The organism is Actinoplanes xinjiangensis, assembly GCF_003148685.1.
In the GTDB taxonomy this organism is placed as follows: Bacteria; Actinomycetota; Actinomycetes; order Mycobacteriales; family Micromonosporaceae; genus Actinoplanes; species Actinoplanes xinjiangensis.
This window is the reverse complement of sequence record NZ_QGGR01000001.1, coordinates 1-230,686: the sequence shown is the minus strand read 5'-3', so window position 1 is coordinate 230,686 and position 230,686 is coordinate 1. Positions and strand designations below refer to the sequence as shown.

The window sequence follows — 230,686 nt, the reverse complement described above, 5'->3', positions numbered from 1 at the left end:
AAGATCTGGCTGCACCAGGCCGGGCACACCGACCCGTTCAACATCCGCCGCGACGCGTGGCTGGACACCCTGCACCGGTGGTTCGACCAGTGGCTCCACGGCATCGACACCGGGATCATGCGGGAGCCCATCGCCGACGTGGAGGTCGCGCCCGGCCGGTGGACGACCTCGACGTCCTGGCCGCTGCGGGGCCGCGACACCACGCTGCGACTCGGTGACGGGCCGCGGCGGACGTTCGTGGACGACACCTCCCGTACCGCCGGGTCGTTGGCCGCCGCACCGGACGCCGCCGACCCGAACCGGTTCGCCCACCTGACCGCGCCGCTGACCGCCGACGTCCGGCTCACCGGGACACCCCGGATCAGCGTCCGGGCCGACCTGGCCGGCGACTCGCCGTATCTGACGGCGCTGCTGGTCGACTACGGGACCGCCGACCGGTTCGTCCGGGTGCGCACCCTGACCGAACAGGACTGCATCGGGCCCGGCATCGAGGGCGACCCCGGCTGCTTCGCCAGACGGGAGTACGTGACGGCACCGTCGGACTACGAGATCGTCACCCGCGGCTGGATCGACGTGCGCAACCGGATCTCGCCGTCGTGGACCACGCCGGTCACGGCCGGGGAGGCGTACACGTTCCGGTTCGCGTTGCAGAGCACCGACCACGTGTTCGCGGCCGGGCACCGGATCGGCGTGGTGCTGATCTCCACCGACCGCGACCACACGCTGCGGTACCCGTCCGGGACGGTCGTCGGTGTCCGGCCCGGGGCGTCGTTCCTGACCGCCCGGCTCAGCCGCCTCCCCGGCGAGCCGGCGCTCAGCTGACGATCGGGACGGCCGTGCCGCTGACCCGTACCCCCTTGATCTCCGGATCCAGGCGGACGGTGATGCGGCTCGGCCGCCCCATGTCGTCGCCCTGCCGCAGGGTGACCGTCGCGGCGGCGCCCACCAGGCCCAGCTCCCGCAGATAACCGCCGAAGGCCGCGGCCGCCGCCCCGGTCGCCGGGTCCTCATACACCCCGCCCACCGGGAACGGATCACGCACGTCGAACTCGTTCTCCCCGGCCCGGAACACCAGCTGCACCGTGGTCCAGCCACGCCCGGTCATCAGCGCCTTCAGCGCCGGCACGTCGTAGTCCAGGTCCGCGAGCCGCGCACGGCTCCGCACGGCCAGAATCGGGTGGTACGCCCCACCGAACCCCACCTTCGGCGCAAGAAGCGGGTCCAGGTCACCGGCGTCCCAGCGCAGCGCCGCCAGCAGGGCCGCCAGATCGTCCGCCGCCAGCTCCGTGACGTGCGGATCCACGCTGGTCAGTGTGGCCGTCCCGGAGCCGTCGACGATGACCGGCACGAGACCCGCGTTGGTCTCGAACAGGTGCTCGCCCGGCCCCAGCGCGACCGCCGTCGCCACCGTGGCGTGCCCGCAGAACGGGACCTCGGCCAGCGGGCTGAAGTACCGCACCCGGAACCGGTCGCCGTCACGGGCCGTCACGAACGCGGTCTCCGAGTAGCCGACGTCCGCGGCGATCGCCTGCATGGCGGCGTCGTCCAGGGCGCCCGCGTCGAGGACCACGCCGGCCGGGTTGCCGCCGGCGGGGTCGAGGGTGAATGCGGCGTACCGCTGGATCCCGGTGGTCGGCTCGCTCGTCGTCATGAGGCGAAGCGTGCCGCGCGGCCGGAACCGCGACCAGAGCCAATCCCGCGGCCCTGGATGTGTCCGCCCGCACAGTCGTTGTTTGTCACAGGACAGGGGTAGCGTTCTTGCGGTGACACAGGCGCCCTTCGCGATCACACCCGTCCCGCCCGCCGATCTGCCCCGCACCGTGGGCGAGTTGCGTGCCTCCGGGCACGAGTTCCGCACCGTCAAGGAGGAGCTGCGCGACAACCTGCTGACCCGGCTCGGTTCCGGTGAGCCACGCTTCCCCGGCATCGTCGGCTACGAGGACACCGTGCTGCCCGAGGTCGAGCGGGCGCTGCTCGCCGGCCACGACATGGTTCTGCTCGGCGAGCGGGGGCAGGGCAAGACCCGGCTCATCCGTGCGCTCGTCGGCCTCCTCGACGAGTGGACGCCCTACATCGAGGGCTCCGAGCTGCACGAACATCCGTACCATCCGCTCACCCCGGCCGCCCGCCGGCGGGCCGCCGAGTCCGGTGACCTCCTGCCGGTCGCGTGGCTGCACCGCTCGGAGCGCTATGGGGAGAAGCTCGCCACCCCGGACACCAGCGTCGGTGACCTGATCGGCGACGTCGACCCGATCAAGGTGGCCGAGGGCCGCGCGCTCGGCGACCCGGAGACCATCCACTTCGGTCTCGTGCCGCGCACCAACCGGGGCATCTTCGCCGTCAACGAGCTGCCCGACCTCGCCGAGCGCATCCAGGTGTCGCTGCTCAACGTGCTCGAGGAACGCGACATCCAGGTCCGTGGCTACCAGCTGCGGCTGCCGCTGGACCTGCTGCTCGTGGCGTCGGCCAACCCGGAGGACTACACCAACCGCGGCCGGATCATCACGCCGCTCAAGGACCGGTTCGGGGCGGAGATCCGTACCCACTACCCGGTCGACCTCGAGCTGGAGATCGCGCTGATCCGGCAGGAGGCGTCCCTGGTCGCGCAGCTGCCGGCCTTCCTGGTGGAGGTGCTGGCCCGCTACACGCGCGGGGTCCGCGAGTCGCCGTCGGTCGACGCCCGCTCCGGGGTGTCCGCCCGGTTCGCGATCGCCGCCGCCGAGACCGTCGCCGCGTCCGCGCTGCGCCGGGCCGGGCTCCGTGGTGAGCGCGAGGCCGTCGCCCGCGTCTGCGACACCGTGTCGGTGACGTCGACGCTGCGCGGCAAGGTCGAGTTCGAGAGCGGTGAGGAGGGCCGGGAGACCGAGATCCTCGGCCATCTGCTGCGCGTCGCCACCGCCGAGACGTTCCGGGCCCGGCTCGCCGGTCTCGACCTGTCCGGTTTCACCGACCTCGTCGCCGAGGGTGCCATCATCCAGACCGGTGACCTGGTCAGCGCCGAGGAGCTGCTCGATCAGATCGGCACGGTGCCCGGCCTGGCCAAGGTCCTCGACCGGCTCGACCTCGGCGACGCGCCCAGCCCCGGTCAGGCGGCCTCCGGCATCGAGTTCGCGCTGGAGGGCCTGCACCTGACCCGCCGCCTGGCGAAGGAGCTGACCGACGACGGCCGCACCATCTACGGAAGCTGAGCCGCTGATGCCCACCTTCGCCACCCCCGCCCCCGCCGCGCATGCCGGGGCGGCACGATGAGCGGGAACGTCTTCCGGTACGGGGCCTGGCGGGACGGGCCCGATCCCCTCGCACCGCCCTACGACGTCCGGGCCGCCGTCGACGAGATGGGGGAGCGGGTCCTCGCCGGCGACAGCCTGCGGGACGCGCTGCGGGATCTGATCCGGCGCGGCCCGAGGGACGGGCGCGGGCTGGAATCGCTGCGCGAACGGGCCCGGCGCCTGCGCCGGGACGCGCTGCGGCGCGGCAACCTGGACGGGGCGGTGACCCGGGCGCGGCAGATGCTCGATCAGGCGCTGGCCACCGAGCGTGACTCGCTGGCGGCCCGGGACGACGACGCGGCCCGGTTCAACGAGGCCGTGCTGGACAATCTGCCCCGCTCGGTCTCGCAGGCCGTCTCCGACCTGTCCGACTACGACTGGTCCTCCGCCGAGGCGCGCGACATCTACCGGCAGATCCTCGCCGGTCTGCGTGATGAGGTGGTGTCGCAGCGCTTCGCGGGCATGAAACAGGCGCTCCAGCAGGGCGACATGTCCGACGTCTCGGCGATGCTGACGGATCTCAACGATCTGCTGGCCCGGCATGCCCGCGGTGAGGACACCGGCGACGCGTTCCGTGACTTCATGCAGCGGCACGGGCGCTTCTTCCCGGATGATCCGGCCGACGTCGACGAACTGATCGACTCCCTGGCCCGGCAGGCCGCCGCCGCCGAACGCCTGATGCGCTTGCTCAGCCCGCAGCAGCGCGAGGAACTCGAGCAGCTGATGGCCCAGGCACTCGGCGAGGGTCCGCTGCGGGGGCAGCTCGCCGAACTCACCGACAACCTCCGTGCCCTGCGTCCCGGCCTCAACTGGGGCCGCGGCGAACGGATGCGCGGCCCCGCCGATCTGGGTTACGGCGACGCCGCCTCCGCCCTCGGCGAGATCGCCGACCTCGACGAGCTGATCGACCAGCTCGGTCAGGAACACCCGGGCGCCACTCTGGACGACGTCGACGTCGAGGCGGTCGAACGGCAGCTCGGCCGGTCCGCCGCCGACGACCTGCGCCGCCTGCGTGAACTCGAACGCGAACTGCGCCGTCAGGGCTGGGTGCAACGCGACGCCGACGGGCTGACCCTGTCCCCGAAGGCGCTGCGCCGCCTCGGCCGTACCGCGCTGTCCGCGATCTTCCGGGACGTCACCGGCAAACGCGGTCAGCACGACATGCGCGACGCCGGCGCGGCCGGCGACCTGATCGGCTCCTCCCGCCGGTGGGAGTTCGGCGACGATCAACCCCTGGACGTGGTGCGCACCATCGGCAATGCGGTCCGGCGCCGCGCCGCCGGCCGTTCCGCCACCCTTCCGGTACGCCTGGAGCCCGACGACTTCGAGGTCGCCGAGACCGAGCGGCGCGCCTCGGCGGCGGTGGCCCTCTGCGTGGACCTGTCCTATTCGATGTATGCCGACGGTCGCTGGGGCCCGATGAAACAGACCGCCCTGGCCCTGTCGCATCTGGTGGCGACCAAGTACCCGCAGGACGCCCTCCAGATCATCGGTTTCGGCCGGTACGCCCAGACGCTGTCGCAGGGTGAGCTGGCCGCCATCGAGCCGACGATCGAGAAGGGCACGAATCTTCAGCACGCCCTCAAACTGGCCGCCCGGCATGTGCGCCGCCACCCGGGGGCCGAGCCGGTGATCCTGGTCGTCACCGACGGCGAGCCCACCTCCCACCTGGAGCCGGACGGCGAGGCCGTGTTCTGGTGGCCACCCATGCCGGAGACGGTCCAGGCGACCATCCACGAGGTGGACCTGCTGACCCGCTTCGGCGCCACCCTGAACGTGTTCATGCTCGGCGAGGATCCGGGTCTGCGCCGTTTCGTCTCCGCCGTGGCGCACCGCAACGGCGGCCGCGTCTTCAGTCCCGATCCGGCCGACCTGGGCCGCTACGTCATCGACGACTACGTCCGGGCCCGCCTCGGCCGCCGTCCTCGCTGACACCCTCCGGCAGGCGGCGCTCCGGCGGATCACGGCACCGTCGCCGCTGTCGCGCCGTCCGCTGAGAGGCGGTCGGCGCGCGGGGGCGAGATCAGAGGACCAGCCTCCTAGGATGGGCTGGCGAGTGTGGCCGGTGTGACTGCGCGTCAGGTGGGAGGACGCGGCTGGTTATAGTTGCTCGGCGAGCGACCGGGAACGTATGCGCACGACCGCCCGGATGCGGCGGCGATCGGGACCGGGCTCGCGAATGAGCCGGGCGGGGGCCTCGGCCGAGGGGGAGAGGAAGTCGCGATGTCGCAGCAACCTGCGCCGTCCATCCAATCCTCCGATCGGATCTGGACCCTGCCGAACGCGATCAGCTTCGTCCGGCTGCTCGGTGTGCCGCTCTTCCTCTACCTGCTGCTCGGCGTGGAGAACGACATCGCCGCCGTGATCGTGCTGATGGTCGGCGGCTCGACCGACTGGGTCGACGGTTACGTCGCCCGCCGGATGAACTCGGTGAGCCGGCTCGGGGAGCTGCTGGACCCGTTCGCTGACCGGCTCTACATCGTGGCGACGTTGCTCGGGTTCACCGTGCGTGAGGTGATCCCGCTCTGGCTGACCGGCGCGCTGCTGCTGCGCGAGGCCGTGCTCGGCGTGGTGCTGCTGATCCTGCGCCGCCACGGCTACGGGCCTCCGCCGGTCCACTACGTCGGCAAGACCGGGACGTTCCTGCTGCTGGCGTCGTTCCCGCTGATCCTGCTGGCCAAGGCGGTGCCGTCGATCGACTGGTGGATCGGGCCGGTGGGCTGGGGCCTGTCCTGGTGGGCGCTCGGTCTGTACTGGTGTGCGGCCGCTCTCTACGTGGTCCAGGCGGTGCGTGTGCTGCGCGCCGACCGCGAGGGCTCCTCGTGAGCCGTCCGCCCGCCGGCGACCCGGGCGGTGTCCCGGTCCGGCCGGAGCCGGCGGGCGAGAGCCCTGGGATCCGGCCGGCTTCGTCCGACGCCGCGGGGGGTGCCAGGGCCGCGTTGCGGGAGCCGAGCGGCTCCTGGGAGGGCCTGGGCAGCATAGGCGGGCCGCCGGACCCGGACGGCGGCTCGGGTAAACGGACGTACGCGCCGGACTTCCTGACCGAGTTGTTCCAGAACCCGCTCGATCCCGGCTACGCGGATGCCGCCGCCCGGCGGGCCAAGGAGGGCCCCCGGACCGGTGTGCGCCGGCGGGTGGCGGGCGTGTCGGTGACGCTGACCCTCACGGTGATCGGCTTCCTGCTGGTGGTGGCCTACCGGCAGACGATGGCCGAGGAACCGGCCCGGACGCAGGCGCGGGACCAGCTGATCGGCCAGGTGCAGAACCGGCGCGAGGAGACCGGGAAGCTCCAGCGGCGTGCGGACGAACTGGCCGACGAGGTGGCAGCGCTGCGCGACCGGGAGCTGGGCGGGCAGACGGCGGCGCGGTTACGTGACCTGGAGGCGCTCACCGGGCTGGCGCGGGTGCGCGGTTCGGGGGCGCGGATCACGCTGACCGACGGGCCGACGTCGGTGGACGCGGTGACCGGGCAGCGGCGGGTCGAGGCGCAGGTCAAGGACACCGATCTCCAGCTGGCGGCGAACGCGCTGTGGGAGGCCGGGGCCGAGGCCATCATGATCAACGGGCAGCGGCTGACGGCGACGTCGCGGATCCGGCAGGCCGGTGAGGCGATCCTGGTGGACATCCGGCCGGTGGGGTCGCCGTACGAGATCGTGGCGATCGGGCCGGACGATCTGGCCGACGACTTCCGCGAGGGGTATGCGGGCCGGTTCTTCGAGACGCTGTCGGCGCGGTTCGGGATCTCCTTCAAGACCGCCGAGGCCGATGACGTGACGCTGGAGGCGGCGACCGGCCTGAAGCTGCGGTCGGCCGAGCCCAGCATCGCGCCCGCTCCGTCGGGCTCCGCGAACGTGTCGTCCGGTGCGGGGTCGCCCGTGCCGGACTCGTCAGTGACGGAAGGCGGCCGATGATCGCCGTACTCGCCCTGCTTGCCGGTGTCCTGCTGGGCATCCTGTTCGAACCGTCGGTGCCACCCGAACTGGTGCCGTATCTGCCGATCGCAGTGGTCGCGGCGCTGGACGCGGTGTTCGGCGGGGTGCGCGCGAAGCTGGACGGCATCTTCGACGACAAGCAGTTCGTGGTGTCGTTCATCTCGAACGTGCTGGTGTCGGGCCTGATCGTCTACGTCGGCGACCAGCTGGGGGTCGGTGGTCAGTTGTCCACGGGTGTCGTGGTCGTGCTGGGCGTGCGGATCTTCGGTAACGTCGCGGCGATCCGACGGCACCTCTTCCGGGCATAGGACGCGAGATGACCGATCCTGACCGCGTGGCGCGGCCGCATGACGACGACGGGGGTACGGCCTCCGTCGTTCCACCGCGTGCCGGTGAGGAGCCGACCGTTCCGTTCGCCGCGGTCCCCCTGCTGGACGCCTCGATCGACGGCGACGAGCCGACCGTCTCCCTGGCGGGCCGCGACCTGTCCGCGCCGGGCCCGGACGCCCCCGGGACGGACGCGGCCGGGGCGTCTTCCACCGGGACGCCTTCCACCGGGACGCCGCTGGCCGGGACGTCTTCCACCGGGACGCCTTCGGCCAGGACGCCGCTGGCCGGGATCGACGGGGCCGGGTTGAGTGCGGCCGAAGCGACCCGCAACGACGGTGGTCGGGAAGTGGCGGCCGGGGTTCGCGCTGACGGGGAAGCTGTGACCGGGCAGCGAGCCGAAGTGCCGGAGATGTTCGGTTCGGGTGCTTATCGTGTGCTGTCCGGCGGCCCCGGGGAGGAGCACGGGCGGGCCGGTGCTCCGGCCGTACCCCCTGGTGATCTTGATCTCGGTGGTCGGGAGCCGGCCGGCGCGCCCCGGACGGGTGAGGCGGGGGAGACGTCGGACACGTCACCCGATCCGTCGATTTCCGGGGCGGCGACGGCGCCCACGGAAAGTGATCCTGGTCGCCCGCGGCTCCGGCGGCCGGCGCCGGCCGGGACGTTGATCTGGGTGCTGCTGGCGTTGCTCGGGTTCACGCTGGTGGTGCAGTTGCGCAGCAACGACGCGGATGACGGGCTGGCGGCGACGCGGCAGGAGGACCTGGTCCGGATCCTGAGTGATCTGGAGTCGGAGGACAGTCGTCTGCTGGCTCAGATCCAGGCGCTGGAGCAGAGTAAACAGCAGTTGAACTCCGAGGTGGGAGGCCGTGAGGCGGCTCTGGCGGAGGCCGAGCGGCGCAGTCAGGATCTGGGGCTGCTGGCCGGGACGGTGCCGGGTCGTGGTCCGGGTCTGGACATCACGCTGAGCGACGTGCGGGCGTCGGACGTGCTGAACACGGTGCAGGAGCTGCGGGGCGCCGGCGGTGAGGTGATGCAGCTCAACGGGGCGAACGGGGCGGCGGTACGGCTGGTCGCGTCGAGTTTCTTCGTGGACGCGTCGGGTGGTGGCATCATCGCCGACGGTGAGGAGCTGACCGGTCCGTTCCATCTGCTGGTGATCGGTCCGGCGAGCACGATGAGTACGGCGCTGCAGATCCCGGGCGGGGTGGTGGCGCAGGCGAAGAGTGACGGCGGTAGCGTGACCATGGACTCGCGTTCCCTGGTCGAAGTGACCACGGTGCGTAAGGCAGCAGCCCTGCGATACGCGCGTCCGGTGTCGTGATTAACGGAGGAAGCGTTGATTCCTGAGGATCTGCGGTATACCGCGGAGCACGAGTGGATCGCCGGTGACGGCAGTGGGCCCGTGCGGGTGGGCATCACCCATTTCGCGCAGGACGCGCTGGGTGACATCGTGTATGTGCAGTTGCCCGACGAGGGCACGGTGGTGCAGGCGGGCGACTCGCTCGGTGAGATCGAGTCGACCAAGAGCGTCTCGGAGATCTACGCGCCGATTTCCGGCACGGTGGTGTCGAAGAACGCGACGCTGACCGATGAGCCGGAAATCATCAACGGCGAGCCGTATGCGGCGGGCTGGCTGGTGGAGATCGCGCCGGATGATCCGGCGTCGGTGGCCGCGCTGCTGGACGCCGCGGCGTACCGGGCGCTCACCGAAAGCTGACGCCGCGGGCATTTTCATGCCCGTCCATTCGTTTCTTCCGCGAGTCCGGTTGCCCAGCGATATTGGCGCTGACTAGGCTCGCGGAGCACACGAAGAACTGTTATTCCTTTGAAACCGATAGTCGTGCGTCGGGCCGATATGGCCCTGGCGGGGCCGCAACGTCGCTGGCCTCGCCGGGAGGCGACGACCAACTGATCCGTGAGGTGGTCCGATGACGCGCCCAGACGACGAGTTCCCCCCGCTCGACGTCACGTCCACGCTGAACCTTGGCGCCCTTGACGAGGTGCTGGAGGGACCCGAGACGGACGTGGTTCCGAGCCGTGTGGCCGGCTCGCTCCCCCCGGGGATGGCTCTGCTGGTGGTGCGCCGTGGGCCCAACGCCGGCGCCCGCTTCCTCCTCGATCACGACGTGACGACCAGTGGCCGTCACCCGGACAGTGACATCTTCCTCGACGACGTGACCGTGTCGCGCCGCCACGCCGAGTTCCACCGCGACGGTGGCATCTTCACCGTTCGCGACGTCGGCTCCCTCAACGGTACGTATGTGAACCGCGAAAGGGTTGAAGCCGCGACGCTCAGCAATGGCGACGAGGTCCAGATCGGCAAGTTCCGTCTGGTGTTCATCGCCGGTCCGCGGCCGGAGGGCGAGGGCCGGGCGTGACGGAGTCGGGGGCGGCAGCGCGTGATCCGGGGGCTTCGCGCCCTCAGGACGGGCGTGAGGGTGCGCTGATGAGCATCGGGGAGGTGCTGGCCCATCTGCGCACCGAGTTCCCCGACACCACGATCTCGAAGTTGCGGTTCCTGGAGGCGGAGGGTCTGGTCGACCCGCAACGCACCGCCTCCGGGTACCGGAAGTATTCGTGGAACGACGTGGCCCGGTTGCGGTTCGTGCTGACCGCTCAGCGCGACCAGTATCTTCCCTTGCGGGTGATCCGGGAGCAGTTGGACCGGATGGAGAAGGAGCCGGTGGTTCCGCAGCGGCCCACGCTGGTGGCGGTGGGTGCGCAGCAGGCCCGGGATCCGGCGGACACCCGGGTGCCGAAGGCGGATCTGCTGGAGCGGACCGGTGTCGATGAGGCGCTGCTGGCCGAGCTGGAGCAGATCGGGCTGGTGACGGCGCGTCCGCCGGGGTGGTATGACGCCGATCAGGTGATCATTGTGGAGGCTGTGGTGGGTCTGGCCCAGTATGGGCTGGAGGTTCGTCACCTGCGTGCCTTCCGCAACGGCGCGGACCGTGAGGTGGGCCTGTTCACACAGTTGCTGGCGCCGTTGGCCCGTCAGCAGGACCCGGCGGCGCGGGCGCGTGCCGTGGAGACCGCACGTGAGCTGCAGGCGCTTTCGCAGCGGCTGCACGCGGCGCTGGTCCGTTCGGGCCTACGGGGTGAGTTGGGTCGCTGAACCCGCCGCCGTGCGGATCAGGTGCCCGTGGTGTGCGTGTACCGTGCAGGTTAGGGCGGCTGCGCTGCAGCCGAGACGATAACGACACGGAGGCGGCGGTGCGTGAGCTGAGCGTGGTCGGGGTCCGGGTGGAGCTGCCCAGCAACCAGCCGATCGTGTTGCTGCGGGAGGTCGACGGCGACCGTTATCTCCCGATCTGGATCGGTGCGGTCGAGGCCACCGCGATCGCCTATGAGCAGCAGGGCGTCAAGCCGGCACGGCCGCTGACGCATGATCTCCTGCGCGACATCCTGGCGGCGCTGAAGGCGCCGCTGAAGGCGGTCGAGATCACCGAGCTGAAGGACAACGTCTTCTACGCCGATCTGCTGATCGGTGACAATCTGCGGGTGTCGGCGCGGCCGAGTGACTCGATCGCGCTGGCGTTGCGGGTGGGTGCGCCGATCCGGTGTGCCGACCAGGTTCTCACCGAGGCGGGGATCGTGATCCCTGACGAGCAGGAGGACGAGGTGGAGAAGTTCCGCGAGTTCCTCGACCAGGTGCGGCCGGAGGATTTCGCGGGCTGACATCGACCGGCGCCGTTCGTCCGTGCGCGGCGTGTCGAGCGGTTACCTCCATGTTTCGGCCGTGATTGAGATATACGCTCGTGAAGTCCAGGTGAACCGGCACACCGCCTAGATTTTGATCATGGGCGCGGGGGAGGTAGTCGCGTGCACGAGCAACCTCTTGAAGGCCCACTCGTCGGCGAGGACGGCGAGGTCGGTTATCGCGGTGTCACCGCCTGTCAGGCGGTCGGGATCAGCTATCGGCAGCTCGATTACTGGGCGCGGACCACGCTGGTGATCCCGAGCGTGCGGGACGCGTCCGGTTCCGGCACCCAGCGGCTCTACTCGTTCCGTGACCTGGTCGTTCTCAAGGTGGTCAAGCGCCTGCTGGATGCCGGGGTGTCGTTGCAGAACATCAGGCGGGCGATCGAGACGCTGCGGTCGCGCGGGGTGGACGATCTGGCCGAGATCACGCTGATCTCGGACGGGACGACGGTGTATGAGTGCCGGTCGCCGGAGGAGGTCGTGGACCTGTTGCAGGGCGGCCAGGGTGTGTTCGGCATCGCGATCGGCGGGGCGTTCAAGGAGATCCAGGGTTCGCTGTCGCACCTGCCGGCGGAGCCCGCCACCGGCCCGCAGCCGGTCGGTGCCGTTGCCGTCCCGGATGGCAACGATGAGCTGGCGGCCCGCCGGGCCCGGCGTCGCGCGGGATAGCGGACGGTTTCTGGCCGCATTGCTGGCTACTGTCGCTGCGTGACTCACATCGCAGACAGCCACGGTGTCATCCAGGTCCGCGGGGCCCGGGAGAACAATCTTCGCGACGTCTCGCTGGACATCCCGAAACGGCGGCTGACCGTCTTCACCGGTGTCTCCGGTTCCGGCAAGTCGTCGCTGGTGTTCGGTACCATCGCCGCCGAGTCGCAGCGGATGATCAACGAGACGTATTCGGCGTTCCTGCAGTCGTTCATGGGCAGTCCGGCCCGGCCCGACGTGGACGCCCTGCACAATCTGAGCGCGGCGATCGTCGTCGATCAGGAGCGGATGGGTGCCAATGCCCGCTCCACTCTGGGGACGGCCACCGACGCGTACACGATGCTCCGGATCGTCTTCAGCCGGCTGGGGTCGCCGAGCGCCGGCAGTGCGCTCGCCTACTCGTTCAACGCCGAGGGCATGTGCCCGGGCTGCGAGGGTCTGGGCAAGGTCTCCAGCCTCGACCTGGACCAGCTCGTCGACCGGTCGAAGTCGATCAACGAGGGTGCGATCACGGTCCCGAACTTCAGTGTCGACGGCTGGTATGTGCGCGGGTTCGCCGAGTCGGGGCTGTTCGACCCGGACAAACCGGTGCGTGAGTTCACCGCGGCCGAGCTCGACGACTTCCTCTACAAACCGTCGATCAAGATCAAGGTCAACGGCATCAACACGACGTACGAGGGCCTCGTGGTCAAGGTGCAGCGGATGTACCTGACGAAGGAACGGGAGTCGGTGCAGCCCCACATCCGGGCGTTCATCGACCGGGCGGCCACGTTCGCGGCGTGCCCGGACTGCGGGGGCAGCCGGTTGAAGCCGTCGGTCCTGGACTCGCGCATCGACGGCCGGAACATCGCCGAGTGCTCGGCCATGCAGGTCAGTGACCTGGCGGAGTTCCTGGCCGGGGTCACGGCGCCGTCGGTGGGCCCGGTCGTGGCGAACCTGCGGCAGACCCTGGACTCGCTGGTGGAGATCGGGCTGGGATATCTGTCGCTGGACCGGGAGTCGGCCACGTTGTCCGGTGGGGAGGCGCAGCGGGTCAAGATGGTCCGGCACCTCGGCTCGAGCCTGACCGACATCACGTATGTGTTCGACGAGCCGACGGTGGGCCTGCACCCGCACGACATCCAGCGGATGAACGGGCTGCTGCTGCGCCTGCGGGACAAGGGCAACACGGTCCTGGTGGTCGAGCACAAGCCGGAGACGATCGCGATCGCCGACCACGTGGTCGACATCGGCCCCGGTGCCGGTCCGGCCGGCGGCCGCATCCAGTTCGAGGGCGACGTGCCCGCCCTGCGTGCCTCGGACACCCTGACCGGGCGCTACCTCGGGCATCGCGTCGAACTCAAAGCCTCGACAAGGCCACATACCGGACAAATACCCATTCGAGACGCGGCTACCCACAATCTCAAGAACGTCTCGGTCGACGTCCCCACCGGTGTGCTGACCGTCGTCACCGGCGTTGCGGGATCCGGCAAGAGCTCCCTGATCTACGGATCACTGCCGCAGCGTGACGGCGTCATCGTCGTCGACCAGTCCGCCATCCGCGGCTCCCGGCGCAGCAACCCGGCCACCTACACCGGCCTGCTCGACGCCGTCCGTACCGCCTTCGCCAAGGCCAACGGCGTCAAGGCCGCCCTGTTCAGTGCCAACTCCGAAGGCGCCTGCCCGAACTGCAAAGGCATCGGCCTGGTCTACGTCGACCTGGCGATGATGGCCGGCGTCGCCGGGGTCTGCGAGGAGTGCGAGGGCAAACGCTTCATCGCCCGGGTGCTGGAGTACAAACTCCGCGGCCGCGACATCAGCGAGGTCCTGGCCATGCCGGTCAGCGAGGCCCTCGACTTCTTCACCGAGAAGCCGGCCCGCGCGATCCTGGAACGCCTCAACGCCGTCGGGCTCGGCTACATCACCCTCGGCCAGCCGCTCAACACCCTGTCCGGCGGCGAACGGCAGCGACTCAAACTCGCCGTCCACATGGGCAGCGGCGTCGCCACCTACCTGCTCGACGAGCCGACCAGCGGCCTGCACCTGGCCGACGTCGACCAACTGCTCGCCCTCCTCGACCGCCTCGTCGACAGCGGCAACACGGTCATCGTCATCGAACACCACCTGGCCGTCATGGCCCACGCCGACTGGATCATCGACCTGGGGCCGGGCGCCGGCCACGACGGCGGCACCGTCGTCTTCACCGGCACCCCCGCCGAACTCGTCGCCAAGTCCGACACCCTGACCGCCCGGCACCTGCGCGACTACATCTCCTGGGAGAGGAACGCCAGCGCGGTCGTGGCGAACAGCGGGGAGTCGATGATGTCGTAGTGGGTGGTGCCCGGCAGGATCGCCAGCGCATGCCCACCCTTGGGCCGGCCGTCGCGCATCCAGCCGCCGTCGCGCTGACCACCGTCGAGCAGGGCGAAGATCTCCGCGAAGTGGCTCGGCGGGACCATGTCGGCGTCGGCGCCCATGATCAGGGTGGGCACCTGGAGCCCCCGGACCTCCTCGGTGAAGTCGAAATCCCGCTGCATCGCCTCGCCGATCTTGTCGAGCAGCCGCGGGAAGTCCTCCGGGCGCGGCGCCACCCGCTGGTACAGCTCGTACATCGGGGTCTCCTTCATGAACTCGACGGCTGCCGCGTTCACCTGGGCCTGCTGCTCCAGCAGGTCCGGGTAGAAGGCGGTGCGCCGGATCCCCGCCGACGTCGCCACCAACCTGCCGACCTTCCCCGGGTGGCGGCTCGCCAGATGGAGACCGACTCCGCCGCCGAGGGAGAATCCGACCACGTCCGGGCGGTCCAGGCCCAGGTGGTCGATCAGCGCCGCGACATCGTCGGCCATCAGGGTGTAATCCAACGGCCGGTCCACATCCGCGGTCCGCCCGTGCCCCTGAAGGTCGACCAGGATCACCTGGTGATTCTCGGCGAACGCCGGCAGCGACGCCCCGAACATCTCACCCGAGCCGAGCCCGCCGTGCAGCAGGATCAGCGGCCGGCCGGCCCCGTGCGTCTCGAAGTACAGGTTGATCCCGTTGACCTCGGCGTAGCTCATGACGACTCCCTCATACTGTTCAGCAATGCCTACATCGGGTGGACCGGGCCCGTACCGGAAACTCATCGCTGCCGTGGAAAAGAATCCGCGATAGGTTCGGGCGCGTGAGTGACGCGGTGACAGACCCACCCATCGAAGCCCAGCTGGAACGCTTCCGGCCGGAGCTGACCGGCTACTGCTACCGGATGCTCGGCTCGGCCTTCGAAGCCGAGGACGCCGTGCAGGAGACCATGATCCGCGCATGGCGCGGCCACGACAGTTTCGAGGGCCGCTCGTCGCTGCGCTCCTGGATCTACCGGATCGCCACGAACGTGTGCCTCAACATGGTCGACAGCGCCCAGCGGCGGATCCGGCCGATGGACCTCGGCCCCGCCGGCTCCGGCCACGCCACCGACCCCGGCGCGATCCACCCCGAGAAGATCTGGGTCGGCCCGGTCCCCGACGAGCGCATCCTGCCCGAAGGCTCCGACCCGGCGAACCTGATCGCCGAACGCGAATCCATCCGCCTGGCGTTCGTCGCCGCACTCCAGCACCTGCCGTCCCGGCAGCGGGCCGTGCTGATCCTGCGCGAGGTGCTGGCCTGGTCGGCGCAGGAGGTCGCCGACCTGCTCGACACCTCGGTGGCCAGCGTCAACAGCGCCCTGCAACGGGCACGCGCCACACTCGCGGCCGCCACGCCGTCGGCGGGCGACACCTACCGGCCCCTCGACGCCGAGCAGCGCGAGCTTCTCGCCCGCTATGTCAAAGCCTTCGAGGCGTACGATCTGCGCGCCCTCACCACACTCCTGCACGAGGACGCCACCCTGTCGATGCCGCCGCTGGCCCTGTGGCTCCGCGGTCACGACGACATCAGCGCGTGGATGTCCGGTACCGGCAGCGGCTGCGAGGGCTCCCGCCTGATCCCGGTGATCGCCAACGGCCTGCCCGCCTTCGGCCAGTACCGTGCCAGCCCCACCGGCGACGGCCACGACCCGTGGGCCCTGATCGTCCTGGAGATCGCCGACGGCCGCATCGCCGCCGTCAACAACTTCCTCGACACCGCCCGGCTGTTCCCCCTGTTCGGTCTCCCATCGCACCTCCCGCCGACCGACCTGCCCTGACGGTCACGATTGCCCGGCCCCGCCGGGTCCGTCGTGGGGACGGACCCGCCCGGGGCCGCTCGTGTCCGGCGGCCCTCCGCCGCCGTCACCGTGCCGGGTCCCGGTGGGCCGTGGGCCCGGTCGTGTCCGGCTCCACTGCGCTGTCACCGGTGTCGTTGTGCCGGGTGTCGGCGGGTCGTGGGCCGGTCGTGTTCGGCTCCATTCCGCCGTCACCCGTGTCGCTGTGCCGTGGGCCGGTCATGTCGGGCTCTATTTCGGTGCCGCAGTGTCGGTGCGCCGTAGGCCGGTCCTGTTCGGCTTCACTCCGTCAGCGGCGTCCCGTTGCCGGCGCTGGTAGGGCGCGGGACGGCCGTGCCCGGGGCCACCAGGTCGGTGAGACCGAGCAGAGCGAACAGCAGCAGCAGATCCGGCCCGGCGCCGACGACCACCAGACGCCGTCCGTGGCGGCGGGCGGTCAGCCGCAACCGGGCCACCGCCTCGACCACCACCACATCCGGTTCGCGGATCCCGCCGACGTCGAATTCCACCAGTTCGCCGGCCCGTCCGCGCAACAGATCGGCCAGACGGGCACACAGCACCGGAATGTCGGCGCGCGTGACCACCACACCGACCGCGAACCGAACCGCAGAGTCCCCCATGCTGTAGGTGACCGCCGCCGGCCCCGGAACTCATCGCTGGCCGACCGGGCAGGATTCCGCAGGTGCCGGCGGGATGTCACCCATCACTACGTCGGTGTTACGCCGGGGCGGAGACCACGACCGTCCACACGGCGGCGGACCACGGGGCTCGGCACGGACCTTGCCCGGTCGGCCGCTCCCGTTCTATCACGCCCGCCGCCCGCCGCCCGCCGCCCGCCGCCCGCCGCCCGCCGCCCGCCGTTGCTCGTCGCTCGTCGCTCGTCGCTCGCCCGTCGCTGTCGCCTGCCTGCTGCTGTCCCGCGACCCCGCTGTCTCGTCCGCCTGCCGCCGTCCCGCGAATCCGCTGTCGCGTCTTTGTCTTGCTGTCCCGCTGGCGGCGGTCAGGCGGCCACCCGCTCGGCGACCCGGAACTCGGCACCGCACTCGGGGCAGGAACATCGACCGAACAGCAGGCCGACCGTGGCCGCCACCTCCGGAAACCCGCTGGTCAGCGCCTCAGCGTGCAGGCGGGCCGCAAGTGAAACCGACAGGTCCGGCTCGATCCGCGAGTCGGTGGGGTCCAGCGACAGCAGCTGCTCCGCCTCGCACGAGGGGCATTCGACGCCCACTTCACCGTCGTTGATCAGGTCGAGCTGCCGGCCCCACGTGTCGTCCCCGTCGAACCCGAGGACGGCCTGCTGCATGTATACGAACATCCGTTCGTCGGAGGCACCGGCCGCGAGGTTCTCGATCGTCAGCGCCCGCAACGCCGCAATCTCCGGCGCATATTGTTCCCGGTCACGGCCGACGATGTCGACGGCGATCAGCCCGCCCAGTACGAGGGCCTTCTCCCGCTCACCGACCGTGAATCCGGCACAGGCATCCGCCAGCCACGGCAACAGTCTCTCGCTGCCCAGGACCGCGTCGCCCTGGTTGATCGACTCGTGCCAGACGACGTCCCATGCTGCCGACCGCGGATCAGCGGCCGCGTCGATCATGGCCTGTTCCAGAACGGTCACACCGCCATCCTGCCGGATTCCCCACCACCCCATGCGGGCGACTGCCAGGACAGCGAAGGTAAGGAACGGCGGCGAGCGCCCTGGAGCGGCGGTAACAGAGGTGGGCGACGGCCCGGTATCGGCGACCGCGGGCGCGGTACCGGCGGCGGCTCGGCGGCCCGACAGTGCGGCGGTGCGGCGCCCCGACAGTGCGGCGGTGCGGCGGCCCGGCAGTGCGGCGGTGCGGCAGCCCGGCGGTGCGGCAGCCCGGCAGCGGGGAGGCTGCGCGGCCTAAAGTTCCCCACTGCCGGGCCACCGTGGATCGGCCGATCCCCCCGAAGGGCCGATCCCGTCCCGCCCGGCCCTCCATGGACCCGGCCGGCCCCGGCCGACCCCCCGGTCGGCTCCGGCACGGCCGATCCCCACGAAAGACCGGGCCGGGAACGGCTTACCCCTGATGGCCTGATCCGCGCCAGGCCACGGCTCGGTGCGGCGCCTCCGGGTGGCGGCCCGGACGTTCGGCGCCGCACCGGGGCGAGACCCGGCGTGGATCAGGCCCGGCGGTCAGCCGAAAACGTGCGACAGACCCGGCTCCTGGCGCTGAACCGGCACCCGGGTGGGCAGCGGGTCGTCCACGATGATCGAGCGTTCCACGGCGATGGCGTGCCACAGGCAGAACATCGCGACGGTCCACACCTTGCGGGAGCGGTCGGCGCCTCCGGCCCGGTGCTCGGCGAGCAGGCCCCGCACATACTCCAGGTCGATCAGGTCGCCGGCCTGGGAGGTGCTGAGCAGGTGGTCCACCCAGTCGCCGATCTGGCCGCGCAGCCACAGCCGGGTCGGCGTCGGGAAGCCCAGCTTCTTGGCCGAGCGCACCGACTCGGGCACGATGCCCTTCATCGCCTCACGCAGCGCGTGCTTGGTGGTGGTGACGCCGGGCGGCAGCTTCAGGTCGGTCGGCAGGCCGGCGGCCGCGGCATACACCTGCTGGTCCAGGAACGGCACCCGCAGTTCCAGGCTGTGCGCCATCGACATGCGGTCGGCCTTGACCAGGATGTCGCCGGGCAGCCAGGTGTGCAGATCCACATACTGCATGGAGGCGACGTGGTCGACGTCGGCGGTCTCCGCATACAGATGTGCGGTGATCGCGGTGTGCGGCTGCGACGTGAACCGCATCACCCGGGCCTTCTCCTCCGGGTCGAAGATCCGCGCGTTGCCGTAGTAGCGCTGCTCGATCGGGGTGGTGCCGCGCTCCAGGAACGACCGGCCCCGCACCCCCTCGGGCAGCACCTCGGCCAGGTGCTTCAGGCCCCGCTTCATGCCGGGCGGCAGCCGGTCGACGCGGTCGAGCGACAGCGGCTCGCGGTAGATGGTGTAGCCGCCGAACAGCTCGTCCGACCCCTCCCCGGACAGGACCACGGTCACGAACCGGGACGCCGTCTGGGCCAGGAAGAACAGCGGGATCAGCGAGGGGTCGGCGATCGGGTCGTCGAGCAGCTGGATGATCCGCGGCAGGTGGGTCAGCACGTCCTCGTCGCTGACGACCGTCGGGGTGAGCCGGATCCCGAGCTGGTTGGCGGTGTCCTGGGCGATCTCGATCTCCGAGTAGCCCTGGGCGGCGAACCCGGCGGTGAACGCGTGCAGGTCCGGCTTCTCCCGGACGGCCAGCGCCGCGATCGCCGACGAGTCGACGCCGCTGGACAGGAACGTCCCGACCGGCACCTCGGCGTGCATGTGGGCGTGGACGCTGGCGGTCAGCGCCTCGCGGATCCTCTGGTACGCGTCCTCCGGCTCGACCCGCAGCGGGCGCAGCGACGGCCGGAACCAGCGGTGCATGCGCACGCCGCCACCCGGCGTCCAGATGATCCGGTGACCCGGCGGCAGCCGGCGGATGTGCCGGTGCAGGCTCATCGGGTCGGGCACGAACTGGAACGTCAGGTAGTGCGCCAGCGCCTCGGTCTCCAGGGCCGCGCCGGCCGGCGCCGCGAACGGGTCGAGGGCCTTGCGCTCGCTGCCCAGGAACAGCCCGTCAGCGGTCTCCAGCATGTAGAGCGGCTTGATCCCGAAGGCGTCGCGGGCCGCGTGCAGGGTGCCGGTGCGGTGGTCGTAGGCCACGAACGCGAACATGCCGCGCAGCCGGGGCAGCGCCGCCTCGCCCCAGTAGTGGAACGCCGCCGCCAGCACCTCGCTGTCGCCCTCGGTCGCGAAGACGGCGTTGTGCACCCGGATCAGCTCGGCCCGCAGCTCCCGGTAGTTGTAGATCTCACCGTTGAAGACGACCGTCCACCGGTCGGCGTAGTGCAGCGGCTGGACCGAGTGCTCCCGGTCGATGATTGCGAGACGCTTGAAACCGAACGCGAACCCGTCGCCGAATTCGATCTGGGTGTCGTCCGGGCCACGGTGGTGCAGGGTCGCCAGTGCGGCGGCGAAGGCCTCACGGAACGTGGCGTCCAGCGGCCCCGGGTCGGGGCGGCTGCTGACAAAAGCGCTCAGGCCACACATCGAAAGATCCTCCTCAACGATTCAAGGAGCCGACCGTAGGCCTCGACCTGTGAAGAACCTGTGCGGAAGATGCCGAGAATGTGCGCGGCACGAATCCGGGACCTGATCTTCATAGGTTCCTCGCATTGTTGGCCGGCCTGGACAGCCTGGGACAGAATTCGAGCCGTGACCGCCCGCATCCTCGTAGCCGACGACGATCCCAAGCACGCCCAGCTGATCCGCCTCTACCTGGAGCGCGAGGGTCATCAGGTGCTGACCGTGGGTGACGGTCGGGCTGCCCTGGAACAGACCCGGGCCCGCCGTCCCGACCTGGTCGTCCTGGACTGGATGATGCCGGAGGTCGACGGCCTCGACGTCTGCCGGATCCTGCGCGCCGACTCCGACGCCGCCCTCGCCAACGTCGCGATCCTGCTGGTCACCGCCCGTTCCGCGGAGAACGACATGCTCCTGGGCCTGGACATCGGCGCCGACGACTACCTGAGCAAACCGGTCAGCCCGCGCGAGCTCACCGCGCGCATCCGCGCCCTGCTGCGCCGCACACGCGGCAACGAGGCCTCCGAGATCCTGCGGGTCGGCGCGATCGAGGTCGACGCACCCCGATTCGAGGTACGGGTGAACGGCGCCCCCGTGCGGCTCACGGCCAAGGAGTTCGGCATCCTGGAGCTGCTGGCACGTGAGCCGGGCCGGGTGTTCACCCGCGGCCAGATCCTGGACAAGACGTTCGGCTTCGAGAACGAGGTGTCCGAGCGCACCGTCGACGCGCACGTCGTCAACCTGCGCCGCAAGATCGAGGTGAACCCGGCCGAGCCGCGGTATGTGCAGACGGTCTACGGGCGGGGGTATCGGATGGCCGAGCCGTGAGTTTCCGTCTGCGGATCTTCCTGCTCGTGCTGGTCGTCGCCGGTTCGGCGATCGGCGCGACCGCCTGGCTGACGCTGAGCCTGGCCTCCCGCGAGGTGGCCCGGGTGGCGGAGGCACGCGACCGGCACGAGGCCGAGATCGTCGACGCGATCCGGCTGTTCGGCGTGCTCAACGGCCAGTGGCTCGGCATCGACGCGGTGGTCAGCGAGCTCTCCGACCAGACCGGCCTGCACATCCGGGTGGAGACCCGCGACGGTGAGGTGCTGACCGACTCCGACAACCTGGAGCGACGGGCGGCCGGCCCGGTGCAGCTGCTGCCCAGCAACGTCGAGCCGGTCCCGTCGCTGGACACGGCCATCCAGATCGCCGCGCAGAAGGCCGGCGCGGCGATCGAGTCGAAACTGGCCGCCGCGGGCAGGCGCACGCCGGGGGTGCTGCCGGTCACCGTGCCGAGGCGCCCCGACCTGCCGGCGGACCTGTTCCAGGCGGAGAGCACCACCGCATCACCATCGGTGCGGGCGCTGGTCCAGGCCGCGCAGTATCGGGCGGCGCTGATCGCGGTCCGCTGCATGGCCGAGGTCGGCGACTGGTCCTCGGCCCTGACCACCGACCGGCCACCGTACCTCGATGACGAGCGCCTCAACGCCGAGCCGAAATGCGTCGAGGACGGCATCACCGCGGTCCGTCGCGACACGACGTGGCGCGACGAGGCCTGGGCCCGGATGGGCGACTGTGAGATCACCGGCGCCGGGTATGACAAATGCCTTTTCATCGGCTTCCAGCAGGCGGTGGCGAGCCCTTCGGTCGTACCCGTGGAGATCTATTTCGGTGCGCGGCAGGACCAGGACCTGGACGTGCTTCAGCAACCCGCGCTGCTCGGTGTCGCCGCGCTGCTGCTGCTCGCCGCCCTCGGCACCGCCGGTATCGCCCGGCGGGTGAGCCGGCCGGTGCGGCTGCTGACCGGAGCCTCCCTCCAGTTGGCCGCCGGCCGGCTGGACGTGCGGGTGCCGACCCGCGGCGAGGACGAGCTGGCACGCCTGTCCGGGGCGTTCAACGCGATGGCCGAGGCGCTCCAGCGCAGCGAGGAACGCCAGCGGCGGCTGGTCGCCGACGTCGCCCACGAGCTGCGCACGCCGCTGTCGAACCTGCGCGGTTATCTGGAGGGCCTGGCCGACGGGGTGATCGAGCCGTCGCCGGAACTGTTCGCGTCGCTGCACGAGGAGACCCTGCTCCAGCGCCGTATCCTCGACGACCTGCAGGTCCTGGCGCTGGCCGAGGCCGGTGAACTCGGCTACGACCCGGTGCCGTTCGACCTGTCCGAACTGACCGAGATGGCCGCGACCGCACACCGCGTGATCGCCGGGCACGCCGGCATCGACGTGATCGTGGACGCCCCCGAGCCGGTCGAGGTGTGCGCCGACCCCGACCGCCTGCGGCAGGTGGTCAGCAACCTGATGAGCAACGCGATCCGTTACACCGACGCGGGCGGCCGCGTCGAGTTGCGGGTCAGCCGCGACGGACCGGACGCGGTCCTCACCGTCCACGACACCGGCGTCGGCATGAACGCCGACGAGGTGGCCCGCGTCTTCGACCGGTTCTGGCGAGCCGACCCGGCCCGCCAGCGCGCCACCGGTGGCTCCGGGCTCGGTCTCACCATCGTCCGGCGTATCGTCGCCGACCAGGGCGGTGACGTCACCGCCACCAGCGAGCCGGGCCTCGGCACCACCTTCACCGTCCGGCTGCCCGCGGTCACCGACATAGCCCGCATCCTGGACAACCGACCACCCCGGCCCTGACCCGAAGCCACCCGCCACCACCCGGCGGGTGGAGATCCGAAGCGGCTCGGCTCCGCGCGAGCGGGTGCCCCGTGGCGGGCGCGGATGGGCGGAGCGGTTCGGCGTCCGGGCGGCTCGGGGCCGCGGGGCGGGTGCGGGCCGGTGGGCCGGCTCCGCGCGGGCCGGTGTCGTGGGGTGGCTCGGCGTTCGGTCGGGTCGGGGTCGCGGTGCGGATCGGTGGGGCGGGGCCTTGTCTTCGGGCCGGTGTCAGCCGGCCGGTGTGGCGCCCGCCAGGGCGGCGATCTCCAGGGCCGCCCTGCGTGGGTCGCCGTCCCAGCGGCTCGGGAAGGCGTCGACCAGCTGCCATCCGGCCCGGTGCAGGGCCGACTGACGGTCCAGGTGCGCGTCCGGGCCGTCCGGGTGGACCCCGCACAGGACGCCGATGGCGGCGCCGGCCGGACCGGCGCACAGGTCGAGGCGCCACGATCCGACGGCGTAGCCGGGGCGGACCGGGACGTCCAGGCGTTCCAGCTCGGTGGCGAGCCGTGCCGCCCATCCGGTGGGCGCGGCATCGTCCGGAAGCGCCCTGGCCGGTGCGTCGGCGTAGGCGATGTAGTCGCCGATCAGGCCGTCCGCGGCGGTCAGCGACGACAGGAGGACCAGGCGGTGACGGGCTCGGGTGATCATCACGTTGAACAGTTGGGGGTCGGTGACGAAACGCCGCCGGCCGGCCGCGTCACCGTCGACCAGGCCGAGGGAGACCACGACCGCGTCGGCCTCACTGCCCTGGAAGGAGTGGACCGTGCCGACCCGCAGGCCCAGTTCCTCGATGCGTTCCACCGGGAAGGCGGCGACCAGGGCGGATTCGAGCGCGTCGGCCTGGGCACGGAACGGTGTGATCACCCCGATGCTGCGGAACCCGGCCCCGGCCAGTTTCTCGACCGCATCGATCGCGGCAGCCACCTCGGCGGCGTTGACACCGTCCTCGACCGCGGCACCACCGACCGGGACGACGTCGATCGCGTCGGTGGCGTCGGTGGCCGGGGTGCGCGTCATCGTTGCGATCCGGCCGCCGTAGAAACGACGTGCCGAGAACCCGATCAAGTGCGGCACGCTGCGGTAATGCTCCGTCAGCCAGGTCGTCGGCGCGGCCGAGGCGGCCAGGTCGAACGTGCTGACCCGGCGTACGTCGAGCCGGTCGTCGGCGCCGTGCCGGTCGAGGACCTCACTGACCCCGGCGTCGCTGACGAACGACACGAACCGCAACTGGCGCGGATCGCCGACGACAAGTGCCCGCCGCGCACGGGCCAGCACCGGCGCGGCCCGGATCTGGTCGACGTGCGACGCCTCGTCGATCACCACCAGATCGAACATTCCGGGCGCCGCGGGCAGCAGATCCTCCACGTCGGCGACCGTGCCGATCCACAACGGCAGCGCCCGCACCAACGGCGCCGCATCCATCCGTGCCAGCAGTTCCCGTCGTCGGCTGCGACCCGCGCGCAGGGCGGTGGCCAGCGCGGACGCGGCCCGTCGACCGTCGGTGTCCCAGCGTTTCTCGCTGCGGCCCGCATGCCGCATTGCGGTACCGGCGGACGCCCGCAACACCGCCTCGGCCTCGTGCAACGCCTCCCACCGGCGTGCGAGATCACCCCCGCCGGTCACCGCGAGACGTGCCGCGGCCCGCTGCGCGGTCGCCGCCGCCACCGCCTCCCAGACCCGCGCCAGAGGTACGTCCGGACGCGCCCGCACCAACCGCCGGGCCCGCTTCACCGCCGAGCCCGCCCGCCACCGGGCCCACCATCCGGTCGGCTCGTCCGGCCCGCTGCCGGCACCCGCGAACAGCACACCGGTGTCGATTGCCGGCGGAGAGCCGGTGGGATCCATGGGGGTGACCAGACCGGCGTCGCCCGTGGTTGCGGGGCGGGCGGCCCAGGGTGGGGGAGTGCCGAGCAGACGGATCACCGACGGGAGGTCGACGGTGTCGTCGAAGGCTCCGGGCACGTCGACGGCCAGGGCGGCCAGCAACGGTTCGAAGGCGGGCAGTACGGCTGCGGACTGTTCGGCCCGCAGGATCCCTTGTATCTCGGATCGGATGGTTCGTACCGTATGGAGGTTCTCGGTGACCGCCTGCCGGTCGGCGCGCAGTTGCCGCGAGCTGACGCCTTCGTCGGCGCCCGCGGCCAGCCAGGTGGCCAGGCCGTCGCGGCTGCCGGTGTCGCCGAACAGCACCGGCTCCGGGGCCGGGTAGCGGGCCAGCAGGGCCGCGAGCACCTCCGCGGCATGCGGGGACTGGGTGGCGATCAGCACCGAACCACCGCTGTGCACGACTTCGAGGGCGGCCGCGACGACGGTGTGGCTCTTGCCGTTGCCGGGCGGCCCGGACACGACGGTGACCGGCGCGGACCGGGCCCGCGCCACCACCCGGGCCTGCGCCCCGCTCAGCGGAAGCGGCGAGACCACGTCGTCGTCGGTATCCTCGGCGAGGGAGAAATCGGACGCCACGGCAGCGTCCGGTGGAAACGCCGCCGACGGGCGTGATGAAGGGGCAGGCCGGCCGGGCGGCGACGCGGTGGTCGACGTGGCGGCCGGGGACGAGCCGTACACGGCGGCCAGCGCCGTCTGCGACAGGTCGCGACCGGCCCAACTGCGCAGACTGTCGCGTGGGGCGGCGCCGAAGACATCGCGGACCACGTACAGCGCCGCGCCCGCCACCAGCACCAGGCGGTCGGTGGGCAGGCGGCCGCCGGGTTCGGTGACGGCGTCGAAGTCCAGACCGGTGGCCTCGGCGGCCGCGGTCAGCCAGGCGCGGGCGCCGATCACTTCCAGCCAGCCGGGGATGCCGAGGCCCGGCGCGTTCTCCAGGGACGCCGCCAGCGCCCGGTCGGCGATCAGCGGGGTGACCGCGCTGTCGCCGGCGACTGTCACCCGGTAGCCGGTGAGCGCCCGTTCCAGCCGCACCGGCTGGCTGAGCAGCGGTACCCGGACCTTGCGCATCCTGCCGTCGATCTCGGTGCGGCCGGCCAGGAAACCCCAGCCGCGGTGCAGGATCCGCTCCTCGCGGTGCAGGGCGTCGACGGCGGCGAGCCGGTCGCCCTCCCGGCGGGTGGCCCGCTCGGAGTCGGCGAGCCACACCAGCGGCTGCGAACCGTGGGTGACGTCCAGGATCCGGTCGGTGCCGGCCGGGGCCAGCTCCGCCAGGACGGCCAGAACGGTCCGTTCAGTGAGAGCCAACGGCGAGCACTGTCCTCTCAGCGAGTGCCTACGGCGAGGATTGTCCTCTCAGCGAGAGCCCACGGCGGGCGCTGTCCTCAGTGCGGGCCGACGGCGGTGACCGTGATCGCGGCGGTGCCGGCCTCGTCGGACTCGGCCAGGTCGACCGTGGCGTCGATGCCCCAGTCGTGGTCGCCCTCGGGGTCCTCGAAGACCTGCCGGACGAGCCACTGGGTGGCGCCCTGCTCGATGTGCAGGAACGCCGGGCCGCGGGCCGCCGGGCCGGTGCCCAGCCTGTCGTACTCCTCGAAGTACTCCTGGATGGCCTTCTGCCAGCGTTCCGAGGTCCAACCGTGCTCGGCGTCCATCTCGCCGAGCAGATCCCAGCGGCGCAGCGCGGCCAGCTCGACCCGGCGGAACATGGCGTTGCGGACCAGCACCCGGAACGCGCGGGTGTTGCGGGTGACCGCGGGGGGCTTGTCGTCGATGCGGACCTCCGCTACCGGAGCGTCCGGGTTCTGCAGGCGCGACCACTCGTCGAGCAGGCTGGAGTCGACCTGCCGGACCAGCTCCCCGAGCCATTCGATCAGGTCGGTCAGTTCCTCGGTACGGGCGTCCTCCGGCACGGTCTGGCGCAGCGCGCGGTACGCGTCGGCGAGGTAGCGCAGCACCAGGCCCTCGGAGCGGGACAGGCCGTAGAACGACACGTACTCGGTGAACGTCATGGCCCGCTCGTACATGTCACGGACCACCGACTTGGGCTTGAGCTCGTAGTCGGCGACCCACGGATGCCCGCGACGGTACGTCTCGTACGCCGCGTCGAGCAGCTCCTTCAACGGCTGCGGCCAGGTCACGTCCTCCAGGAGCTGCATGCGCTCCTCGTACTCGATGCCCTCGGCCTTCATCGCGTTGATCGCCTCGCCGCGCGCCTTCTTACGCTGCTCGGAGACGATCTGCCGCGGGTCCTCCAGCGTCGACTCGATCACCGAGACCACGTCCAGCGGATACTCCGGGGACTCCTTGTCGAGCAGCTCCAGGCAGGCCAAGGCGAACGGCGACAGCGCCTGGTTCAGCGCGAAGTCCAGCTGCAGATCCTCGACGAGCCGATAAACGCCCTCTTCGGTACGTTCGATGACGCCACCCGCGACGAGTGCCCGCGCGATCCCGACCGCCCTGCGGATGTGCCGGCGCTGGGCGGGCCGCTCCTCGTGGTTCTCCGTCAGCAGGTGCTTCAGGGCCGGGTACGGGTCGCCGCCCCGGTTCATCACGTTCAGCAGCATCGCGTGCGACACCTGGAACGACGACGTCAACGGCTCCGGCTCGGCGTCGACCAGCCGCTCGAACGTCGGCCGGCCCCAGCCGATCTGCCCCTCCGGCGGCTTCTTGCGCACCACCTTGCGGCGCTTCTTCGGGTCGTCACCGGCCTTGGCCAGCGCCCGCTCGTTGTCGATCACGTGCTCCGGCGCCTGGATGATCACCGTGCCCATGGTGTCGTAGCCGGCCCGGCCCGCCCGGCCCGCGATCTGGTGGAACTCCCGGGCCTTGAGCAGGCGGGTCTTGACCCCGTCGTACTTCGACAGGCCGGTGAACAGCACCGTGCGGATCGGCACGTTGATACCGACACCGAGGGTGTCCGTGCCGCAGATGACCTTGAGGAGGCCGGCCTGGGCGAGCGTCTCCACCAGCCGCCGGTACTTCGGCAGCATGCCCGCGTGGTGCACGCCGATGCCGTGCCGGACCAGCCGTGACAACGTGCGCCCGAAGCCTGCGGTGAACCGGAAGTTGCCGATCGCCGCGGCGATCGCGTCCTTCTCCGCCCGCGTGCACATGTTGATGCTCATCAGCGACTGCGCCCGCTCCAGCGCCGCCACCTGCGTGAAGTGCACGATGTAGACCGGCGCCTGTTTCGTCGTCAGCAGCTCTTCGATCGTCTCGTGCAGCGGTGTCATCGCATACTCGAAGGTCAGCGGCACCGGCCGTTCGGCGTTCGCGACGACGGCGGTGTCCCGCCCGGTCCGCTTCGTCAGATCGTCCTTGAACCTGGCGGTGTCCCCGAGGGTCGCCGACATCAGGATGAACTGGGCCTGCGGCAGCTCGATCAGCGGCACCTGCCACGCCCAGCCCCGGTCCGGTTCGGCGTAGAAGTGGAACTCGTCCATGACGACCTGGCCGACGTCGGCGCCGGTGCCCTCCCGCAGCGCCAGGTTCGCCAGGATCTCCGCGGTGCAGCAGATGATCGGGGCATCCGCGTTGACATTCGCGTCACCGGTCAGCATGCCCACGTTCTGGGCGCCGAAGACCGCGCACAGGGCGAAGAACTTCTCACTCACCAGTGCCTTGATCGGCGCGGTGTAGAAGGTGGTGCGGTTGTCGGCCAGCGCCGCGAAGTGCGCGCCGGTCGCGACCAGGCTCTTACCCGAGCCGGTCGGGGTGTTCAGGATGACGTTCGCCCCGGTCGCGATCTCGATAAGCGCCTCCTCCTGGTGCGAATACAGGGTCAGGCCCTGCTCCGCCACCCACGATTGAAAGGCGTCGAAGACGGCGTCAGGTTCGGGGGAGCCCGGGATGCGATCGGTCAGCGTCATGATCGGTCAAGTGTGTCAGCTCGCCCCGAACGCGGCGTACAGGGGACCGGCGATACTTCCGGCCACCCCGAGGATGGACGCGACGACGGCGACGGTTGCTCCGAGTTTTCGCATGGGGCGCACTCTGCCCCAGCACGGTTGCGGGAACGGTTGCCGCCCGGTTGTAGCGTCACCGGCGCGGTGCCGCCGGTCCCGGCGCCGTCACCGCGTCACCGCCGGCGTGGGCGGGCCGTTGCGCTGCTGCACCACATGGTTGAGCTCATGGGCCGCGGCTGGTTCGCGCTGCTCCGGGGCGAACGGGATGTCGCCGTCGGTGGCCGCGGGTCTCTGCACGGGTGCACCGCCGCCGGGACCGCTCACCACGTCGCCGGGCCGGATCATCGGCTGGGCGTGCGCCGCCGCCTGCCGGGCCTGCGCGACGGCGCGGGCGGTCACCATCATCGCGCGGGCCTGCGAGACCTGCTGGAGGGCGACCGCGTACGCCAGACGCTGCTGCTGGTGGACGACCGGATCCGGGGAGTACGGGTCGAGGATCATCGTCCCGGCCACGATGAGACCCTGGGCCGCCGCGAGCTGCCGGGCGGCGAGCATCGTGGTCTGCGCGCCGGTCAGCGTGTCGGCGTACTCCGAGAGCGTCAGCGCGGTCGCGTCGACCTCGGCGCGCAGTGCGTCGGCCCGGACCGCGGCCGCGGCCATCCGGTCACCGAAGGCGGCACCGGCCGACCCCAGCCAGCCGTGCCGGGCCTCGTCGCCGGCGGCACGCAGCGTGGTGGCGCTGCCGTCCACCTCGAATCCGAGCCGGTCGCGCAGATACCGGGAGCCGGCGTACAGCGTCACGGGACCGCCGTCGAGGCGGGTGTCGATCGGCATCATCGGCTCCCGATGTTCCGGGCGTTGCCGAGGTCCTCGTCGGCGTACGTCCGGTTGGCCTGAAGAACCCGGGCGGCGGCCTCGTCGAGGCCGCCGGCGAGTGCGGTGGCGTTCTGCACGAGCCGGGTGATCAGGTCTTCGAAGATGGGTGTGTCGGTGCCGGCGTCCGGTGTGCCGGGGCCGCCGCCGCTGGCGGCCCGCAGGGCACCGCCGGAGCGCCGCAACCGGTCGGCGATCCCTTCCAGCGACACGGGGTCGACGTGCAGTCGATCGGTCATCGGTTGTGCTCCTCCCAGGACGGACGCCCGGGTGTACCCGCGCCACGTTGGATCGGTTCAACCACGCATCGAACTTTGTTCACGACCGTCGGTGACCGCCAGGAGAGGAAGAATCGGCCCTGCTCGATGATCCGCGCCCGGCCGGCGCCGGAAGCCGCTTCGACCTCGGCTGGCTCTCACCGCTGTCTCAGCCGACCTGAGACAGCGGTGAGAGCCAGCCGTCAGGCCGGGCGGGCGCCCGGACCGTTCAGCGGGCGGCCGTTCAGTGGGCGGGGAGACCGGCCATCGCCTCGGCGTAGCGGCGCAGATGGGGCTTCGTGGTCATGTCCGCATACCGCCGGAACTGGTCCCGGCACTCCGCGAGCAGGAAACCGCCGGTCATCGCCGGGAGCGGGAAGAAGATCCCGTCCTGCGTGCCCGGCTGCCACACCGAGGCCACACCGGCCGCGCCGTCATCGGGGGCGTCCAGCCCGAAGTAGATTTCCGAAACCCCCAGGGTCAGGGCGGTACCCAGGCACATCAGGCACGGCTCCATCGTGATGCCGAGCACCAGCGGCTGCTCCCGGCGGGTCCAGCCGAGACGCTCGTCGGCCTCGATCATGGCCAGCAGGTCGGCGTGCACCAGGCGGCGGCCGCGGGTCCGCTCCGACGTGTGGCCCCGGCCGATGATCTCGTCGCCCATCGCGACGACCGCGCCGATCGGCATCTCACCGGCCCGCAGGCCCTCCTCGGCGACCTCCAGTGCCCGACCGACAAGTTCCTCCGGTGTCATCCGGCCATGCTGCCACGAACGGGACGTCGAGACCGCCCAGGTGGTCACGATGCCGACCTCGGTCAGCCGGGCGGGCAGCCGCCCCGGCGAGGGCGACCAGTCCGATGACGGCCCGATCCCGGCGTCGACCTCGTGTTCAACGATGTCCGTCACTCGCGCCACCCTACGGCGCACGACAGAGCCCGGCCGGGTGTGCCCGGCCGGGCTTGGTGCGGGGTGGTTTCAGATGAGCCAGCGGTTCTTCTGCACGATCGGCAGCTTCGCCCACCAGCGGCCCAGGCCCCAGGTGTGCCCGGCGTAGGTCAGGGCGAGCACCGCGGCGGTGACGCCGTAGACGACGTGGTAGTCGACGAGCGGGTTGCTCGACCGGGTGGCCTCACCGGCGCTGGTCTCCTGGGCGAGCGGCCATTCGGCGACCCACATGAAGGCCATCATCAGGCCGGCGGCGACGGCGGCGATCCGCAGGCCGATGCCGAGGATCAGCGCGACGCCGACGCCGAGCAGGCCCAGCATGAACAGCCAGTCGGCCCAGACGGCGCCGGCGATGGTGTGGAAGAAGCTCTCGAACGGTCCGACCGCGACTCCGGAGAGGAATCCCTTGGTCGGCGATCCGCCGTTGATCCAGGCCTTGGCCGCGGGAGTCGCGTACCCGAGGCCGAAGGTCTTGTCGAGAAAGGCCCAGAGAAAGACGAATCCGGTGCCGATCCGCAGGGCCGCCAGCAGCCGGGCGGCGGTGTGCGTGATCATCGAGCCGGGTGCCTCGACCTGCTCGAGCTGTGTGACGTGGTGGCGAGCGGTGGTGGCCATCTGGTCCTCCTCCAGGCGATGTCCTCACCTATGACTGTCCGCCGCGCCGGGCGTCGGCGCCCGTGCCGAAGACCCCCTTCCGGGCCCGCGAAGGTCCCGCCCGTTTCGGGTCCAACGGCCCCCCGGTGGGTACGGCTCCCCGCGTACCGGACGGCCGGCCCGGTGCCTGCCGGGGGGTCCACGGCGAAACGACAGCCCGGGCACAGCCCTGGCCCGTAGTCATCTCCGGAGGGCTCCGGCGGGTGTGTCGAAAGGGATCTTTCGGGCTTTGCCTGCCGATCATTGCGGGGTGTGACGAAGATGTCACAGGAGGGGTGGTGGTGCCGAATGGTGGTCCTGCTGGTGGCGACGCTGGGCCTGATCGCCGCTGCCGCGCTGGCCTTCTGGCCGTCCCGCGACGAACGGGGCGAGCCGGACCGGGCCGCGACGGCACCGGAGGGCGGGCACGCCGAGCCGGCCGCCCCGAGCAGCCTGGAAGGTGTGCTCACCGCCCAGTTGATCGCCGGGGAGATCACCCGCTCGCAGTATCTGCGCGCCCAGGAACAGATCGCCGCCCGCGACGAGGCACGCCACCCGATGAACGTTCCCTGGGATGATGCTCATCCCTGACGTCCGTCCGGACGCGGGGAGGAGGAGACGTCATGGCGGAGATCGTGCTGATCCGGCACGGGCAGACCGAGTGGAGTGCCAACGGCAGGCATACGTCGTACACCGATCTGCCGTTGACCCCCGAAGGCGAGCGGCAGGCCCGCGCCGCCGGTGAGCGGATCGCCGGGCGTGCGTTCACCGCCGTCCTCGCCAGCCCGCGGCAGCGGGCCCGGCACACCGCCGAGCTGGCCGGGCTCACCGTGACGGAGGTGACCGAGGATCTGGCCGAGTGGAACTACGGCGACTACGAGGGCATCACCACCCCGCAGATCCGCGCGGGGCGGCCCGGCTGGTCGCTGTGGGCCGACGGCTGCCCCGGCGGTGAGTCGCCGGAGCAGGTCGGTGCCCGCCTCGACCGGGTCCTGGCCCGCGCGCGGGAGCTGCTGGCCGGCGGTGACGTGGCGCTGATCGGCCACGGTCACTGCCTGCGGGTGGCCGGCGCCCGCTGGATCGGCCTGCCCCCGGCCGGTGGTGGCCTGCTGAAACTGGACACCGCCACCTACTCGGCGCTCGGTTTCGAACATGACAGCGACCCGGTGCTCGCCACCTGGAACGCGCACGCCTGAAAGGCCAGGCCAGGGCCGTCGAGCTGACAACCAACACACAGGATGCGCACATGGTGGCGCACAGGCGCGAGGCGAATCGTGGAGATCACACGAGGGAACCGGGCTAGGAGAGACCACCATGCTTGTGCAGACCGAACACGACATCGCCCCCGCCGCGCAGCCGACCGTCGCCGTCCTCGGGCAGCGCAGCCGGGTCGCGGCCCTGCCGCAGCACCTGCCGCACGGCTGGCTGATGCGCATGGTCGACGGCCTCGACGCCGTCCGTCCCGGGGAACTGCTGGTGATCAGCGGCGCCACCGTGCACGACGTGGGCCTGGCCCGGGCCGTGCTGCCGCAGGCCACCCGGGTGATCGCCCTGATCGACGACTGGGCCGCCGCCGAACTGGTCTCCGGTGTCCTGACCGCCGGCGCCGACGTCTGCGTGCGCGGCGGCCACCCCGGCATCCTGGCCGGGCACCTGGTCGCCTGCCGCCGCCGTCAGCTCTCCGATCGTTGGGCGGCGGTGGACCTGACCGGGGCATGATCGGCGGAATGCGACGTGAAACGGTGAAGACGCGGCTCCGGGTGGCGATCCGGAGCCTGATCGTCGACGAGTACTCCCTGTTCATCCCCTGGGCCGGCGACCGGGGGGTCTCCGAGGTCGCCTTCTGCTCTCAACTCGCCCGGCACCTGGCGCCGACGCTGCCGAAGACGTGGGACGTCGACGTCGAGTACAACCGGGCCCTTGAGAACGAGGTCAAACGGGACCCGTCGGACCAGGTGCGCCGGGCCGACCTGGTCGTGCACCGGCGGACCGGTCGCGGCCCCGCCAACAACCTGCTGATCATCGAGATGAAGACGGCCGAGGTCCGCCCCGGCGACGAACGCGGCGGCACCGAGATCTCCCTGCAGGGGCTGATGCGGAAGTACGAGTACCAGCACGGCGTCTTCCTGAGGCTGGTGGACCTGTACCCCGAGTGGAAGTGGTTCGGCGGCGGCGAGAAGGACGACGACGACTTCCGCCCGGTCTTCGGCACCGCGACGCTGGAAGTCGTCCTCGCCGAGGCCGAGACCTACTGGCAGGTCCGCCAGACGCTAACGGGCGGTCAGTAGCCGGGCCATCTCGGTGCGCGACCGCACTCCCAGGCGGGCGAAGACGTTACGCAGATGGTGGTCGACGGTCCGCGGGCTCAGGTGCAGCTCCTGCGCCACCTCCCGATTGGTTGCACCGCCGGCGACCAGGGACGCGATGCGCTCCTGCTGGGCGGTGAGCGCCGGCCCCGCCGGAGGTGGCGTCTCCACGCGTTCCCCGGCGGCGCGCAGCTCCCGTACGCTCTGCTCCGCCCACGGGGCGGCGTCCAGCAGCTGGAACGTCTCGGCGGCCCGGCGCAGGTGGGTGCGGGCCGCCACGTTGCGGCGGCGGCGGCGCAGTGATCGGCCGTACAACAGCTCGGTGTGTGCCCGCGGGAAACCCGCCTCGCCCTCGCGCCCCAGCGCCGTCTCGAAATGCCACGCCGCGGACTCGCCGTCGTCGGCGCGCAGCGCCCGGCAGCGGTCACGCAACGCCAGCCAGCCCGGCTGCCCGGTCCGCCCCGCCCACCGGTCGAAGGCCACCGCCACCGGCTCGACCGCCTCCCGCGCCCCGATCTGCGCCGCCGTCTCCAGCAGATGCGGCACCACGGCCACCCGCAGCAGCGCCGAACCCGGGCCGGGCGGTGCCGCCACCACGGCCAGCAGACGCTCGGCGGCGACCTGACAACGGCCGTCGACCATGTCGAGCAGTGCCAGCGCCCACTCGCACAGCGGCCGGGACGGTCCGTCGGGCACCGACGCGATCCGGCTCAGGGCGGTGTCCCGGTCGCCGACCAGGGCGGCGAGTACCGCCAGCACGGCCAGATGCGCCCCGGCCAGAACCTGCTGGCCGGTGCCGCGGGCCACCGCGGCCCCGTCCATCGCGGCCTCGTTCGCGGCCGGGTAGTCGCCGGACGCCATCCCGGCCAGCGCCGCCAGCTCCAGGGCCTGCGGCACCAGCACCGACGCCCCCGCCTCCCGGGCCATGACCGCGGCCCGCCCGGCCAGGGCGGCGGCCCGGCGGGCGTCACCGATCAGGATGCCCGCGGTCGCGGCCCGCAGCAGCGGTCCCGGCTCGGCGACCCGGTCGGCCAGCGCGACCGCCTGCCGCAGCCGGACGAACGACGCCGCCTCGTCGCCGTCGGCGATGCACGCCAGCCCGGCGACGTGATGGAACGCCAGCGCCACCGCGGGCGGCTCGTCGCCCCGCTGCCCGGCCGCGACCCGGCGGGCCAGGGCGGCGTACCGGTTCTGCTCCCCGGAACGGCACGCCGACTCGCCGGCCAGGGCGAGCGCCTCCAGCGCCGTACCCGGGTCGGACTCGGCGAGTTCGGCGGCGACGTCCAAGAGCACATCGCGGGCACCGGGACGGCCCTCCGGCAGGCTCATCTCGGCGGTCAGGCCGCGGGCGCGGACCCGGGCGTTGCCGGCGGCCGCGGGAATCCGGCGGATCAGCTGGCCGGCCTGGTGCGGCCGGCCCGCCAGCCACGCCGAACGGGCCGCCGCCAGCAACAGGCCCGCCTTCTCCGCAGGGGTCGGGCACAGGCCGGCGGCGTACCGGGCGGCCTCCGCGGCGACCCCCGGATCCGCCGACCGCGCGGCACCGGCCAGATCCCGCGCCAGGGCCGCGTCCGGGCCGGTGGTCGCGGCGGCACGTTGCAGCAGCGCGGGCAGCCGGGCGCCGCGTTCCTCCAGCACCGCGGCGAGCGCGGCGTGGGCCGCCCGCCGGCGGGCGACAGGCATCTCGGCGTACGCGACCCCGCGCATCAGTGGCCCGCGGAAACCGACTCCCGCGGCCGTGACCGTGATCAGCCCCCGCCGCTCGGCTGCCGCGAAGTCGGCGAGCCCGCCCGCGTGATCCTCCGGGTCGCCATTGTTCGCCGTGCCGGCTTTCGGGTCGCCGCCGTTCGTCGCGTCGGCTTGCGGCTCATCGCCGTCCGTCGCGTCGTCTTTCGGGTCGCCGCCGTTCGCCGCGTCGCCGTTCTGGTCGGCTTCGCGGAGGGCGGCGGCCGCGGTCAGCAGCGTGTCGGGGGCGGCGTCCGGGGCCGCGGCGGCGAGCAGCAGCAACTCGCGGGTGCGGGGCGGCAGGACGTGCAGTTCGGCGGCCAGCCGGCGGCGCAGCGGACTGTCCGGCGGCAGCGTCTCCGGCGGGGGAGCGTAGCCGCGGCGCTGCTCCGGGCTCAGGCCGCGGACCAGGTCGATGAGGGCGCCCGGGTGCCCGGCGGCGATCTCGGCGAGGCTGCCGGCGACGTCCTCGGCGAGGTCGGGGGCGTGTGCGGTGAGCACCTGCCGGGCGGCGGCGGGGCCGAGCGGGCCCAGTCGGTGCACCGGGAAGCCGGCCGGTTCGGCGCCGGCCGGGACGGCGGCGACGATCGCGATCCGCTCGGTGCCGATCCGGCGGGCGGCGAACACGACGGCCCGCCACGAGGACGGGTCCAGCAGGTGGGCGTCGTCGACGAGGCACAGCACCGGGCGGGTGCGGGTGGCCGTACGGACGAGGGATAGCGAGGCGAGGCCGGCCGCGAGGGGATCGCCGGGGTCGCCGCCGAAGGCGCGCGACAGCGCTTGGCGCGTCGCCGGGGCCAGGTCGGCGAGCCGGTCACGCAGGGGTGTGAGCAGGGTCTGCAGGCTTGCGTACGGCAGATCGCGCTCGTCGGCGAAGCCGGTGGCGGTGAGCACCGTCCAGCCGTCGGCGGCCTCGGCGACGGCGTGCAGCAGCGCGGTCCGTCCCTCGCCGGGGCCCGCGGAGATCACCAGGACGCCGCCGCGCCCGGCCGCGGCCGCCGAGGTCAGACGGCCGATGTCGGCGAGGGCGTCACCGCGTCCGGCCAGCCCAAGTTTCTGCACTGCCGGTGCATCAATCATGCGGCGAGTGTGCCGTGCCCAGGGCCGGAACGGAACAGCGTTGCGGTAAATGAAATTTCCGGGATGTTGCCGTCCGATGACAGAACGCAGGCGATTTCACCGATGCGTGCTTGTTGTCGCACTGCCAAGACTGACCTCCGTCGATGCAATCCCCCAGGTTAGGAGAGTCGACGTGACATCTGTCCCGAAGCGAGCTCTGCGCTGGCTGGCCGTTGCGGCCACCGCGATCACCCTCACCACCGGCACCGCCGTCGCCGCACAGGCCGCCGCCAACCCGTACGAGCGGGGCCCCGCACCCACCCTCTCCGCCCTCCAGGCGTCCCGCGGACCGTACGCGGTCAGCCAGACCTCGGTGTCCAGCCTGTCCGTCTCCGGCTTCGGCGGCGGTGAGATCTACTACCCGACCAGCACCGGTGACGGCACCTTCGGCGCGATCGCCATCTCGCCCGGGTACACCGCCTACTGGTCGAGCATCTCCTGGCTCGGGCCGCGGCTCGCCTCACACGGATTCGTGGTCATCGGCATCGAGACCAACACCACCCTCGACCAGCCGGCCTCCCGCGGCTCCCAGCTGCTGGCCGCCCTCGACTACCTGACCCAGCGCAGCTCGGTGCGTACCCGCATCGACGCGAGCCGGCTCGCGGTGTCCGGGCACTCGATGGGTGGCGGCGGCAGCCTCGAAGCCGCCAGCGACCGGCCGTCCCTTCAGGCCGCCGTCCCGCTGGCCCCGTGGAACGCCGACAAGTCGTGGACCGAACTCCGGGTCCCGACGCTGATCATCGGTGGCGAGAGCGACAGCATCGCATCGGTCTCCTCGCACTCCATCCCGTTCTACAACAGCATCCCCGCCTCGGCGGAGAAGTCGTACCTGGAACTGAACAACGCCAGCCACTTCTTCCCGCAGTCCACCAACACCCCGACCGCGGTGCAGGCGGTCGCCTGGCTCAAGCGGTTCGTCGACAACGACACCCGCTACGACCAGTTCATCTGCCCGGGGCCGAGCAGCAGCTCGATCTCGGACTACCGCAGCACCTGCCCGCTGAGCTGACCTCCCGGTGGCGAGACCGGGCCGGCTTCGCGCCGGCCCGGTTGCCGCGCTTTCCGCCCGGCTCCCGCCTGGGGGTCCATTTCGGTCACTCCGCCGACAGCCCGTGGATAGCCGAACCGAAGTTCCGTAATGTTCGTCATCGTGTCCAACCCCCTGCGCGGCCTGGTTCGCAACCCGGCCCTCCCGGCTGCCGCCCTGGTGCGGCTCGCCGGCGACGACCGGATCAGCCGGTGGGACCTCACCGCCCGGCGCGCATGGACCGACGAGGCGTTCGACACCCTCGCCGCACACCCCGACCCGGAGGTACGGGAGGCGCTCGCCCAGAGCCCCGGCGCCACCGGTGAACAGCGCGCCCGGCTCGCCGGTGACCTCAGCATCCGGGTCCTGCAGGCCGTTCTCGAGGGCCCGCCGACCCGCTGGGCCGGCCCGCTGCCCGGCCGGGTGCACCGCCGGCTCGCCGAACACCCCGAGCCCCTGGTCCGTGACCTGCTCACCTACCTGCCCGGCACACCCCGCGACGTGGTGGCGCTGCTCGCCCGGGACCGGCATCCCGGCATCGCCGACGCCGCCCGCGCCCTGCTGGACCGCAAGCCGTACCAGCCCGCCTCCCTCGGCCGTGACCAGGCGGTGCTGTTCGCCTCCGGCGGCTCCGACTGGAACCGGGAACGCGCCGCCACCGACCCGGCCCTGCCCGCCGAGTGGATCACCACGCTCGCCGCCGATCCGTCGCCCCGGGTCCGCCTGGCCGTCTCCACCCGTCCCGAGCTCACCGAGGCCCAGCGCGCCGCCATCGACTACCCGGTCCTCCCGGCCGACGCCACCCCCGCACTGGACTGGGTGCTCGCCGCCGGGCCGGCCGAACTGGACCGGTGCGTACGGTCGGCTCATCCCGTCCTGCGGCGCAGCGCCGCCTGCCACCCGGACCTGCCCGCCGACCTGCTCGCCGCCCTCACCGCCGACCCCGATCCCGCGGTCCGGGCCCTGCTCTGCTCCCACCAGGCACACGTCCCCGGCGAACTCGTGCTGGACACCTACCTCGCCACCGGCGACGAGGACCTGCTGCGGCATCCGGCCTTTTCGGGTACGGGCCTGGCCCGCCTCGCCGACGACCCGTCACCGGAGGCCCGGGCCCTGGTGGCGCTGGATCCCGCCGCCCCGCCGGAACTGATCGACCGGCTCAGCCGGGACCCGTCCACCGCGGTCCGTCGCGCCATGGCCACCGATCCCCGGCTCCCACAGCCCCGCCTGCTCGAACTGCTCGACGACCCGCCCACCGCCGAAGCGGCCGCCGCCAACCCGGCCCTGCCCGCCCGGGTGATCACCCGCCTGCTGGCGGACGCCGGAATCCGCTGACCGCTGTGGCTGCCCGCCGGGTTCCTACCCGCTGAGGACGCCGGCCGCCACACTCTCCTCGGTGGGGAAGCCGGCCGGGGCCGCATCGCCCGCCAGGTAGCGTTCGAGCATCTCGCGACGCTGTGCGATCTGCTGCTCCTGACGGGCCAGCCGGTCGCGGACCTCCTGCACCCGGGCCTGCAACGCGCTGCAGTCACCGGTCGGGCCGGCCGTCCCCGCGCACGGCAGGATCTCCCGGATCACCTCCGACGGCAGGCCCGCGCTGTAGAGGTCCTGGATGAAGGCGACCTGGCGGACCGCCTGCTCGTCGTACTCCCGGTAGCCGTTGCCGCGCCGCTCGGCGGCCAGCAGACCCTGCTCCTCGTAATACCGCAACGCCCGGGTGCTGACCCCGGCGGCCCTGGCGAGTTCCCCGATCCGCACCGTTACCCCACCCGTCCTCGATCCGGAGTCGGCGCTCAGCGGCGACCTCGGTTTGACATTGACGTCGACGTCCTCGATCCGGAGTCGGCGCTCAGCGGCGACCTCGGCTTGACATTGACGTCAACGTGAAAGTTTAGCGTTCCCGGCATGACGAACTACGGGTTGATCACCGGGGCCGGCACCGGTATCGGGGCGGCCATCGCCGAACGGCTGGCCGCGGAAGGCACGAACCTCATCCTGGTATCACGGGACGTCGCCCGCCTCGACGAGACGGCCGGACGGCTGCGGGCCGCGCACGGGATCGAGGTGCGGACCCTCTCCCTGGACCTGTCCCGGCCGGAGGCACCCGCCGAGCTGGCCGAACACCTCGCCGGGACCGAGGTCGACCTGTTGATCAACAACGCCGCCGTGGCCCACGTCGGAACGGTCGCCGACACCGGCCCCGGCCGGATCCGTGCGACGGTCGACCTGAACGCCGCGGCCGTCGCCGAGACGACCGCGCGGTTCCTGCCCGCCATGCTCGCCCGCGGCCGGGGTGCCGTCGTCAACATCGCCAGCACCGCCGCGTACTCCCCGGCGCCGTGGAACGCCGCCTACGCGGCCTCGAAATCGTTCGTGCTCTCCTTCACGCAGGCACTGGCGGTGGAGACCGAGGGCACCGGGGTCCGGGTGGTCGCGGTGAGCCCCGGCGCTGTCGAGACGCCGATGAATCCCGGTCACTTCCGTGGCAAGCGCCGCCCCGACCAGGTGGCCGACACGGTGATGGCGGCACTGCGCGGGCGAGCGCCCGCCGTCGTCGACGGCCGTTTCTACGCCGCCCAGGCGTTCGTGTTCAGCCGGATCCTGCCGACCCGCACGGCGTCGCGCCTGCTCGGCCGCTTCTTCGCGAAGGCGGCCGCACTGCCGCGCTGAAACCGGTCGCCGCACCGGGCCGATGAGTGTTCCAAATCGGTCCCCCGGGTACAGCGGCCGGCCCGGCGACCGGCCCGACAACCGGCCGGGCGACCGGGCCCCGTGGACCGGGTCCGTTGACCGGGTCCGGCGACCGGCCCCGTCGACCGGGTCCGTCGAACTCGACCCAGGCCCGGTCGACGCGGTCCGCATCCCGGCCGACACCGGCCTCACCGTCGCCACCCGCGGTCGCCACCTGCCGTCGCCACTCGGCGTTGCTGCAACGGGCCCTCGTAACGCCCGGCCCGAGGGCAGGAAGCGGGTCCGATCGAAGCACGCCAGCGGTGTCAGAGCAGGAAGGGGCTCCACTCCCGCACGCCACGCACCTCGACGCCGGGAGTGCTGAAGTAGGGGTCCGCGGCCAGAAACCCCTGCACCGCGGCACGGTCGGTGACGTCCACGACGATCAGTGCCCCGCTGTCGTCGGCCAGCGGGCCGGCCATCCGGACGACCCCGTCGCGGTGCAGCCCGGTCAGCCGCTCCCGATGGACGGGCCGCGCGGCGAGCCGCTCCGGCGCCGAGGTGAACGCAAGTTCGACGATCCACATGCACCCGACGCTATGCCGCCCGTACGTCCCGGGGATGTATCAGTTGATACGTGACTTCCCTAGGCACGATCCCGGCACTGCGTGACCTCCCGCCGGACCGGCTCGCCGACCTCGGCCGGCGGGCCAGGCCAGCACGCTTCGCGGCGGGCGACACACTGCGCCGGCCCGGCGATCGAGCATCCGACGTGGTCTTCCTTCTCACCGGTACGGTCGTGGCCACCCACGACACCGCAAGCGGAGGTGAGGTGTGGCCGGCCAGATGGACCGGTCCCGCGATCGCCGACAAACCGGCTGTCCTCAGCGGCGAACCGTCCCCGACCGGACTCCGCGCGATCACCGCCGCCACAGCCGGGCTGCTGCCGGCCGCCGGATTCCTGCGCCTGCTGCACGACGAGCCGCAGGTCCGTGCCCACGTGCTGGCCGCCCTGGCCCGCGACGCTCTGGCTGGCCGGCGCGAACTCCTTCACGCGGTGACACTGCCCGCGGTGGCCCGCATCGCCTCCTGCCTGCTCGACCAGGATCCACAGCGCCGGACGGCCTGGCCCGGCACCCAGGACGAGCTGGCCCGCGTTCTCGGCCTGAGCCGGGTGACCGTCAACCGTGCCCTGTCCCGGCTGACCCGCGCCGCCGCGATCCAGCTCACGCCGGGCGGCATCACCGTCACCGACCGCACCCGCCTGGCCGCCTTCACCGCCCCCGGAATCCGTTGACCCCCAGCCGGAACCCGCCTGTCATCCGGGCCCGTCCACGCTGGGCAGCCGCGCCCGGACGACGCGCAGGGCGGCGAATCATGCAGCTGGTCCTCACCGCTGTCTCAGCGGAGCTGAGACAGCGGTAGCCGCCAGCCGCGTCATTCCGGCTGGTCGTCACCGCTGTCTCAAGCGTCTCGAGACAACGGTGACAGCCAGCCGTGTGGTTCTGGCTGGTCGTCACCGCTGTCTCAAGCGTCTCGAGACAACGCTGACAACCAGCCAGCCGTGTGGTTTTGGCTGGTTGTCAGCGTTGTCTCAGGCGTCTTGAGGCAGCGGTGACAGCCAGCCGGGCGGGCCGCGGTCCGCGGGCGGTCACCCGTAGCCGGGGAGCGGCCCGCTCAGACGAGTGCGGGCTCCTCGACCGAAGCGGCCGGCTCGGGTGTGCGGTCGAGGCGGAAGCTGACCAGTGCCAGCAGCAGCCCCGCGATCGACAGGCCGATCCCCAGCCACGCCGACGCCAGGTATCCCCAGCCGGCCGCGATGACCGTGCCACCGAGGGCGGCGCCGATGCTGTTGGCGATGTTCAGCGACGACTGGTTGACGGCCGCGCCCATCAGCTGTGCGCCGGGCGCCACCGCGATGAGCCGGGACTGCAGTGCCGGAACGATGAACAGGCTGGCCGCCCCGACCAGGAACGCGCCGACGACCAGTCCGGCCGGATGCCCGGCGACCAGTGCGAAGAACGCCACCGACCCGATCAGCCCACCGAACCCGAACAGCACGCTGCGCCGCAGGTCACGGTCGGCGGCGACACCACCGAGCGCGATCCCGACGGTCATGCCGAGCCCCATCGCCGCCAGCACCCACGGGACCGTCGACTCGTCGAGCCCGGCGACGTGCGTGGTGATCGGCGCGATGTAGGTGTTCACCGCGAAGAATCCGCTGGTACCGACGGCGACGGCGAGAGCGACGAGCCAGACCTGCGGCGAGCGGAAGGCCCGCAGTTCGGCGCGGGGTGATCCGCCGGTCGCGGCCCCCGTCGACGGTACGGTCGTGAGCACCGCGACAAGACTGAACGCGAACACGGCCGCCACCGCCAGGTAGGCCGCCTCCCACCCACGTTCCTGTCCGAGCACCGTGATCAGCGGAACCCCGACCAGGCTGGCCGCGGTGAGCCCGCCGATGACGATGGACACGCCTTTGCCGTGGTTGCCAGGCCCGAGGATGGTGGCCGCGAGGATCCCCGCCGCCCCGAAGTACGCCCCGTGCCCGAGGGCGGCGACGAACCGGGCCGCCAGCACCAGTTCGAAGGTGGGTGCGAGCGCCGAGGCCGCGGTCGCGACGACGAACAGCACCAGCAACCCGACGACGAGCCGCCGCCGGGGCACCCGGGTGGTCAGGACGGCGATGGTGGGCGCCCCCACCACGACACCGAGCGCGTAGATCGTGATCATCCATCCGGTCTGGGCGAGGGCATCCGGAACCGACGCCGCATACGCCCCGGGCAGCAGGTCACGGGCCATCTCGGGAAGCAGCCCCATGGCGACGAACTCGGTGAGCCCGAGCCCGAAGCCACCCAGCGACAGGGCGAGGAGTGCCGCCCAGCGGCGCCCGGCGTTCAGTGTGTCCACGGTGCCGACCCTAGAACGTTCTAGTAGTCCCGGGAATAGAACGTTCTAGCAATCACAGTGCCCGCCGGCGGGGTTCAGGCCGCGACGGGTCGGGGGCCGGGGTGTGGTGCGGGCCGGGCGGAGGCTGCGGACGGGGTTCAGGCCGCGACCGGGTCGGGGGTCGGGGGGACCGGGCGGAGGCTGCGGACGGGGTTCAGGCCGCGACCGGGTCGGGGGCCGGGGCGGTGGCGGGGACCGGGCGCAGGCTGCGGACGGCGAGCAGGAACCCGGCCGCGGCCAGGACGGCGCCGATCCACACCGGTGACAGGTACCCCCAGCCGGCGGCGATGGCGGCTCCGCCGAGGGCGGCCCCGAGACTGTTGGCGACGTTGGCGGCGGACTGGTTGACGGCGGCGCCCATCAGCTGGGTGCCGGGCGCCGACTCGATCAGGTGTGATTGCAGTGCCGGCCCGATGAACGCGCTGGTGGCGCCGACCAGGAAGGCTGCCGGGAACAGGGCGGCCGGGTGACCGGCGGCGACGCCGAAGACGACGACCGCGGCGATGACGGCCACGAAGCCGTAGCGGATGGTGCGCCGGAGGTCGCGGTCGGCGGCGGCTCCGCCGGCGGCGATGCCGACGGTCATGCCGAGTCCCATGAGCGCCATCACCCACGGGACGGCGCTGTCGGACAGCCCGGCGACCTGGGTGGTGAGCGGCGCGATGTAGCTGTTGACGGCGAAGAACCCGGCGGTGCCGACGGCGACGACCGCGGAGGCCAGCCACACGCGCGGGGAGCGGAACGCGCGGAGTTCGGCGCGCGGCGAGCCGCCGGGGGCGGCGGCGACGGTGGGCACGGTTGCGAGCACGGCCAGGAGGCTGAGGGCGAAGACCAGGGCGACGACGAGGTACGCCGTACGCCATCCGTGGCTCTGGCCGAGGCTGGTGACCAGTGGCACCCCGAGCAGGTTGGACGCGGTCAGGCCGCCGAGCACGATCGCGAAGCCCTTGCCCTGGTTGCCGGGGCCGAGGATGCGGCCGGCGAGGATCGCGGCGGCGCCGAAGTAGGCGCCGTGCGCGAGGGCCCCGACGAACCGGCCGGCGAGGACGAGCTCGAACGTGGGGGCGGCGACGGACAGCACCGTGCCGACGAGGAAGAGCCCGAGCAGCCCGAGGACCAGGTGTTTGCGGGGGAGCCGGGCGGTGAGCGCGGCGATGGTGGGCGCGCCGGCCACGACACCGAGGGCGTAACTCGTGATCATCCAGCCGGCTTTGGCGACGGCGTCGGGCGGCGAGGTGGCGTATTCGGTGGGCAGCAGGTCACGGGCCATCTCGGGCAGCAGGCCCATGGCGGAGAACTCGGTGAGACCGAGCCCGAAGCCGCCGAGGGAGAGCGCGAGCAGGGCGGCCCAGCGGCGGCCGCGGGTGAGGGTGTCCACCCACCGCATCCTAGAACGTTCTAGTTGCTGTGCCGATAGAACGTTCTAGTCGTCACACCCCGTACCATCGCGGCATGCGTTCAGGGGAGCGGCGGATCACGCTCGCCGACGTCGCGGCCGAGGCCGGGGTGTCGGTGGCGTGCGTGTCGATCGTGATGCGGGGCGCGCCGGGCGCCGCAGAGACCACCCGCGAGCGGGTGCTCAAGGTGGCGCAGGAGCTCGGCTACCAGCCGGACAGCCGTGCCCGGCTGCTGCGCAGCGGCCGCAGCCGCCTGCTCGGCGTCGTCTTCGACGTGCGGCACCCGTTCCACCACGATCTGCTCACCGGGCTCTACGACGCGGCGGGCGCGGCCGGCTATCAGCTCACCCTCAGCGCGGTGACACCGAGACGCGGCGAGCGTACGGCCGTCGGCGACCTGCTCCAGGACCGCTGCGAGGCGATCGTCCTGTTCGGCGGGACCATGCGCTCCGCCGAGCTCGCGTCGATCGCGTCCCGTCTGCCGGTCGTGGCGATGATGCGCAGCTCCCGCCGCCGTGACGTCGACGTGGTGCACAACGACGACGCCCTCGGCTCGCACCAGGCCGTCGACCACCTGGTGTCGCTGGGCCACCGGCGGATCGCGCACGTCGACGGCGGCACGGTGCACGGCTCGGCCGAGCGCCGCACCGGCTATCAGGAGGCGATGCGCCGGCACGGCCTGGGCGAGCACATCCGGGTGGTGCCGGGCGGCGCGGGGGAGGAGGACGGTGCCGCGGCCGCCGCGAGGCTGCTGATCGACCCGCCGACCGCGGTGACCGTCTTCAACGACCTGAGCGCCACCGGCCTGCTCGACGTACTGCACCGCAACGGGCTGAGGGTGCCCGGTGACATCAGCGTCGTGGGTTACGACGACACCAGCCTCAGCCGCCTGGCCCACATCGATCTGACCACTATCGGTCAGGACATCGACGCGCTGGCGACCCGGGCCATCCAACGGGCCGTCCAGCGCATCGAGGGCACCCCGTCCGGGCCCCGCGCCGTGATCATCGCGCCGAAGCTGGTCGTCCGCACCACCACCGGCGCCCCACCGGGGTGAGACGCGGGCCGGATCCGATGGCCGGAACTCGACCGCACCGGTGGCCGTCAGAGCACGATGACTTCCATGACCGGTTCGCGTCCCGCCCGGCACGTGTCGGCGGCTGCTCTCGCCGTGATCGTCGCCGCCCTCGCCGGCTGTACTCCCGGCGATGACGAACAGTCCACCGTGGTCGGGACCCCGGCGACCTCCGCCGCCACCGTCTCCCCGCCACCCGCCACGTCCGCGGAGCCCCGGCCGGGTGACGACCGGCAGACCATCGAGTACCGGGATGTGCAGGTGGACGTGCCGGCCGACTGGGTGCGCGCGGAGAGCCGGGGCTGCGAGTTCGAGTTCGTGCAGTGGCAGCCGGCCGGGTCACCCCCGTGCAGGCTGACCACCGGGGTCGTCTTCTACGGGGCGGCCACGTTCGACCCGGCGCACCGGCCGGGCGTGCAGAAGGGCAAGGGCGACACCTGGGTGGGGTACGTGTACGCCGGTGATCTGGCGGTGTACGCGGCCGGGCCCGACCGTGCTCTGGTCCAGGACGTGCTGGACACGGCCCGGCCGCCCGCGCCGCGGTGAGGGCCCCCGGGAGGAACCGTGCCGGCGTCGCATCGGCGGGCACGCGGGCCGTGCGGAGAAACCGTGCCGGCGTCGCATCGACGGGGGGACGCGCGACGCCGGCACGGTGGCCTGGTGGTGCGGGCTCTCAGGAGGTCGCGGTGGCGATCGGTTTGAGGACCGAGCAGGTCTCGACGGCCTTCTTCACCGTCGCGTCGGAGGTGTCCGGGTTCGTGGTGTCGGTGACGCCGTTCTCCTTGAGGCAGTTCTCGTAGGCGGCGTTCGCACCGCGGCCACCACCGCCGTTGCCGTTGCCTCCACCGCTATTGCCACGCCCGGCGCCCATGCTGGGCCGCACCGACGCGCACGCCTCCTGGGCCTTCTGCCAGGTCGCGTCGTCGACGCCCTCGGGCTTGCTGAAGCCGCCACCGCCGGGGAAACCGCCGCCACCGCGCTGGCCGGCGCTGCCGGAGGGCCGCGGCCGGCCGGACGGGAGCACTCCGGACTCCCCGCCGCCGGGGCCGCCGGAGGGGCGGACGCCGTCGGGTGCGCCGGACGGGCGGGTGCCGCCGCCGGGACCACCGGACGGCATGGTGACGGTGACGCCGTTCTCGTTGAGACAGCTGATGTACGCCGCGAACGCGCTGTCACCGCCGCCGTTCTGACCGGTGGTGCCGCTGTCGTCGGTGGTCGCCTCGTCCGAGCCGCACGCCGCCGTGAACAGCATGGCGACCGAGACCGCGACGACGGCTACGGTGCGGCGGGGCGCCTTCGAACTGATCACCGGCACGGGGAATCTCCTTAAATCGGCACTGGTGCTCCGGACGTGTGAAGAAAAGCGGCCGCACCTGTGCGCAAGGTCGGACGGCCCTAGGAGTTACCTAAGAACGCCTTCCGGCGCTCCGAGCGAACTCCCAGGTAGGACCGAGCCCGCGGCGAGGACCACTCGGCACACTCGGCGACCATGGGTGTTGCACTGGCCGGTCGCCGGCGTCTGATCTGGCTCGCCGTGGCGGTCGTCGTGCTCGCGCTGATCGCCTTCGGCGTGGTGCGTGCGCTGACGGCCGGCGCGGCGCGGGAGGAGTCGAAGGCGGCCGAGATCGTCAGGGCCGACAGGGGCGCGGTGACCACCGCGGTCGCCACCACCGGCACGCTTCAGGCGGCGCAGACGCGCAGTCTGTCGTTCGCGGTGTCGGCCGAGGTGGAGACCGTCGAGGTCCGGGCCGGTAACACGGTCACCGCCGGGCAGGTGCTGGCCACCGTCGACGACACGGCCGCGGCGGAGAAGGTCGACGACGCCTCGTCGGCGCTGTCGGACGCCTATGACGCGCTGGAGTCGGCCCGGTCGGCGGCCACGTCCACCACCTCGTCCGGTTGCGACGTGGCGGCCGCGTACACCACATCGGTTTCGGCATCGGTGTCCGCGTCGGTTTCGCCGTCACCATCGGCGACGAAGACGGCCGGACCGCCGGCTTCGGCCTCGCCCACCGTGTCACCGTCGGCGACGAAGACGGTCAAACCGCGGACCTCCGCCACGAAGACCTGTTCCCCGTCGGGCAACGGCGAGGGCGGCACCCGGGGCGGCTCGTCGGGTGGTGACGCGATCCTCAGCGCCCAGCAGCGGGTCAACGCCGCCGAGGTGGCACTGGAGGAGGCCGAGGAGAACCTGGCGGGCGCGGCGATCAGGGCCCCGATCGCCGGGAAGATCCTCTCGGTGAGCGGCCGGGTGGGCAGCACCGCCACGTCCGGTTCGGCGTTCATCACCCTGGCCGACGTCTACGACATGCAGATCAGCGCCGACTTCCCGGAGGCCGACGCCGACCACCTGGAGGTCACCCAGAAGGCGGTGATCACCCTCGCCGACCGGCCCGGCGAGACGTTCGGCGCGACAGTGGTGCAGGTCGACCCGGTCGGCACCAGCGACGGCACGCTGACCCGGTTCGGTGTGGTGCTGTCGTTCGACGACGCGCCGGACGAACTGCTCGTCGGGCAGAGCGCCAACGTACGGGTGACGACCGGAAGCAAGGAGGAGGTGCTGCGGGTACCGAGTACGGCGGTGCACGATGTGTCCGGGGACAGCGGAACCGTTCTCAGCAACGGCGCCGAGGTGCAGGTCACGTTGGGTTTGCGGGGCGACCAGTACACCGAGATCGTCGCCGGGATCACCGAGGGTGACCCGGTGGTCAAGTCCTGGTGAGCAGCGTTCTCCCCACCGGCTCATAGGTCATTCAAAGAAAGCGCTGATAGTTCTGTACGGTGCTCTCCGATACCCGTGGTCCCATGACTCTCAGTGACGCCGCGCCCCGGCCCTTCCGGGTCCTGGTCGTCGATGACGAGCCGAACATCTCCGCGCTGCTCAGCGCGACGCTGCGGCTGGTCGCCTTCGACGTCCGCGTCGCCGAGAGCGGGCACGGCGCTCTCGTGGCGGTGCAGGAGTTCGAGCCGGATCTGATCGTCCTCGACGTGATGCTTCCGGACGTCGACGGGGTCGAGGTGGCCCGGCGGTTGCGTGCCGCCGGCCATCGGGTTCCGGTCCTGTTCCTGACCGCCCGTGACGCGGTGGAGGATCGCATCCTGGGGCTGTCAGCCGGCGCGGACGACTATGTCACCAAGCCGTTCAGTCTCGAGGAGGTCGTGTTACGGATACGCGCGATCCTGCGCCGCAGCCTGCCGGAGGAGCCGCGGGAGGACACCGGGGTGCTGCGGTACGCGGACCTGGAACTGGACGAGGACGCTCACGAGGTGCGGCGCTCGGGCCGGCTGATCGAGCTGTCCCCGACCGAGTTCAACCTGCTGCGGTACCTGATGATCAACGCGGGCCGGGTGGTCAGCAAGGCGCAGATCCTGGACCGGGTGTGGAAGTACGACTTCGGCGGCGACGGTCGCATCGTGGAGTCCTACGTCTACTACCTGCGCCGGAAGATCGACCGGACCGATCCGCCGCTGATCCACACGGTGCGGGGAGTGGGGTACGCGTTGCGCCTGCCCCGAAGCGACGATTGATCCCGTGGCGGTTCTGGACGCTGAAATCCCGGCTCGTCCTGGTCGTGGCCGTGTTGTCGGGCATCGCGCTGGTGGTGGCGAACGTCGTCGGCGTACTGCTGATCAGGAAGTACCTGGTGGACCGGGTCGATGATCAGCTCGTCGGCATCAGCCGGCCGTTGTCCGACATCGGTCCCGGGCTCGGTCCCCGTCCGGGCCGCTTCCGTGGTCTCGGCCCCGACCAGATCATGTACTTCTACGCCGTCGACGGGACCTTCGACACCGCCCGTAGTTCGCCGGTCGACGAGACCAGGCCCGCCCCCGGCGCTGTCGCGGACACGGCGGGCCGGCCCTACACGGTGTCGACCGCCGGCGGCTCCGACTGGCGGGTGCTGACGGTCGACATCGCCGGCACCGGGGAGCGGGCGCTCGTCGGCTATGCGCTGGTGGAGGTCGAGCAGACCACCGACCAGCTGATGCTCATCGACGCCGGGGTGATGCTGCTGGTGCTGACGCTGCTCGGGTTCGGTGCGGCGTTCGTGGTGCGGATCGGCTTGCGGCCGCTCACCGAGATGGAGGCGGTGGCCACCGACATCTCCGGCGGCAACCTGTCCGGCCGGGTGCCCGGCACCGACCCGCACACCGAACCGGGCCGTCTCGGTCTCGCCCTGAACGCGATGCTCACCCGCATCGAGGGGGAGGTCGACGCGCGTACCGCCTCGGAGCAGCGGCTGCGGCAGTTCGTCGCGGACGCCTCGCACGAGCTGCGTACCCCGCTCACCTCGATCCGCGGCTGGGCCGAGCTGTACCGCCGCGGCGGCGCCCCGCCCGGCCCCCAGCTGGACGAGACAGTGGGCCGGATCGAGGCCGAGTCGGCGCGGATGGCGGTGCTGGTCGAGGACCTGCTGCGGCTGGCCCGGATGGACCAGCACCGTACCCTCGACCTGCGCCGTATCGATCTGCTGGAGATCGCGGCCGAGACGATCCGCGACGCGTACGCCCGGATGCCGGGCCGTCAGGTGCTGCTCGCCGGGCTCAGCGACGCCGAGGACACGTTCGAGCCGGCGACCGTGCTCGGCGACGACCACGGGCTGCGGCAGGTGGTGACGAACCTGGTCGCCAACGCGCTGAGCCACACCCCGGCGGGGACGACCGTGACCGTCCGGGTCGGGCTGGACGGCGACGAGGCCGTGCTGGCGGTCTGCGACGACGGCCCGGGTGTGCCGGCGGAGCACGCGCCCCGCATCTTCGAGCGGCTCTACCGGGCCGACCCGAGCCGGTCCCGGGCCAACGGCGGCGGCTCCGGGCTGGGCCTGGCGATCGTGGCGGCCATCGTGCGGCAGCACGGCGGCCGGGTGGAGCTGAGCGAGACTCCCGGCGGCGGGGCCACGTTCCGTGTGACGCTACCCGCTGTCGGTGACACCGGGTGAGGTTTTGAGGTGGCTCCCAGGTTGCGCCGAACCTCCTCATAGCCCGCGGCCCCAGAGTGTGCGCCATGAAGGTACGCCTGAGCCGCCACCCGTCGGTGGTGGTCAACGCCGTGATCGGCGCCGTGCTCGTCGCCGGGGCCTATACGGTGTACGAGACATTTTCCGGAACCGACGACGGGGCGACGGCCGCGACGGCCGCCGAGCGAACGGTCACCGTCCAGCAGGGCACGGTCACCAGGACCGCGACCGCGGACGGCACCCTGGAGAGCGCCAGCACCGCCAGCGCCACCTTCGCCACCAGCGGCACGGTCACCTCGATCAGCGTCAAGGTCGGTGCCCGGGTCAAGAAGGGCCAGGTGCTGGCCAAGGTCGATCCGGCCGCCGCCCAGCGCGCGCTGGACGCCGCCGAGGCCGACCTCGACGCCGCCCAGGACGCCCTGGACCGCGCCGAGGAGGCCGGCTCGGACACCTCCGACGCCGAGAACCAGGTCACCGAGGCCGATCTGGCCGTCGACGAGGCCGAGGCGGCGGTCGAGGGGACCACCCTGACCGCCCCGATGGCCGGCACCGTCACCGCGGTCAACGGCACGCTCGGCGGCTCGGCCGCCGGAAGCAGTGCGTCCGGTTCCAGCTCGTCCGGCGGCGGGTCCTCCGGTGGTGGTTCGTCGAGCGCAAGCACCTCGAGCAGCACCAGCGGCTTCATCGAGATCGCCGACCTCACCAGAATGCAGGTCACGGCCGCCTTCGCCGAGGCCGACGCCACGAGCCTCAAGGACGGCCAGGTCGCCACGGTCACCTGGAACGCGCTCAGTGGCACCTCGCAGAGTGCCGAGGTCGCCGCCATCGACCCGTCCGCGACCACCGCCGACAGTGTGGTCACCTACGGCGTCACGCTCACCCTGGACAAGGTGCCGGCCGGTGCCAAGGTCGGCCAGACCGTCTCGGTGTCGGTCACCACCGGCTCCCGGGAGAACGTGGTCCTGGTCAACGCCGCGGCGATCACCACGGTCGGCAACCGGCACACGGTCACCGTGGTGGCCGGCGGCGTGCAGGAGAACCGGTCGGTGGAGATCGGCCTGGAGGGCGACGCGGCCACCGAGATCACCTCCGGGCTCACCGCGGGCGAGCAGGTCGTCGTCAAGACCACCACCACGGGTACGGGCAGCGGCACCCAGCAGGGCGGCGGCGGGTTCCCCGGCGGTGGCACCGGGTTCGGCGGCGGCCTCACCGGCGGCGGTGCGGCGCCCGGCGGCGGGAGGACCCGATGACCAGGCCCGTCCTCCAGGTCACCGGCCTGACGAAGATCTACGGCCAGGGCGAGGCGACCGTGCACGCGCTGCGCGGGGTCTCCGCCGTCGTGCACCGTGGCGACTACGTGGCCATCATGGGCTCGTCGGGTTCCGGCAAGTCGACCCTGATGAACATCCTCGGCGCGCTCGACATCCCCACGTCCGGGCGGTACCTGCTGGACGGTGTGGACGTGAGCAGGCTGTCCGACGGGCAGCTCGCGCTCGCCCGGAACCGGCTCATCGGGTTCATCTTCCAGTCGTTCAACCTCATCCCGCGTACGAGCGCCGTGGCCAACGTGGAGCTGCCGCTGGCGTACGCCGGGGTCAGACCGGGACAGCGCCGCCGGCGCGCCATGGAGGCCCTCGACGTCGTCGGTCTCGCGGGCCGTGCCGATCATGAGCCCAACCAGCTCTCCGGTGGCCAGCAGCAGCGTGTCGCGGTGGCGCGGGCCCTGGTCACCGAGCCGGCCCTGCTGCTGGCCGACGAGCCCACCGGCAACCTGGACTCGAAGTCCACCGACGACGTGCTCCAGGTCTTCGACGACCTCAGCACCGCCGGCCGGACCATCGTGATCATCACGCACGAGGACGAGGTCGGCGCCCGCGCCAAACGGCTGATCCGCCTGGTCGACGGCTCGATCGTCACCGACCAGCGGCAGTCGCCGATCCACCTGCCGCCGGTCGGCGCGGCGATCGCGCACCAGTCCGTCGCCGACGCGGGCGGGCACATCCGGGCACGCCGCCCGGACGCCGGCCCGGCCCCGGTCCACACCGTCGGAGGGCGACACCCCCAGTGAACTTCTTCGAGGTAGTCCGCTTCTCGCTGCGTGGCCTGTCGGCCAACAAGCTGCGCTCCGCCCTGACCATGCTCGGCATCCTGATCGGTGTCGCCGCGGTCATCCTGCTCGTCGCGGTCGGCAACGGCTCGGCCCAGGCGATCAGTGACCGGATCGAGGCGCTCGGCACCAACACCATCACCGTGATGAGCACCGGCCGCGGCGGTTCCAGCAGCACCGCCCTCACCAAGGAGATGGCCGACGCCCTGACCGATCCGGAGCTGGCGCCGGACGTCAGGTCGGTGTCGCCGGTGGTCAGTGCGTCGTCGGCGACCATGACCTACGAGGGCTCCGATCATGCGGTCGCCACGTTCGTCGGCACCACGCCGAGCTGGTTCAGCGCCTCCACCACCCCGGTCGGGCGCGGCGCGGCCTTCAGCGATGACGACGTGGACCAGGGCCGGCGGGTCGTGGTGGTCGGGCAGACCGTCGCCGAGGAGCTGTTCCCCGGCGTCGACCCGATCGACAAGCAGGTCACCGTGGGCGGCGCGCTGTTCACCATCGTCGGGGTGCTCGCGGAGAAGAGCTCCACCGGCTTCAACGACGCCAACGACACGGCGGTCGCCCCGCTCACCGCGGTGCAGCAGGTGCTCACCGGCTACGGCGCCCTGACCTCGATCATCGTGGAGGCCGCAAGCCCGGAGAAGGTGGACGCCGCCCAGTCCGAGGTGTCCACGATCCTCGACCAGAAGCTGGACGTCGACGCGTCGTCGGGCAGCACCCCGTACCGGATCCAGAACGCGTCGTCGCTGCTGGAGACGCAGACCGAGACCGCCGACACGTTCACCACACTGCTCGGCGCGGTCGCCGCGATCAGTCTGCTGGTCGGTGGGATCGGCATCACCAACATCATGCTCGTCACGGTGACCGAGCGGACCCGGGAGATCGGCATCCGCAAGGCACTCGGCGCCCCCCGCCGGCTCATCCTGACCCAGTTCCTGATCGAGGCGAGTCTGTTGAGTGTGCTGGGCGGCGCCCTCGGGGTCGCCGCCGCCCTGATCGGGAGCCAGTTCGAGATCGTCGGGGTGAAACCGGTGATCGTGCCCAGTTCGATCGGGTACGCCGTCGGCGTGTCCATCGCGATCGGCCTGTTCTTCGGCGGCCTGCCCGCCGCCCGCGCCGCACGCCTGCGTCCCATCGACGCGCTGCGCTACGAGTGAGGACCCTGCTGTGACAACGATGAACGACGAGACCGCGATCATCTCCACCGGGGATGACGACGGCCGGGAGGACCTCTCCGCCGCACTGGCGGCCGCCGCCCCGAAGAAGTGGTGGAACAGGGGCACGGTCGCGCTCGGCGTGGCCGCACTGTTGATGGGCGGCTTCCTCGGCGGAGTGCAGGCGCAGAAGCAGTGGGGGACCACCACCGCGAGCGCGGCCGGCGGCTTCCCCGGCGCCGGCACCGGCACGCGGGGCTCCGGCGGTGGCTTCCCTCGGACCGGTGCCAGCGGTGCCCCGGGCGCGGCGGCTCCCGCGACCACCGCGGCGGCCGGCGGCACCACCGGGAAGGTCAAGCTGGTCAACGGCAAGACCATCTACGTGGAGACCGGGGACGGCACGGTCGTCACCGTCCGGACCGACGGATCGACCACCGTCAACACCGCGACGAGGGGCAGGCTCGCCGACGTCAAGGCCGGTCAATCGATCATCGTCGAAGGCGCGACCGCCGGCGACGGATCGGTCACCGCCAGCACGGTGACCGCCACCAAATGACCAGGATGTGACATACCCGCGAACTTATTGATGGGCGTACGTCTGTGTTCCTAGGCTGACCACCTCAGATCTAGGGGGTGAGAGCTTCGTGCCCTCTCTACTGGGCCGCGATGCCCTGCTGGCGGCCGTCGACGCCCGGCTGGCGGCCGGCGGCGGGGTCGCCCTCCAGGGCCCGCCCGGCATCGGCCGCACCGCACTGCTCGACACCGTCGCCGACCGGGCCGCGGCGCGGGGGGAACTGGTCCTGCGCCTGCGCCCGGCCCGCGGCGAACGCGTCCTGGCCTACGCCGGGGTGGCCGACCTGCTGCGCCAGGTCCCGGCCGAGGCGGTCGCCGCACTCGCACCGGCACCACGCCACTCGATGGCCGCGCTGCGCCAGGGCCGCCCGTCCCGCACCGGCGTTCCGGCCCTGGCCCGGCGGCTCGTCCTGCCCGAACTGCTGGCCCACTGCGCGCGTACCGGCCCGGTCCTGATCGTCCTCGACGACGCCCAGTGGCTCGACCCGGAATCGGCCGAGTTGATCAGCTTCGCCATGCGGCGGCGGCCCGGCACCCGGGTCCGGGTGCTCGCCGCCGAACGCCGCCCCGGCCCGTCCCGCGCCATCCGGCTCTGCCCGGCTCCCGCGATCGAGCTGGCGGTGCCGCCGCTGTCCCAGGACGACCTGACCGCCCTGCTCGAATCCCACGGGCTGCCCTGCCGTACGGCCAGCCAGCTGCACCGGGCCAGTGCCGGCAACCCGTTCCTCGCCCTCGCCCTCGGCGGCGCCGTCGCCCGGGGCCCGTCGTGGCGGCCCGCCCCGCTGCCCGAACCGGTCCGGGAGATGGCCCGTGAACGCCTCGCCCAGCTCCCCGCCGAAGTGACCGAGACCCTGCTCACCGCGGCGCTGGCCACCGAGCCGACCCTGGGGCTGATGCTGCGTGCCGGCCGCGACGACGCCGCCCGTGAGCTGCGCGCCGCCGTCGCCGCCGGGGTGATCGAGGTGTCCGGCGAGCGGATCCGGTTCACGCCGCCGATGCTGGCCCAGGTGCTCGCCGAGGAGACGCCGGCCGCCGACCGGAGCCGGGTGCACGCGGGGCTCGCCGCGGCCGCGTACGACCCGGTCGAGGCTCTTCGCCAGCAGGCGCTGCGCACCGCCCGCCCGGACCCGGACGTCGCCGCCGGCCTGGCCGCCGAGGCCGCCCGCTGCGCACGGCGCGGCGCCGAGCGCACCGCCGCCGAGCTGTACCTTCTCGCCGCCGACCGCTGCCCACCGGACTGGTCCGCGGACCGTCTCGACTGGCTGGTCACCGCCGCCCGCACCGCCATCACCGGCGGCTCACCCGCGCTGGCCGGCCGGGCCGCCGAGGCCGTCCTGGCCGCCGACGCGCCGGCCGGCCACCGGGTCCGTGCCCGGCTGGTGCTGCTCGACCTGGCCGGGCAGGCCCTGGCCGAGATGGGCGAGACGTTCGCCGCCGCGCTCGCCGAGGCCGGTGACGACCCGGTGCTCGCCGCGCCGGTCCGGTTGCGGCTGACCTGGGCGGCGTTCCTGGTCGGCGATCTGGAGGCGGGCGCCGACGAGGCCCGGCGCGCCGAGGAGGCGGCCCGTCTCAGCGGCGACCTGACGATCGAGGCGATGGCGCTGACCATGCAGGCGCAGATCCAGCGTGTGCAGGGCGAGGACCGCTGGCAGGACACCCTGGACCGGGCGATGGCGCTGCCCGCGGCGCCCGCACCGGACTGGCTGCACTACGGCCCGCACTACATGGCCGCCCGGTTCGCCCTCTTCGACGACCGGCTCGACGAGGCCCGCGCCGAACTGCTGCGGTTGCTGGCGGTCGCCGAACACGACCGGGTCGGCGAGGCCAGGGTCGAGGTGCTGCGCAGCCTCTCCGAGGTGGCCACCAGGGCGGGCCGGTGTCAGGAGGCGCTGCGGTACGCCCACCGCGCGGTCCGGGCGGCGCAGGATGCGGGCCTGAGCCCCGGCCCCACCTGGTACACCGCCGCGGTCGCCGAACTGGCCGGCGGCACCCTGCAGGCGGCCGCCGGATTCGCCCGGCGGGGCATCCGCTCGTCGCAGCAGGAGGGCGACAGCCTCTACCTGCGCCGCCTGCTGCACGCCCTCGGTCAGGCGCAGGTCCGCGCCGGGGACACCCGGGCCGGGGTGGCCACGCTGCGGCAGCTGCGCGACCAGGAGGCCGAGGCGGGCAGCTCCGACCCGATGATCGTGCGGTGGCGCGCCGACCTCGCCGCGGCACTCGCGTCCCTGGGCGAGCACGGCGAGGCCGCCACCACGCTGGCGCTGGCCAGGGCCGCCGCCGACCGGCTCGGCAGCACCCCCGGGCTCAGCGGCTACCTGCACCGGGCGGCGGCGATCGTCAACTCCGAGTCCGGGCAGGCCGACACCGCCGCCGACCTCGCCACCGCGGCGGCCCGGCACTTCGAGTCGTTGCGGCAGCCGGTGGAACAGGCCCACGCCCTGCTGGTGGTGGCCGGTGCGGAACGGCGGCGGCGACGCTACGCGGCGGCACGGCAGGCGATCGGGGAGGCGTCGGCCCTCTTCCGTACGGCCGAGGCCCGCCCCTGGCTGCTGGATGCCCAGCGGGCGCTCGCCCGTACCGAGGGCACCCCCGACCAGGGTCTGACCTCCACGGAGCTGCGGATCGCCGGGATGGTCCGGGACGGTGCCAGCAACCGGGAGATCGCCACCCGCCTCTACCTGAGCGTCAAGACGGTCGAGGCCACGCTGACCCGGGTCTACCGCAAGCTCGGCGTCCGGTCGCGGACCCAGCTGTTGTCGGCGCTGCCGGTGGGCGAGATCACCAACCCGTCCTGACCAGCGATTCCACAACACACAGTGACGTGGGTTACCGGAATTCGGTGGTGGCCATCACTTTGCGCACGAGAGTTTTACCTGGTGGATTTGGGGATGACGCAGGGCCGAGAGAGGGTGGAGTACGTCAGAGTCCCCGTCACTATCCGTCGAGGAGTCTCGCCGTGAAGTTTCTTCGTCACGTCCGTACCGCTGTCGCCCACCGTCTCGCCGAGCGCCGCGCCCACCGCCGCCTGAGCGACGAGCTCGCCGCCTTCCGCACCGCCGCGGAGCGCAGCGAACTCGACATGATGCTCGGCCGCCACAGCGCCGACGAGACGGCTGAGGTCGACGCCATCCTCAGTCACCAGGACGCCACCCGCCGCTACGGCATGGCCCTGCACGCCGCCCACCGCGGCTGACCCGGCTCGGCCGGCCCGGACCGTCCCCGGGTGCGGCCCCTTCGGAAACCCCCGGTGTGCGGTTCGTGCACCGGGGGTTTCCGCTGTTTAAGCCGCCGATACCGTGGTGTTCCGCATCACTTGCGGCCCCTGCCGAGTTCGGCGAACCGCTGAACGCGTAGTCTCTTCACGTTCAGCGGGTACCACCGCTCGGCGACCGGCCGCCCTCCGCACAGCCCAGAAGGCTCTGCGTGGCCGGCCGGCTGATCCGCCGGACGACCCGGACCTTGGGCCGCCGGCGGATCCGCGCTATCCGAAGACCTCGTCTACCCACTCCGGGTGGTCGATGAACGGGTTCCGGTTGTGCTGATACCGCTCGAAGATGATCTCGTTGCGGCGGCGCTCGAACGCGTCCACCGGATCCCGGTCGTGCCACGCCAGCAGCACCGGCCGCCGGCCGAGCAGCGGAGTGCCACCGTGGGTGGTCGCATCGTCGAGCTCCAGGTCCGGCAGGCGGCTCTCGCCCTCGTAGCGCACCGCCATGTAGAACACCATGCGGGCGACGTCGCCCTTCACCGCGTCCCGGGGCTCCCAGGAGTCGGCGTCGGACCGGTTGCCCGGTGCCCGGGCGACGGGCGCGCCGCCGTTGTCGAAGTCCTTGTTGCCCCGCCCGCTGTTGATCGTCACGTCTTCCGGCCGCAGGTGGTGCAGGTCCGTGCCGGGTGTGTCCCGGGTGTCGAACGGCCCGTGCGACTGCGGCCAGACGTGCTCCCGGTTCCAGTCACCCCGGCCACCGCCGTTGCGGGCCTTCGACCGGCTGGTTCCCGAATACACCAGGATCACGTTGGCCGGGTTCGACGGGTCCTCGTCGGTCACCTTCAGGGCATCCCAGACCTTCCGGTACGAGAGGGCCGTCGTCCCGGTGGAGATGATGTCGTGCAGGGCGCCCTTCAGCCGGGCGCCGGACAGCCCGCGGGCCGCGTCGTAGTAGCCGGCGTCCGAGGCCGCGGCCGGCGCGGCCACCGGTGTCGCCGCCAGTGCGAGCAGTCCGGCAAGCACCGTCAGCATGCGGCGAGGTGGGGTCGATCTGGGCACCAGCACTCCGTTCACCTGGGAATATCTGCGCGCCGAGCGTAGGGAACGTCGCTGGCTCTCACCGTCGGAAACGCCGGGCCCATCCCTCGAACGGGCGCTCGGTCACCCGGGCGCGCGTTCGGTTACCGTCGCGCCATGACCTTCTCGATCGTTGCCCGGTCCGCTGACGGCACGGTGCTCGGCGTCGCCGTGGCCAGTAAGTTCCTCGGCGCCGGTGCGGCTGTCCCGGCCGCCCTCGCCGACGTCGGCGCGGTGGCCACCCAGTCGTATGCGAACCTCGCCTACCGCCCGCAGGCGCTGGCGCTGCTCGGCACCGGGGTGACCGCGACCGGCACGGTGCAGGCGCTGATCGCCGGCGACGCCGGGCCGGTGGGGCACCGGCAGGTCGGCGTGGTGGGCGCGGACGGGCCGGGCGCCACCTTCACCGGCGGCGACTGTCACCCGTGGGCGGGTGGCGTGGCCGGTGACGGCTACGCGATCCAGGGCAACATGCTGGCCGGGCCGCAGGTGGTCGCCGACATGGAGGCCACGTGGCTGGCCGGTGCGGATCAGCCGCGGTTCCCCTACCGGCTGCTCGGCGCGCTGCGCGCCGGTGACCTGGCCGGCGGCGACCGGCGCGGCCGGCAGAGCGCCGCGTTGCTCGTCGTGGCCAAGGGCATGGGGTACGGCGGAACCAGCGACGTCCTCGCCGACCTCCGCGTCGACGACCACCCCGACCCGGTGGCCGAACTGGCCCGCCTGCTGGAACTGCACACGCTCTACTTCGAGCGCCCCGACCCGGCCACGCTGATCCCGCTCACCGGCGCGATCGGCGACGAGGTGCGCACCAGGCTGGCGAAGGCCGGCCACACCACCGACGACCTGGACGAGGCGCTGGCGAGCTGGGCCGGCATCGAGAACCTGGAGGAACGGATCGTCCCGGGCGCGATCGACCCGCTGGTCCTGGCCCAGTTGCGCGCCGGTGGCGAGGACTCCTGACCGCTTCGACGACTTCCTGGGCGCCGTCGCCCTCGCCGCACCGGAAAATTCCGGCAGGGTGTCGAGTGGGGCGGCTCCCGATCGACGCGTTGGTGAGAAGACGGCCCGACATGAGGAGACGGCGATGCGGTTCATGGTGATCACCAAGGCCACGGCGGACAGTGAGGCCGGGGTGCTGCCGGCCACGGAGGATTTCGCGACGATGGGCGCGTTCATCGAGGAACTGGTCGACGCCGGGGTGCTGCTGGCCGCCGAGGGTATCGGGCCGAGCTCGACCGGCGCCCGGATCTACTTCGACGGCGACCGGAAGACCGTGGTGGACGGGCCGTTCACCGAGTCCAAGGAGCTCATCGCCGGCTTCTACCTGGTGGAGATGAAGTCGATGGAGGAGTGCGTCGAGTGGTTCAAACGCTGCCCGGTCAAGAGCCGGGACGGCGAGCCGACCAACATCGAGATCCGGCGGCTGTACTCGGCCGACGACTTCGGGGAGCAGCTCACCGACGAGCAGCGGGTGGCCGTGCAGAGGCGCGAGGAGAGCGCCGCCCCGGGCTACCGATCCGCGTGACGCATGGCCACTGACACCCACCGGGCGATCGAGACGGTCTGGCGGATCGAGGCGCCGCGGCTCATCGCCGGCCTGACCAGGCTCGTCCGGGACGTCGGCGTCGCCGAGGAGCTGGCTCAGGACGCGCTGGTCGCGGCACTGGAACAGTGGCCGGCCGACGGTGTGCCGGACAATCCCGGCGCCTGGCTGATGACGACCGCCCGGCGCCGGGCCGTCGACCGGATCCGGCGCGACACGACGTACCAGCGCAAACTGGCGGAGATCGGCCGGGACATCGACGAGGCCGTCCCCGACGTCGCCGAGACCGACGGCATCGGCGACGACCTGCTGCGGCTGGTGTTCGTGGCCTGCCATCCGGTGCTGTCCCGGGAGGCCCGCGCGGCGCTGACCCTGCGGCTGCTCGGGAGCCTGACCACCGACGAGATCGCCCGCGCCTTCCTGGTGCCGGAACCGACCGTGGCCCAGCGGATCGTCCGGGCCAAGAAGACCCTGGCCAAGGCGCGGGTGCCGTTCGAGGTGCCGCAGGGCGCGGAGCTGGCGGCCCGGCTGTCGTCGGTGCTGGAGGTCGTCTACCTGATCTTCAACGAGGGCTACTCGGCGACCGCCGGCGACGACTGGATGCGGCCGGAACTGTGCGCCGAAGCCCTGCGGCTGGGCCGGGTCCTGGCCCGGCTGACCCCGCGCGAACCCGAGGTCCACGGCCTGGTGGCGCTGATGGAGATCCAGGCGTCCCGGGCCGCGGCCCGTACCGGTCCGAACGGTGAGCCGATCCTGCTGGCCGACCAGAACCGGGCCCGCTGGGACCGTCTGCTGATCGGCAGGGGCCTGGCCGCGCTGGCCCGGGCCGAGGCACTGGTCGACGGCCGGCCCGGCCCGTACGTGCTACAGGCGCTGATCGCCGCCGGTCACGCCCGGGCCCGCCGGTTCGAGGACACCGACTGGGTCCGGATCGCCGCGCTCTACGAGCGGCTGGCCGAGACGATGCCGTCACCGGTGGTCGAGCTGAACCGGGCGGTGGCGCTGTCCATGGCGTACGGCCCGGCGACCGGGCTCGCCCTGCTCGACCAGTTGACGGCCGTCGCGTCCCTCCAGGGCTACCACCTGCTGCCCAGCGTGCGCGGCGACCTCCTGGCCAGGTTGGGCCGGCACGCCGAGGCGCGGGCCGAGTTCGAGCGGGCAGCCTCGCTGACCCGCAACGAACGCGACCGGACCCTGCTACGGGACCGCGCCGCGGCGATGACGGATCCCGGCCCGCACGCGGAGGCCGGCGACGGGAAACGGTGACCCCGGCCCGAGGACGGACCGGGGTCGGCAGGTCACAGACGGGCCAGCGCCGACAGCGGATCCTCCATCGCGTCGGCCACCGCGCGCATGAATCCGGCAGCCGCGCCGCCGTCACACACCCGATGATCGAAGACGAAGGACAACTGCGCGACCTTTCGTACGGCCAGAGCACCGTCGACCACCCACGGCCGGTCGATGATCCGGCCCAGGCCCAGCATGGCCACCTGCGGATGGTTGATGATCGCCGCGCTGCCGTCCACCCGGAACGCCCCGTAGTTGTTCAGCGTGAACGTCCCCGCCGACAGTTCGGCCGGTGTCGACTCGCCGCGCAGCGCCCGCGCCGTCACGTCCCGGATCGCCGCGTCCAGCGTGGCCGCCGTCATCGTCTGCGCGTCGGTCACCGCGGGCACCACCAGACCGCGGGGGCTTTGCACGGCGATGCCCAGGTTGATCCGCTCGAGTTCGACGATCTCCTGCCGTTCGGTGTCGAGGCGGGCGTTGAACACCGGATACTCGCGCAGGGCCGCCACCACGAACCGTGCCACGTAGGCCATCAGGCCCGGCGACCCCGGTCGGCCGCGGCCACGTTCCCGCAGCTCCCACAGGGGGGTCGCGTCGACGTCCACCCACACCGTGGCCTCGGGGATCTCCGCCCGGCTGCGGCTGAGAACCGCCGCCACCTGCTTACGGAACCCGTTCAACGGCACCCGCCGCTCACCGCCGGCCGCCACCGGTGCGGCCGGGACCGCCGTCGTCCCGGGGGCGGCCGTCTCGGACGGAACCGCTGCGGGACGTGCCGCGGGCGTGCCTGCCGGGGAGGTCGCCGACGGCCGGGTCCGGGCCGCCGCCTCGACGTCCTGGCGGGTGATCACGCCGTCCGGGCCGGTGCCGCGCAGCGTGGACAGGTCGACGCCGCTGTCCCGGGCCAGCCGCCGGACCAGGGGTGAGGCCACCTTCGGCGCGGACGGGCGGGTGGGCGGCTCGGGGGCGGAGGGCCGCGAGTTGCGGGGACGGCGGTGCCGGGCCGCCGCTGTCGAGCCGGGCTTCGTCCCGTACCCGATGAGGACGTTGCCCGATCCGGCCCGCTCCTCCTCGCGGTAGGTCTCGGCCGCGGCGACCGGATCCGTCGTCGCGGTGCCGTCCACGGCGGATGGGTCCGCCGTGTCGGCCGCATCCGGCGCGGCGACCGTGATCAGTGGGGCACCGACGTCGAGCGTCGTGCCCTCCGCGGCGTGCCGGGTCGCGACCCGGCCGGCGTGCGGCGACGGGACCTCGACCACCGCCTTCGCGGTCTCGACCTCGACGACCGGCTGGTCCACCTCGATCAGGTCGCCCTCGGCGACGAGCCAGCGCACGATCTCCGCCTCAGTGAGCCCTTCGCCGAGATCCGGCAGGAGGAAGGTCCGGGCGCCGGTGGTGGAGGGCCTGCTCGGGGCGGTCACGCGTACTCCCACTGCAACTCGTCGACGGCGTCGAGGATGCGGTCCACCGACGGAAGGTGGACGTGCTCCAGCTTCGGCGGCGGATAGGGGATGTCGAAGCCGGTGACCCGCCGGATCGGGGCGTGCAGCGAGTGGAAGCAGCGTTCGGTCACCCGGGCGACGACCTCGGAGGACACGCTGGCGAACCCGGCGGCCTCGGCGACGACGACGGCCCGCCCGGTGGAACGGACGGCCGCGCACACCGTCTCGTCGTCGAACGGCACGATCGACCGCAGGTCGACGACCTGGAGGCTGCGGCCCTCCTGCGCGGCCGCCTCGGCGGCTTCCAGGGCGACCGGCACGGCCGGGCCGTAGGCGATCAGGGTGGCGTCGGTGCCCGGCCGGCGCACCACGGCCCTGCCGATCGGCGGGACCGGCGCGGTGAGGTCGGCCTCGGACCGGGAGAAGTAGAGCTTCTTCGGCTCCAGGAAGACGACCGGATCGGCGGACTCGATGGCCTTGCGGAGCAGCCCGTACGCGTCGGCGGGATCGGACGGCGCGATGACGTGCAGCCCCGGAGTGTGCGCGTAGTAGGCCTCGGACGAGTCGCAGTGGTGCTCGACCCCGCCGATGCCGCCGGCGTAGGGGACCCGGATGACCAGCGGCACCTCGACCCGCCCGCGGGTGCGGTTGCGCATCTTCGCCGCATGGCTCACCAGCTGCTCGAACGCCGGGTACGCGAACGCGTCGAACTGCATCTCGACGACCGGGCGCATGCCGTTCATCGCCATCCCGATCGCCATGCCGAGGATCCCGGACTCGGCGAGCGGGGTGTCGAAGCAGCGCTGCTCCCCGAACTCGGCGGTCAGTCCGTCGGTGACCCGGAAGACGCCGCCGAGCGGGCCGACGTCCTCACCGAAGACCACCACCGTCGGGTCGGCGTGCATGGCGTCGCGCATCGCCCGGTTGAGGGCGGTGGCCATGGTGAGCTTCTCCGCGGACATCAGCGCTCCTCCTCACGCGACAGCTCGTCGGCGACGAGGGCCTGCTGCTCACGCAGCTGGGGGGTGGGTTCGGCGTACACGTGGGTGAACAGGTCCCGGTAGTCGGCCGACGTCTCCTCACCCAGTCCGGCGCGCATCCGCCCGGCCGCCTGCTCGGCCTGCTCGGCGTACCCCCGCACGTCCTGATCGTCGAGAAGCCCGCGCCCCCGCAGATAGGTCTCCAACCGCATGATCGGATCGCGGGCCAGCCACGGGGTGACCTCGTCGGCGGACCGGTAACGGCCCGGATCGTCGGCGTTCGTGTGCGCCTGCACCCGATAGGTGTGCGCCTCGATCAACTGCGGGCCCTCACCGGCACGCGCCCGCGCCACGGCGGCGCCGAGCACCTTCAGCAGGGCGGCGACGTCGTTACCGTCGACCCGTTCGCCGGGCACGCCATACCCGATGCCCTTGTGCGCCAGCGACGGCGCCGCGGTCTGGCGGGCCAGCGGCACCGAGATCGCATACTCGTTGTTCTGGATGAAGAAGACCACGGGGGTACGGAAGACCGCCGCGAAGTTGAGCGCCTCGTGGAAGTCGCCCTCGCTGGTCGCGCCGTCGCCGCAGACCGCCATCACCACGGTCGGCTCGCCCCGCAGCCGGGCGGCATGCGCCACCCCGACCGCGTGCAGCAGATGCGTGGCCAGCGGAGTCGCCTGCGGCGCGACCTTGGTGGCGTGCGGGTCGTAGCCGCTGTGCCAGTCGCCGCGCAGCAGCGTCAGCGCCTGCACCGGATCGACACCGCGGGCCACGATCGCCGCGCTGTCACGGTAGGTGGGGAACAGCCAGTCGCCGTCGTCGAGAACCTGGACGCAGGCGATCTGGCAGGCCTCCTGTCCGTGGGAGGAGGGATAGACGGCCAGTCTGCCCTGGCGGACCAGGGCGTTCGCCTGGTCGTTGAAGCGCCGGGCGGAGATCAGGGCAGCGTACGCGCGTACCAGTGCCTGAGGGTCGGGCAGATCGTGGCCGACGTGCGGAACGGGGTGGCCGTCCGGGTCGATGAGCGTCACCGGCTCCGTGGACGGCAGCAGGAGAGCTGCGTCACGTGTCATGGACGGATTCTGGCGAGCTTGCCAAACGATCACCATAGGCGCGGGAAAGACGAGATATTGTTTCGCGTCGGCCCCGGTTCGAGAGCCGATCGTCTTTTGGTTGGCGGCCGTGAGCCCGGCCGGGAAGACAGGTGGCCAGGGTGCTCGACGACACCGATCGGCGGATCCTCGCCGAGCTGGGCCGGGACGGACGGATGTCCATGCGCACGCTCGCCGAGACGCTGCACATCTCGCGCGCCAACGCGTACGCCCGGGTCGCGCGGTTGCAGCGGGACGGGGTGATCCGCGGCTTCCACGCCGACGTCGACCCGGTCGCGGCCGGGCTCACCACGGCCGCCTACGTGACGCTCAACCTCCAGCAGGCGAACTGGCGTGAGGTCCTCGGCCGGCTGCGGGCACTTCCCGGCGTCGTGCACATCGGGCTGGTCGGCGGCGACTTCGACGTGATCCTGCTGGTCCGGGTCGCCGACAACACCGAACTGCGGCACCTGGTCCTCGACGAGATCCAGGGCATGCCGGGGGTGGTCACTACCCGAACCCTCCTGCTCTTCGAGGAGTCCAGCCCCTGACAGCCGGCGGCCACGGACCCCCGCCTCCGGCCGCGGCCACCCTGCCCATGATCTTGTGGGGTTCCGGCATGCCCGTCATCGCGGGGTTCGACCAGGATCCAGGGGTGGACCTTGGCGCGGGAAGCGCTCTGGAGAAATTCGGGGCCGGGGTCTGACAGGCGTCCGGACGACGACGGCAGCGCACGATCGGCGATCGTGGGCTCTGACCCTCGGTATCGCCGCGGTGGGGTCACACGATCGGCCTTACGTGAGCGTCCGTCGTCGCCATCACGACGACCGGGTCGCACGATCGCGCTGTGTGTGACCGCGTTGTAGCTGTAGCTGTAGCTGTAGCTGTAGCTGTAGCTCGGGCGAGCGCGGGTCGGGTCGGGTCGGTTCGGCAGCAGTGCCGTGCGGTCCCGCAGCCGGTTGATCAAGCGGGCAGATCCGGCGCGGTGGAAAGCCACGAGATGGCGGGAGGACGGGGTAGGCGCCGACTCCGAAGGTCTTCTGGGAAGCATTCGGAACCGGTCCGACCCCGTTCGCCCGCGATCTTGTGGCATTCGGGCACACGGTCATCGCGGAACTCAACATGATCGAGGTGCGGGCCAGGGACCTGGAGAGCGGAAGCGCTCTAGCTGGAGCCTCGGACGGTCAGCCGGGTCGGGAGGCGGCCGGGTGGCGGCAGGGCCGGGTCGAGCAGGTGGTGGACCGCGGACGCCGCCTCGTCCTCGACAGGCATGTAGACCGAGGACAGGTCGGCCGCCTCGGCCAGGGCGCTGCCGTCGAAACCGACCACCGCGACGTCGTCGGCCACCCGCCGCCCCGTCTCGCGGAGCGCCTGGAGCACACCCATCGCGCTGACGTCGCAGGAGGCGAACACCGCGTCCAGCCGCGGTTCGCCGGCCAGCAGCTCCCGGGCCGCCGCATAGGCACGGGCGCGGGTGAAATCGCCGTCGGCGACGGCCACCGGCCGGGCCGCTCCGGCCATCACCCGCATGAACCCGGCCCTCCGCTCGTCCGCACACGGGGTGGGCGGGCCGAAGACCGCGCCGATCCGTTTGCGGCCGGTGTTCACCAGATGGGCGGCGGCCTGATGACCGCCACCGTCGTTGTCCGGGGCGACGAACATGACACCCGGGGCGGAACGGCCCAGCGCCACCGTACGGCCGCGGCGTGCGAAGGCGGCTCCGGCGGCCCCCGGCACGTTGATCAGCAGCCGCCCGAACGGCGCGTCACCGTCGTCGGCGGGCAGCGTGGCGACCCGCCGGACCTCGAGGGCGATGTCACGGTCGCCGAGCGCACGCATCGCGCCGGTCAGCACCCGGCCGTAGAACGGCTTGGTGCTCATCGCCTCCGGATCCGGGTCGACGATCAGCACCTCGATGCGCTCCCGGCGGCCCGCACCGGCCCGGCCGGTCGCCAGCGCACGGGCCACCGGGTGCGGCTCGAAACCGAGCTCGGCGGCGACCGCGCGTACCCGGCGGCGGACCGCCTCGGACGCACCGTAGGTGCCGTTGATCGCCCGTGAGGCGGCCGCCCGCGACACCCCGGCGACCCGGGCCACATCGGCGAGCGTGGGGCGTTGATCCGTCATGCGACGACGATATCCCTGAATACTTCATCAGCCGACCAGCGGCAGGGTTGCCAGCGGCGGCCCGATCGGTTGGTCAGCCGGTCAATGGCAGGGTCACTGCCAGGGGCCAGGTCACGACGATCGAGCCGGTCAGGGCGATCACCCAGGTGGGGACGGCGAAGCGGTTGAGGAAGACGCTCCACAGTGTCTGCCAGAGCAGCAGGCCGATCAGCGGCACCAGGACCAGGACCACGAAACCGTGGGTGAGACCGGTGAGGGCCGCCGCGGCCAGGACGGTCACGAATACCGCGGCCACGGCGAGCAGCGCGACCGGGTCCCCGCCGGTGGCCCGCTCGGCGGCGTAGGCCAGCAGGGCGAAGGCCGCCCAGATGATCGGCAGCAGCCACCATCGGGCACCGGCGGGCAGGGCGTTGGTCATCCCCAGATGCACGGGTACGGCGATCGCGACCACCGCATACGGGACGACCGTCAGGACCCGGGGGTGGGTGGGTCTCTCCGGGGTGTGGTGGCCGCGCCGGATCGCGTACAGCAGAAGCAACACCCCGGTGACGGCCGCATAGGCGGCGACGTATCCGCCGATCGCCAGCGGAAATGCGGTGGTGGGCAGGAGCCGGGCGGTCAGCGCCCCGACGACCGCTGCCCCCGTGGCCACCGCCGTGACGGTGATGCGGGCCCTCGTCACCGCCGCCCCGGTGGCCACCGCTGTGACGGTGATGCGGGCCCTCGGCGGGGCCGTCCGTCGCTCGCCGAGCCGGGCGGCCAGCGGGTAGAAGCCGAGCAGGAAGGCCAGCCCCAGCAGCGCGGCCCCGGCGAGGCGCCGGCCGGGGAACGGGACGGCGTCGTCGTCGAACGGGCCGCCGAGCGCCCGGTCGAGCCAGTCCACGGTCGCACGATGGGTCTCCGGGGCGTACAGGACGGTGATGTGCTCGACGCCGGCGACGACCTTGAGCTCCCGGTCGGCGCGCTGGGCGGCGACGGTGGTCGCGGCCTCCCGGAAGCCGGGGAACTCCAGAGCGCCGACCACGGTGAGCAGGCGCGCGGGGCGCTCGGCGGAGGCGACGACCGCGTTCGGCAGGGAGATCGCCACGGTCGCGGTGATGTCGGGGTGGGCGGCCGCGTACCGGGTGACGGCACCGGCGCCCATCGAGTGCCCGACGAGCGCGATCCGGGCCGGGTCGACGTCCGGCAGCGAACGTAGGCGGGTCACCGCGGCGGTCAGGTCGGACTGCAGGGCCCGTGTCGAGGCGTCGGTGCTCGCGGTCTGGTCCGGCAGCGGGTGTGTGGTGGCGCCGTGGCCGGAGAAGTCGAGCAGAACGACCGTGTAGCCGCGGGCCGCCAGGGTGTCACCGAACGGGGCCATCAGCTTCGCGGACCCGGAGAAGCCGTGCGCGACGACGACACCCGGCCGTCGGCCGTCGGCGGCCGGATGTACCACGTCGAGCGGCACCCCGGCCGAGGTGACGTGCTCCCGGCGCAGGTCACCGCCCGCCCCGGCGATCAGCCACCCACCACCGGCGACGAGCACGAGCAGGAGCAGCAGTGCACGTCTCAAGGAACTCTCCCTGCGGATGCGGATCGATCTGCCGCGAGTGTGCCATCGAACATCATCCCCAGGGCCCCGGCCGAGTCGCCTGCCGTCGGAGGGACGAGTGCCCCGGCATGCGGTACGACGTCGGCGGCCCGGTCCTTGACCTGAACTCCGCTTGAGGTTCCAGGATGGGGCCATGACGGTGACGGACGAGGCGCGGCGGGCGCTGGATCGGCAGCGGACCGTGGAGATCACCACGATCGGGCGGCGGAGCGGGCAGCCGCGACGTATCGAGACGTGGCGTTATCGGGCCGCCGGCCGGTACTGGCTGACCGGCAGCCCCGGTTCGCGTGACTGGTACGCCAACGTGGTCGCGCACCCCGCGTTCACCCTGCACCTTCACGACCTGGATCTCGAGGTACGGGGACGCCCGGTGACCGACCCCGAGGAGCGGGCCCGCATCTTCGGTGAGATCGTGCCGGCCCTGGACTGGGGCGGCAGCCTGGAGAGCTGGATCGCCGGGAGCCCCCTGGTGGAGATCGAGTTCGGCGGGCACGGCCCGTCCTGATCCGTGGTGGCCTCGAGGCGGTGGCTACAGCAGGCCGGCGAGCCGGTAGAGCACCAGTGAGCCGGCGACGGCGACGTTGAGGCTCGAGCCCGTGCCGGTCATCGGGATCTCCACCGCGCCGTCGAGCAGGTCGAGCGCCTCCGGTGGGATGCCGGTGGCCTCGTGCCCGAGGACCATGACGGTCCGGCGCCGGGCCGCGGGCAGGTCGCCGAGGCGGACCGCCTCGTCGGCGAGTTCCACCCCCAGGACCGCCGCGCCCGCCTGCCGTTCGGCGGCGAGCCACCGCAGTGGGTTGCCGACCCGATGCACGCAGGCCGGCTGGCGCAGCGTGTTGCCCCGGGCGAGGGCTTCGTCCACCCAGCCGAACGGTGGCACCGCGAGACAGGCGCCGACGGCGTCGCAGGTGCGCAGCAGAGTACCCAGATTGGAGCCGTGCATCGGCCACAGCGGCGCCGCGATGAGATGGCCCCAGCACCGGTGCCGGCGTGGACGGCGGGCCGACCGGATCTCCTGCGGGGTCCGGACCCGGATCGCGGGTTTCACCGGGAAGGGGCGGCAGCGCTCCAGCGTCCGGGAATCAGGCGTTCGGGAATCAGGCGTTCGGGAATCAGGCGTTCGAGAATCATGCGGAACGTGCTTCGCGGCGCACGCGGGCCATCGACGAGCGACGTCAATCCGGCCGCCAGAATACCTCGCCACGGCTCACCGTCGTCAATCCGGTTGCGCATGCCGGGAACCCGGTGGGCCTTTGGCAGGATGCCCGGTATGGATCTACAGCTGCGGCCGATCCGGCTGACGGACGCGCCCCAGCTGGCCGGACTGCTGGGCCAGCTGGGGTATCCGACGACCGGGGCGGCGGTGCACCGGCGACTCGACCTGTGGCTGGACGACCCGGCGAGCCGGCTCCTCGGCGCCGACGACGACGGTGTCCTGGCCGGTGTCGCGGCGCTGCACGTGATGCCGATGCTGGAGATCGACGGCCGGCTCGGGCGGCTGCTGGCGCTGGTCGTCGACGAGCGCTACCGCAGCCGGGGCGTGGGCCGGCTGCTGGTCACCGCCGTCGAGGAGCGGGCCCGGGCGGCCGGCTGCGTGAAGATGGAGGTCACCAGCAGCCGGCACCGGACGCGTACCCACGAGTTCTACCGGCTCCTCGGGTACGACGACATCTGCGCGTCCTCGGCCCGGTTCGTCAAGAGCCTGGCCGGTTAGCCCTTGCGGCCGTCGAAGGCCTTGGCCTGGCAGCCCAGTTCGACACTCTCGTTCGGGGGCTTGCTGTCGGTGTACCAGCTGGGGCCGGGCACCCACTCGCCGTCCTTCTTGACGAAGTCGTAGCCGGCTTCGACCAGGCACTTGTGGTAGTTCTCGTCGTCGTCGGCCCAGTACGGGTTGCGGTCCTCGTCGAGTTCCGGCGCCAGCACCGGCCGCAGACCGCCGCAGGCCTTCTCCATGTCCGGCTCCGCCGACCGGATCCGCCCGTTGACCGTGCCGGAGGCGTCCAGATCGAGCAGCCCGCCCTCGACCACCCGGGTCGGCACGTCGTGTCCCTTCAGGCAGCGGAACCACGGCTGCTGCATGCGGAACACCTCCGCGGCGGTGGAGTCGGGCCGGATCACCGGCGCGGCCGGGGACGCGGCGGAGGGAGGGGCGCTGCCGGGGGACTCCAGTGTGGCGACCTCGGGCGGGGCCTGCTTCGCCGGGCTGGAGCAGCCGGCCAGCACCAGCGTGGCCAGGGTGAGTGCGAGTCGCGTACGCATGAGGGGATTTGCCTTTCGTCAGAGGGAACTCAGGTGGAGGCCAGTGCTTCGGTGGGGGTGAGGCGTGCGGCCCGCATGGCGGGGTAGACGCCCGCGAGCACACCGACGATCAGCGCACCGCCGGTGCCAGCGCCGAGGGCCGCGGCCGGTACGGTCGGCGGCCACTGCTGGTGCAGCGCGTAGGCGATGGTGGCGGCGACGCCGAGCAGGGTGCCGGTGAGGCCGCCCAGCAGCGACAGCGCCACCGATTCGGCGAGGAACTGGGCGCGGATCTGACCGCGGTGCGCCCCGAGGGCACGGCGCAGGCCGATCTCGCGCCGGCGTTCCAGCACCGAGATGACCATGGTGTTGGCCACGCCGATACCGCCGACGAGCAGGGCGACCCCGGCCATGCCGAGGAAGAGGGCGCTGAACGTGGTCTCGGAGGCCCGTTTCGCGGCGAGCGCGTCGGAGGGGCGGGTGACCCGGACCATGCCGGGCGCCTGCGGGAGCACGGTGGCGGGCAGCACCTCGCGGACGGTCTCGACGGCGGTGTCGTGGCTGCGGACGTACATGACGGTCGGCCGGCCGTCGAAGCCGAGCTGCTGTTTCGCCGCCGGCCAGCCGATCAGGGCCGCCCGGTCGATCTCGGGCGCTAGCGGGACCGGGTCGAGGATCCCGGTGACGGTGAACCAGCGTCGGCCGATGTAGAGCTGGGGGCCACCGGCCGGGTCCTCGATACCGAGGCGGCCGGCGGCTTCGGCGCCGAGGACGACCGCCGGGAACCGTTCGGTGGTGGCGTCGAACCAGCGGCCGCTGCGGACCGTGCCGTCGAGCAGGTCGAGGATGCCGGGTTCGGTGGCCAGGACAGTGGTCGCGGCGGCGTTGTCGGCGCGTTCGTTGCGGGCGATCGTGGCGTGCGTGTTGGCCATGGCGGAGGCGCCGGTCACCGGGCCGATCCGCCGGGTCATGCCGGTGGCGTGTTCGTCGAACGCGACCGGTGGCTGCTGGTCGGGCAGGGCGCTGGCCTGGAGCAGGTCGGTGCCGAGCCGTTGCAGGTCGCGCATCAGGGCCTGCTCGCTGGCGGCCGGGATGCCCATGACCACGACCATGGTGGCGATGCCGATGGCGATGCCGAGCGCGGACAGGACCGCGCGGGCCCGGCGGACCCGGAGACCGACCAGACCGAGGGCAACGATGTCGGCGGGGGACAGGCGTGTGCCTCTCATGAGCGGCTCGTGTCGGGGGCGACGGCGCGCGATGTTCCGGCGACGATCGCCCGCCCGGTGGCGGTGACGGTCGTGTGCCTGGTGTCGGCCACGATCCGGCCGTCGCGGAGTTCGACGCGGCGGGGCAGGGCGGCCGCGATGTCCCGGTCGTGGGTGATCACGGCGATCGTGGTGCCGTCGGTGTTGAGCCGGACGAGCAGGTCGAGCACGGCCCGGCCGGTGGCGGTGTCGAGCGCGCCGGTGGGTTCGTCGGCCAGCAGCAGGTCGGGGCCGGTGGCCAGCGCGCGGGCGATGGCGACGCGCTGTCGTTCGCCGCCGGAGAGCTGATGCGGCCGGTGGTCGAGACGATGGGCGAGGCCGACGCGGTCGAGCGCCTCCCGGGCCACGGCACGGCGCCGGCGGCGGGGCACACCCGCGTAGAGCAGCCCGGTGGCGACGTTGTCGGTGGCGGTGACGCCGTCGGGGAGGTGGAACTGCTGGAAGACGAACCCCAGGTGCCGGGCCCGCAGTGCGGACAGCCGCCGGTCGGACAGCCGGCGCACGTCGTGGCCGCGGACGGTGACGGTGCCGCTGGTCGGCCGGTCCAGGGTGCCCATGATGTTGAGCAGGGTGGACTTGCCGGACCCGGAAGCGCCGACGATGGCGAGCAGTTCCCCGGGAGCCACGGTCAGCGAGACCCGGTCCAGGGCGGTCACCGTGCCGTAGACCATGCCGGCCTCGTGCACGGCCAGAACGGGCGTGGTCACGAGACGGTCACCACCCGGACGCCCTCGGTGAGGCCGTCGCCGCTGATCTCGACCATGCCCATGGCGAACATGCCGGTCTCGACGGCGACCAGTGGCCCGCCCGCGATCTGGACGGCGTGGCCGCCCTCGCGAAGGGCGAGCAGCGCCGCGACCGGCACCGCGAGGACGTTCGCACGGGTCTCGCCGGTGAATGACACCTGCACCGGGGCGGAGTCCAGCTTCTTGACCGCGGCGGTGTTCTTGACCGTGACGGTGACGTCGACCAGTGCCTCCCCGCCCTCGGAGTCGTCGGCGGGCCGCGCGTCGCGGTCGACGGCGGCGACGGTGCCGGTGGTGGTGGCGCCGCCGGGAAGTTCGACCTGGACGGCGTCGCCCTTCCTGACGGTGCCGAGTTCGACGGCGCGGACCGGCACGGTGATCGCCTTGCGCCGGCCGGTGACGGTCACGACACCGTCGCCGGCCGGCGCGCCGAGGTCGGTGGTGATCTCGGCGATCCGGACCGGACCGGGCAGCACCACCACCTGAACCGGGGTGATCGTGCCGGTCACCGGGACACCGGTGTCCTGCTGCCACTTCTTGACGGCCGCGACGACACCGGTGGTCACCACCCCGTCGCCGGGGCGGATGCCGCGCGGCTGGTCGCCGACCGGGTAGCCGAGCGCCCGCAGGTTGTCCACGATCACGCGGACGTCCCGGCCGGTCAGCCCGGCGCCGTCGATCGGCCGGAACATCGGCGTCGTCCCGTACAGCAGCAGGACCGGCTGGTCGTCGTTGCGGTAGAGCGGCTGCCCGCGGGTCACCGTCGTACCGGCCGACGGCAGCCAGGTCACGGTGCCACCGGCGCCCCGGACCGTGCGCGGTGTGCCGTAGCCGAGGGTGCCGGGCATGGTCCGGGCGGTGGACAGGTCGGTGCGTTCGACGGCCACCGTCGCCACCGCCCCGCCCGTCGCGCGGGCCGGCTCGGGGGTGCCGCCGCCGGCCGCCCACCGGGTCGCCGCGATTCCACCCCCGGCGCCGGCCGCCGCCATCGCGGCCAGCAGCGTCAGCACGCCGCGCCGCCTCATCGGATGTCCCGTCGTTTCACTTGCCACATGTCGACCCACCGTGCCGGGGACTCGTCGCCGTGACGTCAGGGACTTGTCGAGGGATTGTCAGATTCTCCGGGCGCCTGTCACCGGCGGCCTACAGTCGTGCGGTGCCCGAGCGAATCCTGATCGCCGAGGACGACCCTCGGCAGGCCGAGATCGTCCGCCGCTACCTCCAGGCGGCCGGCTGGGATCCGGTGGTGGTCGGGGACGGCCGCGCCGCGATCGCCGCGATCCGGCAGCGGGTCCCCGACCTGCTCGTGCTGGACGTCCTGATGCCGGAGATCGACGGCCGGGACGTGTGCCGCGTGCTGCGGGTCGACCACGACCTGCCGATCCTGATGCTGACCGCCCGGTCCAGCGCCGACGACCGGGTGCTGGGCCTGGAGATCGGCGCCGACGACTACCTGACCAAGCCCTACGACCCCCGCGAGCTGGTCGCCCGGGTGCGGTCGCTGCTGCGCCGCGCGGCGGCCCGGCCGCCGGTGGAGACGGGGCTCACCGTCGGCGGGATCGTCGTGGACCCGGCAGGCCATACGGTACGGCTCGACGGCACCGAGATCCCGTGCACCCGCGGCGAGTTCGCGGTCCTCGCGGTGCTGGCCGCCGAGCCCGGCCGGGTGTTCAGCCGCCGCCAGCTGGTCGAGCGGATCAGTGGCCAGGACCGTAACGCCACCGACCGGGGCATCGACATGCACGTGGTGAACCTGCGCCGCAAGCTGGAACGTGACCCGCGCCGCCCGGAACACCTGCTCACCGTCCACGGGGTGGGCTACAAACTGATCGGCGGTGCGGGCGGATGAGCCGCAGTCTGGTCGTACGACTGCTCGGCACCTCGGTGTTGATCGTGGTGTTGTCCGTCGGCGCGGCCGCCTGGCTGGCCGCGAAGACCGCGACCCGCGCCGTGCAGCAGGAGCAGAGCCATTCGCTGGCCGGCGACTCGCTGATCCACGACGCGCTGCTCGGCTACGCCGCCGAGCATCCCCGCTGGACCGGGGTGGAGCCGCTGGTGCGCCGGCTGGCCGCGGAGAGCGGGCGGCAGATCACCCTCACCACCGTGGGGGGCACGGTGATCGCGGCCAGCGATCCGGGGGTGCCGGTGTCGGCGCGGGCCGACGCGGTACTGGACCCGCTCGGCGCGGCGATCGATCCGCGGGCCGTCGGACCGTACCGGATCAGCGGGCGTGACCAGGCCCGGCAGCACGCCCGTGCCGGTAAGCGGCTGCGGTGCCTGCGGGACCAGGGTGTCGCCGCGACGATCGAGGAGACGCCGGCCGGCCGGCTGGTGGTGCGACTGGCCGCCGGCAGTCCCCGTCAACGCGCGGACTGCAATTTCCGGGAGGACGAGCCGAGCGCCGGCGAGCGGGCCGCACTGGACCACTTGCAGACGCGGGTCACCGGCTGCCTGAAGGGCCACCTGCTGACCGAGGTCTCCTTCTACACCACCGATTTCACGCCGATCCACCGCGATCCGACGAACGTCGGCAACAGCCAGGCCATCCAGGACTGCGTGGACCGGGGGCGCCGCGAGCAACTACGACGGTACGTCGCCGAACCGGCCCGCCTGTATCTGACCAGTCCCGCCCGGCCGCCGGTGCCGGTGTTCGACCTGTCGCCGGAAAGCACCGGGCGGATCGCCGTCGTCACCGCGTCCGTCCTGGTCGCGGCGATCACCGTGACCCTCGTGGTGGGGATGTGGCTGGTCCGGCCGTTACGGGCGCTGACCGCCGCCGTCGACGGTGCGGCCAGCCGTCCGGCGCCGGTCCGGATCGCCCGCAACGACGAGATCGGCCGGCTCGCGGCCGCCTTCAACGCGCTGGCCGACCGCAGCGAACACAGTGAGCGCCAGCGCCGCACGATGGTCGACGACATCGCCCACGAACTGCGCAGCCCGCTCACCAACATCCGCAACTGGCTCACCGCCGGGCAGGACGGCCTCGCCGACCTGGACCAGGACCTGATCCGGCTGCTGCTGGAGGAGGCCGGACTGCTCCAGCACATCGTCGACGATCTGGCCGACCTCGCCGAGGCCGACGCCGGCACGCTGGCCCTCAACCTGGGTGAGCATGCGGTGGGCGACCTGCTGGCGCAGGTGTGTGAGGCGCACCGGGGCACCGGGCTGACCGTCGGCGGTGACCTGTGGGCGGTCGTCGACCCGATCCGGTTCCGGCAGATCGTCGGTAATCTGCTGACCAACGCCTGGCGGCACACCCCCGCCGACGGCCGCGTCGAGGTCCGCGCCGCCGTCGAGGGCGACGACCTGGTGATCGACGTCGCCGACACCGGCGAGGGCATCGCGGCGGACGACCTGCCGCACGTCTTCGACCGATTCTGGCGGGCCGACCGGGCCCGCGCGCGGGCCACCGGCGGCAGCGGCCTCGGCCTGTCGATCGCCCGGAAACTGGCCCAGGCCCATGGCGGCGACATCACGGTGATCAGCACGCACGGCAGGGGAAGCACCTTCACCGTACGGCTACCGGCGCCGGATTCTCCTCACCCCAGGCCAGCATCGCCATGAGCACACTGTTGAGGCTGCGACCCTGCCCGGTCAGCTCGTAGACGACCCGCGGCGGAACCTCGGCGTGCACGGTGCGGGTCAGGATGCCCTGATGCTCCAGCGCCCGCAGCCGGTCGGTCAGCGTCTTCGCGCTCGGCATGCCCAGGACGCTGCGCAACTCGGTGAACCGCTTCGGGCCGGGCATCAGCTCCCGCACCACTAGCGTCGCCCACTTGCCGTCGAGAACCTGGAGGGTGCGCTCCACACCGCAACCGGATTTGCACTGCTCAGAGCCAATGGTTCCCATCGGGAAACAATATAACTTTCTGGGTACTGCTATCCATCGGGAACTACGGTCGCCACCATGACCGAGACCACCGTCGTCCTGCACGGCGCCACCGGAACCCAGGGCCGTGCCATCCTCCGCGGCCTGCTCACCGCCGGCCACCACGTCCGCGCCGTCGCCCGCCGCCCGCAGCCCGTCACCGACCCGGCCGTACAGCCCGTCGCCGCCGACCTGCTCGACGTCGACGCACTCACCGCCGCCTACTCCGGTGCCGCCGCCGTCGTCGTCCAACTGCCGATCAACTTCGACGACGACGCCGTACGCCAGGCCGAAACGGTCCTGACCGCCCTCGCCAAGGCCGGCGTACCGCGGGCCGTCTTCAACACCGCCGGCGGCCTGCCCCCGGCGGAGCCGATCGGTGTCCCGTTCGTCGACGCCCGCGCCCGTCTCGCCGCCGCCCTGCCCGGCGTCGTCGAGCACGCCTCGGTCGTCGGTCCGGCCGGCCCCTACCTGGAGAACCTCGTCGCGCCCTGGTCCGGCCCGCTGATCCGCGACCGGGGCGAACTGCGCTACCCGATCCCGGCCGAAACCCCGGTCCCGTGGTCCGCCGCCGCCGACCTGGCCACCGTGATCGCCGACCTCCTCGCCGCCGCCATCCCGGCGTCCGCGCGTCTCGTCGCCGGGCCGGCCCTGCTCGCCGGCCCCGAACTCGCCGCCGCCGTTACGGCGGCCGTCGGCCGCCCGGTCCGGTGGCTCTCCATCGAACCCGGCGAGTACGCCCGCATGCTGGCCCCACACCTCGGCGAGGCGACCGCCATGGGCATCGCCTCCGCCTACGCCGGCCCGGCCCCGGCCCCGGACCCCGCGGTCGTGGCCCTTGGCGAGACCACCGCCGCCGCCTGGGCGGCAACCCAGACGTTCTAACCGGCACCCCACCCGACCCCACCTCAAATCCAGGACCTCACCGGCCACGGACCACGGACCACGGACCACGGGCGACGGGTCATCGGCGACGGGCCAGCGGTTACGGGCGACCGGGTTATCGGCCAGCGGCCGGCCACGCGCCACGGGCCAGCGGCCGGCCACGCGCCAGTGGCTTGCCACGCGCCACGGGCCAGCGGGCAGGGGGCACCAGCCACGGGCCAGCAGTCACGGGTCACGGGGGCACGGGCCAGTGGCCACGGCGACAAGTTGCGGGGCGCCGGCCCGGGCGACGGCGGCGATGGAAGCACACAACGTCCGATCGTGTGCCTCTGCCGTCGTTATGACGATGGTGGGCGCTCACCCAAGGCCGATCGTGCGCGCTCACCATGGTGTGGGCGGCGATGGGAGCACACGATCGCTGATTGTGTGCTCCCATCGCCGCCGGTTCCGATCGCCAGAGCGTTCAGCGCTAGGCACGTGACTCGGTCACCGAATCCCGTCCGGCCGACCGTGCTGTGCTCCTCCCAGTCACCGGCGGAAGACCAATGCTTGTCCCGCCAGTGCGGGATCACTGCTTGTCCCGCCGGTGGGGAAGATCAACATGAACGGTGGATTCGGTCTTGACTCTCCAGTGCCTGGAGTGTCGAGGATTCACCCATGGACGACGAGATCGAACTGCTGACCATCGGCCGGCTGGCGCGCCGCACCGGGCTTCCCGTGCGCACCCTGCGTTTCTGGTCGGACGAGGGCGCCGTTCCGACGGCGGGCCGTTCGGCGGGTGGCTACCGGCTCTACGACGCCGCGGGCGTGGCCCGGGTCGAACTGGTCCGCACCTTGCGGGAGCTGGGTCTCGCGCTTGGTGACGTGTGCCGGGTGCTCGACGGATCGGCCACGGTGGCCGAGGTCGCCGCGGCGCATGTGGCCGCTCTCGACACGCAGATCCGGGCGCTCAAGGTCAGCCGGGCCGTGTTGTCCACCGTATCGAAACGTGGTTCCACCGCTGAGGAGACGGCACTGATGAACCGATTGGCGCGGCTTTCCGCCGCCGAACGTATGCAGATCATCGACGATTTCAAGGAGGACGTGTTCGGCCGCCTCGACATCGATCCCGGTCAGCGGGACAAGATCCGTGCCCTGCGGATCGAACTTCCCGACGATCCGGCCCCCGAGCAGGTGGACGCCTGGATCGAGCTGGCCGAGCTGGTGCAGGATCCGGGTTTCCGCGACCGGATGCGCGCCTTCATGGAACTGAACACCCCGGTACCGGGCCGGACGCGGCCGCCCGGCGCGGGCATCTGGTGGGCCAGGCAGATCGTCGAGACCGTCGCGAAGGCCAGGCGGGACGGAGTCGATCCCACCGGGCCCGTGGCGGCCGATCTGGTTGCCGGCATGTTCGGCGACGCTGATCCGGCCGCCGTTCTCCGGTCCCTGGAGGCGGGCATCGACGCGGGTGCCGAACGGTACCGCCTGCTCGTCGCCCGGGTACGCGGCCAGCGCAGCGCACCGGACGCCACCGAAGACCTCCACTGGCTGGCGACCGCGCTACGAATCGCCGCCGGATCGCCCGACCCTCGGTGATCACCCGGAAGCGGGTCAGGGGTGGCCGCGTAACTCGCGCAGGATGGCCCAGCCCTCGACTGCCTCGTTCACCCAGCGGTCCCGCCGGGCGCCGGTCTCGCGTTCGGCGGTCAGTAGAGCCTCGGATTCGTCCGGGATGATGAAGTCCGGCGGGAGGGCGGCATCGGGATCGAGCTCGGTCGCGCCGAGACGCCTGAGCAGCCGGGGAGCCCCGACCAGATCGGCTTCGTGACTGGTCACCAGGATGCCGGGGACGGTCAGCGCTTCGGGACGTGGATCGACGCGTACCCACCGGATCCGCAGCCGTCCGTCACGCCGGACCCATCCGAGACACTGCTCCAACGCGGTCATCCACTTCAGCGCCATCAGTGGTGATCCCGGCTCCAGATACTTCACGGGCCCATGATGCTCGATGGCTTCCGCTGCGGCGGGTGCGGCAGAGGGCGAGCACGGAGCGCCCACCGCCGTTCGCGGTGCGGCTGGCGGCGGGGTCCGGGGCGCCGGGCGGGGTCGGGTGCGGCCCCCGCCCGGGGCGGGTGTCACGCGTACGGGTCGAAGGGGATCCCGGCGGGCTTGGCGGCGTTCAGCAGGTACTCGAACGAGCCGTCCTTGATCTTGATGGTGGCCGAGCCGAAGTCGGCGGTCATCAGTCTGTCGCGCAGGGCGACGGTGGGGTAGCCGTTCCAGTCGACCAGGGGCGGGTAGCGCCAGTTGTGGTAGTGGTTCTCCGGCGGCTCGTCGTTGCTGTTGGCGAGCCGGAAGAAGTGGGTGGACAGGCCGTCCTTGTGGTAGACGATCTTCGGGTGGCTGCCGTCGAAGCGCACCTGCGAGCGGGGGTAGGTCTTCTGTGAGCTGTGCTGGGTGGTGCTGACGTAGTCGACCTGGTCGGTGGCCTGGTTGACCCAGGAGATGACGTGTTCCCAGTCGTGCCGGTGCCCGCCCAGGCCGCTGCCGGCGACGGCCTGGTCCTTCTCGAAGTAGCCGGCGTAGACGATCGCACACCAGCCGTTGTTGCACTTGGACCGGGCGTACGTCTGGGAGTTGTCGAGGTCGGACTGGTCGCGGCAGCTGCCGTTGACCGCTCCGGTGGTCTTGAGGCCGGGCGCGATCGTGCCGTCGGGGCCGATGGCCGCCGTGGCGTAACAGCCGTCGCCGTCGTAGTCGAAGGCGGGGGAGAAGGACTGTTCGTACCCGCCGGCGTTCTGCGGGAGGTTGCGGGGTGGGTCGGCGAAGGCGGGCGCGGCGGTGGCCGCGAGGAGGAGCACGGTGAAGCCGGTTGCGGCTCCGGCCCGGGCGAGACGGCGCATGGGGGGCCCTTCGGTTGTCGCGCGATAGGAAGGGATCTTCACCGTCGCGGATGACGGCGGTCAATGGGTTGTGGTTCCGGAACACGCCAGGGCCCCGAGGGGGTCAGGGGCCCCGGCGTGGGGTCACCCGATGTGGAACGGGTCGCCGTAGACGCGGAAGTCCAGCGGCGTGTTCAGGTCGAGGTTGCCGTTGTTCAGGAAGACCCGCTGGGCGGTGTCGATCCGGGTGACGTCGTCATGGGCCGCCTCCTTCTTCATCTCGACGACCCGCTCGTCCAGGAACGCGTGGAGCCAGGTGCGCTCGTCACCGCCCTGCGCGGGCGGCTTCGCCTTCTTCAGGGCCCGGGTACGGATGGACCGCATCCCCTCGTAGCCGTGCACCACCGACGCGTCGTAGTAGGCGAACTGCCCGAGCGCGCGTACCCCGTCGGATTTGCCGTCGCGGACCGACGGGTTGAAGTAGACCCGGTCCCGTTCGGATTCCTGCGCGGCCTGGAACACCGGGTCGGCCGCCGCGGTCCTCCAGTCCCTGGTGAAGTCGGGGTCGAGTCCGGCGTGTGACGAGGTGCCGTTCACGCTGCGCAGGGCCGGCAGGTACTTGGCCAGCACGTTCGACGGTTTGGTGGCGGTGTAGGCCTCGACGAGTTCGAGCATGTCGCCGGTGCCCGAGCAGAAGCCGATGATGCCGGCGGTGTAGCCGCGGCCGTCGTTGATGTCCTCGATGTAGGAGAACTGGGCCCGCCAGTCGAGCGACGAGTTCTCCGCGGCCGAGACGATCTGCATGGCGACGTCCTTCTTCGCCGGGTCGTCGAGGTTCCTGCCGGCGGAGGGCGGCGTGCTGGCGGGTGGCGTCGACGTGCCGGGCAGGGTCCAGGTCTGGTTCGCCGTGGCGGCACAGGTCCAGATCTGTAGCCGGGTGCCGTTGGCGCTGCTGTTGCCGGTGGCGTCGAGGCACTTGCCGGAGCCGGTGTTGACGAGGGTGCCGTTGGTGAAGGTCCACTTCTGGGCGCCGGTGGCGTTGCAGTCGTACAGCTGGATCTTGGCACCACTGGCGGTCGACGCCGCGGTGACGTCCAGGCATCTGCCCAGCGCGCGGAGGGTTCCGTCGGCGTTGCCCACGGTCCACTGCTGTGCGGCGCTGCTGTTGCAGTCGTAGAGCTGGATCGCGGTGCCGTTGGTGGTCGCCGCGCCCGCGACGTCGATGCACCTCCCGCCCAGGCCCTTGATCGGGCCGACGGTGGCGGCACTGGCCGGGAGCAGTCCGTAGATCACGGATGTACCGGCGATGACCAGGCCCGATGTGGCGTAGGCGACTGTCCTTACGCGAGTCATGGCGCTCCTGTGCGAGGGGGGATGATGGGGTGGCGCGCGCGTCGGGGTCGGACTCTACGACTGTTAAGTAGCTTTATCAATGTGTGCTGATGGTTGACGCGAGCGGCGGGGTGGCACAGGATGAGCAAACTGTTAAACAGTTTGCCTATTAGCGGAGGTTCGATGGCGCGGCTGGCCGGCTCGTCCAAACTGCTGCGCGCCATGAACGAGAGCGCCGCACTGGAACTCCTGCTGGAGCCCGGCAACCTCACCCGAGCCGACCTGCGCCGGCTCACCGCGCTGTCCACGCCGACGATCTCCGAGGTGCTGCGCCGGCTGACCGACGCCGGGCTGGTCGACGTCGTCGGGCACGCCAGCGGCCGGCCGGGACCGAACGCCGAGGTCTACGCGGCCAACCCGGACGCGGCCTACGCGGTCGCCGTCTCGGTGCGCGACGTCGGCACCAGCGGTACGCCGTCGGTCGGGGCCGCCCTCTGCGACCTGACCGGTGCCGTCCGGGCCCGGTTCGAGTCCCGCGTCGACTTCCTCGGCGCCGACCCGGTGGCCGTGGTGGCCGGCGTGGTCGACCGGCTGCGCGAGCAGACCGGTGTCGACGCCGGGCGGATCCGGCACGTGCAGCTCGGCGTGCCCGGCTCCTACGATCCGCGTACCGAGACGATCCGCCTGGTCGACGTGCCCGGCTTCGACCGTCCCGGCCTGGTGTCCGCGATCGCCGCACGGCTCGGCGCTCCGGTCGGCGTGGACAACGACGTCAACCTGGCCGCGGTGGCCGAACGCCGGCGCGGCGCCGGGCGGGACGCGGAGAACTTCGCGCTGCTCTGGATCGGCCAGGACGGCCTCGGTCTGGCCATCGACATCAACGGCACGCTGCTGCGCGGCACCCGCGGAGGCGCCGGCGAGATCGGGTATGTGCCGCTCTACTCACCCGACTCCCCGCACCGCAAGCTGGACCTCCAGCACCTCTTCGGCGGCGCCGCGATCATGGAACTGGCCCGGGACAACGGCGTGGCCGGCGACACCCCGGCCGAGGTGGTCACCGCTGCCGCCGCAGCCGGTACCGAGGACTTCGTCGACACCCTGGCCGACCGGATCGTGGTCGGCCTGGCCGCGGTGACCGCGATCCTCGACCCCTACCTCGTGGTGCTCGCCGGCCCGATCGCCCAGGCCGGCGGCGACACCCTGCTCACCGCGGTGAACCGCGCGTTCCGGCGGGCCGCCCCGCTGGAGAGCTCGTTCGCCGTCACCACCATCGACGACGACGCGGTGCTCGTCGGCGCACTCGACGCCGGCCTCGCCGCGGTCCGGCTCGCCTTGATCACCGCCATTCGCGACAGCCTGCCCGTGTGAGAGGCCGCGTTCCAGCGGGCACCGTCTCACCGGAGGAGGGCGGCCAGTTCCGTGGCGTACGTGTCCCGGCCGTCCACGAGCAGGCCGGGTAACAGGTCGCCGAACGCGTTGACCTCGGCCACCGCGTGCCGTTCCCAGCCGGGTGCGAACATCAGGTCGACACCGGCGTGCAGACTGCCGGGGAACTGGGCGGCGGCCCGTTCACAGGTGCGCATCGCGGCGGCCCAGTTCGTCTCGCCGGCGGCCGCGCGGACCCCGGCCAGATCGCCACGGGCGTTGCCGAGATGCAGGTTGGTCAGCGGGGACCGGCTGGAGCGGACCACGACGTGCGCGGCCCGGCCGTCGATGACGACGACCCGCAGGTCGAGGGTGAGCCCGGCATGGGCGGCCTTCGGGAACCAGCGTTCGACGTGCAGCCCGTCCGGGGCGAGCCGGTCGACGATCGCGGCGATCTGCGCCTCGTCGGTGTACCGGCGGACCGGCAGAGCGTTGAACAGCCGCCCGTCCGGCGTGCGTTCCACCGAGGTGACCGCGCTGGTCCGGGCCCCGTCGGCGACCAGCGCGATCACCCCGGACGCGGACGACCCGTGCGCGGGTTTGACGAAGACGCGCCGCCAGCCCGCGCCGGTCATCCGGGCCCGCAGATCGGCCCAGCCGGTGACCGCCGGCAGCGCGGGCGGCACGGGCACCCCGGCCGCCGACAGGACCGCATGGCAGCGCCGCTTGTCGAAGAGGACGGCCAGGTCGTCGACCGGATTGAGCAGCCGGGCTCCGGCGGGCGCGGCCTCCTGCACCCGGCGGGCGGCGGCGATCAGTCCGGAATACCACCGCCCCAGGCCCGCGATCTCGCCGTACCCGATCGGTGTGGTGTCCCCGCGCAGCAGCCGGGCGACCTCGGCGTCCTCGCCCGGCGACTCGATGCGGACCGCGGTGGCGCCGTCCAGGCCGATCGGGGCGCCGCCGGCCACGGCGCGCCACGGCACCACGGTCACCGGAGGCAGGCCGGCCGCGGCGGCCGCGGCCAGGAGCAGACCGGTACGCCGGTCGTCCGGCTGCGCCACCACGGCCAGCCGCATCACTCGCTCACGCTGATGTAGCGCTCGGTATCCCCGTCGGCCCCCTGCCGGTCGGAGGTGTCGACGTCGACGTCGGGCAGCGCCTCGTCGATCCGCGCGGCCATGTCGTCGGAGAGGAAGTGGAACGCCAGGTCGAGCCGACGCAGGTGGGTCAGCGGCTGCCCGGTGAGCAGCGCCTCCGCGCCGGTGTCGGACAGCGCACCGAGCGACAGGTCGAGTTCCTCGAGCCGGGCCACCACCGGGGCGGAGGCCAGTGCGGCGGCGACCTCGTCGGCCTGCTCGGCGTTGCGCAACCCGAGACGGCGCAGCGCCGGCAGCCGCGCGCCGGACAGGACCCCGGCCAGGTCGTCGACGATGGTGGCGCTGCCACCGTAGTGCTCGGTGCCGAGCCACAGCTCCAGGTGCTCCAGGGCGGGCAGGTCACTGGCGCCGATCGCGCGGGCCACCCCACCGGGCAGACCGCCGCCCTCGAAGATCAGCCGGCGCAGGCTCTCGTGACGGACCCCGGTGAACTCCAGGCCCTCGGAGCCGCGCACCTGGAGATGCTCCAGCCAGGGGGCGGCGACCAGCAGCGGCGTCACATCACCCTGATGGATCCAGGAGACCTGCGCCTGCCGGTCGATGACGTCGCCGACGAACAGCGCCCGCAGCCTCGGCATCCGGGCGATCGCCGCGGCGATCCCCGCCATGTCGGGGGCCTCGTCCTCGTCACCGTCCGAGATGATCAGCGCGGTGGCCGAGTCACCCCACTGCTCGACGAACCCGTTCAGGTCCATGCCGCAGGTCCGCCCGGCGATCTCCGGCCGCTGCCGGCGATCCTCGGCGCAGGTCGCGCACGGGCACCCGTCGCGCCACAGACCACCCCAGCTCAGACGCCAGGCCACGGCGGCGGGGTCGGGGACGTCCAGGCCGGAGAAGTACTCCAGCGCGGGCAGCCCCGCGAACGAGGAGAGATGATCGTCGTTGTCCATGGCCCGGCAGGTTAACAACGACGTACGACAGCCGGGCACCTAGCATGGCCTTGATGACTACTCCTGAAGCGCGACCTGACGACGCGTCACCGGCACTGGCCAGGGCTGAAGCCGCCCTGGGCCTGCTGTCCGGCGTGCCGGTCCCCCTCGAGGTCGCCGTCCGGCGACTCAGCCGTGGCGGCGGTGTCTACGCGTGGTGGGCGCCTCCGTCGATCTTCCCGGACCTGCCCGGACCGTCCAACCGGAACGTCCCGTCGCTACGCATGCTCTATCTCGGCCGGGCCGGCAGCCTGCGGGGCCGGATCCTGCGCAACCATCTGAGGCGTTCGGGCAGCTCGACCCTGCGCCGGACACTGGCCGGCCTCCTTCTGTCCGAGGGTTACCGCACGACCTGGACCGATCGGGTCGTCCTGGTCCCCGAGGACGAGGCACGCCTGACCGCGTGGATGTACGCGAACCTGCAGCTGACCTGGGCTCAGGACGCGGAACCGACTTCCGTCGAGGCCAATCTCGTCCGGCGTCTGCACCCGCCCCTGAACGTGAGCGGCGTCGACCCCGAACATGTTCAGGCGGCCGTGGTCGCCGCCAAGGACGCGTACAACACCTCGAGCCGACCGGCCGACGCACCGTCGACGCCGTGATCCTCCTGCCGCCCCTGCTCCTCGACGGGCCGGTCATCGACGCTCCTGCAGCAGCAGTCCCGCGGCGGTCGCCACACCCAGCGGGTAGCGGGCGGCGCCGTACGCGAGGTGCCCTTCCAGTTCCGCCGCACCGATGCCGCGGCGGCACTCGGCCAGGGTGCGCCCGGGCGGCCAGGGGCCCGGGGGCTGGTTGACCTCGCTGTTGTCCCGAACCGCCCGGGCGAGGCCGATCAGCCGGGCCGCGGCGATCCGGTCGGCGGGCGCCCGCAGCGCGGCGTGGGCCTCGATGATCGGCGCGATCTCATCGCGGGTGTGTCCGCCGATCATCGCGGTGAGCCCGGTGCGGAGGGTGGCCACGGCCGCCGGCAGATCACCGGTCGCGTGCTGGACCAGGCTGCCGCGGGCCTGGATCGCTCCGTGCAGCGCGTGGTCGTCACCGAAGTGTTCCAGCAGGTCTCCCGCCGCCGAGGCGGAGAGGGACGCCGCCGCCACCTCGCCCGCCGCCAGCTGGGCCAGGGCCAGCACCGACAGGGCCATCGCCCGGAGCCGCGGGTGCTCACCACGTTCGAGCAGTTCCGCGGCCCGACGGGCGTACGCGGCGGCACCGTGGCCGTCGTCGATGCCCAGCAACAGCTCGCCGATGTTCATCATGGTCCGGCCGAGGTCGACCTCGTCGGCGCCGGCGCGTTCCTTGACGGCCAGCGACTCCTGCAACAAGGGCAACGCCGCCCGCAGGTCGCCCCCGGTGACGGCAGCGGCCGCGAGATTGTTCAGGGCCCGCCCGACCAGCGTGTGATCCCCGGCGGCACGCCCCGCCCGCAGCGCCAGCGTGGTGCGCTCGGCCGACATCGTCAGGTCACCGCGTCCGGCCGCGAGCCGGCCGGCCAGCAGCCACGCCGTCGCCTGGGCCTGGTGATCGTCCGGGTCGAGCCGTCGCTGGGCCTGCGTCGCCTGACGTTCGGCGTCGTCGCTGTGCCCGGCGAGCTGACTGAGTTGTGCGGCGCGCAGCAGCGCCCATCCGGCGGCGGGTGCTCCGGCGTCGGCCAGCGCCACCAGCTCCCGGCGGCCCTCGGTGAGCCGTCCGCGCAGCTCGTAGTAGCGGTAGAGGGACTCGGCGACGTCCCGGTCCACCAGCCCGGGCTCGTTCGCCCGTAGCCACGCCAGCGCGGCCCGGACATTCGGCGCCTCCGCCGTGGCCAGCCGGTGCAGGAACCTGACGGCCGCCGCACGGTGCACGGCATCGGCGTCCCCGCGGTCGGCCAGGCGTTCCCCGGCCAGTTCCCGCATGGCGTCCAGCAGCACGAATGCGGAGTGTCCACGGCGCGCACGCACCTGGACGAGCCCGGCATCGACCAGGTCGGTCAGCGCCCCGAGCAGACGGTCGGGTGGCATCCCCGCGATCCCGGCTATCGCCTCCAGGTCGTCCAGGCCCACACCGGCGGGTGCCGCCGCTAGCCAGGCGAACAGCGTACGGCCGTCGTCGGTGGCACCGGTGAGGCTCGCCTCGATCGTCGCCCGCAGCGAGCGGTGCCGGGGTGGTGCGTCGACGGCTCCGCCCGCGAGCAGGCGCAACGGCTGGTCCAGGCGCCCGGCGAGTTCGGCGGGGGCGAGCAGGCGCAGTTGGGCGGCGGCCAGTTCGACGGCGAGGGGCAGGTTGTCGAGTCGCCGGCAGATGGCGGCGAGCACCGGCTCGACGGCGGGTGTGAGCCGGAAGCCCGGCACGACCGCGGCGGCCCGCCGGGCGAAGAGTTCCACCGCGGCCGGCACCGGGAGAGGGCCCAGCCGGAGGAGACGTTCGCCGGTGAGCCGCGCCGGACGCTGGCTGGTGAGCACCACCGAGAGCCGGGGACAGCGCCGGACCAGCGCGGCCACCTCCGTGGCGGCCGGCAGCAGACGCTCGAAGCCGTCCAGGACCAGCACCGCACGCCGGTCGCGGAGCTCCGCGACGACCCGCTCCACACCGGACACCCACGATTCGCCGCCCGCGTCGAACGTCTCCGCGATGAGGTCGCAGACCAGCGCCGGATCGTCGATCGCCGAAAGATCGAGCGTACGGACGTCGAGCCCGCGCCGGCGCAGATCGTCGACGAGTTCGGCCACGAGCCGCGACTTGCCGATGCCACCGGGGCCGGTGACGGTGACAATGCGGTGCCGCCCGCCCATCACGAGATCGGCCAGCGCGGCCAGCTCGCGGGAACGCCCGACCAGCTCGCCGGGACGTTCCACGACCACGACGGCGGCCGGGGCAGTACGTTCCGGCGCCACGAAGGCGGACCGGTCCTCGTCGGCCAGGTGCAGGGCGTCCGCCAGCGCCAGCAGGGTCCGGCGGCGGGGCCGGGCGGTGGTACCACGTTCCAGATCGCGGACGGCGCGCTCGCTCATGCCGCAGCGCCGGGCGAGTTCCCGCTGGCTCAGGCCGACGGCCCGGCGGTGCCGGTGCAGCAGTTCCGCGAGACGGTGCGGCGGGTGGGCGGGGACGACGGTCACGAGAGCCGACGCTAGCGGCCGGAACCGGTACCGGCGCAGGCTCGCGTCACCAAGCCGACACCGGATCCTTTCTCGCACCGGCAGTTGGCGGCAGTTTCCGTCGCCGGGCGCCGTATGGGCCACGAAATCAGCGCAGTGTGGGTTCCGGCGCCGCAACCGTGGCGCTGCGCCCGGCACGTCGCCGGCGACCGTTCGGCGACACGCGCCGACCGGAACCGGGAGACACCGAAAGATGTCCCGGCGCAGGGAATCCCCCGCTCTCGAAAGGGCAGTCATGACCAAGATCAGCCGCACCGTACGCACCGCTCTCGCCGGTACCGCCGTGGCCGTCGGCCTAGTGCTGGCGAACTCCTCGCCGGCCGCCGCGTTCACCGCCACGGACGGCATGGAACCGCCGACCAACGTGTGGACGTTCCATGCCGTCGGCGCCGGCAGCGGCGCGGGCTACACCGGCGTCGGCCCGCACGGCGGCGTCCGGGCCCTGCACATCTTCGGCAAATCCCCGGGGTACGCCTACGCCAGGCGGGTCATGTTCCTCGACGACGAGCGGGACTGCACCGCGTCGGTCTGGGTGGATCCCAAGGCGAACAGCGTCCCGACCGCCGTCAACTTCGAGATCGTCGACCCGGCGACGAACACCTACATCAACCTGAAGTCGGTGACGCTGTCGTCGGCGGCCGGATACACCAGGATCAGCACCGCGTTCCTCAGCCCGAAGGCGAACGTCGACGTGCGGGTCGCGGTCGGCACGTCGGTCCCCGGCGCCACGGTGGCCGCGACCGTGGACGATCTGACCATGGACTGCACGATCAAACGATGACCCGCGACTGATGCACCGGCGGGGCCGTCCGGCAACGGACGGCCCCGCCTTTCGGTGTATCGGCGCGCATGGCGATGACGGCGGATCATCCCGGTGCGGCCACCTCCGGCGACCCGGGCGGCCGGAGGCCGTGTGCTGATCCGGCGAGAAGACGGTCGCCCAGGTCGGAGCGGCGGTAGAGGACCGAACGGCCGTGCCGGGCGCTGACCAGCAGGCCGCCTGCCCGCAGGGCGCGCAGGTGCTGGTTGACGGCGGTGGTGGTGACGCCGAGGCGGGTGGCGAGTTCGGTCGAGGACGCGGGCGCGTCGAGCCGGGCCAGCAGCCCGGCGCGGTGGGCGCCGAGCAGGGCGGCCAGCGCCCCGGGTGCGGGCAGTGGCTCCGCCTGCCACAGGGTGCCGCTGCCCCGGGCCAGGTAGATGATCATCGGAGGCTCGTCGGGGGAGATCGGGGCCGCCACCGCCGGGGTCCACATCGTCGGTATCAGGGTGAGGCCGCCGACGGTCGGGCGGGTGTAGTGGACGTTCGAGTGCAGCCGTACCTCCACGGTGTCGCCGGTCATGCCGACCCGATCGGACAGGCCCGCGAACATGGCGGCGAGGCCGTGCTGGGCGATCTCGCGGCCGCGGTGGGTGACGTCGCCTTCGAGCAGGGCGCGCATCCGCGGCCAGTGCTCGGCGAAGCAGAGGTCCCAGTAGCCGGTCAGTGCGGCGACCACCCGGAGGAGCGCGCCCGGTTCGCGCAGCGGCGGCGGGATGAGCTCGTCGTCGTGGTAGAGCAGGAGCAGATCCCGCCGGACGACCTCGGCCGGGGTGGCGGCGACGGTGGCCAGTTCGTCGTCGAGCCGGGTCAGTGGGGAGCGGGGCAGCGGCGTCAGGAAGTCCGGCGTCCACAGTCGCTCGTCGATGAGTGCGAGCAGCATCTCGGTGTCCAGGGCGTGGCGGGCCCGCTGCATCCGGCGGATCCACGGCAGGTGGATCGGGAAACGGCCGGGGTCGCGCCAGCTGCGCAACGACAGGACCAGCTCGTTGAGCGGGGAGACGGCGAACCGCACGCCCGCCAGATCGGGGCCGACCAGCCTGTATCGCACCGGCATGAAGCAGAACGCTACATCAATCGCGACCTCCGGCCCGCCTCGCGTCCACTGGGCCGGTGCATCGGAAGCGAGCGGTACGCCACCCCATCGAAACGGCGCTGACCTGGGCCACCGTGGCCGCCTCGACGGCCAAGGGGGTGATGTTCAGTGTCAGCGCCCTGTTCTTCACCACCGTCGCGGGGCTGAGCCCGGCGACGGTCGGCGTCGGCCTGACCGTCGCCGGTGCCGGGGGAGTGGTGACCGCCTTCGCCGCCGGCCGGCTGTGCGACCGGTTCGGGCCGCGGCGGGTGCTGCTCCTCGCGTCGACGGCGCAGGGCGGGGCGCTCGCGGCATACTGCCTGACCCGCGACACCGCCACCTTCGTGCTGGTCGCCTGCGTGGCGGTCGGCGCCGAGAGCATGCAGCGGACGGCACACGTCGCCCTGCTCGCGCGGGCGTTCACCGGTCCGGGCCGGGTCGGGGTCCGGGCCCGGCTGCGGGTCGTGGACAACGTGTCCATCGCCGTCGGTTCCGGATTCGCGGCCGTCGCGCTGGCGGTGGGGAGCCGATCGGCGTACGTGGTGGCGGTGCTGTCGGCGGCCGTACTCCTGCTGGTCGCTCTGGTGCCGCTGCGGGCCCTGCCCGCTTGCTCGGGGGTCGGCGGTGACCGGCCGGAGGGGGCCGGCCGGTCACCGTTGGGTGATCGCCGCTATCTGACCGCGACGGCTCTGCATGCGCTGGTCAGCATGCAGTTTCTGCTGCTCACCGTCGGGATGCCGCTGTGGGTGACCAGCCACACGGCCGCTCCGGACGTCACCGTCGCGCTGTTGCTGTTGCTCAACACCGGTCTGGTCACGTTCTTCCAGGTCCGGGCGACCCGGCTGGTCGACGACGTGCCGTCGGCCGGGCGGGCGGTCTTCCGCGGCACCGTCATGCTGCTGGCGGCCTGCCTCTGCTACGCGGCGGCGGGATATCCGCGCGGCGCCGGACTCGCTGTCGCGCTGCTGGTGGCGGCGGTCGTGGCGCACAGCGTCGGCGAGATCGTCTCCGAGACCGGCGGCTGGGAGCTGGCCTTCGCCTTGGCCGACCCGGCCGGCTCCGGCGCCTACCAGGGAGTCAGTCAGGCCGGCGTCGCCATCGGCCGGGCCGTGGCCCCGGTGGTGGTCACGTCCACCGCCGTCGGCCTCGGCCTGCCCGGCTGGATCCTGCTCGGCGGCGTGTTCCTGGCCGCCGGCGCCGGAACCCGCGCGTTGAGCGCGGCACCGTCGGTGCCGGAACCCGCGCGTTGAGCGCGGCACCGCCGGTGCCGGAACCCGCGCGTTGAGCGCAGCGCCGTCGGTGCCGGAACCCGCGCGTTGAGCGCGGCACCGCGGGCGCCGGAACCCGCGCTGAGCGTGGTGGCTCAGTGTGCGCCGGTGGTGAGGACTATCTTGCCGGTCACCCGGCCGGTCTCGCTCAGCTCGTGCGCCTTCGCGGCCTCGGCCAGCGGCACCTCGGCCTCGACGAGGACCCGCAACCGTCCGGTACGCGTGAGCTCGGCCAGCGCCAGCAGGCCGGCCCGGTCGGGTTCGACGAGCAGGAACCCGGCCCGCACGCCGAGCTGTTCGGCCTGCTCCACAAGCTGCTGCTCGGCCGGGGAGTTGATCGACACCAGCACACCGCCGCGCTTGAGCACCCGCAGGCAGCGGGGGCCGTCCGCACCGCCGATCGGGTCGATCACCACGTCGACCGGATCGACCGCCTCGGTGAAGTCCACCGCCGTGTAGTCGACCACCTCGTCCGCGCCCAGGTCACGCAGCAGGTCGTGCTTGGCCGCCCGGGCGGTGCCGATCACGTACGCGCCCCGGGCCTTGGCGATCTGCACCGCGAGATGACCGACTCCGCCGGCCGCCGCATGGACCAGAACCCGCTGGCCGGGCCGCACCTCGGCGCGGTCCACCAGTGCCTGCCAGGCGGTCAGCCCGGCCAGTGGCAGCCCGCCGGCCCGGACATGGTCGAGGTTCGCCGGTTTGGTGGCGAAGTGCCGGGCCGGGGCGGTCACGTACTCGGCGTAGGCACCGGCCGGCCGCGGGAACCACGGCATGCCGAACACCTCGTCGCCGGGGGCGAACAGGGTCACACCGACGCCGACCTGCTCGACGACGCCGGAGACGTCCCAGCCGAGAACGAACGGCGGCTGCCCGAGGAAACCGCCGTGCGTCCGGGACTTGACGTCGACCGGGTTGAGGCCGGCGGCGTGCACCCGGACGAGGATCTCCGTCGGCCCGGGTGACGGGCGGTCGGCCGTGCTCTCGACGAGAACCTCGGGACCGCCCAGCTGATCTTGAGTGATGACGCGCATGAGGTACAGCGTCGCGGCGCCGGGCGTACCGAAACAGTGGCCTGAATGACGAGATGTGCAAAGATCTGGCCATGCATCGTGTCGTCGTCCTCGCCCTGCCCGGCGTCTACCCGTTCGAGATGGGCATCCCGCGGCGGGTGTTCGGCAGCGTGGTGGACAGCACCGGGACCCCGCTGTATGAGGTGATCACGGCCGGTCTCACCGCCGACCCGGTGCCGACCGACGCCGACTTCAGCATCACCGTCGAGCACGGGCCGCAGATCCTGGCCACCGCCGACACCGTCGTCGTCCCCGCCCTGGCCCCGCTGGCGCCGATGTTCACCGAGGGCACCCTCAGCGACCCGGTCCGGGCCGCTCTCGCCCACATCCGGCCCGGCACCCGGCTCGTGTCGATCTGCACCGGCGCCTACGTGCTCGCCGCCGCCGGGCTGCTCGACGGCCGCCCGGCCACCAACCACTGGTATTGCGCCGACCACTTCCAGCGCCTGTTCCCGACCGTGGCCGTCGACCCGACCGTGCTGTTCGTCGACGACGGTGACGTGCTCACCTCGGCCGGCGCCGCCGCCGGCGTCGACGTGTGCCTGCACGTGGTGCGCCGCGACCACGGCAGCGAGATCGCCAACGCGGTGGCCCGCCGCTGTGTCGTGCCGCCGTGGCGTGACGGCGGCCAGGCCCAGTACATCGAGCAGCCGGTGCCGGAGCGGACCGAGACGTCGACCGCACCGACCCGGGAGTGGGCGCTACAGCACCTCGACGAGCCGCTGAACCTCGCCGCGCTGGCCGCGCACGCCCGGATGAGCCTGCGCACCTTCACCCGCCGGTTCCGGCAGGAGACCGGCGCCACCCCCGGATCGTGGCTGATCAGCCAGCGCGTCGACCTGGCCCGGCACCTGCTGGAGACCACCGACCTGCCGGTGGAGCGGGTCGCCGAACGCGCCGGGTTCGGCACCGCGGCGTCGTTCCGGATGCATCTGCGCGCCGTCACCGGGGTCGGCCCGCACAGCTACCGGCGCACCTTCCGGCACGCACCGGCGGCCGCCTGACCGCCGGGCGCTCAGCAGGCGGCTCACGAGTGGCCGGCACGCTTCCATTCGTCGGCGAGCAGGGCATAACCCAGGCAGTCGAGCCACTCGCCGGATCGGTGCAGGGAATCCCGGACGGTGTGGAACTCGCGGCGCATGCCGACACGTTCCATCAGCCGCCACGAGGCCTCGTTGGCGGCGAAGCAGGTGGCCGTCACGCGGTGCAGGCCGAGATCCTCGAAGCAGAGCCGAAGCAGCTCACGGACGGCTTCGGTGGCGTATCCCCGGCCGGCATGGTCGGGGTCCAGCACCCATCCCAGTTCGGCCTGTGCGCCGCGGGCCCGCTCGGCGATCTCGGCTTGGGCCCAGGCGTCCTCGATCTTGACCATGACGTCGCCGACGACCGTACCGCCGTGCTCGATCAGCAGGGTCCTGGCGAGCGTGTCCGGCGCCTCGAACCAGGATCGGTGTTCCTCCAGGGTCGCGGGGGCACGGGTGATCCAGTTGCTGACGTCCGCGCGGCGCCGGAAGTGCCAGGTGGCGCCGGTGTCGTCGACGGTGGCCGGCCGTAGCGACAGCCGTTCGGTGCGCAGCGGCCAGGACAGGGCGGCCAGAGTCGTCCGGGTGGTCATGCGGGCGTGTTCCGGACGGCGTACCGATGGAGGGTGACGCCCTCGTCGAAGCGCGCCTGCTCGAGCAGGTCCAACTGCAGCGGCTCGTCGTGAGCGTCGAACAGCGGCCGGCCGCTACCGAGGATCACCGGATGGGTGAAGAGCATCAGCTCGTCGAGCAGGCCGGCCCGGAGTAGGGCGGTGGCCAGCGTGGCCCCGCCGACCCCGATGTCCCCGTCGGTCCGGGCCCGCAGGTCCGCGAGTGCGGCGGTGGCGTCGGGGGCGCGGATGACCTGCGTGTTGTGGCCGGCGCTGGTGCGGGTACGGGTGACCAGAACCTTCGGCATCGACGTCCAGATCTCGCCGTACTCGCGGAGGAAGCCGGGCAGCGAGTCGTCGTCGCGGGCGGCCGGCCAGAACGCCTCCATCGTCTCGTAGACGGTGCGTCCCTGGACCATGAGCGACAGTGCCCGCGCCCGTGCGTTGAATTCGCGGTGCAGCGACTCCCCGATGCGCATCCAGTCTCCGCCGCCCTGCTCGCCCGGAGTCTGCTCGATGCGCAGGTCCACGGACACGTTCATCCAATACACGAACCGGCCCGACACACGGCCTCCCCGGGGTGATGGTGATCAGCGGCTACCTGGACGCCAGCCTACGGAAACCGTCAAGGGACGAGCTCCAGCAGGTACGAGTCACCGCTGCGCTCGAAACCGAGCCGGCCGTAGTAGGGCGAGCGCATCCCCGGCGGGGTGATCACCGCCCGGCAGCCGCGATCGGTGAAATAGCCACTGCGGCGGAACACGAACTCGCCGGGGGTCAGATCCCGGTACCGCTCGATGACGTAGTCGAGGTCCACCTGTGCCACTCCGTCGCCGGCGGCGTGGAACACCACCACCCCGGCCACCTCGTCGACGTTCACGATCAGGAAGGCCGCGGTGTCCGGGCGCGCGAGCGTGTCCGTACCGAAGCCGGGGTTGAATCTGCTGATGTCGTCGTGGTGGTTGCGCAGCACGTGGAGCAGGAACGCGTCATCGGTGCGGACCTCGACCACCTGGTAGACCTTGTCGTCGTGGCGGGTCGCCAGCATCCGCCACAGATACCCGACGTTGATCACCGCGAGGACCACGTTGAGCCCCACCATCGGCCAGACCTCGAGCGCCGCGTTGAAGCCGATCAGCACCAGGCAGCCGACGAGGTTCAGGGCGCGCAGACGCAGCAGCCGGCTCTGCAACAGGGACCAGACGAGCAGGGCCGAGCCGGCCCATCCGATGACATCAAGAAGTTCCACCCGACCAGCGTAAAGCCGGCCGGGTGGACTCGATCATCCCGGTATATGGAATGGCGTTATGCCCGGAATCGGGCGACCAGACCCTGCAACTCCCGGGCCATCGAGCTCAGCTCGGTGATCGCCTGCTTCGACTGCGCCGCCCCGGCCGTGGTGACCTCCGACGCCGACGCCAGACCGGCCACCCCGGCGGCGATGTCCCCGGCGCCGTCGGCGACCGCGGTGATGCCCCGGTTCATCTCGGCCGTGGTGGCGGTCTGCTCCTCCACCGCGGCCGCGATCGTCGCCTGGAAGTCGTTGATCTGCTCGATGACCGAGCTGATCTGGCTGATCGCCTCGACCGCGCCGGCGGTGTCCTGCTGGATGGCCGCCACCCGCCGGGTGATGTCCTCGGTGGCCCGCGCGGTCTCCTGGGCCAGGTCCTTCACCTCGCTGGCGACCACCGCGAAGCCCTTGCCGGACTCCCCGGCCCGGGCCGCCTCGATCGTCGCGTTCAGCGCCAGCAGGTTCGTCTGCTCGGCGATGCTGGTGATCGCGTGGACCACGGCGGCGATCTCCGCCGACGAGGTGCCCAGCTTGTCGATGTGCGAACTGGTCGAGCGGGCCACGTCGACGGCCTGACCGGCCACCTCGGCGGCCCGGGCGGTGCTCTGCGCGATCTCCCGGATCGACTCGGCCATCTCCGCCGCACCGGCCGCGACCGCCCCGACGTGCGACGACACCGACTCGGCCGTACCGGAGACGGTCCGGGCCTGCCGCGATGAGCCGAGCGCCGCGTCGGCGATGCTGCCGGCCGTGGCGGTCATGTCGTCGGCCGCGGTCGACAGGGCCTGCGCCGACGCCGCGGCCTGCGCGACGACCGTACGCATGTTGCCCTGCGCCTCGTCCAGAGCCCGCGCCATCTGGCCCATCTCGTCCCCGGAGGTGACGTCGGTGGTGACCGTCAGGTCGCCCTCGGCCATCGCCTTGAGCGCGGTACGGACCCGCTGCAACGGCCGGGTGATCGAGGTGACGATGATCCGCGCCAGCACACACAGCACCACGACCGCGGCGAGCGCCGTGGCCAGCAGGATCATCTGCGCCCGGTCCCGGCTGGCCGTCGCGTCCGCGCTGGCCCGGGTGATGGTGGCGGCGAACAGGGTACGTTCGTTCTCCAGCACCGCACTGGTCAGGTAGTTGTCGACGTCGATCTGCTCCCAGGACAGGCGGGCCTGACTCTGTTCGGCCACGGCGCCGGCGACGAACTGCTCGATCACCTGCCCGTAGTCGTCGTACACCGTCCGGATCCGGCCCACGGCGGCGGACAGCTCGCCGGGCAGCTCGATCCGCTCCAGTTCGGACAGCAGCTTCTCCGCCTCGGTCAGGCGATCCTTCAGCAGAGTGGTCTGCTCCTGCGGGGTGCGGCGGGTGATCGCCTGCAGGCCGTGCACCTTCACGTCGCTGGCCGCCTGGTCCAGCCGCAGCACCAGGGTGCTGGCGGCGTTCAGGGCGGCGAGCTCGTCGGCGGTACGGTCCGCGACCTGGTTGTTGTAGAGCGTCACGCCGACACAGGTGCCGACGGCGAGCAGACCGGACGCGACGAGCGCGGTCAGCTTCGTGCTGACCGAGGTGTCGCGGAGCAGGGTGCGGTAGGACATCTCAGGGCCTCCTTCGTCTCGGCCGGGCGTCAGGAGCGGACCTGGGCGGCGGTGTAGTAACCGCCGTCGACGAGCACGCGTTCGTAGTTGGACAGGTCCACGTTCACCGGCTGGAGCAGGAAGGTCGGGACGACCTCGACGCCGTTGTGGTACTGCTCGGTGTCGTTGATCATCGGCTTCTCGTCGATCAGCAGCGCGTTGGTCATCTGCACCGCGACCTTCGCCAGCTCACGGGTGTCCTTGTAGACGGTCTCGGTCTGCTTTCCGGCGGCGATCAGCTTCACCGAGTCGAGTTCGGCGTCCTGCCCGGTGAGCACCGGCAGCTTCCGGCCCTTCGACCCGTAACCGTCCGCCTCGAGAGCGGTCAGGATGCCGCGGCTGATCCCGTCGTAGGGCGACAGGACCGCATCCACCCGGGCCTGCCCGTAGTCGCCGCGCAGCAGCCGCTCCATCCGCTTCTGCGCCACGGCGGCGTCCCACCGCATCGTGGCGACCTCGGTGAACGTCGTCTCCCCGCTGCGAACCTCCAGGCGACCCGACGAGATGTACGGCTTCAGCACGCTCATCGCCCCGTTGAAGAAGAACGTGGCGTTGTTGTCGTCCGGCGAACCCGCGAAGAGCTCCAGATTGTACGAGCCCTCGCCGTCGCGCAGCTTCAGCGCCTCCACGATCGCCCCGCCCTGCTGGACACCGACCTTGTAGTTGTCGAACGTCGCGTAGTAGTCGACGTCACCGCTGTCCCGGATCAGCCGGTCGTAGGCGATCACCGGGATGTCCGCCGCCGCGGCCTTCGCCAGCACAGCCTTGAGCGCGGTCCCGTCGATGGCGCCGATGACCAGGGCCCGCACCTTGTTGTCGACCATCTCGTCGATCTGCTCGACCTGCTTCTGCACGTCGTCGTCGGCGTACTGCATGTCGGTGCGGTAGCCCAGCAACTCGAACTGGCGCACCATGTTCTCGCCGTCACCGATCCAGCGCTCCGAACTCTTCGTCGGCATCGCCAGCCCGACCGTGCCCCGATCCGGCACGGGAGCCGCCGCCGTCCCGGTGCCGTCGGCACAGCCACCCGTGCTGATCAGCGCCGCCGCCACAGCCGTACAAGCCACCCACCGTCGTGCCAGCACCGTCTCTCCCCGTGGTCGTTCAGTCGGACCGATCCGGTCCCGACCCGAGAATCGACTGCCCGGGGCGGCTTCTTAACTGTCTGCCCGCGGAAATCGCCGGGTCACCACCCAGCCAAGATCGGCTAGGCTGCCGCGATGCCGTTCGAGCCGGGACAGGTCCTCACGCGCCGATATCTGCGCGGCCGATGGTGCACGTGGGCCCAGCCGATGCGGGTGATCGGCGACGACGACACCGGGCTGCTGCTCTGGCACCCCGAGGGCAGCGACTTCGCCCGCCTCCTCGACGCCGACGGCAACACCCAGCACCAGGTCACCGTCGACCGGATGCGCGACCCGAAGCTGACCGTGCACCGCTGGGAGGGCTGCGACATCCTGGTCCTCATGCCGCCGGCGGCCGCCCACTCCGTGTGGTGGTTCTTCGAGCAGGGCGACTTCGCCGGCTGGTATGTCAACCTCGAGGAACCCTGCAACCGGCGGCCGGACGGCGTGAACACGAACGACCATGTCCTCGACATCGTCGCCACGCCGCAGCGAACCTGGGAGTGGAAGGACGCCGGCGAATTCGACGGGCGCATCGGCGATCCCCTCTACTTCGACGGTGCCGAAGCCGCAGCGATCCGAGCCGAAGGCGACCGGGCCATCAAGAAGATCGAGGCCGGCGAATTCCCGTTCGACGGTACGTTCACCGACTTCCGCCCGGACCCGGCCTGGCCCGCACTCCGGCTCCCCGACAGCGCCGAGTTCCCGTTGCACCGCCCCGCCTGACCCCGAACCTCGCTGCCGTCCAAGCCGCGCAGACCTGCCCCTGCGGGCTGCCGTGTGCAGATCCGATCATCGCGACCCGGAGACGATCGCACCGTTTCGTACCTACGGCCGACGGAGCGGGAGATCTGCCGGGCCAGCCTGATCACGCCACCTCATCGAAGTGTTCTCGACCAGGTGATTCGTCGGCTTCCGGGCGTGGTCGACTCATGCAGGACAGCGAGTGCTGCCCTACCCGCCGGGGCGCGGGAGAGACCGCCCCAAGCGCGCTTTCTCAGCGGCATGAGAGTTAACCAGCGTTGAAGGTCTTGCGCAGACGAAAGTCCCCCGGAACAATGCACCCAGCCGCAAGCCCGGGGTGATGTGGAGGGTTCAGGATTCGTGTCGACTAGCAGCAGGAAAGATAATCTTCCGTTCGCCGACCTCGAGGCCGAGTTCGAGTCCGTATGTAATGCTGCGATCGAGGCCTGCCGGGACCTCTCCCCGCCATATCACCCCACTGTGTGGATCAGAATGATCGCAAAGCTGCGTGCGGCGGAGGCAGCTCGCCGTCTCGTTGTGAGCGGAGACATCCAAACCGGCTTCGGTCGCCTTGTTGAAGCAGGAACGCCCGAACTCACCATCGAATGGGAAATTCTCAACTCGCGGTGGGATCCGCTATTCAGTGAGCAGCACCGAGAGGCTGCACGCTGGCGGCTCCGCCAGGCGGGCGTCGAGCCGCCTCGATAGTTGTTGAAAGTCACTGCGGGCAGATCGCGACATACAGCGTTCCCATGCATGTCTATCGCTGCCGTATACTGATGCTGGCGAATTAAGCATATGGAGCGGTCATTCAGCGTGCTCGTCGGCATGCCAGCAGCGCCGATCTACCGTTCCGCTAAAAGCCGACGCGCCTTCTCCAGCCGGTCAGCGATTTTAGCCTGCATCGCGCCGGGGCCACGCTCAGGCGGAGGGCATGCCCGTTCCCATCGTTCCATGACAGCCACCTCAAGCGGAATTTCACCGCGCTTCCTATGGATTATAGCGGCTTCGTGCGTGTACCAGGGTGCTGGTTCCCGACCGCCCCGATCCCGTTCCGCCGCCTCGATACACTCGTAAAGTAGCTCTAGGGCTGCCTCAAGTTCTCCACTTCGTTTGAGTGTACGGACGTCGTCATTCCACTCGGTGTAATGACGACCGCGAACATAGCCGGCGGATGTCTTAACGATAGATGCCGACGAGGCCACGATGCTATCCGCAGTGGGGGTGAACGTGTCCTCCGGCCAAGGCGGCCACTCCCATGTGACGCCGGGTGGAGCGAGTCGCTCAAGAGCTTCGCGGAGCACTCTACCCCGGAGGAATGGGACGGCAATATCGTTATCAACCTCGAGGACTGGTACAACGAAATGCATGCTACGGCGCGCCAATGCATCGATGAAAGGTCTGATGTAGTGGTAGCCAGGCATCATGCATCCCAAGTGTCCAGCAACAGATACGACACCGATCAAGCCCTCGAACTGGTAGACAGGGTCGTCTGGCGCAGCATACAGAACGCCGACTTTCCATGATCTTCCATCAGAGTCGTAGCCGTCTGGCTTGGCCCGGAAAAGTCGCTCGATGCGGCGCTCGTTGTGCTGCGTTCCCATCAACGGAGCATCTGACACATCCTCCGACAGTGGGCCCGCCAGAAGCGGCAAGGAGAACAGAGAGTTTGTTGCTACTCCAGTTCGGATCGCCCTTCGCGCCTCGCGCCACGACATAGGCGGAGCTGTCTTGTCCTCATAGAACGCGTAAGACATCGTTCCTTCTTACACGATCCTTCAATGGTTGTCTGCATCGTTCTCGACATGGCCATGTGCACTCTCATCGGCAGTTGAGAACATAGATCGGGCATGCCGGTACGACCACCAACGTGATGGTGTGTAGCTGTTCGTCGCGCATGATCGGCGTCAGGTCATCCCGGCGTTGTCGTCGCGCGGTGTTGCCGGTGAGGCTAGGCCTTTCGGGCCGACAGCATGCGCCGCACGTCCCAATACGCGCGCATCGAGGCGATCCGGCCATCGTCGTTGATCGCGTAGACGAACACGCCGTCGTAGTGCGTGACGGCGCCGTCAGCGAAAGTCGTGGTGACGGTGGCGACGACGGCGGCCTCGGCGCCCGCGGCGTGCACTGCTGCGATATCGAAACGGACCTGGTTGGGGGCGATGGCCAGCCGCCAGAATCCGTCGAACGCGTCGCGGCCATGTATGCCGGCGCCCTGGGGATCCAAGGGTGAGCCGCCGACCGGGTCGTGCAGCACCGCGTCGTCGGCGTAGCAGGCCAGCCAAGCGTCGCGGTCACCGGCCGTTACCGCCCGCATTGCGGCGCGCGCGGCCACGGCCACTGGTGGGGTGGTGGTGTTCACGGTTTCCTCCAGCGCCAGGATTGCTTGACACGTGTCAAGCTAGAGTTAGGCTTTACAGGTGTCAAGCACGCCGTTTCGCATACTCGAAGCCACCCGGCGCCTCGTCGCGCAGCGCGGGGCCGGGATCGCCATGGCCGACGTGGCCCGCGAGGCCGGCATCTCCCGCCAGGCGGTCTACCTGCATTTCAACTCCCGGGCCAGTCTCTTCGTGGCCGTCGTTCGGCACATGGATGAGCAGGGGGACATTCGCCGCCGATGCGAGCAGGCTCTCAGCCACGATGACCCGGTCGAGGCGCTGGAAGCCTTCGTGCTCGCCTGGCTGCGCTACGCCGCGAAAATCCACCCGGTGGCCTCGGCCTTCCTGGCCTCACGCCACGACGATCCGGACGCCATGACCGCGTGGAACGACCGCATGGGCGAGCTCCGCGCGGGCTTCCGGCACGCCACCCAGCGGATGGCGACCGCCGGGCGGCTGCGGCCCGGCCTCGACCCGGCCACCGCCGCCGACCTGGCTTGGGCGATGACCTCGATCCCCGTGTGGGAACAACTGACGATCGACTGCGGCCGGACGGGCGAGACGGTGCGGCGCCACCTGGCCGGCGCGGTGATCGACGCGGTGAGCACGGGGCACACCGATCCATCCCGCGGCCCGGCCCAGGAGCCGGGAGATGCGCGGATGAGCGGGTGAGCGGGTGAGCACCGAGACGTTGCCGCGCAGGTCGGGGATCTACCGCCGCTCGGCCGTCCCGCCACGTCGGCGTATCGCGGATTGCGGCCAAGAGTGCGCGCTGAAGATCACGTAGGCTGCACGGAGCGTGACGACCCGCGCTGGTCGCTGGGCATGGACGGCGGCAGGAGAGTGCATGTGGCCGGTCGCCCCGATGCCTCCAGGTAGACGTTGACGCTGCGGTAGGCGAGGGTAGCTGCGGCGTACCCCTCCTTGACCGAGCACACTTTGGAGTGACTGTGCCCGAAGCCCTGGAAGGCTGGCGAAAGGCCCTTGCCGCCGACGACCCGGTTCAGAGCTTGCGCGCTGCAGTCCAAGACCAGCTCGCCGCAGGCGACTCGCGCGAACAGGTCACAGAGCAGCTGGCGCGGCTGGTCATGACGCTACGCCAGGAACAGAGGCCCGACGAGGAAGAGGATCCAGTCCTTGACGTCCTCGACATGCTGGCCGGTTGGTGCGCACCAGGCTCCGCTCTATAAATAGCTCTGTCCGCCTGGATTGCGGCATGTGAGTAGGCAGCGTCGGACAGCTGCCCGACATCGAAAGCTCAGATCTCCTCGTCAGGCGGATCGCGAGTCCCACCACCGCAGGTCTTCTAGCAGTGAGGCGTTCGGATCCAGGAAGCTGAAAGGCACGCCCAGCTCACGGGCGAGCGCCGAGCCTTTGTTCACCGCTTCAGCGGCCTGTGGAGTACGGATGCCCTCGACGGAATCTGTCGGCGCGTCCCGCCCGTCGGCGAACATGAGCTCGTACTGGTCGAAGATGGGATGCTGCCGGCTGGGGCACCGGACGATAGCCAACAGGAGAACGCCCCAGCGCTGTGTGTCGCCGTCCCACAGCGCCTCGATGGCGACCACCGGATCCGTGATGGCCCTGGCCCGCTCAACAAGCTGCGACAACGTCACGGGCGGCGGCAGAGGGTCCACCAAGCCTCGTACGGAAAGCCCGTAGCGACGCCCTTCGACCACATCCAACGCCTCATTGATCGATACCTGCCTCGTGGAAGCGGCTGCTTCCCGTACTAGCTTGGCGGCTCGGACCGTATGACGGCGGCAGATCAGGTCATCGACAAGGGCGCGGCTGTCTTCCGGCAGTGCCAACCAAATGCGTTCGTTGTCACCGTTCACGCCCAGCATGGTGCCAGAGTGAGGGATGCCTAGAAGGCCTGGACGCAGAGCGAAGGTCTTCTTTCACGTGAACCACAGAGTGAAAGCCAGCGCTTAGGTGAACGCCCTCAACGATCCTCGGGTGTGCGATAACGGCGGGCCAGTAATTCAGGAATGCTGACCGGTGCACTCTCTTCGGCAAGAGCGGGCGTCGGTCGGCTCTCGAGTGCCGTGACGTCCTGTAGCGAGCAGATAGTGCGATGTGCGCGCTCCCTCGGTTGTGGGCGATCTTGAGGCGCTTGTCGCTCGCGTCGGCATGCTTGAGCCTCGAGATGAGCAGGGAGGGTAGCGAAGACGGCGCCCCGTGAGAGGCGAGATCACGCGGCTGATCGACTGCTCGACAGCGAGGCCGCATCCGTACGCGAGTGGGCTGCGGTCGCCATTGCCGAGCTGAGGGTGCAGCAGGCAGTGCCGGCGCTGCGGGACACCTGCCGGCGGCAGCGTGCTCGCGGTGGCGGGAAGCCGGTCGGCGGTGGATATCAGAGGTCCGCCGTGGCCAGGACGGCCGGGTGGTCGACCATCAGGTCGCGGACGGCGGCGGCCGGCAGTGGCCGGGCGAAGTGGTAGCCCTGCGCGTGCTGGTAGCCGAGTTCGGCCAGGCGGGCCGCCTGGTCGCGGGTTTCCACGCCTTCGGCGACCAGGTCGAGGCCGACCGCGTCGGCCAGGGCGATCACCGCGGCCGGCATGGTGTCGCGGCGGCTGGTGTCGGTGCCCTGGGTGAACGACCGGTCCTGCCGAAGTCGTCCAGGGCGATCCGGATCCCCATCCGCCGTAGGTCGTCGAGGCGGGTCACCGCCTCGCCCAGCGCGACGGCGGTGCTCTCGGTGATCTCCAGGGTCAGGCGGTGGGCGGGTACACCCGTCTCGTTCAGGATCGCGGCGACCCGGTCGACGAAACCGGCGTCGCGCAGCTGGCGGGCGCTCACGTTGACGTTCAGCACGCGGGGTGCCCGGTCGCCGTGCTCGTCGCGCCAGGCGGCCAGCTGCCCGCAGGCCTCCCGCAGCACCCAGTCGCCGAGCGGGACGATCAGGCCGGTACGTTCCGCGACCGGGATGAACTCGACCGGAGGCACGATGCCCCGTTCCGGATGTGCCCAGCGCACCAGGGCCTCCACCCCGCGCAGCCGGCCGGTGTCGAGCGCGACGATCGGCTGGTATTGGAGGAACAGCTGGCCGTCGCTGATCGCGTGCTGCAACTGCGCGCCCAGCGCCGCCGTGTCGGCGATCGACACGGCCATTCCGTCGCTGTAGCACTGCACGCCGCTGCCGCCGTCGTGCTTGGCCGCGTACATGGCGATGTCGGCGCGGCGCAGCAGGTCCGCGGCGTCGTGTCCACTATGGCCGTTGGCCAGGCCGATGCTGGCTCGTACCAGCAGCTCGTGGCCTTCCGCGACGACCGGCTCGGCCAGCGCGGCGATCATCCGGTGGGCGGCCGCGTCGGCGGCCTCCGCGTCGATGTCGGCCAGGACCACCACGAACTCGTCGCCGCCGAGGCGGGCCACCGTGTCGCCGGCGCGGACCGCGCTGTTCAGGCGGGCCGCGACCGCGACCAGCAGCGCGTCACCGACACCGTGCCCGAGCGTGTCGTTGACGGTCTTGAAGTCGTCCAGGTCGATCAGCGCGACGCTGACCGGGGTGTCGCTGTCGTCGGCGGCCAGCGCCGCGTCCAGGCGTTCGATGAACAGCGCCCGGTTCGGCAACCCGGTCAGGGTGTCGTGGGTGGCGCCGTGGTCCAGGCGGGCGACCAGGCCGGCGTTCTCCCGGAACACCGTCTGCTGCCGGGCCACCACCAGTCCGGTCAGGACGACCGCCACCCCGCCGATCGCGAGGGCGTCGTTGTGGCCCTTCGCGATCAGGGCCAGCAGGAGCAGGTCGACGGCCGCGATGGCCAGATAGGGCAACCATGACGGTAACCGCCGACCGGCCGCCGCACGCCGGCCGGCGGCCGCGCGGACCTGGATGCGGGCGGCCAGCACCGTGCACAGCATGACGATCGGGATGGCGATCTGCGCCACACCGATGCCGGGCCGGTCGATGAACCGCTGACCGGCCGCGATCACGGTGCCGGCGACCAGCGCGAGGGTCAGCATCGGCAGCACGCCGCGGGCCAGGTGGCCCCGGCCGGCCAGTGCCACCTTGCCCACGGCGAAGAGGCTGAGCAGGTTGAGCGCCATCGTGAACCCGGCGGCGACGATCACGGTGGTGGTGAATCCGGCGCTCTCCATGATCGGCCGGGTCACGTAGTGCCAGGAGAACGCGACGGCGGCCAGCAGTACGGTCAGAGCGTCGAGCCCGGCCCGCAGGATCTCGCCGCGACTGCCGAACCGCAGCGGCAGACGGGCCATCGCCCACAGGTTGATCACGACCGAGCCGGCGTATCCGAGCGCGGCCACCTCCGAGACGAGCACGGCGGGCAGCCCGCGAACGGCACCGTCGTAGGCGTGCGCCGACGCCCCGAGGACGACGAGACCGGTGCCGACGGCCAGGTGCCGCCAGAACCGGCGGGTGGCCGGCGGCAGTGCGGCGGTGCGGGCGACACCCACCAGCGAGATCAGCGCCACGATCGCCGACAACGGCATCGCGGCCCAGAGCAACGGCACGGGGGTACGGACGCCGGCGACGTTCACGGCGAACACCGTCACGGCCAGCACCGCCAGCGTCCCCGAGACACCCACCAGGGCTCGGGTGCCGGGGTACCGGGCCGTAGCTTCGCCGTTCATCCGACTCCTCACCGAGCAGGGCAACAGCCCGCACCATCGGCCGGCGTGCCGGTCACTGAAGGATCCCGGCATCCCGTCATCGACCGGTCACGGCGTGTCAGGAGATCGGGTCGGGCTCCGTAAGATGTGCCGCATGAATGCGCTCCGGTCGGTGCGTCCATCGACGTTCGTCGCGGGTGGGGTGGCCTGGGCCCTGGCCGTCGTGGTGCTGCTGCCCCTGACCACGGCCGGAGGTCTGCTGGCCGCCGGAGTGCTGGTCCCGGCCGTGGTGATGCTCCGGGCCGTCCACCGGGGGGCGGCTGCCGGGCCACGGTTCCGTGCCCTGCTGCTCGGCGCGGCCCTGCTGCTCACCGGTGCCACCGGCCTGGCCTGCGCGGTCATCACCCTCGTCGTGCCGGACGTCACCGTCGACGGTGTCACCCTGTCCGCGCGCCTCTGCCTGATCAGTCTGGTCCTCGTCGTCCTGGTGACCCTGCCCGGTCTGCTGCGCCCGCATCAGCACCGCGACCCGCTCGGCCGGCTGCGTGTCTGTCTCGACGTCGTCGGGGTCTCCGCCTGCCTCCTCCTGCCGACCTGGGTGCTGATCTTCAGCGACGGCTACCTGCGGGGTCCCTCGGCGATCGCGGCCTTCCTCGGCGCGGTCGCGACGGCGACCGCCGCGGTCGCCGGGGTGCACGCGATCCGGCACCGCGCGTCGCTGCGATGGGCCGGTCCCGGCGCCGCCCTCGCGCTGACGTGTCTCACCGCGCAGGTGATCGCCGCGGACAATCCGGCCAACCCCAACTCGGCCCTCGCCGCGGTCGCGGCCGGTGCCGCGGTCAACGTCGCGGCCTGGGTGATGTGGTGGGGCAGCGTCCGGGTCGATCCCGATGCCGGGCCACCGGTCCCCGCCGGTGGCGAGCCGGCGGCGGGGTTCCCGCTGTTCGCCCTGCCGGTGCTGGGTTCGTCGGTGGCGGTCGTGGCACGGCTGGTGCACGGCGGTGACCTCGATGCCACCGCGATCGCCCTGGCGGTGATCGCCCTGCTGGCGGTGGCCTCCCGCGAGTTCGTCTCGGCCATCGCCCTGCGCCGGCACGCCGAGCTGCTCACCCATCACGGCAACCGGCTGCGCAGCCTCATGTTCGGCTCCTCCGACGTGGCGGTGGTCCTCGACACCGGCCTGGCCGTGTGCTGGCAGTCGCCCGCCGCGGCACGGCTCTTCGGGCTGTCCGATCAGGACGTTCTCGGCCGCCCTATCACCGCGCACGTGCACCGGGACCAGGCCGCCGCGGTCGGCGCGTTCCTGACCGGGCGGCTGCACGAGGACCGGTTCGATCTCGCCGACGCACAGGCGGTGTCGGCGCGGTTCCGGGACGGCTTCGGCCGCTGGCGGGACACCGAGTGGACCGTCGGCGGCGCCGATCCCGCGATGCCCGGCCGCAGCATCGTGCTACACATCCGCGACGTCACCGACCAGCGCGAACTCGAGCAGGCTCTCCAGCAGGCGTCCCACCTCGATCCGCTGACCGGGCTGGCCAACACCCGCGGCCTGCGCCGGGCCGGCCCGGCGGCCGCCGACGGCGGCGCGCTGCTCGTCCTCGAACTCGGCGGTCTCACCGCGATCGCCGACGTGCACGGCTCGGAACGCTCGGCGACGGTGCTCGTCGAGGCGGCGCGCCGGGTGCGTACCCGCATCGGTGACACCGACGTCCCGGCCCGGGTCGGTGACGCCCGGCTCGCGGTGGTCACCCGCAACGGCGCGATCGGCGCGCACCTGCTCGCCAACCAGCTGGTGACCGCCCTGACCGCACCCTACGAGCTGGACGGGGCCACCGCGCATCTCCAGGTGTGGGCCGGTCTCAGCGACCTGTGCCCGGACACCGACGTCGACGAGGTGCTGCGCCGCGCCGAACTCGGGCTGCGGGTGGCCCGGTCCCAGCCTCCCGGCGGCGTCGAGTGGTACGACGAGGTCATCGAGCAACGGCTGGTACGCCGGTCGACGCTCGAACAGGACCTGCCGACGGCCATCGACCGCAACGAGGTCGAGCTGCTCTTTCAGCCGGTGTTCGAACTCTCCGGCCGGCAGCCGGTCGGGGTCGACGCGATCCTCAGCTGGCGCCACCCCTCACTGGGCCGGCTGCCGGCCGACGAGTTGCTGGCGCTGGCCGAGGATCTCGGCGTGCTCGGCGACCTGCGCCGGTGGGCGCTGCACCGCACGTGCCGGCAGGTCGCCGCGTGGCGGGAGCGGTATCACCCGCTGTGGTTCTCGATCAGCGTCCGGCCGGGTGAGCTGGGGGACGAGATCTTCCACTCCGGGCTCGACGAGGTTCTCTCGGCGCATCGCCTGCCCCGGTCGGCGCTCGTCGTCGAGGTCAGCGAGGACGACCTGCATCAGGGGCCGGAGTCCGGTGAGCGGCTCGCCGAGCACCTGCGGCGGCTGCGGATGAGCGACGTGCGTACGGCGGTGGGGCACTTCGGTGCCGGGCCCACCTCGCTGAGCCGGCTGCGGGTCCTCCCGGTCGACGTGCTGAAGGTGGACCGGACGGTGTTCAGCCGGCCGGAGTCCGCCCCGGCGGCCGGCGCGATCATGGACGTCGCCGTCACCCTGGGCCGCCGGCTCGGCATGGACGTGATCGCCGACGGTCTGTCCACCGACGACGACCTGGCGACGGTGTACGCCACCGGCTGCCGTTTCGGGAAGGGTGATCTGCTGGCCCGCCCGATGCCCGCCGAGCACGTGGAGGCCCTGATCGAGCACTCCCGCGACACGTCGGCGTCCTGAGCGGCCGCCGAGTCGCCCCGGCCGGGTCGTCGGCGTAAGTTGAGGGCCCCGGCGAGAGGCGGCACGATCATGACGGCGGTGACGGGCGGGCGCCCGGAGGAGGACCAGCGGGCCCTGTTCGGGCAGTCGGTGGCCGTCTTCGCGTCACTCACCGGGCCGCGGCATCTGGTCGAGACGGCGAATCAGGCGTTCGTCGACGCCTTCGGCGGCCGCTCGCGGCAGGCCGGCGTCGCGTTCGCGGAGTTCTCGCCCGAGCTGGCCGATCAGGGCTTCATCGAGGTGCTCGACCGGGTGCACCGCACGGGCGAGCCGTTCACCGGGCGAGATGTCCGCGTCGTGCTCGCGACCGCCCCGTTCGCGGGGGAGGCGTTCTTCGACGTCACCTGCGAGCCGCGGCGCGACGCCGGCGGAGCCGTCACCGGGATCCACCTGATCGGGGTCGAGACCACCCAGATCAAACGGGCGCAGCAGCTGATGGCGGAGCATCGCGCCCTGCTGGAGCAGATCGCCCGGCAGGCGCCGCTGTCCGAGGTGCTCGACGGGATGGCCCGCAGTATCGAGAACCTGGCGCCCCGGGAGGTGCTGGTCTCGGTCCTGCTCGCCGATCCCGACGGCCGGCATCTGCGCCACGGCGCTGCCCCCAGCCTGCCGGACTTCTACAACGAGGCCATCGACGGCATCGCCACCGGTGACGGTGTCGGCTCGTGCGGCACCGCCGCATACCGGCGCGAGCCGGTGATCGTCACCGACATCACCACCCACGAGTTCTGGACCGACTTCCGTGACCTCGCCGGGCAGGCCGGCCTGGCCGCCTGCTGGTCCACGCCGATCCTGGCCCGTGACGGCAGCCTGCTGGGCACCTTCGCCATGTATCACCGCACGCCCAGCGTGCCGCAGGAGTCCGATCTCGCCCTCGCCCGGGTCTTCGCCGGCACGGCCGCGCTCGCCATCGAGCGGCACCACAGCGAGCAGGCACGGCTGGCCGCCGAGGAGCGGGCCAGGGCCGCGCACGACGCGCTGGCCGAGGCGGTCCGCGCGGAGCAGCGGTTGCGTGCCGAGGCCGAGCAGCGTGCCGCCGCAGCGGCTGCGCTGACCGCACAGGTGCACGCGGCCGCGGCCGCGCAGGCCACCGTCCCGCATCCCGAGCGGTGTCAGCTCGGCGGTGCCGCCGGATGCACCGCACCGGCGGAGATCAAGCTGGCCGACTCGTGGGGCGACGCGGCATGGGGCTGCCCGGCCCACGTCGAAGAAGCGATCATCACCGTACGTTCGGTGTTCATCGCCAGCGAGGAACTGGGCGGCCTGGCCGCCTACGTCAACCGCTGAGCCCCACGGGAAGCCCCGTGCGGCATTCGGCGCCGGGCCTACGTCAACGGCTGAGTCCTGGCGGGAAGCCGCGTGCGGGATTCGGCGCCGCGCCCGTCAGTGGCTGAGTTCCGCGGGCAGCCGGGCCATGTCGGTGAAGATGTGGGACGCGCCGGCTTCCAGCAGCACCCGCGGGTCGTTGTGTGCGGGGCTGTCCGGCGGGCAGTAGCCGAAGACGGTGGCGCCGGCGGCCACGCCGGCCCGGACGCCGGTCGGGGTGTCCTCGATGACGGCGGTGCGGGCCGGGTCGACGCCGAGCGCGGCCGCCGCGGCCAGGTAGACGTCGGGGGCGGGCTTGCTGTGTGGCGTCTCCATGCCGCTGAAGATCTTGCCGGCGAAGACGGTGTCCAGACCGACTTTGGTCAGTTGCAGTTCCACCTTGTGCCGGTCGGCGCCGCTGGCGCAGGCGAGCCGGCCGCGGTAGAGGCGGTCGATCTCACGGGCCGCGTCGACCGCGCCGGGGATGGGCAGCAGGTCGAGGGTGAGCGCGTCGTTGCGGCGCTTGCGGAATCCGTCCAGCCAGTCGTCGGTCACGGTGTAACCGGTGTGGGCCTCGATGACCGCGGTCTCGTCGCGCAGGGCCCGGCCGACGAAGATCCGGAAGCAGTCGGCGGCGGAGATCGGCCAGCCGAGTTCGTGCAGCATCGTCCGGAGCACGGTGTTGGTGATGGCTTCGGAGTCGACGAGCACCCCGTCGCAGTCGAAGAGCACGGCGTCGTACGGGAGGGCGGTGGAGTCCGGCATGCCGGTGACCCTAACCGTCGCCTGTCCGGGCTCGCCACAGGCTTTTGCATGATCCATCAAAAGTTTGATGTAGATCATGAAGAAGCTGTGGACACTGACAGCAAAGCCTTCTACTGTGGCGCATGTAACACATAGACGAAACATGGATGTCACACCCGACGGGTTCGGGCACGCCGTGGCGTGCGGATATGAGGTCAACCGTGCGTATGACGATCGATCCCCCCTACCTGCAGCTGCTGCGCCTGCTCCGTAACGAGGGCGCCATCTCGCGGGCTGAGCTGGCCGATCGCCTGCAACTTCCCCGGCCCCGGCTGCTGGCCGAGGTCGAACGTCTCGTCGCCCAGGGCTTCGTCGTGGAAGCCGGCATGGCCGCCTCCCGCGGCGGGCGGCGTTCCACCCTCGTCGAGTTGCACTCCCGGCTCCGGTTCGCCGCCGTCGACCTCGGCGCCAGCTCGATCGACGTGGAGGTCACCAACGGCCGCCTCGAACCGGTCGCGGCGTACACCGAGGAGGCCGACATCCGCTCCGGCCCCAAGGCGACCCTGCACCGGGTCAACGAGCTGCTCGCCAAGGCCCGCGTCGACGGCGCCTACGACCGGCTCGACGCGATCGGCATCGGCGTCCCCGGGCCGGTCAGCTTCCGCGACGGGGTGCCCGTCTCCCCGCCGATCATGCCCGGTTGGGACCGGTTCGGTGTCCGTGAGCTGCTCACCCGTGAGCACGGCTGCCCCGCGGTGGTCGACAACGACGTGAACATCATGGCCGTCGGTGAGCAGCACGGCGGTGTCGCGCACAGCGTGCGGGACTTCCTGTTCGTCAAGGTCGGCACCGGTATCGGGTGCGGCATCTACCTCAACGACGAGGTCTACCGCGGCACCGACGGATGCGCCGGCGACATCGGCCACATCCAGGTCGACCCGCACGGCCCGATGTGCTCCTGCGGCAACGTCGGCTGCCTGGAGGCCCTGTTCAGCGGCACGGCACTGGCCCGCGAGGCCCTGGTCGCCGCCCGTTCCGGGACCTCTCCGGCACTCGCCGACCGGCTCGCCGCCAACGGCCGGGTCGGCGCCCGCGACGTCGCCGAGGGCGCCACCGAGGGTGACGTCACCTGCATCAAGCTGATCCGCGAGGGCGGGCACCGGATCGGCTCGGTGCTGGCGTCGCTGGTCAGTTTCGTCAACCCCTCGATGATCGTCATCGGGGGAGGTCTCGCCCAGCTGGGACACATCCTGCTCGCCGAGATCCGCAGCGCCGTCTACCGCCGGTCGCTGCCGCTGGCCACCGGCAACCTGCCGATCGTGCTGTCCGAGCTGGGTTCGCGCGCCGGTGTCACCGGCGCGGCCGTGCTGGCCAGCGACGTGGCCTTCGAGCAGGCGTCATGACCGGCCCCGGTGCCGGCGGTGCGGCGTCCCGCAACGAGAAGGGGGAGGCCGTGATGGCCGACGACAAGGACCACGAGGTGGTGCTGCGTCTCACCGACCTGGTCAAGACGTTCCCCGGGGTCCGCGCCCTCGACGGCGTGCAACTGGAGGTCCGCGCCGGCGAGGTGCACTGTCTGCTCGGGCAGAACGGCGCCGGCAAGTCCACCCTGATCAAGGTGCTGTCCGGCGTGCACCGCCCGGACTCCGGCACCGTGGAGTGGCTCGGCGAGCCGGTCGCCTTCAGCAACCCGCAGGCCGCCATGAAGGCCGGGATCGCCACCATCTACCAGGAACTCGACCTGGTCGACGACCTGACGGTGGCCGAGAACGTGTTCCTCGGTCACGAGCCGCGCCGCCTCGGGTTCATCCGCCGCGGCGCGATGGCCGACCGCACCCGGGACATCCTCGGCTCGCTCGGGCACGAGGAGATCCCGGCCCGCCGCATGGTGCACGCCCTGCAGGCCGCCGGGAAACAGGTGGTCAGCATGGCGCGGGCGCTGTCCCAGGAGGCCCGGCTGCTGATCATGGACGAGCCCAGCGCGGTGCTCGCCCACGACGAGGTGGAGAACCTGTTCCGGATCATCCGGCGGCTCACCGCCCGGGGCATCGCGGTCATCTACATCTCGCACCGCCTCGACGAGATCCGCGAGATCGGCGACCGGGTCACCGTTCTCAAGGACGGCCGTACCACCGCGTCGAACCTGTCCGCCGCGCAGACCCCGACCAGCGAGCTGGTCAGCCGCATGACCGGCCGGACCATCGAGTACGTCTTCCCGCCCCGCCCGGAGCCGGTCGCGCGCGAGGAGCTGCTGCGCGTACGGGATCTGAGCCGGGCCGGGGAGTTCCGTGACGTGTCGCTCAGCGTCGCCGCCGGCGAGATCGTCGGCATCGCCGGGCTGGTCGGCTCCGGCCGCTCCGAACTGCTGGAGACCATCTACGGCGCCCGCCGGCCCGACACCGGCACCGTCGAACTCGCCGGCAAGGCCCTGCGCCCCGGCAGCGTCGGCTCCGCCGTCCGGGCCGGCATGGGCATGGCCCCCGAGGAGCGCAAGAGTCAGGCACTGCTGCTCGGCGAGCCGATCTACCGCAACATGACCCTGGCGACCTTCACCGGACTGGCCCGCCTCGGTTTCACCAACGCCCGCCGCGAGCGCGCCGAGTCCGACCGGATCGCCGGCTCGCTGGACCTGCGGCCCCTCGACGTACGCCGCCCGGTCGGCACCCTCTCCGGCGGTAACCAGCAGAAGGTCGTCGTCGGGCGCTGGCTGCTCGGCGACACCCGGCTGCTGCTGCTCGACGAGCCCACCCGGGGAGTCGACGTCGGCGCCCGTGCCGAGTTGTACCGGGTGATCCGCGGTCTCGCCGCCGAGGGTGTCGGCGTACTGCTCGTCTCCAGCGAGGTGCCCGAGGTGCTCGGCCTGTCCGACCGCGTGCTCGTCATGCGTGAGGGCCGGGTCGTCCACGAGGCACCCTCCACCGAAATCGACGAAGACACGGTGCTCGACCTCGTCATGGCGGGGTCGCTCATGGAAGGAGCGCCAGCGTGACCCTCAGCGAAGGCACCGGGCTGAAGGCGCCGGCGCAGCCCGGCCCCGAGCCCGCTCTGCCGGGCGGACGCAAACGGCCGTGGGCCGGCGAGTCCGGTGAGTCGGTGACCCGCAACCTGGTCCTGGTCGGTGTGCTCGCCGCCCTGATCGTGATCGGTGCGATCACCCAGCCCGAGTTGTACGGCAACTCCACCTGGGTGTGGACGAACGTGCTGTCCATCCTGCAACTGGCGTCGGTGGTCGGCGTGGTGACGGTCGGCATGACCTTCGTCATCATCGGCGGCGGCATCGACCTGTCGGTCGGCGCGATCGTCGCCCTGGCCGGGGTGTGGAGTACGACGCTGGCGACCCAGTCCTACGGCGCCGCCGGCATGATCTTCACGGCGATCGTGGTCGGCGTGGCGGTCGGGCTGGTCAACGGGGTGCTCATCTCGTACGGCCGTCTCGTGCCCTTCATCGCGACCCTGGCGATGCTGGTCGCGGCCCGCGGTCTGGCCGCGGCGATCTCCGGCAAGCAGACGCAGATCTCGTCCAACACCTTCATCAACGGCATCGCCAGCACCAAGATCCTCGGGATCCCGGTGCTCGTCTACATCCTCGGCGCGGTCGCCGTGGCCGGCTGGATCCTGCTCAACCGCACCACGTTCGGCCGCCGCACGGTCGCCGTCGGCGGCAACCCGGAGGCCGCCCGCCTGGCCGGCATCAACGTCAAACGCCACACCATGTTCCTGTACGGGCTGTCCGGTCTCTGCTGCGGCATCGCGGCGGTGATGCTCACCTCGCAGGCGACGTCCGCGCAGGCGGCCATGGGCAACCTGTACGAACTGGACGCCATCGCCGCGGCGATCATCGGCGGCACCCTCCTGAGCGGCGGACGGGGCACGATCGTCGGCTCCATCCTGGGCGTCCTGATCTTCGCGACGATCACGAATCTGTTCGCCATCAACGGCCTCTCCACCGAGGCCCAGAACATGGTGAAGGGCGGCATCATCGTCGCCGCTGTCCTGGTTCAGCAGTTCCGCTTCAAGTCCGTCACACAGTTCTTCGCCCGTAACCGGATCACCAGCAGCACATAACGCGAGCACGTCCCCCCGGGTGACCGTCCACGTCGACGGCCGCCGGGATCCGTACACCCTGAAACGCTCCGTTCTCTTTAAGACATAGGAGATGGTCATGTCCAAGATCAATTCCGACCTGTCGCGACGCCGGCTGCTCTTCGGCGGCGCCGCGGTGGGTGCGGGAGCCCTTCTGACCGCCTGCACCAGTAACGAGGCGGCCCCGACCACGGCTCAGACCAAGGCCGCCGACACCAGCGGCGGCGGCAACGCGGCACCCGGCACGAAGGTCACCATCGGCTTCTCCGCGCCGGCCGCCGACCACGGCTGGATCGCCGCCATCACCAACAACGCCAAGGCGCAGGCCGCGACCTTCAGCGACGTGGAGTTCAAGTCGGTCGAGGCCGGCGCCGACGCCGCCGCCCAGCGGGCCGCCCTGTCCACCCTGATCGCCCAGAAGCCCACCGTCATCGTGCTGCTCCCGCACGACGGCAAGGAGCTCAACTCGTTCGGTCTGGAGGCGATGGCCGCCGGCATCCCGGTCGTCAACCTGGACCGCGCCTTCCCCGACGCCCGCGCCTACCGCACCCAGATCATGGGCGACAACTACGGCATGGGCGTGGCCGCCGCCGACTACATCATCGCCCAGATGAAGGCCAAGGGCGTGGGCAGCCCGATCATCGGCGAGATCGCCGGCATGGACGAGCTGGAACTGACCCAGACCCGGTCCAAGGGCTTCACCGAAACGCTGGCCGCCGCCGGTTTCAAGGTCGCCAACCGGCGGGCCGCCCGGTTCACCGTCGACTCCGGACAGCAGGAGGCGTCCCAGCTGCTCCAGGCGCTGCCGCGGATGGACGCGCTGTGGAACCACGACGACGACCAGGGCGTCGGCGTGCTCGCCGCGATCAACCAGGCGAGCCGCAAGGAGTTCATCATGGTCGGCGGCGCCGGCTCCAAGCAGGCGATCGAGACGATCCAGGCCGACAACACGGTACTCAAGGCGACGGTCACCTACAGCCCGTCGATGGCCTCCTCGGCGATCTCCCTGGCCCGGCTGATCGGCCAGAAGAAGGGCCTGGCCGACCTGGTGGAACTCCAGGTTCCCAAGGAGATCGTGCTGGCATCGGAGACCATCACGAAGGAGAACGCGAGCAGCTACATCCAGCTCGGGTTCTGACCGCGTACGGGGGGAGACCCATCTTGTCCACGCAATCACTCTTGCGGGTCGGCATGGTCGGCTACGCGTTCATGGGCGCCGCGCACTCTCAGGCGTGGCGCACCGTTAACCGTGTCTTCGACCTGCCGCTGCACGTCCGGATGACGGCGGTCTGCGGCCGTGACGAGGCGAACGTCGCCGCCGCGGCGGCCCGGCTCGGCTGGCAGGAACACACCACCGACTGGCGGTCACTGGTCGCCCGTGACGACATCGACCTGATCGACGTCTGCACGCCCGGTGACAGCCACGCCGAGATCGCCCTCGCGGCCCTCGCGGCCGGCAAGCACGTCCTCTGCGAGAAGCCACTGGCGAACACGATCGCCGAGGCCCGGGAGATGGCCGCCGCGGCCGTCCGGGCCGAGGCGGCCGGCATCCGGTCGATGTGCGGATTCAACTACCGGCGTGTTCCGGCAGTCAGCCTGATGCGGCGGATGGTCGCCGACGGGCGGATCGGCGACATCCGGCACATCCGCGCCGCCTACCTCCAGGACTGGATCACCGATCCACAGTTCCCGCTGGTCTGGCGCCTGCAGAAGGACAAGGCGGGCTCCGGCGCCCTCGGTGACATCGGGGCGCACATCATCGATCTCACCCAGTTCGTCTCCGGTCAGAGCATCACCGGGGTGACCGCGCTGACCGAGACGTTCGTCAAGGAACGGCCGCTGCCGCAGGCCTCCAGCGGGCTCAGCGCCGCCGCGGAGGACAATTCCGGCAACGGTACGCCCATCGCCACCGGCCCGGTGACCGTCGACGACGCCGCGCTGTTCCTGGCCCGGCTGGACGGCGGTGCCATCGCCACGTACGAGGCCACCCGGTTCGCCACCGGCCGCAAGAACGGGCTGCGCGTGGAGATCAACGGATCGCGCGGGTCGGTGGCGTTCGACTTCGAGCGGATGAACGAGCTGGAGTTCTACGACGCCACCAGGCCGTCCGGCGAGCAGGGCTTCACCCGCATCCTGGTGACCGAACCCGATCACCCGTACCTGTCGGCCTGGTGGCCGCCGGGCCACGGCATCGGCTACGAGCACGCCTTCACCCATCAGGCCCGCGACCTCGTCGAAGCGATTGCGACAGGTGCCGACCCGACCCCGTCGTTCACCGACGCGCTACAGGTGCAACTGGTGCTGGACGCTGTGATCCGCTCCGCCGACCACGGTTCGGCCTGGACCGACGTGGAGCCGATCCTCGCGGAGGTGGCCGCCTGACCACTGCCGTATGAACCTCCCCGCCGTCCGCGAGGGTCCGGCCACGGTGCGCCCCGTGTCCGGACGGACGGCGAGGAGGAACCGCCACCCGGCACGGGCACGGAAGGGATTCCCGTGCCCGGCCCGGGTGGCCCGATGACCGGCAGGCGGAGCCGGAACGCCGCACCGGCTCCGCCTGACCGCCGCACGTGCCGCCAACGAATCGGAGGAGTCATGTCCCTGGGTGTCTGGCTGGTCGGCGGCCGCGGCAGTGTCGCGGTCACCAGTATCGTCGGAGCTCTCGCCCTGCGCGCCGGCCTGGCCGCGCCCACCGGCTGCGTCACCGAACTACCCGATCTGCGCAGTCCCGCCCTGCCCGGATTCGGTGACCTCGTCTTCGGAGGCCACGACCCGTCGCCGGTGCCGCTGACCAAACGGGCCGAGGCCCTCGCCGACGCCGGCGTGGTCCCGGCGTCGCTGGTGGCCGCCGTGCACACCGAACTGACCGCGGTGGACGCCGACATCCGGCCGCTGCCGCACGTCGCCACCCAGGCGGCGACCGCCGGCCTGATCGTCGCCGACCTGGTGGAGTTCCGGGAACGGCACGATCTGGACCGGGTCGTCGTCATCAACGTCGCCTCGACCGAGCCGGTCCCGGACGACGATCCCGCCCACGCGAGCCTCGCCCTGCTGGAGGACGCGTTGCGTACCGAACGCCCGGTGCTGCCGCCGAGCGCCCTCTACGCCTACGCCGCGCTGCGGGCCGGCTGCCCCTACGTCGATTTCACCCCGTCGACCGGGGCCCGGCTGCCCGCCCTGGACGAACTCGCGCGGCGACAGCGGCTGCCGTACGCCGGACGCGACGGCAAGACCGGTGAGACCCTGCTCAAATCGGTGCTGGCCCCGATGTTCGCCCAGCGCCACCTGGACGTGCGGACCTGGTCGGGGTTCAACCTGCTCGGCGGCGGCGACGGCGCCAACCTCGCCGACCCGGCCGCCAACAGCGCCAAGAGCGCCAGCAAGCAACGGGTCCTCCAGGAGACGCTCGGGCAGCAGCCGCAGGGCACGGTCCGCATCGAGTACGTCGAGGACATCGGCAACTTCAAGACCGCCTGGGACCTGGTCACGTTCGCCGGGTTCCTGGGCACCCGGATGCGCCTCGAATTCACCTGGCACGGCTGCGACTCGGCACTGGCCGCCCCGCTCGTGCTCGACCTGGCCCGGCTGACCGCCGCCGCCCACGCCGCCGGACGCTCCGGCCCGCTCACCGAGTTGGCGTTCTTCTTCAAGGACCCGCTCGGCGACGTCCCGCACGGCCTCGCCGACCAGTGGCGGCTGCTCGTCGACTTCGCCGCCGGCCTCGACACCGCAGCGGCGGGTCCCGGCCCGCAAGCAGCGGGGTCCGACCCGGAAGCGGCTAGGCCCGACCCGGAAGCGGCGAGGTCCGGCCCGGAAGCGGGGAGGTCCGGTCCGGAAGCGGCGGGTCCCGGTCCGGCAGCGGCCGGTTCCGACTCCGAAGCGACCGCATGACCGGCTGGCGGGACATCGCCCGGCTGGTCCGCGCGCCGGCCGCCCTCTCGGTTCCCGGTGACGTCGTCGCCGGGGCGGCCGCCGCGGGCACGCTGCGCCCGCGGACCCTGGGGCTGGCCGGGGCCTCGGTCTGCCTCTACTGGGCCGGGATGGCCGCCAACGACTGGGCCGACCGGCACATCGACGCGGTCGAGCGGCCGGGACGGCCCATCCCGTCCGGCCGGGTCAGCCCGGCCACCGCCCTCGGTATCGCCGCCGGCCTCACCGGTGCGGGACTGGGGCTGGCCGCGCTGGCCGGGGGGAAACGGGCGCTCGCGGTCGCGGCGCCGCTGGCCGGGGCGGTCTGGACCTACGACCTGGTGGCCAAGAACACCGTGGCGGGACCGGCCGTGATGGCGGCCTGCCGTGGCCTCGACGTGCTGCTCGGTGTCGGCCACGGGCGGCATCGGGCGGCACTGCCCGCGGCGCTCACGGTGGCCGCTCACACGTACCTCATCACGGTGTTGTCCCGCCGGGAGACGACCGGCGCCGACGCCGCGCTGCCGTCGGTGACCCTCGCCGGCACCGCGGTCGTCGCCGGCCTCGCGGCATCGCGGCAGACCCCGGCCGCCGGGCTGCTCTCGGCCTGGTACGCGGCCCGTTTCGGTGCCGCCCAGCAGCGTGCCGTCGCCCGCCCGGACGCCGCCGCGCTGCAGAACGCGGTGGCCGCCGGGATCACCGCGTTCCCGGCACTGCAGGGCGCCCTGACCGCACGGGCCGGCTCCCCGGTCGCGGGCATCGCGGTCGCCGGCGCCGCGGTCGCCGCGAAACGCCTGGCCAAGGTGGTGAGCCCGACATGATCGCGGTGGCAGAGCAGGATCGGACCGGGGCGGGTCTGCGGTTCGGGTACGGCACCAACGGGTTCGCCAACCACCGCCTCGACGACGCCCTCGCGGTGATCGCCGACCTCGGTTACGACGGGGTCGCGCTCACCCTCGACACCGACCATCTCGACCCGTTCGCCGCGGACCTGCCGCGCCGGGTGGCCGCGGTGGCCGCCCGGCTGGAACGACTCGGCCTGGGCGTGGTGATCGAGACCGGCGCCCGCTACCTGCTCGACCCGTGGCGCAAGCACTCCCCGACGCTGCTGGAGGAGGGCCGTGAGCTGCGGCTGGACTTCCTGCGCCGGGCCGTCGACATCGGCGCCGACCTGGGCGCCGAGGCGGTGTCGTTCTGGGCCGGCATCCAACCCCCCGACGTCGACGACACCACCGCCTGGGACCGGCTCGTCGACGGCTGCGCCCGGACCCTCACCGCGGCGCGGCAGAAGGGCGTCACGCTCGGCTTCGAACCGGAACCGGGCATGCTCGTCGACGACATCGCCGCCTGGCGCAGACTGCACGCCGCCCTCGGCGCGCCCGCCGGATTCGGGATCACCCTCGACATCGGACACTGTCGCTGCCTGGAGCCCGAACCGGTTCCCGACTGCGTCACCGCGGTCGCCGAACACCTGGTCAACGTGCAGATCGACGACATGCGGCGGGGCACGCACGAGCATCTGGAATTCGGCACCGGCGAGATCGACTTCCCGCCGGTGCTGGCCGCCCTGTCGGCCGCCGGATACACCGGGCTCGTCGCGGTGGAACTGCCCCGGCACTCCCACGCCGCCCCCACCGTGGCGGCACAGTCCCTGGAGTTCCTGCGGGCCGCCCAGAAATAGAGGAGGCGTCATGGAACAGAACGCATGGCTCACCGACGCCGTCGCGAGGGTCGGCGCCGACCCACCGGCGATCGTGCGGGCGTTCGCCGCGGCGGGCCGGCACTGCCCGGACGTGATCGGGGCACGGACCCGGCTGTTGCGGGCTCTGCCGGCCGACGTGCTGCCCCACTGGATCGACGACCTGTACCGGCACGGCGACCCGAACGAGAAACTGGCCGTCCTCACCGCGCTGCCCCTGCTGCCGCTCGGGGCCGAAGCGGTGCCGCTGCTGCACGACGCGATCCGCACCAACGACACCCGGCTCCTCACGGCGGCGCTGGGCCCGTACGCCCGGAACCTGGACCAGCACGCGTGGCGGCATGCCGTCCTCAAGTGCGTCTTCCTGGCCGTACCCCTGACGAACGTGCACGACCTGGACCAGCGCGCCGACCGTGAGCTGGCGGCGATGGTGGCCGCTCTCCGCGCGGAGCGCGAGGCGGCCGGGCGGCAGCTGCCCCCGGACGCGCACCGCCTGCTCGACCGCATCCCCTGACCGTCCCCCTTGGAGGTCCCGTGCGCATCTTCGACCCGCATATCCACATGACCTCACGCACCACCGACGACTACGAGCGGATGGCCGCGGCCGGTGTCCGCGCCGTCGTCGAGCCCGCGTTCTGGCTGGGCCAGCCACGCACCAACCCGGGCTCGTTCGCCGACTACTTCGACTCCCTGGTCGGCTGGGAGCCGTTCCGGGCCGCCCAGTTCGGCATCCGCCACCACGCCACCATCGCCCTCAACCCGAAGGAGGCCAACGACCCCCGCTGCCGTCCGGTGCTCGACCTGGTCCCGCGGTATCTCGACAAGGACTCGGTGGTGGCGGTCGGTGAGATCGGCTACGACTCGATGACCCCCGAGGAGGACGAGGCGTTCACCGCCCAGCTGGCGATGGCCGTCGAGTACGAGCTTCCGGCGCTGGTGCACACCCCGCACCGGGACAAGGCGCACGGCGTGAAACGGACCTTGGACGTGGTCCGGGAGAGCGGCATCGACCCCGGCCGGGTGGTCGTCGACCATCTCAACGAGGTGACCGTCGCCGCCGTGCACGACTCCGGTTGCTGGATGGGGTTCTCGATCTACCCGGACACCAAGATGTCGCCGCCGCGGATGGTGGAGATCCTGCGCGAGCACGGCCTGGACCGGGTGCTGGTCAACTCGGCGGCCGACTGGGGGCGCTCGGATCCGCTGCTGACCCTGCGCACCGGCGAGGCGATGCTCGCCGCCGGGTTCAGCGACGACGACGTGGACCTGGTGCTGTGGCGCAATCCGGTCGCGTTCTATGGGCAGTCCGGACGGCTCGACCTCAGCGACGTCGCCGACACCGGGCCGCTGTTCGAGGGCAGCTCGATCCTGCGAGGGGGCAGCTGATGCGGCTGCGCCGTCCCGACGGGCGGCCGGTGCACCTGAGCTACTGCACCAACGTGCACCCGGCCGAGGATCTCACCGGCATCATCGGACAGCTCGACACGTACGCCGTACCGGTCCGCGAACGCCTGGCCGCCGACGTGCTCGGCCTCGGACTGTGGCTGGCCGCCCCGGTGGCCGCCGCCCTGGCCGACGACGGCGAGGCCCGCCGGCTGCTGCGCCGCGAACTCGACGTCCGCGGCCTGGAGGTGGTCACCCTCAACGGCTTCCCCTACGAGGCGTTCCAGGCGCCGGTGGTCAAACACGCCGTCTACCAGCCCGACTGGACCACCACCGCCCGCCTCGATTACACCCTGGACCTGGCCCGCATCCTGGTGGACCTGATGCCCGCCGACGCCGAGCGCGGCTCGGTGTCGACGCTGCCGCTGGCCTGGCGTGAGCCGTGGCCGACCGAACAGCGCGACGCCGCCCGGCACATGCTCGACCGGCTCGCCGGCGGGCTGGCCGAGATCGCCTGGCAGACCGGCCGGGTGGTCCGGGTCGCGTTCGAGCCCGAACCGGGCTGCGTCGCCGAGACCACCGCCCAGGCCGTCGACATGCTCGCCGGCACCGACACCGACCGGCTCGGCGTCTGCCTCGACCTGGCCCATCTGGCCTGCGCCTGGGAGGACCCGAAAGCGGCCGTCGACAGGCTGGCCACGGCCGGGATCCCGATCGTCAAGGTGCAGGTGTCGGCGGCGCTGGAGGTCGCCGACCCGGTCGCCGCCCGCCCGGTGCTCGAGCGGTACGCCGAACCCCGGTTCCTGCACCAGACTCGCAGCGCCGCCGGTCACGCCTGTGACGACCTGGACATCGCCCTGACCGAGAACCCGCCCGGCCCGTGGCGCATCCACTTCCACGTCCCGCTGCACGCGCCACCCGAGCCGCCGCTGACCGCCACCACACCGCTGCTGCGGGACGCCCTGGGCGTGGTGGACTGCGACCACTTCGACGTCGAGACCTACACCTGGGACGTCCTGCCCGCCGGGCAGCGGCCCACCTCACCCGCGGAACTGGCCGACGGCATCGCCGGTGAACTGGCCTGGACCCGCGACCTGCTGACCGGGGTGAAAGCATGACGAAACTCGTGGTCCTCGACGTGGTCGGGCTGACTCCGCGCCTGCTCGCGCACATGCCCCGGCTCCGGGCGCTCGGCGCCACCGCCCGCCTGGACCCGGTGCTCCCGGCCGTCACGTGCAGCGTGCAGGCCACCCTGCTGACCGGGGAGACCCCGGCCGGGCACGGCATCGTCGGCAACGGCTGGTATTTCCGGGACCTCGGCGAGGTGTTCCTCTGGCGGCAGCACCACGCCCTGGTCGGCGGCGAGAAGATCTGGCAGGCCGCCCGCCGTACCGATCCCGGCTACACGGTCGCCAACATCTGCTGGTGGTACGCCATGGGCGCCGACGTGAACTGGACGGTCACGCCCCGGCCGATCTACCACGCCGACGGCCGCAAGGATCCCGACTGCTACACCGACCCGCCCGAACTGCACGACGACCTGACGGCCGCGCTCGGTACGTTCCCGCTGTTCTCCTACTGGGGGCCGGGGGCCGGACTGGCGTCGTCGCGGTGGATCTGCCGGGCCGCGGAACGCGTGATGGCCGTCCACGACCCCGACCTGACGCTGGTCTACGTCCCGCACCTGGACTACGACCTGCAGCGGCACGGCCCGGACGATCCCCGTGCGGCGGCCGCCGCGGCCGAACTCGACGAGGTCCTCGGCCCGCTGCTGGACGCCGCGAAGGCACGCGGCGCGACGGTGGTGGCGCTGTCGGAGTACGGCATCACCCCGGTCCGGCGGCCGGTCGACGTCAACCGGCTGCTGCGCGAGAACGGCCTGCTGCGGGTGTACACCCAGGCGGGCATGGAGTACCTGGACCCGTGGACGTCCCGGGCGTTCGCCGTCGCCGACCATCAGATCGCCCACGTGTACGTCCGTGACCCGGCCGACGTCCCGAAGGTGGCGGCGTTGCTCGGCGATCTGCCGGGAGTCGCCGAGGTGCTCGACGGTCTCGGCCATGAACGCTCCGGTGAGCTGGTGCTGGTGGCCGATCCGGACGCGTGGTTCACCTACTACTACTGGCTCGACGACGATCGCGCCCCGGACTTCGCCCGGCTGGTCGACATCCACCGTAAGCCCGGCTACGACCCGGCGGAGCTGTTCTTCGACCCGGCCGGGCCGGCCGCCGCGAAACGGCGGGCCGCGGTCGCGCTGGCCCGCAAGAAGCTCGGCATGCGCTACCTGATGCAGGTGGTCGGCCTGGATGCCGGGGCGGCGGCGGTACGCGGTTCGCACGGTCGTCTGCCGGACAACGCCGAGGACGCGCCGGTGCTGCTGTGCTCGGACGAGACGGTGACCGTCGACCGGATCGCCGCGACCGACGTGAAGAGCCTGCTGCTGCGCCTGGCCGGCCGGTAGGGGAGGGCGCCGTGACGCTGCGGGCCCGATTCGACGCCCGGCTCGCCGACTTCCTGACCGAGCAGGGTCCACAGTGGCCGGAGGGGACACCGCGGGGACTGTTCAGCACGATCCAGCGGTTCGTGCTGGCCGGCGGTAAACGGCTGCGGCCGAAGTTCTGCTACTGGGGATGGCGCAGCGCCGGCGGTGACGACGGCCCCGGCATCGTCACCGCCGCGGCCGCGCTGGAGATCTTCCACGCGTTCGCGCTGATCCACGACGACATCATGGACGGCAGTGAACGCCGCCGGGGCGAGCCGTCGGTGCACGCCCTCTTCGCCGAGCTGCACACCCGGTCGGCGTGGCGGGGTGACCCGGCCCGCTACGGGCGTAACACCGCCCTGCTCTGCGGTGACCTGTGCGCGGCGTGGGCGGATCAGATGTTCCACGGCTGCGGGCTCAGCGACGAGCAGATCAGCCGTGGCTACGCGATCTTCGGCGCGATGCGTACCGAGGTGATCGCCGGTCAGTACCTGGACCTGGTCTCCGGGGTCGGCGACGGCTCGGCGGCCAGTGCCCTGACCGTCATCCGGCTCAAGGCGGCCCGGTACACGGTGACCCGGCCGTTGCAGATCGGTGCGGCTCTGGCCGGCGCCGACGACAAGCTGCTGGAGACGTACGCGGCCTTCGGCGACCCGCTCGGCGACGCGTTCCAGCTGCGCGACGACGTGCTCGGGGTGTTCGGCGACCCGGCGGTGACCGGCAAGTCGGTGCTGGACGACCTGCGCGAGGGCAAACGCACGGTGATGATGGCGCTGGCCCGGGAGGCCGCCGACCAACGGCAGGCGGCCCGCATCCGGGCGCTGCTGGGCAGTTCTCACCTGGACGAGGACGGTGCGGCCGAACTGCGCCGCATCATCGTCGACACCGGCGCCCGGGACGGCGTCGAACGCCTCATCGAACTGCGGGTGGGTGCGGCCCTGTCGGCACTGGCGGGAGCGGGGATCCCGGCGGAGGTGGAGGACGCGCTGACCGCGCTGGCATACGAGACGGTCCACCGGGAACGTTGAGAAGTTCCGTTCATAGTGACAAAAGTCGATGGCTTCCTTACTGTTTCAGAGTAGTGACGCCGGCGGCGCGGCGGACGATCTTCGCTTCGGGGGACGGCACCGCCACCCCTGCCTGATCCCCGGACCGGCACTCCCTTTTTGAGGAGATCCCCGTGCGCAGACTCTCCCGAACACTGGTCACAGGCCGGCCCGGGCGCCTTCACGAACGCCGACGCCACGCTGACCTCCACCGGCGGCCTCGGCCTGTACTGGTACTCGGCGAAGCAGTTCACGAACTACTCGCTGAAACTGGACTGGAAGCTGGCCGGGGACGACAACTCCGGGGTCTTCGTCGGCTTCCCGGCGTCGACCGACCCGTGGTCGGCGGTGAACAACGGCTACGAGATCCAGATCGACGCCACCGACGCGGCCGACCGCACCACCGGCTCCGTCTACACCTTCAAGGCTGCCGACATCGCCGCCCGCGACGCCGCGCTCAACCCGCCGGGGGAGTGGAACACCTACGAGATCCGCGTCGAGGGCGAGCGGCTCCAGGTCTTCCTCAACAGCGTCCGGATCAACGACTTCACCAACACCGATCCGGTACGGTCCCTCGCCGGACACATCGGCCTGCAGAACCACGGCGACGGCGACGACGCGTCGTTCCGCAACGTCCGGATCAGGGAGCTGACCGGCGGCGGTGGCGGGCCGACCGTGCAGGCCGAGTCGTTCACCAGCGCCGGCGGGGCTGGAGCACCTACGCCGACGTGACCGCGAGCCTGAGCGACGTACCCCCGGGATCGCAGGTCCTGTATCTGACCTTCACCGGCACCGGCACGGGGCTGTTCGACGTCGACGACTTCACCCTCGGCCGCTCCACCGGGAACGCCGGCACCGGGCCGGTCGTCGGCCTGGCCGGCAAGTGCCCGGACATCAGCAACGGCGGCTCCGCCGACGGCCGGCAGATCCACCTCTGGGACTGTCACTCCGGCGCCAACCAACAGTGGCGTCTTCCCTAGACGTACGACCGCTACTAGGGTGGGTTGCGGCGACCGTGGACACAGCGGTGCCCGGGACGGGAGGCGCAACCCACCCCGGCATACCCGCCGCTGCCCGTCCTGCCCGCTCGCCCTCTCCGGCTCCTCGCGCCGGGCCTTGAATCCCGCTGTACTGGGACACTGCTGCGAGGAAGTGAGACGATGGCACGACCGATCACGCTGTTCACCGGCCAGTGGGCCGACCTGCCGTTCGACGAGGTGTGCCGGCTGGCCTCCGGTTGGGGCTACGACGGCCTGGAGATCGCCTGCTGGGGCGACCACTTCGAGGTCGACAAGGCACTCTCCGACGACGGTTACATCGAGCGCAAACGCGAGACCCTGGCCAAGCACAACCTCCAGGTGTACGCGATCTCCAACCACCTGGTCGGGCAGGCCGTCTGCGACCATCCGATCGACGAACGGCACCGGGACATCCTGCCCGCCCGGATCTGGGGCGACGGCGAACCCGAGGGTGTGCGCCGCCGGGCCGCCGAGGAGATCAAGGACACCGCCCGGGCCGCGGCGGCGCTCGGTGTGCGGACCGTCGTGGGTTTCACCGGCTCGTCGATCTGGCACACCCTGGCCATGTTCCCGCCGGTCCCGCCGTCGATGATCGAACGCGGCTACGCTGATTTCGCCGACCGCTGGAACCCGATCCTCGACGTCTTCGACGAGGTCGGCGTCCGGTTCGCCCACGAGGTGCACCCCAGCGAGATCGCCTACGACTACTGGACCACCAAGCGCACCCTCGAGGCGATCGGGCACCGGCCCGCCTTCGGCCTCAACTGGGATCCGTCGCACTTCGTCTGGCAGGAGCTCGACCCGGTCAACTTCATCTTCGACTTCGCCGACCGCATCTACCACGTGGACTGCAAGGACGCGAAGGTGCGCACCGGCGACGGGCGGCGCGGGCGGCTCAGCTCGCACCTGCCGTGGGCCGATCTGCGGCGCGGCTGGGACTTCGTCTCCACCGGTCACGGTGACGTGCCGTGGGAGGACTGTTTCCGGGCGCTCAACGCGATCGGCTACGACGGCCCGATCTCCATCGAGTGGGAGGACGCCGGCATGGACCGGCTGGTCGGTGCTCCGGAGGCCCTGGAGTTCGTGCGCCGGCTGGCGTTCGACGCCCCGTCGGCCGCGTTCGACGCCGCTTTCTCCTCCAACCAGTAGTCGCCGTCCTTCGGGGGCCGGGTGCTGTCGCGCCCGGCCACTCCGTCCTGCCCTTTTGTTGCCCCCGTCGAAAGTTTCGACGATTTCATCCATATGTTTCTCTAGTTACGAACGTGAATACGCGGTAACGTGCGGTACGGAAACCGCTCTGCACGAAAGTTGCCGCATGCGGGTGCCGACACCCGCTCCCGCATGCCATCCGAGTTCAATTTCCGAAACCGGAGGCACCACCGCATGCACGAGTCACCACCCCAGAAGACCCCGGTGCGCCGCCGTAGCCTGCTGAGCGCCGCAGCCGCCGGAGCCGCCGCGATCGGTGCGTCCACCGCACTGGGCTCGCCCGCCGCGGCCGGCGGGGGGAAGTCCCCGCACCGGGTTCCCCGCGACCAGATCAGCGTGCAGCTCTACACCCTGCGCAACCAGCTCGCCGTCGACCTCGAGGGCAGCTTCACCCAGCTGGCCGCGATCGGCTACACCCGCGTCGAGCACGCCGGCTTCGTCGGCCGTACCGCCGCCCAGTTCCGCGCCGCCCTGGACAACGCCGGGCTGCGCGCCACCTCCGGGCACGCCGGCATCCCGCAGCCGTGGAACGCCGAGACCTGGAAGCGGGCCCTCGAGGACGCCGCGATCGTCGGCAACAAGTTCATCGTCCACCCGTACTTCGGCACCGACGCCAACGGCCCGATCCGCAACGGCGCCGCCTACCGCGCCTTCGCCGCCGACCTCAACAAGGCCGGCGAACTCGCCCGCCGGGCCGGGCTCAGCTTCGGCTACCACAACCACCACAACGAGTTCCTGCGCCAGGACGGCGGCGAACGCACCGGCTTCGACATCCTCACCCAGGAGACCGACCCGCGCCTGGTGCATCTCGAGGTCGACATCTACTGGGCGTGGCGGGGTGCCGCCGACCCGGTCGACCTGATCGAGAAGAACCGCCGCCGCATCAAGCAGGTCCACGTCAAGGACATGGACGTCAGCAGTGCCTTCGCCGACCCCGGCGCCGGCCTGATCGACTTCGAGCGCGTCTTCCGCCGGGCCGCCGAGGCCGGGCTCATCGAGTACATCGTGGAACGTGACGACGCCGGCAGCCCGCCCCGCACCCCGGCGCAGGCCCTGGACACCGCCCGCGTCGGCTACCAGTACCTGACCGGACTGAGGTACTGACATGCGACGACTCTTCACCGCGGCCGCCGCGGTCCTGCTCGCCACCACCGGAATCGCCGGCTTCGGAAACCCCGCCCAGGCGGCCCCGCCGCCGGACGGCGACTTCCAGAAGGTGACCCTCAACGACTTCCCGGGCGAGCCGATCGCGCTGGCCGTCCTGCCCGACAAGCGGGTGCTGCACACCGCCCGCAAGGGGCAGATCCGGATCCACGAGCCACGCACCGGCCGCAACGTCCTGGCCGCCACCATCCCGGTCTACCTGCACGACGAGGAGGGTGTGCAGGGCATCGCCATCGACCCGGACTTCAGCCGCAACCGCTGGGTGTACGTCTACTACTCCCCGGTGCTGAACACCCCGGCGGACGACCCGGCCACCCCGTCGGTCAACGAGGGCAACGCGCCGGAGACCGGGACCGCCGCCGACTTCGCCCCGTTCAAGGGTCATCTGCAACTGTCCCGGTTCAAGTTGCGCGGTAACACCCTCGATCTGGCCAGTGAGCAGAAGATCCTCCAGGTCCCGGTGGACCGCGGCATCTGCTGTCACGTCGGCGGCAAGATCGACTTCGACGGGCAGGGCAACCTGTACCTGTCCACCGGTGACGACACCAACCCGTTCGCCTCCTCCGGCTACACGCCGATCGACGAGCGCCCGGACCGCAACCCGGCCTTCGACGCCCAGCGCAGCTCGGCCAACACCAACGACCTGCGTGGCAAGCTGCTGCGGATCACGGTCAAGCCGAACGGCACCTACTCGATCCCGCGCGGGAACCTCTTCAAGAAGGGCACCCCGAAGACCCGCCCGGAGATCTACGCGATGGGTCTGCGCAACCCGTTCCGCTTCGACGTCGACGAGCAGACCGGCGTGGTCTACATGGCCGACTACTCGCCCGACGCCAACCAGCCCAACGCCGCCCGCGGGCCCGCCGGGCACGGCCGCTGGATGGCCATCGACAAGCCCGCCAACTACGGGTGGCCGTACTGCGTGGCGCCGGACATGCCCTATGTGGACTACGACTTCGCCACGAACACCTCCGGGCAGCCGTTCAACTGCGCGCAGCCGGTCAACGCGTCGCCCAACAACACCGGGCTGCGGAATCTGCCGCCGGTCGAGAAGGCCGAGGTCGTCTACTCGTACGGCGCCAGCGCCCAGTTCCCGCAGCTGGGCACCGGCGGGATCGGCCCGATGGGTGGCCCCGCCTACCAGTACGACCGGCGCAGCAAGTCGCCCACCAGGTGGCCGGCCGACTTCGACGGCAAGCCGCTGTTCTACGAGTGGACCCGCGACTACGTCAAGGCGTTCACGCTCAACGACGACGACCAGGTCACGGCCATCGAGTCGGTCCTCCCGTCGATCGTCTTCGACAACCCGATGGACCTCGAGTTCGGCCCCGACGGCGCCCTCTACGTCCTGGAGTACGGCGACGGCTACTTCGCCGAGAACCCCGAGGCGCAGCTCGCCCGGATCGACTACGCGCCGACGAACAAGACCCCGATCGTGAAGATCAACGCGGAGCCGACCGTGGGATCCGCCCCGATGACGGTCAACTTCACCAGTGCCGGCACGGTCGACCCCGACGGTGACGCGCTGCGGTACGCCTGGGACTTCGACGCCGACGGTGACGTCGACTCGCGGCACCCGTACCCGTCGTACACGTACACCGCCAACGGCGACTACCGGGCCACCCTGAAGGTCACCGACTCCACCGGCCGGTCCGCCTCCGCGGAGTTCCTGCTGCACGTCGGCCCGGTGGCGCCCACCGTCTCGTTCGTGACACCCACCGAGGGCCAGCCCTTCGAGTTCGGTGACACGGTGAACTTCGAGGTCGCCGTCGTCGACGACAGCCCGGTCAACTGCGCCAACGTCGAGGTGTCCTACATCCTCGGCCACGACCAGCACGGCCACCCGCTGTCCACCACCTCGGGCTGTAGCGGCTCGATCACCACGTTCATCGACCCCGGTCACGCCGGTGCCGAGAACCTCGCCGCCGTCTTCGTCGCCGAGTACACCGACGCCGACGGCCAGACCGGTTCCGCCGAGGTGGTCCTGACCCCCGCCGCGGAGTAACCACCACCACCGCAGTGGCAGGCCCGGCGCCCCTTGCCGGGCCTGCCACGTACGCTCGGGCCCGTGATCAGCGTGCTCGACATCCTCGACAACCTGCATCCGGGATGGTTCGCGCTTCTCGCCCCGGCCGGTTCCGGCGCCCTGCCCGGGCGCGCCGAGGTCCACCCGCGTGTGTTGTTCCCGCGGGTGCGCCGGCCGCACCACGTCGTCGCCACCCGCCCGATCACCCTTCCCGCGCTGCGAGCGCCGGCCGCCTGCGCCGTGCCCCAGCCGTACCGCGTCGCGTCGTGACGATCGAGGCACCTTGTCCGCGGCTTCAGAATATTGTCAGGACAAAGTATTGACCTTGGTCTTGGTGCGTCACAGGCTGCAGTCAACGACGCCGCGAAACACGGCGGAAACATATATAGAAGGGGATCCCCGATGATGCGCAGGTCTCGCAGGTGGGCGTCCGTGGCCGCCCTCTCCACCACGATGCTCGTCCTCGCCGCGTGCAGCAGCGACAACGCGGTCAACGCCGAGAAGACCACCGACGGCGGCGGCGGCAAGGGCGGCTACGGCTACAAGATCGCCGTCGTCACCCACGGGGCGGCCGGTGACGCGTTCTGGAGCATCGTGAAGAACGGTGTCGAGAAGGCCGGCGCCGACATGGGCGACACGATCGCCTACTCCAGCGACGGCGACCCGCAGAAGCAGGCCCAGCTCATCGACGCGGCCGTGAACCAGAAGGTCGACGGTCTGGTCGTCTCGATGGCGAACCCGGACGCCCTCAAGGCGAGCATCGAGAAGGCGGTGGCCGCCGGCATCCCGGTGATCACCATCAACTCCGGTGCGTCCCGGTCCGCCGAGTTCGGTGCGCTGACCCACATCGGCCAGGACGAGAAGGTCGCCGGTGAGGCGGTCGGCGCCGAGCTGAAGAAGCAGGGCGTCAAGAAGGCCGTCTGCGTCATCCACGAGGCCGGCAACGTCGGCCTGGAGGAGCGCTGCGCCGCCGTCGGGAGCACGCTGGGCGCACCGATCGAGAACCTTCAGGTGGACATCAACAACCTGCAGTCCTCGCAGGCCACGATCAAGTCGAAGCTCCAGTCGGACACCGCCGTCGACGGCGTCGTCACGCTCGGCGGGCCGGTCGCGACCGTCGCCTCCGCCGCGATCGGGGAGGCCGGGTCGGCCGCGAAACTGGCGACCTTCGACCTGAACGCCGACGTGGCCAAGGCGGTCCAGGACGGCAAGATCCTCTTCGCCGTCGACCAGCAGCCGTACCTGCAGGGCTACACGGCGGTCACCATGCTGACCCAGTACAAGTCGAACCTCAACGTCCTCGGCGGTGGCCGGCAGGTGCTGACCGGGCCCGCCCTGGTCACCAAGGACAACGCCGCCCAGATCGCACAGCTCGCGGCGGCCGGGACCCGCTGACATGTCGACCGGCACCGTCACGTCGGCCGGCCCGGACGAGCGTCTCGCCCGGGTCGGCCTGCTCAAACGCGTACTGCTCAAGCCCGAGCTCGGTGCCCTGATCGGCGCCGTGCTGGTCTTCGGCTTCTTCGCCGCACTCTCCGACGTCTTCCGGTCGGCCAGCGGCATCGCGAACTGGCTCGACCCGGCCTCCACCCTCGGCATCATGGCCGTCGCGGTCGCCCTGCTGATGATCGGCGGCCACTTCGACCTGTCCGCCGGCGTGCAGACCGGCACCGCGGCGATCACCAGCGGCCTGCTGACCACCTACTACGGCGTCAACACGTGGGCCGCGCTGGCGATCTCGCTCGCGCTGGTCCTGGCGATCGGCTTCGTCAACGGTTACCTCGTGGTGCGCACCGGGCTGCCGAGTTTCATCATCACGCTCGGCACCTTCCTCATGCTCCAGGGCCTCAACCTGGGCATCACCAAGCTCGTGACCAACACCGTGCAGATCAACAACTTCAACCGGATCCTCGGGTACGACGTCCTGCACGCCGTCTTCGCCAGTGAGTTCACCATCGCCGGGGCGAGCTTCCAGATCGCGATCCTGTGGTGGGTGATCGCGACGATCCTCGGCTCGTGGCTGCTGCTGCGCACCCGGTTCGGCAACTGGATCTTCGCCACCGGCGGTGACGCGAACGCGAGCCGCAACGTCGGGGTGCCGGTGGCCCGTACCACGATCTCGCTCTTCATGATCACGTCGTTCGCCGCCTGGTTCGTCGGCACCACCCAGATCGTGCGGCTCACCTCGATCCAGGCGCAGGCCGGTTTCGGTCAGGAGCTGATCTACATCGTCGCCGCGGTGATCGGCGGCTGCCTGCTGACCGGCGGCTTCGGCTCGGCGGTCGGCGCGGCGGTCGGCGCCCTGATCTTCGGCATGACGTCGCAGGGCATCGTCTACGCCGGCTGGGACGCCGACTGGTTCAAATTCTTCCTGGGCGCGATGCTGCTGCTCGCGGTGCTGGCCAACCAGTACATCCGGCGCTTCGCCGAACTGTCGAGGAGGTAGGCGATGACAGACGAGCCACTGCTGGAGATCCGGAACGTCACCAAGAGGTTCGGCAGCGTGATCTCGCTCGGCGGCGTCTCGACGACGGTCCGCGCCGGCCAGGTCACCTGCGTGCTGGGCGACAACGGCGCCGGCAAGTCCACACTCATCAAGATCCTGTCCGGCGTGCACCAGCCGGACGAGGGTGAGCTGCTGCTCGACGGCAGGCCGGTCCGGCTGGGCAGCCCCCGCGAGGCGCTGGACGCCGGCATCGCGACGGTCTACCAGGACCTGGCGATGGTGCCGCTGATGGCGATCTGGCGCAACTTCTTCCTCGGCTCCGAGCCGACCAAGGGGTGGGGCCCGTTCCGCCGCTTCGACCGGGCCACCGCGATCGAGACCACCCGGCGCGAACTGCTCGACATGGGCATCGACATCCGCGACCCGGACCAGCCGGTCGGCACCCTCTCCGGCGGTGAGCGGCAGTCGGTGGCGATCGCCCGGGCCGTCCACTTCGGGGCGCGGCTGCTGATCCTCGACGAGCCCACCTCGGCGCTCGGCGTCAAGCAGGCCGGGGTCGTCCTGCGCTACATCGCGCGGGCCCGGGACCGGGGGCTCGGGGTCGTCTTCATCACCCACAACCCGCATCACGCGTTCCCGGTGGGCGACCGGTTCCTGCTGCTCAACCGCGGGAAGAGCCTCGGTGACTTCGCCAAGGGCGAGCTGTCGCCGACCGAGCTGACCCGGATGATGGCCGGCGGCGCCGAACTCGACCAGCTGGCCCACGAGCTGCAACGCGAACCCACCGAAAAGGCCCCGCAATGACCCGGCCGCTCGGTGTGGCGGTCGTCGGGTTCGGCTGGATGGGCCACGCGCACACCCGTGCCTATCTGCGCGCCCGCCACCACTACCCGGACCTGCCGATCACCCCGCAGCTGGTCGCGGTCGCCGACCCGGAACCGGGCCGGGCCGAGGCGGCCGCCGCCCAGTACGGTTTCGCCGCCGCCACCACCGACTGGCGGGAACTGCTCACCGACCCGCGGGTCGAGGCGGTCAGTGTCACCGCCCCGAACTTCCTGCACCGCGAGATCGGCGCCGCCGTCGCCGCATCCGGGCGTCACCTGTGGATCGAGAAACCGGTCGGTCTGACCGGCGACGACGCCCGCGCGGTGGCCGCCGCCGCCACGACGGCCGGGGTGCGGAGCACGGTGGGCTTCAACTACCGGGCCGCACCGGCCGTCGCCGAGGCCCGTGCCCTGATCGCGGGCGGTGCCGTCGGCCGGGTCACCAACGCCCGGTTCCGGTTCTTCAGCGACTACGCGGCCCACCCGGACGGCGCGCTGTCCTGGCGGTTCACCCGCTCGCACGGGGGCAGCGGCGTCCTCGGCGACCTGGCCTCGCACGCTGTCGACCTGGCCCGGCACCTGCTCGGCGACATCGAGGCACTGGTCGCCGACACCACCACGGTGATCCCGGCGCGGCCCACGGTCACCGGCGCGGCCAGTCACTTCTCGCGCGCCGACGGGCCGCCCGGGCCGGTCGAGAACCCGGACCACGTCCACGCGCTGCTGCGCTTCGCCGGCGGCGCCCGTGGCGTCCTGGAGGCCAGCCGGGTCGCGGTCGGCGAGCAGAACACGTACGGCTTCGAGGTGCACGGCACCACCGGGGCGCTGGCCTGGGACTTCCGCCGGATGGGGGAGTTGTCGGTCAGCACCGGCGAGGACTATCAGTCGCAGAGCTACCGGACCGTCTTCGCCGCGCCGGGACACGGCGACTTCGGGGCCTTCCAGCCGGGCGCCGGAATCGCGATGAGCTACGACGACACCAAGGTCATCGAGGCGGTGGGCTTCCTGCGGTCGATCGCCGACGGCACGCCGTACGGCCCGGCCCTGGACGACGCGGTCGCGGCCGCCACCGTCGTGGACGCGATGCTGGACTCCGCGCGTACCGGCGCCTGGGTCTCGGTCTGAAGTTTCTGTTGTCGGCCGGGCCGGCCACCGTCTCCCGTATGTGGTTGTCGAAATCGGCCGGCACCGGCGGCCCGCCTCACCCGTGGCGCAGGCCGTGCTGGTGGCGGTGTGCTGGCTGACGGTGCTCGCCGTCAGCCCGTACCGGCACGTGCCGGCGAAGGTGCACGACATCGCGCTCTTCGTGCACCTGGGCTCGATGGTGATCGGTTTCGGCGCGGTGCTGACCGTCGACTGGTTCGGGCTGCTGTGGCTGGCCGGCCGGCGTACCCTCGCCGACGTGCTGAGCACCGCCCGCGGAACCCACGTGCCGATCTGGGCCGGCTTCGCCGGTCTGCTGGCCTCCGGCGCCCTGCTCGGCATGCCGGCCGGCCCGAAAGCGCTCGCCGTGCTGGTCATCGGCATCAATGGGGTGTACGCCGCGGTGCTGCTGCGCGAACTCGGCCGTCACCCCCGGCCGCCGACGTTCCTGCTGGTCCGTGCGGGGCTGGCCACGACGATCTCGCAGGCCGCCTGGTGGACCGCCCTGGTCCTCGGCTACCTCAACAGCCGCGGCCGGTAGCGCTCAGCCTGGGATCGTCAGGCCGTGGATACGCTCCGCCGGCGGCCGCATGCTGGTCCCATGCCACGCAGACAACCCACCCTCACCGTCCCCGATCTGACCGCCAAGCGGGCCGTCATCACCGGCGCCAGCGACGGGATCGGACTCGAGATCGCCGCCCGACTCGCCGCCGCCGGCGCCGAGATCGTCCTGCCGGTCCGCAACACCGCCAAGGGGGAGGCGGCGATCGCGGAGATCCGCCGGCGCACCCCCGCCGCCCGGCTGTCCCTGGGCCGTCTCGACCTGTCGTCGCTGGAGTCGGTGGCGGCGCTCGGCGCGGCACTGCGCGGCGAGGGCCGGCCGATCCATCTGCTGGTCAACAACGCCGGCGTGATGACACCACCGGAACGGCAGGTCACCGCCGACGGCTTCGAGCTGCAGTTCGGCACCAACCACCTGGGGCACTTCGCGCTGGTGGCGCACCTGATGCCGCTGCTGCGGGCCGGGCAGGCGCGGGTCACCTCGCAGATCAGCGTCGCGGCGAACTCCCATGCCGTCAACTGGGACGACCTCGACTGGCGACGGTCGTACGACGGGATGCGCGCGTACAGCCAGTCGAAGATCGCCTTCGGCCTGTTCGGTCTCGAACTGTCCCGGCGCAGCCGGCTGCACGGCTGGGGCATCACCAGCAACCTGTCCCACCCCGGTGTCGCCCCGACCAGCCTGCTGTCCGCCCGTCCGGAGGTCGGCCGCTCCCAGGACACCGCCGGCCGCCGGCTGATCGGTGCCCTGTCGGCCCGCGGCATCCTGCTCGGCACCGCCGAGTCCGCGGCGCTACCCGCCGTCCTCGCCGTCACCACCGGTCGCGACGCAGGCTTCTACGGTCCCGGCGGACCGGGCCACCTGGGCGGCCCGCCGGCCGAGCAGAAGCTGTACTCGCGCCTGCGCAGCGAGCCGGAGGCCGAGCGGGTGTGGCGTATCTCCGAAGAACTGACGCAGACGTCCTTCGCGGAAGTCGGGTGATAGAACGAAGACGCGCCGGAACCAGGGGAGGACACCGTGCAGATCGATCGGGCCGGGCTGGCCGGGTTCCTGCGCCGGCGCCGTGAGTCGCTGCAACCGGAGGACGTCGGCCTGCCCCGTGGGCAGCGCCGCCGGACGTCGGGTCTGCGGCGCGAGGAGGTGGCCACGCTCTGCCACATCTCCGCCGACTACTACAGCCGGCTCGAACGCGGGCGTGGCCCGCACCCGTCCGAGCAGATGATCGCCTCGATCGCCCAGGGACTGCACCTGTCCCACGACGAACGCGACCACCTGTTCCGTCTGGCCGGGCACAACCCGCCGGCGCGCGGGGCCGGTGGCGAGCACATCAGCCCCGGCCTGCTGCGCATCTTCGACCGGCTCGCCGACACACCCGCCGAGATCGTCACCGAACTCGGCGAGACCCTGCGGCAGAACCGGCTCGGGGTCGCTCTCAACGGCGACCTCACCCGGTTCACCGGCCCGGCCCGCAGCATCGGCTACCGGTGGTTCACCGATCCCGCCTGCCGCGCCCTCTACCATCCCGACGACCACCCGCTGCACTCCCGCGTGTTCGCCTCCGGGCTGCGCCGGGTGGTCACCCTCCGCGGTCCCCGGTCGTGGGCCGCCCACCTGCAGAGCCTGCTGCTGGAGAGCAGCGACGAGTTCCGCGCGGTCTGGCACGAGCACGAGATCGGCGTCGGGTACGCCCACCTCAAACGGTTCGTCCACCCGCAGGTCGGTGCACTCGACCTCACCTGCCAGGCGCTGCTCGACCCGGATCAGGCCCACGCCCTGCTCGTCTACACCGCCGTACCGGGAACCGAGAGTTACGAGAAGATGGAACTCCTCGCGGTCGTCGGCGCACAGAACCTCGCCGCGCCCGCATTTGACGGCGGCCCGTAAGCTCGGTCGTTCGGCGAACCCGGAGGTGGCCACGAATGACCACGCTGAGCACTGACGACGTGGGGGCGCGCACCAGGCGGCGTCCCGGCGCCGCATACCTGGCGGCGCCACTGCTCATCAGCGTGCTCGCCGGCCTGGGCCTGCTCGCCACCTATCACGTCTTCGTCCGTACCATCTCCGGCCAGTGGCTGGACACCGCCGCGATGCTCGGCACCGAGGTCCGGTACGCCCGGCTCGAGGAGCTGCTCAGCCGCACCCTGAACGCCACCACCCTGACCAGTCTCGTCCTGGTCTGCCTGATCGCGGCGGCCGTCGGCGTGGTCCGTAAACGCATCGACCTGGCGATCGCCGCCGCGGTTCTGGTGCTGGCCGCCAACGCCACCACCCAGCTGCTCAAGGACTGGCTGCCCCGGCCCACGCTGGACGGTCTCACCTACCCGAACTCACTGCCCAGCGGGCACACCACAGCCGCCGCATCGGTGGCGTTCGCGCTGGTCATCGTCTTGCCGGCGGCGCTGCGCGGGCCGGCCGCTCTGGCCGGTGCCGGCTACACCGCCGCCATTGCGATCGGTACGGTGTGGGCGCGCTGGCACCGGCCAAGCGACATCATCGCCGCGCTGCTGGTGGTGCTGGCGTGGGGCGCCCTGGCCGTTCTCGGTGTCCGGCTGCTGCGGTGGCGCCGGGCGGCGGCACCGGGCCGCCCGACCCGGCTCGCCACCCTGCCGCTGCTGGCGACCGCCGCCGTCGGCGTTCCCGCCACGGTGATCGGCCTGCTCGTCGGCAGGACGTCCGAGACCATGACGGCCGCCTCACCGGAACCCAGCCGGCTCACCTTCGTGACCGGCGCGGCCGGTGTCGCCGCGGTCGTGGCGATCGCCTTCCTCGTCTGGTTGTGGCTGGCGACCGACGACGAGGCCGTCGGCAGGGGCGGGGCCCCCGATCGCCGGTGACGGATGCGCGGCGTCTCTACGATGTCCGGCATGACGTTCGACTTCACCATCGTGCTGCGTGGATACGACAGGCAGCAGGTCGACGCGTTGCTCGGCCGGGCGTCCGCGGCACTCGCCGCCGGCGGTGACGCCGCGCAGCGGGCGAGGGCGCGGGACGCCCTGCGTGCCGCCGACTTCGCGGTCGTGCTGCGCGGCTACGACCGGGCCCAGGTCGACGGCGCGGTGCAGATGATGCTGCGGGAACTCGACGCGGCCCCGTCCGACGATCTGCGCGCCGTGCTGGGTTCGGTGCTACGGCTCGACGACGCCGACGACCAGCGGATCATCGACGAGGTGCGGCGGCTGCGGACGCTCGCCGACCTGCACGGCCACTGAGTCCGGCCGCGTCCCCCCAGCCCGCCCGGCCCCCGGAGCCCTCCGGCGCCCCGGGCGCTATCGCCGGCCGACGGCGACCAGGATGACGGCGATCAGGGTCGCGGCCAGCAGGCCGGCCAGCGCCGACAGGCTGCCGGCGGCCGCCGCCGAGGTGAACCGGCGTGACAGTGCCACGGCGACCAGCCGGGACACCAGGAAGGAGACGACCAGGAACGGCACGCTGACGAAGAGCAGGATGTGCATCAGGTCGCCGTAGGTGACGCAGAAGCCCGACTCGTCGTCACACGCCGTCGTGTCCCAGGGGATCAGGTAGGCGTTGACCAGGAACGCGGCCAGGACCACCACGTGCCAGCCGGCCGCGACCAGCACGGTCCGCTGCCGCGGGAATCCGGGCGGGGCGTCGTGGTTCTCCGGCAGCGCAGACTTCACGTCCATCGTGGACACCTTCCCGTCGGGCCGGCCGACCTCAGCGTCGCACGGCCCACCAGCCGGCACAACGACGTCACCCGCACGCGCGGGTGACCGTTCGCCGGGCGTCCCCCTCACGCCCGGCGAACGGTTCCCGCCCGGTTCCCCTCAGCAGGGGGGCGACTCCAGCGCGCCCTCGGTCAGGGCCCCGGTGGTCGGCGGCGGGACGTCGTCGGTCCATCTCGTCCGCAGCACCGCCTCGTAGTCGAAGAGCGCGCCGGCCGGAACCCACGACAGGTAGTCGGCCGGGCGGAGCATCCGGGTCTCCCAGGCCAGCGGCTGTCCCGACCTCGGGTCGAAGATCAGGCGTACCTCACGGGCCCCGCCGGTGTCGGCCTGCCGTACCCCCGCTGTCTCCTCGTTGGTGAGCATCGTGACGGCGTTGCCGGCGCGGCCCTTCGGGTCGGTGACCGGTCCGAGGTCGCGCAGGCCCGGCAGGTCGGCCAGCAGCCGGTAGGCGGCCGCCCGGAGCGCCGGGGTGTTCGGCGCCTGGTAGAGCAGGTTGATCATGGCGCTGAAGATGCCCTCCGACAGCTCGGAGGCGGTCATCTCCGGGCTGCCGCGCAGCAGCGAGTCGATCATCCACACCTGAAGCCGGCCGGGATCGGTCGGCAGCTCCCTGATCTGCGCCGCGGTGAGGTAGCCGCCGCCGATCGGGTAGGTGGCCACCGCCGGCTCGCCCACCACCGTGCGGACCGTGCCCGGCCCGGCCGTCCAGCTGCCGGCGGCCGGGCACGCCTCGTCCTTCGGCCAGCTCGACGGCGAACCGGCCCGCTGCCAGGCGGCCCTGTCGGCGGCCGAGGCGGGCGCGCCACCGGCCCACTGCTGCAGGTGTACGGCCCGGTCCCCGCTGCGGTTGGGGTGCCAGGACGTCTCCCGGGTGCGGCCCATGATCGCGTATCGGTCCACCTCCATCAGCGTTCCGGATTCGACCTCGGAGACCCAGTAGCGGCCGTCGGCCGGGTCGTCCGCGGACGACCGCTCCGCGGCGGCGAGCAGCAGATTCCGCAGTTCCTGCGGTGGGCGCGGTCCCGCGTCGGCGATGTCGACGTCGCGACCCGGATCGTCCGGTGGTGTCCACGTCGCCGTCAGCGCCAGGACCGCGGCGACGGCCGCGGCGAGCACCGGAACCAGGCCCCACCCGACCAGCCGCAGACGGCGCCGTGACCCGGACGGGTCCGTGAGGGTGGGCATCCGGAGCCGGCGTCGCGGTACGGGCGGGAACATCGGGGCGAACATCCGGAAGTGGTGCCGCTGCGCTGTGGCGGCCTGCTCGGCGCGCATCAGGTCGAGCAGCCGCTCGCGGGCGGCCGCCGTGGTCTCGGCGCTCGGCGGGGTGACCGGCCGCGCCGTGGCCAGCAGATCGATCTCATCCATGGCGGGCGGTCCTTCCGGTCGGGTTGACGTCGTCGAGTGCGGCGCGGATCCGGCGGCGTGCCCGGTGCAGGCGTGAACCGACCGTCCCCACCGGAATCCCCAGAGCGGCGGCCGTCTCCTCGTGCGACAGCTCACCCCACACCACCAGCAGCAACGCGTCCCGGTCCCGTTCCGGCAGCCCGGCGAGCGCCGCGACGATGCGCTTGCGGGCGGCCTCGGCCGCGACCCGGTCGGTCGTCTGTTCCTCGTGCACCGGCTCGTCCGGCGGGTGGGCGGCGGCCCGTGCGTACGCGAGATAGCCCTGCGCCTCCTCGCGCCGCCGTGCCCGGATCAGGTTGGTGGCGATGCCGTACAGCCATGCGCGGACCGAGCCGCGTGCCGGATCGAAGCGGTCCCGCTGCCGGAACGCGATCAGGAACGTCTCGGCGGCCACGTCGTCACCGCCGGCACCGTCCAGCCGCCGCGACGCATACCCGTGCAGGCCGGCGAAATACCGTTCGAACAGGTCAGCGAAGCACTCCGGCTCGGCCCGGGACCGCAGCAGCACGGCGGCGTCATCGTCCGCCACGTCCACCGCTCTGGTCGTATGTCCACCCATCGTTGCCTCTCGTAGCCCGGTGTCCCTCCTGATTGGCGTATACCGATGTTGATCTTCACGGTTTCCCGGCCGGATTCTGTCGCCGACCGTACCGCTCGCGGCTATCGTCGGCGCGTGACCGGAGCAGGGCGAGCCAGAGGTGCGATTTCGTGAGCGCTGACGAGGAGATCGGGTCGGCGCGGGAGGCCGCCGAGGACGCTCTGGTGGTGACGTTCGGGCGGTTGCTGGGAGTGGCGAACCGTCTCGAGTACCTGGTGGGCCGGGCGCTGGAGCGGGAGTGCGGGATCAGCCACCTGATGTACGAGGTGCTGCTCATCCTGGGCCGGGCCGGGGATCCGGGCCTCGCGATGTCGGCGATCGGCCGGGCGCAGGTGCTGACCACCGGTGGTGTGACCCGCCTGATCGACCGGATGGAGGCCGCCGGTCTGGTCGAGCGCACCGACGACCCGGCCGATCGGCGGGGGCGCCTCGTGCGGCTGACGCCGCTGGGGGAGCGGACCGCCGTCCGCGCCACCGAGTTGCACCGTGGCAATCTGCGGCGCCTGCTCGCCGACCAGCTGCCCGGTGAGCACTGGGAACGGTTCGCAGACGACCTGCGGGTGCTGAGCCGTGCGGTGGCCAAGGAAGTGCCGCGCCTGCGATAGGTGTCGACCGGCACACCCCCTGCCAAATACCTGACGGCTCAGTTACTGTTGCGTCAGGTAAATCGCTGGGAGGGGATGGAGTCATGCGCCTCATCGCCGACGGCTCCTTCGTCATGGACTCCGAAGCCGCCGCCCGCGGGTTCGCCGCCCTGCGCCGGGCCGCACCCCACCGCGCCGCCGAACTCGCCATCGCGCTGCAAAACGCGTTCTACCTCGACGGTCTCAGCCTGTCCGAACCCGCCACCTACCGGACGGTCGCCGAGCAGTCCGGCGTCGACGGCGCGGCGGTCGTGACCGCCTTCGCCGATCCCGGGCCGGCAGCGGCCGATTTCCAGCGGGCCGCACAGCTCGGCGTCACCGGTTTTCCCACCCTGATCGCCGCGCACGGCGACAGCCTGACCCCGATCGCGTACGGGCACGCGACCCCCGGCCAGGTCGAGGAACGCCTGTCCGCCCTCGCCCTCCGCTGACGCTCCCACCTCAAGTCCAGGAGACCTCCACATGAGCACGCTCGACTTCCACGTCTTTGACCTCGACTTCCCGGTCGGCAGCAGGAACAAGACAGCCACCCTGGTCACCGGCGACACCGACGCCCTGCTCGTCGACGCCGGCTTCACCCGCGCCGACGGGCACCGCCTGGTCGCCGCGATCCTCGACTCCGGCAAGCGCCTGACCACGATCGTGATCAGCCACGGCGACCCGGACTTCTACTTCGGCGCCGAGGTCGTCGCCGACGCCTTCCCGGACGCCGCGATCGTCGCGACACCGCAGGTCATCGAGCACATCAACCGGTCGTACGAGAAGAAGCTGACGGCGTGGGCGACGGTCGGTGCCAACCTGCCCACCCGGCTGGTCGACATCACCCCGCTCACCGGGGACCTCGAACTCGAAGGCCACCGCTTCGCACTCAAGGGCGGCTCACCGCAGCTGCCGGACCGGCACTACCTGTGGCAGGCCGAGCACCGCGCGGTCCTCGGCGGAGTCCTGCTGTTCCAGCACGAGCACGTCTGGACCGCGGACACCGCCGCCCCGGAGAAGCGCGCCGCCTGGATCGCCCAGCTCGACGAGATCGCCGCCCTCGAGCCGCTGCTGGTGGTCCCCGGTCACCGGCTGCCCGGCACCGCCACCGACCTGAGCGCCGTCACCGGCACCCGCGACTACCTGCTCGCCTTCGAGGAGGAGTTGGGCCGGGCCGCCGACGGTCCGGCGCTGACCGAGGCGCTGGTCAAGCGCTACCCCGACCACGGCATGCTGATCGCCGCGCAGATCGGTGCCAAGGTCGCCAAGGGCGAGATGAGCTGGGGCTGACCATGACCGACTTCGCCACCTCGACCGCACCCGCCGACGTGGTCCGCCGCCAGTACCTGGCGTCGGCGGCCGGCGACCTCGGGGCTCTGCGCGCCACCCTGGCCCCCGACGTCGAATGGACCGAGATGGCCGGCTTCCCGCTCGCCGGCACGTACCGCACCCCCGAGGGCGTGACCGGCGGGGTGATGGAGCGGCTCGGCGCCGACTGGGACGACTGGGCCGCCCACGACGACACCTATGTCACCGACGGCGAGAACGTCGTCGTCCTGGCCCGTTACACCGCGGTCAACAAGGCCACCGGCCGGCCCGTCGACGTCCGCGTCGCCCACCACTTCATCGTCCGCGGCGGCCTGATCGTGCGCTTCGAACAGTTCGTCGACACCGCGAAGGTCCGCGACGCCATGCCCGCCTGACCCGACCGTCATCGCCCGGCTCGACGGCTGCGGCCAGTGTCCCGGCGGTCGCCGCCGTCGACGGTCGCCCGGACGCGAACGGCCGGCGCTCTCGCTGCCGTCGACCGTCACGCCGGTGCCCGGGCCCGGGACGGCATCCGGGACTACCGGGCCGGGCCGAGCAGGTCCCAGCGGTTGCCGGCGATGTCGAGGAAGACGGCGACCCGGCCGTACGACTCGGTGCGGGGCGGTCGGACGAAGGTGACGCCGGCCGTCGTCATCCGCTCGTACGTGGTGTCGAAGTCGTCGACCCGGAGGAAGAAGCCGACGCGTCCCGCGGTCTGACGGCCGACGGCAGCGGACTGGTGGTCGCCGTCGGCGCGGGCCAGAAGCAGGCCGGTCTGTGCGCCGGGCGGGCGGACCACCACCCAGCGTTTCGGCATGCCGTCGGTGGTCAGGGACGGTGAGTCCTCGACGAGATCGAACCCGAGCACCCCGGTGAAGAAGGCGATGGCCGGGTCGTACTCGTCGACGATCAGGGCAACCAGGTCGATCTGCACGACGGACAGCGTACGGCCGCCCCGGCGCCCCGGTGATGCGGCGGAGGGTGGCCGCCGGGTGGGCCCGTGCAGGTTCCACCCGCCTGATTCGGTTGCCCGCCGCTGCCGGTGGTGGTGGTGATCCTGAAGCGGGGCATGGCCGGGGACCTTCGGGGCGGGACTATGCGAGGAACAGCAGCGCGCTGACGGCGGCCATCGCCGCGGCGGTGGCCCCGTGGATGCCGAAGGCGGCCGCCCTGGTCCCTTTGCTGCGCAGCACGATGAGGGCGTCGCCGACGGGGATGCCGGCGGCGGCAAGCATGCACCAGCCGAGGAGGTCGGGTGTCGCTCCGGCCACCAGGATGAGGATCAGCACGCCGGAGGCGATGTCGCGGACGGCCTTGACGTGCAGCCAGGCCTGGAACGTGGCGTCGTCGACGGGCGTGCCGGGGATGCCGAAGCCGAGCGCGGCGCGTGGTGTCCGGAAGGCGTTCACGCCGAGGAAGACACCGAAGGCGCCGACCAGTCCGGCAAGTGTGTGGGCGACGGTGAGAAGCATGGGTCCCTCCCGGGATGCCGGAATCTAGCGGCGCTAGATCTGGTAGCGACGATAGGTTATCAACGCAAGCATGTCTAGCACTGCTAGGATTCAGTCATGTCCGCCACCAGCGAGCGCCGCGAACGGGAACGCGCCCACCGTCATCAGATGATCATCACGGCCGCGCGTGAGATCGCCGAGACCCAGGGCTGGGAAGCCGTGACGACACGACGGCTGGCCGACCGCGTGGAGTACAGCCAGCCGGTGCTGTACAGCCATTTCCACGGCAAGGACGCCATCGTGGGTGCTGTCGCCCTGGACGGGTTCGCCGAGCTCGCCGGCCATCTGCGCCGCGCGCGGGAGTCGGCGCCCGGCCCGGCCGCGGCTCTGCGGGCCGTCTGTCAGGCTTACCTGCGGTTCGCGACCGAGCGGCCCGCCCTCTATCAGGCCATGTTCGTCCTGCCCACCGATCTCACGTTCGCGAGCGCCGAGACGCCCGCTCCGATGCAGGACTGCTTCGACGAGTTCGTCGGCTGCTTCCGGGCGGACGACGAGCGACGTGGGCTGTGCGCCGAGGTCATCTGGAGCGCCCTGCACGGCATCGTCGTGCTGTCCGACAGCGGCCGTATCCCCCCGGCGGTCCAGGACGAGCGCGTCGACCTGCTGATCAGCCTGTTCGCGAGCACTCCTTAAGGCGTCGCAGGTTCAACTCGCTGCTTTGATCTCTGTGTCACCCCGTCGGCGCGGCGGGATGGTGTGCCTTCGTCGATGGTTTCCGCTCTTGACCGCTACCACTGTGAGCGTTAACACTCTCTCGGAGATCAGCGTGGCCAACCACACCGACTGGCCTACCGCGGTCCGCGTTCGACGAGGTCCTGTTCGCCGGCCCCGGGTGCCGCTCAGCCGCGTTACGGAAAGTGAGTCATGCCATGCCCCTGACGCTGATGAGGTCCTGTGGCACTTCTCGGGTCAGCCGCCTCATGGCGCTTCTGGCGGTGATTCTGCTGGTAGGAACGTTGGCTCCGCCGCCCGCGGACGCAAGCGTGACCGACGGGCTGATCCTGCACTACCGACTCGACCAGGCCGACGGCACGACCGTCACGGATTCGTCGGGCCACGGTCGTGACGGCGTCCTGGCGGGGGACGCCTCGTGGCAGGCGGCGGACGGGCTGCGGCTGGGTGGCACCTCCGGACATGTCCGGCTGCCCGACGACCTGCTCCGAGGCCTCAGCCGGATCAGCGTGTCGGTGCAGGCGAAGATCGACGCAGCGCAGGCCGCTCCGTACTTCGTCTGGGGGATGGGTAACTCCACCAGTTGGTACGGAGACGGCTATCTGTTCGTCACCGGTGACACCTATCGCGGCTCGATCGCTTCGGGGAACTGGTCGACCGAACAGAGCGTCAGCGCCGGCCACAACGTCGTGCGGGGCGCGTGGCGGACACTGACCTACACGCTGGCGGGCGGCACCGCGGTCCTGTATGAGGACGGGGTAGAGGTGGCCCGCAAGACCGGGATCACCCTGACCCCGGCCGACATCGGTGCCGGCACCACGACGGCCAACTACCTGGGCCGCTCGCTCTACAGCGGCGACAAGTACCTCACCGGAAACGTCCGTGACTTCCGGGTCTACGACCGTGCGCTGACCGAGGTGGAGATCGCGGAACTCGGGGCGCAGAGCGCGGCGGAACGGGTCGCCTCCGACGCCGCCGCGCTGAGCCTCGGGGACACGAGCGCGATCACCGAAAATCTCACGCTGCCGGCCACGGGTGCAACCGGGGCGCGGATCACCTGGGCGTCCTCGGTGGAGTCGGTGGTGTCAGCCACCGGTGTGGTCACCCGTCCCCGGCCTCGGACCGGCGATGCCACGGTCACGTTGACCGCGACCCTCGGCTGGGGCGGTGCGACGGCCACGAAGGCGTTCACCGTGACCGTACTCGAGGATCTCACCGACGAGGAGAAGGCCAAGGCGGCCGCCCGCGCGCTGACCGTCCCCGACGCCGGCGCGCTGCGCGGCAACATCACGCTGCCCACCACCGGCCTGTACGGCACCACCATCACCTGGCGGTCCAGCAAACCGACACAGGTCACGCCCACCGGCGAGGTCACCCGCCCCCGGTACGGCCATCCGCCGTACCGCGCCGTCCTCACCGCCACCGTCAGGCTGAAGCGGGCCACGGTCAAGCGCACGTTCGCCGTCACCGTCCTGCCGCTGCTCAAGAAGGTGCCGTACGAGGGCTACATGTTCGCCTACTTCACCGGCGAATCGACCCAGCTGACCGAGCAGGTGTACTTCGCGGCCAGCCGGGGCAACGACCCGCTGCACTGGGACGAGCTGAACGGCAGCGCACCGGTCCTGACGTCCCAATACGGCGAGGGCGGCGTACGCGACCCGTTCATCATCCGCTCGCCCGAGGGCGACAAGTTCTATCTGATCGCCACCGACCTGCAGATCAACGGCGGTTCGGGATGGGGCGCCGCGATGCGCTTCGGCAGCAAGTACCTGGAGATCTGGGAGTCGACCGACCTGGTCCACTGGTCGGCGCAGCGGCACGTACGCGTGTCCGCCGACACGGCCGGGATGACCTGGGCGCCGGAGGCCACCTACGACCCGGCGATCGGTGCGTACGTCGTCTACTGGGCATCGAATCTCTACGCCGCCGCCGATGTCGGCCACACCGGGAGCACGTACCCGCGGATGTTGTACGCCACCACCCGCGACTTCCGGACCTTCAGCGAGCCGCGCGTCTGGAACGACCCGGGCACCGGGGTCATCGACTCGACGGTTCTGGCGGACGGCGGGAACTACTATCGCTTCACGACTGATGACCGGACCATCGGGAGCTGCGGCCGGGACATCGTCATGGAACGCTCGACGCGACTGCGGGCCGTGGATCTGCCGGACACCGAACCCCGTAACTGGGAACTCGTCGACGACTGTATCCGCACCGGGATCGGCACCGACTGGGTGGAAGGGCCGACCGCGTTCAAGTCGAACACCGAACAGAAGTGGTACGTGTTCGTCGACGAGACGCCCCACCGCGGGTACGTGCCGTTCCAGACCGACAGCCTTACGAACCCGAACTGGAGCATGCCGACCGACTACGCACTGCCGGCCCGCCCCCGCCACGGCACCGTCCTGCCCGTGACCAAAGCGGAACTGGAGCGGCTACGCGCCAATTTCCGGCCTGACCGCAGACCAGCGAACAGACGTGGACTGCGTCTCCCGCCGGCAACAGTCCCCCTGCGGTCACATGGCCACCGGGTCCGGGTCCGCGGACCTGGATCCGCTTGGAGTGAGTTCGACGCGCTCACCGATGAAGCCCTGGACCGCGAAGGTTACGACCTCACGGTTCGGCGGCCGCCGGGTCCACGCCGGCGATGTCTGATTCGTTCAAGACCCGGCTCCGGGGTGTCTCGTAACGTCGGGGCCATGGCACCCACCTTCAACGCGATCGGCCTCGCTGTGGCCGACATGGCAGCGTCCCTGGACTTCTACCGCCGGCTGGGCCTGGAGTTCCCGCCCGGCGCCGAGAAGGAGCCGCACACCGAGGCGACGGTCGCCGGCGGCATCCGGCTCATGTGGGACACGCACGCCGCCCTGAAGTCGTTCGACCCCGGCTACGAGCCCGGGCCGCCGTCCGGTGGCTGGGCGTTCCTCTGCTCCGGCCCGGCCGAGGTCGACAGCGTGCACGCCGATCTGGTCGCCGCCGGTCACCCGTCGGTCAACGACCCCTGGGACGCCCCGTGGGGGCAGCGGTATGCACAGGTGAAGGACCCGGACGGCAACGTCGTGGACCTCTTCGCCTGGAAGAAGACGTCAGCGCAGTAGGGCGCTCAGCGGCACGCCGGCCATCGCCCGCACCTCCCGCGCGAGATGAGCCTGGTCGGCGTAGCCCGCGTCGGCCGACACCGCGGCGAACGGACGGCCGGCCCGCGCCAGGGCGACGGCCCGCTGCATCCGCAGGATCCGGTGGAGGGTCTTCGGGCCGTACCCGAAAGCGGTGTTGCTCCGCCGTTGCAACTGCCGTGGGCTGAGACCGCATCGCTCGGCGACCACGCCCACCGGCGCCCCGGCCCGCGCGGCACCGGCCAGGGCGACCATCACCGGATCGGCTCCCCGCCAGCGGCGGCCCGCGGCGGCGGTCAGCGCGGCGACCGGGTCGTCGGCCTCGGCGATGGCCCGCACCTCGGCGGCCGGCCACAGCGCCTCCAGCGGCACCCGCCGGTCGATCAGCTCGGCGGCGGGCACACCCAGCACGCCGGGCCCGGTGCCGGCGCCGAAGCGCAGCGCCGCGTGTCTGCTGCCGGGCGCCGGACGGCCGACCTGGGCGGTGGTGTCCGGCCCGGCGACGAAGACCGTGCCGTCCCGCCAGATCAGGTCGAGGCAGCCGTCCGGCAGGATCCGTTTCGCCCGGTGCTCGCCCGGCGGCGTGACACTGCGCCACGCGACGACGTGCGGCAGCGGTGACGCCCATTCCTCGTACACGGCACAACCCTGCCACGGGGGTACGACATCCGCGCTCAGGCGCAGGTCAGGCAGGTGCGGGCGAACGGCCGGGCCAGGAGCCGCTGCTCGGCGATCCCCTGCCCGCACCCGTCGCAGACGCCGTAGGTGCCCGCGTCCATCCGGGCCAGCGCCTCGTCGACGTCGGCGACCCGCTGCCGGGCGGTGGCCAGCAGGGCGGTCAGCTGGGCCCGCTCGAACCCGATGGTGGCGCCTTCCGGGTCGTGCTCGTCGTCGCCGTTGGTGTTGCGCGACGCCTCGAACAGCGCCGTCAGGTCCGAGGCGAGTGCGGCGGCCGAGGCGGTGAACTCCGCTCTGCGCCGCAGCAACTCGTCCCGGACCGTCATGTCGGCAGCCTAATGGGCTACAGGCCCCAGCCGTACCGGATGCGGTCGCGGCCGGAGTTGTTGCGGACCGTCAGGTTGAGGTTGGTGCCGCTGCCGCTGAAGGCGAACATCGAGTAGTAGTCGAAGCCGGAGGACCCGGTGGGTTTGCCGCCGAGTGCCGGCCAGTAGACGCCGCCCATCTGGTTGTCCCGCATGACCTGGGTGACGGCCCGGATGTGCCGGACGAAGTTGTCGGTGCTGTTCGCGTCGCCGTAGTTGAGGCCGGTGGACATCGGCGCGCCGTACTCGGTGACGACCGCCCGGGAGGCGCAGTTGCCGAGGCGGGTCTGCACGTGGCTACGGAACGCGTCGTACGTCATCGCGCTGTAGAAGAACGCGTAGTGGTGGAACGACAGCAGGGTGCCGTTGAACCGGCTGTCGTTGCAGACGTCGCGCAGGTCCTGGCTGTAGCCGGTGCCGCCGATGAGGGTCCGGGCGGGGACCGCCGAGTAGTGGTAGCTCATCCAGTTCGCCGCGATGGTGCGCCACTCGGCCGAGCTGTAGCCGTGCGGCTCGTTCATCGGCTCGAAGTAGACGTTGGTGTTGGCGCCGTACAGGTAGGTGACGTTGGACCACATGGTGTTCCACGCGGCGATGTTGGTGATCCGGCCGCCGGACGCGGCACCGTCCTCCCAGTAGGCGAGGATGACCTTGAAACCGCGGGCGGTGGCCGCGTCGATCGCGCCGCGGTAGGCGTTCCACCAGGTGGTGCCGACGGTGTGGGTGTTGATCGGCAGGCGCACGGTGTTGACGCCGATCGCCGCCATGTCGTCGTAGAGGGCGTTGGCCTTGGCCCGTACGGTGGCGTTGCTGTCGGACTGGCTCAGGCCCTGTACGACGAGGGGACCGGTGCTGAAGTTGTCACCCAGCATCGCCCAGTTCATGCCGCGGAACTGGTTGGTGGCGGCGGCGGCCGGTGCGGCTGCGGCGACGACGGTGACGGGGATCAGCGCCAGCGCGGTGAGGGCGCCGGTGACGGCACGCAAGAAGGTGGTTCGCAAGGTCTCGTCCTTCCACGCGGGGGAAACGTGCTAGCAACACCTTGGTAATGATGTGAACGTTCACGCGATCGTTCGAGCCGACTCGTTCAGAAACAGCCACAGACGAACATCGTTGACGCGATAGTCAGATCATCTTTATATTGGCCCGCATGTCCGCCGCCCCGATGCGTGAACCCACCTTCTGGATCCTCACCGCCCTCGCCCCCGAGCCCCGCTACGGGTATGGGGTGATCCAGGAGGTCACCCGCCTCTCCGACGGCCGGATCACCCTCCAGGCCGGCACCCTCTACGCCGCTCTGGACCGCCTGGTCGCCCTCGGGCTGGTCGAACCGGACCGGGAGGAGACCGTCGACGGGCGGCCCCGCCGCTACTACCGGCTCACCACCGACGGGGCGACCGCGCTGGACGCCGAGACCGGGCGGCTGCGCGCGAGCGTCGAGGCGGCCACCGCCCAGTTGGCCGCCCGCCGCCGCTTCGGCTTGGGACCGGTGTCGTCATGAGCGACCGGCTCGCGCGCCGTTACGCGTTCTGGCTGCGGTGCTATCCGTCCGGCCCGCGCCGCGCCGAGATGCTCGCCACGCTCCTGGAATGTGCTGCGCCGGAGCGCACCCGGCCGACCGGCCGGGAGATCCTCAACCTCATCGGGTACGGCCTGCGCGCCCGCCTGGGCCGCCCGGCCAGTACCGGCGTGGTGGTCCTGGCCGTGCTGGTCACGCTCGCCTCCGGTCTGCTCGGCGCGGCCGCCGCCGCCCGGATCGGCTGGGCGAACGCCCCGTCACTGCCGTCCGGCGCCGAGTCGGCGGCCCTGGGCGAGACCGTCTTCCCCGGCCAGCGGGTGTGGGGCGGAGGTGATGCCGAGCCGTTCGTGCCCAGCGGCGACGGCGAGCAGACCATCTACGGGTACGCCGACTACTGGGTGAAGCACAACGACACGACCCGCGACGTGCTCGTCTGCGCCCGGGGTGCCCGTGACCGCCTGGCCGCCGCCGGCTGGGACGTGCACGGCGACGTCGTGTTCGAGGAGGAGGTCGCGAGTGAGACCCCGATCGGCACCGCCACGTTCTGGGCCTCCCGCGACGATCTGGTGCTCAGTTACACCGGCGTGCTCTGGGGCAACCGGGCCCCCTGGGACTCCGACGGCGCGGCGAGTTTCGAGCTCAGCCGCTCCGCGCCGCCCTGGATGATCACGCTGGCCGTCGCCGGGGGAGTCCTCGGCGGGTTCGCCGGCTGGCTGCTCTTCGGATGGGCGAGCCGCCGCAGTGAGGGCCACCCGTTGCGTACCTCGGTCGCGGGTGCTCTCGGCTGGGCCGCGGCCGTCTGGACCCTGCTGGTCGCTTCCATGGGCGGCCTCTGGAACCTGCGACCGGACCGGCCCTCCGACGAGTTGGTCTGGCTGGGGCTGCGCTCGTTGACGGGCGGATCGGGCACGGTGATCCTGGCCATGGCGGTGGCGGCGTTCGCGGCGGTCCGGCTGCGTGCGGCGCTTCCGGCGGCGGTGCTGCTGGCCGGGGTGGTCGTGGTGTCCGGGTGGCAGTCCGCGGCGGCCGCGGCGTGCACGCCGTCCGGCCCACCGGGCGACCCGGCGCCCGCCGATGTCGCGCACAGCCGGGTGGCCCGCGTCTTCATCGCCCAGGACTCCACCGACGAGCAGCGCAACCACGCGGAGGCGGCGATCGCCCGCGTCTGGGGCGCCACGTCGTTCTCGTTCCACTACGACCCGACCGACGAGGAGTACCGCCACGCCTACTGCGACGGCGGCGAGCTCACCGGCGACTCGGGGATGAAGGTGCCGTACTTCTGGGAGATCGGCATGACCAGTCCCGGGGTGTTCCCGGCGCTCGTCGACGAGGTGTCGCCGATGCCCGGCGTGGTCGCGGTCGTGCACGGGCGGGCGGCGTGATCGCACGCCGCCCGCCGGTGCCCGCCCCCGATCAGGCGGGAAGGCCGCCGACCTGGGTGTTCACCCACGCGCGGATCGACGGCAGGTCGCCGTAGATCGACGGGGCGGTGGCGCAGGTGGAGCTGTTGTTACCGGCCCGGCTGGTGACGCCGATCAGCGCCCACCGGCCGCTGACCTGCCGGACCTGCGGCCCGCCGGAGTCGCCGTAGCAGGCGCCGGCGTTGCCGTTGGTGTTGTTGGTGCAGATCTCGTAGGCCGCGTCGATGCTGGAGCAGCGGCTGTCCGCGACGATCGACGTGTTCAGCTGGTTGGCGACCGTCGGGGTGGAGCCGCAGCCCCGGGTCGGGCAGGTCTGGCCCCACCCGATGATCCGGGTGGCGGTGCCGACCGCGCCGGACGTGGTCGGGATCGGCGCCGGAGCGTAGGTCACCGAGGTGGCCAGTTCCAGGAGCTTGACGTCGATCCGCGGGTGGTTGACCGCGCGCCGCACCGAGACGACGACGCCGCCGCTGGACCGGTTGACGCTGCCGACCCGTACGGTGCTGGGGGTGGGGCAGTGTTTGGCGGTGACCGCCCAGTTCGCCTTGATCAGCGAGCCGGTGCAACCGGACACGTAGACCATGAACGGGTAGTTCTCGGTGGCCGGCTCACCGCCGACGACCTGGGTGGCGGGGCCGGGGTCGATCGGGGCGGCCAGGGCGGCGGCCGGCGCGAACATGCCGGCCACCACGACGGCGGCGGCCAGGAGGATCCGGGCGGGGAGGCGCATGTGACGTCCCTTCTTGCCTTCGGGGGAACGGGCTGGTGCCCTTCGGCCGAAGTTACAAGAAAGTGACGTTTGTCGATACATCTCACTCGGTGCCCCTGGTTGACGTGATGGCACCGCCTCAGCGTGGCCAGAGCGGCTCCTCGGCGTGCTCCTCGGCGTCCCGCAGAGCACGCAGAACGTTCCGGTTCGCGAGCCCGGCCAGGTCGTTCTCGGACCAGTGACGGTCGCGCAGCTCCGCCAGCAGCCGCGGATAGGCGGACACGTCCGGCAGACCGTCCGGCAGTTCCGGCGTGCCGTCGAAGTCGCCGCCGAGACCCACGTGGTCCATGCCGGCCACCGCCCGGGCGTGCTCCACGTGGTCGGCCACCTGCGCCAGCGTCGCCGACGGCTTCGGGTTCGCCGCCAGCCACGGCCGGAACGCCGGCTCCGCCGACCAGTCGTGCGGGACGGTCACCGGCACGTGCGCCGTCTCCTCGCCCGGTCGTGGGGCGCGCGGCCAGTCCTCGTCGTACGGCGGCAGCCCCAGCCGCGCCCACTCGTCGTCGGCCGCCTGCATCCAGTCCCGGACCTGCGGCGACACGAAGAACGACACGAACGTCAACTGGATCACCCCGCCGTTGCCGGGCAGCCGGGACAGCACGTCGTCGGGCACGTTACGCGGATGGTCGGTGACCGCCCGGGCGCCCGAGTGGCTGAAGATCACCGGGGCGGCGGCCTCGTCCAGGGCGTCGTGCATCGTCGCGGCGGACACGTGCGACAGGTCGACCAGCACGCCCAGGCGCTGCATCTCCCGTACCATCGCCCGCCCCTCGGCCGTCAGGCCACCGTGCGCCGGATCCTGCGTCGCCGAATCCGCCCACCCGGTGTGGTGATTGTGGGTGAGCGTCACATAGCGGACACCGAGCCGCGCCAGGCACCGCAGCACTGCCGGGGAGCCCGCGAGGCAGTGCCCGCCCTCCACGCCGATCAGCGACGCGATCCGCCCACCGGCCATCGCCCGTTCCACGTCCGCCGACGTGTACGCCACCACCAGATCGTCCGGGTGCGCGGCGACCAGCCGGTGCACCAGGTCGATCTGCTCCAGGGTGCCGGTCACCGCCTCCGGCTCCGGCAGGTCCGACGGCACGTACACCGACCAGAACTGCCCGCCCACGCCGCCGTCGCGCAGCCGGGGCAGATCGGTGTGCAGTCCCGGGACCGATCCGAGGTCCGACACCGCCGACCCGTGCCACTCCCGTAGGCGCATCGGCAGGTCGTTGTGGCCGTCGATGATCAAGTTCATTCCTTCTGGCTACCGCCCGCCGCCCGCCCGTGCAAGCGGATCCACCCGTTCGCCGGACCCGTTCTCCCGCAACCGGGTGGCACCGGCACGGGCACTGGGCCTGCACCTGGCGACCTGGAATCTCTTTCACATGCCCGGCCGACAACGAGCCGGACAACTTGGGGGAGTCACTTGATGCGTCTGGCCAAGCTGCCGAAGTTCCTGACAGCTCTGACCGCCGTACTCGCCGGCACCGGAGCCGTCCTGGCCCCGACCACCGCCGCGACCGCCGCCCCCGCGGCGAACTGCGTCACCGACGCGAAGCTCGTCCCGTCCTGCGGCGTCCTCTGGGGCGGCGCGGCGGGTGGATTCACCAGCGCCCCGCGTGACCAGGCCCTCAAGACCTGGGAGAAGGCCAGCGGCCGCACCGCCAGCCTCTTCCACCAGTACCACAAGGGCGACGAGGTCTTCCCGACCAAGGCCGAGATCGCCATGACCAACGACCCGGCCAACCCGCGTGCCCTGCTGCTCAACTGGAAGATCGCCTACGGCTCGAACTGGGCCAAGGTCGCCAAGGGTGAGCAGAACAGGCGCATCGACGCCTTCGCCCAGCGCGCCAAGTCGTACGGCAAGAAGTTCTTCCTCGTCCTCAACCACGAGCCGGAGAACGACGTCGTCGCCCGCAAGGGCTCCGGCTGGGAGGCCAAGGACTTCGCGGCCATGTACCGCCACACCATCAAGCGCCTGCGCTCGCAGGGCGTGACCAACGCGGTCAACGTCGTGGCCTACATGGGCAACGAGAAGTGGATGGCCCAGAACTGGTGGGCCGACCTCTACCCCGGCGACGACGTCGTGGACTGGATCGGCCTGGACTCCTACGTCTCGGTCGAGAAGGGCTACTACCACTTCGGTGACTTCGCCGACCTGCTGGACCGCAAGCCCAAGGGCGGTGGCCTCGGCTTCTACGACTGGGCGGTCAGCAAGCACCAGAGCAAGCCGATCATGGTCGCCGAGTGGGGCGCCTACCACCGCGTGGGCCGCAACACCGACAAGTCCGCCGTCTACAACAGCGTCGTCCCCGAGCTGCGCAAGCGCCCCGCCATCAAGGCGATCGTGCACTTCGACACCAAGAAGGACGACCAGGGCGACCGCGACATCAGCATCGACAGCACCAAGGCGAGCCTCGCCGCGTTCAAGAAGCTGGCCGCCGACCCGATCTTCAAGGTGAAGCTCGGCTGACAGGACTCCCTGGAAAGGAAAGCGCCGCCCGGTCCCCCGCCGGGCGGCGCTTTTCGCTGTGCATCAACTGTCCCGACACCCTGCGTTCGCCCGCCCCTGCTGCAATGCCGAGTCGGCTCCACGCTCATGAGGGACGCGGGTAAGTGGCAGAACAGATCAAGGCCTTGACGGGTGTACGGGCGGTCGCGGCGATCGGCGTCGTCATCTCCCACAGCGGAGTGCCGGCGAGCCTGCCGGAACACCTCGACAAGATCGCCAAATGGGGCTACATCGGCGTCCCGATGTTCTTCATGCTCTCCGGAGTGGTGCTCGCCTACAACTACCCGGATCTGGCCGGATGGGAGGGCCGGCGCACCGTCCGGTTCTACGTGGCCCGGATCGCCCGGGTCATGCCGCTCTACTGGGCGGTCATCGCCTACTGCGCCGCCTACTACTGGATCCTCGGCCGCGACCAGCACGGCTGGGCGCTGCTGCAGAACATCTTCGCCGTGCAGACGTGGAGCGGCGACCTCGCGGTGGCGCAGGGACACTACAACGGCCCCGGCTGGTCCATCGGCGTCGAGATGTTCTTCTACCTGCTGTTCCCGTTCCTCATCCCGGCCGTCGCCCGGCTGGCCCGCCGGCACGGCCCCCGCGGCCTAATCGTCCTGATCGGCGCGATGACCCTGATCGTCTTCGCGCTCTGGGCCGCCTTCTACCTCACCGGCCGCGCCGACCTCCCGGCCGCCGACCCCGGTTCCGCACACCGCTGGCTCTACCGCAACCCGGTCTGCTACCTGCCGCTGTTCGTCTGCGGCATGGCGATCGCGTTCCTCATCCCGCACACCGCACACTGGACCACCCGCCGGCACCACGCCATCCAGACGTTCGTCTTCTGCTACGTCTTCGGCCTCGCCGCGTTCCGCGGCACCGGCCCCGGCTGGGGCACCGCCTCCTTCGGCCTGCTCTTCGTCATCCCGTTCGCGCTGGCCCTGACCAGCCTCGCCGCCGGCCGCGGCTGGATGGCCCGGCTGCTGTCCACCACCCCGATGGTCCGTCTCGGCGTGGCCAGCTACGCCCTCTACATCACCCACCGCTGGCTCATCCACCACATGCCCACCAGCGAATACATCAAGACCGGACAGGGCCTGGTGCCCTACGCGGCGCTGTTCGTCACCGTCGCCCTGCTGCTGCTGATCGCCGAGGGCGCCCATCAGTACATCGAGGAACCTGCCCGCCGGTTCCTGGTCCGCGTCTCACGACCATGGACCTCTACTCGTACGGAAGCCGCAACTCCCGAACGCACCGCACCCGTCCCGGACTACAGCGCGAGGTAGGCGGCCCGTCCGAGCCGAATCGCGGGCGCCGGGCTGTGGCCTACCGTCCGGCCGGTGGTCTACCGTCCGGCCGGTGGTCTACCGTCCGGCCGGTGGTCTACCGTCCGGGCTGTGGTCTACCGTCCGGCCGGTGGTCTACCGTCCCGGAAGACGCCGGCTCGTCACGACGGTGGTCACCAGCGCCCCGTAGGCCTGCCGGAACTCGATGCGCGGCTTGCGGCAGGAGTCGATCGGGACGCCGGGCCGGATCCAGCGGCCGTCCCGGTCGACCAGCGCGAGCCACGGAACCAGCGGCAGTTCCTCGGTGCAGGCCTCCGCGGTGGCGGGCTCGTCGGGCAGCCGCAGCGCCGACAGCAGCGCGGTGAGGTCGTCGGCGCGGACCTCCTCGGCGATGGCCACCATGCCGGTACCGGGCACCTCCCGCATCTCGACCCGGCAGACGATCGCGGCGACCGGCCGGAACCCGTCGTCGAGACGTGGCAGGCCGAGCGCGTCCTGCCCGGCGGTGAACCAGTCGTCGACCGATGGTGGTGCCGCCGTGTCGCAGGACTTCCAGCGGTCGTGCACGTCGGGCGCCGGCGCTCCGCTGCGGGCCGGGACGGGAGCGGGGGCGCCGGTGGTGACGTCCCCGCGGGCGCAGCCGCCGGCGAGAACGATGAGCAGGGCGGCCGTGATGACTCGTACACGCATGGCCCTGTGACGTTCCGGCGCGCGGGAGGGTTCCCACCTCGGAATACGGTCGACGCCGATGCTGAGTTTCGCCTCGGCGGCCTTCGCTGCCTGCTGGGCACCCTTTACCGCGAACCTGACCGACGCGCAGGGACACCCCGACACCATGGCCCGGTGGGGTCGAAGCGGGCTGGCCAGCGTGGTCGCGACCTGTTACCTACTCGGCGGGTCGACCCGACGCAGGGACAAGCTCGTCCAGTCGCTGGGGATCACGTCGTTTTCGAAGTCGCAGGGTACTGGAGCAACAGGTTGCCGAATCGCGGGGCAGGCTGATGGCCGAGCGAATCGCAACGCTCCGCCCGGTGCATCCCGACCCCGTCGACGACCGCGTGCGGCACGCTCACACCGTGTTCGGCCCCACCGAGAAGGCCCGGTTGATCGAGGGGATCGCCGCGGATCTTTGGACGCTTTCAGGCCGGCCGACCCCCCGCCCATTGAACGCTCAGGTGGATCTCGCCTTTGCCCTTACCTCGGCACACGTGATCTGACCGCAACCAGTGATCTTGCCGGGCCGATCATCGGTGAGGTCCGCCTCATGCTTGGTCCGGAGCACGGCGACGTTCGCCGGGCCCGGGCCGTGCTGATAGGCGTACACCGGACCAACGGCCGCACAGAAGACGCGGACGCGGCGACGGCCCGCTACCGATACCAGACGACGAGGACGAGCCGTTCCTATAGAGCCTGTTTCTGATCTATATAACGGGTCGCCTGCTCGCGATACAGGTCGACCACGACACTATCTGCCCTCCGGTGACGGACACGGACACTGTCATCCGTGACATCCCAGGTGATGTGAAGTTCCTCTGCCGCGTCTGTCGGGATTCGGAGTTCCCTCACGTACTCATCGCCCGAGACCCCCTCTGTCTGGGGAACCACACCGAAGGCATCCCGCCACGCCGCGTCGTCGGCGACCTTGAGTCCAGGCACCCTCGCACCATAGAGACATACGCCGACGGAACGCTCGTCCGTTTCACGACGACCGCATCCGTAGCGAGACATCGCAGGGTGGAGCGATCGGATTGCGGCAGATCAGTGCACGCGATCATGGCTTGTATCTGCTGGCTACTGGGACCGGCTTTTGCGCTGCGAGGAGCACTGCAGCCAACCCCCGCAGTCGCGCCACACTAGTCGTCACGTCGCGGCTTGGCCTGACGGATTAGCCCGGTCTACCCATCGCCGACCTCATGTCGTTCGAATTGGAATCCAAGGGCGGCGACGAAGTCATTGACGCTCTCTCCAAAACCCCCAACGTATCTTTCCACTGCGGTGACGGCCAGGTCGGCGTGTGCTGCACGGCCCGTTGCGGCTGCCCATTCTGTAGCCATTTGGACGGTCTCTGCCGATGAGGCGACCATATCCGGGGGCATGTCATAAACCCGTACAGCCTCGGCCGGGTTCAAGCACCCCCACCATGAATCACGGTCGGGCGTTGCTCCGTGCACGATGCCAACTGCACTTTCGATGACGTCGATGACCAGTGCCGGCGCGCCGGTCTCGTTGGCCACATCGTCGGCATACAACCCTTGCCCGCGGTAAATGTAAACGTATTGCCAATCACCGTCGGCTTTGTCTCTGCCTAAGGCTGCTGGTTCGCCTCCTTCGAGGCTGTGCCGACATGCCCGTTGGACGCACGGCAGGTCGCCGATCGGTCGTGCCGAACGGGCGACGATGAAGTAGCCGAACAGTGACACGGCACGAACACTACATGACAACGACGCATCGGTAACTGTGCTGATCGAGGAAGTCCCTATGCCGCCGGATGAGCAGTTTTGGTGCTTGGCTAAACGCACTCACATCGGCAGTTGAGTGAGCCGTCAGCCCGATAGTTGAGAAGCGGAACGCCTCTTCTCCGAGGTTTCCTCGTGCTACTTCGTGCCCGACGTTTGGGCTGCGGGAGCTCCCCAGATATGGCGCCGGTATGTCTGCGTTTGGCGATGTGATCAGGGTGGCGTCGTCTACCTTCACACCGGCCGGGGTACCAACACGAAGGTGCACCTGTACCGGAACTCCGGCAACTACGTCTGGAACAACACCGGCGACACCTCGACCCTGAGGAAGAAGGCCCGTAGGGCTCTCGGCCTGGGCAGGCGCAAGCCGGCCGCGGCGAACGCGCCGGTCATGGCATGCAGGGGCAGGTCTTCATCCGGTCCGCCGCCATCAACCGCCGGCGTCGCCGCCGCCGGCGTCCAGCACGAGCGGCACCGCGGCGACGCTCCACCCGGTAGCCGACCGCACCGCAACGGCGAGCAGAGCGGGGCCGGACCGGGCATCGTCGGGCACCGTCAGCGGGCGGCCGTCCTCGCCCGGCCGGCCGGGCATCAGCTCCCGGGCTTCCCCCACCGGGTTCACCAGCACGAACCAGGCGCGCTCGGACGGGCCGACCCCGACGACCCGGAGCGTGCCCGTGTCGCCGCCGGTCACTCGCACGGTCCGGCCGGCCGGCTCGGGATCGACCCGGTTCGCCTCCGGCCGGTCCCGCCAGGTATGCACCATGATGACGGCGAACGATCGCTGTGAGCCGGTGTACCGGGTGAGTACCACCGAATTCGGGATCTCAGCGGCGTACCGATCCGACACGAAGTGCCACCCGCCTACCGCCTGCCCGTCCGCGACGGCAAGCCGCTCCAGCACAGGCCGGAACCGTACGGGATCTCCGTAACGAGTTTGCGCGTCTTCGGTCAGCAGGGCCCACACTCCAGACGAGTCACGGGCACGAATCAGCTCCGCGAACCGGTCGGCGGTCCGCGCCGCGGATGTCAGGTCGGGATAGTTGCTGCAACCGCATCCCGCTGTGGGTCGGCTCAGCACCGACATCACGCTCAGCGCGACGGCGATCACTGCGACGACAGCCATCACCCCAAGAGTGCGCCGCACTTTGCCCGACACGTTCACGTCCCGGCCCGCCGCTCGAACGCGAGGATGAACGGGCTCTTCCACGCGCCGATCGCTGCCGCGTAGGCCATCAGGCCGGCGGCGATCCAGGCCACCGGCTCGTCCGCCCAGAGTCCCCAACCGATGCCCGCCACCAGGAACGGTGTGCCCACGGCAGCGCCGCACGCCGCCGCGCAGCCGAGCCGGCCCCGTAGCCGGCGCTCCCGCAGCCACGGCGCCGGCAGCAGGAGCAGGAGACCGGCAAGGAGCCCGGTCAGCAGGCCGATGATGGCGCCGATCAGCGTCCCCAGCACCAGACCCCCTCCGCCGCCGGGGCCGGCGTGCCATTCCGGGTCGGTCATGGCCTTGTACACCCCACCGGCGAAGAGCAGCGCCATGACGACGAACCCGAACACGGCACCGGACGCGGTGCCGACCGCGATCGACCTACCGGCCACTGCGGCATCGAACTTCCTCACGCGGTCACCGTAGAAGACGCGGGCGAGGCCCGGCCGCCGGTGATCGGTCGGGTGGTGCGAGCGTGCACCAGCAGGGCGCGGACAAGGCAGGCCAGCGCCGCGGTCGAGGCGATCGTCCGGACGAGGTTCCACGTCACCCAGATGTCCTCGTACGCGGCCCGGACCGCGCCCGGCTCACCGATCGTCGCGGGAACGCCGGCCGCGGCGAGTTCCTCGTTGAGCGGCACGCTGAGGACCATCGTGATCAGGAAGGCAGCCGTGTAACCCACGAGGGCAGCGAGGACCCAGGGGAGCGCGGGCCGGCTGTCCCGGCGTAGGTGCAGGGCGGCGGCCAAAGCGGTCAGCGGCAGCGCGCCGAAGAAGCTCGCCGCGAACCAGCCGTTGCGCACGGTCGCGTTGATCCGCTGCATGGCATCGATGAAGGCCCGGTCGTCGAGTTGGGCGAGGCCCAGCATGACCGAGCAGGCGTACGCGTAGAAGAAGCCGGCGATGAGACCGGTCGCCACGGTGGCCGAGCCGAGAATCCAGGTGCGGACATTAACAGATGCGGACATGACCACTCTCTCGATATATTCGAACCAGCGGGTACGGTTTTAAACGTACTCGCTGGTTCGAATAATTGCCAGAGCGACCCCGGAGGTTCACGGTGACCGGACAGACCCGTCGAGGCCGGCCCCGCGCCGGCGAACAGGCAGCCCGCCGCCATGCCGCCCTCGACGCGGCCCTCGAGGAGATCGTCGGCCACGGCCTCGAGGGCACGACGATGCAGGCCGTCGCCGCCCGGGCCGGCTGCTCCAAGGAAAGCCTCTACACGTGGTTCGGCAACCGGGACGGATTGCTGGCAGCTCTCGTCGAACGGCAGTCCGAGCAGGTCAACGCAGCTGTCACCGCAGCACTCGACCAGCCCGCCACACCACGTGCCACGCTGGCCGCCGTCGCCGGGAACATGCTGCGGATGCTCACCGGTGAGGTCTCGCTGGCGCTGAACCGGGCCGCCATGACCTCCCCGGATCTCGCCGCCGTGCTGCTGCGGCACGGCCGTCACACCACCGGGCCTCTGATCGAGGCCTACCTGGCACGGCTCGCCACGGACGGGCTGCTGCGCATCGACGATCCCGCCGAGGCATTCGAACTGTTCTACGGGCTCGTGGTGCGCGACGTGCAGATCCGGACCCTACTCGGAGAGGCTTCGCCGCCCGGCGCCGACCTGGAAGCCGCCGCCCACCGGGCCGTCCACCGTTTCCTCACCCTGACCAGCGGATGAGCCAGCCGTCAAGCAGCGCCGGCCTGGCGGTCCTGACGCTGCCGCTCGTTGCCGGTATCGTCGTCGGGGCCCTGCTGATGCTGCGTCTGCGTGGCGCCCACGGCCGGGTCGCCGGGACGTTGACCCAGTTGACTGCGGCGCTGGTCCTCCTCGGAACCGCCGGGTTCGCCATCGCCGCCATCAAAGAGGTCCTGTTCGCATCGGTCACCGGCGACTACCTCTCCGACGCCGGGGTCCTGGCATTGGCCCTCGTCGCCGTCGGCATGACAATTCTTGGCCTCTCGGCCCTGGAGCGGTCTCAGGCCGTTCCGAAAAGGAATGGGGCATGGGACCGCGAGGACCGGATCGCCCGGGCACTCGGGCGGCCGCCGGAACCGGCCGACGTCCGGGCGGCGCTGAAGTGGCGGTATCTCGACGAGCCCTGGCGGGCGTGGTTACGGCGATCGGGCGCCGGGGTGGACCTGTTCAACCGGTGGGTGGAATCCAGCGAACACGTCGCGTTGCTCGGCGAGGAGGCCTATCGGGAACAGTTGCTGCAATCGCTGTCCCGGGTGGCTCCGCGTGACTGCGCGGCCGCCGGATTCGGCTGTACCCGGCGCAGCGACCGGTCCTGCCGGGAGCCGGAGATCTGCGCACAGAACCCCTCTGCGGACACCGGCGAAACCGTCCATCGAGAAGGCCCTCTCCCCGGCGGGTGCGACCACTACTACGGCTGGCGGGGTGATGGCGATCCGCTGCAGGTCTACTTCAGTGCCGGAAGCCGGCATCGTGCGGTGGCGTGGGACGGACGGATCTGGATCGACGGAGATCCCCTCGCCGAGGACCACGCCTTCGCGTACGGCGGGGATTGGCTCGACGACCGTTTCTTCATGGCCCTCGGCCAGAAACGCGACGAATTCATGACGATCTCATCGGTGGTCGTGCACGACGCCGACCGAAGATCGACGGTGATCCTCGTGCCCACGGTCGAGGAGACGTGGACCCAACCGACGGTGGTACGGGACGGCGGCGTGCTACTGGTCTACCCGGACCGGATGGGCGGCGCGCCGGACCGAACCCTGCCGATCGACCCGTAGCCTGTTGACTCTGTCCTGGTGAAATCGGCAGGACCCGTTCCGAAAACGATCTCTACGGGAGCGGTCCGGCCCGGTGTGGCCGGTGGTGACGTGGCCTTCTCCTTTGGCTTGCGGGCGACGCCGGCCCAGTAGTGGGGCGCGGGGAGGTTTCCCGCTCCGGAATCCGGTCGACGCGGCAGCCCCCGCGCCCTATGGTGCCGACGTGGCACGACCTGAGATCTACGTCAGCACCGACATCGAGTCCGACGGCCCGATTCCCGGCCCGCACTCGATGCTGAGTTTCGCCTCGGCGGCCTTCACCGCCGACAAGACGCTGCTGGGCACCTTCACCGCGAACCTGACCACCCTGCCCGGCGCGCAGGGACACCCCGACACCATGGCCTGGTGGGCGACCCAGCCGAAGGCCTGGGAGGCGTGCCGGACCGACCAGCAGGACCCGGCCACCGCGATGGCGGCCTACCGCACCTGGCTGGAGGGACTGCCGGGCCGCCCGGTCTTCGTCGGCTACCCGGCGGCATTCGACTTCATGTTCGTCTACTGGTATCTGATCCGTTTCACCGGTGCCAGCCCGTTCTCCCACTCGGCCCTGGACATGAAGTCCTACGCCATGGCCCTGCTGGGCACCGACTTCCGGTCCACGGTGAAACGGACCATGCCACGAGCCTGGTTCAGCGACGCCCCGCACAGCCACGTCGCCCTGGACGACGCCGTCGAGCAGGGCGCCCTCTTCTGCGCGATGCTCGCCTCCAATCAGAGGGAGAACGGGTCGTAGCCGTCGTTGTCGCAGGTCCGGCGCTGGGCGATGCAGTTGCGGACGCGCTGATTCATGGCGTCGGCGTTCCACATCAGGAACGCGTCGCCGTGCATCGACGAGGCACTCCTGCCGTCCGGGTCGGAGGACAGGTAGTAGCCGGCCTTCGAGCCCTTCGCCGCGTACGCGATGTCGAACGTCAGCGCCGGGATCCGGACCGGGTGGCCGGCCGGGCAGCCGGCGTTCGTACCGAACGTCAGATGGTCCTTGTGATTCGGGCTGTCCAGATGCCGGCCGTCCCAGCAGTCCGGGAACTGAAGCATGAAATGCAGGCTCGCCGGTTCACCGCAGATCGGCCAGTTGCCGTTGTCGCTGCGGGCGTAACCGTCGATGTCGCCCGGCCCGTAGAACGCGCAGTAGAACTGGCCCTGCGCGCCGCGCGGTGTGGGGACCTTCCGCTTGGCGTCGCCAGCGATCATTCGCAGCCCGTTGGGAATGGGCACGACGCCGGTCGAATTGTCGCGCAGCGAACGGTAATAGACGCGGAAACCGGAGGTCTCGACCGGTTTTCTGCTCGCCGCCTCGTAGAGCGTCGGCACCCAGTAGGCGGAATGGTCGACGGTCGGCTTGCAGGTGGTCGCGGTGAACTTCATCAGATCGTCGGCCGTGGTACCGGCGTCGACGGCCTTGTTGCCGACGAACGAGTGCATGTGCGAGGCGCCGGGCAGCCCGGGGGCGACGATCGGGTCGTCGGGCCGGCGGTGGCTGTACTTGCAATCGGCCCGGAACTCCGGCAGATTGCCCGCGTCACCCGGCGGGTCGGCCTTCGTGCGCCGGTAGCCGGCGAGCTGCTCCTCCCAGGCCGCCTGGTCGACGGGGGTCCAGCCGCCCTTGGCGACCACCCGCGCCGGGGGCTTCCGCGACGCCGGCCGGGTCGACGGTGCCGCCGGCGATCCCGAAGCGCGCACCGGCGTGGGCTGCGGCGATTCGACGCCCGCGACCCGCGGTGACTGCACGGCCACGCTGTCGGCCCGGCTCATCCAGACGGCCGCTCCGGCGATCAGCACGACGGCCACGCCGACGGCGGCGACGGCCACACCCCGCGGGCGGCGGGCGTGGCGGCCGGACCCCGGCGGTGCCGGATCGGGGAACGGGGAAGACGGCACAGGTGACTCCCTGACAGGAAACGCGCGATGCGGCGGCCGGATCGGTCGGCCGCCGAAATGCTAGGCACGCCGCATGGACACCGGACAGGCACTTAAAACAAAGAAAAGAAAAGACCGTCCATTGGTACGCAATATGCGGCCCCGGCTCGGGAAAGTGTTATCGGCGCCGTTCTTCCACGTCTGTCAGGGGGTGTACAACTCCGCCACCGAGGTGACCACACCGTCCGCGGTGGTCACCTCGGCCAGCCCATCGGTCCCGAGGCGCGTGGCCAGTTTCTCGGCGGGCAGCGTGCAGGTTCCGGCGACGACCGGGTCGCCGGCGCACCGTTGCGGATCCTCCAGCACGCTGGTGAGCTTGGGGCTGGCCGAGGTCGGCAGGGTCAGCAGCATCCGGCTGTCCTCGGTCACCCACGCCTGCTCACAGGGCGCGTCCTGCGACGGTTCGAGACCGAACGTCGTGCAGTACTCGTCACCGGTCATGAACAGCACCGGCTCCACCACGATCGACCGGTTCTTCGGGTGGTACGCCCGTACCTTCACGATCGACTTCGTCCGGCCGGTGCGGACGTCGGTGAACGCGGGTGCCGACGGGTCGGGCACCGTCTCGGTGTCCTCGATCGGCCTGATCTCCGTGTCCGTCACGGTCGCACCGACGAGCGCCTCGTCATTGCGGGCCGCATCGACCGGGCCGACACCGAAGCCCACCTTGCCGGCCAGCAGACTCGGGTCGGTCAGCGTGGCGTCCAGCATGTCCGTGCCGTCCACCGACACCGACGCGTTCTCGTCCAGGATGCTCAGCACCACGGCGCGGCGCAGACCGGGCGCGAACAGGTCGGACTCGACCGACCCCAGTGTGGTGGTCTGTACGGCGCCCTGGTGCCGGATCCGGATGAGCTGGGGGCACAGGTCCAGCCAGTAGGAGCTGTCTCCCACCGCGCGGAACTGGATCTCGGCGCAGGACTTGTCGTTGCGCACGGCCACCCCCGCGGAGATCGACTGGTCACCGGCGAACGACGCGGTCGTCCCGGGGCACACCATCATGAAACTCGAGGTGGCCATGACCAGGCCGTCCTTGAACGAGCAGGTGCCGCCGAACCCGTCGGTGGTGGCCTTCCACTGCCCCCGCCGCTCCAGGGAGTCCACCACCCACGGGCCGCGCACCGCGCCCGGCACCGGCATCGACAGTTGCGCGACCGTGTCCGAGCCGGTCGTGTCCACCACCGGCTCGGTGTCGAGGTTACGGCTGTACAGGCCGACGGCGGCCATCAGCACGGTCGCGGCAGCGGTGGCGGCGACAACCGTACGTCTGCGCCGTTTCGGTCGCCGGACCGGGATCTCGATCCGGCGACCGCTGCCCGACACGTGCCGTCCGGACAGTTGGGCCGCCTCGGCGGCCTCCCGCAGTCGCGGATCGAGCGCCGGCGGGCGGCTGATCATGTTCGGGTCGGTGTTCTGCGCCAGCAGCAGGTTGAGCAGTTCGTGCGCGGTCGGCCGGTCGTCCGGGTCCTTCGACAGCGCCAGCGCCACCAGATCCGCCAGCGGCCCGGACAGCCCGGTCAGATCCGGCGGCTGCGTCAGGATCCGGGCGGCCGTGGCGACCGGCGAATCTGCCCGGAACGGTGTGCGGCCGGTACCCGCGTACGCGATGACCGCACCCCACGCGAACACGTCGGCGGCCGGCGTGATGTCCCGGTGGATGCCGTCGAACCGTTCCGGCGCCATGTAGGCGACCGTCCCGACCATCTGGTCCGGATGCGTGTGCTGACTGGTCACCTCCAGCGCCCGCGCGATCCCGAAGTCGATCACCTTCGGCGAGCCCAGCGCGAACAGCACGTTGCGCGGCTTCAGGTCACGATGGATGACGCCCGCGCCGTGGATCGCGGTCAGCGCCGTGGCCACCCCCACCGCGACACCGTGCAGGCGGCTGTCCGCCAGAGGCCCGTCGCGCGTCACCACCTCGTCCAGACTCGGACCGTCGACGTACTCCACCACCAGGTAGGGCGTCTCGTGCTCCGGGTCGGCGTCGAGCACCGCGGCGGTGCAGAACGGCGGCACCTGACGGGCGCGCTTCACCTCACTGCGGAATCGCCCGCGGAACTCCTCCTCGTGGGCGTACTCCGCCTTGATGATCTTGATCGCGACCAGGGGTGCGTCGTCGTGCCGCCCGTCGTGGCGGGGATCGCTGTCATACCGATCGTCGTAACGGGGGTCATCGTCGTACCGCCCGCCGTGTCGGGGCTCGCCCCCGCGCCGGCCCCCGTGGCGCGGGTCGCCGTCGTGCCGGCCCTCGTACCGCGGGTCCCCGTCGTACCCGCTCTCGTACCGCGCGTCGCCGTCGTACCCGCTCTCGTACCGGGCGTCGCCTTCGTGCCGATTCTCGTACCGAGGGTCGCCGTCGTACCGGCGGCCGTGTCCGTCGCCGTGTCGGAGGTCATGCCGGCCGTCGTGTCGCGGGCCGCCGGTGCGCCGACCGCGGATGCGCCTGGCCAGGAAGACCGAGCCCATGCCGCCTTCGCCGAGCCGGGCCAGCAGCTCATAGCCGCCCAGTTCGTGCGGGTCGCCGGGGCGCAGCGGACTCTTCATCGATCAAGCCCATCGACGTTGGACACGGACCGGCATACAGTACGCAGCCGCACGAGCCGCGGCCCCTTCGCCCTGACGTGTCGAGATGCGGGGAATACCCGATGGTCCGGTGGGCCCGAGGTCTTGAATAGGGAGGAAAACGGCTCAAAAGGTGGGAAAATGAATCGTTCACGTGTCACTGTTCCAGCGCTCGTCCTGACGGCATCCGGCGCACTCTCGTCCGCCCTGCTCGGCGCCCCGCCGGTGCTCGCCTCACCAGGTCTCGCTTCCGCCCTCACGTCCTCCTCTACGTCTTTCTCCGCTTCTTCGTTCGCTTCTCGCTCTGTTACCTCGCTCCCTTCGTCCGCTACGGCACCCGCCGGCCACTCCGCCGCCGTGCCCTCTGCCGCTCGATTCGGCACGTCCTCCGTCGCTCTTTCCGGCGCCGCCGCTCCGGTCGCTGGTTCCGGTGCTGCCGCTGCTGCGGTCGCTGCTTCCGGCGCTGCCACCGCTCAGGCCACTCGTTCCGGCGCTGCCGCCGCTCCGGTTGCTCGTTCCGGTGGCGCCGCTGCTCCGGCCGGTAGCTCTGGTGCCTCCTCTGCCGCTCCCGCGGGTCGTTCCGGCGCCTCCGCGTCGGATCCCGCGTGGGAGAGTGTGCTGGTCACCGGAACCGGCGCGGTCTTCGGTGAGCCCGACACACTTACCGCCGATCTCGCGGTCGACACCACCGCCGCCACCGTCGCTGCGGCCTTGGACCAGGCGGTCAAGGCGGCCACCCGGATGCGCGACGCACTCGTCCGCGCCGGCGTCGCCCGGGCCGACCTCCAGACGGCGAACGTCAGCGTCACCTCGACGACCGACGACAAAGGCAAAGTGACTGGCTACAACGTCAACCAGGGACTCACCGCGACGATCCGCGACCTGTCGAAGGCCGGAGCCCTGATGACCGTGGCGATCACCGCCGGCGGGGACGCGGCCCGCCTCACCGGGGTGTCGTTCGCGATCGAGGAGAACACCGCCCTGATCGCCGAAGCCCGCAAGAAGGCCTTCACCGACGCCCGAGCCAAGGCCGAACTGTACGCCCGGGAAGCCGGACGCCCTCTGGGCCGAGTCGTCAAGATCAGCGAGCCGACCCTCGGCTACGAGGAACCCGTCCAACGGGACAAGATGATGGCCAGCCTGGGCTCGGGGGACATGTCCGTCCCCATCGAGCCGGGCCGCCAGCGCGTGTCGGTCACGGTAACCGTCGAATGGATCCTCGCGCCCGCAACCGGAAAGGCGATGCTCACTCCCTGACGCCCGAACTCCTGTGAGGCCTCTCCCGGGTTCTCACCCGGGGCGTCTTGGCGGATTCTTCCTGCCCCGCCGGTGCCGGTGGCCGGTGTGGGTGCCCGTATGGATGCCGGTGTGGGCCTCGGCGGCCGCAAGCCACCCGGGCACGCGGCCGTGAGGCAATGTGGTCGGCCGTTGCGGGCAGAGGCGGTCGGCTGCCGTGAGGCAATGCGATCGGCCGTTGCGAGCGGAGGCGGTCGGCTGCCGTGAGGCAATGCGATCGGCCGTTGCGAGCGGAGGCGGTCGGCTGCCGTGAGGCAATGCGATCGGCCGTTGCGAGCGGAGGCGGTCGGCTGCCGTGAGGCAATGCGGTCGGCCGTTGCGGGCGGAGGCGGTCGGCTGCCGTGAGGCAATGCGATCGGCCGTTGCGAGCGGAGGCGGTCGGCTGCCGTGAGGCAATGCGATCGGCCGTTGCGGGCAGAGGCGGTCGGCTGCCGTGAGGCAATGCGGTCAGCCGTTGCGAGCGGAGGCGGTCGGCTGCCGTGAGGCAATGCGGTCAGCCGTTGCGAGCGGAGGCGGTCGGCTGCCGTGAGGCAATGCGATCGGCCGTTGCGGGCAGAGGCGGTCGGCTGCCGTGAGGCAATGCGGTCAGCCGTTGCGAGCGGAGGCGGTCGGCTGCCGTGAGGCAATGCGGTCAGCCGTTGCGAGCGGAGGCGGTCGGCTGCCGTGAGGCAATGCGATCGGCCGTTGCGGGCAGAGGCGGTCGGCTGCCGTGAGGCAATGCGGTCAGCCGTTGCGAGCGGAGGCGGTCGGCTGCCGTGAGGCAATGCGGTCAGCCGCTGCCGGCAGAAGCGCTCGGCTCCCGTGAGGAACTGCGGCCGTTCGCTGCGAGGGAGCGGTCGGCAGCCGTGAGGAAACCGCCCGAGAAGTCACGTGCAGGCAAGCCACGACACGCCGTTGATCCCTCCGGTCGCCGGACCCTGATGAGGAGACATCCTGGGCCGTGGGCGCCGGGGGAGCGGCACCCACGGGGCGAACCGGCAGGTCAGGCGGCGAGGGCCGCATGCAGGCGCTTCGCCTCCCGGACCAGGCGCGACGTTCCTGGTCGGCCGGCGACCGCGGCCAGGCCCGGGATCTCGGTCCGGGCGCCGATGGCGACGGCTACCTGGGTGGCGAGTTCCAGCAGATCGGCCAGCGCCCGATGGTTCGCCGCGAGCAACGGTGGCAGCGCCGCCGTCAACAGCTCCCAGATGGCGGCGGATCCGCCGGAGCGGTGGACGTCGCTGAGGGCGGGCAGCACCCGGTTGAGTTTCACCGCGCTGTCCGACGCCAGGTCGGCCAGCGCGGCGCCGACCGGCCCCGCGAACGGCTCCGGACCCGCCGCCATCATCAGGAACGCGTCGACGGCGGCGGCGCGGTCGGCTTCCTGTTTGGCGCCGAACGTGTACGCCATGCCGTAGGTGAGGGCCGGGCCGATGCGACCGGTGCCTTCGGCCAGCAGGGGCAGCAGCCGGCCGTTGCCGCGCTGATCCTGGTCGGCGAGGGCGGCGAGTTCGCCGATCGCCCAGGCCGCGGCCACCTCCCGATGGTGTGGCAGCACCATGGCCAGCACGCCCGGCCGCTCCCCGAACTGGTCCGGCGCCCATTTCGGGTGCGCCGGCGGGTCGAGGGTGAGGAGCTGCCGTTCCAGGCGCAGCCCGCCGTCACGGGACGGGCGCAGGGTCGCCGCCATCCGCCGGGGCACGTCGACGCCCCACACGAACCCGCGCTCGTGGATGGCCGGCACCTGCATGAACAGTTCACTGGCGGGGTCGGGCAGGCCACCGGAGCCGAGCCACTGGGCGAGCTGCCGCCCGGCCGGTGAGGTCAGCGCCGTGGCCCGGCGTGTCACCTCGGCGGGAACCTCGGTACGGGGCAGGCGCAGCAGGGCCTGCTCCAGGTCGAACGGCCACGGCTGCCAGCCCTCGGCCTCCGCCCGGGACAGCCGGTCCAGCAGGACCTCCGGGTCGAGGTTGCCGTTCACGTGGGTGGGTGTGGCGACCAGCATCGGCATCATCGAGCCGTTGAGGTGCACCGCGATCTCGGCGATCCGCAGGGCCAGCACCCCGTCGGGCGCGCTGGACAGGTCCGAGCCGATGCCGCCACGCCGTCCTTCCTGCCGGGCGGTCCGCACCGCGCCGTACAGCCGCTGGTGGGTGCCGTGGTCGCGGGGCCGGCCGGTCGCCACCGAGATCGCGGCACCGAGGCAGGCCAGGGCCGCACCCCGGTTCCATGTGTCGTCGCTCAGCTCCCCCGGATACCGGTCGAGCAGTGGTGGCAGGACGGTGGCCAGTTCCTCGCCGCGGCCGTCGGAGTGCAGGCTGACGAGGGCGGCCAGGACCCGCTCCCACCGGACGCCGGACTCCTCGTGCACGAGGACCGCGATCTCCTCGGCCAGCTCGGCCGCGGCGGTGATCGGCGCCGGCATGAGCGCCGGCCCCGGGTAGGGCGGCAGTTCGGGGCCGGGCCCGGCCCCGACGGTCGTGCCGAACACGGCGGCCGCCCGGGCCGGCAGGTCACCGGCCAGGGCCGTGGTCGCCTCAGCGATGCGGGCGACGGTGTCCGCGGGCAGGGCGGGCAGATGCCTGGTGATCAGGGTGAGGGCGCGTTCCTGAATGTCGAGAGCCGGATGCCCGAACGCGGCCGCGACCGTCTCGAACACCTCAGCGGCCCGCTCCGGCTCTCGCCTCGCCACTTTCTCCAACCAGGTGATCTGTGCCTTGACCAGGGCCTTCTCTTTGCGGAACAGGACCGGCAGGCTGCTCTCGAGGAGGGTGTCCACATCGAGGCGGCCGGTGTCGTCGAGCGTGCGCAGACAGCGCTGCGCCAGCGTGGCGATCGCGCCGGGGCCTTCGGCGAGCAGCCGGGCGTAGTCGAGGGCGTGCGCGGCGATCTCGTCGACCGTCGGCGCCAGCTCGTCGTGCAGCAGCACGAACGGGCGCAACGCGTTCGGCTTGTCGCCACGGGCCAGCCGGTCCACGGTCGCGGCGAGGATCGGTTTGCGCTCCAGGCGGCCCTCGGCGACCAGTGCGGCGACCGCGTCGTGGAACCGCATCCCCGATTTCTGCGCCGGGTCCTCGCCCCAGGTGGCGTGGTAGATGTCGGCGCCCATGCCGTCGATCTCGAAGACGCCGGGCAGCAGCAGGTCGAGGTGCGGATCGTCGCGCAGCCGCCCGCTGAGTGGCGGCGTCCGCCCGTCCCGCAGCCCGATCAGCCGAGCGAGCCAGCCCCGCACCACACCTTCGGTGACCGGTGGCTGCGCCCCGCCCGCGTGCAGGAGCCCGGCGGCGAAAGCCCAGTCGCCGCCGTCCCACACGTCGCGGGTGGGCAGCCGTACGCACAGTCGCTCGCCCAGCTCGCCGAGCCAGTCGAGGTGCCGGGCGTCGGCGATCTGCGTGAGCCGCCCGAGTTGGATGCGCTGCCACGAGTCGCGCAGTCCGCGCCGCAGCAGCATGGTCGCCGCCCGGGCGGCGGTCGGCGCCGTCCCGATCACGGCGAGCGCATACCCGGGCGCCGGATCCACGTGGGCCCGCCAGTACACCTCCGGGTCGGTGCCCTTGATACCGGACTCGACGGCCTTGGCGAACGCCAGCCGCTCCGGCTCGGTGGCCTCCAGGATCAGCCGGGCCACTCCGGGCTGGTCGCCGCTGCGGGCGCGACGGTCGACGGTCTCCCAGTCCAGGCTCATACCGCCATCTCCTCCTCGGCATCCTCGACGACCGCGCCGGCCTGGACCATGCGGACGGCGAGGGCGTGCTTGCACGGCCCGCGCTCGCCCCGGTGCCTGGCCCACCACGGGCACGTGCAGGAGGTGGCGTCGCGGACGTGGTACGTCTCCCCGCCGCTGCGCACCACCGACACCTCCGGCCCGGCGGTGACCGCACCGGCCGTGACCAGGGCACGGGCGCCGGCGAGCCGCGGGTTCATCCGCTCCACCACGTCGGCTGAATACGGCAGGGTGCGATGGAAGTAGCCGGCCTCGGCCACGTCGTAGCCGACCCGCCCCGCCGTGCCCAGCTGGGTGAGTGCGTCGCGGACCCGGCTCGCGTCCAGCCCGGACGCGGTGGCCAGCGCGTCGACGTCGATCGTCGGATCCCACGACAGCAGGGCACTGACCAGGTCGGCGTCGTCGGCAGCCTCGTCACTTGCCAGGGCGTCCAGGACGGCGCCCTCACCGGAGAACCCGCGGTACGGCTCCGGCGACAGGGTCAGCGACAGCCGCAGCGACGGCATGCTCAGCTCCCACGTGCTGGCCACCGGGCCACTGCCCGCGACGACGGCCGGGCCGTAGACGCGCAGCCCCGTCGCGTACCGCAGGAAGGGTTTGAGGGCCGCCAGCCGGCCGGCGCCCGGCAGGCACACCGCACCCGGCACCGGCCGGGAGGTGAAGCGCAGCGAACGCCCCGCCGGAACCGCCCACAGCACCGATCTGTCGGCGGCCGGGAGCCGGTTGAGCAGGATGCGGGCCTCGGTGACGCCGATCTCGGCGCGCGGGTCGAAACGGGCGGTGAGCACCTGCGCCTCGGCGAAGCCGCGCAGCCAGCGCGACGGCAACGGCACCTTCTTCTCCACCAGGCTGCCGTCGAACGTGGTGACGGTGAGGTCGTCGGGGCCGACCGCGACGTGCATCGGATCGGCCCGGCCGACCCGGGTCAGCGCCCGCTGCAGCGGCACGTTGACGTCGACGTTGGTGGTGCCGTGCGCGACGATGTCGCCGTCGAGGCCGCCGGGCAGCACGTCCATCCGGGCGTAGACGCCGCAGCAGCCGGAGAACGACTCGAACCGCAGCCGGTCGGAGCCGGCGGTGACGACCGGGTCGAGGCTGGCCGGCGGCAGGGGCCGGAAGTACCGGGTCCGGGCGACCTCGGCCACGGCTAACAGGCCGGTGGCCGCGGCGCCGGGGTCGGTGAGGAAGCCGGTGAAGAAACGGGGGTGCGCTGCGGGACCACCGGAGGTCTGCAGGGTGAGGCCGTCGTCGAGGACCGACGAGCCGAGGTACGAGTACGCCGCGGAAACCATGCGCAGAAAACTAGATGCGGGGTACGACATTTTCGCCCGGCCGTCCGGATCGGGAGGGTGCCGACGGCCGGGCAGCCCGCCGGTCACGGGCCGATCGCGACCGCCCATCCGACGATCGCCGGTGGGGTGTAGAGCAGCCCGACACGGGTACGGGTTCACGGAAGTGAGAAGAAGGACACCGAGGCCGCATCGGGTTGTCGGGAGTACTAACCTCGCGGACAGGACACGACAGTGCGGCCGGTTCGCGGGTGCCGGGCAGCGGATCGTGCCACGATTTGTGCGTCGTCCAGGTTCGGAGTGGGAGAGATGAGCGAACACGTTTCCGACAGCGCCGAGTGGCAGACCCTTCAGGGGCTGGCCGAGAAGTTCGCCGCCGTGCACCTGCGCGACCTGTTCGGCAGTGACCCGCAGCGCGGCGACCGCTACGCCGCCGAGGTCGCCGACCTCTACGTCGACTACAGCAAGAACCTGGTCACCGACGAGGTGCTGAGTGCCCTCTTCGCGCTGGCGCAGCGGGCGAAACTCAGCGAGAAGATCACCGGCATGTTCACCGGCGAGCACATCAACATCACCGAGGACCGGGCCGTCCTGCACACTGCGCTGCGGCTGCCGCGTGACGCGTCGCTGGTCGTCGACGGCCAGGACGTCGTCGCCGACGTGCACGAGGTCCTCGACAAGATGGGTGCCTTCGCCGAGAAGGTGCGCTCGGGGGAGTGGAAGGGCCACACCGGCGAGCGCATCAAGACGATCGTCAACATCGGCATCGGCGGCTCCGACCTCGGCCCCGTGATGGCCTACGAGGCGCTGAAGGACTTCACCCAGCGCGACATCGAGTGCCGGTTCATCTCGAACATCGACCCCACCGACCTGTTCGAGAAGACCCACGACCTCGACCCGGCCACCACCCTGTTCATCGTGGTGTCCAAGACCTTCACCACGCAGGAGACGCTGACCAACGCCAAGGAGGCGCGCTCCTGGCTGCTGGAGGGCCTTGGTGGCGACGCCGCCGCGGTCGCCAAGCACTTCGTCGCGGTCAGCACCAACGCGTCGAAGGTCGCCGACTTCGGCATCGACACGGCGAACATGTTCGGCTTCTGGGACTGGGTGGGTGGCCGCTACTCGCTGCCGTCCGCCGTCGGTCTCTCCGTCATGATCGCGATCGGCAGGGAGCGGTTCGCCGAGATGCTCTCCGGCTACCACGCCGTCGACGAGCACTTCCGCAGCACCCCGATCGAGCGCAACGTGCCGGCGCTGCTCGGTCTGATCAACGTCTGGTACAACACGTTCCTCGGCGCCCAGTCGCACGCCGTGCTGCCCTATGCGCAGTATCTGCACCGCTTCGCGGCCTACCTGCAGCAGCTCACCATGGAGAGCAACGGCAAGTCGGTGCGCCTGTCCGGCGAGCCGGCCAGCTTCCAGACCGGTGAGGTCTTCTGGGGCGAGCCCGGCACCAACGGCCAGCACGCCTTCTATCAGCTGATCCACCAGGGCACCAAGCTCATCCCGGCCGACTTCATCGGGTTCAGCGTGCCCAACCACGACATCGGCGAGATGCACGACCTGTTCATGTCGAACTTCCTGGCCCAGACCGGCGCGCTGGCCTTCGGCCGCACGCTGGAGCAGGTCGAGGCCGAGGGCACCGACGCGAAGATCGCGCCGCACCGGGTCATGCAGGGCAACCACCCGACCACCACGATCCTCGCCGAGCGCCTCACCCCGGCCACGTTCGGGCAGCTGGTGGCCCTCTATGAGCACATCACGTTCACCCAGGGCGTGATCTGGGAGATCAACTCGTTCGACCAGTGGGGTGTCGAGCTGGGCAAGGTGATGGCCAACCAGCTCGCGCCGAGACTGACCTCCCGCGAGACCCCGTCCGACGACGGCGACTCGTCGACGAACGCGCTGATCAAGCGGTACCGGTCGCAGCGCGGCCGCTGAAATCTTTAGGCTCGGGGCCGTGGACACCAACACGGCCCTGAGTCTCCGGATGACCAGCCTGCTGCTCGGCCCGCGCACGCGACCGGATGTGGCGGGCCTGGATGTGGCAGGCCTGGATGTGGCAGGCATCGTCGAGTGGTTCGGCGCCATGCAGGCCCAGGACCTCAACAGCATCCTCTGGTCGCTGGGCGTGCGCCTGCGCGGGGCGACCCTGCCGGAGGTGGTCGCGGCCACCGAGCGGGGCGACGTGGTGCGTACCTGGCCGATGCGCGGCACCGTCCATCTGGTTCCGTCCGCCGACGCGCACTGGATGCTCGAGCTGGCCGGCGTCCGCACCCTCAGCGGCGTGGCCAAGCGCTGGGAGTATCTGGGTCTCGACGAGAAGACCGCACACCGGGCCATGGACGTCCTGGCCGCCGCGGTCGCGGCCGGCGGCGGCCGCTTGACGCGGTCCGAGTGCATGACCGCGCTGACCGAGGGCGGCATCTCGGTCGACGGTCAGCGCGGTTACCACCTGTTGTGGTATGTGAGTCAGCGGGGCGTGACGGCGATAGCACCCAACCGGGGTGCCGAGCAGACGTTCGTGCTGCTCGACGAGTGGGTGGCCGAGCGCAACAGCCCGTCCCGCGAGGAGGGTCTGGCCATCTTGGCGAAGCGCTATTTCCGCTCCCACGGCCCGACGACCGTGAAGGACTTCGCCGGCTGGACCGGCCTGACGCTGACCGACTGCCGCAAGGGCGTGGCCGCGGCCGGCCTCACCCCGGTCGACGTCGATGGCGTCGAGATGTGGGCCGACCCGGAGGTCCTCGACGTCGGCCCGGTGACCGGCTGGTGGGCCCTGCCCGGGTTCGACGAGTACATGCTGGGCTACAAGGACCGTTCCATGATGGCCACCAGGGAGCAGGTCGCCAAGGTCGTCCCCGGTGGCAACGGGATCTTCCAGTCCACGCTGGTCCGTGACGGCCGGGTGATGGCCACCTGGAAACGCACCCTGGGCAAGAAGGCCGTCACCGTCACCGTCCAGCCCCTGGCCGACTTCGACCTCGACGAGGCGGTTGCGGCCCTGGAGCCGTTCGCCGCGTTCGTCGGCCTGCCGCTCGTCGTGAAGTCGCTCCCGGCGTAAGGGTCGCGGCCGGGCTCGTGCACTGCGACCGCGGAGATCTCGGGAGGCCACCGGTAGCGGCCGCTTACAGCATGCGCCGACGCCGACGGTGGACACGAATGTAGAACGTGTTCTACTTTTGGGGTCCCGACGTCGAAGAGGTGTGCGATGACGGATCTGCCCATCCGCCGCATCAACTTCAGGCTGGACGAGAGCATCCCGTTCCAGTGGCTGCCCAGTCATCCGAAGTTCGGGCTCATGTGCAACGCGATCAGCATCATCGCCGTCGCGTTCGAGAAGTTCATCGTGGCGTCGACGCGCAAGGCGATGCCGCTCATCACCGACCCGGCGGCGGCCGAGGAGGCCGAGTCGTTCCTGCGGCAGGAGGCGCAGCACGCCAACAATCACCGGCGGCACGTGGCTGCGCTCGTCGCCCAGTACCCCGGCCTGCAAGAGGTGGTCGACGAAGCGGTCGCCAGTTACGACGACCTGCTGCGAACCCGGCCGCTGGAGTGGCAGCTGGCGTACACCGCCGACCTGGAGGCGACGTTCACGCCACTGTTCAAGATCATGCTGGATCACGAGGACGTCCTGTTCCGGCCCGGTGACGAGCGGGTGGCGTCGCTGTTCCTGTGGCACTTCTGCGAGGAGGTCGAGCACCGCAGTTCGGCACTCGTCGTCTTCGACGCGGTCGTGCACAACCGGTGGTACCGCAGCCGTGTCACCAAGGCGACCTTCAGCCACGTCATGACGGTCTACCGCAACATCCTGCGCGGCTTCGACCGGCACGTGCCGGAAACGGACCGCCGCGCCGGGTACCACAACATCTCACCCGACGGGGTACGCCGGGAGGAGGCGCTCACCCGGCTCCCACTCGCCGGTGGCCTGCGGAAACGGTTCGGCATCGCACCGCCGTCACCGTTCGCGCCGGCCGGGAACGCCGAGATGGCGGCACTCGTCTACCGGCTGCTGCGCTCGCAGGTGCCGCACCACCGGCCCGCCGGCGAGCCGCTCCCGGCCTTCGCCGCCGACTGGTTCGCCGCCTACGACCAGGGCCTCGATCTGAGCATGTATTACACCGCGACGGCGCGGTGACGGCCGTGAGCCCGTGTCACGACGACTTCACGGCGCTGGCGGACATGCTCGGCGGCATCGACTGCGCGACCGCGAACCCGCTGGTGACCGTCCGTGACCCGACCACGGCGCAGAGCTGGACGCAGCCGGTCCTCGAACTGCTCATGGTGGCGCTCGCCGTCGCCGCCCTGATCCATGCGGTGCTGTGGTGGCGCCGCCGCGGCGATCCGGCCAACCTCGGGCTGTGGTTCGCCACCGTCGTCTACGTGCTGATCCTGGAGCCGCCGCTGTACTTCCCCGACCGGTTCGGGATGGACGATCAGGTCGGCCTGATCTTCGTGCACAACGTCTTCACGGTGCAGTTCCTCTTCGACCGCCTGCCGCTGTACATCGTGGCGCTCTACCCCGCCATGACGTACCTCGCCTATGCCCTCGTCCAGCGGACCGGCATCCTGGAGCGCCGCAATCCGCTGCTCGGCGCGGCCTGCGTCGCGGTGGTCTTCCACGCCGGGTACGAGATCTTCGACCAGCTGGGACCGGGGCTGCGCTGGTGGGTGTGGAACCCGGCCGCGCCGTCGAACACGCCGCTGCTCGGCGACGCCCCGCTGACCAGCGCCGTCATCTTCGCGGCTGCCGCGCCGTTCGGGACCGCCCTGCTGACCCGGCTGCTGCTGGCCGGCCGGAGACTGGCAGTGTGGCGGATCGCCGCCGTGGGCCTTCTGACGCCGCTCGCGATGATGGTGTTCTCGCTGCCGACTGTGCCGTTCGGCCCGGCCGGCCGGGCGGTGGTGCTGTGGGTGGAGATGGCGGCGCTGGCCTTCGCCGCGGTGATCGCGTTCCGGGGCGGGCCGGCAGAGGGTGCAAAGGGCTCCTACGCGCCGGCCGCGGGTGCCGTCTATCTGGCCGTCATGGCGCTGCTGTGGACGGCCGCCGATGCGCCGCCGACCGCGATGGCCTACGCGGCCGGGTGCGCGCTGGTGTGGGCTGCCGTCCTGCTCGCCCAGTTCCGCCGGGCTATTGCAGATATCGGGGCACGTCTATAGCATCGGCCACGGTGAAGGTTGCGAACCGGTTAAGTACAAGTCAGGAATGAAAGCTTTCAACATTTCCTGACCTTGCCGCGCAACTCGGCTGACCTGCCATGATCCCCGCATGCCCGGTCGGCTGAAATGCCTACGAAATGGAGGCTTGGCGTCACCGGCTGAATGGCGATCGCCGCCGGAACCCCGTTTCCCCCACAAGTTTGGATCCCCCATGTTCAAACTGTTAACCAGTGTCGCCGCGGTGGTTACCGCCGTGACGCTGGCCGTCCCCGGCGTGCCCGCCGGCTCCCAGGCCGCCGCCGCCACCACTGAGAACCGCGGCCTGATCAGCCTGCGCACCGCCACCGGCAACTTCCTCTCCTGGCGCCTGCTCACCACCGATCCGGCCGGCGTCGCCTTCAACGTCTACCGCAACGGCACGAAGGTGACCGCCACCCCGATCGCCAAGGGCACCAACTTCACCGACGCGGGCGCCCCGGTCGGCGCCTCCTACACGGTCCGCCCGGTGACCGGCGGCGCCGAGACCCTCGCCGACACCGCCGCTCCGACGGTGGCGCTGGCCGCCGCCTACCAGGACGTGCCGATCCAGATCCCGGCCGGTGGCACCACACCGGACGGCGTCGCGTACACCTACAGCGCCAACGACGCCTCCGTCGGTGACCTCGACGGCGACGGCTCCTACGAGATCGTCCTCAAATGGGACCCGTCCAACGCCAAGGACAACTCCCAGGCCGGCTACACCGGGCCGGTCTACATCGACGCGTACAAACTCAACGGCACCCGCCTGTGGCGCCTCAACCTGGGCAGGAACATCCGGGCCGGTGCCCACTACACCCAGTTCCAGGTCTTCGACTACGACGGTGACGGCAGGGCCGAGGTCGCCATGAAGACCGCCGACGGCACCATCGACGGCGGCGGCACGGTGATCGGCAGCTCCACCGCCGACCACCGCAACTCCTCCGGCTACATCCTCACCGGACCGGAGTACCTGACCGTCTTCAACGGCCAGACCGGCCGGGCGATGGCGACCGCCAACTACGTCCCGGCGCGCGGCACCGTCTCCTCGTGGGGCGACAACTACGGCAACCGGGTCGACCGGTTCCTCGCCGGCACCGCCTACGTCACCGGGTCCTACCCGAGCATCATCATGGCCCGCGGCTACTACACCCGCTCGGTCATCGCGGCCTGGGACTTCCGCAACGGCGCCCTGACCCGCCGCTGGACCTTCGACAGCAGCTCGTCGACGAACGGTTCGGCCTGGGCCGGCCAGGGCAACCATCAGCTCTCGGTCGCCGACGTCGACGGCGACGGCAGGGACGAGATCATGTACGGCGCGATGGCCGTCGACGACAACGGCTCCGGCCTGTGGACCAACGGGCAGGGCCACGGCGACGCCCTCCACGTCGGCGACCTGATCCCGAGCCGTGCCGGACTGGAGGTCTTCAAGGTCGACGAGAGCACCAACAAACTGGCCGCGTGGATGGCCGACGCCCGTACCGGATCGATCATCTGGTCCAACGCGTCCTGCGGCTGCGACAACGGCCGCGGCGTCTCGGCCGACATCTACGCCGGCAGCCCCGGCGCCGAATCGTGGTCGTCGGCGGTGTCCGGCCTGCACAACACGTCCGGGCAGAACATCGGCCGCAAACCGTCCAGTGCCAACTTCGTCATCTGGTGGGACGGCGACGCCCAGCGTGAACTGCTCGACGGCACCCACATCGACAAGTACGGCACCGGCTCCGACACCCGCCTGCTGACCGCCGCGGGTGTGCGTTCCAACAACGGCACGAAGGCCACCCCGTCGTTGCAGGCCGACATCCTCGGCGACTGGCGGGAAGAGGTCATCTGGCCCACCACCGGCAACAACGCCCTGCGGATCTACTCCACCACCGACCCGACGAGCATCTCGCGCCCGTCGCTGATGCAGGACCGCCAGTACCGCACGGCGGTCGCCTGGCAGAACACCGCCTACAACCAGCCGCCGCACCCCAGCTTCGCGATCGGCTGACGCCTCCGGAGGTGGCGCACGGGTCTGCGACTCGTGCGCCACCTCTACGATCGCCCTATGGGTTACACGATTGGTGACCTCATGGGCACCCTCAGTGAATCTGGTCGCCACGGCGACATCCTCCCGGTCTGGAACGCCTACGAACTCGCGAAGCGCGCCCACGGACGCCAGCGGCGGCGCGACGGCAACCCGTACATCAGCCATCCCGTCGCCGTCGCCGGGATCGTCGCCTCGCACGGCGGCACGCTGCCCGCCGTCTGCGCGGCCCTTCTGCACGACGTCATCGAGGACACCGACATCACTTCGCGGCAGTTGCACGCCGAGTTCGGGTCCGGCATCGCCGGACTCGTCGAAGACCTGACCCTCGGCGTGGTACGCACGGAGGCGCCCGACGATCCGGAACTGACCCTGATCACGCTCGCCGACCGGCTGCACAACCTGCGGACCGTCCGCCCCCTCCCGGCCGCCAGCCGCCGGCGGAGTTCCCTGGACACCCTGGTCTTCCACGTACCGCTGGCCCATTCGCTGCAAGCGCCGGAGATCGCCGCGGAGATGACCGAACTCGCCTGCGCCACCCTGAACACCCTCGACAGCCCGGGAGTCCGTGAGCACCGCCGCCGGATGATCCGGGCCATCCGCCGGGCCGATCCCCGATCGGCCGCCGAGGTGGTGGCGGCGTTCGGCGGTGGCGCCGCCCTGATCAGCAGCGGCCTGGTGCCCGAATGGGCGCTGGTGTCCGGAGGCGCCGGCGCGCTGGCGCTGCTGACCGCGGCCCTGTTCAGCCGCGACCCACGCGCGGCCGAGCGGCTGGTGTCCCTGCTCCGCGCCCGCCGCCCGGACTGACGACCGCCCGCGCTGGCCTGTGCCGCTCACCCTCAGCCGGTGGGCGGCCGCCCACCGCGGCCCGGCCGATACGTCACCGTCGACCGCCGCCTTATGGCGCCGAGTCTCGCAGAACCAGGCCGGAGAGCCGATTCCGGCGTCCGGGCCGGTCGCTACGGTCGGCGTCATGCCGATCGACGACAAGGGACGCGACTGGACCGCGGACGGGCGGCCAGTGGGCTGGTCGGCCAACGAGCAGTACGTGAAGGCGATGAACGAGGGATCCGGCCTGGCCTCCGGCGTTTTCGTGCTTCTCGGCTGGTTCTTCAAGCTCGCGGTCTTCGTCGTCGCGCTGGGGCTGGTGGTCTATCTGGCGGCACGAGCCTGGGAGTTCGTCGCCACGTCCAGACCGGACGCCGGCCGGTACGCGGCGTCCCTGCGGATGGCGGACAACGAGATGACGTTGGACCACATCGACGTCGCCGACGGCACCGTCACCTTCTTCTTCGACATGAGCCGCTATCACGACATGACGAAAGACGTGACCCTCTTCTGCCTGCGAGCCGACGAGGACCCGGAGCGCCACATGGGCAGAAGTGTGCGGATCGAGGTGTTCCATCCCTCCGGCGTGTCCGGCGGGAACTTCGCACCGACGGACTGGGAATGCCGAGGCAAGGAGGGCGGGACCATCACCGTGCCCGCTGGTCAGCCGGTTCTCATCTGGGCGAGCTACCCGTTGTCGGACAGACTCGGCCTGGAGATCCGCGCGGGGTACGTGTCGCCGTCATTCTCACTCTGGACCGAGAAGTTCACGATCACTGACCTCCCGAAAGCCTGACGCGTGCGTCACCCGAGACGCCATCCGTGGCGCCCCGGGCTCACCGTGGACGTGTTTCGGCTATTGATCGGAGCGAGAGGCATCTCGGTATGCCCGGGCGTGTACGCCGTCGATTCCGCATACGAGGACCAATTCGACGCCGCATTGCAGCTTCATGTCCGAAACCTTGCAGGTAAACCTTGCCTCCACATGGCAGTCGGCGGGATCGATGGTTGTCGCCTGGCTGTGAGCAGCGCGTTCGCGCTGCGGAGCCGCCCACACCGCACCCGGAGTGATGGCTGCGGCGGCCGAAGCGATCACGACGACGGCGATTACCTTGTTGATGTTCATAATCTCCCCAAATCGATTTCTCCGTCGCATGGTCGCGGCGGAGATCGGACCGAGCAGAACCCCGCCGGTCTTACGGCACGCGGCTGTTGATCGGCGCATCGGCCATACCGGGAAGACGGTCCTGCATTTTTGACCCTGAGGGCTGCGAGAGCAGCCGGCCAAGATTCGACGGTCCCGCCGGAGTCATCGCTGCGGCGGCCGGGACCGGCCTTGCTTGCAGTCTAGGCGCCCGTGGCAGGAATGAAGCGGAGAGAGGCGAACCCCGCCGCGGTAGGACCCCTCGCCGACCGGGAAGGTGACGGGTGTCTGCCGTGAAGCGGTGCGTCATCGATCGGCCGGCCCGGCCAGGTGCGGTGGCCCGCTCGACCGGGCGACACGTTCATTGTTAGGAGTGTTCCGGAAAAGATGCTGATGCACTTCAATGTGAGCCACCGGACTCGTCGACGAAGGTTGGTGGTCACCGTGCGCCTGGCCGTACGTCTGATTCTGGCTTCTGTGCTTCTCGCGGCTCTGCCGCCGACCGCGCCGGTGGCCGCTGCGCCGCCGGTGGCCGCCGGCGCCGAGGAGCCGGGATGGACGGGCCCCTTGTCGACCCGCGGGCGGTACATCGTCGACGCCGACGGGCAGCGTTTCAAGCTGCGGTCCGGGAACTGGCACGGGGCGAGCGGCACCTGGAACGGTTCCGGTGACACGGCCGACAACGCCAACCACCACGCCGGCGAGAACTCCGGGCGGATTCCGCTGGGCCTGGACCGCGCGCCCCTCGCCACGATCGTCGCCGGGTTCCGCGAGCTGGGTCTCAACAGCGTGCGCCTGCCGTTCTCCAACGAGATGGTCCGCGACGCCCGCCCGGTCACCGACGCCGCGGTCGCCGCCAACCCCGGACTGCGCGAATCGACCCCCTTGCAGGTGTACGACAGGGTAATCGCCGAACTCACCGGCGCCGGCCTCGCGGTGATCCTCAACAATCACACGAACACGACCCGCTGGTGCTGCGCGGTCGACGGCAACGAGCGGTGGAACACCTCGCAGAGCGTCCAGCAGTGGGAGGACGACTGGGTGTTCATGGCCCGCCGCTACCGCGACGATCCGCGGGTGGTGGGCGCCGACCTGTACAACGAGGTGCGCCGCACGATCCTGGACGACCCGAACTGGGGCCGGGGCGGCGCCCACGACTGGTTCGCCGCCGCCCAGCGCGCCGGGGACCGGATTCTGGCCGAGGCCAACCCGAACCTTCTGATCATCGTGGAGGGCATCAACTGGACCGGCATCCCGGTCGACGGCTTCCCGCACGAGCGGCCGACCCTGCGCCCGGTCCGCACGCTGTCGCACACGCTGATCACGTCCGGGAAGCTGGTGTACGCGGCGCACTTCTACGACTACACCGGCCCGAACCACAGCGGCGCGACCGGCACGGGCGAGACGACCGACCCCCGCTACCGTGATCTGAGCCCGGCCGACCTGGCCGCCGTCGTCCACCGTGACGCGCTGTTCGTCGCCGGTGAGGCGGGTGGCCATTTCACCGCGCCGGTGTGGATCAGCGAGTTCGGCGTCGACGCGAACGCCGCCGAGGGCAGCAGCCAGCGCGCCTGGTTCGAGAATTTCGTGGATCTGCTGGTTCGCGCCGACGCCGACTTCGCCTACTGGCCGGCGGTCGGGTGGGCGGAGAGCGGCAACGAGTGGGGGCTGCTGTTCTTCGACGCCGCGGGGCGGCGATCCGGTGTCCTCGACGGCCCGGACTGGCGGTCCGGTGCCTGGCAGCGGCTGGTCACGGCCCCGAGCCGGCAGGGGTACGTCGCACCGGTCCCGTACCGCGACATGCTGAGCCCCGATCACGGCGACTTCATCGCGTCCGCGACGATGCGCGCCCGGCCGGACTGGGACAGCGGTGCCCGTAAGGCGGCCTGCCCCGACGGTCAGCGTCTGATCGGTCTGAGTCACACCGGCAACCGGGGCCTGTGCACCGACGTGTCCCGCCCGATCACCTGGAACGCCCACCAGGTGGTGACCGACGAGCGGCACGTCTCCCGGGACTGGGCGTCCGGCTACACGAAGTTGCAGTGCCCGGCGGCGTCGGTGCTGGTCGGCTACGCGGTACGGGGTGCGGCCGTGTCCAGTGCCCTGTGCGCCACCACGATCACCGGCGTGACCGATGCCGGCCGGACCGTGTGGTTCGACCGGGGCGACAACCGTCCGGCGGGTGCCCCCGGCGGCGACTTCGCTGACGGCCACTACAAGGGGCAGTGCGCCGACGACGAGTACGTGGCCGGGATCGCGTACACCGCACGGTTGCTGTCCGCACGTACCCCGGACGCTCTGTTCTGTCGCCGCCTGCCCTGATCGTCGGTCTGGCGGGAATTACTGTTAACAACCCTTGATATTTACGTAGGTGAACTCCAGGATGTGGTCACGCACGTCACACAGTCGGCCCACGTCGTCGAGGAGTTCACATGAGGGTTCGCCGCAAGTTGCTGGCCCTGGTCGCCGGAGTGGGGGTGGTGCTGGGTTCGGCCGTCGCCTTCGCGTCGACCGGGAACGCCGCCGTCGCCTGCTCCTCGACGCTCTGGGCCGAAGGGGCCGGCTACACCGCCGGCCAGCAGGTCACCTACCAGTCGACCCTCTACCAGGCCCTGGTCACGCACACCGCCTGGGCCGGCACCGGCTGGAACCCGGCCGCCACCCCGACGCTGTGGAAGAGCCTCGGCGCCTGCGACGGCGGCACCAGCCCCAGCCCGAGCCCGTCGGTGAGCAGGAGCGCAAGCCCGAGCCCGTCGGCCAGCCCCTCGCCGTCGCCGAGCAACCCCACCGGCTGTGGCGTCAAGGGCCGCCCGGCCGGCAAGGTCCTCCAGGGCTACTGGGAGAACTGGGACGGCGCCGCCAACGGTGTGCACCCCGGCATGGGCTGGATCCCGATCAACGACAGCCGCATCGCCCAGCACGGCTACAACGTGCTGATGGCCGCCTTCCCGGTGATCCGCTCCGACGGCACCGTCCTGTGGGAGAACGGCATGGACTCCGGCGTCAAGGTGCCCACCGTCGCCGAGATCTGCGCCGCCAAGGCCCAGGGCGCGACGATCCTGATGTCCATCGGCGGCGCGACCGCCGGCGTCGACCTCAGCTCCAGCGCCGTCGCCGACCGCTTCGTGGCGACCATCGTGCCGATCCTCAAGCAGTACAACTTCGACGGCATCGACATCGACATCGAGACCGGCCTCACCGGCAGCGGCAACATCAACACCCTGTCGACCTCGCAGGCCAATCTGATCCGCATCATCGACGGCGTCCTCGCGAACATGCCGTCGAACTTCGGCCTCACCATGGCGCCGGAGACCGCGTACGTCACCGGCGGCAGCGTCACCTACGGCTCGATCTGGGGCTCCTACCTGCCGATCATCAAGAAGTACCTGGACAACGGCCGCCTCTGGTGGCTCAACATGCAGTACTACAACGGCAGCATGTATGGCTGCTCCGGCGACTCCTACGGCGCCGGCACCGTCCAGGGCTTCACCGTGCAGACCCAGTGCCTCGCCAACGGCCTCACCATCCAGGGCACGACCATCCGGATTCCGTACGACAAGCAGGTCCCCGGACTGCCCGCGCAGATCGGCGCCGGCGGTGGCCACATGACACCGGCCCTGGTCGCCCAGGCGGTCAACAGTGTCCCCGGGATCAAGGGCCTGATGACCTGGTCGATCAACTGGGACGGCTCGAAGAACTGGACCTTCGGCGACAACGTCAAGGCTCTCCAGGGCCGCTGACCCCGAACCGGATTGCCGCTCGCCCGGACCGTCCCCAGGGCGAGCGGCAATCTGTTGACATGCGGGAAAGGGCTTTCTAGCGTCGAAATTCCATCGACGACAAGGAATCCTCATGAAGCGCCGCTCCGTGATCACCCTGCCCGCCGCGGCCCTCGCCGCACCGCACCTGACCGACGCCCTGGCCGCTGCCGGTTTCGAGGGCCCCTCGGTGATCAGCGGGAACCTGCCGGTCTTCTACGAGCGCCTCAAGGACGAACTCACCTTCCCCCTCGCGTGGCCGCACGCCCGCGACCGCGACTTCCGCGGTTGGCGCCGTCGCGCCCGCCACCAGTTCGAGAGCCTGCTCTGCCAGCCCGCCGACCGCACCCCCTTCGAGCCGGAGACCATCGACGAGCAGGCCGCCCCCGGATACCGCCGCCGTCAGGTCGTCTTCAACCTCACCCGGCACAGCCGCGTCCGCGCCACCATGCTCGTGCCCGACGGCCCCGGACCGTTCCCGGCCGCGCTCCTGCTCCACGATCACGGCGCCAGATTCGACATCGGCAAGGAGAAACTCATCCAGCCCTGGTACGACGAAACGCGTCTCGCCGCGGCGCAATCCTGGGCGGACCGTTACTTCAGCGGCCGGTTCGTCGGCGACCAGCTCGCCCGGCGCGGCTACGCGGTCCTCGCCGTCGACGCGCTCGGCTGGGGCGACCGGGGCGGCCTCACCTACGACAACCAGCAGGCCCTGGCGAGCAACCTGTTCAACCTGGGTTCGTCACCGGCCGGTCTGATGGCCCGCGAGGACGCCCGCGCCGCCGCCTTCCTCGCCACCCTTCCCGAGGTCGACCCGCGCCGGATCGCCGCCGTCGGCTTCTCGATGGGCGGTTACCGCGCGTGGCAGGTCGCCGCCCTCTCCGACCACATCGCCGCCACCGTCTCGGCGTGCTGGATGACCGGCCTCAAGGAGATGATGGTGCCCGGCAACAACACGCTGCGCGGCCAGTCCGCGTTCTACATGCTGCACCCGGGCCTCTACCGGCACCTCGACATCCCCGACGTGGCCACCCTCGCCGCACCCCGCCCGATGTTCGTCATGGGTGGCGAGCTGGACCCCCTGTTCACCGCCGAGGGCACCGCCGTCGCGTACGCCAAACTCACCCGCGTCTGGTCCGACCAGCGCGCCGCCCACCGCCTGCGCACCAAGACCTGGCCCGGCCTCGGCCACGTCTTCACCACCGAGATGCAGGAGGAGTCCTTCACCTGGCTTGACCGCCACCTGTGACCGGTCCATGCGGCGTTGGGTCCGTATCCGGCTGGTCCTCACCGCTGTCTCAGCAGCGTTGAGACAGCGGTGACGGCCAGCCGCACGAAAACCGCCGCCTGTGGCGGTCCGTCCGTGCGGCGTTGCCTCTGTGTTCGGCTGGTTCTCACCGCTGTCTCCCGAGCGTTGAGACAGCGGTGAGGACCAGCCGGACGAACCGGAAGCAGACGCGGCGGGGGCGAGTCCGGGAACCCGGACAATGTGGTTCGGGCTCAGCGTCGGCTCGGCTCCAGATGGGGGTGGGCCCGGGTGCGGGAGAGACCCAGTCGCTGGCCGGGGACCTCGATCCAGCGGTGCGTCAGCCACGAGAGGCCGAACACCGCCGTGAGGTAGCCGGCCGCGATCAGGGGGTCGGGGACGTCGGCGGTGAGCAGCGGGCGGCCCAGCTCGATCAGCGCGTAGTGGATCAGGTAGATCGAATAGCTGATCACCCCGATCCGGGCCAGCCAGGGCGGGGTGCGGCGGTGGCGCAGCAGCATCCCGGCGGCGAAGGAGCCGCCGAAGACCAGCAGGGTGAGTACCGACCGGGTGATGTAACGCGGGGTCAGGGCGTCCAGGTCGGCCAGTTCGCCGATCCAGACGACGAGCAGGGCCACGGCCACCACGGTGATCACCGCGCCGGCCCGCCACCAGGATGTCCGGCCGTGGTCGGCGCGATGGACGACGGTGCCGGTGAACATCACGGCGACGATCAGCAGGCCGTCGTGGGCGTGTGCCGGATCCATGTTGAACAGCAGCAGGGTCACGGCGAGGCCGCCGAGCAGCAGGCCCCCGGTGACCTCCGCCCAGCGCCGCCCGGACACCACCCCGGCCAGGCCGGCCGCCAACACCACCGCGGCCACCACCGGCACCGCACCGAGCCGCAATGGCACCAGCGGGGTGGTGGCCGCACCGGCGATCGCGAAGACGACCGGCGGGAGAACGGATCGGGTGGCCCGTACCGTGAAGAGGGTCGTCACGAGAAGGTAGAAGGCCATCTCGAAGGAGAGCGTCCAGAACACCGCAGTGATCAGCGGCACACCGGCCAGGAACGGCAGCATCGTGGCGTGACCCACCGCCGAGGCCAGCGGATCCGATGGTGGGTGGGCGACGACGAGGACCGCGATGACCGCGAGATAGAGCGGGAACAACCGCCGGGCCCGGCTGCGCCAGAACGCCCGCAGATCACCGTGCCGCTCCAGCGAGGCCGGAATGATATAGCCGCTGACCAGGAAGAACAGCATCACGCCGGCGGTTCCCGCGTGCAGCCACTCACTGGTGACGGCCCGCAGATCGGTGAAGACGAACCGGGTCAGATGTGCATAGACCACGAGGAGGACGGCGACGGCGCGGAGCCCGTCGAGCCAAGCCAACCTGGGTGCGGTCATCGGAAAAAGATAGTTGACTCGGGGGCATGTCGATATGGACCAGTGAGCTCGCCGGAACCCTGCATCACGACACGATCGATTCGCAGGCGCTCCGCGGCAACGTTCTCGGCGACCCGCACGAGCGGCCGCTGTGGGTGTACACGCCGCCCGGCTACGAGGCGGACGGCGACGACCGTTACCCCACCATCTACGTGATCCAGGGCTACTCCGGCCAGGTCACCATGTGGGCCAACCGGACCCCGTTCCGGCAGCCGTTCGTCGAGACCGCCGACCAGGTGTTCGCCGAGGGCAGGGCGCCCGGCTGCATCCTCGTCTACGTGGACGCGTGGACGGCGTACGGCGGCTCCCAGTTCGTCGACTCCCCGGGCACCGGCAACTACCACACCTACCTCTGTGACGAGGTGGTGCCGTACGTGGACGCCAACTACCGCACCATCGCCGACCGCGAGTCGCGGGCCATCACCGGTAAATCGTCCGGCGGGTTCGGGGCGATGATCACGCCGATGCTGCGGCCGGACCTGTTCGGGGCGCTGGCCACGCACGCCGGCGACGCGCTCTACGAGTACTGCTATCTCAACGAGTTCGCGAAGGCCGCGCGGGCGCTGCGCGACTACGACCACGACATCCAGGCGTACTGGAAGGACTTCCGGTCGCGGGTCGCGTTCACCAAGGAGGAGGACATGCTCCTCGTCCTGGTCCTGGGGTGCACGGCCGCGTTCTCCGCCGACCCGGACGGCACGCCGCGGCTGCCGTTCGACCCGCGTACCGGCGAGCTGCTGCCGGAGGTGTGGCAGCGGTGGCTGCACTGGGACCCGATCCGGATGATCGACCGGTACGCCGACGAACTGCGGTCGCTGCGGGCGGTGTGGATCGACGCGGGCACCCGGGACGAGTGGTTCCTGGATCTGGGGGCGGAGGCGTTCCGGGCGGGGCTGCTGCGGATCGGCGTGCCGGCGGAGAAGATCGCGTTCGAACTGTTCCCGGCGAAGCACGGTGGCATCGACTGGCGGTATCCGCTGGCGGTGGAGTGGCTGGCCAAGCGACTGCTCAGGTAGGGCTATCGGCCGTTCTGGTGGCAGTGCCGGATCCCCTCGTCACGCAGTGTCCGCAGGCAGCGGCGCAGGGCGGCTCGGCTGCCGGCCGCGACCGGTGTGCCGCCCGACCAGCCGACGTGCAGGGCCAGTAGCACCGCCCGGGACGGATCGACACCGGGAAGGGCACGCCACAGTGCGGTGACCGTCGAGTCGAGGGTGTGGTCGCGGTCCGGGCCGAGGACCACAGTCCCGCCGGTCCCGCCGTCGAGGCGGTGCGGGCCGGGGTCGGCGGGCACCCCCTGGATCCGCGGCCACACCTCGCCGACCAGGGCGGGCACGTCGACGAGGTCGCGGAAGTCCAGGCCCGGCGGGCGCGGCGGGCTCACCGGCGGATCGGCGTTCGGCAGGCCGAGCAGGTGGTCGCGCTGACGGGCCAACTCCCCGGGGCGTTCGGCGGCGTGCACCACGTTGGCGAACGGGCCGTCCGCGTACCGGGAACGGATCTCCCGTTTGACGCGGCGGGCGGCATCGAACGCGTCCGGCCCGCTGACCAGCAGAATCTCCGACGGCCCGGTGGTCAGGTAACGGTCCAGGAAGCCGAGCGTCAGGCTGTGCCCGGCATCGGTGTACTCCGACCAGAGATACCGGACGTCGGCGGGGGACAGGGTGATCGCCTGCCGCCCGTCGACGGTCAGCCCGGCCGCACCGGCCGCCTGCTCGACCTCACCGCCGAGACCTCGCCGCAGGCAATCCGGCTTGAGTAGAACGAACGCGTGCACACCGGCAAACCTAGCGTGGTGACCTGTGGCGCGGACCGCGCCACAGGTCACCACGCGGGCTCAGCCGGCCAGGTGGCCCCACCGGTCGGCCAGTTCCGCCCAGGTGCCCTGGTCCTCGGCGCGGCCGCCGATCAGCACGACCACCCGGTCGGCCTGGGCCAGGGCGGCCCGTTTCGAGGTCGAGCCGACCACGGTCACCCCGTGGGCGCGCAGGGCCCGCCACAGATCCAGCTCCGTCGTCACGTCCAGGGCGGACGAGACGTCGTCGGCGATCAGCAGTTCGGTCCGCGGCGCGAGGGCCCGGGCCAGGGCCAGCCGCTGCAACTGGCCACCGGAGAGCCGGGTGCCCTTGTGCCCGATCAGCAGTTGCAGGCCACCGCCGGCGGCGGCCAGGTCGTGTTCCAGCTGCGCCACCGACACCGCGCCGGCGGCGTCCACCTCGTGTCCGAGCTGGATGTTGTCGGCCACCGTTCCGGACAGCACCCGCGGCAGCTGGGCCACGTAGCCGACCTGGTTCGGCCGCAGGAACACCTCCGGCTCGTCGACCGGGTCGCCGTTCCACCGCAGCTCGCCGGTGTGGTGCACGATCCCGGCCAGGGCCCGCAGCAGCGACGACTTACCGGATCCGACCGGGCCCAGCACGAGCACCAGTTCGCCGCGCTCGACGGTGAGGTCGACGTCGCGTACCCCCACGGCGCCGTTCTCGTGCACCGCGCTGAAGCCGGACAGTTCCAGGGTGCGCAGCGGTTTGCGCGGCGCGACCGGCGGCGCCGGCGCCGTGCCGGCCGAGATGTCGACGCCCGGGATGTCCGACGAGTACTCCGACGTGCCGGTCATCGCGGCGGTCCGGCGGGTCCACACCTTCGCCGAGGGGAAGTGCGACACCAGCGACGCGGTCGTCCACGCGAACCAGCGGGCCGCGCCGAGCACCGACACCGCGATCAGGGTCGCCGCCGCCGACAGGTGACCGCCCAGGTAGAGCGCCCACGCCGCGATCGGCAGCAGGCCGCTCGCGATCGACGGCGTGGACCGCGCCCACACCTGGATCGCGATCTCCCGCCGCTGCAACTCGCTGCGGGTCGCGTCGAGGTCGGCCAGATGCGCCAGCACCGGGCCGGTCGCGCCGGCCAGCTTGACCGTGCGCGCCGCCGACAGCGACGACACCAGCGACGTCGCGAACCCCGCCCGCGCCGCCACGGTCCGGCGGGCCGCCCGCTCGAGCCGCGGCCCGAACAGGGTCGCCGCCAGCCCGGACAGCACCATCGTCCCGGCGAAGAACAGGCCCGGCACGATCGACTGGGAGAACAGCGTCATCGACACCAGCGCGAAGATCGCCACCGTGTTGTCGATCAGGTTGTCGGCGAGCTGCACCACGCGTTCGGTGTCACCACCCTGCGCGACCACCTCGGCCGGGGTGTGTTTGCTGACCCGGCGCGGGCCGATCTGCCCGTGCAGCAGGCGCAGGCTGATCCGCAGCATCTGCCGTACCCACCACTCCGGGAACCAGGCCCCGGTGTAGTAGAGCGACGGGATCAGCGCCAGCAGGCCGACCGCGATACCGAGCGCCGGCAGCATCGGATCACCCAGGCCGTCGACCAGGTTCACCCACAGCAGCGGCAGGATCGCGCCGTCGAAGCCGAGCAGTACCAGGAACAGGAAGAATCCGCAGGCGGCCAGACCGTACCGCTTGTCGTTCATGGCCAGTCGCAGGATCTCGCGCATCGTACGGGCCCGCGGCGCCTCCGGCAGTTCCGGCGGTTCCACCGTGGGCAGCGGGTTCGTCAGCGCGTCCGGGCCCAGCTCGTCACGCATGCCGGCGTCCCAGTCCCGTTCGGCCAGCAGGACCCCGCCGCCGGGCGCCGCCGCCGCCGGAACCGTCAGGTTGCTGCTCGCCATCAGCTCGGCGAACCGGCGGGACTCGCGCAGCGGTCCCTGCTCCAGGACCTCGCCGTCGGCCAGCACGACGACCTCGTCGCAGCGCTGCACCGACGACAGCCGGTGCGCCACGATCACGCCGATCCGGCCCTCCAGGAGCCGGTCGGTGGCGCGCTGCACCCACGACTCGGTGACCGGGTCCATCCGGGCGGTCGCCTCGTCGAGGATCACCACCTGCGGGTCCCGGACCAGGATCCGGGCGAACGCCACCAACTGCTCCTGCCCGGCGGACAGCTTGTACCCGCCCTCGCCGAGTTTCGTCTCCAGGCCGTCCGGCAGGCCGGCGACCCAGGCGGTCAGGCCCAGCTCGTCCAGCGCCTGCCCGGCCCGCGGTTGCAGGTCACGGTCGAACAGCGCGATGTTCTCGGCCAGCGTGCCGCTCAGGATCTCGGTGCGCTGCGGCACGATCGCGGTGCGCCGGCGCAGCGCTTCGACACCGATGTCGTTGATGTCGATGCCGCCGAGGAAGACGGTGCCGCGCGGCACGTCCACCGCCCGGGTCAGGATCTTCGCGAGAGTGGACTTACCGGAGCCGGTGCGGCCGATCAGGGCGTACGACCGGCCCCGCGCGAAGGTCACGTTGACGCCGCGCAGGGCCGCCGGGCGACCGCTGTCCGACTCGCCGTAGCGGAAGGTCAGGTCGCGCACCACCAGGTCGCCGTCGACCGGCTCCACCCCGTCGACCGGCTCCTGCGGCACCTCGGCGAGCAGCCGTACCCGGCCCCAGGCGCCGAGCGCGTTCTGCATCTCCGGCACCATCCGGGTCAGGTGCTCCAAGGTGCCGCCGAAACCGAGCGCGAGCAGCCACACCGCGGTCAGCCGGGCCGCGTCGATGTGGCCGGCGGTCAGCGCCCAGGCGCCGGTGAGCACCAGTGCCGCGATCAGGGCACGGCTGATGCCGCCGGCGGTCATGGTGACCTTCGCCGACATCCGCCACACCCGGCGGCCCCGGCGCAGGACCTCCGCCGAGCGCAGGGCGTAGAGACGCCGGACGTACGGCGCGGCCAGGCTCGTGCGTACGTCGTCCTGCCCGTGGATGGCCTCCTCCATCACCGCGGCCAGGTCCGACCAGGCCTCCTCCTCGGCGATGCGGACCGGGCCGATCCGCTGGACCGGCTTGTTCATGACCACGAACAGCAGCGACGCCACCGCGATCATCGCGAGGGCGGCCGGCCACCACACGAAGAAGGTGGTCACCACCGACAGCGAGGCCACCGCCAGGGACTGGGCCAGGCGCACACCGCTGCCGCGCAGCTCGGCGCCCACCTGGTAGACGTCGGAGTCGATGCGGTCGAGCAGTTCGCCGACCGGCGTGTTCTCCAGGGTCGGGATGTCCTGGCCGAAGGCCACCCGGTTCAGGTCGCGGCGGGTGCGGGCCGCCCAGTCGGCGGTCAGTTTCGCCACCACCAGGCCGACCACCACGTCGCTGATCACCGAGGCGACCAGCCCGACGGCCAGCAGGATGAACAGCGAGGACGAGCGATTGACCAGGACCGGGCCGGCCAGGGCTAAGGACCCCGCCGAACCGGACGCGCCGATGACTATCAGGAACGCGACGAGCGTGGTGCGACTTCGGCTCGTGGCCCACAGGTCGCGAAGCAGACGCATGAAGAATCCTCAGGGCGCGAAGGGGAAGGCGGTGCACCCATCCTGCTCGGCCTGTAGAGCACGGCTCAACAGGTTTATTCCCGACATATAGCCCGGCGCGATCAGTCGAGAAAGGACTTCCACCAGGTCCGTTGCGTGATCACCTGGTGCAGCCGGTCGAGCCGGGGAGCCAGCAGAGCGCCGTGGGCCGCCGGATCGGTGAGCGCCAGGCGCAGATCGGCGGCCAGATAGTTCGCCTCCCGGATCTCACATGCGGCACGCAGCACGTCCGGCGGCGTCGCCGTCGCGCCGGCGACCACGTCCAGGGCGATCGGCAGGTGGTGCCCGCTGTCCGCGATCACGAAGAACCAGTCGTCCATCGGCTCGCCGTACCGTGCCCACTCGAAATCCAGCAGCGCGGTGACCCGGCCACCGTCCGCCAGCCAGTTGCCCCAGTGACAGTCCGCGTGCACCGGGACGGACCCGCCGGTGTGCTCCGGCGCGTCCGCGGCCAGCGCGGTGAGACCGTCGATCAGCGCGGGCGGCACGACGGTGCCGCGGTCGGCGGCGGCGAGACCGTCGATCTCGGCGAGCAGGGCGGTACGGCCGGTGAACCCGCCGTGGTCCAGTCGCTCCCGCAGCACCCGGCCGGCGTCCTCCGGCGGCGTCCACCCGTGCAGGATCTGAAGACGCCGTACCGCCTGCTCGGCCAGCTCCCGCGCGGTCGCCGCGCCGGCCCGCGGAAGACCCATGCCAGGCGCGGCCCCGGGCATCCGGGCGTAGCAGGCGAACCGCACCTCGCCACCGTCGACCGGATGGACACCACTGTCGAGCAGTGGCGCGGTGACCCCGGCCGGCAGGTGGGGGGCCAGCGCGATCTCCCGTTCCAGACGCGGATGGCGCCCCACCTCGATGATCTTCACGACGACGTCCGCGCCGACGTGCACCTGATGCGACAGGCTGTCGGCGGGCGTCATCGGGCCCGGGTCACGGCCCAGGACCGTCGTCGCGATCTCCCGGGCGACATGCTGTCGCGTCACGAATACCCCCCGTTGTGTCGTCCCGGAGGACAACGTAGATCAACGGGGACACGGTCATCCTTGCGGCCGGTAGTGGATCGCCTGGAGTGCCCAGCTGTTGCCGTCCGGGTCCCGGAAGTGGACGAACCGGCCCCACGGCTGCTCGTCGACCGGCCCGGTCTCGACACCGGCGGCCAGCAGGTGATCCCGGGCGGCGTCCGCGTCCGGCACCACGACCTGGATCTCCTGCGTGCCCGGCGTCTTCTCGGTGATGCCGTCGCCGATCGCGATCGAGCACGCCGAGCCGGGCGGGGTGAGCTGCACGAACCGCAGACCCTCCTGCACCCGGTGGTCATGGTCGGCGATGAAGCCGACCCGCTCGTAGAACGCCTTGGCCCGGTCGACGTCGGTGACCGGGACCGGGATCAGCTCGATCTTCCACGTTGCTGTCATGACCTCATGCTGTCGCCCATTGCGGTCAGAACCTGACCGCTGTGCGAAAGAGGTCAGCCCGCCGAACGCAGCGTCAGGAGGGTGATCTCGCTGGGGGCGAAGATCCGGAACGGCGGGCCCCAGAAACCGGTGCCCCGGCTGGTGTAGAGCTGGGTCCGCTCGGAGTGCCGGGACAGGCCCTGAAGGCTCGGCTGGTCGGTGAGGACCAGGTAGTGGAACGGCCACATCTGCCCGCCGTGGGTGTGGCCGGACAGCTGCAGATCGATGCCGTGGGCGACGGCGTCCTTGATCTGCTGGGGCTGATGGGCCAGCAGCAGGACGGGCAGATCCGGGTCGGTGCCGGCCAGGGCGGCCTCATGGTCGGTACGGTGACCTGGCAGGCCGGAACCCCCGGCGGTCCGGTCGTCGACCCCCGCCACCACCAGCGAGTCGCCACCCCGGGTGACCACCACGTGCCGGTTGTGCAGGGTCTCCCAGCCGAGGTGCTCCATGTGCTCGACCCAGCCCTGGGCCCCGCTGTGGTACTCGTGGTTGCCGGTCACGTAGACCCGCGCGAACCGGGCGCGGATGTCGGCGAGCGGGGCGGCCATCTCCCGGCGCTGCTCGACCAGACCGTCGGCGATGTCACCGGTGTGCGCCACGATGTCGGCGTCCAGCGAGTTGACCACCTCGGTGACGCCCCGGGACCAGCGCGAGCGGTCGATCGGCCCGTAGTGGGTGTCGGTGATCAGCACGACCTTGAGCCCGTCGAGGCCGGGACCGAGCCGGGGGATGGTCACGTCGACGCGCCGCACCCGGGAGACCCGCATCGCCTCGGTGTAACCCCAGATCAGCAGACCCGCGGAGATCACCACGACACCGGCCGACACCAGGCGGGAGCGGATCGGGTCGCCGACACCGGCGGCGAGCAGCAGCACGCCGGCCAGCTGACCGATCAGCGACCAGGTGAACAGCACCCAGACCACGCCGAGCAGGGTGTCGGCGATCCGGGACTCGCGGTCCCGGTGGCCGCCGTGCCCGCGGAACATCAGATATGGGAAACCGGCCGCCACGCCGGCGAACAGCAGCGTCCCGGCGACGAAGACCGGCAGCGGCCAGTCGTTGCCGGACCACACGAGCGTCGCCCACGGCACGCCGAACAGCAGCGACAGCACCGCGACCAGAACCAGACCGAAACGCGCGAACCGGGGCCCGCGCCTGCGCGGCTCGGTCTCGACCGCCTCACCCACCGACATGACGGCAAGCATGCCACTCGGGCGCGGCGAAATGCTGAGCCGGTTCTCAGCTGAGGGAAAGGGAGTCGACAATCACGTCGGCGCGGTCCCGGGTCGGGGTGATCAGCCGGGCGTTGCGCTCGTCGGTCCCGGTGGCCCACGCGACCGCGGCGTCCCATGTCTTGCCGAACCGCACGTGCCGCTCGATCAGCCGCCGCAGCCGCTCGTCGGTCGCCATGTCGCAATACCAGACCTCGGTCAGCAGCTCCCGCACCGGCGTCCAGCGGGGCTCGTCGAGCAACAGGTAATTGCCCTCGGTCACGATCAGCCGGGCGCTGCGGGGCACCGGGATGCTCCCGGCGATCGGCTGCTCGATGATCCGCTCGAACCCGGGTGCGTAGATCATCTCGTCGCGGTCCTCGACGAGCCGCCGCAGCAGGGCCGCATAACCCCAGGCGTCGAAGGTGTCCGGTGCGCCCTTGCGGTCGCGCAGCCCGAGCCGCTCCAGCTCGACGTCGGCCAGGTGGAAACCGTCCATCGGTACGTGCACCGCCCAGTCCGGCCCGAGCCCCGGCGGCGGGTCCGCGGACAGGGCACCGACCAGCGTGGACGCCAGGGTGGTCTTGCCGGCCGCGGGAGGACCGGCGATGCCGAGAACGGCCCGCCGCCCGTTCTCGGCCAGGCCCCGGGCCCGGGACACCAGTTCGGCGAACGTCATGCGCCGACCGTACCGGGCACCGGAACGGGGGTCGGATCTCCGACTCCGGGCTGCCTCCGGCCGTTCGGGCGATATGCACCCGCAAGGCGGCAAAAGAACCTGTGCGAGGAGAGTCGACTACACGGGGGTTCTAGTTGCTCACAATCCGTTCATATTTTGCTGTCTTCGGGCTGCTGATCGCCGGTCAGGCCGACCCGGTGGTCCCGCTGCCGGGGCGGGCGCCGGTCGAGATCGTCGCCCGCGGCCTGGACAGTCCGCGAGGTCTCGCCTTCGGTGCGCGCGGCGAGCTCTACGTCGCCGAGGCCGGCCGGGGCGGAGCCGCATGCCGCGCCGGCACGGACCGCGGCTGGTGGTGTTCCGGCCGGTCCGGGGCGATCACGGTGATCGAGTTCGGCCGTCAGTGGCGGGTGGTCTCGGGCCTGCCGTCGGAGGCGTCACCCGCCGGAACCGGTGCCAGCGGCCCGTCCGACGTGACGATCGGCGCGGACGGCGAGCCGCTCCACACGGCGACGTCCGTGCCCGGCCTCTACCGGGGCGCGAACCTGCTGGCCACCGTTCCGGCGCCGGTCGCCGTGGTGGACACGGTGATCGTGGACGCCCGCGAGCGGGCACTGCTGCGGATCGCGCCGCGCGGCCGGATCCAGACGATCGCCACCTTCCCGGCACCGGCGGCGCCGGGTTCGGTGACGGTGGGCCCGGACGGCGCCTGGTTCGTCGGTGAGACGTTCGGGCACGCTTCGGTACGCCCACGGCCGGCCCGGATCTGGCGGGTGGAACCGGGTCGCGCCCCGCGGGTCTGGGCCACCGGATTCACCGATGTCGCCGACCTCGCCTGGGGGCCCGGCAACCGCCTCTACGTCCTGGAGAGCAGCGGCCTGACCAGCATCGACGCCGCGGGCAACCGCCGGCTGATCACCGCGGCCGGCCTGAACTCACCGGGCGGCCTGGCGATCCGCGGCGGCCACGCCTACGTCTCCACCTGCAGCACCTGCAAGGACAGCGGAGCGGTCCTGCGAATCCGCCTCTGAACCCCGGCTGGCTCCCACCGCTGTCTCGAGCGCGTTGAGACAGCGGTGACGCCCAGCCGACAAAGACCGGCTGGTTCTGGCTGCTGTCTCGGGGGCGTTGAGGCAGCGGTGACGGCCAGCCGGTGACCCGGCGCCTCCGCCCGAAAGGCGCGCTGGTGGGCGGAGGGACCGCCTGCGTCGCGCGGTAGCGACGGGACTCTGCGTAGGCCGTACGAGATCAGGGTTTGTTTCTCAGGCCGAGCCGGAGGCCGGCGACACCCGCGGGAGAGAGCGGCCGCGCGGTGGCCCGGGCGAGGTCCTCGTGGATGGCGTCGGGCAGTTCGTCGCCGAGCGCGCACAGGGCCGGGAAGAGGTCGAGGACCTGGCGGTGGCTGAGTGCGCCGACCCCGATGAGCAGGCCGTTCAGGGCGGTGGGGCTCTGGGTGAGGCTGATGCACAGCTCCTGGCGCCACGCCGGGTCGTGGACGTGGTCGGGGAACTCGCGGGCGATGCGGTTGCCGGAGGGGGCGCGCAGTCCGCCGAGTGCGGTCTGCCGGAAGCGGGCGACGCTCGGGGCGAGCCGGCAGGCGATGCCGAGGCGCCGCGCCAGCTGGGGGACGGTGAGTACGTCGAGGCCGGAGGCGCACCGCTCGCAGAGCCGCTCGTACGTCTGGGCGTGGATCACCGATGCCGGGCGCTGGCACGCGCCGTCGAGGCCGCAGATCGGGTCGAGTATCACCTCGGTGAGGGTGCCCTCGTGGTCGAAGCGGCCGACCGCGAAATAGGTCGCCGGGGCGGTGCGGTAATGGGCCAGCGCGGCACGGGCGCTGGCGTAGCCGTCGGGGTCCACGCCGATGCGTGGAACGCCGCTGTCGGTGTGCAACTGAATGAGGCGGAACATGGTGCGCGCTCCCGGGGTTTAGAGCGGTTTCGGTGTTGCCCTCCGATACGTCTCCGGTTGGCCTTCGGTTCACATATCACTTTGAGTAATAATCGTGTGACGCCGTTTGCGCTGGCCGGGGATGTGGAAGGTCCCGGACGTTACTCGCTGTAGTGTGAAAAGGCCAGAGGTCCAGTCGAAAGGAGGACCCGCGAGAGCGATCACAGCGGGTAACTTTGGCGACCGGAAAGACAAGATCATGGGGGAGGACGCGGTGACCACGCTGCCCGCGCTGATGTACCACTCGGTCTCCACGGTCGGCGGCCCGCTGCGTGACCTCGCGGTGCCACCGCACCGGCTGACCGAGCAGCTCAACGCCTTGAGCGACGCCGGCTACCGCCTGGTCGGGCTGACCGAGGCACTCGACCTGGCGGCCGCCGGGGACACCGCGCGCACGGTGGCGGTCACCTTCGACGACGGCTACCGCGACTTCCTCACCGAAGGTGTTCCCGCGCTGCAGAAAGCGGGTGCCGGAGCCACCCTCTACGCCTCCGTCGGCCACCTCGGCGGTCACGCGGGGTGGCTGGGGCGGTACGCGCCGGACTTCGGCCCGATGCTGACCTGGGCCGAATTGGACGAGGTCGCCGCCGCCGGGATCGAGATCGGCAACCACAGCCTGATCCACCACCCGCTCGACGTGCTGTCCCCGGCCCAGCTGCGCGACGAGGTGGTGAGCAGCCGCGACCAGCTCGAACAGCGTCTGCAACGGCGGGTGCGGTCGTTCGCCTACCCGCACGGCTACAACAGCGCCCTGGTGCGCCGGGTCGTCGAGCGCTCCGGCCACGACAACGCCACCGAGGTCGGCCGGCGCCCGCACACCCCGTCGGAGCGGCGGTTCGCGGTGCCCCGGTTCCAGCCCACCCCCGATCACACCGGCGCCGACCTGGTCGCGCTCGTCTCGCAGTCCGCGGCGACGCCGGCCGCCCGGCTACGGCAGTGCGCCCAGCCGGGCTGGCGGATGGTCCGCAGGCTGGCCCGCAAGGCCGGCCGGGAGCTCACGTGAGCGGCGGTCACCGGCGCCCGCATCCCGACAACGGTGTCACCCGGCGGGGACTGCTCGGCCTGGCCGGGCTCGGTGCCGCCTCCTCGGCCGGCGTCTTCGGCATGTGGAAGGCGGCCTCCCGGGAGACGCCGCTCGCGGTCAGCGGCACCCCCACGTCCACCCCGTCCGCCCCGGCGCCGACACCCGCACCGTTCACCGGCGCGGATCCGGCGAAGCTCGGCGGGACGGTGCCGTTCACCGCCGGGAAGGCGATGCTCGGCTCCTACCTCGGGCTGGACGGCATGACCTACCCGGAGGCGGTGAAGCTGCGGCGTGGGCAGATCGGCCGCGACCAGCGGATCACCCACGTCTTCTACGCCTGGGAGGACCCGCTGCCCGACCGGATCGAGGGCAAGCCGAAGAAGTCGGTCCCGATGGTGTCCTGGCGCGGCCCGAAGTACGGCGAGATCCTCGACGGCGACGCCGACGACCTGATCGCCGCGGCCGCCCGCCGGCTCCGCGACCTCGATCAGCCCGCGCTGCTGCGTTGGGGCTGGGAGATGAACGGCGACTGGTACCGGTGGGGTGGGGCCAAGAACGACCAGGACACCGAGGGGTACGTCAAGTGCTTCCGGTATCTGCGGAAGATCTTCGACGACGAGGGTGCCGAGAACGTGTCGTGGGTGTGGAGCCCGAACTGGAACTCCAGCCCCAGGAAGGACTGGAACCGGATCGACGCCTACTACCCGGGCGACGACTTCGTCGACTGGGTCGGGATCTCCGGCTACAACCTGCACAGGGAGACGCCCGAGACGCTGTTCGACCCGATCTACCACAAGTACGCCGCGCGCCGGCCGATCATGATCACCGAGGTGGGGTCGAAGGACTACGGCGGCACCACCAAGGCCGACTGGATCCGGCAGCTCACCGCCTATGTGGAGCAGCGGCCGGCGATCGGCGGGGTGGTCTGGTTCGACACCGACACCCACCCCAGCTATCCCGAGCACTGGCGCCTGGACTCGGTGCCGGACGCGGCCGCCGCCTACCGGGAGATGGCCGGCAACGAGCGGTTCAGCGGCTGAACAACTCCCGGTACACGTCGGACGATCCGGTGTTGGGCAGACAGTCCGGATCGTCCGGCCGCAGGATCGCCGACTGCGAGACGGTGCCGTCACATCGCTGGAACCACGCCTCGTACGCCAGGTACGGGGCGTGGTCGGCGAACCAGGCGTGCATCCACCGGACGAAGTCCGGGTTGTCCTTCCCGGCGTCCCCGGTCGGCATCACTCCCCACTCGCCGACCGAGAACGGCTTGCCGTGCGCGCGGGCGAACGCGAACAGCCAGTCCAGGCCCTCCGGCGCCGCCGCCGTGCGATCGAAATCGGCCTCGGTCGGCGACCACGGGTGGTGGTCGTAGTTGTCGATGCCGATCACGTCGACGTATTCGTCACCCGGGTAGCAGTTGGTGCTCAGGCCGCCGCACAGATCGGCCGGCGTGTTGTGCGCGTTGATCGTCCAGTCCAGTACTACCTGGGGGTTCGCCGACCGGAGCGCCGTCGCGGCGCGGCGGTAGCAGCCGATGTACGCCGCCGTGTCCAGGCCGCGCCAGGCCATCGACGACTCGTTCATCTCCCAGCCCAGGCGGACCACCGAGTCGCCCCGGCCGTGCCGGACCATCAGGGTGCCGAAGTCCCGCCAGTGCTGGTCGTAGTCGCCGGCCGCACACTTCGCCATCAGGGCTTCACCCTTGTCCGGCACCAGCGCCTGCGAGATCACCAGGACACCGTCGAAGCCGGCGAACGACTCGAACACCCAGGCCGAATTCCGGGTCATCGAGGCGTAGTCGGTCCGGTCGGTGTAGGTCTGCGCCATCCCGCACGGGCGGCCGCGGTCGGTGCAGAAATCGGTCACCGCCGCGGTGTCCAGCAGCGGGAAACCGTTCACGCCGGACAGCCCGTTCGGGCCGGGCCAGGCGCCGGCCTCCCGCGGCAGCGCGATCCGGGCGCGCGCCGACCGGGGGTCCGCCGCCGTGCTCGCCGTCGTCGTGGTCGCGGAGGCCGTGCCCGCCGGCGTGGTGCCCGCCGGCCCCGACGGCACCGGTGCGGGCTCGTCGGCGGCCGGGGTGCAGGCGGTGGCCAGCAGCGCGATCACGGCCGCGGCCGGCCAGCGGCGAGACGGCATGCGAGCGACTCCCGGTCTGCGGTGCTACGGGACTGCGGAGATGATCAGCGTACGGAACGCGGCGGCCTCGTCACCGCGGAACAGGTTCACCGTCACCCGTTGATCCCCCGGCACGGTGACCTCGCCGGACCAGCCGCCGGCACCGTCCGGTGCCACCTCCCGCCGGTCCACCTCCACCCCGGCCGCGTCGCTGAGCACCATCGTCCACTCGCCCGCGCCGAGCCCGGTCGCCGACATCCGGACCGCCCGGTTGCCGTCGGCGTCCACCGGCCCGGGCGGCTGTGCCGACAGGGTGCTCACCGGTACGTCGTAGGTGTGCACCGAATCGGCGTACGACCACACGCCCGCCCCGGCGACCAGCAGCACGGCCAGGGTCAGCGGCAGCACGTCGCGGATCAGCCGATCCTGCGTGTTCCGGGGGACCGGCGGACTCTTCTCCCCGGCCGGCGCCGGTGCCGCCCGCAGCGTCCGGTAGTAGGCGGCACCCGTCGCGACCAGGGTGGTCACCGCGCACACGAGCATCCAGCTGGTCCGGTTCAGGTGCCCACCGGTGGTCCACAGGACCAGGCCGCCGAGCACCAGTACCGCCAGGCTCAGCGACGGCACCAGTACCGTCCGCTCGACCACCCCGATGTCGCGCCGCGCCGGCCGGAAGATCGCCTCGTTGAGCGCGAACCCGGGCAGCACGAACGCGAGCAGCAGCCCACCCGGCAGCGAGACCGGCAGCGGGCCGAACTCGACGGCGACCGACGCCGCGACCGTCAGGCCGGCCAGCACCCCGGCACGTACCGGCTTCATGACGTCTCCCGACGGTAGATCCGCACCACGCCGTTGTCGTAGACCCGGGACATCTGCGGCATCAGGTCGAACTTGCCCAGCTGTGTCCCGCCGAGCGGCTCGGTGATCCGCCCGGCCATCGGGTCGTCCTGGAAGTACGCGTTGCCCTCCGGCACCCGGTCGCCCAGTCGCCGGTCGACGACCAGGTAGTCGACCGCCAGTCGCCGGGCCAGCTCCTCCTCGGCCGAGGTCCACCACGACGCCCAGAACAGGGGGCCGACCTCCCGGACCGGGTCGGTCCGGCCGTACGTCGAAGACAGCGCCACCGCGGTGATGTCGCCGCCGACCCGGGTGTGCGGTGGCAGGTTCTCCGCCTGCCAGCGGGCGGAGTCCACCCCGTAGACGTCCACCGACCGCTCGTACGCGGCCGGCAGGTACGGGCCCGGCAGCAGCGCCGACACCGGCGGCCAGCCACCGGTCCGGGCACCCACCATGAGCAGCGTGAGCAGTGTCGTGCCGATGTACACCTGGTTGGTCAGCCGCCGGCCGGTGGTGACCGCGATACCCGGCGGTGGTACCGAACGCCAGCGGCGCCCGTCCTGGTCCTTGTCCGGGATGATCCGTACGGCGTGCACGATCGCGATCGCCGCGATGATCGACATCGGGACGTAGGTGAACGTCGACAGCCGGCCGGCGATCTCCGGCCCGCCGGCACCCAGGAACCGGGCCCCGTTGCCGGCGAAGAACACCGCCCCGCCGACCAGCGCCGCCCACCGCCAGGTGTCCCGGTCCTTACGCACGATCATGTCGCGGGCCACCGCCAGGAACAGCACGAGCAGGCCCAGCAGACCCAGGCCCTGCACGGCGAGCTGCGCCAGCGGCACCGGCGTGGCGACACCGACCTGCTCGGCCGGGGCGCCGCCGAACAGCTGGTTCAGCGAGGCGGCCAGCCGTTGCACCGGGGCCCGCAGGTACGCGATGACGTCGCGTGCCACGAACCCGATCCAGCCGCACACCACGGCCAGGGCGACGGCCGGCGGGATCAGCGCCGCCCACGGCCGGGGCCGCTCCAGGGCCAGCTCCGTGACGGCGAGCAGCAGCAGCGTCGCGACCAGCGCGAACGCCGTGACGTGGTGGCTGACCGTGGTCATCGCGATCCCCGCCACCGCGAGGGCCAGGAACGTCGGGCCGCCGCCGGTACGCCAGCGGCGTTGCGCCCAGACGGTGAGCATGAAGTAGGGCAGGGCGGCGGTCGCGTACAGGAACATCGAATTGAAGAACAGGTAGTGCATGGCCGTCGCGTAGGTCACGCAGGCGACCCCGGCCATGGCGGGGGAGTTGCCGGCCCGCAGGACCGCGGCGAACAGCAGGCCCACGAACATCAGGTGCGCGATGCCGGCCACGATCGTGCCGGCCGCGGTCACCGGCAGCCCGGTGAACAGCGACACCCCGGCGCCCATCTCGGCCAGGCCGGGGAAGTGCACGGCCGGTGGCAGCGCGTTGTTCGGCCGGAACAGCTCGCCGGACTCGGTGATCAGCGTGGTGGCGAGCCAGTGCTGCAACTCGTCGGGGAACCGGAACTGGTCCGGGCTGTACATCCACTTGAGCATGTACTGGTTCGCGGCCAGCCCCATCACCAGCACGAACGACTCGGCCACCCCGGCCAGCCGGCTCAGCAGCCGGAACACCACGGGGGAGAACACGAGGATCTGGCCGGTCCAGTAGGCGGCCATCGCCCAACCGGCCTCGTGCCGGCCGCCGGCGTAGGCCAGGGCGACCAGCACCACCCCGAGACTGGACACCGCCAGCACCCACGGTGCCCAGCCCAGCGAGTAGACGTCGCGCGGCGCCGGCGCCGGCTCCTCCCGCTGCTGCGCGGCAGGCGGCAGCGTGAGGACGACGGTCTCCTCGCCGGCCTGCCTGCGCACGGTGGTCAGGGCGCTGACCCCGGCCGTCCGGGCTCTCGTGCCGCCGGTCTTCGGTGCACTGGGCAGGCGGATGATGACCGTGTCGTCATCCTTGTCCCTACCGGTGACGGGCTTCAGGACGACGGTGTCGTCCGGCACGGCGACGGCGTCCTTCAGAACGACGGTGTCGTCCTTCACGATGACGGTGTCGTCCTGCACGACGACGGTGTCGTCCTTCACGATGACGGTGTCGTCCTTCACGATGACGGTGTCGTCCTTCACGATGACGGTGTCGTCCTTCACGACGACGGTGTCGTCGGCCTGAAGGCCCGTCTCGTCGTCGGCCGGGCTCTCCGCCTCGGCCGGGCCGGTCTCCTCGACCGGTTCAACCGCCTGGATGACGACCGTGGCGTCCGGTTGCGGTTCCGCGGTCGTCTCCTCCGGCGCCCCGTCCTCGTCGGGCGTCGGCTGGTCCCCCATGAAAAAGACCCTCCACAGATCGGGTTTCGGTCAGCGGGCAGCGCGCAGCTTCGCCCGGGCCGCGCGGCGTCCTCGCAGGTACGCACCCGGTCCGGCCATCATCCCCCGCCGGTTGGCCGTGAGCAGCTCACGTGGGAAATCGTCCTGCAGAGTCGACACCCGCAGGCTGTCCGCACCGGTGAGATCACGCAGGGCCGTCGGGGCCAGCCGGATCAGTGGCCACAGCAGTCCCGGGCGTCCCAGCAGCAGACCGGTGTAGGCCGCGGTCAGTCCGGTGCCGTACCCGACCATCTGCTTGTGCAGACCCTCGAAGTCGCGCCGGTGGTAGTGGTGGGTCACCGCGGTCGGCTGGTAGACGATCGTCCCGCCGGCCAGCAGCACCTGGGTGAACGCGAGGGTGTCCTCCGAGCCCATGGCCGGGGTGCCGGCGCCCAGCGCGTTGTCCCAGCCACCGATCCGCTCGATCACGCCCGGCCGGAACGTCATGTTCGCGCCGGTGCCGAACGGCGGCAGCGGGTAGAGCGGGCTCTGCAGGTGCGCGGTGTGCGGGCCGAACGTGGCCGGCCGGAACCCGCGGCCCTTGCTGTGCCCGCCGAACTGCTCGAACCAGACCTGCGCTCGGGTCTCCAGCTCGGCCGGGACGATCACGCCGGACACCACGTCGGCGTCCGGGTTGTCGACGAGCGCGCGGGCCACCTCGGCCAGCCAGTACCGGTCGGCCAGTTCGTCGTCGTCGATCCACGCGACGATCTCGCCGCGGGTGGCGGTCTCGGCCGTGTTGCGGGCGAACGAGAGACCCGCCTTCGGTTCCCGCAGGTATTCCACCGGGCCCCGGCGGGCCGCGGACCGGACCACCTCGGCGGTCGCCTCGGTGGCCGGGGCGTTGTCGACGACCAGGATCCGGGCCGGCTTGTAGAGCTGGCCGAGCAGGCTGTCCAGGCAGCGGGCCAGTGCACCGGGCCGTTCCCGGGTGCAGACCACCACGGTGATGTCGGGTGCCGCGGCGAGCGCCGCCCGGCGGCTCGCCAGGAAGGTCGGCTCACCGGCCGGGACGAACCCGGTCGACGGCACCGGGGCCCCGTCGAGCCGTGGCCGCAGCACGTCGCCGAGCGCGGCGTCGATCGCCGTTGCCAGCGCGCCCGGGGTGAGTCCCTGCTCCGGCACGTCGATCATCAGCGTGCCGAGCGGTTCGGTGAAGAGCCGGACCAGGGCCCAGGCCTGCTGGACCCGGCGGCCGTCGGGCACGGTCGCGGCGACCGCGGGCAGGGGCTCGGAGATCTCCAGGTCGAGGACGACGGCCGGCAGGACACCGGTGTCGTCGAGCCGCGGAGCGGCCGGGAACGTCGCGGTCACGGGGTGGCCTCCACCGGGATACGGCGGCCGGGCCGCCGGGAGCTGACGGTTTCCACGACGCCACCGAACCCGGCGGCGGCGACACCGGCGACCACACCGCCGGCGCGCAGGAAGTGGTCGGAGCCGCGGCCGGTGAGGCCGGCGGCCAGGTGCCGGAACATGGCCCGGGGCAGCGACCACAGGTAGTTCTTCTCGGCGCCGAGTGCGTCGTTCTCGTGCAGGCCGGCCATCTGCACCTTGCCGCGCCCCTCGGCGTAGCAGCGGCGCACGAAGAACCGGAAGCTCGCCCGCTCGGCCGGCACCTCGTGCTGGATGACCGCGCCCGGCACGTACATCCAGCGGCCCCCGCTGACCTGGCTCATCCGCAGGCACAGGTCGGTGTCCTCGGGCCGGTTGCGGGATCCGAGTTTGCCGAAGCCCACCCGGAACCCGCCGGCCCGTTCGAAGGCGTCCTTGCGGACGATCATGTTGGCCGACCAGACGTTGCGGATCGGCGAGGTCCGCGTCGGCATTCCGGCGTACGACCCACCGACCGCCCACAGGAACTCGGCCGGCATCCAGCGCGGGGCCGGACCCTCCCAGGCGGGCCGGATCGCGCCGCCGGTACCGACCACGGACGGGTCGGTGAACGGTTCGATCTGGCGGGCCAGCCAGTTCTCGTCGGCGATGATGTCGTCGTCCAGGAACGCGATGAGCGGCGTCCGGGCGTGGAAGGCACCGGTGTTCCGGTTGCCGGAGACACCCTGGGCATACGCGTTCTTCAGCACCGTGATGCCGGGCAACTCACGCTGGATCCGCTCGAACATCGCCGGGTTGTAGTCGACGACCACGACGATCTCGGCCGGCGCGTGGGTCTGGGACCGGGCCGAGTCGAGCACCCGGTTCAGGTACTCCCAGCGCACCTCGGAGTAGGTCGGGATGACGATGGTCGTGGCGAGGGGGGTGTGGTTCAGGGGGTTCACGGGGGGAGGACTCCTGTGGCTCGTCGCGTTCGTTCAGTCGTCGAGCGGGACTCGTGACCGGGCGGCCCGGTTGAGCGATGCGGCGTCGCGGCGGGGGTCGGTGGCGTGCCGGACCGCGGACGGGGCGGGCCCGGTCGGGCGGACACGCGGCTGCGGGGTGGTCAGGCGCAGGCTGTCCACGAAGGGGCGCAGACCGCCCCGGCGACGGCGGTGCATCCGGCCGTACTCGCTGAGGATGGTCCGCAGCACCCGGAAGCCGTCCCGGAAGGTGTTGAGGTTGCTCTGCCCGAAGATCCGCTCGTGTTCGGTGCTGCCGACCTCGCCGACCTTCAGCTTCTCGGCGACCGCCCGGATGTTGATCATCGTCTCGATCTCGAAGCCGTCGCCCCACAGCTTCTGGCCGCCGGCCGGGCGGGGCAGCTGCACGTCCGGCAGGTCCAGGGCCGGCACCACCGAGCGCCAGAAGGCGTTGTAGCCGTAGCAGAGGTCGGTGAAGTTCGTCCGGAACAGGATGTTCACCACGAGGTTGAGGCCGTCGTTGCCGAGCTTGCGCAAGCGGGTGATGTCGTGGCTGTGCCCGCCGTGGCTGAACCGGGAGCCCTTCACGAAGTGGTCGCCGCGGATCAGCTTGTCGACGAAGAGCGGGATCTCGGCCGGGTCGGTCGAGCCGTCCGCGTCGATCATCACGATGATGTCGCCGGTGCAGGCCGCGAAACCGCAGGCCAGCGCGTTGCCCTTGCCGGTGCGGGTCTGCTGCACGATCACGGCGTCGGGCCGGAGCTGCCGCGCCACCTCGACGGTGCGGTCCTTGGAGCCGCCGTCGACCACGACCACCTCGGTGATCATCGACGGGAGCTTCGCGAACACGTGGGGCAGGTTCCGCTCCTCATTCAGCGTGGGAATCACGACGCTTACGGTCGGTGATTGCAGTCTGTCACTGTCAGTGTTCGGGTTCACGTGCGAGAACTCCATGTCGGTCCCTTCCGGGGGCGGCAATACGACCAGTGCGACGGGCCTCCCGGGAGGGGATGCACGGCCGCTCGCTTCGAGAGATCAACCTAGCAAGGGATTACGCAGCGTCAACAGTTTGATGGGGCTCCAGTCGCCACGGTCACTGGAAGTTGCTGCTGGGAGCGTTACTCAAACCTGCCGCACCGTAAAGATTCCTTCTTGAAGTAACCCTCAGTAAGGGACGCCGGAGGGCGTGGAGGGGCGGCGGGGAACGTCCGCGACGAATGTCGGGAAGACTGGAGGAATTCCATAAATCCGGACAAGTCGGTTCTGCGTGGAGTTCTACCCGGCGGCACGTGACAGTCGCGCAGCGTGCCCGTCCTCGTCCGGGTTACGTGCCTGGGTAGTTGCAGTCGGTGAGCGTCGCCGTGGGCTAGCATCGATCTTGTTGGAAGCGCGTGGCCTGCGTCGCTGTGAGCCGTTGGTGGAGTGATGGCGACTGAAACCGGACTCTGCGTCTGTGGACACCCGCACCGGGCGCACGAGCACTACCGATCCGGCACTGAATGTGCCCTTTGTCCCAGTGGCGGCTGCCGGCGGTTCCGCTCCGCGACACCGTGGTGGCGGCGATTGACGGGCCTCGGCCGTTCGGGTGGCCGATGATCGTCCGGCGGGTGCCGGTTCGGCTGACGTGGTCATCGGCCGCGTCGCCGGATCCGGTTCGACGGTTACCCGACGGTTCGCTGTTTTTGGGGGTACTTGCGGCCGGGAACGGGCATCATGGCCGATCCGGGTGTCCGCCACGTGGGCGAACCGCTGCGAAATCCTAGTGGATCTGTAGGCTTAGGCTCACTTTTGAGCCGAGGGGATCCCACATGTCTCTTCCTGACTTCCTGATCGCCGGTGTGCCCAAGGCCGGGACCACCGCCCTGCACGCGGCCCTGACCGGCCACCCCGACCTCTACCTGTCGCCGGTCAAGGAGCCGAAGTTCTTCCTCTCCGACGGGCCGCCGCCCACCATCGGCGGCCCCGGCGACGTGCAGACCTATCAGGAACACATCTGGCAGCGCCCCGCGTACGAGAAACTCTTCGCGGCGGCGCCCGCAGGTGCCCTCAAAGGCGAGGCCACACCCTTCTACCTGTACGACCTGAAGTCCCACGACCGCATCAAGGCGCTCATCCCGGACGTGAAGCTGATCATCCTGCTCCGTGACCCGGTCGACCGCGCCCACTCGAACTGGACCCACCTGTGGGTGGCCGGGCTCGAGGAGGAGGCCGACTTCCTCGCCGCCTGCCGCGCCGAGGAGTCCCGTAAGGCCCGGCACTGGGCCGACTTCTGGCACTACATCGGCCTGGGCCTGTACGGGCGGCAACTCGAGCACCTCTATCAGCGGTTCTCCCGTGACCGGGTGCTCCTGCTGCGCTACCGCGACCTCAAGGACGACCCGGCGCAGACCCTGGACCGGGTCTGCTCCTTCCTGGGGGTGCGCACCGGCATCCTCACCACCATTCCGAAGGAGAACGTCAACCGGCACTACGTCGAGGACAACGGGATCAACCGGGTGCTGCGCGGCCTGCTGCGCGCCGGCGGCACCGTCGGCCACCACTTCCCGGTGCCGCTGCGCCTGGCCGCCCGCGGCCCGCTGCTCACCCTGCTGCACCGCACCGAGGGCAACCGGCCGGTCACCACGCCGGAGGAGCGGGCCGCGCTGCTGCCCTACTTCGCCGACGACATCGCCCTGTTGCAGGATGTCACCGGCGAGCGGTACGACGACTGGCTCAGTCTGGACCGACACGCCCGCACCTCGTAAACCCCACCATCCCGATAGATGATGCAAACTTGACGGGTTCGTCGCCCGACTACCCAGGGGAGCCGCGTTGACCACCGGAACCACCGCTCTGCCATTGCCCGGCTGGGACGACGCCACAGTGGTGATCGAGCCTCCCGGATCCGAGCCGGGCGCCTGGTCCGGCGCTCCCAGCACGGTTCTCGCCGATGGGTACGTCTACCTGGCGTACCGTCTGCGCCTGCCGATCGGCGCCGGACGCGGTATCGCCAACGTGGTGGCCCGCTCGGACGACGGCATCACGTTCACCGTGGTCGCCGAGATCGGCAAGGACCGGTTCGGCGCCGAGTCGCTGGAACGGCCCGCCCTGGTCCGCACCCCCGAGGGGCGGTGGCGGCTCTACGTCAGCGCCGCCACCCCCGGCACCAAGCACTGGCGGGTCGACCTGCTCGAAGCCGACACCGCGGAGGGGCTGGCCGACGCCGAGCCCCGCACCGTGCTGGCCGGAGACGAGACCGTCGGCGTCAAGGACCCGGTCCTGCACCACGACGAGCACGGCTGGCACCTGTGGGCGTCGGTGCACCCGCTCGAATCGTGGGACGACGCCGACCGGATGACCACCGAGTACGCCACCAGTCCGGACGGTGTCCACTGGACCTGGGTGCGGACCGCACTGAGCGGCCGGCCCGGCGAGTGGGACGCCCGCGGTGTGCGCGTGTCGTCGGTGGTGGTCGACGCCGACCGGATCGTCGCCTCCTACGACGGACGGGCCACCGCCGGGGAGAACTGGGAGGAGCGCACCGGCGTCGCCCACGGCGTGCGGCTGCCCGACGGCACGTTCGGCAAGCTCACCGCCGAGGAGCGCGAGCCGGTCGGCAGCCCGCACGAGCCGTACGGGCTGCGTTACCTCAGCGTCGTCGCGCTGCCGGAAGGCCGTCAGCGGCTCTACTACGAGGCCACCCGGCCGGACGGGGCGCACGACCTCCGTACCGAATTGCTCTGATCTATCTTCACTCCCGGTGATCGGCTGCGGGCGTAGGATGATCAGTTGAGAGCGCGATCACCCCAGGTGGGGGCCAGTTCAAGGCCTCCCGGGGTGATGACCTAACGTCATCGTCGACGTCAGGTGGGCGCGAAAAACGGCCGCACTGTCGAATGGCGGAGTCCCCACCCACAAGGTGACGGGCTCCGCCATTTCTCGGCCCCGTGCGAGTGGCGCGTTGTTTGTGCCTGGCCCCGCCGGGTAACGGAGCCCCTCGAACGTTGTTACAGGGGGTGCGGATGCGGACGCTGGGCGGCCGGTACCGGCTGGTCAACCGGATCGGCCTGGGCGGAATGTCGGAAGTGTGGCGCGGCCACGACCGGGTGCTCGACCGCCCGGTGGCTGTGAAGATCATGCATCCGGCGGTAGAGGGGACACTCGGCGAGACCGGGGTGGCCCTGGTCCGCGCCGAAGCCCGCTCCGCGGCACGCCTCGCCCACCCCAACGTCGCCGGGGTGCACGACTTCGGCACCTCGCCCGGGGCCGATCGCGACGTGCCGTACATCGTCATGGAACTCGTCGAGGGCCAGACCCTCAGCCAGCACCTCGCCGGTGGGCCGATCGACTGGCGGATCGGCGTGCGGATCTGCGCCGAGGTCGCGGCCGCCCTCGCCGCCGCCCACGCCGAGAACGTGGTGCACCGCGACATCAAACCGGCCAACATCATGCTCACCCCGTCCGGCGCCAAGGTCCTCGACTTCGGCATCGCCGCCGTCGTCGGAACGCCCGAGGTCGACCCGGACGGCCCGGTCATGGGCACCCCCGCCTACATCGCGCCGGAACGCTTCGAGGGTCACCCGGCCACCCCCGCCGCCGACATGTTCGCCCTCGGCACCCTGCTCTACCACTGCCTCTCCGGTCGCCTGCCGTGGTCGGCGCGCAGCCACACCGAGATGGTCGTCGCCCAGCGCTTCGCCGACCCGGACCCTCTGCCGCATCTGGACTTCCTGCCGCCCGAGGTGCTCGACCTGTGCTCGCGCTGCCTGGCCCGCGATCCGGCGGAACGCCCCACCGCCCTGGTCGCGGCACTGCTGCTCGCCGAGGCCGTCGACGCCCGCGTCTACGTCCCGCTACGCGAACTGGAACCGGCCGAGCGGCGCCCGTCCGCCGTGTCGCCCTGGGACGAACGCGCCGCCGCCGCACCCACCTCCGCCGTCGCCGCCGCTCCCGACGACGACGCCGACCACATCGGCCGCCACCGCGCCTGACGACCACCACCCGGCTGGCTCCCACCGCTGTCTCAGCACTCTCGAGACAGCGGTGACGACCAGCCCGTCAGATCCGGCTGGTCGTAGCCGCTGTCTCAACGCCCTTGAGACAGCGGTGGGGACCAGCCGGGTGGCTCTGGCTGGCTGTGGCCGCTGTCTCGGCAGCCTTGAGACAGCGGTGGGAGCCAGCCGGAGGGCTCTGGCTGGTTGTGGGCGCTGTTTCGGGGGTCTTGAGGCAGCGGTGGGGGCCAGCCGGGGTGGGGCGGGTCAGGCGGCTCGGGGGACGACCACGACCGGGCGACGGGCTCGGCGCAGCAGGCGGGCCGAGACGCCGCCGAGCAGGACGCGGCGGGCCGGGCCGTATCCCCGGGAGCCGCAGAACAGCACGTCGACGTCGTCCAGTTCGGCCAGCGACTCGACCACGTCGCCGGAGCGCAACTCCCACTCCACCGTGACGTCGGGGACCGACTCGGCGGCCTTGCGCAGCGCCTCCTCGTAGGACTCCCGGGCGGTGTCCAGGAACGCCCGCTCGGCGTCCGCACCCAGCAGGAACGGGCGGGCCGCGTCGCCGCGCGCGACCACCGTGACCAGCCGCAACGGGGTTCCGGTGCGGTCGGCCAGGCGGGCCGCGGTGGTCAGCGCCGCCCGCCCGTCGGGAGTGTCCACGTAGGCGACACCGATCCGGCCCAGCGTTCCCGGCGGCGCCGGCATCCCGGCCGGGGCCAGCGCCACCGGGCAGACGCTGCCGGCCAGCAGACGTTCGGCGGTGCTGCCGGCGAAGGTACGGGCGTTCGGTGCGGCCGCCGCCGACCCGACCACGATCAGTGCCGCACTCAGTTGCTCGGCCAGATCATGCAGCCCGTGTGCCGCTGAACTGGAGGCGATCACCCGGTACTCGGCCTCCACGGCGCCCGGGAGAGCGCGGGCCTCGTCCAGGGCCCGCTCGGCCGCGGCCCGGCGGTCGCTGATCCATTCGGCGTCGACCCGGCCGGAACCGATCGCCGACGGTGCCGGATGGACCGCGGCGACCACCAGCGGGACCTGGAGGGTGGTGGCGGCCCACCCGCCCAGCGCCAGCGCGTCGGCGGACGAGGCGGCACCGTCGACCCCGACGATCACCGGGCCGCCGGCCGGGGCCGTCACGATCTCGTCCGGTCGTCGTCGGGCCGCGGCGCCGTGCCGTCGTCATCGGGCCGCGTAGCCGGGCCGTCGTCGGCTCGCGGCGGCGTCGAGGACAGGGCGGACGATTCGGCTTCGACGGTGCGCAGGCGGGAGTGGCGGTAACCGTAGGCGAAGTAGATCACCAGGCCGGCCGCCAGCCAGCCGCCGAACCGCAGCCAGGTGTCCCAGGGCAGGTCGCTCATCAGATAGAGGGCGAAGGCGATGCCGATCAACGGCAGCACCGGCGACCACGGCACCCGGTACGGGCGGGGCATGTCCGGCCGGGTCCGGCGGAGCACGATGACACCGATGTTGACCAGCACGAACGCGAACAGCGTACCGATGTTGACCAGTTCGACGATGGTGCCCAGGGGAACCAGCGCCGCCAGGATCGCGATCATGACGCCCAGGCCGATGGTCAGGCGCGCGGGTGTCCCGTACCGCTGGTTGACCGTCGCGAGACGGCGTGGCAGGAGGCCGTCGCGGCACATCGCGAAGAAGATCCGGGTCTGGCCGTAGAAGATCACCAGGACCACGCTGGTGATCGCGACGACCGCGCCGAGCGCCAGGATCGCGGCCGCCCAGTTCAGCCCGGCACCCTGGTCCAGGGCGGCGGCCAGCGGTGCATCCGACTCGGCCATCTGCGCGGGACTGGCGATGCCGATCGCGCCGATCACGGTCAGCACGTAGAAGAACGTGCAGATGAGCAGCGACCCGATGATCGCCTTCGGCAGATCCTTCGCCGGGTTGCGGGCCTCCTCACTGCCGGTGGAGACGGCGTCGAAGCCGATGTACGCGAAGAAGATGATCGCCGCGGCCGCGGTCACCCCGTCCACCCCCTCCGGCGCGAACGGCGTGAAGTTGCCGGTGCCGAAGTTCACGAACGCGATGACGATGAAGAACACCAGCACGGCCAGCTTGATCACCACCATGATCAGGTTGACGCGGACGCTCTCGGTGACGCCGCGGACCAGCAGCAACGTGATCGCCAGGACGATGAAGACGGCCGGCAGGTTGAACACGCCGCCGTCCTCGGGGGCCGCCGCGATCGCGTCCGGCAGTGCGTAGCCGAACGCCGAGTCCAGGAACGCGTTCAGGTTGCCGCCCCAGCCGACCGCGATCGCGGCGACCGACACCCCGTACTCCAGGATCAGGTCCCAGCCGATGATCCACGCGACCAGTTCGCCGAGGGTGGCGTACGCGTACGTGTAGGCGCTGCCGGACACCGGGATCGACGACGCCAGCTCGGCGTAGGACAGCGCGGAGAACGCACACGCCACCGCCGCCAGCACGAACGACAGAATCACCGCGGGCCCGGCGAGTGACGAGCCCTTACCGATGACGACGAAGATGCCGGTGCCGATGATCGCCCCGACCCCCATGGCGGTCAGCTGGGTCGCCCCGACCGCCCGTTTGAGCTGTGTGCCCTCCTCGGACGTCTCCGAGATCAGCGATCGCACGTCCCGTACCGCGAAGATGCCCCGTCCAGCCATCGGTCTCCTCCCAGGAATCGTCCAGCCACCGTCACCCGGGCTCCCGGTGAGCCGCAAGATGATCGGCGCGATGCGCCGAAACCCGTCCCTCCGGTTGCGTTTCGGCGTCTTCCGGGATCGGCGTACCCGGCGGGTGACCCCTTCACTCGGCGTACGCCGTGTGCGTCCCGGTCCTTCGGCGTACGCCCTGTGCGTCCCACCCACCCGGTGGCGGGGGAGCCTGCGAGCCGGAGGGGCGGACGTGCGGTTCGCCGAGGTCGGAGGCGTGTGATGGGCGGGGCCGCGATGACGGCACGACGGCAGGCCGACGGGACGACCGTGGTGGACGTTCGGGGGAGTCTCGACGCGACGACGGTGGAGGGCCTGCGGGCCGCGATGCTGGAGGCGCTGAACCGGGACCGGCCCCGGCTGATGATCCTGGACCTGACGCTGGTGACGTTCATGGACTCCCGAGGGATCGGTCTGCTCGTCGGAAGCCACCAGTCGGCCCGTGACCAGGGCACCCGGTTCGTGGTGCGCAACCCCAGCGAGTTCGTGCACCGCCAGTTGGGGCTGACCGGTCTCACCGGCATGCTCGGCCTGCCCTCGACCCACGGGTCACCGGGCTGGAGAATCGGACCGTGACGGTCATTCTCGTGCCCTACCACCAGGACGATCAACTTCCCGCCGGCGACATCGCGGCTCCCGCCGACGTCGTCGTGCATCCGGCCTTCCCGGCCGGCGCCGCTTCGGACGAGTTCCGTTGGGAGCGGCTCGCCGCCGAATACGAGGCGGTCGCGGCCGCCGTGGCCTCCGCCGACGGTCTTCCCCTCGTGTTCTCCGGGGACTGCCTGATCGCCGGTGGTGCGGTCGCCGGTGTGCAGCGCCGCGGCGGCGACCCCGCGATCATCTGGTTCGACGCCCACGCCGACCTGCACACCGTCGAATCGAGCGGTTCCGGCTATCTGGGCGGGATGTCGCTGCGGCTGGTGACCGGCGCGCACTCCGACGAGTACGCGACCCGGTTCGGACTGCGCCCGATCGCGCCGGACCGGGTCGTCCTGGCCGGCGCTCGTGACGTCGACCCGCCCGAAGCCGAATACCTGGCCGGCAGCGCGGTCCGCCGGCTCCCGGTCGCCGGCGTGAACGGGGACACCGCCCCGGCCGGTCCGCTCGTCGTGCACGTCGACCTGGACGTCATCGACGCCGCCGAGGTGCCGCGGCTGCGTTTCCCGGTCGCGGACGGACCGTCCGCAGCCGAGGTCCTGGCCGCGTGCGGGCGCCTGCTCGCCACCGGCCGGGTCGCCGCCGTCCACGTCGCCTGCCCCTGGCTTCCGGCCACCGACGAGGCCGAGCGGGCGGTCCGGGCCGACCTGATCGCCCGGTTCGCGGCCCTGGTGGCGGCGCACCGCTGACCGCCGCCACCGTCGCCTCGCAGCCTGCCGCCACGGTCGCCTCGGAGCCTGCTGTCGCGGGCGGCGGAGTGCTGCGGGCCGTCGCCGGCGTCGTGGCGGAAAGCCGCCGTTCATGGAGTGCTGTAGGCCCTCATCTGGCTCGGGAGGGGACGCCGGTGGCCTGGACCGGGAAGTGGATCGGGCCGCGGATCAGGCCGGAGCTGCGGCGGCGCACCACGCCGTCCCGCCGGAGGCCCGGCATCCGCTCGGCCAGGCGCTGGAGGGCCACCGTCGCCTCCAGGCGGGCCAGGGGTGCACCGACGCAGTAGTGGATGCCGCTGGAGAACGCCAGGTGGTCGGCCTCCGGGGTGCGGTGGATGTCGAAACGCCCCGCGTCGGTGAAGACCGCCGGATCCCGGCCGGCGGCGCCGATCAGCGTCACCACGAACTGGCCGCGGCGAATCCGGTGGCCGGCCAGCTCCATCTCATCGAGGGCGCACCGGGCGGTGCGCTGCACCGGCGGATCCCAGCGCAGTGTCTCCTCGATCGCCGGGGCGGCCAGGCCGGCCGGATCGGCGCACAGTGCCTCCCACTGATCGGGGTGGCCGAGCAGTGCGTTGACCGCGTTGCCGATCAGGTTGACCGTGGTCTCGAACCCGGCGACCAGCAGCAGCCGCAGCATCGGCAGGATCTCGGGTGCCTCGATCTGGTCGCCCTCGGCGGCCAGGATGCGGCCGATCACGTCGTCGACCGGCTCGGCGCCGGACTCCAGAGCGGCCCGCCGGGACGCGATGAGCCGGATGAACACGTCGTCCAGCTCGTTCTTGGCGGCCAGGAGCCGGGCGGCGTGACCCAGCGAGCGGATGCCGTCCAGCGCGCTGCCGATGGTCGCGCCGTGCCGGGCGAACCCGGCCTCGTCACTGTTCGGAATATCGAGAAGGTCGCTGATCACCGCGATCGGCAGGGGCGCCGAGAAGCCGCTCACCAGGTCGAACCGGCCCTGTTCGGCGGCGGCGCCGAGGAGCTTGTCGACGGTCTGCTCGACCTGCGGACGGAACGCGGTGATCTGCCGCGGGCTGAACGACGGCTGGGCCAGGCGCCGCAGCCGGGTGTGGTCGGGCGGATCCCGGTCCAGGAACGACATGTCGACCTGCTGGCCGGGAGCCGCCGGGCCGGTGGACGCCGAGGCCGCCACCCCGAAACGGCGGTCCCGCAGGACGATGTTGCACACCGCATGGCCGGCGGTCACGAAGTTGCCGAGCCGGGTCGGCACCAGCTCGCCCCGGGCGCGGATGCTCTCGTAGATCGCGTACGGGTCCTCCCGGCCGGGCGCCAGGTGCAGTCGTGACATCGGGTCGCCGTGGACGTAGCCGTGGTAGGCGATGTCGAGGCGGCGACGGTAGAGCGTGGTGGCGAAACGTAGAGCGCGCAACGGGTCCCTCCCTGCCCTCCCCTCGAAGCCTAGGGCGGGAGGGACCCGTCGTGCGATGACAGATATCAGTCGAGTTCGGCGACGTAGCCGATCAGGTGAGCCAGTGCCGCGTTCCAGTTGATGGTCAGCTCGTTGGTGGCCCACGAGCCGATGTCGTCGATGTAGCAGAACTGGCCGGTGCAGCCCTTGAGCAGGCTCTGCGCGACCGGGTCCTGGATCGAGGAGTTCGGGCCGCCGGCCAGGGTGCCGGCCGGCGGGTGCGGCAGGGACGGGTCGAGTTGTGCGGCGTACCAGCGGCTGTGCTGGTTCTGCGCGGCGACCTCGCCGTACCCGGTGACGTAGGAGATGTTCAGCGCGTTGCGGCCGAACAGGTAGTCCAGGCCGGTGAGCAGGCCGTCGCGGTAGCGGTCCTTTCCGGTGATCCGGTGTGCGGCCGCGACCACCACCAGGTTGTTGGCGATGGCGCTGTTGGAACCCCAGTCCCACACGTTGTCCGCGGGGGCGTAGGCGACGCCGTACGGGTGCTGCCGCTGGATCGCCAGGTACTTGTCGGCGCCCTTGACCACCTGCGACTTCACGCTCGACAGGCCGGGCAGCCGGTTCGGCAGCAGCGCCAGGTCGATCTTCGCCGCGGCCGCGGTCGACGCCCAGTCGAACGACACCTGGCCGAACACGTCGGTGGTGTGCTCCGGGGCGGCCAGCACGTCCGCCGCGTACTTCCGCTCGCCGGTGGTCAGGTAGAGCTCAGCCGCCGCCCAGTAGAAGTCGTCGGTCACCTTCGCGTCGTTGTAGGCACCGCCGCCGACGCCGTCGGACTCCGGCGCGAGCAGGTCCGGGTGGGCCTTGGCCGCGGCGTACGCGGTCCGCGCCGCCTTCAGGGCCCGGGTCGCGAACGCCCGGTCGTACCTGGCGTAGATCCGCGCCGCCTGGGCCGCGGTGGCCGCCAGGTTGAGGGTCGCGGCCGTGGAGACCGGGTGCAGCTCACGCGGCTGCGGGTCGAGGTGCGGCATCAGCGGCAGGCCGGTCCACGCCTGGTCGTGGATCTTGTGGTGGACCAGTCCGGCGGTCGGCTTACCGGCCGGGACCTGCATGCTGAGCAGGAACTCCAGCTCCCAGCGGGCCTCGTCGAGGATGTCCGGGACCCGGTTGCCGCTCTCCGGGATGGCCAGGTTCAGTTTGCGCGAGCCACGGTTGTGCTCGTACTCGGCGAGCAGCCCCCACACCGAGATACCGCCGTTGACGACGTATTTGCCGTGGTCGCCGGCGTCGTACCAGCCGCCGCGCACGTCCAGGGTGTAGTCGCAGACGCCCGGCTGGCAGGGCACGGCGCCGTCGCCCTGGTTGGGTGCCACGTCGACGTGGCCGGCCGGGCGCGCGTACCCGGGCCGCAGGTCGTCACGGATCTCGATACCACTGCGCTGGGTGTAGTACATCTTCAGCGCGTCGGCGCGCAGCCGGTCGTACACCTGCGAGGTGATGTCGAAGGGTCGCGACGTCTCGCCGTCGGCGCTCAGGGTGAGCCCGGAGGCCCGGTGGCGGTAGCCGCTGAAGTCGATGGTGTGGACGTTCTGGCCGGAGGACGCGTCGACACCGCGAGGGGTCGACCTACCGCGTTTGACCACCTTGCCGGACTTGTCGCGGAGTTCCCACAGCAACGCGGTCGTGGCCGGGGTGACCAGGGTGGCGGTCTTGGGGCCGTCCGGCAGGTAGGCGACCTGGTTGACCCGCACGCGGGGGCCGGTGTCCGGCTCGTAGACCTCCGGCGGCACGCCGCCGACCAGCGAGACGTTGTCCACACAGAAGCGCCACGGGTCGGGGCTGCCGCCGACCTGGAAGGCGACCTGGCCCTGCGTGGTGCTCGCGTTCGCGGTGAACGTCCACTCGTAGTGCTGCCAGTCCCCGAGGACCGGCGACTGCTCGAAGTAGGTGTCGTAAGGATCGACGGCGAGGCCGGTGATGGCCCGTACGACGTGGCCGGCGTCGCCACTCGCGTCGAAGCTGAACCGGTAGGTCTCGCCGGCGACCAGGTCGATGTCGTTCTGGCCGACCGCGGCGTCCCAGCGGTTGACGGTGCCGCCGGGCACGTCGACGCAGGCCCGGCCGTCGGTGAGGCCGATCGTCATGCCCGCGTTGGTCCAGAACGGGTCCGCGCCGTTGTCGAAACCGCCGTTCAGGACCTGTTCGACCTCTTCGGCGTGGGCCGGGGCCGCGGCGCCGGCGACCATCAGGACGGCGACGGCGCCTATCTTGAGGGAGCGCTCCCATAGATGCATGGACACATATTGGTTGCGTGGGTGTTACGGCGTCAACGCCCCTGGTCGCGGATCCAGGCGTCGATCAGGCCGCCGAAGTGGGCCAGGAACTTCTCGTGCTCGTGGACCGGGTAGTGGGCGCGGACCGTCTCCCGCAGCAGCGAGTGGAACTCCTCCGAGGAGACCCACTCGTAGACGATCTCGTCCACGGTGCCCAGGCTCTTCTCGCAGAACTCCCGGTACTTCTCGGTCTCGAAGTAGTCGTCGGCGAGCCTGCGGTACTCCTGAAGTTTCTCCGCATACGTCCGGTCGGAGTCGGCCACCGCGAAGTACGCCGCCGTGTCCATGTCCAGTCGTGGCCGCCGTCCGGTCGCCACACAGAACACCGTCCACCGCAGCAGAGCCGTCATCGCCCACGGGAAGTAGTAGTGCAACGACGTCAGCGACACATCCGGGCAGGCGTTCGCATAATCGATCGGGTACACGTCGTCGCCGCGTACCAGCGACTCGCAGGAATTGAACTCCCACCGGAAGAACGCGTTCACCAGCCGGGAGATCGTCACCACCTCGTCGCCGGCCGTCGCCGACAGAAAATGGTGATCCACCTCGTAGCGGGCGTGCATCGGCTGCTCCGGACGGAATTTCATCACCATCGTCTCGGGCCCGATGCTCAGGCTGCGGGCGAACACGTCATAGCCCTCGACCGACGCCTGGAGGTGCATCAACCGCTCGCCCGAGGCGTCGTAGGCGGCGTGCAGTTCGGCCGGATTCCGGATCTTCGAGACCCCCACCCAGGCCCCGCCGTCATACGGTTTCATCCACAGCGGATAACCGACCCCCGCGGCCGTCGCCTCCAGATCGAAAGGGCGGTTGTACCGTTCCGCCGTATAGGCCCACCGCGAATTCTCCAGCGGATTCTTGAACGGCACCAGAACGGTCTCGGGAACCTTCAGCCCCAGCCGTATCATCGCGCAGTACGCCGCGTGCTTCTCCATCGACTGGAACGTGAACGGGCTGTTCAACAGGTACACGTCGTCCATCAGTGCGATCTTCTTGAGCCACTCGCGCGGGTGGTAGTACCAGTAGGCCAGCCGGTCGATGACCAGGTCGTGCCGCGGCTTGTCCCGCAGGTTGAACGGCTCGATCGTCACCCGTACCGGCCGCGCCCGGTGACTGCGCCCGTCCGGGCCGGAGACCACCCCCAGCCGCCGCAGCAACGCCTCATAGGCGCGCGGCCAGTCGTCCTCGGTGCCCAGCAGCATGCCGATGGTGTGCTCGACGTCGGCCACATCGCCTCCCCTAGATCCACACCCGTCGCAACAGGCCGGTCAGATGCGGATGCAGTGCATCCCGCCACCCGGTCCAGGTGTGTGCGTCCGGATTCTCCGCGAACTCCACGGCATACCCCTGTTTGCGTAATGCATCCGCCATGTCCCGGTTGTTCGCCAGGTTCTCCTCGGCCGCGCCGCAGGTGAGCGTCACCGGAACAGCCGGACCGCTCCCGGAATGCCGCAGCCGGCTCGTGAACCGGACGATCCGCCGGAAGAACCGGAATCCGGCCTCCTGCCGGTCGTGCCGCGCGTCGAAATAGCTGCCCGACTGGAGGAACAGACCGGCGAACGGCGCCGGGAACCACCACTGCGCGTGCAGCATCGCCAATGCGCCGAGGCTCGCCCCGGCGCCGACGACCGGGCCGCCATCGAGCCGGGAACGAATCCGTGGAAGGAGATCTCCCGCCAGGAAACGGGCATATCCCGGGTCGGCGGCATAGATCTTCTCCCGGCCGCTCCCGCTCGGCGGACCACTCACGGTTCGGCCGACCGGCGGCAGCAGCACCAGATGGTACGGGCGGACGCGTCCCGATCCGATGGCCGCCGCGGTGTAGTCGCCGAGCCGGCCGCAGCGGTCGTACTCGGGACCGTCGTGTGCCACCAGGATCCGGTCGGTGCCGGCCCGCGGTGACCAGACCCGGGCGGTCAGCCCCGGCAGTCGCATCCGCCGCCAGGCTCCCGGGGCGGCCGGCGCGGTCAGCCAGTCCGGCTCGGCGTAGTCGGGGCATCGCAGCTCCGCCCGCTCGGTGCTGTGCCGCTCGCCGTCCGCGCCGGTCAGCTCCAGGTGATAGTCCAGCCGCCACAGGGGCGGCCGCGCACAGCAGAGCTCCCAGACGCCGAGATCGCGCCGGAAGGCCAGGTCGGCGCGGATCGTCGAGGACCACAGGCGAACCCCGGCCAGCCGGTGACCGGGATCGGCATACCGGAATCGGACCACGGTGCCCTCGCACCACGCCCCGCCGGCACCCTCCATGAACGCACCCTAGCGTCGCCCGGGCGCCCGCGCCGGGCGTGCGCCATCACCGCCCTGCCGGGGCCGGGTCTTCGCGAGGTCCGTGCCCCGGCTGACGGCATCCGGAACGTCTGCGGGGATCGTGCCGAGCCGCCCGGCGCCGGCATGTCCCCTCCTGCCCCCGGTCGGGCCGCAACCGGTCCCCGATCGTGTGCGCCTGCCCATGCCAGGACGAAGCGGGAGCTCTCTAGAGTCGGTTGCATGCGGATCCGGATCGAGGGGGATGAGCTGCCGGGACGGGCCGGGGCGCCCCAGGCCGAGGCATTGCGGCTCGGCGGTGTGCAGGTCGGTGTGCAGCGGCGCAAGGAGGTCGTCGACCGGGTCGGGGTGTTCGAGGACCGGGCCGTCTGGGAGTTCGAGGTCGACAGCCGCGAGGTGGAGGGGTTCATCGACGTCGGCGGGCCGTGGGTGCACGGGCGGCCGGGGGCCCGGTTCCTCTATCTCAGCTGGGGCTCCACCGGCACCGGTGTGTTCGCCGGGTTCCGGCGGGCCAAGCTGATGTTCTCCGACATCCCCGGTGACCTGCTGCGGAGCGCGGCCGAAGACGGTGGCGTGCTGGTCGCGCGGCTCGGTTTGACCGGGCCGGACGGCGGACCCCGCTGTGCCCGGGTCCGGCCGCCCGACATCACCTGGACGCTGGAGCAGACCGGGCACCTGACCGGCTGAAGCGGTACGCCCGGGTGACGGTGGTTACGTTCCCGGCCCGGGCGGGGTCGCGGCGGCCGGAAAGTGTCGTAGGGGCGGCCTAGAGTCGGCGGCATGTTCAGGTACCGCCTTCCGCAGCGCTTCCCGGCTCCGGCATGACCGCGATCGTCCGGGCCGGCGTGACGGGCGTGCGGGTCCTGCACGGGCTCGTCGGGCGTGACGGCGGGCTCAGCCTGTGGGCGGAGGACGGGGCGGCCGGCGGTGCCACCGCCGGGCGTGGGGCGGCACCGCCGCATCCGTTCGCGCTGGCCGCCGACCGGCTGCCCGCCGGTGAGACGCGACCCGAGGCCACGCTGCTGCTGCCGTCGACCGGGTCGGGGCCGCTGCCGTCGCCGCATCTGGGGCTGCCGGAGCGACGGGGCACGCCCCGGGCCCGCGCCTGGCGGGTGCCCGCGGTGCGGGTGCCCTTCGCCGACGCCGACCTGATCGCCGAGTTCGAGGGGCGGGTCGCCCCGTCCGCCGGGTGGGTGGTCGAGCTGTGCGGGTTCGCGGTGGGCCTGGTCCGCCGGGGGCGGGTGCTCCCCGGCGTGCGGATCGACGGACCCCGGCCGGTGGCCCTGTGGCGTCCGGTGGTGACCGGGACCGACGCGGTGCGATTCGCGGCCCTACGGGACCGCATGCCACCGGCATGCCGGGCCGAGCAGCCCGCCACCGGGGCGCAGACGACCGCGGGCGAGCTGGCGGTGGCCGCGCTCGGGCGGCTCGTCGACGGGCTGGTGCGGACCCGGCTCGCCGAGGCCCGGGTGACGCTCGCCGACTACGGGTGGCTGGCCGCACTGACCGGGGAGCCGGAGTTCGACGCGGCCCCGGCGCTCGCCGACACGCTCGCCGGGCGGCTCGGGGCCTGGTTCGAGCAGGCGGCCAGTGGCGCCGAGGTGCGGGTGTGCTTCCGGCTGAGCGACCCACGCGAGCACGAGCCCGTGCTGCCCGACGAGGTGCCGCTGCCGGAGGACACGTGGCGGCTGGAGTTCCTGTTGCAGGCCGTCGACGAGCCGAGCGTGCTGGTTCCGGCCGCCGACGTCTGGCGCGACCGGTCCGCGCCGCTGCGCCGGTGGACGTCACATCCGCAGGAGCGGCTGCTCGCCGGGCTCGGCCGGGCGGCGCGGCTCTACCCCGACCTGGCCGAGGCGCTGCACGGCGCCCACCCCGGCCAGATGCTGCTCGACACCGAGGGCGCGCACCGGTTCCTCAGCCACGCCGCACTGCTGGAGGAGGGCGGCTACGGGGTGCTGCTGCCGGCCTGGTGGCGACGGCGGCCCAGCCTCGGGCTCGCCCTGGAGGTGCGCGGGCGGGACCCGGTGTCGCACGTGCTCCGGGACCGGGCGGTCGGGCTGCGCGAGCTGGTCGACTACCGATGGGGCCTGGCCCTCGGCGGGCGCACCCTCACCGAGGACGACCTGACCGACCTGGCCCAGGCCAAGGTGCCGCTGGTCCGGCTGCGGGGGCGGTGGGTGTTCCTCGATCCGGAGCGGCTCGCCGCCGGGCTGGCGTTCCTGCGCCGGGGCGGTGGGCGGATGACCGCCGGGGACGCGCTGCGGATGACGCGGCTGCTGCCACCGGAGGAGCTGCCACTGCCGGTGACCGATGCGCGGGGCGAGGGCTGGCTGGCCGATCTGCTCAGCGGGCGCCTCGACCAGCGGCTGGAGGTGCTGCCACCGCCGGCCGGGCTGGTGGGCGAGCTCCGGCCGTACCAGATCAGGGGTTTCTCCTGGTTGGCCTTTCTCGACTCGCTGGGACTCGGCGCCTGCCTCGCCGACGACATGGGCCTGGGGAAGACCGTGCAGCTCCTCGCTCTGCTGCTGCACCACCGGGAGGGGCCCGCGCTGCTGGTCTGCCCGCTGTCGGTGCTGGGCAACTGGCAGCGGGAGGCGGGCCGGTTCGCGCCGTCGCTGCGGGTGCGGGTGCTGCACGGCGCCGACCGGGAGGATCCGGCCGTCCTCGCCGCCGGGGCCGACGTGGTGCTCACCACCTACGCCACGGCGGTGCGTGACGCGGACGCACTGGCCGCGATCTCGTGGGACCGGGTGGTGCTCGACGAGGCGCAGCACATCAAGAACAGTGGCGGCGCCACCGCCAAGGCGGTCCGGCGGTTCCCGGCGCGCAACCGGATCGCGCTGACCGGCACCCCGGTGGAGAACAGGCTGTCCGAGCTGTGGTCGATCCTCGACTTCGTCAACCCGGGCATCCTGGCGTCGGCGCACACGTTCCGGGCCCGGTTCGCGGTCCCGATCGAGCGCTACGCGGAGGAGGACGCGGCCGCCCGGCTGCGCCAGGCGACCCGTCCGTTCCTGCTGCGGCGGACCAAGGCCGACCACGGCATCGCCGGCGAGTTGCCGACGAAACGGCACGTCCGGCACCTGTGCGGGATGACGCTGGAGCAGGTCAGCCTGTACCGGGCGGTGCTCGACGACCTGCTGGAGCGGCTCGCCGAGCCGGGGGAGAGATGGCGTAAGGGCCTGGTCCTGGCCGCCATGACCAAACTGAAACAGGCCTGCGTGCACCCGGCGCTGCTGCTCAAGGACGCGTCCCCGCTGCCCGGCCGCTCCGGCAAGATCGACCGCCTGGAGGAGATCGTCGACCACGCGCTCGGAGCGGGGGAGAGCGTGCTGTGCTTCACCCAGTTCGCCCGCTTCGGGGGGATGCTCACGCCGCACCTGGCCGCCCGGTTCGGTGTTCCGGTGCGGTTCCTGCACGGCGGCACCCCCCGCGCCGCCCGCGACAGCATGGTCGCCGACTTCCAGAGAGCCGAGCAGCCGGGCGTCTTCGTGCTGTCACTGAAAGCCGGCGGCACCGGACTCAACCTGACCGCCGCCAATCACGTCGTGCACATCGACCGCTGGTGGAACCCGGCGACCGAGACCCAGGCCTCCGACCGCGCGTTCCGCATCGGGCAGCGCCGTGACGTGCACATCCACACGCTCGTCTGCCTCGGCACCCTGGAGGAGCGCATCGACCGGGTCCTCACCGACAAGGGCATCCTCGCCGAGCGTGTCGTCGGCTCCGGCGAGGGCTGGCTGAGCGCCCTGTCCGCCGGCGAGATCCGTGACCTGTTCGCCCTCGCGCCGGAGGCCATCGTTGACTGACTTCTCCCCGGCCTTCCTGGGCATGTTCGAGTCCCTCCGGATGGGGCCGACCTTCGCCCGCGGGCGCCGCGACGAGCGTGCCGGGCACGTGCGCAGCCTGACCGTCTCCGGCAGCCTCGCGGTCGCCCTGGTCCGCGGGCCCGACGATCCCACGGCGTTCCGGGCACGGATCGCGGTGCGCGCGTTCGGGGCCTCCGAGTGGGCCCGCGTGGAGAAGACACTGGTCGCCGAGGCGCGCTATGTCGCCGACCTGCTCGACGGGCGGATGCCGCCGGGTATCGAAGCGGTGTTCGACGGGACCGGGCTGAGCCTGCTGCCATTGTCCCTCGACGAGGTCGCGATGGACTGCACCTGCGAGCGATGGCCGATGCCGTGCGCCCACCTGGCGGCCACCTGTTATGCGCTGGCCAGGGCATTCGAGAGCGACCCGTTCGAGGTGTTCACCTGGCGCGGGCGATCACGCGACGAACTGCTGATGCGGCTCCGCCGCCTTCGGGAGGCCGCCGCCGTCGACACCTCACGCGGCGGGCCGGCGGACTTCGGCGCTTCGCCGGATTTCGGCGGGCCGGCGGACTCCTCTTCCCCGGCCGGGGACACGGGGGCCGGAGAGGCACGCGGCGGCGGTGACGCGACGGCTGCGGGCAGCGCGCCGTCCACCGTTGATCCAACCGCCTTCTGGGGGGCCGCGGTGTGGTCCGGGGGATCCGGCGTCGGCGCTCCCGCGGTCGGCGACGCTCCGACCGGCGCCCCGCGAGGCGACGATCGGGCCGAGGAGGAATGGGTGACGGCCACGGGGCCGGGTCGCGACGGGGCGGCGGACGGGCGTGGCCGAGTGCTGCGGCCGGATGCGCTGCTCGATCAGCTCGACCCGCCGGGGCTCACCCATGCCACGCAGCCGATCACGGAGGTCCTGCGGGTGGCGTATCGGGCGCTGGCCGACGATCTCGGCGGTGACTGAGGCTGTCCTTTTGGCCGGTCTCCGATTTAAGGGCGTTCCGGAAGTCCCGCTCCGAAGGTTCCGGGGTCATCCGTAGGCGGTGCCGGCGTCCTTCTCCTGCGGATGCCAGCGTCCTTCTCCTGCGGATGCCGGGGTTCTTCTTCTGCGGATGCCAGCGTCCATCTCCCGCGGTTTGCCGGTGATTGCGCCTATGGCGCCGGCGGTCCTCGTTCTTTCCGGCTGTCGGGATCTTCTCGGAGAACGGCCCGCCGGCGGTTGTCGGTCCGTGGCTTTCGAGCGCTTTCGTGCGGTCGATCGGCGGCGGAACAAGCGCGGAGCCGGGGCGGGGGAGAACAATGTTCAGAGTGGTGCCAGCGGTGACTGTGAGGTCCGCGGAGCCGGGTGAGGGCCTGTTGTCCAGTCGGGTGCGTTGAGTGGATGGTGGAAGTGCATGCCGGGTTCCGGGTTAAAGGAACTTTCCATTCTTCGTGGTGGCGTGCCAAACGATGGCGGCGTGCCGTGCCAAACCATGGCGGCCTGATACGGGCGCGTTGCGCGCGGCCACCGGAAGTGCCTGTCCCGTTCCCGGTGGGGTTAAACCAGGAACCGGCAATCCCGGCTTTACGGACACGCGGCGGGTCATCCGAACGGTCAGCTTTCGGGTAAAGCTCCGATTGATCTTTGAGGGCCATGGTGAGCTGACGCAAGTCATGGCGATTTGTACCGAAAAGGTGTGACAAAATGAAAAACCCGAAGCGAATGTTGGCTGCTGCCAGCATGAGCCTGGCAGTTGCCGGTGCGCTAGGCGTGGCATCTCCCGCCCCGGCGGCCGGACTCAGCGCCAAACTGGCCGCACCGGCTGTCAACGAGGCGGCTTCGTCGCCGATGGCGGCGGAAGACTGGGATGACGAGTACGTGGTTGGCTACTACACCAACGAGGTGCTGTGTCAGCGGGCCGGCGCGTATGGCGTGGCCCAGGGAGCGTGGCAGGACTTCAACTACTACAGCGCCTCCGTTCCCGGCCGCGGTGTGGTGTGGGTCCTAGAGGTCCCGGAGGACGACTGGATCTGGACCCGCTGGAGGGGCGGTTGGCCCGACAACTGGCTGTACCGGCCCGCGCACGTGTTCAACTCCTACACGATCGGCCACCGGTACTACCACCCCTTCAGGCATAGGCCGGGTCACGGTGGCGGTCACGGTGGCGGTCACGGTGGCGGTCACGGTGGCGGTCACGGTGGCGGTCACGGTGGCGGTCACGGTGGCGGTCACGGTGGCGGTCACGGCGGCGGCCACGG

The 230,686-nt window shown here is 71.4% G+C and carries 209 protein-coding genes and 3 pseudogenes (1 of these 212 cut by a window edge); 122 read left to right on the top strand and 90 right to left on the bottom strand.

Annotated elements, in window-relative coordinates; all coding sequences use genetic code 11:
* Nucleotides 1–822, top strand: partial view of a Xaa-Pro dipeptidyl-peptidase gene (locus BC793_RS01025; protein WP_109588621.1) — the 3' end only. It extends 987 nt beyond the left edge of the window; 822 of the gene's 1,809 nt are visible here — the last part of the coding sequence; its start codon lies beyond the left edge, outside the window; the stop codon is at nt 820–822.
* On the opposite strand, the gene BC793_RS01020 is transcribed toward BC793_RS01025, so the two are convergent.
* Nucleotides 815–1,651 carry a PhzF family phenazine biosynthesis isomerase gene (locus BC793_RS01020; RefSeq protein WP_109588620.1) on the bottom strand — a complete coding sequence of 279 codons (837 nt, stop codon included), beginning with the start codon at nt 1,649–1,651 and terminating at the stop codon, nt 815–817. The genes BC793_RS01025 and BC793_RS01020 overlap by 8 nt on opposite strands.
* Before the next feature lie 112 nt (nt 1,652–1,763).
* Between BC793_RS01020 and BC793_RS01015 the strand changes: the two genes are divergently transcribed.
* The 12 genes from BC793_RS01015 to BC793_RS00960 all read left to right on the top strand — a co-directional run bounded on the left by BC793_RS01015 (nt 1,764) and on the right by BC793_RS00960 (nt 14,251).
* Nucleotides 1,764–3,188, top strand: a complete 1,425-nt coding sequence (locus BC793_RS01015) for a sigma 54-interacting transcriptional regulator (protein ID WP_109588619.1) — start codon at nt 1,764–1,766, stop codon at nt 3,186–3,188.
* Nucleotides 3,189–3,245: 57 nt separating this feature from the next.
* Nucleotides 3,246–5,201, top strand: a complete 1,956-nt coding sequence (locus tag BC793_RS01010) for a vWA domain-containing protein (protein WP_109588618.1) — start codon at nt 3,246–3,248, stop codon at nt 5,199–5,201.
* A 291-nt stretch (nt 5,202–5,492) separates the two neighbouring features.
* Nucleotides 5,493–6,095, top strand: coding sequence for a cardiolipin synthase ClsA (gene clsA / locus BC793_RS01005; protein WP_109588617.1), 603 nt, complete (start codon nt 5,493–5,495; stop codon nt 6,093–6,095).
* Entirely contained in the window at nt 6,092–7,180 is a 1,089-nt protein-coding gene (locus BC793_RS01000) for a DUF881 domain-containing protein (protein ID WP_373871196.1), read from the top strand. The genes clsA and BC793_RS01000 overlap by 4 nt, the downstream gene beginning before the upstream one ends.
* On the top strand, nt 7,177–7,509 hold the full coding sequence (locus BC793_RS00995) for a small basic family protein (protein WP_109588616.1): 333 nt from the start codon (nt 7,177–7,179) through the stop codon (nt 7,507–7,509). Before BC793_RS01000 ends, BC793_RS00995 begins: the two co-directional genes overlap by 4 nt.
* A 26-nt stretch (nt 7,510–7,535) precedes the next feature.
* Nucleotides 7,536–8,852, top strand: coding sequence for a DUF881 domain-containing protein (locus BC793_RS00990; RefSeq protein WP_249037369.1), 1,317 nt, complete (start codon nt 7,536–7,538; stop codon nt 8,850–8,852).
* 15 nt (nt 8,853–8,867) lie between these two features.
* The gene (gene gcvH, locus BC793_RS00985) at nt 8,868–9,248 is read left to right on the top strand and encodes a glycine cleavage system protein GcvH (protein ID WP_109588615.1); all 381 of its coding nucleotides are present in this window, start codon (nt 8,868–8,870) and stop codon (nt 9,246–9,248) included.
* A 211-nt stretch (nt 9,249–9,459) separates the two neighbouring features.
* Entirely contained in the window at nt 9,460–9,909 is a 450-nt protein-coding gene (odhI, locus tag BC793_RS00980; protein WP_109588614.1) for an oxoglutarate dehydrogenase inhibitor Odhl, read from the top strand.
* A gap of 68 nt (nt 9,910–9,977) precedes the next feature.
* On the top strand, nt 9,978–10,646 hold the full coding sequence (ftsR, locus tag BC793_RS00975) for a transcriptional regulator FtsR (RefSeq protein WP_109588613.1): 669 nt from the start codon (nt 9,978–9,980) through the stop codon (nt 10,644–10,646).
* 98 nt (nt 10,647–10,744) lie between these two features.
* Nucleotides 10,745–11,209 (top strand): bifunctional nuclease family protein, encoded by a 465-nt coding sequence (locus BC793_RS00970; RefSeq protein WP_092540989.1) that lies wholly within the window; start codon nt 10,745–10,747, stop codon nt 11,207–11,209.
* A gap of 144 nt (nt 11,210–11,353) precedes the next feature.
* On the top strand, nt 11,354–11,902 hold the full coding sequence (locus BC793_RS00965) for a MerR family transcriptional regulator (RefSeq protein WP_109588612.1): 549 nt from the start codon (nt 11,354–11,356) through the stop codon (nt 11,900–11,902).
* A gap of 39 nt (nt 11,903–11,941) precedes the next feature.
* On the top strand, nt 11,942–14,251 hold the full coding sequence (locus BC793_RS00960) for an ATP-binding cassette domain-containing protein (protein ID WP_109588611.1): 2,310 nt from the start codon (nt 11,942–11,944) through the stop codon (nt 14,249–14,251).
* On the opposite strand, the gene BC793_RS00955 is transcribed toward BC793_RS00960, so the two are convergent.
* Complete coding sequence (locus tag BC793_RS00955) at nt 14,185–14,976, bottom strand: alpha/beta fold hydrolase (RefSeq protein WP_109588610.1); 792 nt, start codon at nt 14,974–14,976, stop codon at nt 14,185–14,187. The two genes, BC793_RS00960 and BC793_RS00955, sit on opposite strands and share 67 nt — an antisense overlap.
* A 104-nt stretch (nt 14,977–15,080) precedes the next feature.
* Here BC793_RS00955 and BC793_RS00950 point away from each other — a divergent pair, with 104 nt between their 5' ends.
* Nucleotides 15,081–16,076, top strand: a complete 996-nt coding sequence (locus tag BC793_RS00950) for a sigma-70 family RNA polymerase sigma factor (RefSeq protein WP_239169804.1) — start codon at nt 15,081–15,083, stop codon at nt 16,074–16,076.
* 85 nt (nt 16,077–16,161) lie between these two features.
* Here the strand turns inward: BC793_RS00950 and BC793_RS49430 are convergent, their stop codons facing one another.
* The 4 genes from BC793_RS49430 to asnB form a co-directional block, all read right to left on the bottom strand.
* Entirely contained in the window at nt 16,162–16,317 is a 156-nt protein-coding gene (locus tag BC793_RS49430; protein ID WP_158319174.1) for a hypothetical protein, read from the bottom strand.
* 58 nt (nt 16,318–16,375) lie between these two features.
* Nucleotides 16,376–16,714: an STAS domain-containing protein gene (locus BC793_RS00945; RefSeq protein ID WP_203896087.1), complete on the bottom strand. Its 339-nt coding sequence runs from the start codon at nt 16,712–16,714 to the stop codon at nt 16,376–16,378.
* Nucleotides 16,715–17,094: 380 nt separating this feature from the next.
* Nucleotides 17,095–17,712: a hypothetical protein gene (locus BC793_RS00940; RefSeq protein WP_146246149.1), complete on the bottom strand. Its 618-nt coding sequence runs from the start codon at nt 17,710–17,712 to the stop codon at nt 17,095–17,097.
* Between the two features lie 543 nt (nt 17,713–18,255).
* A complete protein-coding gene (asnB, locus tag BC793_RS00930; RefSeq protein ID WP_109588608.1) occupies nt 18,256–20,193 on the bottom strand; it encodes an asparagine synthase (glutamine-hydrolyzing) in 1,938 nt (645 codons plus the stop codon).
* 156 nt (nt 20,194–20,349) lie between these two features.
* Between asnB and BC793_RS00925 the strand changes: the two genes are divergently transcribed.
* Together BC793_RS00925 and BC793_RS00920 are read left to right on the top strand one after the other, a co-directional pair.
* Complete coding sequence (locus BC793_RS00925; protein ID WP_203896092.1) at nt 20,350–21,054, top strand: response regulator transcription factor; 705 nt, start codon at nt 20,350–20,352, stop codon at nt 21,052–21,054.
* Nucleotides 21,051–22,850, top strand: a complete 1,800-nt coding sequence (locus BC793_RS00920) for a sensor histidine kinase (protein ID WP_109588606.1) — start codon at nt 21,051–21,053, stop codon at nt 22,848–22,850. Before BC793_RS00925 ends, BC793_RS00920 begins: the two co-directional genes overlap by 4 nt.
* Nucleotides 22,851–23,096: 246 nt before the next feature.
* Here BC793_RS00920 and BC793_RS50135 read toward each other — a convergent pair whose 3' ends face one another.
* The 6 genes from BC793_RS50135 to BC793_RS00890 all read right to left on the bottom strand — a co-directional run bounded on the left by BC793_RS50135 (nt 23,097) and on the right by BC793_RS00890 (nt 31,351).
* Nucleotides 23,097–26,060 (bottom strand): AAA domain-containing protein, encoded by a 2,964-nt coding sequence (locus tag BC793_RS50135; RefSeq protein ID WP_109588605.1) that lies wholly within the window; start codon nt 26,058–26,060, stop codon nt 23,097–23,099.
* A 77-nt stretch (nt 26,061–26,137) separates the two neighbouring features.
* A complete protein-coding gene (locus BC793_RS00910) occupies nt 26,138–28,624 on the bottom strand; it encodes a DEAD/DEAH box helicase (protein ID WP_109588604.1) in 2,487 nt (828 codons plus the stop codon).
* 201 nt (nt 28,625–28,825) lie between these two features.
* Entirely contained in the window at nt 28,826–29,494 is a 669-nt protein-coding gene (locus tag BC793_RS00905) for a hypothetical protein (protein ID WP_109588603.1), read from the bottom strand.
* Nucleotides 29,494–29,772 carry a WXG100 family type VII secretion target gene (locus tag BC793_RS00900; protein WP_109588602.1) on the bottom strand — a complete coding sequence of 93 codons (279 nt, stop codon included), beginning with the start codon at nt 29,770–29,772 and terminating at the stop codon, nt 29,494–29,496. Before BC793_RS00900 ends, BC793_RS00905 begins: the two co-directional genes overlap by 1 nt.
* Nucleotides 29,773–30,034: 262 nt before the next feature.
* Nucleotides 30,035–30,697, bottom strand: a complete 663-nt coding sequence (locus BC793_RS00895) for a nucleoside deaminase (protein ID WP_109588601.1) — start codon at nt 30,695–30,697, stop codon at nt 30,035–30,037.
* A 69-nt stretch (nt 30,698–30,766) separates the two neighbouring features.
* A complete protein-coding gene (locus tag BC793_RS00890) occupies nt 30,767–31,351 on the bottom strand; it encodes a DoxX family membrane protein (protein WP_109588600.1) in 585 nt (194 codons plus the stop codon).
* Between the two features lie 300 nt (nt 31,352–31,651).
* On the opposite strand from BC793_RS00890, the gene BC793_RS00885 reads away from it, so the two are divergent.
* The 4 genes from BC793_RS00885 to BC793_RS00870 all read left to right on the top strand — a co-directional run bounded on the left by BC793_RS00885 (nt 31,652) and on the right by BC793_RS00870 (nt 33,657).
* Entirely contained in the window at nt 31,652–31,960 is a 309-nt protein-coding gene (locus BC793_RS00885) for a hypothetical protein (protein ID WP_109589060.1), read from the top strand.
* Nucleotides 31,961–31,992: 32 nt separating this feature from the next.
* Nucleotides 31,993–32,565: a histidine phosphatase family protein gene (locus BC793_RS00880; protein ID WP_109588599.1), complete on the top strand. Its 573-nt coding sequence runs from the start codon at nt 31,993–31,995 to the stop codon at nt 32,563–32,565.
* A gap of 118 nt (nt 32,566–32,683) precedes the next feature.
* On the top strand, nt 32,684–33,088 hold the full coding sequence (locus tag BC793_RS00875) for a hypothetical protein (RefSeq protein ID WP_109588598.1): 405 nt from the start codon (nt 32,684–32,686) through the stop codon (nt 33,086–33,088).
* A gap of 8 nt (nt 33,089–33,096) precedes the next feature.
* Complete coding sequence (locus BC793_RS00870; RefSeq protein WP_146246148.1) at nt 33,097–33,657, top strand: hypothetical protein; 561 nt, start codon at nt 33,097–33,099, stop codon at nt 33,655–33,657.
* Here the strand turns inward: BC793_RS00870 and BC793_RS00865 are convergent.
* Nucleotides 33,640–36,480, bottom strand: a complete 2,841-nt coding sequence (locus BC793_RS00865; RefSeq protein ID WP_109588596.1) for a helix-turn-helix transcriptional regulator — start codon at nt 36,478–36,480, stop codon at nt 33,640–33,642. The genes BC793_RS00870 and BC793_RS00865 overlap by 18 nt on opposite strands.
* 172 nt (nt 36,481–36,652) lie before the next feature.
* On the opposite strand from BC793_RS00865, the gene BC793_RS00860 reads away from it, so the two are divergent.
* Together BC793_RS00860 and BC793_RS49420 are read left to right on the top strand one after the other, a co-directional pair.
* On the top strand, nt 36,653–37,528 hold the full coding sequence (locus tag BC793_RS00860; protein ID WP_158319173.1) for an alpha/beta hydrolase family protein: 876 nt from the start codon (nt 36,653–36,655) through the stop codon (nt 37,526–37,528).
* Nucleotides 37,529–37,669: 141 nt separating this feature from the next.
* Nucleotides 37,670–38,881, top strand: a complete 1,212-nt coding sequence (locus BC793_RS49420) for an LRV domain-containing protein (protein ID WP_158319172.1) — start codon at nt 37,670–37,672, stop codon at nt 38,879–38,881.
* A gap of 24 nt (nt 38,882–38,905) precedes the next feature.
* On the opposite strand, the gene BC793_RS00850 is transcribed toward BC793_RS49420, so the two are convergent.
* Complete coding sequence (locus tag BC793_RS00850) at nt 38,906–39,304, bottom strand: MerR family transcriptional regulator (RefSeq protein ID WP_109588593.1); 399 nt, start codon at nt 39,302–39,304, stop codon at nt 38,906–38,908.
* 147 nt (nt 39,305–39,451) lie between these two features.
* Between BC793_RS00850 and BC793_RS00845 the strand changes: the two genes are divergently transcribed.
* Complete coding sequence (locus BC793_RS00845) at nt 39,452–40,216, top strand: SDR family NAD(P)-dependent oxidoreductase (RefSeq protein WP_109588592.1); 765 nt, start codon at nt 39,452–39,454, stop codon at nt 40,214–40,216.
* A 326-nt stretch (nt 40,217–40,542) separates the two neighbouring features.
* Here BC793_RS00845 and BC793_RS00840 read toward each other — a convergent pair whose 3' ends face one another.
* Nucleotides 40,543–40,803, bottom strand: a complete 261-nt coding sequence (locus BC793_RS00840) for a YciI family protein (RefSeq protein ID WP_109588591.1) — start codon at nt 40,801–40,803, stop codon at nt 40,543–40,545.
* 50 nt (nt 40,804–40,853) lie between these two features.
* Between BC793_RS00840 and BC793_RS00835 the strand changes: the two genes are divergently transcribed.
* Entirely contained in the window at nt 40,854–41,513 is a 660-nt protein-coding gene (locus BC793_RS00835) for a Crp/Fnr family transcriptional regulator (RefSeq protein ID WP_109588590.1), read from the top strand.
* Nucleotides 41,514–41,893: 380 nt separating this feature from the next.
* Here the strand turns inward: BC793_RS00835 and BC793_RS00830 are convergent, their stop codons facing one another.
* Together BC793_RS00830 and BC793_RS00825 are read right to left on the bottom strand one after the other, a co-directional pair.
* Nucleotides 41,894–43,126: an MFS transporter gene (locus tag BC793_RS00830; RefSeq protein ID WP_109588589.1), complete on the bottom strand. Its 1,233-nt coding sequence runs from the start codon at nt 43,124–43,126 to the stop codon at nt 41,894–41,896.
* A 193-nt stretch (nt 43,127–43,319) separates the two neighbouring features.
* Complete coding sequence (locus tag BC793_RS00825) at nt 43,320–44,552, bottom strand: MFS transporter (protein ID WP_307784565.1); 1,233 nt, start codon at nt 44,550–44,552, stop codon at nt 43,320–43,322.
* A gap of 65 nt (nt 44,553–44,617) precedes the next feature.
* Between BC793_RS00825 and BC793_RS00820 the strand changes: the two genes are divergently transcribed.
* Together BC793_RS00820 and BC793_RS00815 are read left to right on the top strand one after the other, a co-directional pair.
* Nucleotides 44,618–45,619: a LacI family DNA-binding transcriptional regulator gene (locus BC793_RS00820; RefSeq protein ID WP_109588588.1), complete on the top strand. Its 1,002-nt coding sequence runs from the start codon at nt 44,618–44,620 to the stop codon at nt 45,617–45,619.
* A 66-nt stretch (nt 45,620–45,685) separates the two neighbouring features.
* Nucleotides 45,686–46,183 carry a hypothetical protein gene (locus BC793_RS00815; RefSeq protein WP_109588587.1) on the top strand — a complete coding sequence of 166 codons (498 nt, stop codon included), beginning with the start codon at nt 45,686–45,688 and terminating at the stop codon, nt 46,181–46,183.
* Between the two features lie 127 nt (nt 46,184–46,310).
* On the opposite strand, the gene BC793_RS00810 is transcribed toward BC793_RS00815, so the two are convergent.
* Complete coding sequence (locus BC793_RS00810) at nt 46,311–46,952, bottom strand: hypothetical protein (protein ID WP_170167183.1); 642 nt, start codon at nt 46,950–46,952, stop codon at nt 46,311–46,313.
* A 174-nt stretch (nt 46,953–47,126) separates the two neighbouring features.
* Here BC793_RS00810 and BC793_RS00805 point away from each other — a divergent pair, with 174 nt between their 5' ends.
* From BC793_RS00805 to BC793_RS00765, 9 genes and pseudogenes are all read left to right on the top strand, one after another.
* A complete protein-coding gene (locus tag BC793_RS00805; protein WP_109588586.1) occupies nt 47,127–48,359 on the top strand; it encodes an efflux RND transporter periplasmic adaptor subunit in 1,233 nt (410 codons plus the stop codon).
* Between the two features lie 83 nt (nt 48,360–48,442).
* On the top strand, nt 48,443–49,165 hold the full coding sequence (locus BC793_RS00800) for a response regulator transcription factor (protein WP_109588585.1): 723 nt from the start codon (nt 48,443–48,445) through the stop codon (nt 49,163–49,165).
* Nucleotides 49,162–50,574, top strand: coding sequence for a sensor histidine kinase (locus tag BC793_RS00795; protein WP_203896088.1), 1,413 nt, complete (start codon nt 49,162–49,164; stop codon nt 50,572–50,574). The genes BC793_RS00800 and BC793_RS00795 overlap by 4 nt, the downstream gene beginning before the upstream one ends.
* 65 nt (nt 50,575–50,639) lie before the next feature.
* Nucleotides 50,640–51,842: an efflux RND transporter periplasmic adaptor subunit gene (locus tag BC793_RS00790; RefSeq protein WP_109588584.1), complete on the top strand. Its 1,203-nt coding sequence runs from the start codon at nt 50,640–50,642 to the stop codon at nt 51,840–51,842.
* Nucleotides 51,839–52,522, top strand: a pseudogene (locus BC793_RS00785) (ABC transporter ATP-binding protein); the annotation flags it as partial. The gene BC793_RS00790 and the pseudogene BC793_RS00785, both read left to right, overlap by 4 nt.
* A gap of 134 nt (nt 52,523–52,656) precedes the next feature.
* The gene (locus BC793_RS00780) at nt 52,657–53,859 is read left to right on the top strand and encodes an ABC transporter permease (RefSeq protein ID WP_109588582.1); all 1,203 of its coding nucleotides are present in this window, start codon (nt 52,657–52,659) and stop codon (nt 53,857–53,859) included.
* A 19-nt stretch (nt 53,860–53,878) separates the two neighbouring features.
* Nucleotides 53,879–54,412 carry a hypothetical protein gene (locus BC793_RS00775; RefSeq protein ID WP_109588581.1) on the top strand — a complete coding sequence of 178 codons (534 nt, stop codon included), beginning with the start codon at nt 53,879–53,881 and terminating at the stop codon, nt 54,410–54,412.
* Nucleotides 54,413–54,500: 88 nt separating this feature from the next.
* Nucleotides 54,501–57,224, top strand: a complete 2,724-nt coding sequence (locus tag BC793_RS00770; RefSeq protein ID WP_239169805.1) for a helix-turn-helix transcriptional regulator — start codon at nt 54,501–54,503, stop codon at nt 57,222–57,224.
* Between the two features lie 161 nt (nt 57,225–57,385).
* On the top strand, nt 57,386–57,622 hold the full coding sequence (locus tag BC793_RS00765) for a hypothetical protein (protein WP_109588579.1): 237 nt from the start codon (nt 57,386–57,388) through the stop codon (nt 57,620–57,622).
* 288 nt (nt 57,623–57,910) lie between these two features.
* On the opposite strand, the gene BC793_RS00760 is transcribed toward BC793_RS00765, so the two are convergent.
* Nucleotides 57,911–58,696 carry an endonuclease I family protein gene (locus tag BC793_RS00760; protein ID WP_249037368.1) on the bottom strand — a complete coding sequence of 262 codons (786 nt, stop codon included), beginning with the start codon at nt 58,694–58,696 and terminating at the stop codon, nt 57,911–57,913.
* A 135-nt stretch (nt 58,697–58,831) separates the two neighbouring features.
* On the opposite strand from BC793_RS00760, the gene BC793_RS00755 reads away from it, so the two are divergent.
* The 3 genes from BC793_RS00755 (at nt 58,832) to BC793_RS00745 (ending at nt 61,523) form a co-directional block, all read left to right on the top strand.
* Entirely contained in the window at nt 58,832–59,674 is an 843-nt protein-coding gene (locus tag BC793_RS00755; RefSeq protein ID WP_109588577.1) for a DUF1028 domain-containing protein, read from the top strand.
* A 124-nt stretch (nt 59,675–59,798) separates the two neighbouring features.
* Nucleotides 59,799–60,239, top strand: coding sequence for a YciI family protein (locus tag BC793_RS00750; protein WP_109588576.1), 441 nt, complete (start codon nt 59,799–59,801; stop codon nt 60,237–60,239).
* A 3-nt stretch (nt 60,240–60,242) separates the two neighbouring features.
* A complete protein-coding gene (locus BC793_RS00745) occupies nt 60,243–61,523 on the top strand; it encodes an RNA polymerase sigma factor (RefSeq protein WP_109588575.1) in 1,281 nt (426 codons plus the stop codon).
* 32 nt (nt 61,524–61,555) lie between these two features.
* Here the strand turns inward: BC793_RS00745 and BC793_RS00740 are convergent, their stop codons facing one another.
* From BC793_RS00740 to pdhA, 3 genes are read right to left on the bottom strand one after another with little or no spacing between them, the layout of a single operon-like run.
* On the bottom strand, nt 61,556–62,965 hold the full coding sequence (locus tag BC793_RS00740) for a dihydrolipoamide acetyltransferase family protein (RefSeq protein ID WP_109588574.1): 1,410 nt from the start codon (nt 62,963–62,965) through the stop codon (nt 61,556–61,558).
* Nucleotides 62,962–63,948: an alpha-ketoacid dehydrogenase subunit beta gene (locus tag BC793_RS00735; RefSeq protein ID WP_109588573.1), complete on the bottom strand. Its 987-nt coding sequence runs from the start codon at nt 63,946–63,948 to the stop codon at nt 62,962–62,964. Before BC793_RS00735 ends, BC793_RS00740 begins: the two co-directional genes overlap by 4 nt.
* Nucleotides 63,948–65,039, bottom strand: coding sequence for a pyruvate dehydrogenase (acetyl-transferring) E1 component subunit alpha (gene pdhA / locus BC793_RS00730; protein WP_109588572.1), 1,092 nt, complete (start codon nt 65,037–65,039; stop codon nt 63,948–63,950). The genes BC793_RS00735 and pdhA overlap by 1 nt, the downstream gene beginning before the upstream one ends.
* Nucleotides 65,040–65,170: 131 nt before the next feature.
* On the opposite strand from pdhA, the gene BC793_RS00725 reads away from it, so the two are divergent.
* Nucleotides 65,171–65,608 (top strand): Lrp/AsnC family transcriptional regulator, encoded by a 438-nt coding sequence (locus BC793_RS00725; RefSeq protein WP_109588571.1) that lies wholly within the window; start codon nt 65,171–65,173, stop codon nt 65,606–65,608.
* Nucleotides 65,609–66,221: 613 nt separating this feature from the next.
* Here BC793_RS00725 and BC793_RS00720 read toward each other — a convergent pair.
* Both BC793_RS00720 and BC793_RS00715 read right to left on the bottom strand, forming a co-directional pair.
* Nucleotides 66,222–67,184, bottom strand: a complete 963-nt coding sequence (locus tag BC793_RS00720; RefSeq protein WP_109588570.1) for a LacI family DNA-binding transcriptional regulator — start codon at nt 67,182–67,184, stop codon at nt 66,222–66,224.
* Nucleotides 67,185–67,257: 73 nt separating this feature from the next.
* A complete protein-coding gene (locus BC793_RS00715; protein WP_158319171.1) occupies nt 67,258–68,736 on the bottom strand; it encodes a dienelactone hydrolase family protein in 1,479 nt (492 codons plus the stop codon).
* A 172-nt stretch (nt 68,737–68,908) separates the two neighbouring features.
* Between BC793_RS00715 and BC793_RS00710 the strand changes: the two genes are divergently transcribed.
* Entirely contained in the window at nt 68,909–69,280 is a 372-nt protein-coding gene (locus tag BC793_RS00710) for a nitroreductase/quinone reductase family protein (protein WP_109588568.1), read from the top strand.
* Nucleotides 69,281–69,304: 24 nt separating this feature from the next.
* Here the strand turns inward: BC793_RS00710 and BC793_RS00705 are convergent, their stop codons facing one another.
* Nucleotides 69,305–69,823, bottom strand: a complete 519-nt coding sequence (locus BC793_RS00705; RefSeq protein WP_109588567.1) for a TrmH family RNA methyltransferase — start codon at nt 69,821–69,823, stop codon at nt 69,305–69,307.
* Nucleotides 69,820–70,008, bottom strand: coding sequence for a hypothetical protein (locus BC793_RS48665; protein WP_146246147.1), 189 nt, complete (start codon nt 70,006–70,008; stop codon nt 69,820–69,822). The genes BC793_RS00705 and BC793_RS48665 overlap by 4 nt, the downstream gene beginning before the upstream one ends.
* A 37-nt stretch (nt 70,009–70,045) precedes the next feature.
* Between BC793_RS48665 and BC793_RS00700 the strand changes: the two genes are divergently transcribed.
* The gene (locus BC793_RS00700) at nt 70,046–70,489 is read left to right on the top strand and encodes a GNAT family N-acetyltransferase (protein ID WP_109588566.1); all 444 of its coding nucleotides are present in this window, start codon (nt 70,046–70,048) and stop codon (nt 70,487–70,489) included.
* Here the strand turns inward: BC793_RS00700 and BC793_RS00695 are convergent.
* From BC793_RS00695 to BC793_RS00680, 4 genes are read right to left on the bottom strand one after another with little or no spacing between them, the layout of a single operon-like run.
* Nucleotides 70,486–71,034 (bottom strand): hypothetical protein, encoded by a 549-nt coding sequence (locus BC793_RS00695; RefSeq protein ID WP_109588565.1) that lies wholly within the window; start codon nt 71,032–71,034, stop codon nt 70,486–70,488. The two genes, BC793_RS00700 and BC793_RS00695, sit on opposite strands and share 4 nt — an antisense overlap.
* Before the next feature lie 29 nt (nt 71,035–71,063).
* Nucleotides 71,064–72,242, bottom strand: a complete 1,179-nt coding sequence (locus BC793_RS00690) for an ABC transporter permease (protein WP_109588564.1) — start codon at nt 72,240–72,242, stop codon at nt 71,064–71,066.
* Nucleotides 72,239–72,952: an ABC transporter ATP-binding protein gene (locus BC793_RS00685; protein ID WP_109589056.1), complete on the bottom strand. Its 714-nt coding sequence runs from the start codon at nt 72,950–72,952 to the stop codon at nt 72,239–72,241. The genes BC793_RS00690 and BC793_RS00685 overlap by 4 nt, the downstream gene beginning before the upstream one ends.
* A gap of 32 nt (nt 72,953–72,984) precedes the next feature.
* Nucleotides 72,985–74,052 (bottom strand): peptidoglycan-binding protein, encoded by a 1,068-nt coding sequence (locus BC793_RS00680; protein ID WP_109588563.1) that lies wholly within the window; start codon nt 74,050–74,052, stop codon nt 72,985–72,987.
* Nucleotides 74,053–74,183: 131 nt separating this feature from the next.
* Between BC793_RS00680 and BC793_RS00675 the strand changes: the two genes are divergently transcribed.
* Nucleotides 74,184–74,876, top strand: a complete 693-nt coding sequence (locus tag BC793_RS00675) for a response regulator transcription factor (protein WP_203896089.1) — start codon at nt 74,184–74,186, stop codon at nt 74,874–74,876.
* Nucleotides 74,873–76,591, top strand: coding sequence for a sensor histidine kinase (locus BC793_RS00670; protein ID WP_109588562.1), 1,719 nt, complete (start codon nt 74,873–74,875; stop codon nt 76,589–76,591). Before BC793_RS00675 ends, BC793_RS00670 begins: the two co-directional genes overlap by 4 nt.
* Here the strand turns inward: BC793_RS00670 and BC793_RS00665 are convergent.
* Nucleotides 76,536–76,835, bottom strand: a complete 300-nt coding sequence (locus BC793_RS00665; RefSeq protein ID WP_249037367.1) for a winged helix-turn-helix transcriptional regulator — start codon at nt 76,833–76,835, stop codon at nt 76,536–76,538. The genes BC793_RS00670 and BC793_RS00665 overlap by 56 nt on opposite strands.
* A gap of 99 nt (nt 76,836–76,934) precedes the next feature.
* Between BC793_RS00665 and BC793_RS00660 the strand changes: the two genes are divergently transcribed.
* Entirely contained in the window at nt 76,935–77,780 is an 846-nt protein-coding gene (locus BC793_RS00660; protein ID WP_109588560.1) for an NmrA family NAD(P)-binding protein, read from the top strand.
* A 657-nt stretch (nt 77,781–78,437) separates the two neighbouring features.
* Nucleotides 78,438–79,358 carry a helix-turn-helix domain-containing protein gene (locus BC793_RS00655; protein ID WP_109588559.1) on the top strand — a complete coding sequence of 307 codons (921 nt, stop codon included), beginning with the start codon at nt 78,438–78,440 and terminating at the stop codon, nt 79,356–79,358.
* Between the two features lie 15 nt (nt 79,359–79,373).
* Here BC793_RS00655 and BC793_RS00650 read toward each other — a convergent pair whose 3' ends face one another.
* The 3 genes from BC793_RS00650 to BC793_RS52165 form a co-directional block, all read right to left on the bottom strand.
* Nucleotides 79,374–79,754 carry a hypothetical protein gene (locus BC793_RS00650; protein ID WP_109588558.1) on the bottom strand — a complete coding sequence of 127 codons (381 nt, stop codon included), beginning with the start codon at nt 79,752–79,754 and terminating at the stop codon, nt 79,374–79,376.
* 143 nt (nt 79,755–79,897) lie between these two features.
* Complete coding sequence (locus BC793_RS00645) at nt 79,898–80,665, bottom strand: NPP1 family protein (RefSeq protein WP_109588557.1); 768 nt, start codon at nt 80,663–80,665, stop codon at nt 79,898–79,900.
* Nucleotides 80,666–80,788: 123 nt separating this feature from the next.
* Entirely contained in the window at nt 80,789–81,997 is a 1,209-nt protein-coding gene (locus BC793_RS52165) for a chitosanase (protein WP_109588556.1), read from the bottom strand.
* A gap of 162 nt (nt 81,998–82,159) precedes the next feature.
* Between BC793_RS52165 and BC793_RS00635 the strand changes: the two genes are divergently transcribed.
* On the top strand, nt 82,160–83,344 hold the full coding sequence (locus BC793_RS00635; protein WP_109588555.1) for an ROK family transcriptional regulator: 1,185 nt from the start codon (nt 82,160–82,162) through the stop codon (nt 83,342–83,344).
* A 26-nt stretch (nt 83,345–83,370) separates the two neighbouring features.
* On the opposite strand, the gene BC793_RS00630 is transcribed toward BC793_RS00635, so the two are convergent.
* Together BC793_RS00630 and BC793_RS00625 are read right to left on the bottom strand one after the other, a co-directional pair.
* On the bottom strand, nt 83,371–84,420 hold the full coding sequence (locus tag BC793_RS00630) for an STM4014 family protein (protein WP_109589054.1): 1,050 nt from the start codon (nt 84,418–84,420) through the stop codon (nt 83,371–83,373).
* Nucleotides 84,420–85,391, bottom strand: a complete 972-nt coding sequence (locus BC793_RS00625) for an STM4015 family protein (protein ID WP_109588554.1) — start codon at nt 85,389–85,391, stop codon at nt 84,420–84,422. The genes BC793_RS00630 and BC793_RS00625 overlap by 1 nt, the downstream gene beginning before the upstream one ends.
* Nucleotides 85,392–85,444: 53 nt before the next feature.
* Between BC793_RS00625 and BC793_RS00620 the strand changes: the two genes are divergently transcribed.
* The gene (locus BC793_RS00620; protein WP_239169806.1) at nt 85,445–86,032 is read left to right on the top strand and encodes a GIY-YIG nuclease family protein; all 588 of its coding nucleotides are present in this window, start codon (nt 85,445–85,447) and stop codon (nt 86,030–86,032) included.
* A gap of 33 nt (nt 86,033–86,065) precedes the next feature.
* On the opposite strand, the gene BC793_RS00615 is transcribed toward BC793_RS00620, so the two are convergent.
* Nucleotides 86,066–88,519 (bottom strand): ATP-binding protein, encoded by a 2,454-nt coding sequence (locus BC793_RS00615; protein WP_158319170.1) that lies wholly within the window; start codon nt 88,517–88,519, stop codon nt 86,066–86,068.
* Nucleotides 88,520–88,793: 274 nt separating this feature from the next.
* On the opposite strand from BC793_RS00615, the gene BC793_RS00610 reads away from it, so the two are divergent.
* The gene (locus BC793_RS00610) at nt 88,794–89,339 is read left to right on the top strand and encodes a hypothetical protein (RefSeq protein ID WP_158319169.1); all 546 of its coding nucleotides are present in this window, start codon (nt 88,794–88,796) and stop codon (nt 89,337–89,339) included.
* Between the two features lie 85 nt (nt 89,340–89,424).
* Here the strand turns inward: BC793_RS00610 and BC793_RS00605 are convergent, their stop codons facing one another.
* The gene (locus BC793_RS00605; protein ID WP_109588550.1) at nt 89,425–90,432 is read right to left on the bottom strand and encodes an ArsR/SmtB family transcription factor; all 1,008 of its coding nucleotides are present in this window, start codon (nt 90,430–90,432) and stop codon (nt 89,425–89,427) included.
* Between the two features lie 56 nt (nt 90,433–90,488).
* Here BC793_RS00605 and BC793_RS00600 point away from each other — a divergent pair, with 56 nt between their 5' ends.
* On the top strand, nt 90,489–91,700 hold the full coding sequence (locus BC793_RS00600) for an MFS transporter (protein WP_239169809.1): 1,212 nt from the start codon (nt 90,489–90,491) through the stop codon (nt 91,698–91,700).
* A gap of 113 nt (nt 91,701–91,813) precedes the next feature.
* Here the strand turns inward: BC793_RS00600 and BC793_RS00595 are convergent, their stop codons facing one another.
* On the bottom strand, nt 91,814–92,752 hold the full coding sequence (locus tag BC793_RS00595; RefSeq protein WP_109588549.1) for an NADP-dependent oxidoreductase: 939 nt from the start codon (nt 92,750–92,752) through the stop codon (nt 91,814–91,816).
* 71 nt (nt 92,753–92,823) lie between these two features.
* Here BC793_RS00595 and BC793_RS00590 point away from each other — a divergent pair, with 71 nt between their 5' ends.
* Nucleotides 92,824–93,795, top strand: a complete 972-nt coding sequence (locus BC793_RS00590) for a GlxA family transcriptional regulator (protein ID WP_109589052.1) — start codon at nt 92,824–92,826, stop codon at nt 93,793–93,795.
* Nucleotides 93,796–93,818: 23 nt separating this feature from the next.
* Here the strand turns inward: BC793_RS00590 and BC793_RS00585 are convergent, their stop codons facing one another.
* The 5 genes from BC793_RS00585 to chvE all read right to left on the bottom strand — a co-directional run bounded on the left by BC793_RS00585 (nt 93,819) and on the right by chvE (nt 98,413).
* Nucleotides 93,819–94,406 carry a GNAT family N-acetyltransferase gene (locus BC793_RS00585; protein ID WP_109588548.1) on the bottom strand — a complete coding sequence of 196 codons (588 nt, stop codon included), beginning with the start codon at nt 94,404–94,406 and terminating at the stop codon, nt 93,819–93,821.
* Nucleotides 94,403–94,966, bottom strand: a complete 564-nt coding sequence (locus BC793_RS00580) for a dihydrofolate reductase family protein (RefSeq protein ID WP_239169810.1) — start codon at nt 94,964–94,966, stop codon at nt 94,403–94,405. The genes BC793_RS00585 and BC793_RS00580 overlap by 4 nt, the downstream gene beginning before the upstream one ends.
* 83 nt (nt 94,967–95,049) lie before the next feature.
* Nucleotides 95,050–95,673, bottom strand: a complete 624-nt coding sequence (locus BC793_RS00575; protein ID WP_109588546.1) for a hypothetical protein — start codon at nt 95,671–95,673, stop codon at nt 95,050–95,052.
* Nucleotides 95,674–95,729: 56 nt separating this feature from the next.
* Entirely contained in the window at nt 95,730–97,307 is a 1,578-nt protein-coding gene (locus tag BC793_RS00570; protein WP_170167182.1) for a methyl-accepting chemotaxis protein, read from the bottom strand.
* A gap of 29 nt (nt 97,308–97,336) precedes the next feature.
* The gene (gene chvE / locus BC793_RS00565; RefSeq protein WP_239169811.1) at nt 97,337–98,413 is read right to left on the bottom strand and encodes a multiple monosaccharide ABC transporter substrate-binding protein; all 1,077 of its coding nucleotides are present in this window, start codon (nt 98,411–98,413) and stop codon (nt 97,337–97,339) included.
* Nucleotides 98,414–98,566: 153 nt separating this feature from the next.
* Here chvE and BC793_RS00560 point away from each other — a divergent pair, with 153 nt between their 5' ends.
* Nucleotides 98,567–99,196 (top strand): ribonuclease FAU-1 family protein, encoded by a 630-nt coding sequence (locus tag BC793_RS00560; RefSeq protein WP_109588545.1) that lies wholly within the window; start codon nt 98,567–98,569, stop codon nt 99,194–99,196.
* An 863-nt stretch (nt 99,197–100,059) separates the two neighbouring features.
* Here the strand turns inward: BC793_RS00560 and BC793_RS48660 are convergent.
* Nucleotides 100,060–100,971 (bottom strand): hypothetical protein, encoded by a 912-nt coding sequence (locus BC793_RS48660; protein ID WP_146246146.1) that lies wholly within the window; start codon nt 100,969–100,971, stop codon nt 100,060–100,062.
* 194 nt (nt 100,972–101,165) lie between these two features.
* Complete coding sequence (locus BC793_RS00555) at nt 101,166–101,576, bottom strand: nuclear transport factor 2 family protein (RefSeq protein ID WP_239169812.1); 411 nt, start codon at nt 101,574–101,576, stop codon at nt 101,166–101,168.
* 58 nt (nt 101,577–101,634) lie between these two features.
* Between BC793_RS00555 and BC793_RS00550 the strand changes: the two genes are divergently transcribed.
* Together BC793_RS00550 and BC793_RS00545 are read left to right on the top strand one after the other, a co-directional pair.
* Nucleotides 101,635–102,264, top strand: coding sequence for a TetR/AcrR family transcriptional regulator (locus BC793_RS00550; RefSeq protein WP_109588543.1), 630 nt, complete (start codon nt 101,635–101,637; stop codon nt 102,262–102,264).
* Nucleotides 102,265–102,542: 278 nt separating this feature from the next.
* On the top strand, nt 102,543–102,782 hold the full coding sequence (locus BC793_RS00545) for a hypothetical protein (protein ID WP_109588542.1): 240 nt from the start codon (nt 102,543–102,545) through the stop codon (nt 102,780–102,782).
* A gap of 81 nt (nt 102,783–102,863) precedes the next feature.
* On the opposite strand, the gene BC793_RS48655 is transcribed toward BC793_RS00545, so the two are convergent.
* Both BC793_RS48655 and BC793_RS00535 read right to left on the bottom strand, forming a co-directional pair.
* The gene (locus BC793_RS48655) at nt 102,864–103,430 is read right to left on the bottom strand and encodes a hypothetical protein (RefSeq protein ID WP_158319168.1); all 567 of its coding nucleotides are present in this window, start codon (nt 103,428–103,430) and stop codon (nt 102,864–102,866) included.
* Nucleotides 103,431–103,948: 518 nt separating this feature from the next.
* Nucleotides 103,949–105,456 (bottom strand): annotated as a pseudogene (locus BC793_RS00535) (putative bifunctional diguanylate cyclase/phosphodiesterase).
* Nucleotides 105,457–106,321: 865 nt separating this feature from the next.
* On the opposite strand from BC793_RS00535, the gene BC793_RS00530 reads away from it, so the two are divergent.
* The gene (locus BC793_RS00530) at nt 106,322–108,949 is read left to right on the top strand and encodes an EAL domain-containing protein (RefSeq protein WP_146246144.1); all 2,628 of its coding nucleotides are present in this window, start codon (nt 106,322–106,324) and stop codon (nt 108,947–108,949) included.
* A 69-nt stretch (nt 108,950–109,018) separates the two neighbouring features.
* Entirely contained in the window at nt 109,019–110,275 is a 1,257-nt protein-coding gene (locus BC793_RS00525; RefSeq protein WP_109588539.1) for a GAF domain-containing protein, read from the top strand.
* Between the two features lie 96 nt (nt 110,276–110,371).
* Here BC793_RS00525 and BC793_RS00520 read toward each other — a convergent pair whose 3' ends face one another.
* Nucleotides 110,372–111,058: an HAD family hydrolase gene (locus tag BC793_RS00520; RefSeq protein ID WP_109588538.1), complete on the bottom strand. Its 687-nt coding sequence runs from the start codon at nt 111,056–111,058 to the stop codon at nt 110,372–110,374.
* Nucleotides 111,059–111,264: 206 nt separating this feature from the next.
* Here BC793_RS00520 and BC793_RS00515 point away from each other — a divergent pair, with 206 nt between their 5' ends.
* The 28 genes from BC793_RS00515 to BC793_RS50975 all read left to right on the top strand — a co-directional run bounded on the left by BC793_RS00515 (nt 111,265) and on the right by BC793_RS50975 (nt 139,241).
* On the top strand, nt 111,265–112,440 hold the full coding sequence (locus BC793_RS00515) for an ROK family transcriptional regulator (protein WP_109588537.1): 1,176 nt from the start codon (nt 111,265–111,267) through the stop codon (nt 112,438–112,440).
* A gap of 53 nt (nt 112,441–112,493) precedes the next feature.
* Entirely contained in the window at nt 112,494–114,026 is a 1,533-nt protein-coding gene (locus BC793_RS00510) for a sugar ABC transporter ATP-binding protein (protein ID WP_109589049.1), read from the top strand.
* 56 nt (nt 114,027–114,082) lie between these two features.
* Nucleotides 114,083–115,102: an ABC transporter permease gene (locus BC793_RS00505; RefSeq protein WP_239169820.1), complete on the top strand. Its 1,020-nt coding sequence runs from the start codon at nt 114,083–114,085 to the stop codon at nt 115,100–115,102.
* 97 nt (nt 115,103–115,199) lie between these two features.
* On the top strand, nt 115,200–116,258 hold the full coding sequence (locus BC793_RS00500; RefSeq protein WP_109589048.1) for a substrate-binding domain-containing protein: 1,059 nt from the start codon (nt 115,200–115,202) through the stop codon (nt 116,256–116,258).
* Nucleotides 116,259–116,311: 53 nt separating this feature from the next.
* Nucleotides 116,312–117,502 carry a Gfo/Idh/MocA family protein gene (locus tag BC793_RS00495; protein ID WP_203896097.1) on the top strand — a complete coding sequence of 397 codons (1,191 nt, stop codon included), beginning with the start codon at nt 116,312–116,314 and terminating at the stop codon, nt 117,500–117,502.
* Between the two features lie 213 nt (nt 117,503–117,715).
* Nucleotides 117,716–119,011: an inositol-3-phosphate synthase gene (locus tag BC793_RS00490; protein ID WP_109588535.1), complete on the top strand. Its 1,296-nt coding sequence runs from the start codon at nt 117,716–117,718 to the stop codon at nt 119,009–119,011.
* A complete protein-coding gene (locus BC793_RS00485) occupies nt 119,008–119,850 on the top strand; it encodes an SCO3242 family prenyltransferase (RefSeq protein ID WP_109588534.1) in 843 nt (280 codons plus the stop codon). The genes BC793_RS00490 and BC793_RS00485 overlap by 4 nt, the downstream gene beginning before the upstream one ends.
* On the top strand, nt 119,847–120,710 hold the full coding sequence (locus tag BC793_RS00480; protein WP_109588533.1) for a sugar phosphate isomerase/epimerase family protein: 864 nt from the start codon (nt 119,847–119,849) through the stop codon (nt 120,708–120,710). Before BC793_RS00485 ends, BC793_RS00480 begins: the two co-directional genes overlap by 4 nt.
* A 10-nt stretch (nt 120,711–120,720) precedes the next feature.
* Complete coding sequence (locus tag BC793_RS00475) at nt 120,721–121,242, top strand: EboA domain-containing protein (RefSeq protein ID WP_109588532.1); 522 nt, start codon at nt 120,721–120,723, stop codon at nt 121,240–121,242.
* Nucleotides 121,243–121,262: 20 nt separating this feature from the next.
* Nucleotides 121,263–122,114, top strand: a complete 852-nt coding sequence (locus tag BC793_RS00470; protein ID WP_109588531.1) for a TatD family hydrolase — start codon at nt 121,263–121,265, stop codon at nt 122,112–122,114.
* A complete protein-coding gene (gene eboE, locus BC793_RS00465; protein WP_109588530.1) occupies nt 122,114–123,229 on the top strand; it encodes a metabolite traffic protein EboE in 1,116 nt (371 codons plus the stop codon). Before BC793_RS00470 ends, eboE begins: the two co-directional genes overlap by 1 nt.
* On the top strand, nt 123,226–124,572 hold the full coding sequence (locus BC793_RS00460; protein ID WP_109588529.1) for an alkaline phosphatase family protein: 1,347 nt from the start codon (nt 123,226–123,228) through the stop codon (nt 124,570–124,572). The genes eboE and BC793_RS00460 overlap by 4 nt, the downstream gene beginning before the upstream one ends.
* A gap of 11 nt (nt 124,573–124,583) precedes the next feature.
* A complete protein-coding gene (locus tag BC793_RS00455; protein ID WP_109588528.1) occupies nt 124,584–125,621 on the top strand; it encodes a polyprenyl synthetase family protein in 1,038 nt (345 codons plus the stop codon).
* Nucleotides 125,622–125,759: 138 nt separating this feature from the next.
* Entirely contained in the window at nt 125,760–126,371 is a 612-nt protein-coding gene (locus BC793_RS50480) for a 3-keto-disaccharide hydrolase (RefSeq protein WP_373871197.1), read from the top strand.
* A complete protein-coding gene (locus BC793_RS52740; protein WP_109588527.1) occupies nt 126,368–126,619 on the top strand; it encodes an RICIN domain-containing protein in 252 nt (83 codons plus the stop codon). Before BC793_RS50480 ends, BC793_RS52740 begins: the two co-directional genes overlap by 4 nt.
* A 180-nt stretch (nt 126,620–126,799) precedes the next feature.
* Complete coding sequence (locus BC793_RS00440) at nt 126,800–127,807, top strand: sugar phosphate isomerase/epimerase family protein (protein ID WP_109588526.1); 1,008 nt, start codon at nt 126,800–126,802, stop codon at nt 127,805–127,807.
* A 234-nt stretch (nt 127,808–128,041) separates the two neighbouring features.
* Nucleotides 128,042–128,971 carry a sugar phosphate isomerase/epimerase family protein gene (locus tag BC793_RS00435; RefSeq protein WP_109588525.1) on the top strand — a complete coding sequence of 310 codons (930 nt, stop codon included), beginning with the start codon at nt 128,042–128,044 and terminating at the stop codon, nt 128,969–128,971.
* A 1-nt stretch (nt 128,972) separates the two neighbouring features.
* On the top strand, nt 128,973–131,036 hold the full coding sequence (locus BC793_RS00430) for a PQQ-dependent sugar dehydrogenase (protein ID WP_109588524.1): 2,064 nt from the start codon (nt 128,973–128,975) through the stop codon (nt 131,034–131,036).
* A 63-nt stretch (nt 131,037–131,099) separates the two neighbouring features.
* Nucleotides 131,100–131,327: a hypothetical protein gene (locus tag BC793_RS00425; protein ID WP_109588523.1), complete on the top strand. Its 228-nt coding sequence runs from the start codon at nt 131,100–131,102 to the stop codon at nt 131,325–131,327.
* 162 nt (nt 131,328–131,489) lie between these two features.
* Entirely contained in the window at nt 131,490–132,452 is a 963-nt protein-coding gene (locus BC793_RS00420) for a sugar ABC transporter substrate-binding protein (RefSeq protein ID WP_203896094.1), read from the top strand.
* Nucleotide 132,453: 1 nt separating this feature from the next.
* A complete protein-coding gene (locus BC793_RS00415) occupies nt 132,454–133,503 on the top strand; it encodes an ABC transporter permease (RefSeq protein ID WP_109588521.1) in 1,050 nt (349 codons plus the stop codon).
* A 3-nt stretch (nt 133,504–133,506) separates the two neighbouring features.
* Nucleotides 133,507–134,307, top strand: coding sequence for an ATP-binding cassette domain-containing protein (locus BC793_RS00410; RefSeq protein WP_109588520.1), 801 nt, complete (start codon nt 133,507–133,509; stop codon nt 134,305–134,307).
* A complete protein-coding gene (locus tag BC793_RS00405) occupies nt 134,304–135,452 on the top strand; it encodes a Gfo/Idh/MocA family protein (RefSeq protein ID WP_109588519.1) in 1,149 nt (382 codons plus the stop codon). Before BC793_RS00410 ends, BC793_RS00405 begins: the two co-directional genes overlap by 4 nt.
* Before the next feature lie 40 nt (nt 135,453–135,492).
* Nucleotides 135,493–136,011, top strand: a complete 519-nt coding sequence (locus BC793_RS00400) for a hypothetical protein (RefSeq protein ID WP_146246143.1) — start codon at nt 135,493–135,495, stop codon at nt 136,009–136,011.
* Between the two features lie 60 nt (nt 136,012–136,071).
* A complete protein-coding gene (locus BC793_RS00395) occupies nt 136,072–137,013 on the top strand; it encodes an SDR family oxidoreductase (protein WP_109588517.1) in 942 nt (313 codons plus the stop codon).
* Between the two features lie 36 nt (nt 137,014–137,049).
* Nucleotides 137,050–137,916, top strand: coding sequence for a helix-turn-helix transcriptional regulator (locus BC793_RS00390; RefSeq protein ID WP_109588516.1), 867 nt, complete (start codon nt 137,050–137,052; stop codon nt 137,914–137,916).
* 35 nt (nt 137,917–137,951) lie between these two features.
* Nucleotides 137,952–138,866 (top strand): phosphatase PAP2 family protein, encoded by a 915-nt coding sequence (locus BC793_RS00385; protein ID WP_109588515.1) that lies wholly within the window; start codon nt 137,952–137,954, stop codon nt 138,864–138,866.
* Between the two features lie 30 nt (nt 138,867–138,896).
* Nucleotides 138,897–139,241: a DivIVA domain-containing protein gene (locus BC793_RS50975; protein ID WP_239169814.1), complete on the top strand. Its 345-nt coding sequence runs from the start codon at nt 138,897–138,899 to the stop codon at nt 139,239–139,241.
* A 57-nt stretch (nt 139,242–139,298) separates the two neighbouring features.
* On the opposite strand, the gene BC793_RS00375 is transcribed toward BC793_RS50975, so the two are convergent.
* The 3 genes from BC793_RS00375 to BC793_RS00365 all read right to left on the bottom strand — a co-directional run bounded on the left by BC793_RS00375 (nt 139,299) and on the right by BC793_RS00365 (nt 141,654).
* A complete protein-coding gene (locus BC793_RS00375; RefSeq protein ID WP_146246142.1) occupies nt 139,299–139,676 on the bottom strand; it encodes a hypothetical protein in 378 nt (125 codons plus the stop codon).
* A 141-nt stretch (nt 139,677–139,817) separates the two neighbouring features.
* Entirely contained in the window at nt 139,818–141,086 is a 1,269-nt protein-coding gene (locus tag BC793_RS00370; protein WP_109588513.1) for a CU044_5270 family protein, read from the bottom strand.
* Nucleotides 141,079–141,654 carry an RNA polymerase sigma factor gene (locus tag BC793_RS00365; protein ID WP_239169815.1) on the bottom strand — a complete coding sequence of 192 codons (576 nt, stop codon included), beginning with the start codon at nt 141,652–141,654 and terminating at the stop codon, nt 141,079–141,081. Before BC793_RS00365 ends, BC793_RS00370 begins: the two co-directional genes overlap by 8 nt.
* A gap of 179 nt (nt 141,655–141,833) precedes the next feature.
* Between BC793_RS00365 and BC793_RS00360 the strand changes: the two genes are divergently transcribed.
* From BC793_RS00360 to BC793_RS00345, 4 genes are all read left to right on the top strand, one after another.
* Nucleotides 141,834–142,328: a MarR family winged helix-turn-helix transcriptional regulator gene (locus tag BC793_RS00360; RefSeq protein ID WP_109588511.1), complete on the top strand. Its 495-nt coding sequence runs from the start codon at nt 141,834–141,836 to the stop codon at nt 142,326–142,328.
* Nucleotides 142,329–142,411: 83 nt separating this feature from the next.
* The gene (locus tag BC793_RS00355; protein ID WP_109588510.1) at nt 142,412–142,798 is read left to right on the top strand and encodes a DsbA family protein; all 387 of its coding nucleotides are present in this window, start codon (nt 142,412–142,414) and stop codon (nt 142,796–142,798) included.
* Between the two features lie 31 nt (nt 142,799–142,829).
* Nucleotides 142,830–143,636, top strand: coding sequence for an MBL fold metallo-hydrolase (locus BC793_RS00350; protein WP_109588509.1), 807 nt, complete (start codon nt 142,830–142,832; stop codon nt 143,634–143,636).
* Nucleotides 143,637–143,638: 2 nt separating this feature from the next.
* Nucleotides 143,639–144,049, top strand: a complete 411-nt coding sequence (locus tag BC793_RS00345) for a nuclear transport factor 2 family protein (protein ID WP_203896095.1) — start codon at nt 143,639–143,641, stop codon at nt 144,047–144,049.
* Between the two features lie 143 nt (nt 144,050–144,192).
* Here the strand turns inward: BC793_RS00345 and BC793_RS00340 are convergent, their stop codons facing one another.
* Together BC793_RS00340 and BC793_RS00335 are read right to left on the bottom strand one after the other, a co-directional pair.
* Nucleotides 144,193–144,588, bottom strand: a complete 396-nt coding sequence (locus BC793_RS00340) for a VOC family protein (protein ID WP_109588508.1) — start codon at nt 144,586–144,588, stop codon at nt 144,193–144,195.
* Between the two features lie 160 nt (nt 144,589–144,748).
* A complete protein-coding gene (locus tag BC793_RS00335; RefSeq protein WP_109588507.1) occupies nt 144,749–145,126 on the bottom strand; it encodes a DUF4267 domain-containing protein in 378 nt (125 codons plus the stop codon).
* A 96-nt stretch (nt 145,127–145,222) separates the two neighbouring features.
* Here BC793_RS00335 and BC793_RS00330 point away from each other — a divergent pair, with 96 nt between their 5' ends.
* From BC793_RS00330 to BC793_RS52635, 3 genes and pseudogenes are all read left to right on the top strand, one after another.
* Nucleotides 145,223–145,798, top strand: coding sequence for a TetR/AcrR family transcriptional regulator (locus BC793_RS00330; RefSeq protein WP_109588506.1), 576 nt, complete (start codon nt 145,223–145,225; stop codon nt 145,796–145,798).
* A gap of 236 nt (nt 145,799–146,034) precedes the next feature.
* Nucleotides 146,035–148,089: pseudogene (locus BC793_RS00325) on the top strand (immunoglobulin-like domain-containing protein); the annotation flags it as partial.
* A 447-nt stretch (nt 148,090–148,536) separates the two neighbouring features.
* A complete protein-coding gene (locus BC793_RS52635; protein WP_170167190.1) occupies nt 148,537–148,935 on the top strand; it encodes a VOC family protein in 399 nt (132 codons plus the stop codon).
* Here BC793_RS52635 and BC793_RS00320 read toward each other — a convergent pair.
* The 3 genes from BC793_RS00320 to BC793_RS00310 are packed head-to-tail and all read right to left on the bottom strand — an operon-like array spanning nt 148,924 to nt 150,997.
* On the bottom strand, nt 148,924–149,592 hold the full coding sequence (locus tag BC793_RS00320; RefSeq protein ID WP_109588504.1) for a helix-turn-helix domain-containing protein: 669 nt from the start codon (nt 149,590–149,592) through the stop codon (nt 148,924–148,926). The two genes, BC793_RS52635 and BC793_RS00320, sit on opposite strands and share 12 nt — an antisense overlap.
* A gap of 35 nt (nt 149,593–149,627) precedes the next feature.
* On the bottom strand, nt 149,628–149,957 hold the full coding sequence (locus tag BC793_RS00315; RefSeq protein WP_109588503.1) for a TraR/DksA family transcriptional regulator: 330 nt from the start codon (nt 149,955–149,957) through the stop codon (nt 149,628–149,630).
* A gap of 17 nt (nt 149,958–149,974) precedes the next feature.
* Nucleotides 149,975–150,997: a glycoside hydrolase family 5 protein gene (locus BC793_RS00310; RefSeq protein ID WP_239169816.1), complete on the bottom strand. Its 1,023-nt coding sequence runs from the start codon at nt 150,995–150,997 to the stop codon at nt 149,975–149,977.
* A gap of 149 nt (nt 150,998–151,146) precedes the next feature.
* Here BC793_RS00310 and BC793_RS00305 point away from each other — a divergent pair, with 149 nt between their 5' ends.
* Both BC793_RS00305 and BC793_RS00300 read left to right on the top strand, forming a co-directional pair.
* The gene (locus tag BC793_RS00305) at nt 151,147–151,497 is read left to right on the top strand and encodes a PadR family transcriptional regulator (RefSeq protein WP_239169817.1); all 351 of its coding nucleotides are present in this window, start codon (nt 151,147–151,149) and stop codon (nt 151,495–151,497) included.
* Entirely contained in the window at nt 151,494–152,897 is a 1,404-nt protein-coding gene (locus BC793_RS00300) for a hypothetical protein (protein ID WP_109588502.1), read from the top strand. Before BC793_RS00305 ends, BC793_RS00300 begins: the two co-directional genes overlap by 4 nt.
* A gap of 31 nt (nt 152,898–152,928) precedes the next feature.
* Here BC793_RS00300 and BC793_RS00295 read toward each other — a convergent pair whose 3' ends face one another.
* Both BC793_RS00295 and BC793_RS00290 read right to left on the bottom strand, forming a co-directional pair.
* Complete coding sequence (locus tag BC793_RS00295; protein WP_239169821.1) at nt 152,929–153,615, bottom strand: S1 family peptidase; 687 nt, start codon at nt 153,613–153,615, stop codon at nt 152,929–152,931.
* Nucleotides 153,616–153,784: 169 nt separating this feature from the next.
* The gene (locus BC793_RS00290; protein ID WP_109588500.1) at nt 153,785–154,948 is read right to left on the bottom strand and encodes a dipeptidase; all 1,164 of its coding nucleotides are present in this window, start codon (nt 154,946–154,948) and stop codon (nt 153,785–153,787) included.
* Between the two features lie 174 nt (nt 154,949–155,122).
* Between BC793_RS00290 and BC793_RS00285 the strand changes: the two genes are divergently transcribed.
* Together BC793_RS00285 and BC793_RS00280 are read left to right on the top strand one after the other, a co-directional pair.
* Nucleotides 155,123–156,166: a glycoside hydrolase family 26 protein gene (locus BC793_RS00285; RefSeq protein ID WP_109588499.1), complete on the top strand. Its 1,044-nt coding sequence runs from the start codon at nt 155,123–155,125 to the stop codon at nt 156,164–156,166.
* Nucleotides 156,167–156,309: 143 nt separating this feature from the next.
* A complete protein-coding gene (locus tag BC793_RS00280; protein WP_109588498.1) occupies nt 156,310–157,482 on the top strand; it encodes an acyltransferase family protein in 1,173 nt (390 codons plus the stop codon).
* A 135-nt stretch (nt 157,483–157,617) separates the two neighbouring features.
* Here the strand turns inward: BC793_RS00280 and BC793_RS00275 are convergent, their stop codons facing one another.
* Nucleotides 157,618–158,172, bottom strand: coding sequence for a hypothetical protein (locus BC793_RS00275; RefSeq protein ID WP_109588497.1), 555 nt, complete (start codon nt 158,170–158,172; stop codon nt 157,618–157,620).
* A 311-nt stretch (nt 158,173–158,483) separates the two neighbouring features.
* Between BC793_RS00275 and BC793_RS50125 the strand changes: the two genes are divergently transcribed.
* Complete coding sequence (locus BC793_RS50125; RefSeq protein ID WP_170167178.1) at nt 158,484–158,699, top strand: hypothetical protein; 216 nt, start codon at nt 158,484–158,486, stop codon at nt 158,697–158,699.
* A 184-nt stretch (nt 158,700–158,883) separates the two neighbouring features.
* On the opposite strand, the gene BC793_RS48650 is transcribed toward BC793_RS50125, so the two are convergent.
* From BC793_RS48650 to BC793_RS00255, 5 genes are all read right to left on the bottom strand, one after another.
* Nucleotides 158,884–159,138, bottom strand: a complete 255-nt coding sequence (locus BC793_RS48650; RefSeq protein ID WP_146246141.1) for a hypothetical protein — start codon at nt 159,136–159,138, stop codon at nt 158,884–158,886.
* Between the two features lie 239 nt (nt 159,139–159,377).
* A complete protein-coding gene (locus tag BC793_RS48645; RefSeq protein WP_146246140.1) occupies nt 159,378–159,902 on the bottom strand; it encodes a hypothetical protein in 525 nt (174 codons plus the stop codon).
* 466 nt (nt 159,903–160,368) lie between these two features.
* Nucleotides 160,369–161,064 carry a hypothetical protein gene (locus tag BC793_RS49415; RefSeq protein ID WP_158319167.1) on the bottom strand — a complete coding sequence of 232 codons (696 nt, stop codon included), beginning with the start codon at nt 161,062–161,064 and terminating at the stop codon, nt 160,369–160,371.
* 35 nt (nt 161,065–161,099) lie between these two features.
* Nucleotides 161,100–161,561 carry a hypothetical protein gene (locus tag BC793_RS00260; protein WP_146246139.1) on the bottom strand — a complete coding sequence of 154 codons (462 nt, stop codon included), beginning with the start codon at nt 161,559–161,561 and terminating at the stop codon, nt 161,100–161,102.
* Nucleotides 161,558–162,115 carry an anthrone oxygenase family protein gene (locus tag BC793_RS00255; RefSeq protein ID WP_109588493.1) on the bottom strand — a complete coding sequence of 186 codons (558 nt, stop codon included), beginning with the start codon at nt 162,113–162,115 and terminating at the stop codon, nt 161,558–161,560. Before BC793_RS00255 ends, BC793_RS00260 begins: the two co-directional genes overlap by 4 nt.
* 92 nt (nt 162,116–162,207) lie before the next feature.
* On the opposite strand from BC793_RS00255, the gene BC793_RS00250 reads away from it, so the two are divergent.
* The 3 genes from BC793_RS00250 (at nt 162,208) to BC793_RS00240 (ending at nt 164,673) form a co-directional block, all read left to right on the top strand.
* Nucleotides 162,208–162,825, top strand: a complete 618-nt coding sequence (locus tag BC793_RS00250; RefSeq protein ID WP_109588492.1) for a TetR/AcrR family transcriptional regulator — start codon at nt 162,208–162,210, stop codon at nt 162,823–162,825.
* Nucleotides 162,822–163,901: a hypothetical protein gene (locus BC793_RS00245; RefSeq protein ID WP_239169818.1), complete on the top strand. Its 1,080-nt coding sequence runs from the start codon at nt 162,822–162,824 to the stop codon at nt 163,899–163,901. Before BC793_RS00250 ends, BC793_RS00245 begins: the two co-directional genes overlap by 4 nt.
* A 202-nt stretch (nt 163,902–164,103) precedes the next feature.
* The gene (locus BC793_RS00240) at nt 164,104–164,673 is read left to right on the top strand and encodes a 3'-5' exonuclease family protein (RefSeq protein WP_109588491.1); all 570 of its coding nucleotides are present in this window, start codon (nt 164,104–164,106) and stop codon (nt 164,671–164,673) included.
* Here the strand turns inward: BC793_RS00240 and BC793_RS00235 are convergent.
* Both BC793_RS00235 and BC793_RS00230 read right to left on the bottom strand, forming a co-directional pair.
* Complete coding sequence (locus BC793_RS00235) at nt 164,652–165,818, bottom strand: DUF1996 domain-containing protein (RefSeq protein ID WP_146246138.1); 1,167 nt, start codon at nt 165,816–165,818, stop codon at nt 164,652–164,654. The two genes, BC793_RS00240 and BC793_RS00235, sit on opposite strands and share 22 nt — an antisense overlap.
* A 183-nt stretch (nt 165,819–166,001) precedes the next feature.
* Nucleotides 166,002–168,401, bottom strand: coding sequence for a serine/threonine protein kinase (locus BC793_RS00230; RefSeq protein WP_239169819.1), 2,400 nt, complete (start codon nt 168,399–168,401; stop codon nt 166,002–166,004).
* Nucleotides 168,402–169,034: 633 nt separating this feature from the next.
* Here BC793_RS00230 and BC793_RS50965 point away from each other — a divergent pair.
* On the top strand, nt 169,035–169,676 hold the full coding sequence (locus BC793_RS50965) for an SIMPL domain-containing protein (RefSeq protein ID WP_109588489.1): 642 nt from the start codon (nt 169,035–169,037) through the stop codon (nt 169,674–169,676).
* Nucleotides 169,677–170,697: 1,021 nt separating this feature from the next.
* Here the strand turns inward: BC793_RS50965 and BC793_RS00220 are convergent.
* Both BC793_RS00220 and BC793_RS00215 read right to left on the bottom strand, forming a co-directional pair.
* Nucleotides 170,698–173,379: a DUF7824 domain-containing protein gene (locus BC793_RS00220; protein ID WP_109588488.1), complete on the bottom strand. Its 2,682-nt coding sequence runs from the start codon at nt 173,377–173,379 to the stop codon at nt 170,698–170,700.
* Nucleotides 173,376–174,710, bottom strand: a complete 1,335-nt coding sequence (locus BC793_RS00215) for a DprA-like winged helix domain-containing protein (RefSeq protein ID WP_109588487.1) — start codon at nt 174,708–174,710, stop codon at nt 173,376–173,378. The genes BC793_RS00220 and BC793_RS00215 overlap by 4 nt, the downstream gene beginning before the upstream one ends.
* A 306-nt stretch (nt 174,711–175,016) precedes the next feature.
* On the opposite strand from BC793_RS00215, the gene pgi reads away from it, so the two are divergent.
* The 7 genes from pgi (at nt 175,017) to BC793_RS00180 (ending at nt 183,535) form a co-directional block, all read left to right on the top strand.
* Nucleotides 175,017–176,648, top strand: coding sequence for a glucose-6-phosphate isomerase (pgi, locus tag BC793_RS00210; protein WP_109588486.1), 1,632 nt, complete (start codon nt 175,017–175,019; stop codon nt 176,646–176,648).
* 19 nt (nt 176,649–176,667) lie between these two features.
* Complete coding sequence (locus BC793_RS00205; protein ID WP_239169822.1) at nt 176,668–177,771, top strand: winged helix DNA-binding domain-containing protein; 1,104 nt, start codon at nt 176,668–176,670, stop codon at nt 177,769–177,771.
* 147 nt (nt 177,772–177,918) lie between these two features.
* Nucleotides 177,919–178,845, top strand: a complete 927-nt coding sequence (locus BC793_RS00200; RefSeq protein ID WP_109588485.1) for a metal-dependent hydrolase — start codon at nt 177,919–177,921, stop codon at nt 178,843–178,845.
* 5 nt (nt 178,846–178,850) lie between these two features.
* On the top strand, nt 178,851–179,867 hold the full coding sequence (locus BC793_RS00195) for a hypothetical protein (protein WP_146246137.1): 1,017 nt from the start codon (nt 178,851–178,853) through the stop codon (nt 179,865–179,867).
* A 211-nt stretch (nt 179,868–180,078) separates the two neighbouring features.
* Complete coding sequence (locus BC793_RS00190) at nt 180,079–181,875, top strand: rhamnogalacturonan lyase (RefSeq protein ID WP_158319166.1); 1,797 nt, start codon at nt 180,079–180,081, stop codon at nt 181,873–181,875.
* Between the two features lie 57 nt (nt 181,876–181,932).
* Nucleotides 181,933–182,718: an HD domain-containing protein gene (locus BC793_RS00185; RefSeq protein ID WP_109588483.1), complete on the top strand. Its 786-nt coding sequence runs from the start codon at nt 181,933–181,935 to the stop codon at nt 182,716–182,718.
* A gap of 19 nt (nt 182,719–182,737) precedes the next feature.
* Nucleotides 182,738–183,535, top strand: coding sequence for a hypothetical protein (locus BC793_RS00180; RefSeq protein ID WP_146246136.1), 798 nt, complete (start codon nt 182,738–182,740; stop codon nt 183,533–183,535).
* Nucleotides 183,536–183,595: 60 nt separating this feature from the next.
* Here the strand turns inward: BC793_RS00180 and BC793_RS48635 are convergent, their stop codons facing one another.
* Nucleotides 183,596–183,865 (bottom strand): hypothetical protein, encoded by a 270-nt coding sequence (locus BC793_RS48635; RefSeq protein ID WP_146246135.1) that lies wholly within the window; start codon nt 183,863–183,865, stop codon nt 183,596–183,598.
* 495 nt (nt 183,866–184,360) lie between these two features.
* On the opposite strand from BC793_RS48635, the gene BC793_RS00175 reads away from it, so the two are divergent.
* The 3 genes from BC793_RS00175 to BC793_RS00165 all read left to right on the top strand — a co-directional run bounded on the left by BC793_RS00175 (nt 184,361) and on the right by BC793_RS00165 (nt 188,890).
* Nucleotides 184,361–186,205, top strand: coding sequence for a glycoside hydrolase family 5 protein (locus tag BC793_RS00175; protein WP_239169823.1), 1,845 nt, complete (start codon nt 184,361–184,363; stop codon nt 186,203–186,205).
* Between the two features lie 110 nt (nt 186,206–186,315).
* Nucleotides 186,316–187,623 carry a glycosyl hydrolase family 18 protein gene (locus tag BC793_RS00170; protein WP_109588480.1) on the top strand — a complete coding sequence of 436 codons (1,308 nt, stop codon included), beginning with the start codon at nt 186,316–186,318 and terminating at the stop codon, nt 187,621–187,623.
* A 112-nt stretch (nt 187,624–187,735) separates the two neighbouring features.
* On the top strand, nt 187,736–188,890 hold the full coding sequence (locus tag BC793_RS00165) for a dienelactone hydrolase family protein (protein ID WP_109588479.1): 1,155 nt from the start codon (nt 187,736–187,738) through the stop codon (nt 188,888–188,890).
* A gap of 251 nt (nt 188,891–189,141) precedes the next feature.
* Here BC793_RS00165 and BC793_RS00160 read toward each other — a convergent pair whose 3' ends face one another.
* A complete protein-coding gene (locus BC793_RS00160; RefSeq protein WP_109588478.1) occupies nt 189,142–190,296 on the bottom strand; it encodes an acyltransferase family protein in 1,155 nt (384 codons plus the stop codon).
* A gap of 26 nt (nt 190,297–190,322) precedes the next feature.
* Here BC793_RS00160 and BC793_RS00155 point away from each other — a divergent pair, with 26 nt between their 5' ends.
* Nucleotides 190,323–191,351 (top strand): alpha/beta hydrolase, encoded by a 1,029-nt coding sequence (locus tag BC793_RS00155; RefSeq protein WP_109588477.1) that lies wholly within the window; start codon nt 190,323–190,325, stop codon nt 191,349–191,351.
* 2 nt (nt 191,352–191,353) lie between these two features.
* On the opposite strand, the gene BC793_RS00150 is transcribed toward BC793_RS00155, so the two are convergent.
* From BC793_RS00150 to BC793_RS00125, 6 genes are all read right to left on the bottom strand, one after another.
* Nucleotides 191,354–192,109, bottom strand: coding sequence for a nucleoside-diphosphate kinase (locus BC793_RS00150; RefSeq protein ID WP_158319165.1), 756 nt, complete (start codon nt 192,107–192,109; stop codon nt 191,354–191,356).
* Between the two features lie 60 nt (nt 192,110–192,169).
* A complete protein-coding gene (locus tag BC793_RS00145; RefSeq protein WP_109588475.1) occupies nt 192,170–195,652 on the bottom strand; it encodes an ABC transporter ATP-binding protein/permease in 3,483 nt (1,160 codons plus the stop codon).
* 101 nt (nt 195,653–195,753) lie between these two features.
* Complete coding sequence (locus BC793_RS00140) at nt 195,754–196,671, bottom strand: phosphotransferase family protein (RefSeq protein ID WP_109588474.1); 918 nt, start codon at nt 196,669–196,671, stop codon at nt 195,754–195,756.
* A 54-nt stretch (nt 196,672–196,725) separates the two neighbouring features.
* Nucleotides 196,726–197,103 carry a VOC family protein gene (locus BC793_RS00135; RefSeq protein WP_109588473.1) on the bottom strand — a complete coding sequence of 126 codons (378 nt, stop codon included), beginning with the start codon at nt 197,101–197,103 and terminating at the stop codon, nt 196,726–196,728.
* Nucleotides 197,104–197,156: 53 nt separating this feature from the next.
* On the bottom strand, nt 197,157–198,338 hold the full coding sequence (locus BC793_RS00130) for a metallophosphoesterase (RefSeq protein WP_170167181.1): 1,182 nt from the start codon (nt 198,336–198,338) through the stop codon (nt 197,157–197,159).
* Between the two features lie 46 nt (nt 198,339–198,384).
* Nucleotides 198,385–199,035 (bottom strand): nucleoside/nucleotide kinase family protein, encoded by a 651-nt coding sequence (locus BC793_RS00125; protein WP_109588471.1) that lies wholly within the window; start codon nt 199,033–199,035, stop codon nt 198,385–198,387.
* A 134-nt stretch (nt 199,036–199,169) separates the two neighbouring features.
* Between BC793_RS00125 and BC793_RS00120 the strand changes: the two genes are divergently transcribed.
* Nucleotides 199,170–200,063 (top strand): ScyD/ScyE family protein, encoded by an 894-nt coding sequence (locus tag BC793_RS00120; protein WP_109588470.1) that lies wholly within the window; start codon nt 199,170–199,172, stop codon nt 200,061–200,063.
* 217 nt (nt 200,064–200,280) lie between these two features.
* On the opposite strand, the gene BC793_RS00115 is transcribed toward BC793_RS00120, so the two are convergent.
* Complete coding sequence (locus tag BC793_RS00115) at nt 200,281–200,943, bottom strand: hypothetical protein (protein ID WP_109588469.1); 663 nt, start codon at nt 200,941–200,943, stop codon at nt 200,281–200,283.
* A gap of 238 nt (nt 200,944–201,181) precedes the next feature.
* Here BC793_RS00115 and BC793_RS00110 point away from each other — a divergent pair, with 238 nt between their 5' ends.
* A complete protein-coding gene (locus tag BC793_RS00110) occupies nt 201,182–201,985 on the top strand; it encodes a polysaccharide deacetylase family protein (protein ID WP_158319164.1) in 804 nt (267 codons plus the stop codon).
* Nucleotides 201,982–203,046 (top strand): glycoside hydrolase family 26 protein, encoded by a 1,065-nt coding sequence (locus BC793_RS00105; RefSeq protein WP_109588467.1) that lies wholly within the window; start codon nt 201,982–201,984, stop codon nt 203,044–203,046. Before BC793_RS00110 ends, BC793_RS00105 begins: the two co-directional genes overlap by 4 nt.
* On the opposite strand, the gene BC793_RS00100 is transcribed toward BC793_RS00105, so the two are convergent.
* From BC793_RS00100 to BC793_RS00075, 6 genes are read right to left on the bottom strand one after another with little or no spacing between them, the layout of a single operon-like run.
* A complete protein-coding gene (locus tag BC793_RS00100; RefSeq protein ID WP_109588466.1) occupies nt 203,036–204,145 on the bottom strand; it encodes a glycoside hydrolase family 26 protein in 1,110 nt (369 codons plus the stop codon). The two genes, BC793_RS00105 and BC793_RS00100, sit on opposite strands and share 11 nt — an antisense overlap.
* Before the next feature lie 24 nt (nt 204,146–204,169).
* Nucleotides 204,170–204,943, bottom strand: a complete 774-nt coding sequence (locus BC793_RS00095; RefSeq protein ID WP_109588465.1) for a DUF1616 domain-containing protein — start codon at nt 204,941–204,943, stop codon at nt 204,170–204,172.
* On the bottom strand, nt 204,940–207,309 hold the full coding sequence (locus BC793_RS00090) for a ribonuclease E domain-containing protein (protein WP_109588464.1): 2,370 nt from the start codon (nt 207,307–207,309) through the stop codon (nt 204,940–204,942). The genes BC793_RS00095 and BC793_RS00090 overlap by 4 nt, the downstream gene beginning before the upstream one ends.
* Before the next feature lie 30 nt (nt 207,310–207,339).
* Entirely contained in the window at nt 207,340–208,662 is a 1,323-nt protein-coding gene (locus BC793_RS00085; protein WP_170167180.1) for a glycosyltransferase family 2 protein, read from the bottom strand.
* Nucleotides 208,659–209,624: a glycosyltransferase family 2 protein gene (locus BC793_RS00080; RefSeq protein ID WP_109588463.1), complete on the bottom strand. Its 966-nt coding sequence runs from the start codon at nt 209,622–209,624 to the stop codon at nt 208,659–208,661. The genes BC793_RS00085 and BC793_RS00080 overlap by 4 nt, the downstream gene beginning before the upstream one ends.
* Before the next feature lie 33 nt (nt 209,625–209,657).
* Nucleotides 209,658–210,596, bottom strand: a complete 939-nt coding sequence (locus tag BC793_RS00075; protein WP_109588462.1) for a glycosyltransferase family 2 protein — start codon at nt 210,594–210,596, stop codon at nt 209,658–209,660.
* 854 nt (nt 210,597–211,450) lie between these two features.
* On the opposite strand from BC793_RS00075, the gene BC793_RS00070 reads away from it, so the two are divergent.
* From BC793_RS00070 to BC793_RS00060, 3 genes are all read left to right on the top strand, one after another.
* Entirely contained in the window at nt 211,451–212,386 is a 936-nt protein-coding gene (locus BC793_RS00070; RefSeq protein ID WP_109588461.1) for a sulfotransferase family protein, read from the top strand.
* Between the two features lie 67 nt (nt 212,387–212,453).
* The gene (locus tag BC793_RS00065) at nt 212,454–213,365 is read left to right on the top strand and encodes a glycoside hydrolase family protein (protein WP_109588460.1); all 912 of its coding nucleotides are present in this window, start codon (nt 212,454–212,456) and stop codon (nt 213,363–213,365) included.
* Between the two features lie 278 nt (nt 213,366–213,643).
* Nucleotides 213,644–214,612 (top strand): serine/threonine-protein kinase, encoded by a 969-nt coding sequence (locus tag BC793_RS00060; protein ID WP_109588459.1) that lies wholly within the window; start codon nt 213,644–213,646, stop codon nt 214,610–214,612.
* A 267-nt stretch (nt 214,613–214,879) separates the two neighbouring features.
* Here BC793_RS00060 and BC793_RS00055 read toward each other — a convergent pair whose 3' ends face one another.
* Both BC793_RS00055 and BC793_RS00050 read right to left on the bottom strand, forming a co-directional pair.
* Nucleotides 214,880–215,755 (bottom strand): universal stress protein, encoded by an 876-nt coding sequence (locus tag BC793_RS00055; protein ID WP_170167179.1) that lies wholly within the window; start codon nt 215,753–215,755, stop codon nt 214,880–214,882.
* Entirely contained in the window at nt 215,752–217,266 is a 1,515-nt protein-coding gene (locus BC793_RS00050; RefSeq protein WP_109588457.1) for an amino acid permease, read from the bottom strand. The genes BC793_RS00055 and BC793_RS00050 overlap by 4 nt, the downstream gene beginning before the upstream one ends.
* 285 nt (nt 217,267–217,551) lie before the next feature.
* Between BC793_RS00050 and BC793_RS00045 the strand changes: the two genes are divergently transcribed.
* Both BC793_RS00045 and BC793_RS00040 read left to right on the top strand, forming a co-directional pair.
* Entirely contained in the window at nt 217,552–217,890 is a 339-nt protein-coding gene (locus BC793_RS00045) for an STAS domain-containing protein (RefSeq protein ID WP_239169825.1), read from the top strand.
* A complete protein-coding gene (locus BC793_RS00040) occupies nt 217,887–218,660 on the top strand; it encodes an arginase family protein (protein ID WP_109588455.1) in 774 nt (257 codons plus the stop codon). The genes BC793_RS00045 and BC793_RS00040 overlap by 4 nt, the downstream gene beginning before the upstream one ends.
* 130 nt (nt 218,661–218,790) lie before the next feature.
* Here BC793_RS00040 and BC793_RS00035 read toward each other — a convergent pair whose 3' ends face one another.
* The 4 genes from BC793_RS00035 to BC793_RS00020 form a co-directional block, all read right to left on the bottom strand.
* Nucleotides 218,791–220,071 carry a cytochrome P450 gene (locus BC793_RS00035; RefSeq protein WP_109588454.1) on the bottom strand — a complete coding sequence of 427 codons (1,281 nt, stop codon included), beginning with the start codon at nt 220,069–220,071 and terminating at the stop codon, nt 218,791–218,793.
* A gap of 65 nt (nt 220,072–220,136) precedes the next feature.
* Nucleotides 220,137–222,344, bottom strand: a complete 2,208-nt coding sequence (locus tag BC793_RS00030) for a glycoside hydrolase family 9 protein (protein WP_109588453.1) — start codon at nt 222,342–222,344, stop codon at nt 220,137–220,139.
* A gap of 32 nt (nt 222,345–222,376) precedes the next feature.
* The gene (locus BC793_RS00025) at nt 222,377–223,612 is read right to left on the bottom strand and encodes an ATP-grasp domain-containing protein (RefSeq protein ID WP_109588452.1); all 1,236 of its coding nucleotides are present in this window, start codon (nt 223,610–223,612) and stop codon (nt 222,377–222,379) included.
* 10 nt (nt 223,613–223,622) lie between these two features.
* Complete coding sequence (locus tag BC793_RS00020) at nt 223,623–224,627, bottom strand: alpha/beta hydrolase (RefSeq protein WP_109588451.1); 1,005 nt, start codon at nt 224,625–224,627, stop codon at nt 223,623–223,625.
* Between the two features lie 240 nt (nt 224,628–224,867).
* On the opposite strand from BC793_RS00020, the gene BC793_RS00015 reads away from it, so the two are divergent.
* The 4 genes from BC793_RS00015 to BC793_RS48630 form a co-directional block, all read left to right on the top strand.
* The gene (locus BC793_RS00015; protein WP_109588450.1) at nt 224,868–225,332 is read left to right on the top strand and encodes a DUF5990 family protein; all 465 of its coding nucleotides are present in this window, start codon (nt 224,868–224,870) and stop codon (nt 225,330–225,332) included.
* A gap of 134 nt (nt 225,333–225,466) precedes the next feature.
* Nucleotides 225,467–228,454, top strand: coding sequence for a DEAD/DEAH box helicase (locus BC793_RS00010; protein WP_109588449.1), 2,988 nt, complete (start codon nt 225,467–225,469; stop codon nt 228,452–228,454).
* A complete protein-coding gene (locus BC793_RS00005; RefSeq protein WP_239169826.1) occupies nt 228,447–229,412 on the top strand; it encodes an SWIM zinc finger family protein in 966 nt (321 codons plus the stop codon). The genes BC793_RS00010 and BC793_RS00005 overlap by 8 nt, the downstream gene beginning before the upstream one ends.
* 786 nt (nt 229,413–230,198) lie before the next feature.
* Nucleotides 230,199–230,686, top strand: a 488-nt coding sequence (locus BC793_RS48630; protein WP_211340627.1) for a hypothetical protein, incomplete at its 3' end; no start/stop codon positions are given.

Excerpts from the sequence above, each read along its gene's own strand:
- BC793_RS00115 (WP_109588469.1), bottom strand. The coding sequence starts at position 200,943 with ATGTTCCGCCTCATTCAGTTGCACACCGACAGCGGCGTTCCACGCATC.
- BC793_RS00215 (WP_109588487.1), bottom strand. The coding sequence starts at position 174,710 with ATGGTTTCCGCGGCGTACTCGTACCTCGGCTCGTCGGTCCTCGACGAC.
- BC793_RS00160 (WP_109588478.1), bottom strand. The coding sequence starts at position 190,296 with ATGACCGCACCCAGGTTGGCTTGGCTCGACGGGCTCCGCGCCGTCGCC.
- asnB (WP_109588608.1), bottom strand. The coding sequence starts at position 20,193 with ATGTGTGGCCTGAGCGCTTTTGTCAGCAGCCGCCCCGACCCGGGGCCG.
- BC793_RS00290 (WP_109588500.1), bottom strand. The coding sequence starts at position 154,948 with ATGAACTTGATCATCGACGGCCACAACGACCTGCCGATGCGCCTACGG.
- BC793_RS00520 (WP_109588538.1), bottom strand. The coding sequence starts at position 111,058 with ATGCCGGACTCCACCGCCCTCCCGTACGACGCCGTGCTCTTCGACTGC.
- BC793_RS00155 (WP_109588477.1), top strand. The coding sequence starts at position 190,323 with ATGTCGATATGGACCAGTGAGCTCGCCGGAACCCTGCATCACGACACG.
- BC793_RS00655 (WP_109588559.1), top strand. The coding sequence starts at position 78,438 with ATGGACGACGAGATCGAACTGCTGACCATCGGCCGGCTGGCGCGCCGC.
- pdhA (WP_109588572.1), bottom strand. The coding sequence starts at position 65,039 with ATGACACGTGACGCAGCTCTCCTGCTGCCGTCCACGGAGCCGGTGACG.
- BC793_RS00030 (WP_109588453.1), bottom strand. The coding sequence starts at position 222,344 with ATGCATCTATGGGAGCGCTCCCTCAAGATAGGCGCCGTCGCCGTCCTG.
- BC793_RS00685 (WP_109589056.1), bottom strand. The coding sequence starts at position 72,952 with ATGGTCTACGGCACGGTGACCGCCCTGGACCGGGTCTCGCTGACCGTG.
- BC793_RS50975 (WP_239169814.1), top strand. The coding sequence starts at position 138,897 with ATGACGTTCGACTTCACCATCGTGCTGCGTGGATACGACAGGCAGCAG.
- BC793_RS00885 (WP_109589060.1), top strand. The coding sequence starts at position 31,652 with ATGTCACAGGAGGGGTGGTGGTGCCGAATGGTGGTCCTGCTGGTGGCG.
- BC793_RS52635 (WP_170167190.1), top strand. The coding sequence starts at position 148,537 with ATGGCACCCACCTTCAACGCGATCGGCCTCGCTGTGGCCGACATGGCA.
- BC793_RS00460 (WP_109588529.1), top strand. The coding sequence starts at position 123,226 with ATGACGAAACTCGTGGTCCTCGACGTGGTCGGGCTGACTCCGCGCCTG.
- BC793_RS00790 (WP_109588584.1), top strand. The coding sequence starts at position 50,640 with ATGAAGGTACGCCTGAGCCGCCACCCGTCGGTGGTGGTCAACGCCGTG.
- BC793_RS00775 (WP_109588581.1), top strand. The coding sequence starts at position 53,879 with ATGAACGACGAGACCGCGATCATCTCCACCGGGGATGACGACGGCCGG.
- BC793_RS00020 (WP_109588451.1), bottom strand. The coding sequence starts at position 224,627 with ATGGAGGGTGCCGGCGGGGCGTGGTGCGAGGGCACCGTGGTCCGATTC.
- BC793_RS00045 (WP_239169825.1), top strand. The coding sequence starts at position 217,552 with ATGACGGCACGACGGCAGGCCGACGGGACGACCGTGGTGGACGTTCGG.
- BC793_RS00095 (WP_109588465.1), bottom strand. The coding sequence starts at position 204,943 with ATGAAGCCGGTACGTGCCGGGGTGCTGGCCGGCCTGACGGTCGCGGCG.
- BC793_RS00670 (WP_109588562.1), top strand. The coding sequence starts at position 74,873 with ATGAGCCGCAGTCTGGTCGTACGACTGCTCGGCACCTCGGTGTTGATC.
- BC793_RS00415 (WP_109588521.1), top strand. The coding sequence starts at position 132,454 with ATGTCGACCGGCACCGTCACGTCGGCCGGCCCGGACGAGCGTCTCGCC.
- BC793_RS00585 (WP_109588548.1), bottom strand. The coding sequence starts at position 94,406 with ATGACCACCCGGACGACTCTGGCCGCCCTGTCCTGGCCGCTGCGCACC.
- BC793_RS00800 (WP_109588585.1), top strand. The coding sequence starts at position 48,443 with ATGACTCTCAGTGACGCCGCGCCCCGGCCCTTCCGGGTCCTGGTCGTC.
- BC793_RS00870 (WP_146246148.1), top strand. The coding sequence starts at position 33,097 with ATGCGACGTGAAACGGTGAAGACGCGGCTCCGGGTGGCGATCCGGAGC.
- BC793_RS00900 (WP_109588602.1), bottom strand. The coding sequence starts at position 29,772 with ATGACCGATCGACTGCACGTCGACCCCGTGTCGCTGGAAGGGATCGCC.
- BC793_RS00135 (WP_109588473.1), bottom strand. The coding sequence starts at position 197,103 with ATGACAGCAACGTGGAAGATCGAGCTGATCCCGGTCCCGGTCACCGAC.
- BC793_RS00610 (WP_158319169.1), top strand. The coding sequence starts at position 88,794 with ATGACCAAGATCAGCCGCACCGTACGCACCGCTCTCGCCGGTACCGCC.
- BC793_RS49430 (WP_158319174.1), bottom strand. The coding sequence starts at position 16,317 with ATGACCGGCCCACGGCACAGCGACACGGGTGACGGCGGAATGGAGCCG.
- BC793_RS48660 (WP_146246146.1), bottom strand. The coding sequence starts at position 100,971 with ATGTCTTACGCGTTCTATGAGGACAAGACAGCTCCGCCTATGTCGTGG.
- BC793_RS00170 (WP_109588480.1), top strand. The coding sequence starts at position 186,316 with ATGAGGGTTCGCCGCAAGTTGCTGGCCCTGGTCGCCGGAGTGGGGGTG.
- BC793_RS49415 (WP_158319167.1), bottom strand. The coding sequence starts at position 161,064 with ATGGCTGTCGTCGCAGTGATCGCCGTCGCGCTGAGCGTGATGTCGGTG.
- BC793_RS00570 (WP_170167182.1), bottom strand. The coding sequence starts at position 97,307 with ATGTCCTACCGCACCCTGCTCCGCGACACCTCGGTCAGCACGAAGCTG.
- BC793_RS00630 (WP_109589054.1), bottom strand. The coding sequence starts at position 84,420 with ATGCGGCTGGCCGTGGTGGCGCAGCCGGACGACCGGCGTACCGGTCTG.
- ftsR (WP_109588613.1), top strand. The coding sequence starts at position 9,978 with ATGAGCATCGGGGAGGTGCTGGCCCATCTGCGCACCGAGTTCCCCGAC.
- BC793_RS00090 (WP_109588464.1), bottom strand. The coding sequence starts at position 207,309 with ATGGGGGACCAGCCGACGCCCGACGAGGACGGGGCGCCGGAGGAGACG.
- BC793_RS00845 (WP_109588592.1), top strand. The coding sequence starts at position 39,452 with ATGACGAACTACGGGTTGATCACCGGGGCCGGCACCGGTATCGGGGCG.
- BC793_RS48665 (WP_146246147.1), bottom strand. The coding sequence starts at position 70,008 with ATGCGCAACCGGATTGACGACGGTGAGCCGTGGCGAGGTATTCTGGCG.
- BC793_RS00070 (WP_109588461.1), top strand. The coding sequence starts at position 211,451 with ATGTCTCTTCCTGACTTCCTGATCGCCGGTGTGCCCAAGGCCGGGACC.
- BC793_RS00395 (WP_109588517.1), top strand. The coding sequence starts at position 136,072 with ATGCCACGCAGACAACCCACCCTCACCGTCCCCGATCTGACCGCCAAG.
- BC793_RS00230 (WP_239169819.1), bottom strand. The coding sequence starts at position 168,401 with ATGAAGAGTCCGCTGCGCCCCGGCGACCCGCACGAACTGGGCGGCTAT.
- BC793_RS00510 (WP_109589049.1), top strand. The coding sequence starts at position 112,494 with ATGGCCGACGACAAGGACCACGAGGTGGTGCTGCGTCTCACCGACCTG.
- BC793_RS00750 (WP_109588576.1), top strand. The coding sequence starts at position 59,799 with ATGCGGTTCATGGTGATCACCAAGGCCACGGCGGACAGTGAGGCCGGG.
- pgi (WP_109588486.1), top strand. The coding sequence starts at position 175,017 with ATGAGCGAACACGTTTCCGACAGCGCCGAGTGGCAGACCCTTCAGGGG.
- BC793_RS00300 (WP_109588502.1), top strand. The coding sequence starts at position 151,494 with ATGAGCGACCGGCTCGCGCGCCGTTACGCGTTCTGGCTGCGGTGCTAT.
- BC793_RS00820 (WP_109588588.1), top strand. The coding sequence starts at position 44,618 with ATGCGTTCAGGGGAGCGGCGGATCACGCTCGCCGACGTCGCGGCCGAG.
- BC793_RS00100 (WP_109588466.1), bottom strand. The coding sequence starts at position 204,145 with ATGCCGTCTCGCCGCTGGCCGGCCGCGGCCGTGATCGCGCTGCTGGCC.
- BC793_RS00695 (WP_109588565.1), bottom strand. The coding sequence starts at position 71,034 with ATGCGTACGCGACTCGCACTCACCCTGGCCACGCTGGTGCTGGCCGGC.
- BC793_RS00745 (WP_109588575.1), top strand. The coding sequence starts at position 60,243 with ATGGCCACTGACACCCACCGGGCGATCGAGACGGTCTGGCGGATCGAG.
- BC793_RS00660 (WP_109588560.1), top strand. The coding sequence starts at position 76,935 with ATGACCGAGACCACCGTCGTCCTGCACGGCGCCACCGGAACCCAGGGC.
- BC793_RS00060 (WP_109588459.1), top strand. The coding sequence starts at position 213,644 with ATGCGGACGCTGGGCGGCCGGTACCGGCTGGTCAACCGGATCGGCCTG.
- BC793_RS00605 (WP_109588550.1), bottom strand. The coding sequence starts at position 90,432 with ATGCCGGTGCGATACAGGCTGGTCGGCCCCGATCTGGCGGGCGTGCGG.
- BC793_RS00015 (WP_109588450.1), top strand. The coding sequence starts at position 224,868 with ATGCGGATCCGGATCGAGGGGGATGAGCTGCCGGGACGGGCCGGGGCG.
- BC793_RS00185 (WP_109588483.1), top strand. The coding sequence starts at position 181,933 with ATGGGTTACACGATTGGTGACCTCATGGGCACCCTCAGTGAATCTGGT.
- BC793_RS00190 (WP_158319166.1), top strand. The coding sequence starts at position 180,079 with ATGTTCAAACTGTTAACCAGTGTCGCCGCGGTGGTTACCGCCGTGACG.
- BC793_RS00595 (WP_109588549.1), bottom strand. The coding sequence starts at position 92,752 with ATGCGCGTCATCACTCAAGATCAGCTGGGCGGTCCCGAGGTTCTCGTC.
- BC793_RS00710 (WP_109588568.1), top strand. The coding sequence starts at position 68,909 with ATGACGGTGACGGACGAGGCGCGGCGGGCGCTGGATCGGCAGCGGACC.
- BC793_RS00840 (WP_109588591.1), bottom strand. The coding sequence starts at position 40,803 with ATGTGGATCGTCGAACTTGCGTTCACCTCGGCGCCGGAGCGGCTCGCC.
- BC793_RS00010 (WP_109588449.1), top strand. The coding sequence starts at position 225,467 with ATGACCGCGATCGTCCGGGCCGGCGTGACGGGCGTGCGGGTCCTGCAC.
- BC793_RS00515 (WP_109588537.1), top strand. The coding sequence starts at position 111,265 with ATGACGATCGATCCCCCCTACCTGCAGCTGCTGCGCCTGCTCCGTAAC.
- BC793_RS00110 (WP_158319164.1), top strand. The coding sequence starts at position 201,182 with ATGGGGGAGGACGCGGTGACCACGCTGCCCGCGCTGATGTACCACTCG.
- BC793_RS00370 (WP_109588513.1), bottom strand. The coding sequence starts at position 141,086 with ATGGATGAGATCGATCTGCTGGCCACGGCGCGGCCGGTCACCCCGCCG.
- BC793_RS00335 (WP_109588507.1), bottom strand. The coding sequence starts at position 145,126 with ATGCTTCTCACCGTCGCCCACACACTTGCCGGACTGGTCGGCGCCTTC.
- BC793_RS00075 (WP_109588462.1), bottom strand. The coding sequence starts at position 210,596 with ATGGAGTTCTCGCACGTGAACCCGAACACTGACAGTGACAGACTGCAA.
- BC793_RS48635 (WP_146246135.1), bottom strand. The coding sequence starts at position 183,865 with ATGAACATCAACAAGGTAATCGCCGTCGTCGTGATCGCTTCGGCCGCC.
- BC793_RS00385 (WP_109588515.1), top strand. The coding sequence starts at position 137,952 with ATGACCACGCTGAGCACTGACGACGTGGGGGCGCGCACCAGGCGGCGT.
- BC793_RS00145 (WP_109588475.1), bottom strand. The coding sequence starts at position 195,652 with ATGCGTCTGCTTCGCGACCTGTGGGCCACGAGCCGAAGTCGCACCACG.
- BC793_RS00430 (WP_109588524.1), top strand. The coding sequence starts at position 128,973 with ATGCGACGACTCTTCACCGCGGCCGCCGCGGTCCTGCTCGCCACCACC.
- BC793_RS00580 (WP_239169810.1), bottom strand. The coding sequence starts at position 94,966 with ATGAACGTGTCCGTGGACCTGCGCATCGAGCAGACTCCGGGCGAGCAG.
- BC793_RS00880 (WP_109588599.1), top strand. The coding sequence starts at position 31,993 with ATGGCGGAGATCGTGCTGATCCGGCACGGGCAGACCGAGTGGAGTGCC.
- BC793_RS00440 (WP_109588526.1), top strand. The coding sequence starts at position 126,800 with ATGGCACGACCGATCACGCTGTTCACCGGCCAGTGGGCCGACCTGCCG.
- clsA (WP_109588617.1), top strand. The coding sequence starts at position 5,493 with ATGTCGCAGCAACCTGCGCCGTCCATCCAATCCTCCGATCGGATCTGG.
- BC793_RS00220 (WP_109588488.1), bottom strand. The coding sequence starts at position 173,379 with ATGAGCCTGGACTGGGAGACCGTCGACCGTCGCGCCCGCAGCGGCGAC.
- BC793_RS00295 (WP_239169821.1), bottom strand. The coding sequence starts at position 153,615 with ATGTTCGCGCCGGCCGCCGCCCTGGCCGCCCCGATCGACCCCGGCCCC.
- BC793_RS00375 (WP_146246142.1), bottom strand. The coding sequence starts at position 139,676 with ATGGACGTGAAGTCTGCGCTGCCGGAGAACCACGACGCCCCGCCCGGA.
- BC793_RS00825 (WP_307784565.1), bottom strand. The coding sequence starts at position 44,552 with ATGCGGTGGGTGGACACCCTCACCCGCGGCCGCCGCTGGGCCGCCCTG.
- BC793_RS00435 (WP_109588525.1), top strand. The coding sequence starts at position 128,042 with ATGCACGAGTCACCACCCCAGAAGACCCCGGTGCGCCGCCGTAGCCTG.
- odhI (WP_109588614.1), top strand. The coding sequence starts at position 9,460 with ATGACGCGCCCAGACGACGAGTTCCCCCCGCTCGACGTCACGTCCACG.
- BC793_RS00865 (WP_109588596.1), bottom strand. The coding sequence starts at position 36,480 with ATGATTGATGCACCGGCAGTGCAGAAACTTGGGCTGGCCGGACGCGGT.
- BC793_RS00475 (WP_109588532.1), top strand. The coding sequence starts at position 120,721 with ATGGAACAGAACGCATGGCTCACCGACGCCGTCGCGAGGGTCGGCGCC.
- BC793_RS00525 (WP_109588539.1), top strand. The coding sequence starts at position 109,019 with ATGACGGCGGTGACGGGCGGGCGCCCGGAGGAGGACCAGCGGGCCCTG.
- BC793_RS00355 (WP_109588510.1), top strand. The coding sequence starts at position 142,412 with ATGCGCCTCATCGCCGACGGCTCCTTCGTCATGGACTCCGAAGCCGCC.
- BC793_RS00485 (WP_109588534.1), top strand. The coding sequence starts at position 119,008 with ATGACCGGCTGGCGGGACATCGCCCGGCTGGTCCGCGCGCCGGCCGCC.
- BC793_RS00275 (WP_109588497.1), bottom strand. The coding sequence starts at position 158,172 with ATGCGTGTACGAGTCATCACGGCCGCCCTGCTCATCGTTCTCGCCGGC.
- BC793_RS00330 (WP_109588506.1), top strand. The coding sequence starts at position 145,223 with ATGTCCGCCACCAGCGAGCGCCGCGAACGGGAACGCGCCCACCGTCAT.
- BC793_RS00530 (WP_146246144.1), top strand. The coding sequence starts at position 106,322 with ATGAATGCGCTCCGGTCGGTGCGTCCATCGACGTTCGTCGCGGGTGGG.
- BC793_RS00945 (WP_203896087.1), bottom strand. The coding sequence starts at position 16,714 with ATGGGGGACTCTGCGGTTCGGTTCGCGGTCGGTGTGGTGGTCACGCGC.
- BC793_RS00590 (WP_109589052.1), top strand. The coding sequence starts at position 92,824 with ATGCATCGTGTCGTCGTCCTCGCCCTGCCCGGCGTCTACCCGTTCGAG.
- BC793_RS00130 (WP_170167181.1), bottom strand. The coding sequence starts at position 198,338 with ATGTCGGTGGGTGAGGCGGTCGAGACCGAGCCGCGCAGGCGCGGGCCC.
- BC793_RS00680 (WP_109588563.1), bottom strand. The coding sequence starts at position 74,052 with ATGAGGCGGCGCGGCGTGCTGACGCTGCTGGCCGCGATGGCGGCGGCC.
- BC793_RS00875 (WP_109588598.1), top strand. The coding sequence starts at position 32,684 with ATGCTTGTGCAGACCGAACACGACATCGCCCCCGCCGCGCAGCCGACC.
- BC793_RS00245 (WP_239169818.1), top strand. The coding sequence starts at position 162,822 with ATGAGCCAGCCGTCAAGCAGCGCCGGCCTGGCGGTCCTGACGCTGCCG.
- BC793_RS00815 (WP_109588587.1), top strand. The coding sequence starts at position 45,686 with ATGACCGGTTCGCGTCCCGCCCGGCACGTGTCGGCGGCTGCTCTCGCC.
- BC793_RS00690 (WP_109588564.1), bottom strand. The coding sequence starts at position 72,242 with ATGAGAGGCACACGCCTGTCCCCCGCCGACATCGTTGCCCTCGGTCTG.
- BC793_RS00955 (WP_109588610.1), bottom strand. The coding sequence starts at position 14,976 with ATGAGCTACGCCGAGGTCAACGGGATCAACCTGTACTTCGAGACGCAC.
- BC793_RS00410 (WP_109588520.1), top strand. The coding sequence starts at position 133,507 with ATGACAGACGAGCCACTGCTGGAGATCCGGAACGTCACCAAGAGGTTC.
- BC793_RS00480 (WP_109588533.1), top strand. The coding sequence starts at position 119,847 with ATGATCGCGGTGGCAGAGCAGGATCGGACCGGGGCGGGTCTGCGGTTC.
- BC793_RS00625 (WP_109588554.1), bottom strand. The coding sequence starts at position 85,391 with ATGGACAACGACGATCATCTCTCCTCGTTCGCGGGGCTGCCCGCGCTG.
- BC793_RS00905 (WP_109588603.1), bottom strand. The coding sequence starts at position 29,494 with ATGCCGATCGACACCCGCCTCGACGGCGGTCCCGTGACGCTGTACGCC.
- BC793_RS50125 (WP_170167178.1), top strand. The coding sequence starts at position 158,484 with ATGGCCGAGCGAATCGCAACGCTCCGCCCGGTGCATCCCGACCCCGTC.
- BC793_RS00495 (WP_203896097.1), top strand. The coding sequence starts at position 116,312 with ATGGTCGGCTACGCGTTCATGGGCGCCGCGCACTCTCAGGCGTGGCGC.
- BC793_RS00635 (WP_109588555.1), top strand. The coding sequence starts at position 82,160 with ATGGCGCGGCTGGCCGGCTCGTCCAAACTGCTGCGCGCCATGAACGAG.
- BC793_RS00910 (WP_109588604.1), bottom strand. The coding sequence starts at position 28,624 with ATGACGCTGACCGATCGCATCCCGGGCTCCCCCGAACCTGACGCCGTC.
- BC793_RS00995 (WP_109588616.1), top strand. The coding sequence starts at position 7,177 with ATGATCGCCGTACTCGCCCTGCTTGCCGGTGTCCTGCTGGGCATCCTG.
- BC793_RS00735 (WP_109588573.1), bottom strand. The coding sequence starts at position 63,948 with ATGTCCGCGGAGAAGCTCACCATGGCCACCGCCCTCAACCGGGCGATG.
- BC793_RS00315 (WP_109588503.1), bottom strand. The coding sequence starts at position 149,957 with ATGACGGTCCGGGACGAGTTGCTGCGGCGCAGAGCGGAGTTCACCGCC.
- BC793_RS00285 (WP_109588499.1), top strand. The coding sequence starts at position 155,123 with ATGCGTCTGGCCAAGCTGCCGAAGTTCCTGACAGCTCTGACCGCCGTA.
- BC793_RS00345 (WP_203896095.1), top strand. The coding sequence starts at position 143,639 with ATGACCGACTTCGCCACCTCGACCGCACCCGCCGACGTGGTCCGCCGC.
- BC793_RS00050 (WP_109588457.1), bottom strand. The coding sequence starts at position 217,266 with ATGGCTGGACGGGGCATCTTCGCGGTACGGGACGTGCGATCGCTGATC.
- BC793_RS00620 (WP_239169806.1), top strand. The coding sequence starts at position 85,445 with ATGACTACTCCTGAAGCGCGACCTGACGACGCGTCACCGGCACTGGCC.
- BC793_RS00490 (WP_109588535.1), top strand. The coding sequence starts at position 117,716 with ATGTCCCTGGGTGTCTGGCTGGTCGGCGGCCGCGGCAGTGTCGCGGTC.
- BC793_RS00350 (WP_109588509.1), top strand. The coding sequence starts at position 142,830 with ATGAGCACGCTCGACTTCCACGTCTTTGACCTCGACTTCCCGGTCGGC.
- BC793_RS00720 (WP_109588570.1), bottom strand. The coding sequence starts at position 67,184 with ATGACGGATCAACGCCCCACGCTCGCCGATGTGGCCCGGGTCGCCGGG.
- BC793_RS52165 (WP_109588556.1), bottom strand. The coding sequence starts at position 81,997 with ATGACTCGCGTAAGGACAGTCGCCTACGCCACATCGGGCCTGGTCATC.
- BC793_RS00165 (WP_109588479.1), top strand. The coding sequence starts at position 187,736 with ATGAAGCGCCGCTCCGTGATCACCCTGCCCGCCGCGGCCCTCGCCGCA.
- BC793_RS00125 (WP_109588471.1), bottom strand. The coding sequence starts at position 199,035 with ATGACGTTCGCCGAACTGGTGTCCCGGGCCCGGGGCCTGGCCGAGAAC.
- BC793_RS01010 (WP_109588618.1), top strand. The coding sequence starts at position 3,246 with ATGAGCGGGAACGTCTTCCGGTACGGGGCCTGGCGGGACGGGCCCGAT.
- BC793_RS00305 (WP_239169817.1), top strand. The coding sequence starts at position 151,147 with ATGTCCGCCGCCCCGATGCGTGAACCCACCTTCTGGATCCTCACCGCC.
- BC793_RS00560 (WP_109588545.1), top strand. The coding sequence starts at position 98,567 with ATGCCGTTCGAGCCGGGACAGGTCCTCACGCGCCGATATCTGCGCGGC.
- BC793_RS00700 (WP_109588566.1), top strand. The coding sequence starts at position 70,046 with ATGGATCTACAGCTGCGGCCGATCCGGCTGACGGACGCGCCCCAGCTG.
- BC793_RS00755 (WP_109588577.1), top strand. The coding sequence starts at position 58,832 with ATGACCTTCTCGATCGTTGCCCGGTCCGCTGACGGCACGGTGCTCGGC.
- BC793_RS01020 (WP_109588620.1), bottom strand. The coding sequence starts at position 1,651 with ATGACGACGAGCGAGCCGACCACCGGGATCCAGCGGTACGCCGCATTC.
- BC793_RS00200 (WP_109588485.1), top strand. The coding sequence starts at position 177,919 with ATGACGGATCTGCCCATCCGCCGCATCAACTTCAGGCTGGACGAGAGC.
- eboE (WP_109588530.1), top strand. The coding sequence starts at position 122,114 with ATGCGGCTGCGCCGTCCCGACGGGCGGCCGGTGCACCTGAGCTACTGC.
- BC793_RS00405 (WP_109588519.1), top strand. The coding sequence starts at position 134,304 with ATGACCCGGCCGCTCGGTGTGGCGGTCGTCGGGTTCGGCTGGATGGGC.
- BC793_RS00500 (WP_109589048.1), top strand. The coding sequence starts at position 115,200 with ATGTCCAAGATCAATTCCGACCTGTCGCGACGCCGGCTGCTCTTCGGC.
- BC793_RS00805 (WP_109588586.1), top strand. The coding sequence starts at position 47,127 with ATGGGTGTTGCACTGGCCGGTCGCCGGCGTCTGATCTGGCTCGCCGTG.
- BC793_RS00645 (WP_109588557.1), bottom strand. The coding sequence starts at position 80,665 with ATGCGCCGTCTCGCCCGGGCCGGAGCCGCAACCGGCTTCACCGTGCTC.
- BC793_RS00890 (WP_109588600.1), bottom strand. The coding sequence starts at position 31,351 with ATGGCCACCACCGCTCGCCACCACGTCACACAGCTCGAGCAGGTCGAG.
- BC793_RS00255 (WP_109588493.1), bottom strand. The coding sequence starts at position 162,115 with ATGTCCGCATCTGTTAATGTCCGCACCTGGATTCTCGGCTCGGCCACC.